Source organism: Bradyrhizobium sp. USDA 10063, from assembly GCF_054063735.1.
Window position 1 is genome coordinate 115343 of sequence record NZ_JBSSGP010000002.1, and the last position, 230686, is coordinate 346028.

A 230686-nucleotide genomic window follows, 5' to 3' on the forward strand; every position below is an offset into this window, starting at 1 on the left:
TGCCCTGGCGCGTCCCGCCAGGTCAGCCTGGGTCGAGCAATTATGGGCGGCATCGACGCTGCTGTTTCTCTTGCCTGTCCTCAACGCCGTGACGACGCAGCGTTCGCTGTGGCACAGTCTGGCCGAAGGCGACTGGGTCTTCGCCGGTGTGGATCTCATGTGCTGGGCGCTCGCTGTGCTCCATGCCGTCCTGGCGATACGCACCGCTCGGCTGGACAGATCGCAGGTCAGGCGCAAGACAAGCCGCGAGGCTCTGACCGCCGTTGCGTCCGGCGAGGCAGCGGGATGAGTCATCTCCTGTCCTTTGCACTGTGCTTGGCAGGGTTCACCGCGCTGGCGTTTGCCATGAATCGCCAGCAGCGCGATATCTTCGGCAGGCGCCTGCGGTCGACCACGACATACGTCCATCGCATTGCCGGCGTATGCGCTCTGCTTTTTGCGCTCGGCGTCCTTGTCGCGCGGCAGGGCTGGAGCCTTGGCATCGTGATGTTCAGCGGTCACGCCAGTATAGCGTCCGGTATCGTGTTTTGCGCGCTTATCGGAGGTGCGAGGATGTTTGCCCGCAAATTACCGCACCGATAGAACGAGTTGCGGTGCTGAGCGGGCTCGAGAATTATTGTCCCCAGGCGGCCAGGTGAGCCGCACCTCAGTCCGTGATATCCGGATGGGAGCATTTCGACCGCATTGGAGATAGGTCCTATCCGATTTACCCGCGACAAGTGAGGGTGAGACAATGACAAGGCAGGAGAAGCAGGCACTGATCGAGCGTTTGCACGACATCTGGAGCACTGGCGATACCCGCTCGATCCACGAGGTGCATGCCGCCTGCCAGCGGTCGTCGGATTGAGGTCGATGAACTGTCGATCTTCCGAATCAGCGATGGACGCGTCGTGGAGCAATGGTGCCTCAACGACGATCTTGCCTTCGGCAAGCAGATACGAGGCGAACCTCTCAGCGTGCAATCCCACGAACTGCCGGGTTGATGCGGACATGTCCGATTTGGGCGCAGCGATGTCCGGTCCACTGCAGCTATCGGACGTGACAACGGCTTCGTCGCGTTTCGGCTTGGGGCTAACAGGCGACTTGGGATCGCATCGATAAATGAAAGAGGCCGCCAACTGAGGCGGCCCCTGGGAAGCTGCAATGAAACCAGCCTTTGAGCGATGAGCAATAGGGCGCAATACCCTCAATCGCGCATTCGCTCGCGCTGCCGTTGATAAGCAACGAACATCACGCCGTTCACAACCTTCTGGCATGCTACGACGGATGTAGCCGATTTCCGAAGTGCCGTCTGCTGTACGTGACCTCGATGACGCCAGACCCAGACTTGGGCTGGCCCGCCCCTCGGCCACATGACGGCGGACCTCGATTCCATTGTGCGAGTATTCCAAACGCTTGAATTCGCGCAGTTTTCAACGTCCTTTCCACTCCGCGGGAAATAAAATCTGCCGCGTTGAGATCGCCCATGCGCCGCGATCATGGCCTTGAGCCAGTTTGGCACGGTGGTTGCTTGAAGCGCATGGTGGACAGGAGACACCATGTCATCGCCCAAAGTACAACTTCGTTTGAACGGCATCCGTAAGAGCTTTCCTGGAAAGGAAGCAGCGACGCAGGTTCTCGACGGCCTGACCTTCGATATCCATGAGCGTGATTTCGTCAGCATCATTGGCCCGAGCGGCTGCGGCAAGACGACGGTGTTCAATATTATCGCCGGCCTCGTGGATCCCGACGATGGCGTCATGCTCTATCGCGGCCAGGAGGTGGAAAGCCTGCGCGGCCGCGTCGGCTATATGATGCAAAAGGATTTGCTTTTCCCTTGGCGCACCGTGCTGGACAACGTTCTGCTCGGCCTTGAGACCAAGGGAGTCGATCCAAAACGGGCTCTGGATACCGCGAGGGAATATCTCAGCACGTTCGGTCTTTCCGGCTTTGAGAACTCATATCCCAAGGCGCTGTCCGGCGGCATGCGTCAGCGCGTGGCCTTGATCCGCACTCTCGTGCTCGATCCCGACATCCTGCTGCTCGATGAGCCGTTCTCGGCCCTCGATTATCAGACGCGGCTGTATCTCGAAGGCATTCTGATGGAGGCGGTGGAAACCTTTCACAAGACCGTGATCCTCGTGACCCATGACATCGATGAGGCAGTGGCGCTTTCCAAGCGTGTGGTCGTGCTCAGTCAACGTCCGGCGCGCGTGAAGGCCGTTCACGACATCGCGCTGAACGAACATTCTCCAATCGCGGCGCGAAGCGATCCGCGCTTCTCCGGTTATTTCCACACGCTTTGCGCGGAACTCGATATCCAGACCAGGAAGAGTGCATGACGGAAACGGCTCAAGTTGTAAAAACCGCGGTGCCCGCTCGCCGACGCGAGAAGAAGCGCCGCAATGTGTTCGATTCCCTGATCGGGCGAAGCGCGCTTCAGATCCTTGCCGTCGTCGGTTTCTTCCTGCTGTGGGAGGCGGCGGTGCGATGGGGATGGTTGTCGGGCTTTCTTGTCGGTCAGCCGAGCGGCGTTCTGCGCAACCTCATCGCTTCCATCGCGAACGGCTCTCTTTTCGCTGATACCGGCTACACGATATTCGAGGCGATCCTGGGATTTGCCTTCGGGACCGTGATCGGTTCGGTCATCGGCCTTGCATTGTGGTATTCGATATTTGTGGCGCGGCTGGTGGAACCGTTCATTGCGGCCATCAATTCAGTGCCGAAAATCGCGCTGGCGCCAATCATCATCCTGTGGTTCGGCACCGGCTTGCTGTCGAAGGTGGCGCTCGCGATCTCGCTCACCTCCATCGTGGCTCTCATCACCGCCTACCAGGCAGCAAAGGATGCGGACAAAGATCTCCAGGCGCTGCTTTTCTCCATGGGTGCGTCCAAGCAGCATATCTTCAAGCGGGTGATCGCACCGTCCACCTTGCCCGCGATCATCGCCACCTTCCGCATCAATATCGGCTTCGCCCTGGTGGGCGCGGTCGTGGGGGAATTCATCTCCTCCCAGCATGGTCTCGGCCACGTCATCTACGTGGCCTCCAGCCTTTACGATCTCAATACGGTGTGGGCCGGCCTGTTCACGCTGATGCTCGTTGGCTTTCTTTTCTACCACTTGGTCGAGGTCACCGAGCGCTGGCTGCTTCCCTGGAAGCAACAGCAGGGCGGCACGCAGATCAACGTTTGATCCTCTTTCAGGAGACTTCCAAAATGAGACGGCGAATTCCGAAACTGAGCACTCTTTCCGTGGCCCTCGCTCTTGCTCTCGGCATAACCGCAGCAGGGCCGGCTTCCGCCGAGATGAAGAAGGCGACCATTTCTCAGGCGTTTCAATCCCTGCTGTATCTGCCTCTTTATGTCGGCCTGCACGAAGGCTTTTTCGAAAAGCAGGGGCTTGATCTCACCAAGGAAAGCGCCGGCTCCGGAAGCGTCGCTCTCTCGGCCGTGATCTCCAAGAGCGCGCAATTCTCGCTCCATGGGCCCGAATGGACCGCCATCGCCGCGTCCAAGGGCGCGCCGGTGAATACGATCGCCAACGTCGTGAATGGCGCCGCCGTATGGATCGCCGCCACGCCCGACTTCAAGTTCGACAGCGTGAAGGATCTCAAGGGCCAGAAGATCGTCACTGGCCTGATGCCAACCACCAGCACCTCGCTGTTCATCAAGCTGCTGAAGGAAAACGGCATGGATGCCAGCAATGACGTGGAAATGATTCAGGTTCCGCTCGGCACCGAGCCCGGTCCCTTCGCCGCCGGCCAGGCCAAAGTGGCGGTCATGTACGAGCCGGGCCTCGACCAGGTGGTCGCCAAGGGCATGAAGGTGGTGGTCGGATTCCCGAAACTGTACGGCGCCTATGCCTTCTCGACCATCACCGCGCGCAACGATGTCGATCCGGACCTTGCCCAGCGGCTGACCAACGGCCTCGAAATGGCGGAGCGTTTCATGCACAAGAACGAGGCACGCACGGTAGAAATTGCTCAGAAGGAATTTCCGACTCTCGAGCCGGCCGTAGTGGAAGCGGCAGTAAAGCGCATGCTTGCCGACAACGTCTACCCCACCAGTGTCGATATCACGCCCGACGCGCTGAAGCTTGCGCTCGAGACCCAGATCGCGCTCGGCAATCTCGCCGCCCAGCCTGACTACAAAACCTTCGTTCCAAGAACCTATATCGAGAAGGCGATGGCCACGAACTGAGCTTCGCCGATCCTCGTCGCGACGGCTTCGGGCTGAACCCGGAGCCGTTTGCATTTCGATCATTCTCACCTCGGTTACGGGTCCATCCGAAATGAACTTTGCGCAAGGCCACTCCGGCCTCCTCGAAATCATCCGCATGATCGCTGCGACCTCGGCACAACCGCAGGACCTGATCACGGCCAGCCACGCGCGCGCCTTGGCTTTCGAACCCGATCTTCGCGCCTTCGCTTACTTGCCGTCCGAACCGCCGATCGTTTCAGCGGGAAATGGACCACTTGCAGGTGTCGCGGTAGGTGTGAAAGATCTCATAGACACGGCCGATATGCCGACCACCTACGGTTCGCCGGTGTATGCAGATCACCAGCCGAATGAGGATGCATGGGTCGTCAGCCGCCTGAAAGATCTCTCGGCGACCGTTCTCGGCAAGACGGTCACCACCGAATTTGCATGGCGCGAACCCGGCCCGACCCGCAACCCGTGGAATCCAAGACACACGCCCGGCGGTTCTTCGTCCGGCTCTGCGGCAGCCGTTGCAAGCGGATCGGTGCAAGCGGCGCTGGGCACGCAGACCCTGGGTTCGATCCTGCGACCTGCCGCCTATTGCGGTGTGGTGGGATTAAAACCCAGCTTCGGCACCATCAGCCTGAAGGGTGTCCATCCCCTCTCTCAGTCCCTCGACCACCTTGGCCTGTTCGCCCGCAGCGTGGATGACGCCGCGTATCTGCTGGCGCTGCTGGCGGGCGGCCCTGGTGCTTCCCGGCAGGCGCCGCTCCAGATTTCTCCTGAAGGCATTGAGCCTTTTTCCGCACCGCGGATCGCATGGCTTCGTCCGGCGGCAACGCCGCCCCTGGACGAAAGCCAAAGCGCGCTGCTCGCGCGAGTCGCCGTTCTCTTTAACGATGCCGGAGCGATCGTAGAGCCGTTTGCGCTGCCTGCGGAATTTGAGCAACTGCCGGCCCTCTCGGCTACGCTCTGCGGCGCGGAAGGGGCAGCCAATTTCGGTGATCTCGTCGCACGTTTCCCGGACAAGACCAGCGCCCGGCTTCAGGCCCTTGTCGAACGCGGCGCGGCGATTTCCGCGACCGAGTATATTTCCGCCCGCGCCAGGCAGCTTGCGCTGCGCGCCGACTTTGCCCGCGCGCTCGCAGGTTTTGACGCTGTTCTCACGACCGCGGCAACTGGCGAAGCGCCGGAAGGATTGTCTGATACCGGCGACCCTGGCCTGTGCGTGCCCTGGACAACTCTCGGGGTTCCGGCGATCGCATTGCCTGCCGGCATCGGGCCGAGCGGCCTGCCCATGGGGATCCAGCTTGTCGCGCCATTCGGCGAAGACCTGAAGCTGCTGCGGATCGCCAGGTGGTGCGAAACCTCGCTCGCTATCAAGACCGGGCGCCAGGAGAGCGAATAGATGCGGTGGTGGGAGGCGCGATACCTTTAAATATCTCCGGTTTACCTCAACAACCGGACATCGCCATATTCAATAGCGGACACCCACCGCGCTTCTTCACCCCAATCACGATCGGCCGCGCTGCTGCGTAATCTCGCAATTGCCGGCTTGTAGGGCCGGTTGAAATGGACACAATATACTCGCTTCGGGATCGAGGAGGATGCCCATGCCCGAAGCACCAAGCGACATTGATTATACGGTTGATGTAGGCAGGCACGAGACGATGTTCCGTGCGAACACACCCAAAGGGGAGAAATTCCTCGGCGGTGTCGACCTTACGATGTCCAACGAGGAAGCGCATACATTCATACAGGATGCCCGCGCAGCAGGACTGACGGTCAAATCGTTTTTCTAACAGTTTCGCAAACAGATCCTGCACCTCGCTATTGGTCGAAGGCCAGATCGGCGGCTTCGGGCGCCAAGTCCCGGCGAACAGCTAGCCACGACCGCGCTGCGGCTGAGCCCATAGGTGTCACCCCTCGAAGACTTGGTGAGCTATTTCGGGGTCGATGGCATGGCCGAGGAATGGTGGTCGACGATCAGCCAACGCTCGCCGTTCTTGACGTAGGTGAAGCTGTAGCGCGCCGGCAAGTTCTTCGTCTCGCCATCCTTGACATAGGAAAACGTGTAGTAGCCGGTATTGACCGCCGCATTGCCGTACACGCGGATCAGTTGATCGCCGAAGGCGACCTTGAGGCCGGGCAGAACCTTGAAGGCGGTCACGAAATAGTCTCGTAGCGCCGCCCGGTCGGAGCGTACGGTCGGCGACAGTGTGCCCCAGAGCACGGCATCGTCCGAATAGAACGGTAACACCTTTTCGGGATCGTCTTCGCCGAGAGCCTGCCCCCATGCCAAGGTCGCCGCCGCCACCTCCGCTTTCGGCTCGACGAAAGCGCTAGAGCCAAACGATAATAACACGATGCAAAGGGCAAGCGCTGCGCCCGCCACTTTTGGAGAAGTTCGCATGACATCCTCCCTTGCGAATACGGACAGACGAGTGTCCGCTTGAGAAGGCCTCTTGCAATGCGAGCGGCTACTGTTTGCGCGGATCGTCCGCCGGATTGATGTAATCGATGCCACCTGGGCCGGGTGAACTGAACTTGAATTATTCCTTCCTCGCTTCCGGTCCAAGCGTAATGCGCGTGTTTTGCGGGGTACACCCATAACGAGCCTGGCTTAAGGAGGTCACCCTTCTTTTCGAACTTTTCACCATGACTGCTGCCGACGGCGCCGCTTATGACCGTGACAACTTCGGAATAGGGATGGGTATGCGGAGCAGCGCGCCACAATGTTGCGTGCGTCACACGATTGAAGCTACATCATCCGTGACCGGCAAACCATAAGTCAGAGACATTGACTTAATAGGTTGCCAATAGGTCGGCGTCCGCTTCAGTTGGACGGAGCGAAGCAGCCAACACCGGGTCCGGGCGCAACCACCTGTTTCTCAAGCGCGTCAGGTCGCGTAGAATGTAGTGCCCCTGAAGCGGGACATGCCGAAATCGCCGTTCCGGGCGAACGAGCAGTACTAGGGCCATCGGCGGGCTCGTACTCTCAAGAGACCGACCCCCTTTTCGGTTTCGCACCACGATTCACTCTCTGCGAAATGTACGCGCCGCTTCTGCGGCGACTCGTGGCTATAACTTCAGGAGAAAAGCGATGAACGAGATCGATCGAAGGTCAGCACTGGGAATAGGGTTGGCAGCGGCCACGGCGGCCATGATGAAGCCAGCCGCCGCCCAAACCACGGGCTACAAGGACACCACGCCGTGGCCAGGTGTCGTGGTCCGTGCATACGATGGAGAGACACCATCCATCATCCCCGGCTTTAAGACCGTCTCAATGCGCGATGTTATTATGCAGCCGGGATCGAAGACGATGGGCCCTCCGATGATGAATGCCATGGTCTGCCATATCACTGAAGGGGAGCTTCGGGTTGAGCAGGAAGAAAAGACTTTTACGGCCAAGAAGAACTTTGTCTGGACCTGCAACAAGGACACAAAAGAGCAGTCGTACAACGATGGGAACGTGGTTGCGATTATGCGGATCACGGATCTGAAGGCCTAAGGCTTGTTTCTTCGCGAGAGATCGATCGCGGCGGCGGATGGCGCACGCGACGAGGCGCCATCCGCGCGCAGCCTATCACCTGGTCCCGTGTATGAACGCTTGCATCTCCTCCCGGGTAAGCTTGCCATCTTTATTGCTGTCCATCGCCTTGAAGATCCGTTCGTGAGCTGCCTGAAACTCCTGCAATGAGATGGTCCCATCGCCGTCGGCGTCCATCAGAGCGAACATCATACGCATCATAAAAGGTGGTCCCATCGCGCTGCCACCCATCATGCCGCGCCCCATCATATGTCCTCCCATCATGCCGTGCCCCATCATACCGCCTTGTCCCATCGTGCTCGCGCCGTCCTGGCTCGTGGGATGGGATTGCATTTGTTGCTGATCCGGCTGAGGCGCCATTCGGTCCTGTGCAATCGCACCGACAATGCCGTACGCCAGAATGAGAGCAGATATCGTGACTCGCAGAGCGCGCGTGTACATTTCGAACCTCCTCGGAAGCATGTATCCTCGTCCCAATAATTCCGTACGAGTGATATTGATCCTCTGGGCCCGGCTTTCGCCTACGCAGCCGCTGCTCTCGTTTGCTTTCATTGCGCTGGTGATCCAACCGTTTGACTTGGCGCGATTTTTTACCCTCGTTCCGCATCGTGGGAAACAAAATCAGCGTCGTTGAGATCGTGTCCCGCTCCCGTGATCATCACGCCGATGCAACATCAGCGAGGCGCGAGATGGCGAAGATGCGGGCGGTCGATGCGGCGGTGCGTATTCTGGAGAAGGAAGGGGTAGCTTGCGCGTTCGGCGTTCCCGGCGCTGCGATCAATCCGCTCTATTCGGCGCTGAAGAAGCGTGGCTCGATCCGGCACATCCTCGCGCGCCATGTCGAGGGCGCGTCCCACATGGCGGAGGGATATACCCGCGCCAAATGCGGCAATATCGGCGTCTGCATCGGCACGTCGGGTCCGGCGGGTACCGATATGATCACCGGGCTCTATTCGGCGATCGCCGATTCCATCCCGATCCTCTGCATCACCGGACAGGCGCCGCGGGCCCGGCTCTACAAGGAGGATTTCCAGGCCATCGACATCGAGGCGATCGCAAAGCCGGTGACGAAATGGGCGGTCACGGTGCGCGAGCCCGGCCTCGTGCCCCGCGTGTTCAGCCAGGCGTTTCACCTGATGCGCTCGGGGCGTCCGGGTCCCGTGCTGATCGACCTGCCGCTCGATGTGCAGCTCGCCGAGATCGAATTCGACGATGACACCTATGCGCCGCTGCCGGCCTACAAGCCGGTCGCGACGCGCGCGCAGATCGAGCGGGCGCTCGAAATGCTGAACATGGCCGAGCGGCCACTGATCGTGGCGGGCGGTGGCGTCATCAACGCCGATGCATCCGAATTGCTGGTGACTTTCGCGGAAACCGTCAACGTGCCCGTGGTTCCGACGCTGATGGGCTGGGGCGCGATCCCGGACGACCACGTGCTGATGGCCGGAATGGTCGGGCTGCAGACCAGCCACCGCTACGGCAATGCCACCATGCTGCAATCGGATTTCGTGCTCGGCATCGGCAACCGCTGGGCCAACCGGCACACCGGCTCGATCGAGACCTACACCAAAGGCCGCACCTTCGTGCATGTCGACATCGAGCCGACGCAGATCGGCCGCGTGTTCAATCCGGATCTCGGCATCGTCTCCGACGCCAGGGCGGCGCTTGAACTGTTCGTCAGTGTTGCGAAGGAATGGCGGAAAGCCGGAAAGCTCCGCGAGCGGCAGGCGTGGCCGGCCTCATGCCAGGACCGCAAGCGTACGATGCTGCGCAGGAGCAACTTCGACGACATGCCGATCAAGCCGCAGCGCGTCTATCAGGAGATGAACCGCGCCTTCGGCCGCGACACCTGCTACGTCACCGTGATCGGACTGTCGCAGATCGCCGGCGCGCAATTCCTGCGCGTCTATCATCCGCGCAACTGGATCAACGCCGGGCAGGCGGGACCCTTGGGCTGGACGCTCCCCGCCGCGCTCGGCGTGCGCGCCGCCGATCCTAACCGCGAGATCGTGGCGCTGTCGGGCGACTATGATTTCCAGTTCCTGGTCGAGGAACTCGCGGTCGGGGCGCAGTTCAAACTGCCGTACATCCACGTCGTCGTGAACAATTCCTATCTCGGCCTGATCCGCCAGGCGCAGCGCGGCTTCGACATGGACTACCAGGTGCAATTGTCCTTCGAGAACATCAACGCGCCCGAGATCGGCTCTTACGGCGTCGACCATGTCGCGGTCGCCGAAGGCCTCGGTTGCAAGGCGATCCGCGTCACCGATCCGAACGATGCACAGGCGGCGTTTGCGACTGCGCGCGAGTGGATGGCGAAATACAAAGTGCCCGTCGTGGTCGAGTTCATCCTCGAACGCGTGACCAATATCTCGATGGGCACCGAGATCGACAATGTCGTTGAGTTCGAGGAGCTGCTCGATCTGCCGGTGGACGAGGTGCCACCGCGCGTCGACGCGCGTCAGCCCGGCAAATTGTTGCCCGCCGAGTAGGGAGTCTGATTGTGCCGAAATTTGCTGCCAATCTCACGATGCTGTTCGGGGAACTGCCGTTCCTGGAGCGCTTCGCCGCCGCCAAGGCCGCCGGTTTCAACGGCGTCGAATATCTGTTCCCCTATGACTTCGATAGAGCCGAGCTGCGCGAGCAGCTTGATAAGCACGGCTTGATCCAGGTCCTGCACAATCTCCCCGCCGGCGATTGGGCGGCAGGCGAGCGCGGCATCGCGATCTTTTCCGATCGCGTCGAGGAGTTCCGCGACGGCGTCTTCCGCGCCATAGCCTACGCCAAGGCGCTCGACTGCCGGCAGTTGAATTGCCTGGTCGGTGTCGCGCCGCGCGAGGCCGATCCGCGCGAGCTGAACGAGGTGCTGGTCAAGAATCTGCGCTTTGCCGCCAACGCGCTCGCCAAGGAGCAAATCAAGCTCCTGATCGAGCCGATCAACACGCTCGATATCCCCGGCTTCTTCTTGAACCGCACCGAGCAGGCGGCGCAGCTCATCGCCGACGTGGGCTCGAGCAATCTCTTCATCCAATATGATGCCTACCACATGCAGATCATGGAAGGCGATATCGCCCGCACTGTGCAAAGGCATCTGCCGCGGATTGCACATATCCAGCTCGCCGACAATCCCGGTCGCAACGAGCCGGGAACAGGCGAGATCAACTACAATTTCCTGTTCCGCCACCTCGACACGATCGGCTATCGTGGCTGGGTCGGATGCGAATACAAGCCTCGGACAACGACGACCGACGGTCTTGGCTGGCATGCGGCGCTTACGGTCGTCACCTAAGGGAGGTATTCGCCATGACCAATATCGGATTTATCGGCCTCGGCACCATGGGACGTCCAATGGCCGGTCATCTCCAGGCCGCAGGCCACCGGCTGTTTCTGCATGACGTCGGAACCATCCCGCCGGAGCTGGTCTCTGGCGGCGGTGTCGTCTGCAAATCGGGCAGGGAGGTTGCGCAGGAAGCGCAGGCCATCATCATCATGGTGCCGGACACGCCGCACGTGGAGGCGGTGCTGTTCGGTCCCGGCGGCGTCGCCGAGGGACTTTCCAAGGGCAAGATCGTGGTCGACATGAGCTCGATCTCGCCGCTCGCGACCAAGGAGTTCGCGAAAAAGATCGAGGCGCTCGGTGCCGACTATCTCGACGCGCCCGTTTCCGGCGGCGAGGTCGGCGCCAAGGCGGCAAGCCTGACCATCATGGTTGGCGGTCCCGAGCGTGCGTTCGACGCGATGAAGCCGCTGTTCGAGAAGATGGGCAAGAACATCACGCGGGTCGGCGGCAATGGCGATGGGCAAACGACGAAGGTCGCCAATCAGATCATCGTCGCACTGACGATCGAGGCGGTTGGCGAGGCCTTGCTGTTTGCCTCCAGGGCTGGCGCCGATCCGGCGCTGGTGCGGCAGGCTCTGATGGGCGGCTTTGCGTCGTCGCGAATTCTCGAAGTGCATGGCGAGCGCATGATCAAGCGCAACTTCGATCCCGGTTTCCGCATTGAATTGCACCAGAAGGATCTCAACCTTGCGCTCGAAGGCGCGCGAACGCTCGGCCTCTCGTTGCCCAGTACAGCACTTGCGCAGCAACTGTTCTCGTCCTGCACGGCTCACGGCGGCAAGGCGTGGGATCATTCAGCCATGGTGCGGGCGCTGGAGATGATGGCGGATCACGAGATCTAGCTCCCCTCATGGTGAGGAGCCGCGCAAGCGGCGTCTCCGGACGATGCTTCGCATCGCCGGGAGAACCATGAGGCCCCGCTGCCGCCCGCGGCCCATCCTTCGAGACGCCGCTACGCGGCCCTCAGGATGAGGTCACATATGCGGCGGGCCGTGGTGAGTGAAATCCTACAACGGCTGCCGCACGCCGAGGCCGAGCATGAAGCGTTCCCTGATCTGCACGGGATCGCGACGGGTCGCACCGGTGCCGGGCTTGTCGTCGATGCGCACGCCGATCAGCGTCGGGCCTTCCGTGGCGAGCGACTGATCGATCAGGCGCTCGAAATCATCCTCGTCGGCGGCCCAGGAACTGTTGGGAAGACCGCTCGCCACCGCGATGGCGACGAGATCGGACACCGCCGCCGCCGGTGTCGGCTGCGCGCCGGTGATCTGATAGATGCCGTTATCCATCACCACCATGGTGAGGTTCCTCGGCGCCAGCGTCGCAATCGTCGACAGCGAGCCGAGCTGCATCAGGAGCGAGCCGTCGCCTTCGAGCGCGAACACGCGCCGTTTGGGTTGCGCCAGCGCCACCCCGAGCGCGATCGGAAACGCAAGCCCCATGCTTCCCAGCATGTAGAAGTTCTGCGGCCGATGGCCGGCGGCCCAGAGGTCGAAATTGGTGTTGCCGATGCCGCCGACCACGGCCTCTTCGTTCTTCAGCTTTGCGACAAGGCGCGAGGTGAGGTCGAACCGGTTCATCACCTTGGTGTTGCGGGCAGGGGTTTTGGTTGCCGTGTTCATGGGACCGCTCACTTGTCAAAGACCTTGCCGCCGGTGAGCAGCGGCGAGAGGATCAGCGCCACCGGCGCCTGCGTGGTGACGGCCTGCTTGATCGAACGGTCGCAGATGAACTCGAACTCGTCGAGCCGGGTCGCCGTGTGATGCTCCATCGCCAGCGAGTCGAGCACCGGCCGCATGGTGCGGCAGACCAGCGCCTGACCGTAATTGAATTCGCCGAGCGTGCCGCGCTCGGAGACGAACATGATCACCGGGATCTGGTAGGGGATCGCGAGCGAGGCCAGCACATTCGCGAGCGTTGCAAAGCCGGAGGTCTGCATCAGCACCGCGCCGCGCGCGCCGCCCATCCAGGCGCCGGAGACGATTCCGACCGCTTCTTCCTCGCGCGCGGTCGGAAAGGTCGTGAAGAAAGGATCGGCATGCAGGTTCTTGATCAGCGGCGTCAGTACGCGATCCGGCACATAGGGCACGAGGCTGACCTCGTTGCGCTTGAGCGTCTGCAGCACGATGCCGTGCCAGCTTTGATCCTCCGCGAGCGCCATCCTTGCTCTCCCTAACATCCGCGACGCTGCGGCCGCTTTCTCGCGGCAAAACTTCACCCGACCGGCGGGATTGTCAACATGTCGCAGTCGCAACGCGACCTGCGGTTTCCGCTGGTGCGGATACCGGCCCGCTATGCGATACAGGCGGCAACGACAATAAGACGAGAGCAATGGGAGGAATGTCATGGCCGGCTGGTTCTGGCGAGCTGCCATTGCGGCGGTCATGTCCCTTGCGGTCGGCTCGGCATTCGCGCAGCCGTTTCCCGCCAAGCCTGTACATATCCTGGTGCCCTATCCGCCCGGCGGGGGCGTCGACGTGCTGACCCGCACGCTTGCCGATGTGGTGTCGAAACAATGGGGACAGTCGATCGTCGTCGAGAACCGGCCCGGCGCGGGCGGCGTGATCGCTTCGCAGGCGATCGCCACCTCGCCGCCGGACGGCTACGATCTGATCATGGTGGCGAGCGGCCACGCCACCAACCCGTTCCTCTACCCCAAGCTGCCTTACGACACGTTCAAGGATTTCTCGCCGATTTCCCTTTTGGCGTCGTCGCCCAATGTGCTGCTGGTGCGCGCGGATTCCCCATTCAAGTCGGCTGCCGAAATCATCGCGGCTGCGAAAGCCAGGCCGGGCAGCCTGTCCTACGGCCATGCCGGCAATGGCACATCGACCCATCTGGCGGGCGAACTCCTGAAGAACCTGACGAAGATCGACCTCAATGCGATCCCCTACAAAGGCGGCATGCCGGCGATCAACGACCTCCTCGGCGGGCAGATCCCGATGTCCTTCAACAATGGTCCGGAGTCGGTCGGCCAGCTTCAGGCTGGCACCGTCCGGGCGCTTGCCGTCACCACGGCGGCGCGGGCGCCGTTCCTGCCGGATGTTCCCAGCCTGTCCGAGGTCGTGCCGGGCTACGACACCGAGGTGTGGTGGGGGCTGCTCGGTCCGGGCGGCATGCCGCCCGATCTCGTGACGAAGCTCTCGCATGACTTCGTCGCCGCGCTGAACACGGAGGTTGTAAGGGAGCGGCTGACCAAGCTCGGCGCGATGCCGATCGGGAGCACGCCGGAAAAGTTCGATGCCAAGATCCATGCCGACTATGAGAAATGGGGGCCGATCATCAAGGCCGCCGGCATGACGGCGGAATAGCGCGATGACCGCTTCAGCCATTCCTGCCTGCCTGCCGCCGCGCAAGGTCAGCCGTCCGAAAGTGCCGCTGCCGCCGGGCGCGTGCGATACCCATGCCCACGTGTTCGGTCCGTCCGATCGCTTTCCCTATGCGGAGGATCGGAGTTACACGCCGCCCGATGCGCCGCTGGAAAAATACCTCGATATGCTCGGCACCCTCGGCTTTGCGCGCGGCGTGCTGGTGCAGGGCAGTGCGCATGGCCGCGACAATTCCGCGATGCTGGATGCGCTCCGACGCACGCCCGATCGCCTGCGTGGCATCGCGGTGTCCGATGCGAGCGTCTCGCCGGCCACGCTGCGGGAATGGAACGCGCTTGGCGTGCGGGGCCTCCGCTTCAACCATTTCTTCCGCGGCGGCCAGTTGCACTATCGTGGCGGCATCCCGCTGACGGAAGCCGAAAAGCTCGCGCCCATTATGGCCGAGCTCGGCTGGCACCTTCAGCTCTGGATCGACGTCAAGGATTTGCCGCAAGTGATCCCGCGGTTGAAGTCCTTCGGCCTGCCTGTTGTGATCGACCATATGGGCCGTACCGATGCCCGCGCCGGCACCGGCACCGAAGGGTTCCAGAGCCTGCTGCGTGCGGTCGGCGACGGCTGGTGCTGGTCCAAACTGTCCGGCGCGCATCGCCTCAGCCAGCAGGCGCCGGATTATCCCGATGCGCGGCCGTTCCACGAGGCCCTGGTGAAGGCGAACCCCGAGCGCCTGGTCTGGGGCGGCGACTGGCCGCATCCGCGGGTCGAGGGCGAGATGCCCGATGCCGGCCACCTGCTCGAATTGTTCCAGCAATGGACACCGGATGAGGCGACGCGGCGGCGTATCCTCGTGACCAACCCCGCAAAGCTCTATGGCTTCCCGAACTGAAAGTTGCAGAAGGACATGACCGTCAACAACAAGCGCGTCTTCTACGTCAAATACCTTGCCCACAACATCTACGCGGACATCCTCAAGAGCCGCCCCGACGTGCGGCTCGACCGGCTGGAGAATGAGAGCCCCGATGAGGTCGCGGCACCCATCCTCGAAGCGGCGCACGCCTATCAGATCGGCGCGGCGCGCGACGAGCTGGCGCGGCACTTCCATGTCGACCAGGACCTGCTCCGCCGCACGCCGAACCTCCTGATCGTCTCCTCCAACGGCGCGGGTTTCGATCCCGTCGATGTCGACGCCTGCACATCGGCCGGCGTGCTGGTGGTCAATCAATCCGGCGGCAACGCCAATTCCGTGGCCGAGCACGCGCTGGGGATGCTGCTCACCCTGTCGAAGCGGATCATCGAATCCGATCGCGTGCTGCGGCGCCAGCGGGACGTCAACCGCAATGCGCTGATCGGCAACGAGGCGCAGGGCAAGACCATCGGTATCGTTGGTCTCGGCAATGTCGGCCGCCGCATCGCCGAGCTGTGCCGGGGCCTGCTGCACATGAAGGTGATCGCCTACGATCCCTATCTGACTGCGGAGGAGATGGCGAAGCGGGGAGGCGAGAAGGTCGAGCTCGAGGAGCTCCTCCGCCGTGCCGACTATGTCTCGATCAGTTGTCCGCTGACGAAGGAAAGCCGCAGCATGATCGGCGGGCGCGAATTCGCGCTGATGCAGCCGCACGCGTTCTTCATCACCACCGCGCGCGGCTTCATCCATGACGAGGACGCCTTGGAGGACGCGCTGCGCAACAAGCGCATCGCCGGCGCTGGCCTCGACGTCTGGGCCAAGGAACCGCCGCCGCCGGAACATCCGCTGCTGCAGTTCGACAATGTGCTCGCCAGTCCGCACACGGCCGGCGTCACCCGGGAGGCGCGCGCGAACATGGGCCGGATCGCCGCCGAGCAGATCCTGGATGCGCTTGACGGCAAGCGGCCGCCGCGGATAATCAATCCCGAGGTCTGGCCGGCTTACGCTAGGCGCTTTGAACGGACGTTCGGGTTTGCCCCGAAATAGGGACGTTGCTAATCTTGGTTGTATCCGCTGTCGACCTCGCTGGATGCGGGAATCGTGGAGCTGCGTTGGATCGGGGCAGCGAGCCTGCCCCGTCCGCCGGAGCGCAGGATTACGGTAAGGACCGGCGGCCATCGACTTTGATTTTCCTCAATGCGTTTTTCCACGGTGCTAGTATCCAAAGTCCGACGCTACCCGTGTAGCAGGAGGCTCCCATGTCACGATTTGTCGTTAGCTTCATGAAGGACGTGCTTGGCGACAACGGTCGGGAAAGGGAGGTCTGCCAGAGTTCGCTGGAAGTGAATGCCTCGAACGAAGGTCAGGCCGCGGAAATGGCCAAGCAGAAATTCTGCGAGGCGCAGGCGCTGTGTGATTGGTCGCTGCACGCTGACCGCATCCGGATCGACTCGGCAGATTTTCCCTCATAATCATCCGCTCGGTTGAAAGTCAGTTCAGGCGCCGCAACGTCGCCGAAGGGCTCTCGCCGAACTTTGCGCGATAAGCACTTGCCATCCGGCTCAGATGGGTGAAGCCGAGATCGAAGGCGATATCGACGACGCGCTCGTCCGGCCCCGCCGCTTTCAGCCGGGCATTGAGCCGGGCGAGCCGGATATCCTGCAGCATCGCCGAAATGGTCGTCCCGAAATGGCGGCGGAAGCCTAGCTGCAATGCGCGAACGCCGACACCAGCGGCATCGGCAAGCTGCATGAGATCGAGCGGCTCATCAGCCTGCGCCTCGAGCCGGGCGCGTGCCCGCTTCAGCGCTGCCGGCTGTGTCTCGATGCGCCCGTCGAAGATGGCGATGGCCCGGCTGAGGCTATGATGCTGTCCGTTGAGCAGCGCGCTCAGCAATCGCTCGCGCCAATCGGCCGCCGCCAGAGGCGACAGGCGTTTCGCCGGACCTAGACCCTCGGCGAGCTCGACGAGATCCCCGACACCCGCCTGAAGCGCATGTCCAAGCGGTGCGGTGAGGTCGACCGATGGATCGAACTCCACCGCTCTCGCCGACGTTCCCGCCAGCGCTGCCGCGCGATGTTCCACCAGCTTGCGGTCGAGCAGCAGGATGAGCTGGGCGCAATCCTGTCGCCACGTCATCTGCGTCGGCACGGTCGGCGACAGCAGCGATGCCGCAGCGCCTGGCGTAGTCGTCACCTCGCGCGCTGCCGTCCGTATCTCCGCACAACCATGCAGCGGGATCTGCAGCAGGAAAAACCGGTCGAGACAGCCTGGGTCGATCGAGACCGATCCGCCGTAGGCGACATAGTTCACCGAGAAGCCGTCGAAGGCTGCGCAGTTATGCTGGGCGCTGAAGTCTTGCTCCGACCGGCCGATCGGCTTCAGTTCATGCGGGCAAAAAATCCGTCCGATCGCCTCGGCGGCGTCATCGACACTGACGGTCGAGACGCGGGCGAAACCCGCAAGCCGGGTGCTGGCCAAGGCACCTGCATTCATCGCAACCACCGCGGAGTTGCTTGAGGTTTAAAATATCGGAAGCCTAATTGATCTTCTGGCGTAGGGAAACGCGGTTTCGGCGCGCAATCTGCCCGATCGCTATGCGGGCCTTTGCTGCGCCCTTGGGCATGGAGCTTCTCCTGCAGCGCAACATAGGCTTCGTGGCCGCGGGATTCGTTTATCGGCTAGACAAGCCGTCGCGCGGGCGACAGCCTGACGGGCACGGTGCAGTCCAGACATGGAGGTGGCGGAATGGGTGCGCTCGAGAAAGGCATTACGCGGAACGGGACGGGCTACGGCGGCAAGACCTGGAATATCCTGGGCCAGGTTTATTTTCCGAAGGCAGTCACCGACTCGACCTTTGCGTTCGAAACCAACAGCGATCCCGGCCAGTTCGTGCCGGTGCACATCCATCCGACCCAGGACGAGTTCATCCTGGTGCAGGAAGGCACGCTCGACCTCAAGCTCGACGGCATGTGGGTGAAAGCCGAGGCCGGCGACCTCGTGCGCATGCCGCGCGGCATTCCCCACGGCTATTTCAACAAGTCGGACAAGCCGGCGCGCGCGCTGTTCTGGGTCTCGCCGATGCAGAAGCTGGAGGCGTTGTTCGACAAGCTGCACAATCTGCAGGACCCGGGAGAGGTGGTACGCATTTCCGCCGAGCACGAGGTGAACTTCCTGCCGCCGGAAGCCAACGACTGACCTTGCCCCGGTAGCGGGGCTCGACATCGGAAGCTGTGCAATTGCCGGGATCGCTCGGCGATGACGGCAGCGTGCGCGTACAATCCAACGGCTTGTTGACTTTCCGGAGCATCCACATGGTCAAGCAGAAGCATGTTTGCATCATCGGCGCCGGCGTTTCCGGGCTCGCCGCGGCCAAGGCGTTTTCCGAGCGCGGACACGGGGTGACCATCGTCGAGCGCAGTGGCGATCTCGGCGGCGTGTGGGAGCCGGCGCGGTCCTATCCGGAGGTGCAGACCCAGAGCCCGAAGGATCTCTATCGCTACACCGACAAGGCGATGCCGGACGCCTATCCGGAATGGCCGAAGGGACCGCAAGTCTACGCTTACTTGCGCGACTATGCGCATGAGCACGGGCTTGACGAGGCCATGCGCTTCGACACCGCGGTCGTGGCAATGGATCGCCGCGCCGATGGCGCGCCGGGCTGGACGCTCACGCTTCGCACCGGTGACGGCGGGGTGAGCCACGAGGATTTTGATTTCGTCGCTGTTTGCACCGGCCAGTTCAACGAGCCGCAAACCCTGAGCCTTCCCGGCGAGGACGCGTTCAAGTCGCAGGGCGGCAAGATCCTGCATTCCTCGCAATACAATGATGCGGCGACGGCGAGCGGACGCAGAATGGTGGTGCTCGGCGGTTCGAAATCGGCGACCGACATTGCCGTCAACGCCGTCAACTCCGGCGCCGCCGAAGTCACCATCGTCTATCGCGAGCCGGTATGGCGCATTCCCTATTTCGTTGGCGGCCTGGTCAACTTCAAGCGCATCCTCTACATCCGCGCGCAGGAGGAGATGTTTCCAGGCTGGGGCATCGGCCCGCTGTCGCGGCTCGCACATGCCGTGGCCAAGCCGTTGGTGTGGGCGAACTGGCGGGGGCTGGAGAGCCTCCTGAAGGTGCAGCTCAAGCTGAAGCAATGCGACATGGTGCCGAAGCAGCCGATCGAGGACGGCATCAACTGCTCGGTGCCGATCGCAACGCCGGGCTTCTATCCGATGGTGGCCGATGGCCGCATCAAGGCGATCCGCGGCACGTTCGACCACTATGACGGCGACAGCATCGTGATGAGCGGAGGCGAGCGGGTGGCGGCGGATGTGGCCGTGCTTGCGATCGGCTACAAGTTCGGCGTGCCGTTCCTGCCCGAGAGCTACCGCAGCAAGCTGGTCGAGCCCGACGGGCAGTATCGGCTCTATCGCCTGATCGCCAATCCCGATCTGCCGGACATGGGATTCGTCGGATTCAATTCGAGCTTCTGCACGGTGCTTTGCGCCGAGCTGGCCGCCAACTGGCTGGTGCGCTACGCCGACGGCCAGCTTGCGCGGCAGCCGACTGCGACCGAGATGAAGGAGAACATCGCGATGATGCTTCACTTCAAACGCGTCGAACGGCCGGCGGCGGGCGTCTATGGTGGGCTCTGCGTAGCGCCGTATCATTACCGCCACTTCGACGAGCTGCTGGCGGATATCGGTACGACCATCCGCCGGCGCAATCCGCTCGCCGAAAAATTCACGCCGCCCGATGCCGATGCCTATGCGCGCTTCCTGGCTTCAGCGCCCGACTATCACGCGGTGGCATAAGGACGGGCGGGCTCCTCGCTCGACGATGTCCGGCCGGGCACGGCGGCCAGCAGCTCGCGCGTGTAGGGATGTTCGGGCGCCGAGAACAGCGCGGCAGCAGGCCTTAGCTCCACGATCTCGCCGCGCTGCATCACCGCGATGCGGTCGCAGATTTGGGCTGCGACACGCAGATCGTGGGTGATGAACAGCATCGACAGCCCAAAACGCGCCTTGAGGTCCTCGAGCAGATTGAGAACCTGCGCCTGCACGGAGACGTCGAGTGCGGAGACCGCTTCGTCGGCAACCAGGATCTCCGGCTCGAGCGCCAGTGCGCGGGCGATGCCGATGCGCTGGCGCTGGCCGCCGGAGAATTCATGCGGAAAACGGTCCATCGCATTGGCGTTGAGGCCGACCATGCCGAGCAGGTCGCGGGCGCGCTGCCGCGCCACGTCAGGGGCGGTGCCATGCGCGATCGGCCCGTCCGCGATGATGTTGCCGACCTTGCGGCGCGGATTGAGCGAGGCAAACGGATCCTGGAAGATCATCTGGATGCGGCTGCGCTCCTTGCGCAGCTCCTTGCCGCCGATCGCGGTGAAGTCGGTGTCGCCGAGGCGGACCGTGCCCCGGTCCGGCTCGATCAGGCGCATGACAAGACGCGCGACCGAGGATTTTCCCGAACCGGACTCGCCGACGAGGCCGAGCGTCTCGCCCTGCAGGATGTTGAAGTTGACGGCCTTGGCGGCCTGCACACGGCGCTCCGGCTGGAACCAGCCGCCGCCGGAGACATAGGTCTTGTCGAGGCCGATCACCTCGACCGCCTTGGGACGATCGACGAGGGGAGCGCGCTGCGGCGGCTCCATCGAGGGTACGGCGGCGAGCAGGGCGCGCGTGTAAGGATGTTGCGGACGCTGCAGCACGTCACCGGCCGAGCCCTGTTCGACCACCTCGCCGTGCTGAAGCACGACGACGCGGTCGGCGATGTCGGCGACGACACCGAAATCATGGGTGATGAACATCACCGCCATGTTGCGGCGGCGCTGCAGGTCGCGGATCAGTTTCAGGATCTGCGCCTGTGTGGTGACGTCGAGCGCGGTGGTCGGTTCGTCCGCGACGAGCACCGCCGGCTCAAGCGCGAGCGCCATCGCGATCATCGCGCGCTGACGCTGGCCGCCGGACAATTGATGCGGATAGGCGCGCACCGAACGTTCGGGGTCGGGCAGGCCGACCTCGCGCAGGAGATTGAGCGCCTTCAGCCTGCGCTCCTTCGGTGTCAGAAGACCGTGCGCCTCGAACATCTCGGCGATCTGGTCGCCGATCCGCATCAAGGGATTGAGCGCCGTCATCGGCTCCTGGAACACCATGGCGATGTGACGGCCGCGCAGGCCGAGCCATTCGTCCTCATCTAGCCGCAGCAGGTTCTGCCGGTCGAACAGGATCTCGCCGGCTTCGCGGCCGATCGTATCGGGAAGGAGGCCCATCAACGCATGGGCGCACATCGATTTGCCGGAACCGGATTCGCCGACTACGCAAAGGATCTTGCCGGGGACGAGATCGAACGACACGCCGTCGACCGCGTAGTCGCGGTCGGCGCCGGGTGGCAGCGCGAGCTTGAGGTCCTTGATGACAACGACGGCATTGCTCTCGGACATGCTCAGCGCCCATCCTTGTTGAGGCGCGGATTGAGCGCGTCGTTGAGGCCTTCGCCGATCAGGTTCAGCGCCAGCACCGAAATCAGGATGGCGATGCCGGGAAACACCGTGATCCACCAGGCCTGCCGGATCACGGTGCGGCCGGCCCCGACCATGTAGCCCCATGACATCAGGTTGGGATCGCCGAGGCCGAGGAAGGAGAGCGAGGACTCCAGCAGGATTGCGGTCGCCACCATCAGCGAAGCCAGCACGATGACCGGCGAGAGCGCGTTCGGCAGGATCTCGCGCCAGATGATCCAGCTATGGCTCTGTCCGGTGACGATCGCCGCCTGCACATATTCGCGGGTGCGCAGCGACAGCACTTCACCGCGCACCAGCCGCGCCACCGGCGGCCAGCTCACGATCGCGATCGCCAGCACGATCGAGACGATCGAGGGCTGCATGATCGCCACCAGCACGATCGCGAGCGCGAAGCTCGGCACCGTCTGGAAGAACTCGGTGAAGCGCATCAAGGCATCGCCGATCCGGCCGCCGAAATAGCCGGCGAGCGCGCCGACGGGAATGCCGACCGCAAGCGCCGCGAGCGTCGAGACCAGCCCGACCAAGAGCGAGACGCGCGCGCCATAGATGATGCCGGCGAACACGTCGCGGCCGAGCGCGTCGGTGCCGAGCGGCAGGCCCGACATCGTGAACGGCGGCAGGAACGGCCGCTGCACCATGCGCCAGGGCGAATTCGGGAAGATCATCGGCCCGAACAGCGCGACCGCGATCGCGATCAGCAGAATGATGGAGCCGATCAATCCGCCGGGATTGCGCAGCAAGAGCTTCCAGAACCGCTTCATGCCGCAAACTCGATACGCGGATCGACCGAGCGGTAGATCAGGTCGGTGATCAGGTTGAACGCCAGCACCATCGCCGAGCAGACGACGAAGACGCCGAGCAGGAGGTTATAGTCGCGCTGCAGCAGCGCCTCGTACATCAGCCGGCCGATGCCGGGCCAGGCGAACACGGTCTCGGTCAGGACAGCGCCACCGACCAGCGTGCCCGCCTGCAAGCCTGCGAGCGTCACCACCGGCAGCAGCGCGTTGCGCAGGATGTGGCGGCGCTGGATTATGGAGTCCCGCAAGCCCTTGGCGCGCGCGGTCTTGACGAAATCGAGCCGCTTCACTTCCAGCATCGAGGCCCGCGTCATACGGGTATAGGTCGCCATGAAGAACAGGCCGATCGTCATCGCCGGCAGGATCAGATGCGCGGCGACGTCGAGCACGTGGGCGAAGCCGGTGTAGTTGGCGCCGACGGTCTCATAGCCGAAGCTCGGCAGCCAATCCATCGCCACCGAGAACAAGAGGATCGCCATCAGTGCGACCCAGAACAAAGGCGTGGCGTAGAAGATCAGCGCCAATATCGTGATCGCGGTATCGGCCCAGGTGCCCGCACGCCGTGCCGCCAAAGTTCCGAACAGCACGCCAAACAGCAGCGAGATCGCAAAGGCCGTGCCGGTCAGCAGCAGCGTTGCCGGCAATCGCTCGAGGATCAATTGCGACACCGGCGCCTGCTGGCGGAAGGAGAAACCGAGATCGAGGGTGGCGATGCCTTTCACATACCGATAGAGCTGCACCGGCAATGGCTGATCGAGTCCGAATTTCTCGCGGAGCTGCGCGACGAAGAGTTGATCGCTGGCGCCGGCTTCGCCGGCCATCACCACCGCGGGGTCGCCGGGCGCCAGCCGGATCAGGAAGAAGTTCAAGACGACGATCGCGAGCAGCACGACGATCGCCTTCATAATTCGTTGCGCGATGAATGCGAGCATCGGAACCTTTCAGCTCTTTCGGGAGACGACACAGCCGCGGGCCAAGGCGGCGGTCATCGCTGTCGATTCAACGGGTCTGACCTGGAGGGGCAAGGTTAAACTCTCGGCAGTCGGCGCTTAAGGAATGAACAGGAGCGGGTGGATGCTTTTCGCAGCCGCGCCGCTTTGCGATTCCGGTCGTTCTATGCAAGGGATGTTCCGATCTCCAATGATGGGAGCCTCCTTGTGAAGGCCGTCTATACCGAACTGCATCGCAGCCATGATCCGCAATTCTTCCTGGTCCGCGGCGTCGTCAAGCGCACGACCGAGCAGCCCGAGCGCGCCGACCGCCTGCTGGCGGGGCTGAAGGCGGGCAGGCATCAACTGGTCGAGCCGACCGTGTTCGGGCAGGGGCCGCGGGCGCGGGTGCATAGCGCCGAATATCTGAGCTTCCTCGCCGAAGCCTGGGACGCCTGGTCGGCGCTTGGCGATGCGGGACCCGAGATGATCGGCAATATCCACCCGGTACGAAATGCCGCAACCTATCCGACCCATATCATCGGCCGGCTCGGCTGGCACACGGCCGACACCGCCGCGCCGATCGGGCCGGGCACCTGGGCCGCCGCCTGTGCTGCGACCGATGTCGCGGCGACCGCAGCGCAGATGGTGGTGGACGGCGAGGACGCGGTGTACGCGCTGTGCCGTCCGCCCGGTCATCACGCCTACCGCGATATCGCCGGCGGTTTCTGCTTCCTCAACAACAGCGCGGTTGCCGCGGCGCATCTGCGGCTGAAGCATGAGCGCGTCGCGATCCTCGATGTCGATGTCCATCACGGCAATGGTACGCAGGGCATCTTCTACGAGCGGGACGATGTGCTGACGGTGTCGATCCATGCGGATCCGGCCTCCTTCTATCCGTTCGTCTGGGGCTATGCGCACGAGCGCGGCACAGGTCCTGGGCTCGGCACCAATCTCAACATCCCGCTGCCGATCGGCACCGGCGACGATGGCTACCTCACCGCGCTCGCGACCGCGCGGAAGACGATCGAAGCCTTCGCGCCCGGCGCACTCGTCGTCGCCCTCGGTCTCGATGCCTCCGAGCACGATCCGCTGGCGGGCCTTGCCGTCACCACGGAAGGCTTCCGCCGCATCGGCGCCGCGATCGCGCGGATCGGCCTGCCGACCGTGTTCGTACAGGAAGGCGGCTATCTCTCCGACATCCTCGGCGCCAATCTGACCGCGGTGCTCGCCGGGTTTGAAGCGGCCCGGTGAGGGGAGATGCCGTTGCCCCTCATGGTGAGGAGCGCGCGTAGCGCGTCTCGAGACGATGCCGAGCATCGCTCGGAGAACCATGAGGCCCCGCCGGTGGCCTCGGCCTTCGAGACGGTCGCTTCGCGACCTCCTCAGGCTGAGGGGACACGTCCGAGTGCGCGGCGCTCTCGCTGTCGTCCCGGCAAAAATGGTGGCACATAACCACAGGCAAGTGCCGTAGGGTGGGCAAAGCGAAGCGTGCCCACCATCAGCACTCCGCTCGTGATGGTGGGCACGCTTCTGCCTGCGCGCGTTTGAACCGCAGTGAATGAAGTCGCTTTGCCCACCCTACGGCAGTTGCACACTTGGCATGCTTTCTCGACGTCATTGCAAGCGGAGCGAAGCAATCCATAGCGCCGCGAGCGGAAGAATGGATTGCTTCCGCCATCGCGCTCGCAATGACGGTGTTGCTAATGGCCTTGCGCCGCCGCCTTGATCGCAAGCGACAGGCTTAGCTTGATCTGCGCGACCATGTCGTCGAGCAGTGCTTCGCGCGTGGTTTCGGCGAGTTGGCCGGTCAGCAGGCCCTGCCCGGCGAGCATCACCACGCCGTGCAGCGCGGCCCAGATCTGCAGCGCGTGGCGCTCGCGCAAGAGGCCAACCGCCGGCGACTCCAGCGCTTCCAGGAGCAGGCTGAAGGTTTCCATCGCGGCGCTGTGCAACTCGCTGTCCTTTGGCGAGCAGGCCATCACGCGTGAGGCGAACATCAGGCGGTAGATGCCGTGGCGGCGCAGGCCGAAGGCGAGGGCGGCTTGCGCGAAGCGCGAGATTTTCGTCCGCTTCGATGGTTCGTTGATCGCCTCGCGAAGCGTTGTGTTGAATTGGCGAAAGGCTTCTGCCGTGACGGCCGATAGCAGCGCCTCGCGGTCGGCGAAATGCCGGTAGGGTGCGGGCTGCGAGACGCGGAGCTTCTTGGCGAGTGCGCTGATGTTGATGGCCTCGGGGCCGCCGAGTTCCGCTTCCCGCAGTGCGGCGTGCACCAGGGCGTCGCGGAGATCGCCATGGTGATAGGCATTTTGCGGCTTGCGGGCGAGGCGCGTTACCATTGTAATGTGATAGGCTATAACTTTGTACTTGACAGCACAACGGTGCCGCGAATGTAATGGCTCTAAATTCGAGACGCGGCCGAAGCAAGCAGCGTCCACCGAGGAACGCAGGTTCGCGCATCGAGCCCCGCGCATCGATCTGCGCATGGCACAAGGAAGCGCCGCATGTCCGGAAAGCTGAAGATCCACGTCGACCAGGACAAGTGTCAGGGACACGCGCGCTGCAAGGCGCTCGCGCCCGAACTGTTCGACCTCGACGAATACGGAAATGCGCATGAGCACGGCGATGGTCATGTGCCTGATGGCCTTGAGGACAAGGCCTATCTCGCCCAGACCAACTGCCCGGAATTCGCGATCGAAGTCACCGAGGAGTGACGCGCGCAGTCGTGAATCCCGCGATCGAACTTTCGCCTTCATCCACACTTGAGCTGAACGAACATAGCGGAAGGAAATTGCCGATGTCCGATTCCGTCAGCATGATGCCCGAACACCCGCCGGTGACCGACTGGATCCGCGATTTCGACCATACCGATCCGGCCTGGACCGAGAATCCGTTTCCGATCTGGGAGCAGTTGCGCGCGGCATCGCCGGTGGTCCACACCGAGCGCTTCCTCGGCTGCTACATGCCGACCACCTATGAGGCGGTGAAGCAGGTCGCCTACGACACCGAACATTTCTCGTCCCGTCGCATCATCGTGCGCGACGTGCGGCCGGAGATCACCGCGACCTCGCCGCCGATCACATCCGATCCGCCGGAGCACAAGCCGGCCAAGCAGTTGCTGCTGCCGCCCTTCACGCCCGATGCGATGAAGAAGCTGGAGCCGCGGGTGAGGGCGATCTGCAACGAACTGATCGACGAATTCATCGCCGATGGAAAATGCGATGCCGCAGCGCGCTACACCAAGCACATTCCGGTGCGCGCCATCGCCCACATGCTGGGGATCCCCGAGCAGGACAGCGATCTCTTCATCAAGTGGATCCACGAGATCCTCGAACTCGGCATCAAGGATCATGCCACCCTGATGCGTGCGGTCGAGGAGATGAGCGGCTATTTCGCCGGCCATATCAACGAGCGCAAGACCAGGCCGACCGACGACCTGATCACGACGCTGATGAATGCGCGCGACAAGGACGGCAAGCCGTTGTCGGACGGACATGTGCTCGGCTCGCTGCGGCTGCTCCTGATCGCAGGGATCGATACCACCTGGAGCGCGATCGGCTCCTCGCTCTGGCATCTTGCGAAGACGCCCGCGGACCGCGAACGGCTGGTCGCCGAGCCGGAACTGCTGCCGACCGCGATCGAGGAATTTTTGCGCGCCTTTTCGCCTGTGACGATGGCGCGCGAGGTGGTGAAGGAAACCACGATCAGCGGCTGCCCGATCAAGACCGGCAACATGGTGCTGTTGTCATTCCCCGCCGCCAACCGCGATCCCGCGATCTTCCCCGATGCCGACAAGGTGGTGATCGACCGCAAGGAGAACCGCCACGCGGCTTTTGGTCTCGGCATCCATCGCTGCGTCGGCTCGAACCTCGCACGCATGGAGATGACGGTCGCGATCGAGGAATGGCTGAAGCGGATTCCGGACTTCCGGCTCGATCCGGCCGGCAAGGTGACGTGGTCGGAAGGCACCGTCCGCGGCCCACGCGCGCTGCCGTTGTTGTTCGGTGCGGCGGACTGAGCTGGGCTGCCTTACCTCTCCCATAGGGAGAGGTCGGATCGCGCCAGCGATCCGGGTGAGGGGATGCGCTCTATCGAGGGACCGAAACCCCTCACCCGCGCGCTTCGCGCCGACCTCTCCCTATGGGAGAGGTGAAGATCGAGGCCGCGCGAGTTGCGCCGGATCAAATATCCATGTTGCGCAGGCGTTGGCGGTTGCGCAGCACGATCTGGCGGGCGCCGGAGAAGCCGAGCACGCCTTCGTCGTTCAGTTGCGACAGGGCGCGCGAAACCGTCTCGAGCGTCAGTCCGAGATAGTCGCCGATGTCGCGCCGGCACATCGGCAGCGCCATCATGCCGGCGACCGCAAGGCGGCGATCCATCTCAAGGAGGAAATTCGCAACCCGTTCCATCGCGCTCTTGCGCCCGAGCAGCAGCATGTGCTCTTCGGCGTGCTTGAGATCACCAGCGGTCATGGTCCAGAGCTTATGCGCGACCTGGACGTCGGTGCCGGCGGCGTGGTCGAGGCTGCGGCGCTTCACCAGGCGCACGGTGGTGTCGATGATGGCTTCCGCCGCCAGCCGGTGGTTCTTGCCCGACTCGAGCCCGAAGACATCGCCGGGCAGGTGGAACGCGCCGATCTGGCGCCGGCCGTCGGAGAGCAGCTTGTAGGTGCGGACCGCGCCGCGGATCACCTGGTAGACATATTCGGCCGGCTCGTCCTCGCCGTAGATCTCTTCGTCTTTCCGGTAGGTGAATTCGGTCGCGATCAGGCCGGCATGTCCGGCGAGGCCGCAGAATGGCTCGGACGGCGCAACTGCGGCCGGAACAGCCCTGTTGATGTTGAGGGAAGCGGCGGCGGGCGACTGGGTGAGCATTGAGCCATCTCCTATGCAGCGGATGGCTCTTGGTACGCGGAACAAGCGGGCCGGAAAATTTCGCTCCATGCCTTAAGGGCGGACCCTTAAGTAGAATTACGGAGGTCAGGCCGCCGGTGGCGGGGCGGTCTTGATCACGTCCCAGATGCGGGAGGATAGGCTGTCCTCGACATGCGGCTTGTGCAGCACATGGCGGATGCCGGCCGCCGCGGCCTTGGCCGGAATGGTCGCGTCGGGGTAGCCGGGTGATCAGGATGATCGGCGTGTCGATGTCGCGCTGGCGCAGAATCCCGGCGAGGTCGATGCCGCTCATGTTCGGCATCTTGTAGTCGATCACGAAGCAATCGGCGCCGCCCATGGTCATGGCGTTCAGCAATGCCTCTGCGCTGCGGAAGGTGCGGACGTAGAAGCCGTCGGTTTCCAGAAGGAAGCGCAGCGAGCCGAGCACGTCGGAATCGTCGTCCACGACGTAGACTAGGGGCGTTCTGGTGGGTGCGGGCATCGGCACTGTCATCCGGCTTCCGGGCCGGTCATCCGGTCCATCAACCTATATTTATAAACCTGTCGATGCCGACCGGCTTGATTCAGCTCAATCCTTGAGCACCCCGGCCCGCATGGCCAGACGGACCAATTCCGAAAGGCTGCTCGCCTGCATCTTGGTCATCACATTGGCCCGGTAAACCTCAATCGTGCGGGGGCTGATATTGTAGTCGCGGGCGATCATCTTGTTGGAAAGTCCGGCCACCAGGCCGTCCATGACCTGCCGCTCGCGCGGAGACAGTGAGGCGATGCGGGCGGCGACGTCCTGGGTCGCGGCCATGTCGCGGGCGCCGGCCTCGGCCTGCTTGAGCGCGACGTCGATCATGGCGATCAGCCGGTCGTCCTCGAACGGCTTTTCCATGAAATCGACCGCGCCGAGTTTCATCGCTTCGACGGCGAGAGGGACATCGCCATGGCCGGTCATGATGATGACCGGAAAGCTCCCGCGGCTCTCCTTGACGCGCTTCAATAGCTCGATGCCGTCGATGCCGGGCATGCGGATGTCCGATACCACGCAGCCGAACTCGACGGTCGGAAGCGTGTCCAGGAAGGCCTGCGCCGATTCGAACAAGCGGACGTCGAAGTCGGCCGAATCGAGCAGGAATTGCAGCGAATCCCGCATCGCGTCGTCATCGTCGATGACGTAGACATTTCCCCTACGTGCCATCTGTCAAACTCTCGTTCGGTACCGCCGGCAGCGTGAAACGGAAGGTCGCGCCGCCTGCGTGGTTGGACTCGGCCCACATCCGCCCGCCATGGGCCTCGATGATCGAGCGGCTGATCGACAGCCCGACGCCCATGCCGGTTTCCTTGGTGGTGAAGAAGGTCTGGAACAGGTTCTTCTCCACGTCGTCAGGAAATCCATGGCCGGTGTCGAACACCGATACTTCGATCATGTCCTCATCGACCGGCCGGTTCGAGGCGATCAGCTCGCGCCGCTCGGACTGCGCCATCGCCTCCAGCGCATTGCGGAACAGATTGACCAGAACCTGCTGGACCTGGACGCGGTCGACCAGCACCAGGTCGTATCGCGGATCGAGGTTGAAGCGGATCCGCACGTCCTGCTCGCGCGCGCCGGCGAGCCCCAGCGCGCCGGCTTCCTCGATCATCTTCGAGAGCCGCTCGACGCGCTTTTCCGATTCGCCGCGGGCGACGAAATCGCGCAGCCGGCGGATGATCTGCCCGGCGCGGATCGCCTGTTCGGCGGCGCGATCCATCGCGTTCTCGATCTTGGCGCGGTTCGGGTCATCGCTCGCGGCGAGCAGGCGGCGCGAGCCCTTCATGTAGTTGCTGATGGCGGCGAGCGGCTGGTTGAGCTCATGGGCGAGTGCGGACGCCATTTCGCCCATCGCGCTCAGGCGCGAGACGTGGACCAGTTCCGACTGCAATTCCTGCAGCCGCGCCTGGGTCTGCTGATGCTCGGTGAGGTCGCGGACAAAGCCGGTGAAATAGGGCACGCCGCCGGACTTCATCTCGCCGATCGACAGATGCATCGGGAAGGTGGTGCCGTCCTTGCGCTGGCCGGTCACGATGCGGCCGATGCCGATGATGTGGCGCTCGCCGGTAGCGGCGTAGCGCGCCATGTAGCTGTCATGGCGCGAACGGTCGGGCTCCGGCATCAGCAGACTGACATTCTGCCCGATCGCCTCTCGCTCGGCATATCCGAACTGCCGTTCCGCGGCGCTCGAGAAGAACTGCATGATGCCGCGGCCGTCGATGACGATCATCGCGTCGGGAATCGTCTCCAGGATCGACTGCAGGTGCCCTTCGCGCGTGCGCAGCGTCTGCTCGAGCTGTTTCTCCTCGTCGATGTCGAGCACGATGCCGGAAAGGTGCGCGGACGTCTTGTCCCGCGTCGGACTGCCGCGGAGCCGCACCCAGTGGTTGGCCCCGTCGTTTCGGCTCAGCCGGCAGGCGAGGTCCAAGGACTCGCCAGTTTCGTTCGCGTGCGAAATCGCCCTTTCCGTGCGTTCGCGATCGGCGGGCTCGAGCAGCGAAAGGAAGAGCTCGTAGCTGACCGGCGCATCGTCGGAAACACCGAACAGCCTTCGCGCGGTGTTCGACCAGGTGAGCTCCATTGTCGAAAGATCGAGATCCCAGCCGCCGACACCGGCTCCCTCGGCACCGAGCCGAAAGCGCCGATCATCGGCGCGGTCGTCGGAGGGGGATGGGTCGGGGCCTGTCAAACGCTTTTCCGGTTCTTGGCCGCCCTCGGGGCGGATTCGGACAGTGGTCTGGCAGATTATGGTCCGATTGGCCAGTCCTGCTCAAGGGGAGGCGCGGACTTCATCCCGCATTCGCCATGGCGGCAACGGGCCCCGGTGATTGACTTCGGTCAATATGTCAGCCGGGCGACAGGCTTAAATGAAGAAGCTGACAGAGGATTCGCCTTGTACAAATTTCTCGAGCAGACCGCTGCCGATTACATGACGCACGAGCCGAAGACGGTCTCGCGCGACATGACGATGGCAAAACTGTGTGAACGGTTCGAGAAGGAGGACTTCAACACCTATCCCGTCGTCGACGGGACGGAGGTGGTCGGGATGGTCTCCAAATTCGATTTGCTGTCCTGCTTCGTGTTCACGCCGGCGCGCATCCTTCCGCGCTATGAGGATCTGATGCAGAAGACGACCGCCGATGTGATGACGTCGGACTTCATCTATGTCGTGCCGGAGACGCGGTTGACGCGCGTGCTCGAACTGATGGTCAATCACCGGCTGCGGAGCATTCCGGTGCTTCAGGGCGAACGGCTCGCCGGCATCATTTCCCGCGAAGACGTGATGCGCGCGCTGCGCGACTGCGCTGGCTGATTCTGAATCTCCGTCTTGATAAGAGAAATGCAGCGTGACGACCGTTAGTCATCACGCTGCAACGGGGCGGTGGGCCTTAGCCCGTCTTCGCCCACTCCCTGTCGTCGGGCGAAGCCAGATAGAAGCCGGACATCGGCTCGACCCAGCAGAGATGGTCGTGAACCTTCTTCACGCCGGCGACGTTCTCGGTGGCGACGACGGCGGCCTGGCGGCTGCGCTCGTCGGTGATGACGCCGCTCAAGTGCACGATGCCGTCGCGGACGACGACACTGAGACCAAACGGGCACCAGTCCGCTTTCTCCAGCACATTGATGACGCGGTCACGGATGTGGTCGTCGTCGGCAGTCGGATCGGGGACATCACGGGCAAGGCTTGCCACCGCCTGCAGCAGGTTGGACCGCGACACGATGCCGACGAGCTCTTCACCGCGAACGACCGGCAGGCGCTTGATGTGATGCTTCTCCATCAGCGCGACGATGTTCTCGAGCGTCGTTTCCTCGGTGACCGTGATCGGGTTCGAGGTCATGATCTCCGCGACCTTGCGGCCCTGCTCGCGAACGAACTCGGTCGCAGCCGGGCCGGGGCCGAGCAGGAATTTCAGGAACCGGCCGTATTTGCGCTGGGTTCCGATTTCGCCGCGGCGCAGGAAGTCGCCTTCGGAGATGACGCCGACCAGCTTGCCGGCGGCGACGACGGGCAATCCGCTGATGTGCCGCTGCAGCATCAGGTTGGCTGCATCGACGATGGTTGTTTCCGGCGTGACTGAGATGACCGGGCGGGTCATGATCTGATGGGCGCGCATGGGTTTGTTCCAGTTTGATGCGATTGATGGTCGCAGCCTAGTTGCACCGCAGGTGCGGTGTTTGAGCTAGGTCAATGGGTTCGACGCCGGTCGAATTGAGCAAGCGCAAGGCCGGCTCCGGAAGGGGAACTATTCGTCATGGGCCGGCCACCATGGCCGGTTACGGTGTCGCATCTGAGCGCCATCGCGTCGTAATCTTGATACGGCCAGTGCCAGCCGTCAGTGCGGAAGCAAAGCAATGTCCACTTACAGGTTGAATCACCTGCTGTCGCCGCGCTCGGTGGCGCTCGTCGGAGGTAGTCCGCGCGAGGGCTCGGTCGGCCGCGCCATCGTCCGCAACATTTCCGGCGGCAAATTCAAGGGCCAGTTCGGTGTGGTCAATCCGCGCCATCGCGAGATTGCGGGCGTCGCCACGGTCCGCAGCATCGGCGAATTGCCGTTCGTGCCGGAGCTCGTCGTGATCACGGCGCCGGCTGCAGCCGTGCCCGGGATCGTTGACGATGCCGGGAAGCGCGGCGCGATCGGCGCCATCATCATCACCGCTGGATTAGGCCACGGCCTCGGCTCGCTGGCGGAGGCGACAGAACAGGCGGCGCGAAAACATCGGATGCGGCTGATCGGGCCCAATTGCATCGGCATCATGGCGCCTAGCGTCGGCCTCAATGCCAGCTTCTCGACGCATCTGCCCGCGGCGGGCAACCTCGCGCTGATCTCGCAATCGGGCGCGATCGCGGCCGGCATGGTGGACTGGGCCGCGCAGCGCGTGGTCGGATTTTCCGGCATCGTCTCGATCGGCGACCAGCTCGACGTCGACATCGCCGATCTTCTGGACTATTTCGCACTCGACGGTGCAACGCACGCCATCCTGCTCTATGTCGAGTCGATCAAGGACGCGCGCAAGTTCATGTCCGCAGCGCGCGCCGCGGCGAGGATCAAGCCGGTCGTCGTGGTCAAGTCCGGCCGCATGGCGCAAGGCGCGAAAGCCGCGGCGACGCATACCGGCGCGCTCGCCGGCTCGGATGCGGTCTATGATGCTGCCTTTCGCCGCGCCGGCATGCTCCGCGTCTCCGACCTGCGCGAATTGTTCGATTGCGCCGAGACGCTGGCGCGCGTGGCTTCGCCGCCCGGCAAGCGGCTCGCGCTATTGACCAATGGCGGCGGCCTTGGTGTGCTCGCGATCGACCGCCTGGTCGAGCTCGGCGGAATTCCGGCGACGATCACGCCAAACATTCACGCGCAGCTCGATGCGGCCTTGCCGCCGACCTGGTCCGGCACGAACCCTGTCGACATCGTCGGCGATGCCGGGGCGTCGCGTTACGCCGTTGCGCTCGAAGCGCTGCTCGCCGATCCCGGCAACGACGCGGTCCTGGTCATGAATGTGCAGACGGCGATCGCCGCACCGGACGAGATCGCGGCGACCGTCACCAAGGTCGTCACGGATCACCGCAAGAAGCGGGGCAGGGTGGCCAAGCCGGTGCTTGCGGTGTGGGTCGGCGCCAGCGCCGCGATCAGCGACCTCTTCAGCAGCAACAGGATTCCGAACTACATCACCGAGGACGACGCGGTGCGCGGCTTCATGCATCTGGTCCGGCATCGCGAGGTCGTGGAGGAACTGACGCAGGTGCCGCCGGCGATGCCGGAGAGTTTTACGCCGGATACCGCGGCGGCGCGGAAAATCGTCACCGCCGCGATCTCCGACCAACGTCACTGGCTCAACCCGATCGAGATCAAGGCGCTGTTCGAGGCCTACGAGATCCCGATGGTCGAGACCTATCTCGCCGCCGATGCGGAAGAGGCGGTCAAGTATGCCAACACCCTGTTCGCCCAGGGCATGACGGTCGCGCTGAAGATCATGTCGCGCGACATCGTGCACAAGTCCGACATCGGGGGCGTCATCCTCAATTTGACCACGCCAGATGCCGTGCGCGCGGCGACCGCCGAGATCCTGGGCCGCGCCAAGACGCTGCGGCCGGACGCGCGGATTTCCGGCGTCATCGTGCAGGCGATGATCGTGCGGCCGAAGGTGCGCGAGCTCATTCTCGGCCTCGCCGACGATCCGACCTTCGGCACCGTGGTCGTGTTCGGCCGCGGCGGCGTCGCGGTCGAGATCATCAACGACAAGGCCTTAGCGCTGCCGCCGCTCGATATGCGGCTGGCGCGCGAATTGATCGAGCGCACGCGGGTGTCGCGGCTGCTGCGCGCCTATCGCGACGTACCGGCTGTCAAGCCCGACGCGGTGGCGACCGTGCTGGTCAAGCTCGCGCAGATGGCGGCGGATCTGCCGGAGATCAGGGAGCTCGACATCAATCCGCTCCTCGCGGACGAGGCCGGTGTGCTCGTGGTCGACGCGCGCGTCGCGGTTGGCATCGTGCCGCGCAAGTTCGCAGGGCCCGGGCTCAGCAATTTCGCGGTCAGGCCCTATCCGTCACAATGGCAGCGGCTGCTTGCGGACCGGGACGGACAGCCGATCGACGGGCGACGCATCTTCGCGCGGCCGATCCGCCCCGAGGACGAGCCGCGGATCCACGAATTGCTGCGGCATGTCACGGCCGAGGATCTGCGGCTGCGGTTCTTCGCGCCGATCAAGGAATTCTCCCACGAGTTCATCGCCCGGCTGACCCAGCTCGACTATGCACGCGCGATGGCCTTCGTGGCAGTCGACGAAGGCACCCAGGAGATCATCGGCGTGGTGCGGATTCATTCCGACTCGATCTACGAGAGCGGCGAATATGCGATCCTGCTGCGCACCGATCTGAAGGGCAAGGGCCTCGGCTGGGCGCTGATGCAGCTCCTGATCGAATATGCGAGATCGGAAGGGTTGAAGGCGATTTCGGGCCAGGTGCTGACCGAGAACATCGTGATGCTGGATATGTGCCGGAAGCTCGGCTTCGAAGTGAAGGCCGATCCCGTCGAACACGGTCTCTGCGACGTCAAGCTGACGTTGTGAGAAAGAGGCACCGTGAGACTCCCTCTCCCGCTTGCGGGAGAGGGCCGGGGTGAGGGTATCTCCGCATTGGGACTCCCCGAGTGGAAAGAGCCCTCACCCGGCGCTACGCGCCGACCTCTCCCGCAAGCGGGAGAGGTGAAGAAGGGCGCGCAGCTAAAGCCGTGACACCATCGTGACGCGGTAGGTGTGCATCTTGTCGCCTTCGCCGATCGAGACGTATTCGCCGGGGACGAAGTGTTCGTCCTTGAAGTGGAAGCCGATCTCGTCAGGCGTGCCGGGCGTGCCGTCATAGTGCAAGACCCAGCCGCCGCCCTGGTGATGGACGAGATGGCCGAGGATATATTCCTCGTCGGGCCGGAGCCGCACCACCCGGCACGCCTCGCGGTTGGCCCGCCACAGTTTCTGGTCGATCCTGTAGTCCTCGTCGAGCGGCGCGACCATCACATAGCCGGCGCCGGCGTCACCTTCGGGGTGATCAGGCTCGCGCGCGAGCTCGAGGCGGATCTTGCGGAACTGCGGCGGCAGGGACGTGTTGAGGATCGGCTTCTTGGGTGTGGTTGTCATCGCTCTACTCGGTTCGATCGGCGCGGCATGCCGCGTCAGGCGTGGTCCTTTGCGGCATGCTCCGCCGCGGGCTTCTTCAGGCTGTTGATGATGATGCCGATCAGCGGCACCAGCATGGGCAGGATTCCATTCAGGGGATTGTGCACCAGTCCGGAGACCTGCGATTGCAGCGCGCGTGCCTCGACCTGCAGCGCCTCGACGGAAGCGCCATGGATCTCGGTGGCGAGATCGAGCTCGCGGCCTGACGGCTGCCGGAGCGCGAGGGCAAACAGGATCGCCGCGATGGCGAAGTTGGCTGCGCCGAGGATCGCCGCGGCCGTGACCGCGCTCCAGACCTGGACCAGCGCGAAATAGGCCGACAGTTCGAACATCAGAAGTCCGAACGCCGCGATGAGCCCTGCGAAGGCTCGCAGGCCGAGGCCGATCAGGAGGTGGCGCAGGCGGATATCGGCGATGATCCTGTCGGTGCGCCAGAGCACGCGCAACTGCCTGACGATGTTTTCGGTGTTCACTTTGCTACCTCCGCATGACGAAGCCGACGACCACGCCCAGCGCAAAGGCGGAGGCGAGCGAGGTAATCGGCCGTTCCGAAATCAACTGACGGACCTGAGTTTCTTCGCCGCTCAGGACCTCGCTCAATTCCTCCAGCGCTTCCTTGATGCGTGTGGCGAAGGCGTCGGCGCTTGCACTTGCTGTGTCGCGTATGCCCTCGCCGGTCGTATTGAGAAGGCGCGACACATCGATCTTCAGGGCCTGCAGCTCGTCGTTCAGATGGGTCGTGTTGAACATCGCGTTCACCCCTGTTGCATGATGAAGAACTGTTACCGGCGCTGGCCATGCCGTGGTTGATTTGCGTCAAGCTCGCGGGGCGAGGCGCCATCGCGCTATTCCAGCGTCTTGAGGTACGACAGCAGGTCGTGGATCTGGTCCGGGTCGAGCCGAAACTCCGGCATCGTGGGATGTCCGGTCTGGATGCCTTCCGCGAACGACTCCGCGAGCGTCTCGACAGGATAGCGCTTGTGCAGGGTGCGGAAGGGCGGCGCGATCTTGAGCGGGCTCTTGGTGACCTTGTCGACGGAGTGGCAGCGGGCACAATTGTTGAGCGCGAAGGTCCGGCCGCGCTGCTCGGACGGCGAGGCGGCGAGCGCTGACGTCGTCAGCATCAGCGCGATGAGAACCTGGCGTGCGGTGGATTGCAGCATTGCAGACCCATCTATCAAAAAGCTCCGCGATGGGCGGAGCGTCGGTTTCAAAATAGCTTCGCAGGGGTGGTGGCGATTGATCTGCATCAACACCCCGGCGGTGTGGACGCTAGACTGCGCTAAATCCGCGCGGCGCGCTGAAGGATGCCCGCCGGTGGTCATTCGGAGCGGCGTGTGAAGGTTTCTCTCCTGGAAGGTTCTCATCGGCAAACCTGTACCGATTGCGCGGTACGCGGCTTTGCGATCTGCGCCGCGCTCGACAAGACCGAGCTATGGGAGCTGGCGAACCTGTCGCGCCATATTCAATGCGAAGGCGGCACGACGGTGTTTGCGCAGGCGACCATGGCGACGTCGTTCTTCAGCGTGCTTGAAGGCGTCCTGCGTCTCTATAAGCTGTTGCCGGATGGCCGCCGGCAGATCGTCGGTTTTGCCTTGCCCGGCGATTTCCTCGGACTTGCCGGCTCGCCGCAGTATGAATTCTCGGCCGATGCGATCGGCGCGGTGTTGCTTTGCCAATTCTCCAGGGTCAGCTTCGCGCGATTTTCTGAAAACCGGCCGCGCTTCCTGCGCCGTATCAACGAACTCGCAGGACGCGAATTGAGCCGGGCGCAGGAACATATGGTTCTGCTCGGACGCCGTTCCGCCGAGGAGAAGGTTGCGAGCTTCCTGCTCGGCTGGCGCGATCGGCTCACCGGAATCGGGCGCGCCGGCGAAGTGCTGCCGCTGCCGATGGGGCGGCTCGATATCGCGGACTATCTGGGACTCACCATCGAAACGGTGAGCCGCACCTTCACCAAGCTCGAACGCGACGGCATCATCCGCATTCTTACGGGCGGCATCAGCCTGCTCGATGCGGCACGCGCCGAGGCGCTCTCTGCAGCCTGAACCCTGCTGCGTCATGGCCGGGGCTTCTCTGCTCTCTCGTTTTTGATCGAAGTCAAAGACGACTCTCCAAGAGCGACGATATTCGGGCGAGCTTCAATGGAGGTCGCTATGCCCGTCGACTCGATCTTGGTTTCCGCAGCCGTCGTTTCAGTTTTCGTGGTTTTCGCCGGGGTGCTCGCCTGGGCGAGCATCCACGCGCCGGGGGCGCGGCGGCCGGTGCCGGAAGTGCGCAAGCGTCGTCCTTTCTGATCGGTTGACCGTCGCTGAAAAGGCTCAAGGCTGGTGCGAGCGCGCATCATTCAAGGGGCATCTGATCGCGGTTGATCTCGATCAAGGACGCGGCGGCCAAAGCTGGGCTGATGGGGCAGGCGCCCCTGCAAAGAGAATCAAACATGCAGCAAGTTCAATCCACGAAATGGATGACCCACGGCGAAGCGGGGTTGACGCTATTCTTCACGGTGGCGGCCTTCGTGTGCGCGTTCGCCGCGGCCAAGGCGCTGGATGCGCCGTTTGCCTTCCACGCCTCGCTCGCCGCAGTGGCCAGCGCCGCCGCAGCCTTCGCCATCGTCAACCGCTATTTCGATCGCCCGGCGGCGCTGCCGCCGCAGCAGATCAACGGCAAGCCGAACTACAATCTCGGCCCGATCAAGTTCGCCTCGTTCATGGCGATGTTCTGGGGCATTGCCGGATTTACGGTCGGACTCCTGATCGCCTGCCAGCTTGCCTGGCCCTGGCTCAATTTCGATCTGCCCTGGACCAGCTTTGGCCGGCTTCGCCCGCTGCACACCTCGGCGGTGATCTTCGCCTTCGGCGGCAATGTGCTGGTCGCGACTTCCTTCTATGTGGTGCAGCGGACCTGCCGGGCGCGGCTGGCCGGCGATCTCGCTCCATGGTTCGTCGTGCTCGGCTACAATTTCTTCATCCTGGTCGCCGGCACCGGCTATCTCCTGGGCGTGACGCAGTCCAAGGAATACGCCGAGCCGGAATGGTACTCCGATCTCTGGCTGACGATCGTCTGGGTGGTCTATCTGCTGGTGTTCCTGGCGACGATACTCAAGCGCAAGGAACCGCACATCTTCGTCGCCAACTGGTTCTATCTCGCCTTCATCGTCACCATCGCCGTCCTTCACCTCGGCAACAACCCGGCACTTCCGGTGTCGGTGTTCGGCTCGAAGTCCTACATCGCCTGGGGCGGCGTGCAGGATGCGATGTTCCAGTGGTGGTACGGCCATAATGCGGTCGGCTTCTTCCTGACCGCCGGCTTCCTCGCCATCATGTATTACTTCATCCCGAAGCGGGCGGAGCGGCCGATTTATTCCTACCGTCTCTCGATCATCCACTTCTGGGCGCTGATTTTCCTCTACATCTGGGCCGGCCCGCACCATCTGCACTATACGGCGCTGCCGGACTGGGCGCAGACGCTCGGCATGACCTTCTCGATCATGCTCTGGATGCCGTCCTGGGGCGGCATGATCAACGGCCTGATGACGCTGTCGGGCGCGTGGGACAAGCTGCGCACCGATCCGGTGCTGCGCATGCTGGTGGTCTCGGTTGCGTTCTACGGCATGTCGACCTTCGAAGGTCCGATGATGTCGATCAAGGTGGTGAACTCGCTGAGCCACTACACCGACTGGACCATCGGCCACGTTCATTCCGGTGCGCTGGGTTGGGTCGGCTTCGTGTCCTTCGGCGCGCTGTACTGCCTGGTGCCGTGGCTGTGGGGCCGCAAGCAGCTGTACAGCCTGAAGCTCGTGAACTGGCACTTCTGGATCTCGACCATCGGCATCGTGCTCTACATCTCCGCGATGTGGGTCTCGGGAATCCTGCAGGGCCTGATGTGGCGCGCCTACACCTCGCTCGGCTTCCTCGAATATTCCTTCATCGAGACCGTGGAAGCGATGCATCCCTTCTACATCATCCGCGCCGCTGGTGGCGCGCTGTTCCTGATCGGCTCGCTGATCATGGCCTATAACCTCTGGATGACGGTGCGTGTGGGCGAGGTGGAGGTCACCACGCCGCTCGCGCTGCAGCCGGCGGAATAAGGAGCGTCAAGATGTCCTTTTGGACCCGCCACCAAATCTTCGAAAAGAACTCGATCATCCTGATCGCGGGCATCCTGGTCGTGATCGCGATCGGCGGCCTGGTCGAGATCACGCCGCTGTTCTACCTCAAGAGCACGATCGAGGTGGTCGACGGCGTCAGGCCGTACACGCCGCTCGAGCTCGCGGGCCGCAACATCTATGTGCGCGAAGGCTGCTATCTCTGCCATTCGCAGATGGTGCGCCCGCTGCGCGACGAGGTCGAGCGCTACGGCCACTTCTCGCTGGCGGCCGAGAGCATGTACGACCATCCGTTCCAGTGGGGCTCGAAGCGGACCGGGCCTGACCTGGCCCGGGTCGGCGCCAAATATTCGGATGAGTGGCATGTCACCCACCTGATCAATCCGCGCGCGATCGTGCCGCAGTCGGTGATGCCGGGCTATCCCTTCCTCGCGAAGACCGAGATCGATCCCGATGCAATCGCCGATCACCTCAAGACCAATCGCACGGTCGGCGTGCCCTATACCGACGAGCAGATCGCCAACGCCGTCGCCGACCTCAAGGCGCAGGCCGACCCTGACAATGCCGGTACCGACGCGTTTGCAAAACGCTATCCGAAGGCCGTGATCCGCAATTTCGACGGCAAAGGCGGGGCGCCGACCGAGATGGATGCGCTGGTCGCCTACCTGCAGATGCTCGGCACGCTGGTCGACTTCAAGCTCTACAACGAAAAAGCCAATCTTCGCTGAGAGACGGGACGATGAAAGCAATTCTGACGGTTCACAATCTGGCGTCGAACCTCGTGACGAGCGTGTGGACGCCGATCTTCGTCGGCCTGTTCGTCGCGATCGTGATCTATGCGCTCTGGCCCCGCAACCAGGCCGCCTTCGATGAGGCAGCGCGGATTCCGCTGCGGGAGGAGTGAGAGACCATGGCTGACACCGAACTCGATCAAGTCTCCGGTAAGACCACGACCGGTCACCAGTGGGACGGCATCAAGGAACTCAACACGCCGCTGCCGCGCTGGTGGGTGTACACGTTCTACGCCACCATCATCTGGGCGATCGGCTACTGGGTGGTGTATCCGGCGTGGCCGCTGTTGTGGAGCAACACCACCGGGCTGTTCAACTATTCGTCGCGTGCCGATGTCGGCGTCGAACTGGCCAACCTCGAGAAGATCCGCGGCGACAAGATGGTCGCGCTCGGCGCGGCCTCGCTCGTGGACATCGAGAAGGATCCGGCGCTGCTGGCGCTCGCGCGTGCGCGCGGCAAGGCGGCGTTCGGCGACAATTGCGCGCCCTGCCACGGCTCGGGCGGCGCCGGCGCCAAAGGCTTTCCGAACCTGAACGACGACGACTGGCTGTGGGGCGGCTCGCTCGAGCAGATCCTTGGGACCATCCAGTTTGGCGCGCGCTCCGGCAACGCCAAGGCGCATGAGGGCGCGATGCTCGCCTTCGGCAAGGATGGCATCCTGAAGAAGGATGAGATCGTGACGGTCGCCAATTACGTCCGCTCGCTCTCGGGCCTGTCGACGAGCCAGGGCTACAATGCCGCCGCCGGCGCCAAGCTGTTTGCCGACAATTGTTCGAGCTGCCACGGCGAGAACGGCAAGGGCAACCAGGAGTTCGGAGCGCCCGATCTCACCGACAAGATCTGGCTCTACGGCTCGGACGAGGCGACCGTGATCGAGACCATCACCAACGGTCGCGCGGGCGTGATGCCGGCCTGGGTCGGCCGGCTCGATCCGTCCACCATCAAGGCGCTTGCGGTCTACGTGCACACGCTAGGTGGCGGCAAATAAGCAGCGAATAGTCCGCCTGTTTGCGCTGGATCAACCAGGTATCGGGGGGAGGGGGTAGCCTCTCCTCCTACGATGCCAGAAGAATCCCGGCCCATGAACAAGATCGTTCAGATAGACCCCGACCAAGTCGAAGATGTCGGGCCGCTTTATGCGGCCCGCAAGAAGGTCTACCCGCAGAAGGTCTCCGGGACCTTCCGCCGGATCAAATGGGGCCTGATGGCGTTCTGCCTCGGCGTCTATTATTTCCTGCCTTTCGTACGCTGGAATCGCGGCCTCGGCGCACCCGACCAGGCCGTGCTGATCGATCTGCCGAACAGCCGCTTCTATTTCTTCTTCATCGAGCTGTGGCCGCAGGAAGTCTATTACTTCACCGGGCTTTTGATCCTCGCCGCGATCACGCTGTTCCTGATGAATTCGGTCGGCGGCCGTATCTGGTGCGGCTATCTCTGCCCGCAGACGGTCTGGACCGACCTGTTCTACGCGGTCGAGCGCCTGGTCGAGGGCGACCGGCGCGAGCGGATGAAGAAGGATGCCTCCGCCCATCGCTGGACGCTGGAGCGCATCTCCGAGCTTGTGCTCAAGCATTCGATCTGGCTGATGATCGCCTGGTGGACCGGCGGCGCCTGGGTGCTCTATTTCACCGACGCACCGACGCTCGTCAAAGAGCTCGTCACCTTCCAGGCGCCGGCGATCGCCTATATCTGGATCGCGATCCTGACTACGACGACCTATCTGCTCGCCGGCTTCATGCGCGAGCAGGTCTGCGTCTATATGTGCCCGTGGCCGCGTATCCAGGCGGCGCTGACGGATGAATGGGCGCTCAACGTCACCTATCGCTACGACCGCGGCGAAAAGCGCATGTCGGTGAAGAAGGCGAACGAGCTGCGTGCGCTGGGTCAACACGCCGGCGACTGCGTCGATTGCTATCAATGCGTCGCGGTCTGCCCGACCGGCATCGACATCCGCAACGGACCGCAGCTCGACTGCATCCAGTGCGGCCTGTGCATCGACGCCTGCGACAACGTGATGAAGAAGATCGGCCGGCCGACGCGGCTGATCAGCTACGACAACGACATCAATATCCAGCGCCGCATGGAAGGAAAGCCGCCGATCTATCGCATCGTGCGGCCGCGCACCATCATCTATACCGCCCTGATCGCGCTTGTCGGCGGCATCATGCTCTATGCGCTCGCGACGCGCTCGCTGCTGGACATCAACGTGCTGCACGACCGCAACCCGGTTGCGGTGAAGCTCAGCGACGGCTCGATCCGCAACGCCTATACGATCCGATTCCTCAACAAGCGCGGTTTCGACCGCGTGGTAGCGATCGACATCGACGGCCCGCAGGATGCCAAGCTCCATGTCGTCGGCGGCGACTCGATCACGCCCGACCGGCCGATGATCGTGCTCGGGCGTGACGGCACCACCGAGCTGCGCGTGCTGGTCACCGCGCCCTCCGACAGGAATCCCGAGAAGTCGATCCCGGTGAAATTCCGCGTCACCGACATCGGCCTCGGCGAAGTCGCCTCCGCCACCGACAATTTCGTCGCGCCGTAACAGGAAGCAGGACGGTCATGAGCAGGGAATACGGATCGGAGAAACCGCTGACCGGCCGCAAGGTGCTCGTGATGCTGGTCGCGTTCTTCGGCGTGGTGATCGGCGTCAATGTCACGATGATCAAGCTTGCAACCGTGACGCTGCCAGGCACCGACGTCGACAGCGCCTACGCGGCGAGCCTCGCCTATGAGAAGGAGATCGTCGCCGCGCGCGAGCAGGACGCCCGCAACTGGAAGGTCGATGCGCATCTGGCGCGCGATGCCAATGGCGGTGCCGCGCTCGAAATCGAGGCGCGCGACGGCAAGGGCAGGCCGCTGACCGGATTGCAATTCACCTCCCGCCTTGAGCGACCGACCGACCGGCGCGCCGACCAGGCGATCGAGCTGTCGGAGGCCGGCGGCGGCCGCTATCGCGGCAAGGGCAGCGCGATCGGCCCCGGTCAATGGGAGCTGGTGCTGGAAAGCGAGGCTCAGGGAAAGCGCGTGTTCCTGTCCAGGAACCGCGTGGTGCTGAATTAAGAGGGCGTGATGCAGGCGACACGGGACTTTTCGCACTACGTCAAGCATCTCGGCTCGGGATTGGCGCATATCGATCTTGCGGTCGAGGGCGTGAGCTGTGCCGGCTGCATGTCGAAGATCGAGCGCGGGCTTTCGGCGCTTCCCGATGTGACCTTGGCGCGCGTCAACCTCACCGACCGCCGTGTGGCGCTGGAATGGAAGGAGGGCGTGCTTGACCCGGCGCGCTTCATCGATCGCCTGGCCGAGCTCGGCTACAAGGCCTATCCGTTCGAGACGGTCAGCGCGGAAGCCGCCGAGGTCGAGAACTCGCGCTTCCTGCTGCGCTGCCTCGGCGTTGCGGCGTTCGCGACCATGAACGTGATGATGCTGTCGATTCCGGTATGGTCGGGCAATGTCAGCGACATGCTGCCGGAGCAGCGCGATTTCTTCCACTGGATGTCGGCGCTGATCGCGCTGCCGGCAGCCGCCTATGCCGGCCGGCCGTTCTTCCGCTCGGCATTCAACGCGCTGCGCACCGGCAACGTCAACATGGACGTGCCGATCAGCATCGGCGTGATCCTGGCGCTTGGCATGTCCATCGTCGAGACTATCGGACATGCCGAGCACGCCTATTTCGATGCGGCGATCATGCTGCTCACCTTCCTCCTGGTCGGGCGCTATCTCGACCAGAGCATGCGGCGGCGGACCCGCGCGGTCGCCGGCAATCTTGCCGCGCTCAAGGCCGAGACCGCGACGAAATTCGTCGGACCCGACGAGATTTCGGTGGTGCCGGCGGCAGCGATCCGGGCCGGCGACATCGTGCTGCTACGGCCCGGCGAGCGTTCCGCAGTCGACGGCACGGTCATCGACGGAAGGTCGGAGATCGACCAGAGCCTGATCACGGGCGAGACGCGGCACGCGGCCGCCGAGGCCGGCAGCGCGGTCTATGCCGGTTCGCTCAATATCTCCGGCGCCCTCCGCATCCGTGTCTCGGCGGCTGCCGAAGGCACGCTGCTGGCGGAGATCCAGCGATTGCTCGATCACGCCGTGCAGGCGCGCTCGCGCTATGTGCAGCTCGCGGACCGCGCCTCGCGGCTCTATGCGCCCGTGGTGCATGCAACCGCGTTCTTGACCATGATCGGCTGGCTGGTCGCCGGCGCAAGCTTGCACGATTCCGTCATCACTGCGATCGCGGTGCTCATCATCACCTGTCCCTGTGCGCTGGGGCTTGCGATCCCGACGGTGCAGACAATTGCCGCAGGCGCGATGTTCCGTGCCGGCGTGCTGATCAATTCGGGCGATGCCATCGAGCGCGTTGCCGAGGTCGACCACGTCATCTTCGACAAGACGGGAACGCTGACCTTGCCCGAACTTGATGTGGTGAATTCAGCTTCCGTGCCGGCCGATGTGTTTGAACTGGCAGGCCGCCTCGCGCTGGCAAGCCACCATCCGGTCGCCGCGGCGCTGGCGCGCGCGGCCGGTGCGAAATCGCCGCTGCCCGGCGTCACGGAAGAGCCGGGGCAGGGGGTGCGCGGCAGCTTTGGCGGCGAAGAGGTGAGGCTCGGGCGTCCGTCATTCTGCAAGGCGGAGGACCTCGCATTCGACATCCTGAGCCGCGATCCCGAGGCGTCAGTGGTGGCGTTTGCTCGCGGCGAGAAGCGCTACGTTTTCGCGGTTCGCCAGGGCTTGCGGCCGGATGCGCGCCAGACCGTCGCGGCGCTGAAGCGGCGTGGCATCGCGGTCGAGATCCTGTCGGGAGATCGCGCGCCGGCGGTGCGGGCCGCGGCCGAGACGCTTGGCATTGCCGAATGGCGCGCCGGCGTGACGCCATCGGACAAGATCGCGCGCATCGAGGAACTGAAGCGGCAGGGCGTCAAGGTGATGATGGTCGGCGACGGCTTGAACGATGCGCCCTCGCTGGCGGCCGCGCATGTCTCGATGTCGCCGATCTCGGCCGCGCATCTGAGCCAGGCAACGGCGGACCTTGTTTTCCTCGGCAAGCCGCTCGCGCCGGTTATCGCCGCCATCGACTATTCGCGGAAGGCGCTGCGGCTGATGCGGCAGAACCTCTATCTCGCCGTCGGCTACAATTTCTTAGCGGTGCCGATCGCTATTCTTGGCTTCGTGACGCCGCTGATCGCGGCCGCGGCGATGTCGGGCTCCTCGATCCTGGTGATGCTGAACGCGCTGCGCGGACGCCGGGTGCGGCAGGAGGCGGTGTGATGGAAGTGATCGCGTTCCTGGTGCCCTTGGCGCTGCTGCTCGGCCTGTTCGGGCTGCTTGGATTCCTCTGGTCGTTGAAGAACGGCCAGTATGACGATCTCGAAGGCGCCGCCTGGCGGGCGATCTCCGACGATGACGAAACGCCGACGACCCCGGGACCGTCGGCCGCGCACCGGGGCGTTTGATCTGGCGCAATGACGGCGGCTTTGTGCAGGCCGATAGTCAAGCTGCTCAGAACTGCGGGAGGGTGCCATGGCATCGGCAACACGGACGGAATCGATTGCGGGCAGGCTGATCGGTAAGGTCACAGGGTGGGTTGACCGGTTCCGCGACATCGGCGAAATCCGCAGCCTCAGCGCGGCGGAGGCCTGTTCTGTCGCGCATGATCTTCGCATCTCGCCGGCCGAGCTTGAGATGCTGGTTGCCCGGGGGCCCCATGGCGCCGACGAATTGCCGAAGATGCTGAGCGCGCTCGGCATCGACGAAAACGCCATCAAGCGCGAGGAACCGGGCGTGCTGCACGACATGAGGCGGGTGTGCGCGCTCTGCATCGAGAAATCCCGCTGCAACCGCGAGCTCGAGGCCGGAACCGCCGCCCTGCATCATCGCGACTATTGCGCCAATACGTACACGCTCGACTCGCTCGAGACAAAGCCGAAGCCCGACCAGACTGACCTCCAGCTCCGCGGGCCTTGCTGCTGCTGAGCGGGAACGCTCGTCTCGTCGACCGACCGGTGCCCTTGCGCCGAAATTGTCCCGTATCCTTGGACGCGAGGCCCTGCTAACCATGGGCGTCGGCGGCGGCCGGCTGGTCGCCGCAGCCGTCTGTGTGCGCCGGCGCAAGGCCTGCGCGTTTTTGCGAGAAGGATACGAGCAATGATCGAAACCGTTGGCATCATCGGGGCTGGCACTATGGGCAATGGCATCGCCCAGGTCAGCGCAGCCGCCGGGCTTCAGGTGGTGATGGTCGATATCTCGGATGCGGCCGTGCAGCGCGGGCTGGCAACCGTCGGCAGCAGCCTGGACCGCCTGGTCAAGAAGGACAGGATGACCGAAGCCGACAAGAATGCCGCGATCGGGCGCATCACTGCGACCACCGACAAGGCCAAGCTCGCGGCCTGCGACCTCGTGATCGAGGCGGCGACCGAGAACGAGGAATTGAAGCTCAAGATCCTGAAGGACGTCAGCGCCACGCTGAACCCGCGGGCGTTGATCGCGACCAATACGTCGTCAATCTCGATCACCAAGCTTGCCACCGCAACCGATCGTCCCGACCGCTTTATCGGCATGCACTTCTTCAATCCCGTCCCGGTGATGGCCCTGCTCGAACTGATCCGCGGCCTGCAGACCTCGGACGACACGCTGGCCAAGGCGGAAGCGTTTGCGAAGCGCGTCGGCAAGGTCGCGATCACAGCCAAGAACAGCCCCGGTTTCGCGGTCAACCGCATCCTTTGCCCGATGATCAACGAGGCCATCTTCGCGCTGCAGGAGGGCATCGCCACCGCCGAGGAGATCGACGCCGGCATGAAGCTCGGCTGCAACCACCCGATCGGCCCGTTGGCGCTCGCCGACCTGATCGGGCTCGACACCATGCTGTCGGTGATGGACGTGTTCTACAAGGGCTTCAACGATCCGAAATATCGCGCGGCGCCGCTGCTCAAGGAGATGGTCGACGCCGGCTATCTCGGCCGCAAGACCGGCAGGGGCTTTTACGACTACGGCAAGGCGTAAGCCAAGCTTTGTAGATTCCATGGGGCGGTGAGCGCGCCCTTTCCGGTAGGTTTGGGTTTCCACACTCGAACCATCGGAGAGTCTGATGCAAGCATTGACCAAGAACACGCCCACCGCCGGGCATTGTGGCACGATTTTCGTTGCGATCGAACTGAGTCAGAAGACGTGGCTGGTGACGCTGCACAGTCCGGATCGGGACCGGATATCGCGCCACAAGCTGGAAGGCGGCGATCACGCCGGGCTGCTGGCGCTGATCGAGCAGGTCAAGGCCCGGGCGACTGCGAAGCTTGGAGCGGCGCCGCGGGTGGTGAGCTGCTACGAGGCTGGCTATGACGGCTTCTGGCTGCACCGGCTGCTCGCGGCGGCTGGGATCACCAACTTCATCTTCGACCCGGCGAGCATCGCGGTGGAGCAACGGGCGCGGCGGGCGAAGACAGACCGGATCGATGGCGAGCTTCTGCTGCGCACCTTGATGGCTCATTTGCGAGGCGAGCCGCGGGTGGTGCGGATCGTCCGGGTGCCGAGCGTGGCCGAGGAGGACGCCCGGCGCGCCAGCCGCGAACGCGAACGACTGGTGAAGGAGCAGACGGGGCACACCAACCGGATCAAGGCGCTGCTGCGCCTGTTGGGCATGGCGGCCGGCACCTTGCGACGACGGACCTGGCTCGCCTGGCTGGAGCAGCAGCGGGACTGGCAAGGGCAGCCGCTGCCGCCGCAGCTTCTGGCCGAAGTGAAGCGCGAGCATGCCCGGCTGATGCTGGTGCGCGACCAGCTCAAGGCGCTGGAGCAGGCCCAAGTCGCTACAGAAGTCGCGGCAGAAGTCGCGGCGGAAGCCGCCGCGGCGCCGGCGCCGATGGCGAAGCGACGGGATCAGTTGCAGCAGCTCAAGGCGCTCGGCCCGGCGTTTGCCGCGACGCTGGTGAACGAGGTGTTCTACAAGGACTTCCGCAACCGGCGCGAGGTCGCCAGCTATTGCGGATTGGCGCCCAGTCCCTGGCAAAGCGGCAGCATCGATCGCGAGCAGGGGATCAGCAAGGCCGGCAACCGGCGCGCCCGCCACAAGACGATCGAACTGGCCTGGCTCTGGCTGCGCCATCAGCCGGACAGCGCGCTCAGCCGCTGGTTCCGCACCCGCACCGAAAACGCCGGCAAGCGCGCCAAGCGCATCGCCATCGTCGCGCTGGCGCGCAAGCTGATCGTGGCGCTGTGGCGCTATCTCACCACCGGCCTTGTTCCGGAGCAGGCCGTGATGAAGGCCTAGCACCGGACCACGCCACCAGGGCGAGGCGGCTCCGCGCCGCGCGCCCCGTACAGGATGGATGATGACCGTGCCACCCAGGGGCCCAACCAGGCCGCTTTGTAGATGGGTCTCATCCTCTTGGCTTCCTCGCCGCAAGCATGCGGAATGTGGGTACGGATCAGCCGATCCGACCGGATATGAGGTGATGCAGTGAGCTGCAGAAATCTTCGGAAGCCAATCCTCGCCCGGGGCCCGGTCGTCGCGCTGCGCTACGCATGGCTCCGCGCGCCGCCCTCTCACTGCAAAAACCCAACCCGCACCGGTTCAAGAGCCTTGACTCACAAAGCCCCATATGAGGGTGGGCAAAGGCGCTCTTGCGCCGTGCCCACCATACGCACTCCGCTTGTGATGGTGGGCACGCTGCGCTTTGCCCAACCTACGCGACACAAAACCTTCCTCACTTCACCAGCGGACAGCCGCCGTCCTTCAGCGGGCGGAAGGCCTGGTCGCCGGGCACCTCGGCCAGTACCTTGTAATAGTCCCAGGGCGCCTTGGATTCCTCGGGCTTCTTCACCTCGAACAGGAACATGCTGTGCACCATGCGGCCGTCCGCGCGCAGCACGCCGTTGTCGGTGAAGGCGTCGCGCACCGGCATTTCGCGCATCTTGGCCATCACGGGTTTGGTCTCCTTGGTGCCCGCGGCCTGCACCGCCTTCAGGTAATGCAGCGTCGCGCTGTAGGTCGCGGCCTGGTTCATGGTCGGCATCCGCTTCATGCGCTCGAAGAAGCGCTTGCCGAAGGCGCGGGTCTTGTCGTTGAGGTCCCAATAGTAGGCCTCGGTGACGATCAATCCCTGTGCAAGCTTCAGCCCGAGGCTGTGCACATCAGAGATGAACATCACGATCGCCGCGAGATTCTGCCCGCCGGCGACGATGCCGAATTCGCCGGCCTGCTTGATCGTATTGATGGTGTCGCCGCCGCCATTGGCGAGCCCGATGATCTTGGCCTTGGACGCCTGCGCCTGCAGCAGGAAGGAGGAGAAATCCGGCGTGTTGAGCGGATGCCTGACGCTGCCGAGCACCTTGCCGCCGGCGGCTTTCACGACATCGCCAGTGTCGCGCTCGATCGAATGGCCGAACAGATAGTCGGCGGTGATGAAGTACCAGGTGTCACCGCCGTTCTTGACGATGGCGCTGCCGACCGTGTGGGCGTTGGAATAGGTGTCGTAGGTCCAGTGCGCGACGTAGGGGCCGCAGGATTTGCCGGTGATATCAGAACTCGCGGCGTCCGTGACGATCATGATCTTTTCGTATTGCTTGGACAATTCCATCACCGCAAGCGCGGTCGCGGACGTCGGCAGATCGATGATCATGTCGACGCCTTCGTTCTCCCACCATTTGCGCGCCATGGAGGCGGCGATATCCGGCTTGTTCAGCACGTCGGCGGAGACGATCTCGATCGGCTTGCCGAACATGGAGCTGCCGAATTCCTCGATCGCCATCTTGGTCGCTTCGACATTCCCCGCGCCGCCGATATCGGAATAAACCGACGAGAAATCGGTGAGCACGCCGATCTTCAGCGGCGCCGTGGCCGGCTGCTGCGCGGATGCGGGTGCGATCAATAGCGCCGACAACAGGCAAGCCGTCGACACCATCCTGGCGATGGGCTTCATGGGGTCTCCTCCGTGTTTTTATAACTTTGTCGGACAAACTAGATTTGGGTTCCAGTGAAGTCAATCAGGTTGACAGCAACGGCTTGCAGAAGGCCGAATTGACGTATCCTCGCGGCCAGGATACTTTGTCGGACAACCGACATTGAGGCCAACCTTGCCCGCTTCGCCGCTGTTTCGACGGATTGACGTCGCGCCTGCCTACCAGAAGGTGGCGGACGCGATCGAACGCGAGATCGTCAGCGGCCGGATCAAGCCTGGCGACCCGATCGGGACCGAGCTTGAGCTGGTGCGGCAATTCGGCGTCAACCGCTCGACGGTGCGCGAGGGGATCCGGGTGCTGGAGGAGGGCGGATTGCTCCGCCGCGATTCCAGCCGCCGCCTGCAGGCCTGCCTGCCGCGCTACAACAAGCTCGCGACGCGGCTCAGCCGTGCGCTGGTGCTCCACGAGGTCACCTTCCGCGAATTGTTCGAGGCGTCGATGACGCTCGAGGTCGCGAGCACGGAATGCGCGGTCGAACGTGCCACGGAAGAGGACATCGCCGAACTCGCCGAGAACCTGGCGCGTAGCGAGCAGGTGATCGGCGATCCTGCGGCGCTCGCCGAATGCGACGCGGATTTTCATATGCTGGTGGCAAAAGCCTCGCACAACCGCGTGCTGCAGCTCGCGCGCGAGCCGGCCGCGCAACTGTTCTTTCCGACCACCGAGATGATCGTGAGCCATGTCGCGCAGGGTGCCTCGCGCCTGGTCGAGGCGCATCGTCATCTGCTGGAGGCGATCCGGCGGCGCGACAAGGCGGCGGGGGTGCAGTGGACGCGGCGCCATCTGCAGGACTGGCGCCGCGGTTTTGAGAAGATTGCTTCCCTCGACCGGTCGGTCGAGCATATGTACATGGAGCATGCACAGGCGGTTCGGCGCAAATAGAACCGAAAACACGTCGTCCGAACCAGAAAGAAACAGCGGACGTTCAGGGAGGGAAATATGACCGCAGACATTACCACGACCATCCAGAAGGCGCGCGAGCAAAGCATCGGCGACCTGCTGCGTCGCTCCGCCAGGCGCTACCCCGACAAGACAGCGTTGATCTGTGGCGATGTGAGCTGGACCTATGCTGAGATGGACGCGATCTGCAATCGCCTCGGCCGCGGCCTCGGCGATCTCGGGGTGAAGAAGGGTGACCGCGTCGCGGTGTTGTCGCGCAACTCGCACGCCTTCGCCGCGCTGCGCTTTGCGCTCGCCAAGATTGGCGCGATCATGGTGCCGATCAACTTCATGCTGAACCCGGACGAGATCAATTTCATCCTCGCCAATTCGGGCGCGAGGCTGCTTGCCGTCGGTCCCGATCTTGTCGAGGCCGGTCGTGCGGCGACCGCCAAGGGCACGGCAGTCGAGAAACTGATCTGGCTTCCGGGCGAGGATGCCGCCGAGCCGCCGATGGACATCGCGACCTTTGCGGACCTGCTCGCCGCCGACGCCTCGCCGCTTGCAGCTTCCGTCGATAGCCGCGACATCGCGCAGATCATCTATACCAGCGGCACGGAGTCGCAGCCCAAGGGCGCCGTCCTCACCCATGAAGCGGTGATGTGGCAGTATGTGAGCTGCATCATCGATGGCGGCATGGCGGCGGAGGACACCATCCTGCACGCGCTGCCGCTCTATCACTGCGCGCAGCTCGATGTTTTCCTCGGGCCGGGCATCTATCTCGGCGCAACCAACGTGATCACCGGAAAGCCGGTGCCGGATCACATCCTGTCGCTGATCGCGGCCCACACGATCAATGCCTTCTTTGCGCCGCCGACGATCTGGATCGCGATGCTCCGCTCGCCGGCCTTCGACAAGACCGATCTGTCGAGCCTGCAAAAGGGCTATTACGGCGCCTCCATCATGCCCGTGGAAGTGCTGCTCGAATTGCAGCGTCGCCTGCCGGGCGTGAAGTTCTGGAATTTCTACGGCCAGACCGAGATCGCGCCGCTCGCGACCGTGCTGAAGCCCGAGGACCAATTGCGCAAGGCGGGATCAGCGGGCAAACCCGCGCTCAATGTCGAGACGCGCGTGGTGAATGCCGACATGGAGGACGTCGAGGTGGGCGAGGTCGGCGAGATCGTGCACCGCTCGCCGCATCTGTTGTCCGGCTATTACAACGATCCGGCCAAGACGGAAGCGGCCTTTGCGGGCGGCTGGTTCCACAGCGGCGACCTCGCGACCGTCGATGCCGAGGGGCATGTCACTGTGGGTCGACCGCGTCAAGGACATGATCAAGACCGGCGGCGAGAATGTCGCAAGCCGCGAGGTCGAGGAGATGGTCTATCGGCTGCCGGCGGTCTCCGAAGTCGCGGTGGTTGGCCTGCCGGACCCGCGATGGATCGAGGCGGTGACCGCGATCGTGGTGGTCAAGAGCGGCGAAACGCTGGATGAGGAGACCGTCATCAGGCACTGCGCGGGCCAGATGGCGCATTTCAAGGTGCCGAAGCGCGTGATCTTCGTCGACAGCCTGCCCAAGAACCCGAGCGGCAAACTGCTGAAGCGGGAATTGCGCAAGCGTTTTCTTGGCAGCGAAACACTCGATCGTGCGATTCAGAAAAATTTCGCGGGCTGAGAATTCCAAGCGCCGCAGCAGATCAAGCGGGCGTGAACCGCTCACGCCGCCTTAGCTGATCGGATTCCCCCGGGCGACAGTGTATGGTTGTGTCGTTGCCGTGGCTTACCGTGGCAGCGACGAAGCATCATTGCGACACGCAGGGGCCGATGCTCAAGAAATCCGATGCCACCGGGCTGGCTGGGACGACCGGGACACGCATCGTTCCGCTCGACCACGCGCGCACCTTCATCACCTTCCTGGTGGTGCTGTATCACGGCGTGATCAACTACACCTATTTCGGGATCGGCGGCGACCGGATGCGATGGCTCGGCTTCGACCTCGTCGCGCTGTTCAACGATAGCTTCTTCATGGCCTGCATGTTCTTCATCTCGGGCCTGTTCGTTCACGACAGTCTGGCGCGCAGGGGGCCGGCGAGCTTCCTCGGTAGCCGCGCCTGGCGGCTGGGCATCCCGTATCTGGTGTCGATCTTCGTGCTGATGCCGATCGCCTACTACCGCTACCATGTGACGGAGCTTAGTTTCCCGCAGTTCTATTGGCATATGGTCACCGTCGGCCCATGGTCGTCGGGGTCGGCCTGGTTCCTGTGGGTGCTGCTTGCGCTGAACGCGATCGCAGCGCTGCTTTGGACTGTGGCGCCTCGCACCATCCCGGCGCTCGGGCGGTTCGTTGATGGCTTCCGGGCGCGGCCGATGGCGGCATTCGCTGCGTTCCTGGTCTTCTCGATCATCATCTATCTGCCGCTGCGGTTGGAGTTCGGCGATGCCGCCTGGTTCGTGCCCGGCCACTATCCGCTGCCAATCCAGACCAGCCGCATCCTGCTTTACACCGGCTACTTCTTCACCGGCGTCGCGGTCGGCGCCATCAGCCTGAGAGAAGGGATACTGGCGGAGGATGGGGAGGTGGCGAAGCGCTGGATGCTGTGGCTCACTTGCGGGCTCGCGTTCTACGGCGTGATCCTGCTCCTGGTCTATGTCCATCATAACCTGCTGCCGGATTTCCGTTCACCGCCGCTGTGGTGGCACACCGCCTATGGCCTCGCCTTTGCGATGTTCAACGCGGCGATGGCCTTCACGGTGCCCGCACTGTTCCTGCACTTTGCGCAATCACCATTTCGCTTCCTCGATGCGATGCGGCCTTCGGCCTATGGCATCTATCTCGTGCATTTCGTTCCGCTGATCTGGCTGCAATATCTCGTCTATGACCCGCCGTTTCCGGTGTTCGCCAAATTCGCGATCGTCTTCCTCGGCACGCTCTTCATCAGTTGGGGCGCGACCATCCTGCTGCGAAGGATTCCATTCGTGGCGCGCATGATCTGACCCCCGGAATGGCCGATCAGGGCCGGACGGCCTTATGCGGCCTTTATAAAGGGACAAGGCGGTCCCCATGGAATTTACACGCCTCGCCATTCACCTTCCGGGCAGGCGTTCGGTTCCGCCGTGGCGATAAGGGCAGAAGATGACTGTCCGCCTTGCGCGTCCGGGCCAGCAAATTCACCAGTGCGGCGTTCGCGCTGCTTGGAGGCCAAGATGACGGTCTATCATGCGTACATCGTTGGGCTGCACGGCCGGTCGATTGGAGTGGTTCGGATGGATTGTGTCGATGATGACACAGCCATCAAATCCGCTATGCGTCTCGTCGATAGCCACGATGTGGAGCTCTGGCAGATGGATCGACCCGTAGCCAGGTTCGACGCCCCGTCAAAGCAGGTATTCAGGAAGTAATTCTTGCGCCGAGATTGCCGGCGCTGCGATGCAATGCTGCGCTGGTCGCATGGGATGGCTTGTTATGTATCGCGCGAGATAGCAGCGGAATATTCCGCACGCCGAACACGTCAAGGCACGTGAACCATAGGCCCGTAGTAGCCGCCCCAGTGTCCCCACATATCGCGGTCCCCATAGCCGCAGAGTTCACCACGCAAGTCGCCAGCAAGGTTGCCGTAGCAGGGACGCAAGTCATTATGACCCGTGCCGATAGCGGCTGCGTAGGCGTTCGCTGTGAAATGCCGCGCGCGTACATGGTGCTCACGAGCCAGAGCGGGAGTTGCGAGCATGGCTGCGACGATCAGTGCGGCCGAGAGAAGTTTAGGCTTGCTCACTCAATTTTCTCCACCGGATGCGAAAAGCCAACAGCGCTTAAGTTATCTAGGGAGGTGGAGACGCGATCGACCGATTAAAGGAACATTCTCTCACATCGTTTCAACCACGCGCGAGGTCGGCGCGGTCGTACGATCACGAGTTCCGGCGCACGCTGCTCTGCCGCCCAGCGACAGATATTTTTCGTGCATGATCCGCGACGGTAAGGCCTACGCAGCCAATCCGAAGTCCGAGAGCTTGACGCGATTGCGGCCGGAGGTCTTCGCTTCATAGAGAGCTTCGTCGGCGCGGATCAGCAGCGACTGGATCGTTTCGGCTCCGGTGGCGTAGGCAATCCCGCCGCTTACGGTCGTGCGGATGGGGCCCAACGGAGTAGGGACGGACATCGCCTCGATCTGCGCCCTGATGCGCTCGGCGACGGCGGCCGACGCCCGCGGACTCGAGTTCAACATCACGATGCAAAATTCTTCGCCGCCAATGCGCGCGGCCAGATCGTCTGAACGGACATTTGCCGTGATGATCTCGGCGAAGGCCTTCAATGTCCGGTCGCCGGAATCGTGCCCGAACCGATCGTTGATCGTCTTGAAGTGGTCCAGATCCATCGCCACGACCGCTGTGCCGACCGGGACATGGCCCGGTGGACCGTCAAACAGCGCGCGGCGATTCAAGAGTCCGGTCAAGGCGTCCGTCATGGCTTCCGATCTGTGCCGGTTCGCGATCCGCGCCTGATTGAGGGTGAGGGACAATGTGCCGATGCCGGTCAATCCGGCGATGACGACGATGGAATTGATGTCTTCGGCCCAATTGGACGGACGCGCCGTCAGGACGAATTGGCCTTGCTCGGCGAGGGCGTAGCCACACGCGACGAATGACGCTGACGCTATCAGATAGAGCGTCGCATTGGCGGCCATCAGAAGCGGGGATTCGGCGCGTGCTGTCCAGTATTGAAGAGCGGTCAGAAGAAGCAACATTCCGATCGCCACATTTGCAAAGATCGTCCCGGTGCCGGAATAGCCCATCGCGAATGCGGCGGATGTGCAGAGAGTGCCAAGGCCGACAACTGCAAGTGCAGTGAACCAGTTGAACCGGGCTGAGCAGAACTTGGCCGAGCCTGCGTAGAGCAGTCCGAAGCCGGACATAAGCAGCACGAAGGAAACGAGCAGCAGATTGGCGTCGTATCTTTCAACGACGCTGCCAAAGAACGCCACTCCGGCGACGATAAAGGCAAGGCCGATCGACCAGCTTAGCAAGTGGGTCTCGGATTTTCCGACGACCCACATCATGCAGAGCGTGAGGCCAAGGGACGCGCCCGAGAAGCCGATTGCGACGAGAATCGAAAACTGGTCGAGAAGCATGAGGCCGGGCCGAGATGAGATCGGGGCCTTAATACGTCACCGATCGTTACCCAAATGATGGGAGGGCGGGTCGTTTGCAGTGCAAGGTAATCAAATGGTTATCGCTTTCGGTTGAATTGATCCAATCGCCGCTGCGGATTTCGTAAGCGAAGAGAGGGGGATATTTGATTCACCGAAACCTCGAATTGAGGTCAGCGTCGAGTGGACTGCGATCAAATTCGACCTCGCCCCGCGAACGGGGCGAGGTCGCGAAAACGTCAGGAGCCCTCGAACTTGAACGATACGTTGAGCTTGGCGCGATAGGCCTCGACTTGCCCCTTGGCGTCCAGTTGCATATCGAGTTTGACGACCTCTGCGACGCGAAGATCTCGGAGAGTTTTTGCGGCTTGCCCGACCGCGTTGGCCGCGGCCTTTTCCCAGGATTCGCTGCTGGTACCGATCAGTTCGATGACCTTGTAGACGCTCTCAGGCATGTCGTCCTCCTGTTCGGAATGAAGCAGGAAGCAGGCGCTCCCTGCCGCGGTCGAAACTAGCATTGCGATATCGGCGTTGAAAGGACGCGGCCCGGCTGTGGGGTGGAATTGCCTCCACGTGCACTGCGCTTACGAGCCTGAAATTGTGGCCGACAACTGACTCGCGATAGACGAGATCGCCGGGGCGATCCGCAGAAAGCTGCGGCTTTCGCATCGTTGTATACCGATCTATATATCGAGCGCGAACAGCCGGGCCGGAAGAGCCACGGAGTTCCGGTCTCGCGGGGTGCGCAGTGAACGACCATCGAATAGATGATCGTCCCTTCGAGGCACCGCCTGGGAGCTTTCAGCTCAAGGACCCAGCATCGCTCTGCAACGACATCGCGATCGCCAATGACGGAACCGCTTACGTCGCCGACTCCTTCACGCCGACGGTCTTCAGCCTGAAGCCGGGCGGCACCGCGCTCGAAGTGTGGGCGACCGACCCTGTGCTGGCGCCGGCAAAGGACGGGGTCGGACTCGGCCCCGACAAGGGGAAGGATCCTGGTCCATTCACGATCACGCCAGTTCCGCTAACGTAACGCGTGAACGACCTGCCCTTAGAGCCTGATCCGGAAAAGTGGAGACCGGTTCTCCGAAAGATCATGCTCAAACAAAGAGCTAGATGTAGGAGAGACGGTGCCGGCCGACGCCAACCGTGGCGCGATCGGCTGGCGTTCATCTTGTCCGTGAAAAGCTTCAATGGCATTCTAAGGAACGGACGCAACCAACGGATTCTGCATGTCAAAACCGGGCGCCAAATCGCTTCCACATTTGAGCGTTCGCATCGATCTCGATAGCGACGAGAGAATCGGGCCCGGCAAGATCCAGTTGCTCGAGCAGATCCGCGATTGCGGGTCGATCTCGGCCGCCGGCCGCGCCATGGAGATGTCCTACAAGCGGGCGTGGGACCTGGTCGACGAGATCAACCGCATCTGCCGGCATCCCGCGGTCGAACGGCAGACCGGCGGCAAGAATGGCGGCGGCGCGGTGCTGACGCCGTTCGGCCTCTCATTGGTCGCGCGTTACCGCAAGATCGAGCGCGATGCGGCGAGCGCGGTGCGCAAGGAACTCGTGGCATTGCAGACCGATATCTCCCGCAAGGCGTGAAGCCGCCGTCAGTTTGCGCGCGGCGCCATATAACGGAGCCCGTATGTCTCGGCGCGATATCCGAGGCCGGGGACTGTCGAGCACCAGACGGTTTGCGAAGTGTTGAAATGACCTGAGCGCGGCCGCCGCATCGTGCACGGGACATCGTGGTTTAAGACCGAGGGTCCGAGCATCACAGGCTATCCCGCGAATTGACAGTTCATTTTTGGAACTGTATGAGGGAGCCAGCCGGGGCATGGCTACAGATCGCCTGCGCGTGACAGGCGGAGAATAACGGATGCCCGCGAGGAGAGGCCGGTGGCAAATCCCCTGAAGGTTGAGTTCTTGTTCGATTTCGGCAGTCCGAACGCCTATCTGGCGGAACTTGTCATCCCCTCGATCGAACAGCGCACCGGCGTGAAGTTCGACTATGTGCCGGTCCTGCTCGGCGGAATCTTCAAGGCGACCGGCAACATGTCGCCGGCCGACTCGCTGCGCGGCATCAAGAACAAGCCGGAATACATGGCGCTGGAGACCGAGCGCTTCATCCGCCGCCACAACATCACGACCTATCGCCCGAACCCGTTCTTCCCCGTCATCACTCTCATGCTGATGCGCGGCGCCGTCGCTGCGCAGCTCGAAGGCGTGTTTGAGCCGTATTTCCGCGCCGCCTTCCATCACATGTGGGAGGAGCCGAAGAAGATGGACGACGTCGACGTGTTCCGCGCTGCGTTCAAATCCTCCGGCCTTGACGCCGACAGGCTGATCGCACGGGCGCAGCAAGACGATGTGAAGAAGCGGCTGATCGACCTGACCGCCGACGCGGTCAGCCGCGGCGCCTTTGGTTCGCCGACCTTCTTCGTCGGCAAGGAGATGTTCTTCGGCAAGGATCAGCTTCGCGACGTCGAGGAATCCATCGTCGAGCAGACAAGGCAGTTGGCCAAGAGCGCGTGAGCGCCGGACCGCGGCGGCCGGAGATCGCCGAACAAATATACAAATATGGAGAACGTGATGCCGGGCCCACTCAATGGCGTACGCGTACTGGATCTGACCGGCGTGGTGTCGGGACCGTTCGCGACCATGTTCCTTGCCGACCAGGGCGCCGACGTTCTCAAGATCGAGCCGGTCGGCGGCGACATCACCCGCCGCAGCCGCGCCACCATCGACAAGTCCGGCGAGTTCTCGGCGCTGTTCATTTCCTCCAACCGCGGCAAGCGCTCGCTCGCAATCGACGTCAAGAGCGAGGCCGGCCGCGAGGTGCTGGCCAAGCTCGTGGCGCAGGCCGACGTGCTGGTGCAGAATTTCCGGCCCGGCACCATGGAGCGCCTCGGCCTTGGCGCGGATGAGCTGCGCCAGCGTCATCCGCGCCTGATCTATGTCTCGATCAGCGGGGTCGGCGAGACCGGACCCTATGTGAAGAAGCGCGTCTACGATCCGATCATCCAGGGACTATCAGGCTTCGCCGACATCCAGTCGCAGCCGGTCACCAACCGTCCGCAGATGATCCGGACCATCGTTTGCGACAAGACCACGGCGGTGATGACCGCGCAGGCGGTGGCGGCTGCGCTCTATGCGCGGGAGAAGACAGGGCAGGGCGATCATATCCGCGTTGCGATGCTGGACGCGATGATCTCCTATCTCTGGCCGGAAGGCATGATGCAGTACACGGTGGTCGGTGCCGAGGAGACCGCTGCCGATCCGAACGATCGGCCCGATCTCGTGTTCAAGACCCGCGACGGCTACATCACCGCCGGCACGATCTCGGATTCGGAATGGCAGGGTTTTTGCCGCGCCACCGGCGATCCCGAGCTCGCCAAGGATCCGCGCTTTGCGACGCCTTCCGCGCGCTCGGTGAACGCGACGGCGCGGATCAACAAGATGGCCGAATATATCGCGCAGCATACCACGGCCGAATGGCTGGAGCGGCTCGATGCCGCCGATGTTCCCTGCGCGCCGATCCTGCGCCGCGGCGAGATCATCCACAACGAGCAGGTGGTGGCGCGCGACATCATCACCGAGTTCGAGCAGCCCAAGGTCGGACGCGTGCGGCAGCCGAAACCGGCGGCGCGCTTCGAAGTGAACGAGGCGGTGATCGGCGGACCGGCGCCCCGCGTCGGCGAGCATTCGCGCGAGGTGCTGCGCGAGCTCGGCTATGACGATGCCGCGATCGAGCGGATGGTGAGCGATAAAGCCGTGCGCATAGCGGTGTAGCGCTGTAGGGTGGGCAACGCGAATCGTGCCCGCCGCCCACACTCCGCAAGCTATGGTGGGCACGCTTCGCTTTGCCCACCCTACGTTCTCGGCTGCTCACGCCTTCGGTGCAGGCGGCGTAACTGGAGCGAGCGGCTTGTTCGCGTCCTGGCCGCGCTGATACGCTTCCCGCTGGTGCATGCGCTCGAGATAGGGATGGGCGTGGTCGCAGATGCCGACGCCATAGGCGATGGCCCAGTCGAGGCAGGTGGTGAGCAGGATGTCGGCGCTGGTGAACTGGTCGCCCATCAGGTATCGGCGGCCGTCGGCGAGCGCGACTTCGACATGGCGTGACTGCTGGCGGAAATATTCCGCCGCCTGCGCCACGACGTCGGGTGCGACGCCGTAGATGTGCCCGAGCGCATCAGCCTTGTGCCGCCGCATGACATAGAGGCTCGTCGAATCGAGCTCGGCAACGACAAAGAAGCACCATTCGAGCCAGGCGGCGTAATCGCGCTGGCTCTCCGGGATCAACGCACGTTCGGGCGTCGAATAAGTCCGCGACAGATAGGCGACGATCGCCGCACTCTCGCCGATGCAGAAATCGCCGTCCTGCAGCAGCGGAATCTTCTGCCGTGGATTGAGCGCGATATATTCCTCGGTCTTGGTCTCGCCGGTGCGGGGCCCGATCGGCCGCGTCTTGTAGGAGAGGCCAAGCTCGTGCATGGCCCAGTGCGGCCTTATCGTCCGGCTCGTGCCCACGCCCCAGAGGGTCAGCTCCGGCGCGGCCATCTCACCATCTCTCCGCCGAGGGACGCAGGTCGAGTTCGTGCGTCCAGCCGTCCCGCGTCTGCTGGTGTGCGAACCAATAAGCTTCCGCGATCGACGAGGTCTTGGTCAGGCTGTCCTGCGGAATCGCGCTCGCCTCGATGCCGCGGGCCTTCATGCGCTCATGGATGGCCGGGCTGTCGACGCCGGCATCGATGATGAGGTGTACGACATGGATGTTCTTCGGACCGAGTTCGCGCGCCATCGCCTGCGCGACCGCGCGCAGCGCGAATTTCGCCGATGAGAACGCGGCAAAGCCGGTGCCGCCGCGGATGCTCGCGGTCGCGCCAGTGAAGAAGATGGTGCCACGGGCGCGCGGAACCATGTAGCGCGCCGCCTCGCGGCCGACCAGAAATCCGGCATAGCAGGCCAGCTCCCAGGCCTTGAAGAACAGCTTTTCGGTGGTCTCGAGCAGTGGCTTGTTGACGTTCGAGCCGGCGTTGAAGAGGCAGACCTCGATCGGGCCGATCTCTTTTTCGACGCGGGCGAACAGATCCTGGACTTCCGCCTCCTGCCTCGCGTCAATGCTGAGCGCGTGGACCTCATGGCCCGCAGCCTTCAACTCGTCGACCAGGTCCTGCGATTTGGCGGCATCGCGGCGGCAGATGCAGACGGTGTAGCCGCCCTTTGCGAAACGCCGCGCGACAGCGGCCCCGATCGCGTCGCCCGCACCGACCAGTATCGCGACCCCGCGGCGTTCCGTCATTCTGTCCTCCAACATAGTTCTTATTTGGTACCTAATTATTAGAAAGCGGCGAGCGCGATGTAAATGGAATTATTCGAGCTTGCACCGATATTTGAGCCGCCAGCATTGCATCTCCTCTCTGCCAGTCCGCTCGCTCGCGAAGAATTGCGATTGACGAGTTCTAAAAAAGAACGTTAGATGGCGCCAGTGATGAAGTCGCCTCGCGAGCGGCTCGATTTTTGTCGGGGAGGTCGAGTTTGGCAGAGACTGTTGGCATCGGCAGAGCCGTAAGCCTGGCGCCACGCGCCACGGAACCAGGATCTGTTCACCCCGGCGAAATCCGGTAGGAGCGCTTTCCGATGGAGCTGGTGCTTTCTCCTGAAGAAGCCGCGTTTCGTGACGAGGTGCGCGCCTTCATCGCGGAAAACTATCCGGCGGAGATGCGCGTCCCCAATCCGGACACCGACCTCAGCAAGGAGCAGATGCTGCTCTGGCACCGCATCCTCTACAAGAAGGGCTGGATTGCCCCGCTCTGGCCCAAGGAATATGGCGGTCCCGGCTGGTCGATCACAGAGCGATTCATCTTCGAGCAGGAGACCACGCGCGCGGGAACGCTGCCGCCGCTCGCGTTCAGCGTCACCATGGTCGGACCGGTCATCTACACCTTCGGCAACGAGGCGCAGAAGGAGCGTTTCCTGCCGCGAATTCTTTCCGGCGAGGACTGGTGGTGCCAGGGCTATTCGGAGCCGGGCTCAGGTTCCGATCTCGCCTCCGTCCGTACCAAGGCGGTGCGCGACGGCGACCACTACATCGTCAACGGCCACAAGACCTGGACCACGCTCGCGCAACACGCCGACTGGATCTTCTGCCTGGTGCGCACCGACCCGAACGCGAAGCCGCAATCGGGCATCTCGTTCCTTTTGATCGACATGAAGTCGCCGGGCGTCACCGTGCGGCCGATCATCACGATCGACGGCAGCCACGAGGTGAACGACGTCTTCCTCGAGAACGTCCGCGTCCCCGTCGCCAACCTGGTCGGGGAAGAGAACAAAGGCTGGACCTACGCCAAATTCCTGCTCGGCAATGAGCGCACCAGCATGGCCGGCATCGGCCGCTCGACGCGCTATCTCGATCGACTCAAGAAGATCGTGAAAGCGGAGATTCCCGAAGAGGACCCGGCCCATCTCGAATTCATCAGGGATATCGCCCGCATCGAGCTCGACGTGCTGGCGCTGGAGGCGACCGAGCTCCGCATCGTGGCCCAAATGGCGCGCGGCATCGATCCCGGCCCGGCGGCGTCGCTGTTCAAGATCAGGGGCACCGAGATCTTCCAGGACATCACCGAGCTGATGCACCGCGCGATCGGCAATTACGGGCTTGCGACCCGCGAGCATCCGGTCAGCGCCAATCATTTCATGCCGGGGCCGGACTACGGGCATACCGCGTCGGAGAAATATCTCAACTCGCGCAAGCTCTCGATCTACGGCGGCTCGAATGAGATCCAGCGCAACATCATCGCCAAAGCGGTGCTTGGATTGTAGCGCGGCAGGGAGGCAACGGAATGGACATCCAGTTCACGGAAGAGCAGGAGCTGTTGCGGTCCAGCGTGCAGCGCCTGTTGCGGGACCAGTACGATTTCGACGCGCGCCGCAAGATCGTCGCGAGCGAGGCGGGCTGGAGCCGCAAACATTGGTCGTCCTTCGCCGAGCTTGGGCTGCTCGCCGCGCCATTCTCCGAGGAGGTCGGCGGGTTTGGCGGCGGGCCGCTGGCGACCATGATCATGATGCAGGAGTTCGGCAGGCACCTCCTGGTCGAGCCGTTCTTCGAGACGATCGTCCTTGCCGGCGGTCTGATCGAAGATTTCGGCTCGGAGGAACAGAAAGCCGCGTATCTCCCGGATATCATCTCCGGAGAAAAAATCTGGGCATTGGCCTGGTCCGAAGGTCGCTCGCGCTACGATCTCGGCCATGTCTCCACCACCGCTCGCCGCGAGGGCGGCAGCTATGTGCTCAGCGGCACCAAGGCGGCGGTAGTGGCTGCGCCCTGGGCGGACAGTTTGATCGTCTCCGCCCGCACGTCAGGCGAGCGGGGCGATCGCAATGGTGTCAGCCTGTTCGTTGTCGATCGCCATTCCCCGAACCTTCACCTGCAGGGCTTCAAGACCATCGACGGCCGGCGCGCCGCCGAAGTTGCCCTGATGAACGTTTCCGTGCCGGCGAGCCAGATGCTGGGACGGGAAGGCGAGGGCGTTGCGGCACTCGAAGCCTGCCGCGACCGCGCCATTGGGGCGCTCTGCGCGGAGACCGTCGGCGCGATCGGGGAACTGAACGCGGCGACGCTCGAATACAGCAAGACACGAAAACAGTTCGGCGCGACGCTCGGTTCGTTCCAGGTGCTGCAGCACCGGATGGTCGATATGTTCATCGCGCATCAGGAGGCGCTCTCCCTGATGCAGCATCTTAACCTCAGCCTTGCATCGAAGGACGCCGGGCGGTCGCGGCTTGCGTCCGGCGCCAAGTCGAAGATCGGCTATGCGGCGAAGTTCGTCGCCGATCAGGCGGTGCAGCTTCACGGCGGCATGGGCATGACCGACGAGCTCAATGTCGGCCACTACTTCAAGCGGATTTCATCCATCAACATCCAGTTCGGCGACCCCGCCTTTCATGTCCTGCGCTACGCGCAGCTCGACGCGGCCGCCTGAAGAGAAGAGGCAAGCACATGACGGAAGCAGTGATCGTATCGACGGCGCGTACCGGCGTCGGCAAGGCCTACCGCGGCGCGCTCAACAACACGGAAGGGCCGACCATGGCGGGCCATGTGATGGCGGCGGCGGTCAGGCGCGCCGGAATCGAGCCAGGCGAAGTGGAGGACGTGGTGATGGGCTGCGCGATGCAGCAGGGCACCATGGTGATGAACGTCGCCCGCAAAGGCGCTATCCGCGCCGGGCTTCCGGTGACGGTCGCCGGCACCACGATCGACCGGCAATGCGCCTCCGGCCTGCAGGCAATCGCAGTCGCCGCGCGTTCGGTGATGCTCGACGGCGTCGAGATCGCGATCGGCGGCGGCATCGAATCGATCAGCCTGGTGCAGAACGATCACATGAACAGGTTCCACGCCGTCGACGACGAACTGATGGCGATGAAGCCGGAAATGTACATGTCGATGCTGGAGACCGCCGAAGTGGTCGCCGAGCGCTACAGAATAGGCCGCGAGCAGCAGGATGAATACTCGCTCGAATGCCAGCGCCGCGTCGGCGCCGCGCTGCAGGGCGGCCGCTTCAATGACGAGATCGTGCCGATCATGACCAGGATGGCTGTCGTCGACAAGGACACGAAGGAGGTCTCCTATAAGGAGGTGACTCTGAGCAAGGATGAGGGTCCGCGGCCCGACACCACGGCCGAAGGTCTCGCGAAGATCAAGCCTGTGTTCGAGGGCAAGACGATCAGTGCCGGAAATGCCAGCCAGCTCTCGGATGGCGCGTCCGCTTGCGTGATCATGAGCGACAGGGTTGCCGCGCAGAAGGGACTGAAGCCGCTCGGCATCTTCCGCGGCTTCGTGGCTGCCGGCGTCGAGCCAGACGAGATGGGCGTCGGCCCGGTCGCCGCGATCCCGCGGCTACTCAAGCGGCACAATTTGAAGATCGACGACATCGATCTCTGGGAGCTCAACGAGGCCTATGCCGTGCAGGTGATCTATTGCCGCGACAAACTCGGCATCGATCCTGAGAAGCTCAACGTCAATGGCGGATCGATTGCGATCGGTCATCCCTACGGCATGACCGGTGCGCGGCTGACCGGCCACATCCTGATCGAGGGTCGGCGGCGCAAGGCGAAATACGGCGTGGTGACCATGTGCATCGGTGGCGGCATGGGCGCTGCGGGTTTGTTTGAAATCATCCACTGATCGGGAAAGCGGGAGAAACTTCGTGAAGACAGCGATCACTGAACTGTTCGGCATCCAGCATCCGATCATCCAGGGCGGTATGCATTATGTCGGCTTCGCGGAGCTTGCAGCCGCGGTGTCGAATGCCGGCGGTCTTGGCATCATCACCGGGTTGACGCAGAAAACGCCGGAACTGCTCGCAAAGGAGATCGCGCGCTGCCGCGAGATGACCGACAAGCCGTTCGGTGTCAATCTTACCTTCCTGCCGAGCTTCACCGCGCCGCCTTATCCGGAATATATCGCCGCGATCCGCGAGGGCGGGGTGAAGATTGTCGAGACAGCCGGGCGCAGCCCCGAGCAATACATGCCGGCGCTGAAGGCTGCCGGCATCAAAGTGATCCACAAATGCACGTCGGTCCGCCATTCGCTGAAGGCCGAGAAGATCGGCTGCGATGCGGTCAGCGTCGATGGTTTCGAATGTGGCGGTCACCCCGGTGAGGACGACATTCCGAACATGATCCTGCTGCCGCGCGCAGCCGATGAGTTGAAGATCCCGTTCGTAGCCTCGGGCGGCATGGCGGATGCGCGCAGCCTCGTCGCGTCGCTCGCGATGGGCGCAGCCGGCATGAACATGGGTACGCGCTTCGTCGCGACCAAGGAGGCGCCGGTGCATGACAACGTGAAGCGGGCGCTGGTGGAGGCCACCGAGCTCGACACCCGCCTCGTGATGCGCGCGCTGCGCAACACCGAGCGCGTCTTGAAGAACAAGGGCGTAGATCAGCTTCTCGAGATCGAGCGCGAGAAGGGCGCGAGCCTCAAGATCCAGGACATTCACGAGCAGGTCGCGGGCGTCTATCCCAAGGTGATGATCGACGGCGAGATGGACGCCGGCGCCTGGAGCTGCGGCATGGTGGTCGGCCTGATCAATGACATCCCGACCGTGCAGGAACTGGTCGATCGCATCATGACCGAAGCCGAGCAGATCATCCGGCAACGGCTCACCGGCTTGGTGGATGGCGTCGAGGTGAAGGCGCCTGCACGCGCGGTCGCCTGAGCGGCTTTTGAGGTTTCGACATGTTGGCTGGTTCGCCTGAGCGGGCGAACCAGGCCGCGGGCGTCCGCCTGCATTTCTTTTGAATGATTTGGCCCGCGCGTGACGGGCTTTGGAGGGAGGGTAGCATGAAGATGAAATTGAGTGTGGCTGCGGCATGCCTTGCGGTATCCCTGCTCGCGCTGCCGGCGAACGCCGCCGACGAGCCGGGCGTCAGCGCAACCGAGATCAAGATCGGCGGGATCTTTCCGTTCAGCGGTCCAGCGTCATCGATCGGTCTCGTTGGCCGCGGCGTGCTCGGCTATGTCCAGATGATCAACGATCGCGGCGGCATCAACGGTCGCAAGATCAACTATATCGCGATGGACGATGCCTATAGCCCGCCAAAGGCGGTCGAGCATGCCCGCAAGCTCGTCGAAAGCGATGAGGTCGCCTTCATCTTCAGCCAGCTCGGCACGCCAGGTAATTCGGCGACGGCGAAATACCTGAAGGCGAAGGGCGTTCCTACGATCGCGATCGTCAGCGGCTCGAGCAAGTTCACCGACGTCGCCGAATTTCCGCTGACGACGACCGGGCTCGTCAGCTATCAGACCGAGGGCCGGATCTACGCGAAATTCCTCGAGCAGACGCTGCCGGGCAAGAAATACGCGATCCTGTTCCAGAACGACGATCTCGGCAAAGACTATGTCGCTGCGTTCAAATCGATCCTGAAGGGCGATTTCGACAAGCGCGTCGTCACCGCAGCCTATGAGGTGACGGAGCCAACCATCGATTCCCAGGTGGTCAACCTCAAGAGTTCCGGCGCAGAAGGCTTCTTCATCGCGGGCACGCCAAAATTCGCGGCGCAGGCGATCCGTAAAGCCGCCGAAATCGGTTGGAAGGCGACGGTCATCATCAATTTTCCCTCGGGCTCGATTGCCGGCACGCTGAAGCCTGCCGGCTTCGAAAACTCCAAGGGTGTCATCGTCGGCACCATCAACAAGGACCCGACGGATGCGCGATGGGACAATGACGACGGCATGAAGGCCTATCGCGCGTTCTTTGAGAAATACCTGCCCGGCGCCGATATCCAGAACACCAGCTATCTCACCGGCTACATGCAGGGCATGATCCTGGAGCAGATCCTGAAGCAGTGCGGCGACGACCTGTCGCGCAAGAACATCATCAAACAGGCGAAATCGCTGAAAGACTTTGTGATTCCGACCGCCTCTCCCGGCATCAAGGCCAATACGTCCGACAGCAACAACATGGTTTGGACGCAACTGCAGATGCAGCGCTGGAGCGGCACCAACTGGGAGCCGTTCGGGGCGATCCTGGATGCGAATTCGGAGTGATCGAGGCTCGCCGCGAAGTGCGGTGATGAATCGTAGAATGGTAGGGTGGGCAAAGCGCAGAAATCGTAGGGTGGGCAAAGCGAAGCGTGCCCACCATTCACGATCGGTGCAAGAGAAGGTGGGCACGCTTCGTTTTGCCTACCCTACAGCTCCGCGAGGTGTTCGCGGAGCCTCCCCACTCACTGTCCGTGAAACACCGGCTTGCGCTTCTCGACGAATGCGCGGACAGCTTCGTTGTGGTCGGTCGTGCGCGCCGCCCGGACCATATGCTCCGCTTCCAAGTCCATCGAGGTCAGAAGGTCCGATGTGAGGGCGTGGTCGAGATTATCCTTGATGTAACGAAGCGCGATCGGCGGGCCGTCGGCGAGCTGCTTTGCCAATTCCAGCGCCGCCGATCGGAGCTGATCGTCAGGGACGACACGGTTGACCAGTCCGAACGCCTCGCAACGCATGGCGTCGATGCGTTCCGACAGCAACATCAACTCGCGCGCGCGGGCCGTTCCCGCCAGTCTCGTCAGGAGCCACGCAACACCATAGTCGCCGGACAGGCCGATGCGGGCATAGCCCGTCGCCATGATGGCGGACTCGGCGGCGATCCGGATGTCGCAGGCGAGTGCGATCGCAAGGCCTGCGCCCGCAGCCGGACCGGGCAGCGCAGCGACGGTGGGTTTGCGGACGGCCACCAGCACGCCCGTAAGCGTGCGCTGCCTTTCCTGGAGCACGGCGATGCGCTCCTCGAGCGTCCGTTCCGGCCGTGCAATGCCGCTTCCCATGCCTTTGACGTCGCCGCCGGCGCAAAAGGCATTGCCCGCGCCCGTGATGAGGAGGGCGCCAATCTTCGGATCGTCGCCCAGGCTCTTGATCATGCGCCGCAAAGCCGGCGTGAGATTGTCCGATAGCGCATTGCGCGCCTCGGGCCGGTTCAGCGTCAGGATGGCGACGCGGCCATCGATATGGCACAGCAATTCGCCGGTGCCGGTTTCAACCTCGGTCAGATCCTCCGACATGGCAAGGCCCTCGCGATTATATTTCGATCATAATATGATGATGCGGGCCGCGCTGCAATAGAGTGTCAAGCCACCTTCACTCCGCCACGTCATTCCGCCTGCGCGGTTGCACCTGTTCCGGATTTGAATACGATCCTGCGGCGGCGCCCTTTGGACGTGCCGCATGCTCGGGGAGAATGCAGATGGAATACCGACGCCTCGGAAAGTCAGGGTTCAGCGTGCCCGCGCTCAGCTTCGGGACCGGCACCTTTGGTGGCGTCGGTCGTCTGGCCGCGTGGGGCAATACCGATGCGACCGAAGCGCGACGGCTGGTCGACATCTGCCTCGATGCCGGCGTGTCGATGTTCGACACTGCCGACGTCTACTCCATGGGTGAATCCGAGCGCGTCCTCGGCCAGGCGATCAAGGGCCGACGCGACAAGGTGCTGATCTCGACCAAGGCCAGCTTCCGCTTCGGCGAAGGGCCGAACGATATCGGTTCCTCACGTCAACACTTGCTTGCGGCCGTCGATGGTTCGCTCAGCCGCCTGGGCACCGATTATATCGACCTGTTCCAGTTGCACGGCTTCGATGCGTTCACGCCGCCCGAAGAGGTGCTCGCAACGCTCGACGTGCTCGTGCGCGCCGGCAAGATCCGTTATGTCGGAGCCTCGAATTTCTCCGGCTGGCATCTCATGAAGGCGCTTTCGGTCGCCGACAAATACGGCTTCCCGCGCTACGTCGCCAACCAGACCTACTATTCGCTGATCGGGCGCGACTATGAGTGGGAATTGATGCCGCTCTGCCTCGACCAGGGCCTGGGCGCGGTGGTGTGGTCGCCGCTCGGCTGGGGCCGGCTCACCGGCAAGATCCGGCGCGATCAGCCGCGGCCGGAGGTCAGCCGGTTGCCGCAGACGTCTTCCTTCGGGCCGCCAGTGCCGGATGAGCACCTCTATCGCGTCGTGGATGCGATCGACGAGATCGCCAAGGAAACCGGCAAGAGCGTATCGCAGATCGCGCTGAACTGGCTGTTGCAGCGGCCGACCGTCGCTACGCTGATCATTGGCGCGCGTACCGAAACGCAACTGCGTGAGAACCTCGGCGCGATCGGATGGTCGTTGACCAGGGAGCAGGTCGCCAAGCTCGACGAAGCCAGCAAGGTGACGCTGCCTTATCCCTATTGGCACCAGCGCTCGACCTTCATCGACCGCAATCCGCCGGCAGTCTGACGTCGACTCACGTCCAGCGCCGCAGGATGATGCTGGCGTTGACGCCGCCGAAGCCGAACCCGTTCGAGATCGCGTGCTCCATGGCCATCGGCCTGGCAGTTCTGGCGACGAGGTCGATGCCTGCGGCGGCATCATCAGGATTTTCGAGGTTGAGGGTCGGCGGCGCTAGCTGATCGCGCAAGGCTAGGATGGTAAAGATCGCCTCGAGGCCTCCGGCCGCGCCGAGCAGATGCCCTGTCGCCGATTTGGTAGCGCTCACCGCGATCCTCTCTTCGCGCCCGAACACGGACTTGATGGCTTCGATCTCGGAGTGATCGCCGGCCGGGGTGGAGGTCGAGTGCGCGTTGAGGTGCTGGATCTGGCCGGGCTCAAGTCCCGCCTGACGCAAAGCCAGCACCATCGCGCGGCGTGCGCCGTCGCCGTCCTCTGGGCCCGAGGTGATGTGATGGGCATCCGCGGTCGTGCCATAGCCGATGATCTCGGCAATGGGCTTGGCACCGCGCTGGAGCGCATGATCGAGTTCCTCGATGACGAGCATGCCCGCGCCTTCGCCCATCACGAAGCCGTCACGGTCGCGGTCAAAGGGGCGGGATGCGCGCTCGGGCGTCTCGTTGAAATCGGTCGACAGCGCCCGCGCGGCCGCAAAGCCGCCGAGGCTCACGAGATCGATGCAGGCTTCCGCGCCGCCGCATAGGGCGACGTCAGCTTCTCCCGACCGGATCAGGCGCGCCGCATCCCCGATCGCCTGCACGCTTGCGGCGCAGGCGGTGACGGGCGCACCGATCGGGCCTTTGAAGCCATGGCGGATCGAGATGTGGCCGGCCGCGAGATTGGCGAGGAACGACGGTACGGTGAACGGTGACAAACGGCGAACGCCGCGCTGATCGGTGGTGCGCACCGCTTCGACGATCGCCGGAAATCCGCCGATGCCCGACGCGACGACGGTCGCCGTCCGCTCCATCGCATGTGCATCGGCAGGCGTCCATGCGGCCTGCGCTATCGCCTCGGCCGCGGCGACCAGTGCGAACAGGATGAAACGGTCCATCTTGCGCTGGTCCTTGGGCGGTGCGCCGAGATCGGGATCGAAGCCGCCTTCGGGATCATCGGCCTTGGTCGGCACGATCCCGGCGACGCGCGCCGGCAGCGCAGCCGCCCATGCCGGCAGGGCGCGAAGCCCCGATCGCCCGGCTGATAGCCGCGACCATGCGAGCTCGACGCCGCAACCGAGCGGCGACACCAATCCCATTCCCGTAACGACGATGCGGCGCATGACAATCCTTGTGCTCTTGACCTTGCGAGAACCGTCCGTTCCCAATCGGAACTTGTGTGCTCGCAAGCGGAAAGTCGAGTGGGTGGGTACGCAATTTCTCGCTTGACAGATTCTCGCGTCGTTCGCGGCGACGGCAATGCGCTTCCGGCGAGAATGTCAACCGTGCGGATCACGCGCGAAAGGATACTTCTCAAACAGCAGGCTGGCGTGGAAATGCACTATCGAGCCGGCGTACCCGCGTGCTGCTCAGATTGAGAAACATTCCAGGGTGGAAAGGGGTCGTCGAGGCTGCGCCAACCGTTCGGGTCGAACCCATTTTCGCAAGCGGTGAGGCAGGCATCGAGCGAGGCGCGGATCTGCGCCTCGTCCATGCCTGAACCAATGAAGACCAGTTCCTGGCGGCGGTCGCCCCAATCATCATCCCAATGGCTGTTGATCTGTTCCTGAAGCTGCGGATGGCTGGGCCACGCCGGCTTGGGAACGGTTGCCCACCAAAAGCCCATGGGGTCGCACCGACGTTGGACCCCGGCAACGGACAGCAGGCCTACCCAATCCGGGCGGGTGGCAAGCCAGAAATGACCCTTGGCGCGAATGACCCCCGGCCAGGGTTGATCGAGAAAAGACCGGAACCTGACGGGATCGAAGGGGCGCCTCGCCCTGTACACGAAGCTTGATATTCCATACTCGTCGGTCTCCGGCACGTGAGACTCGAGGTTGTATAGCTCCTTGTGCCAGAGCGGATGGGTCGCAGCTTTCGCTTCATCGAAGAGACCGGTGCCAAGCAATGCCTTGGGAGGAATCTTGCCGAAATCGACTTCGATCTGGCGCGCATCTGGATTGAGTGCAGCGATGATCTTCCGGAGCGATACGCGCGTCGTCTCCGCCACTTCCGAGATCTTGTTGATCACCACGACGTCGGAAAATTCGATCTGCTCAACCAGGAGATCGATGAGTGTGCGCTGGTCGTTGATGTCGCGCATCTCGCCGCGATCGCGGAGCAGGCGGCGGCTGCCATAGTCGGCGAGCATGCTCGTCGCATCCACGACCGTAACCATCGTGTCGAGCCGTGCGACATCGGAGAGAGAGACGCCGCTCTCGTCGCGGAAACAGAACGTCGCCGCAATGGGAAGCGGCTCGGCGATACCCGTTCCTTCGATCAAGAGATAGTCGAAGCGCCGTTGTTCGGCCAGTCGCCTGACCTCCTGCAGGAGGTCGTCGCGAAGCGTGCAGCATATGCAGCCATTGCTGAGCTCGACGAGGCTCTCAGTCGTGTGGGACAGGCCGGCCCCGCCATTGCGGATCAGGCTTGCGTCTATGTTCAGTTGACTCATGTCGTTGACGATGACCGCGACCCGCAAGCCGTCGCGGTTCGTCAACAGATGATTGAGAAGCGTTGTCTTGCCCGCGCCGAGAAATCCGCTCAGCACGGTGACAGGCAGCAGATCTTTCCCGTCCACCTTCATCCAACCCTAGCCGACCAGTTGCGGTTGGAACACAACGTCGGCCCAGTAATTGGCCGAGTTGAATGTATTGGTCGGGAACAGCCCGGTCGTGCTGGTGCCTCCATAGGCATAGACGCCGTTGCCGCCGGCGCTCGCGCTCGAGGGCGCCGTCAGCGGCCCGTTGGTAACGGGAGAGTTGAAGAAGCCGCCGCTCGCTACATAGGCGCCGGTGGTGTGATAGGAGGCGATGTACGTTGTGTTGGCGTTGATCGAGACGGGCGTCGCCAGTTGCACCGTCTGCCAGCCACTGGCGGTCGTGTTCGTGAAGGTGGCGGTCGCGAGTTTGGTGCCGGTGGCAGTCCAGAGGTCGAGGACGTCGGTGCCGGTGTCGCTGGCACTGCGGTAGAATTTGAGCGCGGTGATCTGGCCGGCGACCGATGTGGTGAACTTCACCCCAAGTTCAACCTGCCGGCCGTCATTGAAATTGCCCGCAGGTGTGCTGGACGCGCTGAACAGGCTGACCGGCCCTGGCGGGGGCGTGTTGGACACGGCGATGTTGAAGGTCTCGCTGGTGGCCGCGCCCGCAAGATCGGTGGCCGTGACCCTGATGCCTGCAGTGCCGACATTGGCGTCCGTCGGCGTGCCGCTGAAGGTGCGTGTGGACGCGTTGAAGCTGAGCCAAGTGGGCAGGGCGGTGCCGTCGGCGGACGTGGCCGCATAGGTCAGGGTGTCGCCGGTATCGACGTCGGTAAAGGTGTTGGCGGGCAGCACCAGCGAGAAGGCCGAGCCGACGGTTGCGTTCTGGTTGGCGGTCTGGGTTGTGAGCACCGGTGCGTCATCAGCGCCATGAATGGTGATGGTGAGCGTGGTGGTCGAGGTGAGGCCGGCGGTGTCACGCATGGTGTAGCTGAAGCCGTCGGTCACCGTGTTCGTCGACAGCCGCAGCGCCTGCACGGCGGAATCATTCTCGTTGACGGTATAGGTGAACGTACCGTTGGCATTGAGCACGAGGCTGCCGTGCGCGCCGGCGAGCGCGGTGCCGAGCGTGCCCGTTGTCGTACCAAAGCTGACCGCGGTGACGGTCTTGGTGTCACCGGTGTTGGGATCCGTATCGTTGGTGAGGACATTGCCGGTGGCGGGCGAGCCGCCTGAACCGTTGGCGATGCCGCCTTTCTCGGTCGCGTCGGCGACGTCGGCGACGGCCGTCGGCGCGGTGTTCGACCCGCCGGTCGACACGGCGATATTGAAGGTCTCGCTGGTGGCAGCGCCTGCGAGGTCGGTGGCCGTGACCCTGATGCTGGCGGTGCCGACATTGGCGGCCGTCGGCGTGCCGCTGAAGGTGCGTGTGGACACGTTGAAGCTGAGCCAGGCGGGCAGGGCGGTGCCGTCGGCGGACGTGGCCGCATAGGTCAGGGTGTCGCCGGTATCGACATCGGTGAAGGTGTTGGCGGGCAGCACCAGCGAGAAGGCCGAGCCGACGGTCGCGTTCTGGTTGGCGGTCTGGGTTGTGAGCACCGGTGCGTCATCAGCGCCATGAATGGTGATGGTAAGCGTGGTGGTCGAGGTGAGGCCGGCGGTGTCACGCATGGTGTAGCTGAAGCTGTCCGTCAACGTATTCGTTGACAGCCGCAGCGCCTGCACGGCGGCATCGGTCTCGTTGACGGTATAGGTGAACGTACCGTTGGCATTGAGCACGAGGCTGCCGTGCGCACCGGCGAGCGCGGTGCCGAGCGTACCTGCTGTCGCACCAAAGCTGACCGCGGTGACGGTCTTGGTGTCACCGGTGTTGGGATCCGTATCGTTGGTGAGGACATTGCCGGTGGCGGGCGAGCCGCCCGAACCGTTGGCGATGCCGCCTTTCTCGGTCGCGTCGGCGACGTCGGCGACGGCCGTCGGCGCGGTGTTCGACCCGCCGCCCGACCCGGACGGAATGAACACGACATCGGCCCAGTAATTGGCGGCGCTCCAGGTGCTGGTGGGGAAGATGCCGGCGGTGTTGGTGCCGCCGTAGGAATAGACGCCGTTGCCAGTAGAGGTCGCTGTCAGTGGCCCGTTGGTGACGGCGGCCGTGAAGAAGTTGTTGGTCGCAACATAGGCGCCGGTGGTGTGATAGGAGGCGACGTATGTCGTGTTGGCGGAGATGGTGACGGGCGTCGGCAATGCAACTGTCTGCCAGCCGCTGGCGGTCGTATTAGTGAAGGTCACCGTCGCCAAGTTGACGCCGGTCGCGCTCCAGAGGTCGAGAACGTTAGGACCGGTGTCGCTGGCACTGCGGTAGAATCTGAGCGCGGTGATCTGGCCCGCCGAGGAGCTGGTAAACTTCACGCCGACTTCGAGCGGCGAGCCGTCATGGAAACTGCCGGCAGGTGTGCTCGATGCGCTGAACAGGCTGACTGGCGTCGTTCCTGGCGCCACCACGGTGAGGCTGACATTGGCAGTAGCCGTGCCGCCACGCCCGTCCGAGACCGTGTAGGTGAAACTCGCGTTGCCGGTATAGCCGGCCTCGGGCGTGAAGGTGATGGTGTTGTTTTGCGGATTGGTCTGCACGTTGAGCGTGACGGTCCCATGGCTCGCCCCGCTTACCGCGGTGATGGTCAGGGGATCACCGTTGGGATCGCTGTCATTGCTGATCAGGGATGCGGCGGTGATCGTAGCCGCCGTGTTTTGCGTCACTGTCGGCCCGACGTCGTTCGTCGCCACCGGCGGCTGGTTGGTTGTACTGGTGGAGGGGTTGAACATGACGTCAACCCAGAAGTTCGTCGCCTGGAACGTGTTCGTCGGGAACACGCTGCTGGCGCCATAGGCGTAGACGCCATTGCCGCTGGCGGGGGCGGTCAGCGGACCGCTGATCACGTCGGAGGTGAAGAAGTTGTTTGTGTTGGAGTAGTGGCCGGTCTCGGTGTGATAGGAGACGGTATAGATCTGCCCAGGCGTCAACGTGACCGGAGTGGCAAACGTCGCACTCTGCCAGCCGCTCGCCGTCTCGTTGGTGAAGGTGACGGTTGCAAGCCTTACGCCGGTGCTTGACCAGATCTCGCCGGTGTGGGTGCCTATGTCCTGGCTTCCCTTGTAGAACCGTACGCCGGTTGCGGTGCCCGCCACCGAGGTCTGAAACCTCACTCCGAGTTCGACCGCGCTCGCGTCCGTGGTGTTCACGACGGCAGGGGTTGCCGACGGTGAGAACAGCGAGACGTAAGTCGGTGCAGTGACGGTCACGGTGCGACCGGCCGAAGGAGTTTCAAGATTGATGCTGTCGTCGACCGCGCGCGAGAGGATGGTGTAGGTGCCGCCGGCCTGCGGCGACCAGGAATAGGTCCAGTTCTCGTCGCCGACAGCGGTAAACCAACTTAGGCCATTGTCGGTCGAGACCTCGACGCCAGCGACCACGCCGCCGACGTCCGCGGCCGTGCCGGAGATGGTGACGGTGGCTCCTGCAGCAATGGGTCCGAGCGCGTTAATGATGGACGTCGGCGCGGTATGGTCGGTCGAGGCAGTGGCGGCGACGAGCCCCGATTGGATCGTGCCCGGCTGAACGCCCATGTCGGCGAGCGTGTTGACCATCGCCTGTTGCGCGCGCGAATCGGTCGGCGTCGGCTGCAGGTCGTGATTGTTGCTCAGTGCCCAGGGCCAAAATACGGTGCCGGCGCCGAAAACCAACGCGCCGCTCGCAGCGCGATAGAGCGTCAGAGTGTGCGTCGAGATGCCATTGCCGGTCGTGTTGCCGTAATCGAGCAGATAGGTGCTCACGGGCAGGGTCGTCGACGAGAGGCGGACCAGGCCAGCGGGATCAAACCCGTTGTCGAGCGCTTCATCCCACTCATAACCGAGATAGTTCTTGGTCAGCGTCGCGGTCTGACCGGGTTGCAGATTGGCAACGCTGGTGTTGCGCCAGAAGCGCAAATTGGCGTCGTCATAGGGGATCGTGATCGCCTGGAGGTTGGAGCCGACGTCATCGACCTGGAAGAGCTGTCCGGTGAGCGAGTTCTCCGGATTCCCGCCGCCGATCGCGGGCGGGCTGAGACGCGGGTCGCGGAAGGTGCCGGTCCACTCGTTGGTGGGATCGATCGAGGAGCTCGGCGACCAGGTCTCCTTGTAGGAAATGAGCGTGCGATAGGCTGTCGCGTCGCTGCTGATGCTGTTGCCCCAGCGGGTGCGCCAATAGACTTCGTTGCCGCTCCAGAACATCAGGTTGACGCCGGCATCGCGCGCGGCCTCGACGTTGGTACGCTGCTGACCCGACCAGTATTCATCGTGGCCGGCATCGACATAGACCTTGTGATTGAGCAGCAGGCTGCCGAAACGGTCGGCGTCAACTCCCGCCATGTACGAGACATCGTAACCGTTCTGCTCCAGCCAGTAGATTCCCGCATATTCGGCGCCGAACAGATAGTCCTGCGGCCCGGCATAAGTCCCCACGCCGCCCCGTGTGGCGATAGGACGATTATAGCTTACCGCGTAGGCGCGGCCGGCGCCTTGGCCCGTCGCTGGCCCGTTGCCGCCGTAGAAATTGGCTCCGCCCCATCCGTTGTAGGCCTGCCAGGTCTCATCAGAGGTTTGAAATACGACGTCGCTGTGGCTGCTGTCGTCCCGCACGATGAAGGGGATTTGATTTTTGCCAGGCGTCCCATCCAGACGCGTGAGCGTTGCGATGTAGACGCCTGATACGGCGTCCGCAGGCACGTCCCAGCTCGCCGAAACGGCCCAGTTGCCGGCGTCGACCAGACCGGTCGCCGCGTCCCGCAACGGCGCCGGCTGGTTCTGCAAGCCGGTATGATCGATCGTCGCGACCTTTCGGGCGCCCATGCCGCCATAATATCCGAGGCGGTAGATGTCGATCCGATAGTGCGTCGAATTCGTATCGATCTTAAAGCTGATCGTCGAGCCGTGATTGACGCTGATGTCCGTCGCGAAGCCTTCAATGTTCGAGTCGCCTGCGCCGTCGATACCCCATTCGCTTTCGGGATTTCCCTGCTTCTGGTTTTCGAGGACGATCGGGTTGATGGCTGTCACCGCAGCCGTGGCAGTCGTTGTGGCATCAGCGGCGGTGATCGCTGGCGCGGCGGCCGCTCGGAGGCTGGGTGATGTCGCGGGCGCAATTTGCGAGGCCGAGGGAGCTATCGCGGTTGTGACGGAGCCGGACAGAATCCCGACTTGGCCGGTCATCGTGCCGGTGCCGGTCTCTCCACCACCAGGCAACTGCGTGTTCCAGTTCGCCAGCGGTGCGACATACTGCGTCGACATGGCGGCGCTTGTGGAACTGCCCATGAGTCCGGCCTGATTGGTCGGCACGAAATCAGCTCCCGACCCGCCGCCATGCACCAATTGACCACTCAACTGCGTTCCGTTGGCGTGGCTCTGAGTCATCACCTGGGTTGGGCAATTGATGTAGCCGCACGAACCACAGCAAAGCGGTGTGCTGGCCGGGGTGGCCACTGCAGACGTCGTGAGCAACATGGATCCGGTGATATCTCCGGCAACGGCCGGTGCGGGGGTGCCGCCGAGGATCACGACGGGATTTGACGCCGCCGGTTCAGCCGCCGTGGAGATAGGAGTGAGGCTTCCTGCCGCCGACGCAGCAAGTGCGGCTTTCGCCGCTCCAAAGGACAGGGGCGCGACGAGCGCATAGGCGCCCGCCGACGTTTCCCGCGACCGCAACGCCGCCAAGGATAAGAACCAGTTCTCGTCTCCCGCAATGGATGCTTCGGCCTCCGGTTTCTTCCCTCGTTGGACGCGTTGCCAATTCTGCAGTCCGAGAGCCAGACGGCTCCAACCGGAAGCTTCCTCAAGAGACTTCGTCATATCTGTGTCCTCGCGAGAGAGGGGGATAAGCCTGAAAAAACCGATCGGCACGGCGGCCATCGAGACCGGGCAGGCCCTGGAGCAGCGGCTTCGATGTCAGGGGGCCGGACGCCATCGCGCGACTGCACGGCCATGCCGGACGGGGATCGTGAGATCGCGACACGACGCGTGCCGGTTCGAGACCTCATGCATCTCGAGGCGGCATCCGGCCGCGACCGCAGGCTCGTCTTCGCAATGGTTGCCGCGACCATGGCACCTTCCCGCTAGCCGCAGAGCGATAGGCTGGTCTATAAATTAAATACCTAATTTAATATTATTCTACCCATTAGTCGAGCAATAAGTTGTTCGCCAGAAAATCGAATTAAATCAACGTGCATAACGAAATATCCTCAACCTGAACGGTGCTCGGAAAATACACAATCGCGTTATCCGCGCTTGTTTTCTTGTCTACCTTCAGTTCGCGCAGGTCCTTGCATCGCCGAAGATGCGTGGCGGCGAACCGGCTCAAAATTAAATACATAATAATAAATTCGACGGAGGAAAATAAATAATATAATAATCCGGACGTGAGGCATGGAGCCCTTGGGCGACACAGCGCGAACGCGCGGCTCCCCAGCCGAATTCTGCTTATTGAATTTTTCGCTGATCCGATTTCAGAAAGACTTAGACCGGGAGCCCAGTGATGGTCCATCACGCCGAATTCAAGCTGGTTTGCGACAATTGCAACTCACTAAGCATTCGGATTGACGTTGCCGAGGGGGCGCCGTCGTCAACCCAGATCCGATGTGGCCATTGCGAGGCGCCCCGGGGCACCCTGGGTAACCTTCGACGCCTTGCCAGCAAGCGTGATACGCCCGAGTCTGATCTGGACGAAGCGTGCTTCCCCGGGAGACGTACCCCTGACGCGCTCGAAGGCGGAGATCTGCGATAAGCTAAGCGTAATTCGTCCCCGCCTGCAGGCCTTTCCGGCCGACGGCCGAACATCGTGCGACTTGCCGGCATACGGGATACATCCCGCTTCACCGTGGGCGGGGACCCGATGTGATGCGGGGATGGGGAATAAGCGTTCCCCCAGCGCAACACCCGGACGGCGATTGTCGCCTCCATACGCAGCGAACGACGAAAGCTGTCACTTTCGGAGGCTGCTCAACCCTGGCAAAATCGGCAGGCGCGCACTGCAGCATCGGCGCTATACTTCCGCCCGCGAGGGAAGAGTCGACTATTGCAGGCCAGCCACACAGTAATCTCGCTCGCACGTGCGGGAAGTACTTAGTTCGATTTGAAGAAAGGATAAAGAAAGCTACGCGTTGCAGCCGATTTAAGTTGCTTCGTTTCTTGGCCCGATTTAAACTATTTAAATGGATGCAAGCCAGTCTCTCGTCCGGCAGCCGTTTTTTTGAGCGGCAGGCTGAGAGAGATATGCGACGAATTTTTAATGCGTAAGATTGTCGCAGGCGGGATGAACCATCATCGATGATCGCCGACTAACGAAAGTAACTATTGCCGACCACCGGTCATTTGTTTGGGTGAGGGGGTCAATAATGAGGAATATTTATAAGTCGGGTGATTGCGTCCTTTGGGATTCCCTTAACGCGATCAAGCAGGCGCAAATCCAGCTTCATCTTTTGAATGGTGAGGGGGCCAACCCAACCGTCATTGCCTCCCGAATTCAACTCTGCGACGTCCTTCTGGGCGAGATTTCGGGCATCCGTACCAGTCTCGCCAGACATCTCGAGTACACGCGTGGAACGGTGCAAACCGGCCCGGTTCAGTTGCATAGCTGAGATTTTCGGCGAACGGCGCGCTCAGGAGCGCTGAGCGTTGTCGTCCGTCGTTTTCTCGCTGTTCTCGATCCTGAACTCCTCCAGCTTGCGCCCGGACTGCAGCGCCGCGACGAGCCATCGCGGCTGCTTGCCGCGGCCGGACCACGTTTCGGTCGGCTCCATTGGGTTGCAGTATTTCGGCGGCACCCTTGGATATCTGCGGCGTGGCCGTTCGGATCCGGGCTCGGAACCTGCGCTATCCTGCATCGGGTCGGGTGGGTTAAGCTGAGCCAGCCGTTTCTCCAGCTCGAGCTTCTCCGCCGTGATTCTCTCCGACAAAATCTTCGTAATCTCTTCGTGGAGAAGCCAGAGCTCGTCGAAGGTCATAGCTTCTAAATCTGATTTGCGCATCGTGCTCTCGCGACCAATTTGAGCCTGAGCGGGGGCAATCCCTGAACAAAACACACTCTCTGCTCAGGCAATAAAAAGCACTGAGCGCTGACGTGAATGGAAGACATTATATGTGACATAAATATTATATCCAATGATTTATTTAATGCTTGATAAATCGTTTTTTATTGGCAAGCTATAGCGGAATTTCAGACGTTCTGTGGAGTTTAAATAGATAAATAATTGCGCGGAAATGTGGTTTAAGTTGGTTTTGTAAGGGTTTGAGAAATGGACCGTATTGAGCTTCCCCTCTGCCATCTTCATGAGACAGTCAGTCGCTTCGTCGTCCCTTCCGCCGCCCTGCGGGATATTCGGGCCCTGCAGGCTCAGATCGAACTTCGGCGTCTCGCCTTGAGGGATATTGAGGTAATTCGATGCCGGTTACGGCCGCTCATGCGCCGGCGAAGCAAGCGCCTTGTCCCGAGCCTGCGTAAGAGGGATGGGAGGCGATTGCGTCAGGCACCGGCATTCCGGGCCAGAGCCCTGCGCGAATCCTGCGCCGTGTAATCTGACCTGGCGTTTAAATCCCGTAACATATCTTATTGCGAGTTGTTCTCGATTGCTGCAGCTTCTGGAATAGGCTGTACACACATAAATGTGTGTACGGCGGATTTATCCAGAGCTTGCCTTGGGAACTTTTTGGTATTCCCCTTGATTAATAATGAACGAGGCAATATGACAGCCGATTATTAAGATGGAACCGCGGGACGACCATGTCGGCGAAAGAAATCGAACTAAAGTCCATGTCTCTAGATGATCTCTGGTCGCTTCATGAAGAGATCAGTGCGATATTGTCGGCCCGGATCGAAGCGGAAAAGCGCGAACTAGAGAAGCGGCTGGCGGTTCTTAGCCGGGGTGTGGCTGCTACGCGTGAGTCGGACGATGCGCGCGCGCTTCAGGGCGGGAAGCCGCGGCGGAAGTATCCGAGAGTACTGCCAAAATACCGCAATCCGAAGACCTCCGAGACCTGGTCGGGACGTGGCAAGCTACCTCGCTGGCTTGTCGCGGCGATGAAATCGGGAAAGAAGATCGAAGAGTTCCGGATCAGCGACGGCGGTTCCAAGGGCCGGCAGCGCGCCTGATCCTGGACGGCGTTCTGGAAAAGAAAATCCTCGATTACCAGGTTGGCGTAATCGGCAGCTCCGGAAAGGCATGCAGCGCGTGCCATCCGGGTTTCTTGCCTTCATTTAAGCCGATCCACTTTCGGGAGCGGCTTCGATCCAGCCGCCCAGAACGTTTTCGAGCGAAGTGGACGCCGGCTCGCGCGTCAAAAACAGAATGTAGAGATTTGGTTCTAATTCAACCAGAACCAGATATGCTCTAAAAGGCGTTGCGCGCTCGCAATACCTCCACCGGGGTCCGAAGGAGAATTGCGAGATCCATTCGCAGACTCCAGTTATCGATGTACCACAGGTCGTATTCGACGCGTTGTTCGATCAGAGCCCTTGTGGGCGTCGGGCCGCGGCAACCATGAATCTGCGCCCAACCGGTGAGCCCCGGCTTGACCCGCCGCCGGAACGCGTAGCGCTGGACCGCCTTGGCGAATTCACTATCGTGCGCCATCGCATGCGGTCGTGGCCCGACCAGGGACATGCTCCCGTCCAGCACGTTCAAGAGCTGCGGCAGCTCGTCGATGCTGGTCCGACGCAGCCATTTGCCAATCCGCGTCACGCGGCTGTCGGCGGCCTTGGCCTGGGTGATCGTGGGGCCGTCCTCCAGTACGCGCATGGTCCGAAACTTGTAGATCGCAAAGCTCCGGCCGCTGAAGCCGCAGCGTTGCTGCCTGAAAAGGACGGGGCCCGGCGAGTCCAGCTTGATGATGACGGCAACTGCCGCCAGCAGCGGCGCCAGCATGACCAGGCAGATTCCGGCGCCGATCAGATCAATGCTTCGCTTTGCAGCGCGTTCAATTGGGGTGAGCGGCCCGCGCTGGACTTCAACGCCTATGGCGCTTCCAAGATCCCGCGTCGGTTGCGCGAACATCTCCGATGCCGCCCCGACCGGAACGAAGACGACCGGAAACGGCAAGACTCTCAGCTCGGCAACGAACTCGCGCAATTCGCGCCAGCGGTTCGGATCCGCTTCCACAATGATCTCTTCGATGTCGAAACCGCGTGCATGCTGGACGACAAGGGCGCTAAGCCGCTTGCGGTATCCTGAACTGGCACCCGGCCGAGGCAGGCTGAAATGTCCAGCCAAACGAAATCCCAGTGCCGTGAGCGCCTGCGCCAACCCGGTATCCTGCGATTGCGCCTGGTCCGTGATCAACACCACATTGCCGCCGGAAAACTTTCGGTCGTTGAGGCCTTTCAAGAGCAGGGCTCTCATGATGACCCGATGTCCAATCAGCATCGCCAGGCCGACGACGGCGAAGGCCACGCCGGCGCCACGGGAGATTTCGGCGCCAATGTTGAGGGCGCCGACGGCTCCGCTGAGCAGAACGAACACGAACATCCACGAGAGGCAAACGGCGTGGACTTGACGGCGAAGCGCGAGAAGCTCAGGCGGCCTGTACATGCCTCGCATCTTCAGCAACGAAACGCAGAGTGCCGAGACGACGATCGCAGAACCTATGGCCTTGCCAACATCGGCCGTGGTCCAGTCGGCATAGAGCCGGTAAAGCAGTGTGGAGAGAATGCTGGCGATCAGGATGATCGCGACGTCGCTGCAGGTCGCGAGCAACTCGATGGAGCGATAACGGATCGGCCATTTTCGTTCTGACTTCAGCGGTGGACTGAAGCCACGAGCGGCGAAATCGCCGTGGACGTCCGCTGCAATGTTGCGGGTTATGAAATTCATGGCTGCTGAAATGATCAAGTGTGGCGCGTCTTAACCGTTATTTAATGTATAATAATCCATTAAATGGGGCAACAATTAATTGCGAAAATTAAATGAATTAAATGGTGTCTCTTCCTCGCGCGTATTCCGCTCGCGCATTGTCGTGGCGGCTCCCGTATCCATCGCGCGGATGCATCGGACGGCCAGCGATGGGGCTTCTCGCGGTACCGGAGGAGCGGCGCGGGGGGCCGTGGCGCCTCCAGGACCGCGTGCGCGTCCGCCTTAGGATTCTAATCGTTCAGAACTAAATGGCAGAGCCTGCACGCAATCAGCCGGAAGCAGGCGCTTCCTCGCTCTGCATCGCTGGTCCGCAACCCCCTTGATCGATGGACGCCCGATCCTGTCCCTGGAGATCATGCCCGGGCGGGCCGGGCAGGTCCGTCCAACTACTGAGTGACGCCCGTAATTGGCTGGGGTGTCGTGATGACCGTGGTCGATCCGGTGCCCGCAGTGGCGGCCTTGAGTGCGTAGCCGTTGGTCGCGTAGATGATCGGGTCGTTTGCTGTGGCCATGATCGTTCGCAGGAAGTTCAGGAACTTGGTGGTCTCAACCGAAGCTGAGTTGGACGTGTAGATGACGTCCTTGTTCCGCATTTCAAAGGTTTGAGCGAGGAAATAGCCCGAAGGATCGCGGAAATTGATCAGATAGATGATGGGAATGATCGGGCCCTTAAAGGGCCTGCAATCGACGCCCATTTCCTTGGCCACTTCGCGCGTTTCACCCCGATACAGGAAGACCGACGATGGATCAGCCAACCCATCGTTCATGCCACCCTGTTTGCCCACCGCCTCGGCCAGCGAGATGCGCCACGCATCGAACTTGAATTGCCCCTGAAGGCCGGACGCGCCGAACGCGACAAAGGTCTGTGGTTGGTTGTAGAGATAAATGACGTCGTTCGGCAATACGTAGATGTTGTTGGAAGGCTCGTACATCAATGCGCCGAACGGGACGCTTGCGCGGTGCCCCTTGCGCTCGAGCGACACCCACGTGTCATAGCCTTGCGTGATAGGCCCGCCGGCGCGCGCGATGGCGTCGATGATGCGCTCGGCGGATGGGCTCGCACGGAAGCGGCCGGCGGCGCGCACGTCGCCAAGTACGCTGACCAGGGACGTGTTCTGCTCGGCTACGGCCACGACGACCTGCGGTTCGAGGGCGCGGCCCTTGAGCCGCTCCACGATGTCCTCCCGGATCTCCGAGGGGCTCCGGCCCAGCGCCCGGATCGTGCCGGCGTACGGAACGGCGATATAGCCCTTCTCGTCCACCGCCTGGTTTGGAACCGTAACGAAATTGCCAGCGCGGACGCCCGCGTCCGATGTAAACAGGCCGCCGGCTGCGGACTCGAATATCGTGATGCTGACTGTGTCACCGACGCCGAAGCGGTACGTCTTCGCCGGCGCCTTATCGGCAAAGGCCGAGGACAGACGCGGCGTATAGCGGCCGAGAACCTCGACAACCTCGGGTGTCAGCTTCACCAGGGCATAGGGGAGGACGGCGGGCTCAAGGCCTTCCGACGCCGTTCGGACGTCTGTTGCCAATGGGCCGGATCCGGGCGTGATAATGCACCCGGCGCAAGATAGCGCCAGGAGACCAGCAACGATCCTCCCGCATGTTTGCAGCGCGATAATGGCGAGTATCCCCAAGTCGACCCAGTATAGGTAAGGTACATTAATACGCGATTCAGGCCAGCGAATCATTGCGTTAACCTGAAACGCAACCGGTGCTTGTTGCCGATATGCAACATGGCGAGGAGGGGGACGCCGGGCACCCGATCCTGAATGGGGGGCGAATCCGTTTCAGTTGGAGCCGGTTAGCCCATAACGGATGTAGTGCTCGTCGCGGTAGTAGTCGCTGCGGTGCGTGTCGTAGCGAGACATCGCCTTGATGTCGGTCTTGTTGAGAATCGCTCCGATGAGGCACTCGTGGATATTGGGGGCGGTGTGCAACGCATGCTTAACGACGTCGACCTTCGTCCGTCCCCATTCCACCACCAGGACGAAACAGTCGATGAAGGTTGTCGTCGAACGGACGTCGACCAGGGGCGTCAGCGGCGGAAGATCAACGATGACATAGTCATACGTCGATCGCAGTTGATCGAAGAGCTTGCGCATCGAATCCGTTGCCAGCATCTCGCTGGTGTGCAGCACCGGTGTCCGGCTGACGGCGGGGAGGAATGCCAGATTTGTTTTCGGATCCCGCCAGATTGTCTCCTCGATCTGCTTCCCGTGGCTGATGACGTCTACGATGCCTGCGGTCGCGTTTGCGGCGAGGCTGGCGGAAAGCGACGGGTTTCGGAGGTCGCAATCGACGACGATGACGCTCTTGCCGCTATGGGCGATGAGCTGGGCGAGCGAGGCTGCGATCGTCGTCTTGCCCTCGTTCGGCAGGGCCGAGGTGATGCCAATCACCTGATTGGAGGCTTTGCTGGGATTGAGGTCTATAGCGAGCTTGATTGCACGGATTGACTCGGCGTACCGAGATAACGGCTTGCCGACGACGGTCCTGTGAAATGTCGAACCGGCCGATATCCTTCGTTGCCGCGTGTCGTGGTCAGGGTTCCATGCCGCTGCCTTTGAAGTCGACGCCTTTTCAGCACGCAACGCCGGCACCAGCGACAAACATGACAATCCCAGCGTCGATTCGATCTGCGCGGACGTACGGAAGACGCGATCCATCATTTCCCTGAACAGGCCCAGTCCCACGCCGAGCCCAAGTCCGCCGACCAGACCCAGCGCCAGGATCAGCGGGCCTTTCGGTTTGCTCTTGCTCTGCGGCGGCACCGCGGGATACATCACCCGCGCTTCCGCGATAGGAAAACTTTCCTGCTGCGCTGCACCCACATAACGCTGCAGGAATGTATCATGCAGGCTGCGCAAGCTTTTCGCCTTGCTCTCCAATTCGCGGATCGTGATCTCGGCCAGGTTTGTCGAGCGCGACTGCTCCACGGCGTCGGACATTCGCTTCTCGATCTCCTGCTGCCGCTGCTTGGCGACCTCGAATTCGCTCCGACTCGTTTCCGCGTACCTCTTGACCTCGTCGAGGATCGATCCGCGCAGCTCGCGCATCCGATTTCGTAAGTTGACGACCGCGGAGTGGTCGCGGCCAAAACGTGGCGCCCACTCGGCGATGCGTCGTTCCAATTCAAGATATTGCTGGCGAAGGTTGATGATGATGGGGCTGTTCAGTGCATCGGTGCCCGCTGCATCCAAATTGCCGATCGACGACGAGTTCGCTGGGTTGGCTTCCAGGATCGCCTCGTAGCGGTTCAATTTGGCCAAAGCCTCGGACGTTTGCGCGCGAGCGGCGACCAATCGGCTGTTGAGCTCCGTGACCTGCTGCTCGTCGATCGGCTTTCCCCCGGAGGAAACGACGTTGTTCTTGGACTTGTAGGCGCTGACCGCACGTTCAGCCGCGAGCGCCTGCTCTCCGAGCTCTCGCAGCCTTTCCTGCATCCAATCTCTTGCCCGGCGATTTGTCTCCAGCTTCGCTTTCTCCTGTTGGGTGAGATAGACGCTCGCGATTGCGTTAGCGATCTCGGCAGCTCGTATTGGATTGCTCGAACTGAAGTTGATCTCGATGAGGTTGCTGTAGCCGATCCGGTTCACCACGACGCGGTTCTGAAACGCAGTGATGAGGCCTTCCTGCGGCTCGCTCGGCACAGGTGGTTGCAGATCGTTTGACGTGGACGACCCCAATACGGCACGAAGCCGCTGCCACACAGAGGGCAGCGCCGGGGGCGATTGCTTGAAATCAGGGTCGTCGGCGAGCTTGAACTGATTGATGATCTGGACTGCCATCCCTCTCGATTTGAGGATCTGGACTTGAGTTTCGAATAGAGTGAGATCGAAGGCCGGCTCAGCCAAGATCGATTGTTGCTGGATGAACTGTGTCTTGGCGTTCTCAAGCATGACCTGAACCTGGGCGGTATAGGTCGGCGGCGTGATCCGCAGATAGATCAGGCAAGCGGTCACTCCGAGTGCGGCTGCAAGAATGATCACCACGTACTGACGTCGCAGGAATGCAAGGGCGGTATTGATGAGTTCGCCGATCCCGCCGCTCTCGGGCTCACGATCATAAGCGGGTGCGTGGAGCCTGTCGGTTTGCAGCATATTGCTCTGGAGCATTCGGTTGTCGCCTCTGCCACCTGTGAATCTCGCCGGGCCGCCGCCAGCGTAAGTTTGGCATGGCCGTCGAATGCCGGGCACCGTGCTGCCCTGCACTTAAAATAAATATACCGGAAAATGTCGCTTGTTCAAATTAAATGTACGATAGTTAATTTGCCGATGTTGGCCGAGGCTGCTCCCGGTTATTTAATGGTGGGGCGCTCGAATAATCTCGAAGGCGCTTTTGACAAATCGCGTCGCGGACGGGGAGTCCATCCGTGGCAGCCGTAAGCGGACTGAAGTTCGCTCTTTAATCAATCTTCTTCCGATCGAAAAACGGGCTTGTTCGTGAGTGGGTTGATGGAACCGCGTGACGGTTCCGGGAACTCAAATCCAGCGATGGATAATGTTCGAGATAATATATTGTGTGATTGCGACATAATCGATTGACATTTAATTTGCTGCGATCTTTATTTATTACCCGAGTGTCCGGTTGGTCATTTCCGGTGTTGGAGATGCCGAGACGGAACCATGCGGTTTGCTTGATGACTCCGATGCCCGGCTGTCCGGTCTCCTGCCATTTCTGTGGGTGCCGGAGGGGTATCGCAGCAACAACAGCCTGGTTTTCGATCGAGCGGCCGGCCCAGGGTCGTGACTATCGTCAGCGTCGATCTTCTGGCTGCGGGTCGACGCGGGATTCAAGCCGAAGTTGGCAGCATTGGAGGCTTTGATGCACGCCGAACTCTATACTGATGGAGTGGAGGAGATCACCATTGGCGGGTCGATCGTGCGTGTCGATCTGGTCAGTCTTTCGCCGACCGAACGCGACGCCAACAATGCGCCGAAGAAGGTGTTCCGGCAAAGGCTGATCTTTTCCGTGGAGTCGTTCGCGAATTCAGTCGAGGTGATGCAGAACGCGCTGCAGGGATTGGTCGACGCCGGCGCGGTACGGCGCAACCAGCCGAGAGCGCCGGCCGACCAGGCCCAGACCACTTCGACGGAGCGCGAACCGCCCAACAGCCCACGGTCCCCCAATGTCTCAAGTAATTTCCGTTGAACCTGACCTCACGGGCGCGGAAGCGCCGCCTGTGAGCGCCGACGAGCCCGTGCGCCCGTCCTTGCGGACAGAACTTGAATGTCTCGCAAAGATCGCCGCCTATCACGGTGTCGATCTGCCGGTTGAGCGCCTCAAGCACAGCTATGCCATCGACGGGAGTCCTGTCTCGGCAACCCGATTGCTCCGCATGGCGAAGGAAGCGGGCCTGCGCGCAACGCGCACGCAGCTCGACTGGGGTGCGCTGTTTCGGTTGGGAGAGGCTTATCCGGCTCTGCTGCGACTTTCGAACGGCAACTGGATCGTCGTTCTCGGGGCAGGACAGGGGCCCGATGGCGCGGAAGCGGTTAGCGTGTTCGATCCGCTCGCCGAGCGCCGGGACGAGCCTCTGATCGTTAACAGGGATACGTTCTGCACCCGATGGAGTGGCGACACCATCCTGATCAAGCGCGAGCGGCTTGCGTCGGACCATCGACCGGCCTTCGGGCTGCGCTGGTTCATCCCCGAACTGGCCCGTCAGTGGCGCCTGTTTGCCGACGTCGCGATCGCCGCCATTATGCTCTATGCACTGGGTCTCGCGATACCGATCTTCTTCCAGCTCGTCATCGACAAGGTTCTCGTGCACGAGAGCTTCACCACGCTCTATGTGCTGGCGGCCGGTGCGACTGCGGCGCTGGCGTTCGACGCGATGTTCGGCTTTCTGCGGCGCTATCTTTTGCTCTATGCGACCAACAAGGTCGATATCCGGGTAGCAACCAAGACGTTCGGTCACCTCCTCGGCCTGCCCGTGACCTTCTTTGAGCACATTTCGGCCGGCGTCCTGGTAAAGCACATGCAGCAGGCGGCGCGAATCCGCGAGTTCCTGACCGGCCGTCTGTTCCTGACGACGCTCGACGCGCTGTCGCTGTTCGTGTTCATCCCGGTGCTGGCGCTCTACAGTCTCAAATTGACATGCATGGTGCTGGCCTTCACCGCTGCCAGCGGCATGGTCGTCGCGCTGCTGATGGGACCGTTCCGGCGCAGGCTCTATAATCTCTACCAGGCGGAAGGCGCGCGGCAGGCTCTGCTGGTTGAGACGGTGCACGGCATGCGTACGGTGAAGTCGCTGGCGATGGAGCCGCTGCAGAGCAGGGTCTGGGACGATCGCTGCGCGCAGTCGGTGACGATGCGGTTCGGCGTCGAGAAGATTTCTGCCGCCGCCCAGTCGGCCACCGGGTTCCTCGAAAAGATGATGACGCTCGGCATCATCTCGCTTGGAGCGCTGGATGTCTTCAGCGGCGAGATGACCATCGGCGCGCTGGTCGCTTTCAACATGCTGGCGGGTCGCGTGTCGGGACCGCTGGTCCAGCTAGTGACAATGGTTCATGAATATCAGGAAGTCGCGCTGGCGGTGAAGATGCTGGGCGAGGTGATGAACCAGAAGCCCGAACGCGATGGTAATCGCGAGGGGCTGCGGCCCGACTTTGCCGGCAAGATCGAGTTCGAGAATGTCTCGTTCCGCTACGGATCGGAAGGCGCACCGGCGCTGGACGACGTCTCCTTCTCCATCGCCCCAGGATCGATATTTGGCATCGTCGGCCGAAGCGGCTCCGGCAAGACCACGCTCACGCGGCTGATTTCCGGGATGTATCCGGTGCAGCAGGGCCTGCTGCGCGTTGACGGATACGATTCGAGGGAGCTCGATCTCGCCCATCTGCGCCAAAATCTCGGATTGGTCTTGCAGGATAATTTCCTGTTTCGCGGTACGGTTCGCGACAATATCGCCTGCGTGAAGCGCGATGCGACCTTTGCAGAGGTCGTCCACGCGGCCAAGCTCGCAGGAGCCGATGAATTCATCGAACGGCTCCCGCGCGGCTTCGATACCATGCTCGAGGAGGACGCCTCGAACCTGTCAGGCGGACAGAAGCAGCGCCTCGCGATCGCGAGGGCCCTGATCGTCAACCCGCGCATCCTGATTCTGGATGAGGCAACGAGCGCGCTCGATTCCGAAAGCGAGATGATCATCCGCCGCAATCTGCGCCGTATCGCCGAAGGACGAACCGTCATCATCGTCTCGCATCGGCTGTCGATGCTTGCGGACGCGAACCAGATCCTGGTCATTGACCGCGGCCGGATCGTCGACGTCGATCATCACGACCGGTTGCTGTCGAAGTGCATGATTTATCGGCATCTCTGGAACCAGCAGACGAAGCAGATCGCATGACCAAGCCTGAGAAATCCCGCAACGATGCAAACGATCCGGTGCGGACGACCGAACGACGGCGGCGCGGGCTGTTCCGGCCCACCGGGCGCCGGCCGCCGGTGGTGACGGAATTCCAATCCGACGCGATCGAGGTCGAGCATCGGGCGCCGCCGCGCATCGCCCGCGTGACGCTCTATTGCGTCCTGGCTCTGATACTCACCGCGATCGGCTGGGCCGCGGGGTCGCAGGTCGACATGATCGTGACGGCCCAGGGCAAGCTGGTCACCACGCGCCCCAATATCGTCGTCCAGCCGCTCGAGACCTCTGTCATCCGCGAGATACATGTGAAGCCTGGCGATCGGGTCAATCGCGGCGACCTGCTGGCGACGCTCGATCCGACATTCTCGCAGGCGGATCTCGACCAGTCGAGCAGCAAGGTCGGTGTGTTCAATGCCGCGATTGATCGTCTCAAGGCCGAGTTGAATGGTGAGGAGTATGTCATCGGCGAATCCGCCAACGCCGACGAGGTTCTCCAGCGCAAGATGTTCCTGCAGCGCAAGGCGGCCTACGATGCGCAGGTGGAGAACTATCAAGCGCAAATCGCGTCCGCACGCGCCAACCTGAAGACTGCGCAGAACGAGGAGACGGTACTGCTTCAGCGGCTCGAAACGATGAAGTCGATCGAGGTCATGCGCGCGACGCTGATGGACAAGGAAGTCGGCTCGAAGCTGAACTTGCTGCTGTCGCGCGATGCTCGCCTCGACGTGGAAAGCAATCTGGCGCGCGTCCGCGGCAATATCGCCGATTATGCGCATCGCCTCGACAAAGCCGAGGCGGACCAGAAGGTCTACGCCGAGGATTTTCGCAAGACGGCTTATCAGGATCTCGTGGAGACGCTGGCGAAACGGGATAGCGCGGCGGAAGATCTGAAGAAGGCTGAGCTTCGCCGGAAACTGATCGTGCTGAAGGCGCCGGCCGATGCGATCGTGCTCGATATCGCCAGCCGAACTGTCGGTTCGGTCGCCCGTGAGGCCGAGCCGATGTTTGTGCTTGTTCCCCGCGATGTGCCGCTGCAGGCGGAGGTCAATGTCGAGGGCAAGGACGTCGGTCAGGTTTCAGTCGGTCAGCCCGTCCGGATCAAGTTTGATGCTTTTCCGTTCCAGAAATACGGGACAGCCAAAGGCGAGGTACGCGTCGTCAGTCAGGACTCGTTCCCGCCGGATCCGAAAGCCGAAGGTGCGCACCGCCCGACCGCTCCCTATTACCGCGTATTGGTCGACCTGTCCGACACGCACCTTCGGCTGCCGGAGGAGCGCGCTCAATTTATTCCTGGCATGGCGGTGACCGCCGAGATGAAAGTCGGGCGGCGCAGCGTGATGTCTTACTTCCTGTATCCGCTGCTTCGCGGCCTGGATGAAAGCATACGCGAGCCATAGGAAAGGCCCGCTGCGACAGAAACCGTCACCTTGGCGTTGACGGTTTCCCGCAAGGACAAATCATTCTCGAGCGGATGGCTGTATTCGGTCGGCGACGTGGCGGTCGCGGCCGCGGCAGGAACGAAACGGCGGCCGGCTTGCCTCAGTGGGCCGGCAGCGGCGTTTTGCTCCTGACGAACTCCGCAAGGGAGCCGACGGTCTCAAAAATCTCACCGCTGAACTCGCTGCCATCGACTTCGAAGCCAAACTCCTCCTCAAGCGAGGCGAGCAGTTGGACCACCGCAAAGGAATCAAGTTCAGGCATGCTGCCGAACAGCGGGGTCGAGGCGTTGAGCGTGCTGGCCCGGTCTTCGATGCCGAGCGTCTTCACGATAGTGGCTTTGACGGTTTCAAGCGTGCGATCATCGATATTCATTTTGTCTCCAATTGCTCAAGCCTATACGAGCACCTCGACCGGAGGCGGGTGTCCCAGGAAAGCGGTGGGGCTGGCGGTGAGTCCGTAGGCGCCAGCCTGAAACAGCACGATCAGATCTCCGATTTCGGCTTGCGGCAAGCTGACATTGTCCCCGAGCAGATCCAGCGGCGTGCACAGACAGCCGACGACGTTCACAACTTCCTTGGCCTGTCCGCCAAGGCGGTTGCCGACAGCGATCGGATAGTTTCGCCGGATCACCTGTCCGAAGTTGCCGGAAGCGGCGAGCTGATGATGCAATCCGCCGTCGACCACCAGGTAGTGGCGTCCGCGCGACTCCTTGCGATCGACGATGCGGGTGACGTAGACGCCGCACTCGCCGACAATGTAGCGGCCGAGCTCGATCACCACCCGGGCCTCAGGCAGGTTCGGTTCGATGGCGGTCTCGAGCAGCTCGGCGAGATTGTCGCCGATGGCGGACAGCTCGAGCGGCTGGTCCTTGTCGAAATAGGGGATGCCGAACCCGCCGCCGAGATTCACGTAGCGGATCGGCGGAGATTTGCGGGCCAGCCCGAGAATCAGATCTACGGTCCGGCGCTGGGCTGAGCAAATCAGATCCGCGCTCAGGTTCTGCGATCCGGCGAAGACATGGAATCCGAGGAGCTCGACATCCGCGGCCGCGAGCTCGGCGAGCAGAGACGGCACCTTCTCTGCATCGACGCCGAACTGCTGCGGCCCGCCGCCCATGCGCATACCGGAGCCCTTGACCTCAAAATCCGGGTTCACGCGGATGGCGACCCGCGGGCGCAGCCCCAGCCGATCGCCGGCCTGGATCACCCGCGCAGCCTCGGTCGCCGACTCGATTTCGATGACGACCCCTGCAGCGACGGCCTGCGTGATGCTTGCCTCGTTCTTGCCGGGGCCGGCAAAGCTCACATTGGCCGGGCGCATTGGCGTGTCGAGAGCGGTCCGCATCTCGGATGCCGACGCGACGTCGAAGGCGTCCACCAGCGTCGCAAGATGTTGCACCACCGCCGGCATCGGATTGGCCTTGATCGCGTAGCTCAGCTTGATGCGCCGCGGCAGAGTGGACCTCAGCAATTTCACCCGATCGGTGAGCAACGCGCGGTCATAGGCGAAGAACGGCGTCGAGCCGACCCGGTCGGCCAGCCGCTGGAGCGGCATGCCTCCGACGGCGAGTTGACCGTCGATCTGGCCAAAAGCGGCTATGGTTGGTCGCAAGGCCAAGAGGCGAACTCCTTCTTCAGCATAACGCGGTCGAACTTGCCGTTTGGCGACCGCGGGATTTCATCCCGAATGATAACGGCCGACGGCACCATGTAGAACGGCAATCTGCGCTTCATGGCGGCGATGATTGCGGTCGTATGGTCGTGGCCATTCGCTCCAGCCGGGCTCGCGACAAGCAGGATGCGTTGACCGAGATCGCCATCCTCTATGCCGAGCGCCACGGCGTCGCGGACGAGCCCGGTCGCATAGGCTTCTTCCTCGATTTCTGTCGGGCTTATTCGGTAGCCGGAGGTCTTGATCATCTCGTCTTTGCGTCCGACGAAGTACAGGAAGCCCTCGTCGTCAGTGACCACAGAGTCACCGGACCAGACTGCTATCTCCGGCGTTCGCCATGAGGCATCGCGTCCCGGCGCCGGCCGGAATCGAGCAGCCGTGCGCTCGGGGTCGTTCCAGTAACCCATCGCAACCAATGCGCCGCGATGAACCAATTCGCCTTCCTCGCCTGGATTGCATCTGGTGCCGTCGGGCCGGACCACCAGGATCTCGGCATTTGGGATGGCCTTGCCGATGGAGCCGGGCCGGCGGTCGATTTCGGCCGGGTCGAGATAGGTGGAGCGGAATGCTTCGGTCAGCCCGTACATGAGATACGGTTTTGCCTGCGGGAAGTGGGCTCGCAGCCTGTCGAGGACAGGCTTGGGCATCTTCCCGCCGGTGTTTGCGAAATATCGCACGGTACGTGCTGCCTCAGGAGGCCACGCCTGCTCGACGATCTGGATCCACAGCGGCGGCACGCAGGTCAGCCCTGTGACTCCATGCCGGGCGCAGAGCTGCACGACGTCGCGGGGCAGGAGGTAGTTCATGAGCACCACATGCGCGCCAACGCTGAAGGCGGTGGTGAGCTGGCTGAAGCCGGCGTCGAAACTCAGCGGGAGAGCGGCCAGGATGACGTCGTTGGCCGTGTTCGCCAGATATTGGCTCACACTCTCGGCGCCAACAATCAGGTTTCGGTGACTGAGCACAACGCCCTTGGGTTTGCCTGTGCTGCCGGATGTGTAGAGGATCGCAGCCATGTCGAGATCAATGGCGGCGCTTCTGATCGGGGCGGGATCTCCGGATACAGGCGATTGCGGCCAGCGGTGGATCGCTGTCCCTTTGTTGGGCGACACGCTCTCGGATGCAGCGTCAACCAGCAGGATGTGCTCGACACTGGGACAGGCGCTGAGGACGTCGCTCAGCAACTCCAGTCGCTCCGACGAGGTGACCAGTACGCGCGCTCCGCAGTCGGCGAGGATGTGTCCCACCTGATGCGGCCGCAGAAGGGGATTGATCGGCACGAAGGTTCCGCCGGCAGCGGAAGTGCCGAAGATCGCCGCGACGGTCTCGATGCGCTTTTCCAGAAACACCGCGACGCGCTGTTCGCGTTCAAGACCTAGGCTGGTGAGATTCGCGGCCACCGAGCAAACCTTGCGCCACAACTCGGCGTAGTTCAACGTCGTGCTCTTGTATGTCAGCGCCCGCGCCTCCGGATGCGAGGCGGCGCGATGCTGGAGCAGGTGGTGCAAGCTCGTCCTTATCATCGTCTGGCCCATGTCCAACCTGTCTGCCGCTTTCACCAGGCTACGCAGGTGAGTTCACTGTAGAGATCGTCGATCTGGTCCGGGCGCAACGTTGTGCTCCGATACATCTTCGGTCTCGGCGATTTCAGCATGATCGACCGCTTGGGGCGGTCGCCCACCACACGCAGCTCGGCCAGCGTCGCCAGGATCCCATGGCGAAGCAGCAGATGGCGGGCAATATGCTTGGCGCCCCTGCGGAACAGCTCCCGGTTTCCGACGTACAAGATCGAGGCAAACAGCGGAAGGTTCTTGCGTCGGGCCCTGCGGAATATGACGTAACACGACGTGTCGCCTTCAACGACCACGATATGGCGTGCTGCAGCCGTCCGCGCGTGATCGCGATAGATCTCCAGGTCGCGCCCGCGCAAAGTGCGCTCGATTTCCCGTGGCTCGGAAATGATGCGCACGCGCCGCGACAGGAGCGGCCACGGCAGATTTGGGACGAGGGCGGTCGCCACGTCCAGTTGGGAGAACTTCAGCCTGATATTGAGCGGTATCACGTTTCCGCTCGGCGAGAGATCGGTGAAGTGGTAGCCTTTCTGTGCGAGCAGTGCGTTGAGCAGCAATACGCTGCGCGAACGATATTCGTCGAGCACGCACCAGGCAGCCAGATTGCAGAACCGCTCCGCTTGGCCCTCGATCTTCCGCTCGGAATAGAACGCCAGATAGACGCCGACTATCCGTTCGCCTGCGCGAAGCAGGAAACCATGATTCGGCTGGCTGCAAGCCCATGGCGGGGTGATTGCGGCCTCCCATTCGGCGCTTGCGATGCGCGTATTTAGTTCGACGTGGAGAAACTCCGCCACCGCGCGCACATCTGCGGAGGTGATGGGATGAAGCGTCGCCGCGCCCGCCGATTTGCTCAACGTCCACCTATTCAGCGGATGCAGCACTTCGGGACGATGCGGCTGCGTGGCAGCGTGTTGACTGATTGCGGAGCGTGCGTTTGAGAACATTGAATGAGCAGGCGCTGGTCGTCGGCGAACGGATCGGTTGGCTCATAACTGCTTTGGTTGCTTGTAAGATGCGAATTGCCTGGGGGCCAATTTTGGATCCGCCGGAAACGACTTGTGGCTTCTCAGCTTCCTCTTCAGTGCGGACACGTATGGAGCCCAGGCATAAGCGCCGTTGTATTTCAGAAAAAATTCCAGACGCCCGTCGAATGGATCAACTTTCACGCGCCCCCTGACCAGCGCAGAGCCAGTCGTGTCCACAAGGGCAGGCGTGGTGCTGAACACGGCTTCATAGCCGGCCATTCTGCACAGTTCGATCGTTGAAGAATCGTGATCGCCATAGGGAAGGGCGAATAGACGAATTTTTTGTGTCGTCAGGCCTTCAAGATCGAGGCGCGACCCCTCGATTTCCTCCCGAGCGTCGCTGGGGGCCAGACGCGAGAGGCGAGGGTGTGTGCGGGAATGCGCCCCCACTGTTACGAGCGCCGACGGCAGCCTCGCGATCTGTTCGGCCGACATCACTGTCTCGATAGAGTCGGGGCTGCCTTTCGTCATCGACCAAGGTGGAGGGCCCCCCAATGCCCGGGTTGGGACGAAGATTGTTGAATGAAACCCGCGGGCGGTAAGCGCGGGTAAGGCATTCTTGGCGACACTGACATATGCGTCGTCAAACGTAATCGCGACGTTCGGCTTACCCGAAGGCAAGCTTCCACGGTGCGATGCCGGCACGACCCTGGCCGTTCGTCGGATCGACTCCAACTGGCGCACGAAATTCGATCGATACGCGTCGGGTATGCCATGGTAGTAGAGGATGACCAGCCTGGGGGCCGGCGAACGTCCTGCTAGCTCCAGCACCAGTCGAGACAGTCCTTGCGCGAGATAATAGAGCAGGCTGATAATCAACTTTGCGGTGCGCTTGGCCGTTGGCCCGACCGAGATTTCATGCCCGACCTGCAGCAGTTTCTCTTCGGGCGCGGCAGGCGGTGCTTCAGCGGGAGTCGGTCGTGAATTCTCGGTAAAACCGATCCCTCGACCGCGCAGCTCCGTGCGGCCGGTCCAGCCGCCTGATAGAAAGCTCGTCAACACTCCGGTCACCCGCTGTATGTCCTCGATTGACATATAGGACTATATCAAAATAAATAAATTAAATCCAGAGAGTTAAATTCCAATATTTATATTTACCATAATACCGAAATTTCGGATTTATACCGCGCCGCAACACCCCATTTCGGGTCAGGATGACGATCGAATTGCTCCGCTGGGGTTTGGTGGCCTGCGTAAGCCCTGAGCATAATTCCAGCGGGCATAGGTGTTTGAAGCATCAGAAGGAGAGGAAGAATTGCAAGAAATCTCAAAACACAGGCGGCCTTTTTCGGCCGCACCGGGACGGACAGCCCGCGGGCGGGTCGAGGCAGGTCCAGTCGCCAACATAGGTTGCATTGCGCTGTGTCAATGAGGCGCGTATTTATTTTGATATTTATTCTGAGATATTATGGTTTGTCTGTCGGTGTGCGAAATTTAATGCGCGGCACGCGATAATGGGAGCAGCATAAGGATTATGGCACGGTCACTTCTAAGTTCCGCTCGAATTCAAATGGCTCGGCGGGGACGACAACTGACAGATATCTGGTTAGCGGAAGGATACCGCGGAATCACTGAGCGGGTCAGAACTGCAGCCGCCACCTGGATGCGTCCCAAGCGAATTGCCTGGCCGGTGTTACCGGAAGACGTTCTAGCTGCCGACCTGAGTCGGCTCCGCCCAAGATCGATATCCAGAATTAGGTCGCACGATCCGATTTCGATCAACTGGGTGACCACTCCCTCGGGACCCGGATCCGGAGGCCACACAACCTGTTTTAGGATCATCAAGTATCTCGACAAAGCCGGATACGACAATCGGATTTTTTTCTACCACATTCACCGCGCCGACCAGAAGTATTTCGAAGGCGTCGCGCGTGATTACTATGGGCTGACCTGCCCGATCGGTGATCTTCGCAATGGAATGCCGGACGCTGACGCGGTGGTTGCGACAAGTTGGCCAACTGCCTACGCGGCGTTCAATGCGGCCTGTGCGGGGAAGCGCTTCTATTTTGTCCAGGATTTCGAACCATATTTCGACCCCGTTGGCGCCTACAGCGTGATCGCAGAGAATACTTACCGAATGGGCTTCCATGGCATCACGGCGGGAGCGTGGCTAACGCAGAAGCTTTCGCGTGAGTATGGGATGCAGTCTGACTATTTTCCCTTTGGCTGTGATACGTCTCGCTACCGTCTTGATCCGGCCTCCCGGCGTTCAGGAGTCGCATTTTATGTGAGAACTGGAACGCCCAGGCGCGGGACTGAGCTCGGACTGCTAGCTCTCGAGCTCTTTGCGAAACGGCAACCCGAAGCCCAAATACACTTGTTTGGTGAGAAGCTGGAGGGCCTGACCTTCAAGTTTATCAATCACGGCTTGGTCAGCCCAGCCAAGCTCAACGCGATATACAACCAGTGTTTCGCAGGGCTCTGTTTGTCATTCACGAATCTTTCCCTGGTTCCGTACGAGATGCTCGCCGCAGGTTGTATCCCGATCATCAATGATGCCGAGCACAATCGCGTCGTGCTGGACAACCCGCACGTCCGCTACACCGCTCCAACTCCCCACGCCTTGGCTGCGGCATTGGAAGATCTCATGCGAACGACCGACTTTAGCGCGCTGTCACGAGTTGCAGCGGAGAGCGTGAAATCAGCAACGTGGGACGACGCGGGAGCGGCAGTCGACGCGGCCTTCAAGCGCGCCTTGAATCCCTCACGCCAGGCGCAAAATCTGCAAAGCGTCCTGGCGCCGGTGCGTTAGAGCGTATTCGAGCGAGGTGGACACCGGTTCGCGTGAAGAAAACGCGTCAAAACAAGAATCTGGAGCTTAGGTTCTGATTCAATCAGAACCGAAGCTCTGGCGCGGCGCCGCCGGCGCTCAGCAGCCCCAAACCTCTCAGCTGCCGCCGTCAGTGTTGCAGGGCTGCGCACGCACCACCGTTGTCAGCTGGTTTGAGGAGTCGATCGTGACGATCTGCGCGTCCCATCCGCTGACCGCCGAGCACTTCACATCGATCGGGCGATATCCCCACGAGCCATTGACGATGCGCAGACCACGCACGGAGCCCGGTGTCCCCAGCCGAAAAGGCGCGCCGCCGCCTTGGACAAGCAGCCCATCAATATCGACGGATTCGTTGCCCTGGCTGTGTGGGTAAAAGAAGGGGGCGGTGCCGCCGCATGTGCCAGCTTCCACCATATGCAACGTCACATTGCGGACTGTCAAAGCCGGCCCGTCGTAGCCCTGGATCCCGTCGCCGTGCCAGTCGCGGCACAGGTCCGGAGAGATGACCTTGACGTAGCTGTCTTCGATCCTGACGGCTGTGCAGCCGCGGGTCCGTGCGCCAACACGGAAGCCTTCCGGCAGCCCTTCGATCTTCACTCGACGGGCTATGTAACCACCGGTGCCGACTGCGGGCGCGTCGGCGTCGGTCGTAGTCTGGCCCGGCGCCCGTACGAGCGACACGTCCTCAAGGACGAGCCCGTTGCGGCATTGGCCGTTGGCATCGTTGAGGATGTGACCACCCTGGATTTCGACCCGCCGTACCGTAACATTGTCCGCGTGGATGACGAGGTCGGCGTTGACAAGTCGCACATCTTCCAGCACGGCGCCGCGCTCGGAGATCCGTAAGGTTCTGGTGTAGGTGGTGGTCGGCTTCCAACCGGGAGGCACGCCGGTCGTCGACGCATTTGGAAAGGAGGTCCTGGCGGGTTGCGGGGCAGGCCCTTCCTCTCCTAACGCGGCGGACGCGAGCATCGAGACCGCTACCGCGACGCCCGCGCCCATCGTGCGCGCAATACTGCTATGGCGATGGGCTGTGCGAGCTCCAATGGCAGACATGTTGCACCTCCTTGTGAGCGACTGGACAAGCCGGAGCGTGAAGTCGGATTGGCACCTGACGGTCTTGCAGTCCGGCACGCGTCTACGCATTGGCCTCGCTCCGGCGATCTGCCATGTTGCCGTCAGTCGTTCATTGTCGAGCTTGTGCACTTGCAGGCAGCATGGCGATCTCGTGCCAGCACCCGCGCTGGGACACCGACCGCAACGGCGCCGGGCGGAACGTCGATCAGAACAACGGCGTTAGCACCCACCGTCGCGTTTGCACCGATCTCGATCGGTCCCAGCACGCGACATCCAGCTCCGAAGAACACGTTGTCTCCGACGGTCGGCCAGCGCAACTTCTCGCGGCGGCCTAACGTCACGCTACCCATCATCGAAACGTTCGTACCCATGGATTCCACCACGATCACGCAACCGACCGGATGGGCGATGTACAGTCCGCCGCCGATCGTCGCGCCAGGCACCAGCTCGAGCCCGTAAAGCCTCAGCAGTCGACGTTGCAAAACGCCGGGCAGCAACTTCACTTTCCGACGATGCATCAGCGTGGCAAGCCGGAACCATGCCATTGCTCGCAGAGGGGGATGCCGAAAGAGCAGCTTGAGGAGCAACAAAGGTGTGAGCTCGCTTCTGTCAGCAACATCTTCGGGGCGGACCCAACGGCACGCGTCCATCTGAAGTAGATCGAGCGCGCCACGGACCGTTCCGTCGCCGCCAGCATGAAGCTGGGTCTCTATAACGTCTTGCTTCGTCACTGGTCGAAGCTCCTCAGATTCCGTTACTGGCCGTCCACGCGCGTGACATTGACACGCTGATGATGCTCTTACTGTCCTCGCCATCGAGCAATTCAATTCCACCCCCGGGACTGCTGGCGCGCATTCCAGTGCGACAAGCGATCTCTTGCAAGTAGATTGCTTTCAGTGGCCCTCGCCAACCTGGGTTGTTTGGTGTCCATCAACCATGCACCACTTCCCAGGATGAACATGAACCACGCATAAATTCCGTGCGAAAAGTGAATGGTGATGCCCACGAACAAGAATGTGATCATGGAAATCAAGTATGCCACACGGCAAATCTCGACCGTTCTGTCTGCGCTCTTAGCGGTAGTGACCGCAACCATCGTGTAAATACAGGACCCCAACAGCAGGACGAGAGCGGGAATTCCGTGCCTCATGGCGGTCAATAGCCAGAAGTTATCCACACTGTCAGATGCCATCCACCTAGGTCGCTCCCAATCTGCCAGACCTATTCCAAGCAATGGATGATTAAGTACCGAGGCACTTCCGAAATCCCAGATCGCGACACGGTACCATCCCGTCGTGGGGTCGAATGTGAAGTGCGAAATGAAGAACTTTGCTGCGCCTTGATTGGATCCAAGTTGGACCGCCAAGACTGCTACGGCGACGATGCTCCAGAGTATCGCCCACTTGCTGTTATTGCGCCGGAGAAGCCAAGCATATATCATCAGCATGACTTGGAATACGAGACACGAAATCGGCGCTGACGACATCGACAAGAAGGCGGTGCCCGCCACTCCCGCGGTCAGGAGCCATCGTGAGGCAGCGTTGCAGCCATGTCCCCAGGCGAGGTGGGTCAAGGCTACGATGCTGGTACAGAAAAGGCCGAATTCGATTGAATGACTAAACGGTCCCTGAACCCGCCAAAAGCCCCACCGGGGAACCATCATTGTAACTTCTACGGTCGGAAAAACGACGCTCAACGTCGATAGGAGCGGCTTGTTTCCTGTGATCCATTCGTAGACAGCAAACGGTGACAGGGCCAAAACAACCATCGTCACCATTAAGACCATTCCTCTGAAGTCAGCCGCATCGCGAACATAGCGGCGCGCGAGGAGGTAGGCTCCCATCGTTTCTATAAAAAAGATGCCAGACGTTTGAGTGGCAGCAGAGCCATCATGTGCAGCAAACAGGGAAGCTGCAGCCCAAATGGAGTAGAAAAAAAGCGCAAGATCCGGAAGTCTGAAGCCGAGCGTCCCGCGTATCCAACTCAAAAGACACGGCAGCAGGGTTACTAGCAGAACGAGACGATAAACCGACAGGTTCATTGGCCCTAGGGTAATGATCCATGGGACAGCCAATCCGACGAGGAACATGATGACGGCCCAATGCGGTCTGTTCCAGGTGGCTCCCCCCGCTGGTTGGCCTGTCTGCAAAGAGAAGTCGCGCCGTGCAAGGGCGCCGTCTGCCCCGGGCAGCAATGAGCGCTGGGACCTTATTGCGAAAGCTGCTGTACCTGCCATCCGGAGACCAATGATCAACTAGCGCGAATTTCCCGAGACCATATCCGGCCGAGAGCGTGCTGGCCGCATTCTGATGCTACTCTGTCGATCGCTCTCCGACCCCGCGCTTTTGAAGCCAGCGCCGGCAGCCGGCCGCCGCGAGCTCACTATGCTCGATACAGAATTCGCATGGGAGCGCCTGCATCTTCTTGCGATCTTGCTCGACGGGTTTGTTCGCGTGGATCTCTTGTGAAACGCTTGCTTCGTATTGACGACACATTGCAGCGAGATTCCTTTGCTCCCAGTTCAATCAGCAGCTTGCCAGGGGGCGCTTCGAATGCCGGGCGAACCCCGTATTTGCTCCCATTTCATTTCTCAATCAGGGCGAACAACATGCCGGCCGAGCAAAATTCTGAATAATCGATGGAGTTAAAACCGTCCGACTGATGTTGTTATCGTCATTTTGGAATATTTACTCCAATTTTTGCATGAATTGCAATGTGTTAACTGGATGCGTCGTTAATTTCATTAAATTAACTGGTTTATAGAATAATACCAGAAATTAAATCTTGATCATATAAAATAATCGCGTTTAATAGGCGTCCAGGTCATTCATCCGGAGGACGGCCATGGTTAGCTCGGCCCAGCGTGCGGTGTCTGTTGACGCGGAGCCTTTCGGCGTCAGATCGTTTCTTCCCATCAAGAAAATGGCGCAGCACGGCGACCAATGGGCTCAGCAGTATCGCAACAATCGACCGTTCCCACACATCGGGATCGATGATTTTTTTGACGACCATATTATTAGGACCGTGGTCGCGAACTACCCTGGCGAATATGACGCATCGTGGGATCGTCGATTCCTCGATGCTGGAACCTACGAAGAGCAAAAGCTTGGTCTGGATCGTCTGGAGGATTTTCCGCCTTACATTCAGCAATTCGTCAATGCGTTGAATTCGCGGGTCTTCATGGAGTTCTTGGAGAAGCTTACGGGTATCCAGGGCCTGATACCCGATCCGTATCTCTCAGGAGGCGGTCTGCACATGATCCCGCGAGGGGGCCGTCTTGCCATCCATGCGGATTTCAATACCCACAGGGAGCTCAGACTCGATCGCCGGCTCAATCTGCTGGTGTACCTGAATTACGATTGGCAAGAGGAGTGGGGCGGGGCCCTCGAACTCTGGGACAAGGACGTCAAGACAAAAGAGAAGGCGTATTTCCCCATCGCCAATCGCATCGTCGTCTTCACAACGACCGACACCGCGTATCACGGCCATCCTGATCCGCTGACAAGTCCAAAAGGAAAGTATCGGCGGTCTATTGCCTTGTATTATTATACGAATGGTCGTCCCGAGGAGGAGAGATCGGATGATCACACGACGATATTCAAGATGCGTCCGAACGAGGTCCGTCGACGACGCGTACTTGACGTGATGAAGCCCTTTGTTCCGCCAATTGTCTGGCAGCTTCCTCGGTTGTTCAGAAAGTAGCAGTGACCTTCGTTAGGCGATAGTAGCGGCGGGGGCTCGCGTGGAGCCCCCGGCATCGCGCTGCGGCAGCGCCCGGCGCGGATGGCAGGCGAAGTCGAACTCCAACGGCGTCATGAGGGGCCGTCTCTCGTCGATCCGTCCAGGATGGCGTTGCTGGTCGGCTCGGCGCCGTTATCGGTGAGCATCATCGTCGGCTTGTCGCGATCTGTCGTCGGGCGGCCGAGTCCTGCGCCGCCCAATGCAAATGTTCATGCAAGCCAATCTCAGAAGCGGAGCAGGCGACTGCTACACGCCGCGCAAGCGATGACGGCGCCAAAACATTTTGCGCTTGACCCAGTGAATATAGCCGCTGGGCAAAATCGGCTGTAGAATCGGCGGCCACCGTGTCCCCAGGCGTCGGCGCCATTGTAATCCTCGATACTCACCGAGATCGCGCGCGCCTGGATATGTTTCCTCGGCGAAGACCTCCAGATCGTCGACGAAAGCTTGATCGACGCGCCGGCGATCATAGGACCAGCACGCCCTCCAGAGGGCCTCTTTGGCGAGGGCGCGGAGCGCGGTCTCCCGAAGCTGCTCCATGTCCTTGATCTTATGCCCATGCGCATTGAATACCGCTTCAAATGCAGCTCGCCGCTGTCTGAGATCTGCGAGCACGGAGTTGAACTGGGTTGACTGCATGCTGGCCGTGTGCCTGCGATAGTACGCCTGGTCCACTCCGGCCAGATAGGCAATCGACGAGTGTGCGGCAAACCTGAGCCACATCTCCAGATCGCCTGCATGAGGCAGATCCGCGCAATAGCCCCCGAGCTGCTGCTGAAGCGACGTCCGTACGACGACCTCGGGAGAAGAGATGCACGATGTCGCGGTCTTGCAACGCTGCGCAATCCAGTCGCGGCCATCCCAGATATCGACCCGCGGCTTGCCGGTGCGGGCCTCCGGCAAATTGTCGTTGGCTTGGAAGTACGGTGCATGTCCATAGACCATGCCGACTTCAGGGTGCGCGTCAAAGACCGCCTGGGCTCGCTTCAGGGCGCCGGGGGTGAGCAGATCGTCAGCGGATATCAGGGCGGTGTAGTCGCCGGTGGCGAGGGCCAGTCCCTCGTTGTAGGTCTTGATGTGGCCTTGATTGCTCCCGTGACGAATGAATGTTACCCGGGGATCGTTTGCCAGGGAGGTGCCCACCGCAGGCGTTTCGTCGGTTGAGCAATCATCGATGACGATCACCTGTACGTTGACGCCTTGGCCGAGAATGCTTTCGACGCACCCCTTGAGATAGTGCGCATAGTTGTAGCAGGGGACCACAACGGTGAAAGAAGTCTCCTTCGTCATCGGTTGACCTCAGCGCGGAGCGTAGTAGCCACCAGCTCAAGGTCCTCGTCCTTCATTTGCGCGTAGATCGGCAGCAGGATCGCCTGATCTTGCGCGAGTTCGGATTGGCGCAAGTCATGACGTTGCTTGCCGTCCGAATAGGGCGGCTCTCGATGCGAACACATGATGCCGCGGCGTGTTGCGATGCCCTTGTCGAGCAATTTCTGCATCACCGCCCGCTGGTCCACTTTGCCTGGCAGACGCACGCAATAGCTCTGCCAGTTGGAACGGGCCCACTCCGGCTCGAACGGCAAGCTCAGCCCTTCGACGTTGCCGAGCAATTCGGCATAGCGCGCCGCAAGGGTCCGACGGCGGGCCACGATGTCGGACAGCTTCGTTAGCTGCTTGCGTCCGACCGCGGCCTGGATATCGGTCATTCGGTAATTGAAGCCGACGGCGAGATAATCTTCGAAAATCACCTGGGGCGACCCGTGCCGCACCGTGTCCGGGACGCTCATGCCGTGCTGGCGCAGCAGCCTGAATTTGCGATCGAGCTCGGGATCCGAGGTGGTGAGCATGCCGCCTTCGCCGGTCGTGATCACTTTTCGGGGATGGAAGGAGAAGCAGGCGATCCGACCGTGGGGTTTCCCAATCCGATCCCAGCCACCGTTCACGCGGATCTGACTGCCGGCGGCGCAGGCGGCGTCCTCGATCAGCGCAATGCCGTAGCGATCGGCGATCGCAACGAGCGCGGCGAGGTCGCAGGGCATCCCCATCTGGTGGACCGCGATGATCGCGCGGGTGCGGGGCGTGATCGCCTCGGCCACGCGCTCGGGATCGATGTTGTACGTGTCCGGATCGATGTCGACGAAGACCGGGGTGGCGCCGCAATACCTGACGCAATTGGCCGTCGCGATGAAGGAATGGCTGACCGTGACCACCTCATCGCCGGGACCGACGTCCAGTGCGACCAGGGCAAGATGCAAGGCGGTCGTGCAGTTGGAGACGGCGCACGCATGGGGCGCGCCGACCAGCGTCGCAAAATCGCGCTCGAAGGCCGCCACCTGGGGGCCTTGCGAAACCCAGCCGGAAAGCACGGCCTCGCGGGCGGCTTCGGCCTCTTCGTCGGCGAGGAGTGGCAGTGCAATCGGAATCACGAGGCAACCGCCTCTTGCTGGCGGGTCGCAGGGATCGATCCGCGTTCGGCGCGCCACCACTTCACGAGATCGGCGAGGCCCTGCTCGAGCGGCACGGTGGCGCGGAAGCCGAGCTTTCGCTCCGCACTCGCGGTCGACGCCAGCCGGCGCGGCACTGGATTGATCGAGCGCTCCGGCGCAAACTCCGGCGTCAGGTTGCGATGGCCCATGACCGAGGCAAGCGCTTTCGCGAGCTGCACCAGGCTGGTTTCGGTTCCACTGGCGACGTTGAAGACCTCATCGCTAACGCGGGCCCGAGCCCCGAGGATATTGGCGCGTGCGACGTCGCGTACATGGATGAAGTCCATTGTCTGCTGGCCGTCACCGAAGATGATCGGCGGCAGTCCGGCTTCGAGACGCTCCATCCAGCGGATCAATACCTCGGTGTAGCGGCCGTGGATGTCCATACGATCGCCGTAGACGTTGAAATATCGAAACGCGACATAGTTGAGCCCATGCATGTCGTTGAAAGAGCGGAGCAGTCCTTCGTTGAAAGCCTTGGCCGCTCCGTAGAGGGTTCGGTTGTCGTACGGATTCTGTCGCTCGGTTGTCGGGAACTCGTCCGCCATGCCGTAGACGGACGCCGAGGAAGCCGCGATGACCTTCTCGACGTTGTGCTTCACGCACAGTTCGAGCAGATCGTAGGTGGCGTCTACCATGACTTCCTTGGCAAGGCGCGGCTCGGCGGCGCAATGGGTGATGCGCAGGGCGGCCTGGTGGAAGACAATGTCGGCGGCCTGCACTAGCGATGCCATCAGCTTGCCGTCGCGGATGTCGCCCTGGACCATGCGGACCGGCCCTCTGCTCATCGCCCGTTGGAGATTCTCCGGCCGCCCCCTGATCATGTTGTCGAGCGCGACGATCTCAATGCAGTTCTCCTCGCACAGGAGGTCGATGATATGCGAGCCGATGAATCCGGCGCCGCCGGTGACCAGGATTCGTTTCCCCTTCAGATCAGCCAAGACGCTCTCCCGTTGTTGAGCTTATTTCGCCATGCCGAAAACGGCTTTCGTGAAGCGGTTCCTTCGCCGGGCGCCTAGGCGGCCTCGACGAACGCGACCTTCTCCAATCGTGCCGCCACTTCGTTCACCTGTTCCGGGCGCAGCTCCGGATAGATCGGAAGCGAGAGGAATTGATTGGCCAACCTTTCGGTGATCGGGAAATCGCCGGCACGATAACCGAGACTGGCGTAGGCCTTCTGCAGATGGACCGGAACGGGGTAATGGATGCCGACGCCGATGCCGGCTTCCTGGAGCGCGCTCAACACCTGGTCGCGGCGGGGCAGGCCAAGTGCATAGACGTGATAGACATGCCGGCTGTGCACGGGCGGTTGCGGCCTTGCGACCGGCAACTTCGCCAGAAGACGATCGTACTGTGCCGCCACCGACCGGCGGGCCTCGGTCCAGGGCTCGATGTAGTTCATCTTCACGTTCAGCACCGCGCCTTGGATGCCGTCCATGCGATAATTGTAGCCGGCGACAACGTGATTGTATTTGGCTTCCTGTCCCCAATCGCGAAGCAGAGCAATCTTGCGGGCAAGCTCCGGCTGACTGGTCACGACCGCGCCGCCTTCGCCATACGCTCCGAGATTCTTGCCCGGATAAAAGCTGAAGCAGCCGAAATCGCCGATCGATCCTGCGCGCCGTCCTTTGTATTCGGCTCCGTGGGCCTGAGCTGCGTCCTCGATGACGATGAGCCCGCGTCGCCGGGCGATTTCCATGATCGGATCCATGTCGGCCATCAGGCCATGCAGATGAACCGGCAGGATTGCCTTTGTGCGCGGCGTGATCGCGGCCTCGATCAGGGTTGGATTCATCGTCCAGGTGACCGGATCGACGTCGACGAAGACCGGCTTTGCGCCGCTGTACAGCACCGCCGCTGTCGTCGCGACGAAGGTCATCGACACGGTAATGACCTCGTCACCCGGGCCAACGCCGGCCGCGAGCAGGGCCAGATGCAGGGCCGAAGTGCCGCTACTGACCGCGCTGCAATGGCTGGCGCTGCAATAGCCGGCGAATTGCTTTTCAAAGGCCGTGACTTCCGGCCCCAGCACGAACTGCGTGCTCTCGATGGCACGCGCGACCGCGGCATCGACTTCCGGCTTGATCTGGCGATATTGGGCTTTCAAATCCAAAAACGGTATCAACGTCTTGATCCCTTGCATGTCGGGCGTCCAAGCCGGTCGCCGACGATTATCTATATTTAAATCGTTAGATCGAATTAAATCAAATCACATTAATAAAGAAATGAAAATCATTATCTGCGTGGAGTCAGTTTAATTGGTAAACCGGCCCGCGCCCCGTCAGGCGGTGGCGCGAGCGGCCTCGATGAAAGCGCCTGCCTCGGAGGAGGGCATGAGACGCGCGGGCACCCCTGCCACGATGGCGCTGGGTGGAACATCCTTCGTCACCACGGCACCGGCACCGACAATGGCGCCAGCGCCAATAGTGATGCCGCACAGGATGGTCGCGTTGGAGCCGATCGACGCGCCCTTGCCGACACGGGTTGGCTCCACCGTCCAGTCGGCAGCGCCCTGAGGCCGACCGTCTGCCGTTGTCGCCCTCGGATACTTGTCGTTGGTGAACATGACGCCGTGCCCGATAAACACCTCGTCCTCGATACTCACGCCTTCGCAGATGAAACTGTGCGATGAGATCTTGCAGCGGGCGCCGATTTTCGCGCCGGCCTGGATCTCGACAAAGGTGCCGAGCCTCGTCTCGTCCCCGATCGAGCAGCCGTAGAGATTGACGAGATCCGGATGGAATATCCGCACGTCGCGACCGAGCTGCACATCTTTTGCGATAGGCATCGCACCTTCTCCCAACGTTACAAGAAACTCTCAGCAAACATCGCGGTCTGCCCGGACCGCCGGAACCGGCACGCGGCCCGTGAGGCGCCCGGCGGCGGACAGCACGCGGTTAACGGGCGCCTTCAGTTCGGGCAACAGCGGATGCTGCACCGCGAATAGAACGGCGAGCCACACCGCTGCAGCCGTCCCGCAGGCGACGAAAATCCCGGCCACCGGTCCGATCAGGCCCTGTTCGACCAGCGCCGCGCAAATGGCGACCGTCGCACAGCTGCAGAGCGCGACCATAGCGCTCTTCTGCGTTGCCTGGACGAAGTCGGCAAACCGCAGATCGAGATGCCGACCCACGTAGTAGATCGCCACGGCGGCCTGGAACGGCAACGTCAGCAATGCCGATGCCGCCACGGCTTCGACACCGAAAAACGATGCGGCAAAGATGATCAGGAGCGACGGCGGCAGCGAGATCAGCGACGACAGCAGCGTGTCGCGCACGCTGCCTGCGGCAACCAGGACCGGATAGGTGAGGCAGGCTGCGAACAGCGAAAGTTGAGCGATGCACAGCAGGCGGATCAACGGAACCACCTCCAGCCAGGATGGGCCGAGCCAGACCAGAATGATCGGCTTTGCCATTACCGCCATAAAGATCAGGAACGGCCAATGCAGGACGGTGAGGAGAGAGATCGCGTGGAGATAGATGCGCTTGAGGTCCGCGCCGGCATTTGTCTGCGCAAAGATGGCCGGCATGATCACCGGGCTGATGACTTGGACCACGAGCTTGTCGAAGACCTGGGTCAGGTTGACAGCCCGACTGTAAAGGCCGACAGCCGCGAAATCCAGCATGCGCGCGAGGAACAACTGGGGCGCCGAACTGTAGAAGACGTTGATGAGTACCACACCGCTTGAATAGAGGCCGAACCTGACGATCTCCGGGTAACCCTCGAGCGACGGCCGGAAAATCCGCAAATCCCGTCGCGCTCCCATCAGGTAGGCTGTCTGGACGACGCTCCCGGCGATCAGGCCCCAGATCGGCGCAAGATAGCTATAGCCCATTTTCGCGAGCGCGATCGACACGACAACCATCGTGAAATTGCAAGCCAGATTGCTGGCCGCGACGACACCGAACTGCATCTCGCGTCGGTACAGCGCGATGATCGTTACCGAGAACGGTGTGACGGCGAAATTGAGAACGGCGACGGCGATGCCGGTTTCGAGTCCATCTGCGCCGAGCGTAGATCCGAGAACACCACCCAGCAGATAGAGGAGAAACCCGATCGCGACGGACAAGCCGAATGTAATGGTAAACGCGGCCCTGACATTGTCTTCCGAGAGCGAGGCCTTCTGAATGAGAAAGTTGGCGCCACCAAACTCCTGGGACGAAGCCGAAAACACCGACGTGATCGCGAGGACGACGGCGTAGACGCCGAACTCCTTGGGGGTCAGCAATCTCGACAGGATACCGATCGAGACAAAGAACAACAGCAGGCTCGCGTAGCGCTCGAGTGCTGAAAAGAAGATCGAACGTTGCACAGAGTTCATCGCGAGCCCGTCGCAGCTCTTGCCAGATCAGTAGAAATCCGAGACCGCCATCGGCTCAGGCAATCGCCCTGACGCGCTCCGGGATCCTGCGCGGCTGCTTCAGCCGCACCGGCCTGCCGTGATCGGCGATCGAACGCGACGCCGCCTCCAGCACCTCGATAACCCGCAGGCCGGACAAGCCATCGGAGACCGGGCGCGCGCCGGTAGCCACGCATTCGACGAAATGCTCGACCTCGGTCAGCAATGCCTCCTTCGTGGAGATATTAGGCGCCCACATGTCGCCAGCCCGATACCCGATCCGGAATTGATGGGCGTTTTCGGCTTGCGCATTCAGGGTGATGCCCTTGTCATAGACCTTGATTTTTTCGGTCGGTTCAAGGTCGTCATAGACGATCATCTTCTTGCTGCCGCCAACGAAGGTCTGACGGACCTTGATCGGGGAAAGCCAGTTGACGCTGACATGCGCGACGCATTTGCTCTCGAAGAACAGCGTGATGTGCGCCATGTTCTCGGGCGAGCCGGCGACATGGCACGAACCCGTCGCCGAAACCGCAATCGGGTCCTCCTCAAGGAGATATTGGATTATCGAGAGGTCGTGGACCGCCAGATCCCAGATTACGTTGACGTCGCTCTGGAACAGGCCGAGGCTCGAGCGCGTGCTGTCGTAATAGTAGACCTCTCCGAGTTGGTCCTGCAGCATAAGTTCGCGGATCTTCTGCACCGCGGGCGTATAAAGGAAGGTGTGATCCACCATCAACGTCAGCCCGCGCCGGTCAGCCTCGTCGACGAGGTGACGCACCTGGTCGGACGTCTGGGCAAGCGGCTTCTCCACCAGCACATGCTTCCCGGCATTCAGCGCTGCGAGAGCCAGCTCATAATGAGTATGAACGGGCGTCGCGATCGCGACGGCGTCGACCTGCGGATTGCGCAGAAGCTCCCTGAAATCCGACGTCGTCGCGATTTCGGGGTGGCGGCGCGCGCAAATGGCCAGCTTCGCTGCATCCAGATCGCTCACGCTGACAACGCGCGACGACTCGCTGCTCGCAAAATTGCGGACGAGGTTCGGACCCCAGTATCCATATCCGACAATGCCGATTCCGATCATCTCGAGCCCCATACTATTTAATGAGTTGAAAGACATTAACGCGCGAAGTTTCCAGTCTGTCCGGCTCGACCAAGGCGCAAGATGCGACCAAGAGTTCGCTCCGGGCTAAGACAAGCCTTGATGGAAGACGAGCTGCTGCAATCATTTCGGCTCGCTTCCGGTAAAGTGATATACTAGCGCTGCTCTCGCCGCCGCCGACCTGTGCCAATTGCGACTATCGCCATTGACGACGGACAAGACGAACCATGCAATCATCCGAACGAGGTTCGATGCGATATAGATCAGCTTGAGCAGCCACGCGGACGCCAGCCCGAGGTTCTTCCGATGATAGATCATCGCGCTCTTCTGCAGCTGAACGAACATCTTCTTGCTGGCTTGCTTGGTGCTCTTCGCGCCTCCGTCCAGATGCACGATGCGGGCGCAAGGCGTGAATACGCGTCGCCATCCCGCTTGCGCAAACCGATAGCACCAGTCGGCCTCCTCCGAATAAACGAAGTAAGCTTCGTCCATCAGTCCGACTTGCGCGATCGCCTCGCGACGTACCAGCATGAACATTCCTGTCACGACGTCTACGTCTCGCTCGCTGTGGCGGTCCCACCAGCTGAGCTCCGGTCGGCCGCATAGCCGTGAGCGCGGGAAGGCTCGCGATAATCCCGAAAGCGCCAGGAAGACGTTCAAGGGGCTTGGGAATGAGAAGCCTGTCGGCGTGATTCGATTTTCATCCTCGAGCACCTGGCACCCGACGACGCCCCCACATCGGGATGGACATCGGCGTAACCAACGGCTCGGGAGATGGCGTCGTCGAGTACGACGGTATCCGGGTTGAGCAGAAGGGTGTATCGCGCCGATGCAAGCTGCATGCCCTGGTTGCAGGCCGCGGCAAAGCCGCGGTTTTCGGCATTTGCGATCAACGTCACTTCCGGAAACTCGGCGCGAACCATGTCAGCCGAGCCGTCGTGGCTGTTGTTGTCGATGACGAACACGTGGAAGGAAACGTGCTGCGTCTGCTCAAAGACGGAACGCAGGCAGCCTCGCAGGATGTCGCGGGTATTCCAGCTCACAATGACAACAGCGACATCCGTCTCGCTGACGCGAGATGCCGGCGAGGTCCGCGGTTGGCGTAAGTCGCTGAAGGCGTCATTGCGCCGCTGACGGATAGGCACAACCGTGCGACGGGCTTGCAGCTCCATATCACTCACCTACGCTGAAACGCTTCGCCATCGAGGCGAACATGCCCCGTCTCGATAAATGTGCGAATCGCTCCGATAAGGTGCGGCGATGCTTGCGCATCGAGCCGTTCATTGTCGCCAGATACTTCCAACTGATCCAACTTGGCGGCGAGTTCCTGTTCGTCGAAAGCGACTTCAATGCGGCCTTGTTCGGCAAACCGCTTTGCGGTCGCTACCTGATGATCGTTCCGGTGCTCGCCCAAACTCGCCCGGCGGGGCATGACCAGGATTCTCTTGCCGAGCTCAAGAGCGGTGATGATGGAGCCCATGCCGGCGTGGGCGATTACCAGGCTCGCCGATTCAACGCGTTTTCGAAACTCGCCAGGGTCGATGAAGCGTTCGGCGTGGATATGCTGGTAGCGATAATCCGACGGCCCAATCTGAGCGAAGATATCGGATTTTCCGCGCACACTGGCCCAATCGTCAACGGTCCGGACCAGCCGATCAAAATGTCCCTGCGTACCGACTGTCACAAAAATCATAGCACCGATCCTGCGTAGTGGGGGCCTTCGGGTCGCGCCAAATGTGGCCACTGGGTCAGCCACAGGTCTGCGGAGCGACCGATCCACGATCCGGACATCGAGAGTTGTTCGACGTTGGCGATGCTGTCGAGCCAGACGGTCCGCGCTCCCAAGAGCCGTCCGAGCCGAAGCGCCAGGTATCCGGGAGCCGCGCCTGTGGAAACCACGATATCGGGTCTCTCTTTCCAAACGATCGAACCAAGCCGTGCTGCCGTCTTCATCAACGCAATCTTGCTCCAGCGGTTGGCATCATTGACCACATAGAAGTTGTGACCGGGCACTTGAGCGCGATACGATTCGTGGACGGTGACGTAGCTGACTTCGCACCCGTCAAAAGCGTGCTTGATGCGCATCAGCTGTACCCAGTGTCCGCCGCCCGAAGCGACCGCCAGCAGTTTCGGTCGGGCGCTGTGCATTGCCAGGGAGCGTATTCGGTCGTTCCGAAGCCCGTTGCTCTGAAGCATTGTTGGCCCTTGAACTCGGTGAAGTCGGAATCGGCGCCCGCCGTGTCCAGCGATCCTGTATTTATATCCATTTAATATATTAAATTTCAAAATGGAAGTGGTTATTTTTATTTAATTGGCCTGCGGTTAAATGCGTAGTTAAATCGTGCCGGGGTGACCGACAGCACCTGGTGCCGGCGTGTGTGTGAAGGTGTGCGAAGCTCAGTCTGTTTCGGCAGCGCAAGAAGTTTGAGCGCTAGCAGCAAACCCATCTGGGCGTGGTTTACAGTAGACGCGATCGGATGACGCGACGGCGCTTCTCTTTGCCGCTCAATCGCCGTGTCATTTGGGCGCGTCTGCGGACAATGCGACACGAGAGGTATCGTCACGTTGCCAGACAGCTGCTCTCACGCGGGAGCGCACCACGGCCCTGCACCGGGCGACAATGTTTACATAGCAAAAGATCGCCAGCCCAGGCCAAAGACGGGGGTGCTTGAACAGTCCGATCAGCGCGCGCTTGTTGGTCTCGCCTCTATTGGCGGACAGCTCCGGGAAGCGGCGGATAAGCTCGAAGGTGCCGGCGTGAGCGCGCGTCCTTACGGCAATGAGTTGCCGGATTGTGCGGGCAGGAAATACCTTCGATTTAACCGATCTCAGTGTCTCACGCTCATCCGGCCTAAACTGGAGACGAACGAAGGTGTCGTCGGCAATGACGTCCGGAAATTGGGCGAAGCGTCTGCGCCCGGCCTCGGACAGCGCATAGACGCCCGATCCGCCAAACCCCTGGCGAGCCGACGGCAGGCGGTCTCGAATGGAAAAATAGAGGCGCACCGGCCAGGAGCAGCCGGTCAGGTCGACATCGGGCGTGGGTGCTACTGCCAACACGTCGCCCCGCCTGAGCCGGTCCGCCAGCGCCCGGATCGCATCGGAAGTAATGACGATGTCGGCGTCGACGTAAATCCGCGGGAAGATGCTGGAAGTCTGGTCGCCAAGGTTCAATGCGTGGATCTTGCCTGCAATCTCCGTATCGACCACGCGAACGGTTGGGCCGAAACGGCGAGCGATGCTCGCCGTTTCGTCTGTGCACCCGTTGCAAACAACGACTACGCTGATGTCCTCAGAATCTGAGCCGGTGACCCACGGTTTCAAGGTTCGTGCAATCACCGTGGCTTCGTTATGCGCTGGGACGACTATCGAAATCATGGCCGCTCGGCCAGAATGAATCGCTTCGCCTCTTGAATGGATGAGGCCCGGGCCATTGCAAATTGCATATTTCACCGCACTAGGGTTTCGGCCCGAAGAGGCCTGCTGACGATGATCCAGCCAACATAATACAATTATTAATTCGCCATTAAAGCCAAATTTTGGAGATAATATTAAATATATTATTCTTCCTTCGGTGCAACATTCCGCCATTCCGCGGCCGCTCGAAGCGCTATTGGCATCAAACGGAACTTCGGATGGCTCTCTCTGGGCCGTGGGATGCGTGGTGCGTACGCGAAGAGCCGTCCTGGAATACGAGGAGCCAAAATTGATTGGGGTTACAAGCCCTTCTCAAACTCGTTCGCGGTCTCTGGGCCGCTTGGCTGCCTCCGCCCCTCGGTTTTTGCAGCGCTGGCAGTCAGCGCGACAGCCCAGTTTCGGTCCCTAATCGCGACCTGGTCCTCCGCTGCCTGGAAAATCACCTCGTCGTGGAATGTGCCGTGATGCTATGGGGGCCATCAATCGGGTTGGACGGTAATTAAATGGCCCTACTTGCGCGGGAGGGGCGGCAATGGTTAAATACACACAATAGATTATATTATTTTAAGTGAATTTAAATGGATGAAGCGACAATGCTCCAATACGTGTTGGCTGCGCAGGCACTGAAGGTATTCTCGCTCAATGGGACGACTAAGCGCCTTTATCGCACCCTGGGGAACAACCTGGGCGGTCGAGGGCGTGAACGGGGCATGCCGGCACACTACCTTTCCCGCGCAGACCGAAATCTCGCTCAGCTGGAGCGCTTTGGTGCGATCCGCGATGGCTTGCGTCTGATGGAGATTGGGACGGGCTGGGTCCATTGGGAAGCTCTCTTCCTGCGCTGCTTCTATGACGTCAATGTCGTCTTGATGGACATTTGGGACAATCGCCAATTAGGCGGGTTCAAGGCTTATGCGGCCGAGCTTGGCCGGCGGCTCGACGAGACTCAGCGCAGTGAGGACCAAAAGCGACGCGCCAGGGACGTGCTTGGGAACGTCGCTGGGTGCACGTCGTTTGACGAAGTTTATGATTTGCTCGGCTTTCGCTACATCATCGGCGTCGAGAAGGCGTACGCCGCTGTTGGCGATGACGAATTGGATGCGATTTTCAGCAGCGATGTCTTGGAGCACATTCCGGCATCGGCGATCCCGCAGATGTGCCGGGAGCATTTCAGGATGCTCAAGCCGGGCGGGGTCAGCTCGCATCAGGTCGTCCCGTCGGACCACCTGACCATCTATGACAAGCAAGTAAACAGTAAGAATTATCTGCGATACGACGATACCGTCTGGAGCCTTTTCTTCGCAAATGACGTGCAATATGTGAACCGAATCCAGATGAGCGAGTGGGCCCATCTGTTAGAAGAGGCAGGTTTCGAGGCCGAGTGTCAGGCAATCGCGCGCGTCGACGTTTCTTCCCTAAAGATAGCGAACCGTTTCAAACAGTTGCCGCCATCTGATCTTGGCGTAACTGTATTTCACTTGATGGCTCGCAAGCCAACATAGATCAGTCTTGCCAGCCAGCGAATTGAGGACAAGCGCGTCCCATGAGCAGGTCTATGCCGTCGGCACCGATCGGACGAGAGAGATTGGTGAAGACCGAAAAACGCAAGGACTAGAGTATCGCAAGCGGTCTTCGGGCCCCGCTGTGCCGACGGCTTGATTCTGGCCGGAGGTGACGTTGGACTGCGAGTTTCCTGGCCGAATGCTCGGCCGCCCAGCCCTATGGCATGATCTCATTGATGCGTGAGGTCGGCTAGGCTTGGAATGGACGCGGTGCTTATCGCCATCAACATAGATCCGCGGAAAGCTGCTGGAGGTCTCATCTCCAATGTTCAATGCATGAGCCTTTTGAATCATATGAATCATCTGTGATTCAAGAGTGGTGGCCGGATTCGAGGAGCGGTCACCGATGTGGACGAACAAGAACCGCGCCCGTTACGACCGTAGCAAGTTGCGCTATCCGAGCGATCTGACCGACGACGAATAGGGATTGGTTGAACCGCTGACCGGGCAAGACCAGCGGTGGCACGCGCAGGGTGAGCATGCCGGAGGTGCTGAACGGCCTCATGTACATTCTTCGACCGGCTCGATGATCGAGATCATGGTTGTTGATCCGGGTCGCGGCAGTAGTTGATTTTAACAGAATTAAATTAAATAGCATATTTTTAATTGAGTGCGATATTTGGTCGATATAAAATAATATAAATCGGCAGGCCGGGTTCTTCCGCGAGCGTGGCTTTAAGTCGACGTTTGACTATGGCGCTGACCGCCTCGGGGAGGTGTGTCGCGCTGATGAATCGGCTGCTCCAGATCGGTGTTGAGGCGACTTGGACTGCACTGCCTTCCACAGAAGCGCAGATCGCTGCGCTACAACTGTTGGGCGATTGCGGTGTTGAGTCGATTGTTGGTGTGGCGCCGGCGGCGTGAGCCCATCGCCAACACTTTTGCATCTCGGTTGGCAACGCGCGCCTTTTTGCACAGCGGTGCTTTTTCAAGCCGTCGGTCAGGCTGACATGCAACGGATGGGCGGCCCGCGTTGACCATTAAATACGATATTTAAATTACGCGCTGTTCACCAATTCAATCTCGATCTCGCAAGGTCGATCGTTGAAGTAAAATGAGAGACATTCCGAAAGGCAATTTTTAAAGCGCCGCCTTTATGGTGCATCGTGCCAGATCGGCGAGTGCCGCACGCGTCAAGATTATCAGCTTTACTAAGCCACGAGAATCTCGATACTCAAATGCTGCAGCCAAGAGCCTTGTTCGTCGAGTGTGTAACGCCGCGATTGCGATCGCTGCTCGTGCACGATTGGCGCTCCACAATTCGCATAATTCCCGTAAGCGTAAGTAATTCCCGTAAACCTAAGTATCTCTGGGGTTTAATCATGCGGGGCAACGCATTTCTTTGACGCCGAGATGGCGAGCAATGGATCGAAGAGAGCAAAATGACCCCAGCTAAGCCCACGTCTGGTCCCAAAAAAGCCGTCCCCGTCCGACCATTACGTGAGCCTCAGACTAGCCCGAACCCGTTGGCATGAGTGCGGGGACAAGTTGCGCTCATGCCGCATCGACGGAAACAGCCTAAATAAGGAGAGGCGCTTTGGCTTATACGTTTAACGGAGTTGTTTATCCTGACGCCACCAACACCGGTGTGCCGCCAGGAGTAACACTGAATCCGTATAATGGGGACCTTGTCATAAACACGCCTGGAACGGTCATCTCGGGCCTTAAGATTACCGGCACCGTTTATATCAACGCCTCCAATGTCACGATCAAGGACTGCAGCATCACGTCCTCCGGCTACAACGTAGTCAATATCAAGAGCGGAGTGACGGGTGCGGTCGTTCAGAACTGCGATATCAATGGCACCGGCAACGGACCGCAAGGCCAGGCAGGCATTGGTGGCGCGGGAACGTTCGCCAACAACGACATCTACAACGTTGAAAATGGCATCAACGTTGAGGGCAGCAATACCGTCATCAAGGGCAACTACATTCACGACCTGAATGCGTCTGGCGGTAGCGCGGGTCACTATGACGGCATCCAGGCCCAGGGCGGATTCAACAACATTCTCATAAGCGGGAATACCGTGCTCGGACGTGATACGTCGTGCATAATTATTCAAAATGCCTTCGGATCGATCGACAACATCAAGGTCGATGGCAACTTGCTTCTCGGGCAGAACGACGCGGCTGCTACCATCTACGTTGAAGAAAAGGCCGGCTACTCCGGTCAAATCACCAACGCTCAAGTCACGAACAACGTGCTAGGCAAGGGCCACTGGTATTGGAGCAGCATTGTAAATACTGAACCGGTGTGGACGAACAACGTTGATTACGCCACCGGCAAGCTCGTAACGACGAACAACACGCTCTCAGGGACACCTACGACCCCGACGACCCCGCCTCCGAGTTCGACTCCCGGCGCACCGGTGATCGCTTCGTTCTCGAACGACACAGGAAAAGTCGGCGACGGCATCACCAGCGACAACACGCTTCAGTTGAAGGGTACGGCTGCAGCGAATAGCACGGTCAAGATCTACGATGGCGCGAACCAGATCGGCACGACGACAGCAAATGCGAGCGGGAGCTGGGAATACATTACGTCGGTGCTGACCAATGCCCAGCACGTGCTGAAGGCAACGGCAACCAACTCGAGCGGTCAGACCAGCGCCGCATCTGCACTCCTCACGGTGACGGTTGACAACGTCGCGCCGACCGTTCCGGTTGTGAAGAGCGATTCTGTCGTCGATACGAACAAGGTGCTGTTGTCCGGGACCGCCGAGGCGGGCAGCACGATCAAGGTCTATGACGGGTCGAACGTGGTCGGCACGGGCACGACGGCTGCGAATGGCACCTGGAGCATCACCACCAGCGCCCTGTCGACTGGCTCTCATAACCTGACAACTACGGCCACTGACGTTGCGGGCAATGTCAGCGCTGCCTCGCAGCCGGTCGATCCGGTGATCGGTGGGCCGACGACGCCACCGCCGACGCAGCCTTCGACGACGCCGAAGCTCGTCTCCTTCTCAAACGACAGCGGGAAGGCCGGCGACAACATCACCAACGATAATACGCTGACGCTGAAGGGCACGGCCCAGGCCAACGCTACCGTCAAGGTCTTCGACGGCAACACTCAGATCGGATCCGTCAAGGCCGACGGCAGTGGCAACTGGAGCCTGACCACCGCGGCGCTGCAGGACGGTGCTCATAGCTTCACGGCCACGGCAGGCAGCACCGGTACGACAGCAACAGCCGCCAGTGCGACGTCCGCAGCGCTTGCTGTCACGATCGACACCAAGGCGCCGACTGCGCCGGCGTTGAAGGCGAACTCTGTTGTCGATACTAACCACGTGCTGTTGTCCGGAACGGCCGAGGCAGGCAGCGTCATCAAGGTCTATGACGGATCGAATGTCGTCGGTACCACTGAGGTGGGGACGAATGGCAGCTGGAGCGTCACCACCAGCGGCCTGTCGAACGGGACTCACGACCTCATCGCGAAGGCAACGGACGTTGCGGGCAATGTCAGCGCCGCGTCGCAGCCCTTCCATCCGGTGATCGATGGTGGATCGACCCCACCGTCTGGATTGACTGGCCTTGTCCAGGTCGGCGACAATTATTTCCTCGGAAGTACCGGCCCCGAGCTGAAATATCACGGCGCCGCTGTGACAGCCGGCCAATTCGATGACTGGATTCCAATCAGCTCAGTCAAGCTGGATGGCGGCGGCTACGATGTTGCGTGGAAAGACTCAAGCGGGCAGTTCACCTTCTGGACTACGGATAGTCAGGGCAACTTCAAGTTCTACCCGACCCACGGCGTTGCTCTTGCTGCCAACAGCACGACGGTCCAATCGTACGAGACTATTTTCCATCAGGATCTCAACGGGGATCACGCCATTGGCGTTCCGGGCACAACGCCCACAACCCCAACCACTCCAGCTTCAGAGGTGAATTTCAGTTCGCTCACCCAGAACTCGAGCAATGTAGTTACGATTCAAGGCACCGCTGATGCATTCAGCCAGGTTAAAATGTACGACGGCAAGGCGTATATGGGGGCGACAACTGCGGGTGCCGACGGTACCTGGAGCTTTACGAGTTCGTCTGCCGTATCCAACACCGTGCACTCGTTCAAGGCGGTGGGGGTCGACAGTGCCGGTCACACAACGGCCAGTTCGGGTAGCGCAATCCTTGGCTCGACAGGCAGCAATACGCTGACGAGCACATCGGGCAACGACATCTTCATCGGCAAGGGTAACCCGGACACGTTCGTATTCGCTGCGAATTTCGGTAAGGATGTCATCAAGGACTTCGATGCTTACGGGAGTTCGCACGACACGATCCAGTTCAGCAAGAGCGCGTTCAGCGACTTTGCCAGCGTTCTCAACCACGCTTCGCAGGTCGGACAGGACGTGGTCATCTCGACCGGAGATGACTCGCTCACGCTGAAGAACACCAAGCTTGGTTCGCTTCAGAGTCACGACTTCCATTTCGCGTAAGCGAAGGGGCGCATTAGAGCGAAGAACATTCAGCGTCGTGGAGATCAATCTCCACGACGCATGTTAGGGGACGTGCCATGACTGGTTATGGACGGCGGGGAGATGCATTCCCGCCGGCAAATATTGATGAGATTGAAGTATCGAGATGGGCGGTACTTATCGCCGCCTTGGGGCTTCTGGCAGAGCGGGCGCGATCATCGTCGCGAGAGCTGATCAGGTTAGGGGAGCGTTCAGTCGAGGCCGTGCGAGCGCGGCTATTTGCCCGTTCGCCTCGTCCCAAAGACCTCTACGATGAGCCGCAATCCGAGATATCGGCATTCCTGAGTTCGTGCCGCCGGATCTTCTGGAGCCTTGCCGCCTTCAGCGGCCTGAGCAATCTCCTGATGCTCACAGGCTCTTTCTTTATGCTTCAGGTTTATGATCGGGTGCTGCCCGGTCGCAGCATCCCCACGCTGGTTGCGTTGTTGGTGCTGGCGATGGTGCTTTATCTGTTCCAGAGCGGTCTCGACCTGGTCAGAAGTCGGATAAGCGTTCGGATCGGGCGTTACTTCGATGAAAGGCTCGGGCTTCGTGTGTTCGATGCCGTCGTGCGCCTGCCGCTCAAGACGCGCGGCGATGGCGACGGCATGCAGCCATTGCGCGATCTTGACCAGGTCCGCAGCTTCTTGTCCGGGGGCGGGCCGACCGCGCTGTTCGATCTGCCCTGGATGCCGATCTATCTCGGAATCTGCTTCCTGTTCCATTTCTGGATCGGCGTGACTGCGCTAATCGGCGCGCTGGTGCTGGTCGGAGTCACAGTCCTGACGGAGACTCGAACACGTGGTCCGGCAAAGGCCTTCTCGCGGCTTGGCGTCGCGCGCAGCGCACTTGCTGCTGAGGGGCGGCGAAACGCCGAGGTCCTGCAGGCGATGGGGATGAGGCGGCAGGCGGCGCTGCGCTGGCAGGATGTCAACAGCAAGTATCTCTCGGCGCACGAGCAGGCGAGCGATGTTGCGAGCGGGCTCGGCGGGCTGTCGAAATTCTTTCGTTCGTTTCTGCAGTCGCTTGTTCTTGCGGTCGGCGCAGCTCTCGTCATCAACCAGGAATCGACCGCCGGCATCATCATCGCCGGATCGATCCTGACGGCGAGGGCGCTCGCCCCCGTGGAGGTGGCGATTGCGAACTGGAAGGGATTCATTGGCGCGCGACAGTCGGCACATCGGCTGGATCAACTGCTGAAGCTCCTGCCCGAGGAGGCTGCGCGTCTCGGACTGCCGGCGCCCAAGGAGGCGGTCGTGGTGGAGCAACTCTATGTCGCGGCCCCGGAGTCAGAGAAGCTGATCCTCTCCGATGTCTCGTTTCGACTGAATGGTGGCGAGGCCGTCGGGATTATCGGTCCCAGCGGATCTGGCAAGTCGACGCTGGTTCGCGCGCTGGTCGGCGTCTGGCCGCGGTTGCGCGGCAAGATCAAGCTCGACAACGCGGCGCTGGAGCAGTGGTCGCCCGACGCGCTGGGCAAGCACATCGGCTATTTGCCGCAAGACGTCGAACTGTTCGAGGGCAGCATTGCCGTCAACATCGCGCGATTCGATCTTCATGCCACGTCCCAGGGCGTGCTGGACGCCGCGCAGGCAGCCGGCGCGCATGATCTCATCCTCTCGCTCCCGGATGGCTATGCCACCAAGGTTGGCGAGGGCGGAATGGCTCTGTCCGCGGGGCAGCGGCAACGCATCGGGCTTGCCCGGGCGCTCTACGGCAATCCTTTCCTGGTGGTGCTCGATGAGCCGACATCGAACGTCGATTCCGAGGGCGAAGATGCACTCACGGACGCGATCCTGAGTGTCCGCCGCCGCGGCGGCATCGTCGCCGTGGTCGCGCACCGGCCGAAGGCGCTCGAAGCGGTCGACCATGTCCTGGTGATCGGCGAGGGAAGGCTTCAGTCCTTTGGGCCGAAAGAGGAGGTGCTCAAGAAGGTGCTGCGGCCGGCAGCTCCGCTCAGGGTGGTGGCTGACGGGCAGGGAGGCGGACGATGGATCGCCAAGTAGTCCAGGTAGCAACCCCGGCGCTGCAGTCGATCCAGCGCTACATGATCGTCGGCATGTTCATGGTCGGCTTCGTTACGTTCGGCATCGGCGGCTGGGCTGCGACGTCGCAGTTGTCGGGTGCCGTGATCGGCCAGGGCGTCGTCGTCGTGGATTCCAGCGTGAAGAAGGTTCAGCACGCCACTGGCGGCATTGTCGGCGAGTTGCGCGTCCGCGACGGTGACCGAGTGAAAGCCGGTGATATTCTGATCCGGCTCGACGAGACGCAAACGCTTGCGAACGCGACGATCGTCACCAAGAGTTTCGACGAACTGCTTGCCCGCCAGGCGCGCCTCGAGGCAGAGCGCGACGGCGTCGATCAGATCGTATTTCCGCCGGCGCTGCTCGAACGAGCAAGAGACAGCAGTCTTGAGGCGGGGCGCGCGATCGCGGCGGAGCGTACCTTGTTCGATCTGCGCCGGCAGTCCCGGAGCGGCCAGAAGGCACAGCTCAGGGAGCGGAAGGCGCAGCTTCAGGACGAGATCAAGGGGTATGTCGGACAAGCCGAGGCCAAGCAGAAGGAGGTCGACTACATCCGACAGGAACTCGAGGGCGTCCGGACGCTCTTCCAAAAGAACCTCGTGCCGATCACACGCCTGACTGCGCTCGAGCGCGACAGCGCGCGGCTGGAAGGTGAGCGCAGCCAGTTGAGCGGCATGATGGCGCAGTCAAAGGGAAAGATCGCCGAAATCGAGCTTCAGATCATCCAGATCGATCAGGACCTGCGAACCGAGGTGGGCAAGGATCTCATCGAAACGCGCTCCAAGCTTTCCGAGCTTACCGAGCGGAAGACCGCGGCGGTGGATCAGCTCAATCGTATCGATATTCGGGCGCCGCAGTCCGGCCGCGTTCACCAGCTTTCCGTCCACACAGTGGGAGGTGTGATCGCTCCTGGCGAGCAGATCATGCTTATCGTGCCGGATGCGGATGCCCTCGCGGTTGAGGTCAAGATCACGCCGCGGGATATCGATCAGGTGTATGTCGGCCAGACCGCGACCATGCAATTCGCGGCGTTCAATCAGAAAACGACGCCCGAGGTCGACGGAGAGGTGAGCATGGTCTCGGCGGACCTGACGCAGGACCAGCGGACCGGCACGAGCTATTACACGGCGCGCATCCTGCTCAAGGCGGACGAGCTTGCAAGACTCGGATCGGCCAAGGTTGTGCCGGGCATGCCGGTCGATGTCTTCATCAAGACGCCCGCGCGAACCGCACTGTCCTACCTGGTCAAGCCGTTGCGGGATCAGGCCGGGCGCGCGTTCAAGGAGCGTTAGCGGAAGTCAGATTTAAATTATTTAAAACGGTTGATTAAATCCCGCCGCTGTCGTAGGGATATTCGGCCGTTCACCTGCGGCCCTATGGCCGCGGGTGATGGAGAACGCGAGCTAAGCAGCAGGCCTCGCGCGGCGGTTCCCGTTGCGTCCTCGTTCGACGCGTGATGGTGATACAATGAAGCCCGCCCAGGGTTCGGCTGAGCAAGGGGCTTCAGATGTCGCCAGACTTCAACTCCGGAATGTCCGAACAGCGCGTCGACGAATGGCTCGGGCTCATTAGGCGTTTTCTGCAGACTCTCGCAGCGCGCAAGAAACTTCAGTTCTCTCGAAGGGTGTCGATCGGCGATCTCCTCACAGAGCGAGGGGATAACGCCGCCGCCTACGGCTTTGGCGAGGGCACGACGATGTACGACAATGTGCTCGTGCTTGGAGACGTCCGTGTCGGCCGGCATACATGGATCGGACCCGGCTGTATTCTGGACGGTTCGGGCGGAGGTCTGCAAATCGGCGACTGGTGCTCGATATCCGCCGGCGTTCAAATCTATACGCATCACACCGTCAATCGCTCCATCTCGCTCGGAGAGAAGCCGGTCGACTACGCTCCGACCAAGATCGGAAGCGGCGTCTATATCGGACCGAATGCCATCGTTCAGATGGGCGTGACGGTCGGCGACAAAGCCGTCATTGGTGCGAATTCTTTCGTCAATCGGGACGTGCCGGCGGGCGCCAAAGTATTTGGATGCCCGGCCCGGATGCGAGTGGACGCGGAATCACCCTCTGGGCACGCCGGCTGCGATGGCGGCGCCAGGCCTTCCTCTCGCTCTTCCGCTGCCGATTAGATCTGGCGACGACGCAGCGTTTGCTCGAAATAGAGCGCCGCGCGGCCCATAAAGATGCCCATGCTGCCGCCCACCATCTTTTCGAAGGCGTCCACCAGTCGCGCATGGCGATCTATGGTTATGAGTTGCATCAGTTCAAAGACAGCGGCGCTGCCTATGACGACGAACCACACAAACATGACGTGGCGCGGATAGGCTAAGTGGAAGAGGACGCCGACCGTCGCAAATGCGGCAATATGTTCCAGGCTGGTTGAGGCGGGGAGCGTTGGCCTCGCGCCGATTGGCGACACCGAGGCATAGGCAAGAAAGCACAGGAGCGCCCAAGCGGCGAACGCGGTGAGTTTCTGAGGCATGAGGGGCATTGGCTCTTAAAGAAAATCCCGGAGGCGAGCGATTTCGATGACCTGTTCGGCGGACAATACGTCCGTCACAAGCTGCGTTTGCGGTTCAGTACGTATCTCGTAGAGATGGCGTTGGTGCGCAGGCTTGGCCAAGAATGCCCGAATGCATGCGTCCAGAGAGCCCTCGAGCAAAAGGTAAGGTTCAGGCCAGCGGGTCCTCTTTGCGCGCTCATTTCCAATTGAAGGCCATTTCCTAAGTGTCGCGGTTGCGCTGAAATCGACGGGCGCGCAGTGCAAGGATCCAATGTGTACATCCGCCTCGCGCGTCCGGTGAGGCGGCGGTGCGGTTGTTTCCTCTGCTCTAATCATGGGACCAGTCGAAGCCGGACGGGCCAGCATCCACGCCCGAAGAGACGTGGAATGTCTTGGCCGCGCCTTCGCGAGCGATTTCGGTCTTCGAGCCATCGCACAGAGGGCTTCCGAAGTTCAGTCGAACCTGGCGGCATCATTTCGGTCCAGACCGAAGCTTTGGCCCCGAGACCATTACGCAGATTGCAGATGCTACCTGGGACATCCTCTCCTGCGATGCTTGGCTGCGCAGCACACTTTTCCAGGTCGGAATCTCCTTAATTCCATGGCCGCTCACGCCCGCAGACATGGTCTACTGGCCCAAGTAAATTAAATATATTTAAATGTAGCGCGATTTAAAAGTAAATAATTGGATGCCTGATGGGTGGCCGGCCGGAGGCCTGCGATCGAGGTTGCGTCGTACCGTGAGCGACCGGCATTCTGTGATGATGCTCGTTGCATGGTGACGGTTGAGCGCGGCTCTGTTTGACACAGCGCACAGATATGCTGCGGGCTACGCGGCAACCGGACGGCCGTGCGATCGTTTTCCGTTCGTGGTGGATTGAAACGGGGGGCGCAAGCTATTCGGACGGTTAGAGTGCTGCCTGGGCCAACCTGTGCAGCCACCATTCAAGCGTGCGTGAGCGTCGGCAGTCCAACGTCTCGCTCGGCCAAGGGGGTAGGGAGCGGAGCAACGACACCATCACATAGCAGTGTTCGGGCCGATGATAGGGAAGTGCTAGAGGTCGAGCGAGAGAAATGCGGTGCTCGCAATAATCTTTATTTTCAGGTGGAAATCCATTCGTGGTTGACCCGTGGTTCCGCCCTGACTACTGTATTGTATAGTTAAGATAGCTCATACTTCACGAATTAAGTGAACCGAAAATTGCAAGTGCAGGATCATGGGCCGAGATAGTTCTGGGCCCCGCGCAGCGGTATCCTGATCTTCGCTTCCTTGGGAGGAAACCATTTGTTCGGTGCCTTCGCAAGAAACCGTTTGAATGTCCGCTTCGCTCAATTGACCTCGCAGCCCAATCGGATATGAGCGGTTCGACTGTTTCGAAGTGACGATGCGATCGAAAATAACGTTGTTGCGGCGCTCCGGCGTGGAGCGCCGATGATGTCCAACAATGATCGGGAAAACAGGACGCGGATCGTGGTGGCGGTAACGTGCTACAACGCGATACGGCCGGCGAACGAGGCCGAATTGATATGCGGGTTAACGGCTGCAAAATCAGGTTGCACCGCATCTAACACGAACGGTTAGCTTGCGCGGATGATGACTAACATTTTACCTGGAGCATGGGCGTTACCGACGCCTCCGGCGTTTCGCCTCTCGTTTCTGACTGTAGGTATTTATGATAATTGTGATGCTGCTCGGGCCGAGTCTTTGGCTGCGTCGGGTGGCGGATCCGGCCGCTAGCTGCCGGCCTGAGCGCGTTTAGGCGGGAAGATGAAGAAGCACTCTCACGAGGAGATCCTATTAAAGCTCGTTCGAGCAGACGAGCTGGCCCGAGCGGGCAATTCCCAAGTGGAGATTTGCAAGGCGCTCGGGGTAAGCGTCATGACGCTTCATCGTTGGCGGAAACTGCCTCTGCGTAAGCCTGATGCGGTCGTTCCGTCCGATCCTGCGGGTGACGGGAAGGTGCCAACCAGCTCGCCGACGATGGATGAAATGCGCCGTGTGCTGGAGGAGCTCTCGCTCGAGAACCAGCGGCTGCGGAAGATCGTCACGGATCTCCTGCTGGAGAAGATGCGGCTCGAAGAAGCTTCGGCCGAAGCCTTTCCCGTTAGCCAGGCGCGCAAGGCCTGATCAACGTTGTCTGAGCCTTCGTGACTGCGGGCGGCTGAGTCGCCAGCGGGAGCGACAGTCGCAAATTCCAAGGCAGGGTTTCGGCGGCAAAAGCGCCTGCCCGCACGGCCGGGCGTTGTTGCGATCCTCGCGTGCGGATGGCCGCTGGATGTTGCAATGATCCGAACGCTCGATTGACTGTGAACAAGTTCGCTCGGGCCGCTGGCACATGCGTCGCAGCGCTCTTCGTAGACACCGCGCGACGGTCGCCTTTGGTCGCTGTGGTACGCTAATCCTCTCCAACAGCCCATTCTACCGCATCCGCGAGCTGCCGGATTTCTAGATCCGCCGCGTCGCCGGGCATGAAGCTCGCGACCGATTGACCGTTTGTAAAGGAGCGGACGAACGCCGAGCGACTGGCAATGGGAGGCGCGACGATCTCGCCGAACTCGCTCAGCTCCTCAACCAGTTGTCGGCCCTCAAGAGTGCGGCGATCAAGCCGGTTAGGAACCAGAATGACCTTGATCGCATCGCGCCGGCGCTCGCGTGCCGCATCAATGATAGCGAGCGTCTGTGCGGTCGCATCGAGATCGAGTCCGGAGGGGGTGCAGGGGACAAGGATCAGGTTTGCCAGCGCGATCGACGCACCCATTTCACGCGCGTTCGGGGCGGTGTCGATCACCACGAGACCGGCCTGAATATTTCGCACCTCCTGAGCCCAGGCGGATACCGAGGTGCCTTCAAGGGCCATTTCGTAAACGGGGAATTCCAGATTGCCCGGCTCGGCCCATTGCGCCGCGGAGCGCTGCGGATCGCTGTCCACCAGCGCGACATCATGACCGCGGCGCGCGAGCTCGGCTGCGATACAGACCGCAATCGTGGTCTTGCCAACCCCACCTTTTCGCTGGGTAACAGTAATGGTCGTCCGCATTGGGCTGGGAGAGTTCATGCGGCGTCACACCAACAGATCTTCACATTTCAGAGTAAAATCAGCCGGTTACACTACCATTACCTAACGCACGTCCACAATTGGCTTCTCATTGGCCTCATGGGACGTCCCGAGCCCAGCCTGCCTGATTCTCGTGCATGGCTCATCCGCGAATTCCGAATGGTCTGACCGCAGATTGCACCGAATCGCCCGAAAAAGCGCCCGTCGGGCTGAGAGTCGGGCCGTCTGCACCGCAATTAACAATGGCGTGACATTGAGCTCAAATCTGAGTTAATCGCGCGTGAATTTAATCCTTGACTCCAATTGTGCAGCGCGACTAACAATGGCTTAACAAACGACGCGATGCACCCTAACATTGAACACGGTTGTGTCGGGTCGAACTGGCATCTTCACTCTCGTTGTAGTTGTAGCACCTTCAACTTGCAGCACATTGGCGCTGGCCGGCGTGTCAGCTGATCGGTGAAATCTCGGAATCTTGCCAGAGGGTATCATGGCCGTTACCTACTTGACGAAGACTGAGCTGGGTCAATTTCTCCACCACAGCGGTAACAACATCGAGGCGAGTGTCAGATCGGCATTGATCGACTCGCTGGAGCAGAGCGGTGTGTTCAACGACGGCGGAGAGGATGGCACGAGGGGATGGTTTCAATCGGGACCATTTCCCGGTGGGCCGGTCGCTCCCACCATTCAGATACTGGACGTTTCATCCTCTACGACGGTTGAGACAAATCCCAATCTGAAGGCGATCATCCTGGATGACAACAGCGCCAAGCTCGACGTGACCGGCGGCGACAACGACGTGTTCGTTGCAGCGGGCAAGGGTGCCGACACCATCAACCTGTTCGACAGCGGCGACGACACGGTCTATGGCGGTGGCGGTAGCGACCTGATCCAGGGCGGACACGGTGATAGCTCGCTGGTCGGCGGGGCTGGCAACGACAGCATCTTTGGTGGCACCGGCAATGACACGTTGGACGGCGGCGACGGAAATGACCGCTTGACGGCGGGCACTGGTGCTCAATCGCTTGTTGGCGGCGACGGCAACGATTTGCTCAGGGACCTCACATCGGGGCACAGTACACTTTCGGGTGGCAGCGGCAACGACACCTTGGTCGGCGTGCAGGGCGACGTTTTGGATGGTGGCAGCGGCAACGACCAGCTCTGGCTCTCGGGCGGTGCGGGCGCGAGCTCGACGCTGCAGGGTGGAAGTGGCAACGATACCTTCCACATCCAGTCGCACTCCGGGAACGATACGATCATTGGCGGCAACGGCAATGACACCGTCGACTTTGCGGATCGTTCTTTCTTTGATGTCACCAAGATTGACGTCGACGCAACTACGTCAACTTATACGCTCCATTTCAGTGACAATCAGACGGTTGCGGTCAGCGGAGTTGAGGATCTCCACTTCAACGACCAGATCGTCACTCTGCCGAAGCTCTAATTCGGCCGCTGGACGCTATATCTGTGAAAGCCCCGCTCCGCGGGGCTTTTGCTTTTGTGATCTGAAGATGGCTTGAGACGCGATTTACGCCTTTGTGAGGCCACATCGATAAGGTGATGGTAGTTTACGTTCGAAATTCGTCTTGTCCTCACCCGCGCCCGATGCGCCCAATCGCGACGTCAGGAACCGATTTGTCCGCCAGTGTGAAGCGCTTGCTCAATGCGGGCTCCGGGCCCGGGCCTGCCCGGCGAATTGCTCGCATGGTGGATGGGCAAGGCTGGGAGGAAGTGCGCTTCGACATCGATCCGGAGGTGAAACCGGATGTTCTCGGCTCAATCCTTGATCTCGGCGATTCGTTCGCGCCGCAATTGTTCGATGCAGTCTGGTCGTCGCATGTGCTTGAGCATCTCTATGCGCACGAGGTTTTTCCAACGCTGCGTCAGTTCCATCGGGTCTTGAAGCCCGACGGCTTCGCCTTGATCACAAGCCCGGACATCGAATCGGTCGCTCAGTTCATCGTCGAGCATGGGATTGCCGCCATCGCCTACAATTCGCCGGCGGGTCCGATCAGGCCGCTGGACATGCTCTACGGCCATTCGCGCGCGATCGAGGAGGGGCGCGTCTATATGGCCCATCGCACCGGATTTACGGCCGAGCGCCTCGGCAACCTGCTGTTGATGGCGGGCTTTCCGACTGTTTCGGTGAGGACAGAGAATTTTGAGGTCTGTGCGCTCGCGCTGATGCCCGAGGCGGATAGCGAAGCCATCCAGAGGAGTTTGTTAGAAACGGGCTTTAATTTTCAGGAAGCGTCTGCCTAGAAGCTTATCACTGTGCTGGTCGCCTCATGCAACCTGCAGTCAATCGCCTGTGGCAATCGCCATCACGCTAAATGTTAGTATTCCTGTCGTTTTTGTTGTATATATGTTAGTGCTAAGAACGGCAGTCTGTCGATCAGTAACGGCCGTAACAGGCGCTCTTAACAGACACATGGGCTAAGCTTTCATGATCATCCAAGCTGTCGCCGAGAATAGTTATGCGGATCCGGTGTCTCCGTCCGCACTTGGATGTCTGATCATCGTCGCACGACAGCACGGTCTGCACCTCACTACAACGCAGCTTATCAAGGACAACCTGCTGACCGATCAAGAGGTGACGCTCGATCAACTCGTCCGCTGCGCGGAGAAGGCGGGCATGCGGGCGAAGATTGTCAAACTTGATTGGGACGGGCTTGCCCACTTGAAGAAAGCGCTCCCTTCCATCGTTCGTCTGCGCAACGGAAGCCATATGGTACTGCTGCGTGTCGAAGGGGACGCGAATAATACGCGCATCATATTGAGAGATCCGAATGCAGCGGAAGATGCCCTGCTTGTGATCGATCGGCCGCGTTTTGAAGACATCTGGTCCGGGGATGTCGTTCTAGTCAAACGCAACTATGAAATCTCCGACGAATCGCAACCGTTCAGCCTCGGTCTCGTGGCCGCTTTGCTGTTCCGCGAGCGCCGCATGGTTCGGGACGTCGCCGTTTCTGCAGTTATCCTCGGCTTTCTCGGGCTAGCGCCAATTATGTTCTGGCGCCTGATGACGGACAAGGTGGTCTTCTACAAGGCTTACAATACGTTCTTCGTGCTCTGCCTTTCGATGCTGGTCATCATTGCTTTTGAAGCGGGATTCTCGTTCCTTCGACAACTTCTCGTTCATCGCATGACGACCAGGCTGGACGTCAAATTGTCCACTTACGTGTTCGAAAAGGTCCTCAATCTTCCGATCGACTATTTCGAACAGACCGCCGTCGGCCTCATCTCCCGTGACATCCGCGAAGTGTTCCGGATTCGCAATTTTCTGATGGGACAGTTGTTCGGCACGATTCTGGATTCGACGACACTGCTCTTCTTCATTCCCGTCATGTTCTTCTTCAGTCCGGTCATGACATTCGTGGTGCTTGGATTCTCCGGACTGATTGTCGCCTGGCTGGTCCTGATGTTGCCGGCTTACCGCAAGGCGTCGGCCGCCGTCCTTGCGGCGGAGGGCGAGCAGGGCGCGTTCCTAGTGCAGACGCTTAATGGTATTCGGACGGTCAAGTCGCTCGCGCTCGACACACGGCAGCGCCATATGTGGGATGTGCTGGTTGCACGCCTCGCCAAGGCGCGCCTCGCGGAGGGGATGACCGGAAACGCGATCCAGGCGGTTGTGCGTCCGTTGGAAAGGTTGACCGTCAGTGGCGCCTTCGCACTGGGCGTTTATCTCGTGCTGGAAAGCAATGATCCTGTTTATGTCGGAGCACTGTTCGCTTTTCTGCTGTTGTCCCAGCGTGTGTCCGGCCCATTGATGCAGATGGCACAGCTGATCAATCAATTTGATGAAGTGCGTATGGCCGTTTCTATCGTTAGCCGTCTTGTCAACCAACCGGCGGAAGAGGGCCGTTCTGGACATGGCGTCCGCTCGCCGCTTGAGGGCCACGTGGAGTTTTCCGGGGTCACCTTCAAGTATAAGGGCGCGGTCTCGCCAGCGCTAAACAATATCTCCCTCGAGATTCCGAGGGGAACCACACTTGGCGTGATGGGCAAGAGCGGCTCCGGCAAGACGACCATCACGCGGCTGTTGCAACGGCTGCATTCCGACTATGGCGGCTTGATCAAGATCGACGGGATCGATGTTCGCGAATACGACATCGATCATCTCCGCCGCAATGTCGGTGTCGTGTTGCAGGAGAACTTCCTGTTCAGCGGGACGATCCGCGAGAATATCACCGCCGCCAAGCCGGATGCGACGTTTGACGATGTCGTCAGGGCGGCGAGGCTCGCCGGCGCGGAAGAATTCATCGACAAATTGCCGCGCGGCTACGAAACACACGTCTACGAAGGTTCACCGAACCTCTCCGGAGGCCAGCGGCAGCGACTCGCGATCGCGCGCGCCCTGATCGTTGATCCGCCGATCCTCATTCTCGACGAGGCGACGAGCGCGCTTGATGCCGACAGCGAGGCGATCGTAAACGCCAACATCTCGCGGATCGCGCATGGCCGAACCCTCATCATCATCTCGCACCGGCTATCGGCGCTGACGAAGGCGGATGCCATCCTGGTGCTCAATCGCGGCGTGATCGACGATATCGGCCGGCATGAGGAGCTCCTGGAACGCAACGATATCTACAGTTCCCTGTGGTATCAGCAGAACACGCATCTGACGCCTGCGGCCCACAACGATCGGCCGAACTTCCGGAGTCCGAGCCTTGTCTCCTAATCAAGCTTCGCTTGCGACCGTTCGCCAGTTCCAGTCGGAAACCGACGCCATCCGGGAGGAGGCCGAGCCCCTGGTCGCGCGGGCTACACTACATGTGCTTTCTGCGTTTCTGTTTGCGGTTGTCGCCATACTCTGCCTGACGCGGCTCGATCGCGTCATCACCAGCGTGAGCGGCAAGATCGTGCCGGCCGGTCAGATCAGCGTTCTGCAGGCGCTCGATCCATCGATCATCAAGACTATAGATGTCCATGAGGGCGAGCAGGTGCAGTCAGGGCAGCTGCTCGCGACACTTGACGCGACTTTTACTTCTGCCGATCTGACGCAAGCGAAATTGCAGATCGCGAGCCTCGAGACGCAAGTCGCGCGTAGTGAGGCCGAGCTGAACCAGCAGCCGCTCGTCTTTGCCAGCAAGCCGGACTCCGACTTTCAGAAATACGCGGCGCTGCAGAAAGCGCTCTACGATCAGCGGATGGCGCAATATACCGCCCAGCTCAACAGCTTCGAATCGAAGATCAAGCAGACCCAGGCGACGATCGCGAAGCTTCGCGGTGACGATGCCAGGTATCGGCAGCGCGACGAGGTGTTGCAAAAGATCGAGACAATGCGCACGACGCTCGCCGAGCACGGCACCGGTTCGCAGCTCAACATGTATATCTCCCAGGACACCCGACTGGAGCTGCTGCGGACGTTGGAGAACACGCACAACAGCCTGATCGAAGCGCAGAATACGCTGGGATCGCTGATCGCCGATCGCGACGCCTTCAGGCAGCAGTGGTTTGCGCAACTGAGCCAAGATCTCGTAGCGACGCGCAACAAGCTCGACGAAGCGAGAGCGACCTATGATAAGGCGCTGAAGCACCAGGATCTAGTTCGCTGGACGGCGGCACAACCCTCGGTGGTGCTGACCATAGCGATGCTTTCGGTCGGCTCGGTCCTCAAGCCCGGCGATCCCTTCATCACGCTCATGCCGATCGACACCAAACTTGAAGCGGAAATCAGGATCAGTTCGCGGGACATCGGGTACGTCCGGGCTGGAGATCCGTGCACCATGAAGATCGATGCCTTCAATGCCGCGGCGCACGGCACGGCCCAGGGCAGAGTGCGCTGGATCAGCGAGGGCGCGTTCACGACCGATGATGATGGAAAGCCCCTCGACTACGCCTACTACAAGGCACGATGCTCGGTGGACGCGACCAATTTCAGGGATGTGCCAAGCAATTTTCGCCTGATCCCCGGGATGACGCTTTCGGGCGACGTCAATGTCGGCACGCGATCGGTCGCAATGTACCTGCTTGGCGGGATGCTCAAGGGCCTGGGGGAGGCCATGCGTGAGCCATGACGCTGTCGGCCCGATCACTCTTCCAGTGGCTTAAACCTGCTTCTGCGCACGCGAAGCCGTTTGAGCGCGGGTTGGCTGCGTATGAGCGCGGTGAGTATCTGGAGGCCCTGAAGTTCTGGAAGCAGGCATCGCAGGCCGGCGATGCCGAAGCAAGCTATCGAATCGGGTTGCTTTATACAAAAAGCCAGGGCGTCGCGGGAAGCATGCCGGACGCCGTCGCGTGGTTCGAGCGCGCCGCCGAGCTCGGTCACGTCGAAGCGCAATTTCAGCTTGGCGTGATTTTCCTGCACGGGGCTCGCGCTCTCATTGGGCCGAACAGGCCAGAGGCGTGGCGGCAATCGTCTGCTGTTCGGCTTGGCGAGAAGGCGTCGAATGTTCACCAGCTGGTGTTTCCGCACGGGACGAGTGTTGAGAAAGATGTCGACGCTTCCTTCCGCTGGATATCCGCAGCGGCCGAAGCCGGCAAGGCCGAGGCGCAGGCCACGTTGGGTAACATGTATAACGCGGGGACGGGATGTGCGCAGGATCATTCCGCTGCGCTCAAATGGTATCAGGCCGCAGCCGACCAGAAGTTGGCCCTGGGAGAATTCGCGCTTGGTGATGTCTATTATCAAGGGCGTGGCGTGCCCGTCGATTTCGAGCGAGCCGTGATCTGGTATAGCAGGGCCGCCGAACAGGAGCATGTGAGAGCCCAGGTCGCACTTGCCTTCATGAACCTCAAGGGCACCGGAATGCCCGAGAACCATGCCGAGGCTGCGCGGCTGTTCCAGAACGCAGCAAACCATGATGATCCGATTGCGCTCTACAACATCGGTTTGCTGCGCTTGAACGGCAAGGGCATCGCGAAAGACATCGACAAGGCCGAAACCGCGCTGCGCAAGGCCGCGCGCAAGGACTACCTTCCGGCGATCCAGGCGCTGGCAGAATTTTACTCGCATGGCGCAGGGGCAGAGCCGGATCTGCGGGAGGCGGCCAACTGGTATGAGAAGGCTGCCGAGCGGGGCGACGTGCAGGCGCAGTTTTTCGTCGGTCGCTTCTATGCAACCGGAACGGGTGTCGCGCCCAACATTCGTCAAGCCGCAAAATGGTTCGAGCGTGCCGCCGAGAAGGGCCATGCCACTGCGGCGTTCAATATCGCGATCTTCTATCTCAACGGTTCGGGCGTCGAACGCGGTGTGGAGACCGCGATCAAATGGTTTGAGCGCGCGTCCGAGGGCGGCATCAGCGCGGCCCAGATGCAGCTCGGCAGGCTCTATTCCGTGGGCAACGGCGTTGAGCGCGACCACAAGCTCGCAGGGGAATGGCTGAGCAAGGCCGCTGGCGGCGGCGACCCTGACGCCAAGACCGCCTATGCGCTCTTCCTGCTTCATCAGGATGGTTCGATGGACCGGCTTGCACAGGTGCGGTCGCTGTTGACAGAGGCCGCCGCGGCCGACTACGCGCCGGCGGCGTTCCATCTGGGTGCGCTGCTGATGGGCAGGTTTGGCGGAACTGCCGACGTTCGAGGCGCCCTCCCATGGTTCACGCGTGCCGCCAACGCCGGCCACGTCGAGGCTCAGTACACGCTCGGCGTTCTGTATTCTGATCCAAAGAGCGGCATGCGAGATGCGGAGGCTGCCGCGTCCTGGATGGCGAAAGCGGCGCGCGCCGGCAACGCGGCGGCGCAGTTTCAGCTTGCCGTCATGTATTGCACCGGCGCCGGCGTCGCTCAGGATCTCGCCGAGGGCGTGAAGTGGTACGAAGCCGCCGCTCAGCAGGGGCACACCGTTGCGCAATACAATCTCGCCGTGATGCTCGGAAAAGGACAGGGGTGCGATGCCGATCCGACGAAAGCGGTCGAATGGTTTCAGCGGGCGGCTGAGCAAGGCCTGGCGGCAGCGCAGCTTGCGTTGGGGGACGCCCTGATGTCCGGCAACGGTATCGCGCGCGACCGGAACACTGCCGTGCATTGGTATCAGCAAGCCGCGCAGCAAGGCAATCAAGTCGCAGCGCAGCGCCTGAAGTTGATCGGCACGACGACCATTGGCAATGACTGAGTGATCTTCGCGCGACCAACGTGAGCAATTCGAAGAAAGTCCTCACGTTCTCGCAAATGGCGTTGCTTGTTTAGGAGCGGAAAGATGCAAAAGCAGGCAAGCCGTAGTGACAATCTGAGCACAACCAGAGTTAGTTTTCATATTGAGGACAGAAAGATTGCACTATTCTCGTAGTTGCGGAATAAAGCTCTCAATCCACGAATGACTGTGTGAAGATGGCCGATTTTCTTTCGAAGCTCGCTCGCGATGCAGGACAAAAAGAGGCTCGGCCGAGGCGCGGCGCTGCGGCAAGATCGCAACCTAAGGGAGAGCCGGGCGTCGCCAAGACGAATGGCGCAGGCGCTAAGGAACCCACGTCCAACGAGCCGGCGACCAAGCATCCGGAGCTTTCGCCCGAGTCTCAGGTGGCCGCACCAACTTCGCACCAGCCTGAGACGGCTGCACTCGCCATCGACCTTGCCGCCGCCGCGCGCACCCTCAAGGGGCTCGGGCTGTTTGATGAAAACTTCTATGCCGCGAGCTACCCGGACGTGATCGCGGTCGGCGCCGACCCGTTCGAGCACTTCTTCCTTTACGGCTACATCGAGGGGCGCAAGCCCAATCCGATCTTTGATCCGATCTGGTATCTCACGACCTATCCCGATGTGAAGGAGGCGGACATCCATCCGCTCCTGCACTACGCCTCGGTCGGCGAGCCCGAGGGGCGGCGGCCGAGCCCGTATTTCCAGCCGGGCTGGTACAGGGAGAAGTACGCGATCCCGGCGAGCGAGAGCCCGCTCGCCCACTACCTGAAGAATCGTGTGGGTCCGTTCAGTCCGATCCCGGAATTCGACGCGCAATATTACTTGCAGACCTACCAGGACGTCGCGGCCGCCGCCGTCGACCCGTTCGAGCACTTCATCTTCCACGGCTACAAGGAAGGGCGCAATCCGTCGGCCGAGTTCGATACCAAGTTCTACATCCAGCGCTACTTCAAGGGTAAGACCGACCAGAACCCGCTTCTGCATTATCTGGAGCATCGGCACGAGGACGGCATCTATCCGTCACCGCCCGAGAACGAAGCCACCATTCCCGCCGAGATCAAGCGCTTCACCAAGCCAAGCCCGCTGTTCGAGGAACTGAGGCCGCTGCCGGCGAGCGCTAAGCCGCGCGCGAAAGTGCTGGCCTATCACCTGACCCAGTTTCACGCTTTCCCTGAAAACGACAAATGGTGGGGCGCGGGCTTCACCGAGTGGACCAACATCGCCCGCGGCGTTCCGCGTTTTAAGGACCACTATCAGCCGCGGATTCCGCGCGACCTCGGCTTCTATTCCCTCGCCGATGTCGAGACCATGCGCAAGCAGGTCCGGTTGGCGCAGGCGGCTGGCATCTACGGCTTCGTCTATTACTACTACTGGTTCAACGGCAAGCGGCTGATGGAAAAACCGCTCGAACAGTTCCTGAAAGCGCGTGACATCAACATGCCGTTCTGCCTGATGTGGGCGAACGAGAACTGGACGCGGCGCTGGGACGGCATGGAAGGCGAGGTCTTGATCTCGCAGGACTATCTCGCTGACGACGACGAGCGTCTGTTGTCGGACTTCAACCGGCACTTCAAGGACAAGCGGTACATCCGCATTCAGGGCCGACCACTGTTGATGATCTATCGTCCGCGTCTCATTCCGGACACCGCGAAGGTGATTGCGCGATGGCGTTCGATCTTCGCGAAGAAGTTCAATGAAGATCCGATCATCATCATGAGCCAGAGCTTTGATGATCATGATCCCGCTGCGAACGGCATGGATGGCGCGATCGAGTTCCCGCCGCACAAGCTCACGAAATATGTGCCGCTGGTAAATTCCGAGGTCAAGATTCTGGACGATACCTACTCGGGCCAGATCTACAGCTACGACGACGTCGTCAAATATTCGATCGAGGAGCCACGTCCCAATTTTCCGTTGATCAAGACCGTGGTTCCGAGTTGGGACAACGATGCACGCCGGCAGGGAACGGGTCTTGTGATCCAGGGCTCGACGCCGCAGAAGTACGAGGCATGGCTGGCGACGCTGGTCGAGCAGGCGCAGAAGCACACATTTTTCGGCGAGGCCTTCGTCTGCGTCAATGCCTGGAACGAATGGTGCGAGGGCGCCTACCTCGAGCCGGACCTGCATTTCGGATCGGCCTATCTGAACGCCACCGCGCGTGCGGCCACCGGCCTGACGCGGGATCTGTCGCTGCCAAAAGTCTTGCTGGTTGGGCACGATGCGTTTCCGAGCGGTGCGCAGCATCTGTTGCTCAATATCGGCAGGACGCTGCGGAGCGCCTTCAACATTGAGGTCGAGTATCTATTGCTGCAGGGCGGTGCAATGGAGGCCGAATACGCTTCGGTGGCTCCGCTCACCGTTCTCAAGCAGGCTTCCGAAATCCCCGCGACCTTGCGACACTTTCGGGAGAAGGGATTCACGGCCGCAGTCGCCAACACCTCGGCGAGCGGACGCGCCACCAAATTCCTCGCTGAAATGGGTTTTCGCACGGTTTCGCTGGTGCATGAACTGCCGCGGATCCTTCGCGAAAAGAATCTGGATGACGTCGCACGCATGGCGATCGGGAGCGCGCAGCACGTTGTGTTCGCTTCCGAGTTCGTCCGCGACAGGCTGGTGGAAGCGCTCAAGCTCGATGCTGGTGACGGGCGCTTCCTGATCCGAGCGCAAGGCAGCTACAAGCAGATCGAGCCGACGCCGGCGGAAGCCGTTTTGGTTCGCAAGGAGTTTGGCGTCGGTCCCGCGGACAAGATGGTGCTCGGTGTCGGCTATGCCGACCTGCGCAAAGGATTCGATCTGTTCCTGCAGGTTTGGAACCTGGTTCGGCGTCAGAATCCGAACGTCCATTTCTGCTGGGCGGGCGGCATCGATCCCGGCCTGCAGGAATGGTTGGGGCCTGAGATCAGCCGCGCCGAGGCCACCGGCCGTTTTCATCTCGCCGGCTTCCGTTCCGATATGCAGGCGCTCTACTCCGCCTCAGACGTCTACGCCCTGACCTCGCGCGAGGATCCTTTCCCGACAGTGGCCCTGGAGGCGCTCAGCGTCGGCGTGCCGGTGGTCGCTTTCCAGGACTCCGGCGGCATCCCCGGGTTCCTTCTCAAGGAGAATGTCGGCCGCGTCGTGCCCTATTGCGACGTGCCGGCGATGGCGCAAGCAGTGGAGAATTTCCTGCGCTGGACGCCATCAGAGGCTGAACGCGCCCGCATGACCGAGATCATCCAGACCAAATTCGCGTTCGCAGACTACGTCCGCGATCTGCTCCGGCTTGCCGTGCCTTCGCTCCCGACCATCTCGGTCGCGGTTCCCAACTACAACTACGCGCACTGCCTTCCGGAGCGGCTCTATACCATCTTCGACCAGAACCATCCGGTCGAGGAGATCATCGTGCTCGACGACTGCTCCTCCGACGACAGCATCTCCGTCATCATGAAGCTCGCCGACGAGCGCCAGCGCGATCTCACGCTCGTTATCAACGAGCAGAATTCCGGTTCGGTGTTCGCGCAATGGGCCAAGGCTGCGGAGATGGCGAGGGGCGAGTTCCTCTGGATCGCCGAGGCCGACGATCTTTCCGAGCCCACTTTCCTGTCGAGCCTGCTCGCACTGATGAAGGGCGATCCCGACATCGCGCTCGGCTTCACCGATTCGAAATCCATCGATGCCGATGGCTCCCATCTTTACGCGACCTACAAGCCCTATTACGCAACGATCGAGCCCGGCGCCCTGTCGCGCACCGAGGTCTTCGACGGCCGCGATTTCGTGACCCGCTATCTCGGGGTCAAGAATACCATCCTGAACGTCAGCTCGGTGTTGTGGCGGCGCGAAGCGTTGTTACGCGCGCTCGAATCCTGCCGCGACGACCTGGCCGAGCTGCGCATGGCCGGCGACTGGCGCATCTACCTGGAGGCACTCGCCGCGCCTGGCGCCAGGATCGCCTATGTCGCCGATCCCCTGAACGTGCACCGTCGCCATGCCGCGAGCGTCACACATTCGCTCAAGGCACAGAAGCACATCGAAGAGATCGACAGCATGCACCGCGTCGCCCGCGAGAGGTTCGGCCTCTCCGCACGCGAGACCGGCTCGCAGGCCGCCTATCTCGAGGAAGTAACGGCGCAATTGCTGGGGGCATCCGCGGAGGCCGAAAAGCCGAAGCGGACAGCAAAAGCCGCGCCGCGCGCGATGGCGAGACTGTAGCTGGAAGAATGTTGGGGGTGACTTGATGTTTGTGCCTTCTGCCGCGTCTTTGATGAACGCTTTAAGTACGAAACAGTCAGCGCTCAATGGCAACGGCTCGATTGAAATTCCCACTCGGCTCCTGAAGATGTTGTTACAGATTGCTTTGGCAGCAGCTGACTTTGATGAGGAGGAGTATCTGAGACGGAATCCTGACGTAACGAGGGCGATAGAGCGGGGAGAAGTTGAAAGCGCCAAGGTGCACTATATCGGCTACGGCTACTTCGAGGGAAGGCAGGGAGGAGGTCCTGAAGTCGATGAGGAATGGTATCTTCAGAAATATCCGGACGTAGCCTCGGCCGTCAGGGAAAGGAAAGTGACGTCGGCCACGGATCATTTTCATGCCATTGGCGGTGGAGAAGGACGTAGCCCGAACGCCGAACACGAGGAGGATGCGCATCTATGGAAGAAAGTGCTAAGGGGAATCTAGCGTGTTAGACTAGGCATCATGGTGGAAAACGAGGACTCGGACCACCATGACTGCGGTTAGGGAGGTCACGAGCGGCGCATGGAGGGATTTAATGAGCTTCCATTTTGGCGTGCGGACAAAGAAAAGATCTGCGAAAGAATACGTGCTCGGCGCGCCACATTAAAGATCGTTGTGAAGGCAAAGGACGAGAAGCATTTCTTGAGGGACTGGATTGCTTATCACTCCGCTATCGTTGGGTACGAAAATCTGATCGTGTTTGACAACATGTCCTCTGACCCAACCGTCGAGGCTATCTATAAGCAACTTCCGAAAGAGACTGTGCTTGTTCGGTATGACGGCTTTCACAACAATATCCATAACAAGGAAATCTTTGCGAGCCTCTATGCTGCCTTGGCCGAGTCTTGCAGATATTTCCTGTTCATCGATACGGATGAGTTCTTAACGTTCATCGATAATGACAAGATGGTGCTACCACAATCCATCGTAGACTTTCTGGCAGATTGCGAACCGATTGACGCATATCCTGGCACTTGGCTTTACAATGCGCCTCTGAGCAGATCCCTGTTCCGCTGCGGATCGATTGGCGAGTTGGATGGGGGATTGCGGTGGGGAAAGCCAATCTTGAGGTCTGCCGCAAGGACGTCGGGAACCTTGCTGCACAACTCGGAGGTCTCCGGTTCGTTCTATAGTGCGTCGACGCCACTTTGTTTTTTCATTTTACACATGCTGAACCTGTATCCGGATCAACGCATCGCCGTTAATCTTCGCAAGATGGTAGCCCGAGGTCTAATCCGACCTGGCGACACTGTTGAAGCGGTACTAGCCCGTGACTGGACCAAGATTGAAGATAACATCGTCAAAGTCTACGTGTCCGAGCTGAGAGCTTTCACTGAGGCAGCGATCACTTCCCCTTTGTACGGCTCGAAAGGTCTAATCAAGATTGAGCCAAACTCACGTGTCGGATTTCCGAGTCCGTATGAAGAAGGAGTGTTTGATGCATTTCGCTCCAATGGACCAACAGGAGCAATCAGCCGAGTATTGATCTCTTAGCGGTAAGGCTTCAGGTTAGTTGTCAAGTCTACCTTCTGAGGAGAGCCGACGACCATGGCTCGCCGCAGAAGAAGCTTCCAGAGGAAACGCCATGACTCGGGAAATTTGCCTACTCTTCGACACGACCGGACTGAACGCTTTCACGGAAGCGATACTCCAGGAATATCGAGAAGCGATTTCGGATCTTTGTGACGTTTACGCGGTTGTGCATCACCACGGAGACGTGCGCTGCACGGATCGGGACTCTCGCGTCATTTATCTGACCGATTCGCAAATTTTCGACGAAGTCGACCATCACAAGGATACAAGTCGAGGCTTGATCCCAGGAAACCCCGATCTGAAGATGGTACGCGTAATGCGAGAGGTCCCCAATTATCGTCAGTACATTTGGATCGAGTACGATGTCTTCTGCACCGGGAATCTTCGAAGCGCTCTAACCTCGTTGATGGCTGTAACAAGAAATGCAGACTTCGCTGCAAGCTATATTCTCCCTTGGAAGCAAGATGGGTGGATGTGGTGGAATTCACTGAAGGTGCCCGCTCACCTAGGCAGAGAGCCAAGCGCGATCGCTGTGCGAGCTTTTTTGCCGCTCTTGGTGTTCTCAAAACGGTATATCGACGTGTTTGAGGAACAACTGAAACTTGGGTGGGCCGGCCACTTCGAAGTTACAATGGCTACGATTGCATCGGTTTGCGGCCTTCAAATGCTCGACTTGAGCAAGTCAGAGCCGCGCTTCACTCACTATCCGCAGTTCAAAATCAAACAGGTCGCCAAGCTCGAAGAGTTTGTTCCGATCTTTGTGCATCCAGTCAAGACATCTGACGCTAGGGCAGAGATAAGGAAGAAGCTGGCCGAACTTCAGTGCACTGCAATGGCTTGAAATAGGTCGATAGGTCGTGCCCCGTGGCGTGGTGTATCTGAGTGCGGGCCATCACCACCAAGTTCGCCGGCATGGGCCGGATCGGTCAGGTGGCGATAGCCGGAAGGCTGACGGCGGGGTTATCGCCCAATGGAGCGATGGTTTCCAGTCATGTAGCGTCCACGCTGGACGGCCCACCCATGATTCCGCTCGAGGAGCGTGCTTCGCGAGCGGCTTCGCTCCAGCTACCCACCAGATGGGACACGACCATGAAATAGCTTTGGCCGCAGCAGGAACGTCTATCTCTTCATTTCAACGCACATCCCGGATCGCTCAGTTGGTTTGTGGGCGCCAGTGCATCATGCAGCGATCTCAAACGATCTGTGTCACAGGGTAAAGTAGGGACGAGCCAGCCGCCTTCATCGTTTTCATTCCACGCATAAACTAGCACAACAGGGGCGCGTTGATCAGTCGGTTGGGTAGATACGAACTGTAACGCGGCTTCGAGGTGAGTTGCTAATGCTGTCGTGCTCGGTGCTTCGTAATAATACTGTATGCCATCACCGGGCCGTTGACGTTTTTCCCACGGAACTGGATGCTCGACGCGCGGTCGCCTATCGAACCCGGCCATTACAGTCGGGACGACTGGTAGGCCTGCTTTGGAAAGAGTGGACCAGCGCCTCTGCGCAAGATCAGCCAGCGTTGCATAGGATCCAGCGGCGCGAGGGTCACCTATCGAGTAACTCCCAATCGCGTCCACTCCCGCCAAGCTCCACTCTTTGAGCTGAGCAAAGGGACCAGAAGCTACAATATAGGGATTGCCATTGCCGGCGGCCATGTTCTTCTTCCGAAATTCGAGAAGCATGGCTCTCAAACGATCTAAACTGCCCCAACGATCCGTTATCGTTTTCCGGTCCATGAATCCCAGAAAGTAGATTGGCCTATTGCCTATCGGCCGCAGATACTCTGGGCGGCTCATCAAGTGGATGTGCTCGTCCATCAGCGGTGCAGGATGCGCTGAACTTCCCCAACGAGCCAGTTCCGTGAATAGGCAGAACTTTATCTGAGTGCGCCATTCGCTCGACAAATACTTTTCGAGTGCAGCCGACATGGGATGGCCCGCGCCATAACTAACAAATGCCCAATAATCCAAACCAGCATATGATGCTTGTCTGATCTCCAAGTCCATTAGCGCCTGAGAAAGCGAGGGAAGTTCCACCTTCTTGTTTTCACCCGGCGTAACCTTGGCGAAAAAGGGCAAACGCCATCTGTATTGGGTAGGTGCCAGGGATTTTTCGACTGCGGAGGTCGGCCCGGTCCCAGGAGAGTACCAGGCGTCCCACCGGATAGCGCCGACTAATGGCCTAGATTCAGTGCGGGCTCGTGCGGTTGGAATTCTGGCTAGCGGAACCGCGGCAAACAACGATTTCAGAAGAAAGCGTCGAGTTACCTTCATGGGCGCACGATCTCGGTTGCTGGTTACAGGCAGCACTTTGCTCTTCTCGGAAGCCCGATCTTTGCAGAGCTCGGTGTATAATGCGACAAAACGAGCTTAGTTTCAGCACTCGTTACTTGATCGTGAAGGCGCCTGTCGTACTAACATTGGAACCAAGCGCTCTAATTTGGATCCAGACGATGCTTTTGGAGGAGTTGTTGCGCCCGTTCTCTATCCAGATGCGACGGTCTTTCAAAAACTGACATATTGTTCGCTCGCGCTATCTCCCGAGCGATGCTTTTGACCGAATGATATTGCGGCCGGTTGGCGAAATCGTGGATCGCTATAAAGGCGCCGGAAGTCGAATGAAGCAAGCATTGCACGAAACAAGCCACTCGAAAACGGCCGTCGACGAAATATAGATCGGCGTTTCGGCTTTCTGGACGCTGCCAAATACCTTCGTGGTATTGCGGCCATGAGCTCTCTTTTTCTCGATCCGCTGGATACCCCCACTCCCGAAGCTTACCGATATCGACGTGCACCAACTGAGGCTTCGTTATGCAATCGTCAGTTGCGTTGGCAACATTGGCAAGCCACTCCTGTGACGAGTCGATCGAAATGATCCACTCTTTTTCTGTCTGGGAAGCTAGCCATGTGCTTCCGCCTGATCCGAACTCCAGATAACGCGCCGATAGAGCTAGGAAGCTCTTGAACAGCGTCATTTCCTGACTATCCATCGCGACTTGCATGATAGATCCCGTTGCTCTTCGACGTCCCAACTTATAAGGCTGCGTTATATAAGGCTGCGTTAGTAGATCTCTGCGATCTAGCCACCAATATGGCGTTACCGCTCACTGCCGGCCAATACTTTCATACTTGAATCCGAGCGCCCGCACGTCCTCCGGCCGGTAGATATTCCGGAGGTCGACGATCACCGGTGCCGCCATCGCCCGCTTGATCCGCTCGAGGTCCAGCGCGCGAAACTGCCGCCACTCGGTGACGATGACGAGCGCGTCAGCGCCGCGGGCGCAGGTGTAGGGGTCGTCGCAATATTCGATGCCGTCCAGTTCCTTCTTCGCCTGCTCCATGCCGACGGGGTCATGGGCTTTTACCTCGGCGCCGAAATCCAGGAGACCGGCGATCAGCGGGATCGAGGGCGCTTCGCGCATATCGTCGGTGTCGGGCTTGAAGGTCAGGCCCAGCACGGCGATGGTCTTGCCGCGGAGGTCGCTGCCGAGTGCGTTGGCGACCTTGCGCGACATCGCGCGTTTGCGGTTTTCGTTGGCGGTCAGGGTTGCTTCGACAATCCGGAGCTGCACGCCGTAGTCGAGCGCGGTCTTCGACAGCGCGCGGGTGTCCTTCGGAAAACACGAGCCGCCATAGCCGGCGCCGGCATGCAGGAATTTGGTGCCAATGCGGTTGTCGAGTCCGATACCCCGCGCGATCTCCTGCACATTGGCGCCGACCTGTTCCGCAAGATCCGCCATCTCATTGATAAAAGTGATCTTGGTCGCGAGAAAGGCGTTGGCGGCGTATTTGATCAGTTCGGCGGTGCGCCGGCTGGTGTAGAGGATCGGCGCCTGGTTGAGATAAAGCGGGCGGTAGATCTCACCCATCACCTTCCTGGCGCGCTCGTCTTCGGTACCGACCACGATGCGGTCGGGATGCTGGAAGTCGCGGATCGCAGCGCCCTCGCGCAGGAATTCCGGGTTCGAGGCGACCGCAAAGTCGGCCGTCGGATTGGCCTCGCGGATGATACGCTCCACTTCATCGCCGGTGCCGACCGGCACCGTCGATTTGGTGACGATGACCGTAAAATCCTTCAGATGCGCCGCGATCTCGCGGGCGGCAGCGTGCACATAGCTCAGATCCGCATGTCCGTCGCCGCGCCTGGATGGCGTTCCGACCGCGATGAAGACGGCGTCCGCGTGAGCGATGCTGGAAAGATCGGTCGCGAACTTCAGCCGGCCCGAATTCATGCCGGTCTCGACAAGGCTGTCGAGGTCGGGCTCGAAGATCGGAATCTTGCACTGCTTCAGCGCTGCGATCTTGTCGGCATCCTTGTCGATGCAGGTGACGTCATGGCCGAAATCTGCAAAGCAGGCTCCGGACACCAAGCCGACATACCCGGCCCCAATCATCGCAATGCGCATCGTAGTATGGACCCAAGTTGCCGATCACGAGAGTGGGGGAGGTGATGCCGTTCCGAAGGGATCATTCGTTGCGTTACCGGTTGAGCCCTACGCGTTTTGCAGCATAGCCTCGCTCTAGGATCGTCCGCCACCATGGTTGCTCGTCGACATACCAACGCACGGTCTTCTCGATGCCGGTCTCGAAGTTCTCCTCCGCGCGCCAGCCGAGATCGCGCTCCAGCTTTGAGGCGTCGATGGCATAGCGTCGGTCGTGGCCGGGGCGGTCGGCGACGAGGGTGATCAGGTCGCGGCGCGGACCCTTCGCGCCCGGTGCGACTTCGTCGAGCAGATCGCAAATGCTTTCCACCACATGCAGGTTGGTGCGTTCGTTGCGGCCGCCAACATTGTAGGTTTCGCCGACCACGCCGCGCTCGAGCACCAGCGTGAGCGCTTTCGCATGATCTTCGACATAGAGCCAGTCGCGGATGTTCTTTCCGTCGCCATAGACGGGCAGGGGCTCGCCGCTCAGGCCCTTGATGATCATGTGCGGAATCAGCTTTTCCGGGAAGTGATAGGGGCCGTAATTGTTCGAGCAGTTGGTGACCAGCGTCGGCAGCTCGTAGGTCTCGCGCCAGGCGCGCACCAGATGGTCGGAGGAAGCCTTGCTTGCCGAATAGGGCGAGTTCGGCGCGTAGGCCGTGGTTTCCGTGAAGAAGCCGTCGTCGCCGAGCGAGCCGAACACCTCGTCGGTCGAGATGTGCAGGAAGCGGAAGCGCGCACGCTTCTCGGGCGACAGCGTACGCCAATGGCGCAGCGTTTCCTGCAGGATGGTGAAGGTGCCGACGACGTTGGTCTGGATGAATTCGCCGGGACCATCGATCGAGCGGTCGACATGGCTCTCGGCGGCAAGGTTCATCACCGCGTCGGGCTGGTATTTCTCGAACAAGCGGCGCAGCCCGATGCCATCGCAAATGCATTGCTTCTCGAAGGCGTAGTTCAGGTTCTCCTTCGCGCCCGGCAGCGAGTCGAGATTGGCGGCATAGGTGAGCTTGTCGATGTTGACCACGCGGGCGTGACTGTCGCGCAGGAGATGACGTACCACGGCTGAGCCAATGAAGCCGGCGCCGCCGGTGACAAAAATAGTCGAGCCCTTAAAGCGCATGATCTATCGCCTCCACGGATTGGAATCAGCCCTTGTGCGAGCGGGCAACGGACTTCAGATATTCGCCATAGCTGCTTTTCGCGGTCTTCTCGGCCACCTTCTCGAACGCCTGAAGCGAGATGTAGCCCTGCCGTAGCGCGATCTCTTCGGGGCAGGCGATGCGCAAGCCCTGGCGCTGCTCGAGGATCTGGACGAAATGGCTGGCCTCGACCAGCGAGGAATGCGTGCCGGTGTCGAGCCAGGCAAAGCCGCGGCCGAGCACCTCGACATAGAGATCGCCGCGCTCGAGATAGGCGTTGTTGACGTCGGTGATCTCGATCTCGCCGCGGGCCGACGGCTTGATCCGAGCTGCGATCTCGACGACGTCGTTGTCATAAAAGTATAGCCCGGTGACGGCTACGTTGGACTTTGGCTGTTTCGGCTTCTCTTCGATCGAGAGCGCCCGGCCGGTGTGATCGAGCTCGACCACCCCATATTGCTCGGGCGTGTTGACGATATAGCCGAACACGGTGGCGCCCTTCTTGCGGAAGGAGGCGGCGGACAGCATGCTTGGCAGCCCGTGGCCGTAGAAAATGTTATCGCCTAACACAAGGGCGACCGAGTCCGAGCCGATGAAGTCGCGGCCTACGATGAAGGCGTCCGCAAGCCCACGCGGCGTTTCCTGTGTGGCATAGGAGAAGCGCAAGCCGATCTCGCCACCGTCGCCCAGCAGCCGCTGAAACAGCGGCTTGTCTTGCGGCGTCGAAATGATCAGAATGTCCCGGATTCCGCCCAACATCAGTGTCGACAGCGGATAATAGATCATCGGCTTGTCGAAGACGGGCAGAAGCTGCTTTGATACGACCGTCGTCACTGGGTAAAGGCGCGAGCCCGTCCCGCCGGCTAGGATAATGCCCTTCATAGCCCCTCACGTTTACTATCACAAAACATAACATATAATGTGAAGTGCACAAGGTTGTTATCAATGCAGTGATAACATTGTGAGCCAGCAATTTCGAAGTGTTGTGAAATGAATGTCATCCAGACCGAACTTCCTGAAGTCCTCATCATCGAACCCAAGCTGTTCGGCGATCAGCGCGGCTTTTTCCTCGAAACTTATCAATCCTTCCGATACGCCGAGCACGGGGTCGCTCGGCCCTTCGTGCAGGACAACATGTCACGCTCGAGTTTTGGCGTGCTGCGCGGGCTGCATTTGCAGAATCCCGTCACGCAGGGAAAACTGGTCACCGCGCTGCGCGGCAAGGTGCTGGATGTCGCCGTTGACGTGCGGGTCGGAAGCCCGAATTTTAGCCGCCACGTTGCCGTCGAATTGAGCGAAGAGAACAGGCGACAACTCTGGGTTCCCCGCGGCTTCGCGCACGGCTTTGTCGTTCTCTCCGAGACCGCTGACTTTTTCTACAAATGCGACGATCTTTACAGTCCCAAGGATGAGGTCTCCATCCGCTGGGACGATCCCGCGATCGGCATCAACTGGGGCGTCGAAAAACCGTCTTTGTCAGCCAAGGACGCCGTGGCGCCGCTGTTGGCCGACGTGAAAAACCTTCCAGTCTATGGGCAAGTCTGATGCGGATCTTGTTGACGGGTACCAATGGCCAGGTGGGCGGCGCATTGCGGCCGCTGCTGGCAAACCACGGCACGATCATCGCGCCGTCGCGCGCGGAGTTCGATCTGTCGAAGCCCGAGACGCTCGCTGAAAGGCTCGACAGTTTCAAACCCGATCTCATCATCAACCCTGCCGCCTATACCGCGGTGGACCGCGCCGAAGACGAACGCGAGCTCGCCTTCCTCGTCAACGCCAAGGCGCCGGAGATGATCGCGAGATGGGCAGCGCAGCGTCGTGCGCCGCTGGTCCATTTCTCCACCGACTATGTCTTCGACGGCTCCGGCGACAAGCCGTGGCGCGAGGACAGTCCCACAAATCCGCTTTCGGCCTACGGCGCCAGCAAGCTGGCCGGAGACACGGCGATCCAGGCGGCCGGCGGGCCGCATCTGATCGCGCGCACGTCCTGGGTCTATGCCGCCAAGGGAGCCAACTTCCTGCGTACGATCGCGCGGCTGGCCGGCGAGCGCAAAGAGCTGCGCATCGTCGCCGACCAGATCGGCGCCCCGACGACGGCGAGCGCGATTGCCGACGCGATCGCCCGCATTGTACTGCCAAACCTGTCGGACTTGAACGCGCCGTTCGTGCGCAACAGCGGCGTGGTCAACCTTGTCTGCGCCGGCGAGACCAGTTGGCACGGCTTTGCGAGCGCCATCGTTGCCGGCCTGAAGTCGCGCGGTGTGGAACTCGCCGTGGAGACTATCGTTCCGATCGCGACCGCCGACTTTCCGACCAAGGCCAAGCGGCCCGGCAATTCTCGGCTCGATCTGGCGCGCCTGAAAAATCGGTTCGGAGTGACCACGCCGGCTTGGCAGGATGCGTTGGCAGTGGAGCTCGACGAGTTCGCCGCCATCCAGCAAGCACCGGCGAGCGGCTGACCACCGATCTAGCCCCTCCGGCGGAGGGCTTTCTTTGCGAAGGCCGATCGGCTCCAGTGCAGTTCGGTCGACTTGTAGCAGACTTGGCAGTGGATTCCGACGGAGCGCTGCAGCTCTCCGAGGTCCATCACGTGCGTTCTTCGGAGTAGGTCTCCTGGTCGCTGCGCCGCCCACTCTTGAGCAAACGCGCGCGTCAACAGTCCGGGGCCGGTCGATAGCCAGATGAGGTCGTGATCGCCGCGGCGCATCGCCGCCGCGGCAAGCTCCAGCGCCCGAACCAGCACCGGATGCTCCGGCGTTGCCGCGATGAAGTTGTTGCCGATGGAACCGTAGTTCTCCTGATGAACAACCAGCGTCGCATCGGGCCGAATGAAACTGTTGACCGGCACCAGGCAACGATCGTCCGCGTCGGCATAAATTCCGCCGCGAGCAACCAGGAATGCCAGACGGAAGATGTCCGCCTTTTGTGCAGGGAATGGTGCACGGAAATAGGCATCCGCGATCTCGCGCCCATAATGTTCGTTCAGGAACGCAAAGGCCTTCTGATCGTCAAAACATGTCCACTGATACGTCGGATGAAGCTCTTGCCATGACTTCATCAGGTTACGGACATCCTCCGGGGGCATATCATCCCAGAACTGCACGATCGTAGAGGGAATGGCGCGCTTCAGGGAGCTCTCGACAGTTGCTCCCTGCTGAAACTGGCCGGTCTGGCGCAGCGCTATCGCGGCAATGATCGCTGCAGGCGTATAGTCCGGGTGCCGATTGATCAATTCCCTCAGCGACTCGAATTGTGAATCGAGCGGACGAAGGCGGATGCAGCGCAGCGTCGCCAGGGCCTCACTATCGAGCACGAACTCATCGAGCAGCTGGCCGACATGGTTCTGCGATGGGCTGAGCGACTGCCCCTTCAGCAACAATGACGACTGGCTGACTCGGATGAAGGCGCCGAGCGCGGTGCGGGCGGCATCGACGTCGAGATTCATGAGGGTGGCGCGGGCGAGCTCGAAGTGCGACCAGGCATCTCCGGAATTCAAACGGATCGATTGCTGATAAAGCAAAATCGCCTCTTCATAGCGGAACTGCGCCTCGGCGAGCTGTCCGCCGAGCAAGGCCACGCGGGCCTCAGCGACCGTATCCGATGCCGGCGCCTGTTGCAGGAGGCGCGCGGCCGCGTCGTATTGGCCCGTTATCGTCGCAATCTGCACCTTGTGGGACCACAACCAGAAATTCGGCCGCGATGTTTCGGCGAGCCCGTCATCGAGCACTTCTTGGGCCCTGGTCCAGTCGCGCATATGCCTGAGAAGCTCAACCTCGACGCCAGCAATTTCAGGGTGAGGACCAAGCCGCTCGCGCGCCTCCGCTACAATTCGGAACGCCCGGTCGCGCTCGCCAAGCTCAAAGCAGGCGCGCGCTTCCCCCAGCGGAGCCCAGACGCTCGTCGGATGCGCCTTGCCAGCCCGCCGATAGAGCGAAAGCGCGGTGTCGGCATCGTCACTTTGCAAGGCGATGTCGGCCAGGGCAAGCAGTGCGCCGAGGTGATCGACTTCGATATCCAGCGCCTTTTCCAGCCACTGCCTGGCAACATTCGGGTGGCCAAGGGCGCGCTCTTCGGCGGCAGCTTCGACCATGGCCTGCGCACTGTTTGGTTCTAGCCTCAGCAAATCGGAAAAGGCGGCAAGAGCTTCGGATCGGCGTTCCTGGCGACGCAGCAGTTGCCCGCGCTGTAGCAACGCCCGTGCATCAGCCGGACTGACGGCGAGCACTTCATCGAGCAGCATTTCGGCGTCTTCATACCGCCCGACGTCGCGAAACTCGATCGCGATGTCGGTCAGACGAGATATGTTCGTCGGATCTGCCTCTGAAGCTCGGCGGAAAAACGCCAAAGCCTGCTTGCGATCGCCCTGGCGCCGACGGATATTGCCCAGCGCGGCGAGGCCGTCCGCATGCTCCGGTTGTCCGGAGATAAGCTCCAGCAAGAGTTCGGCGGCTTCTTCCAAGCGGCATAGTGCTTCCAAAAGGTGCGCCAGCGCGATACGCGCACCGTGATTGGCAGGCTGCAGGCGAAGAACTTTACGCAAGGCATCTTCCGCCTCGCCGACGTACCCAAGGCGGCGGAGGGCATGGCTCAGACCGACCAAGGCGGCCGCGCTGCCTGGCGAGCGATCGAGTGCGCCGCGAAACCGCTGCTCGGCCTCGGCGAGACGGCCAAGACGGAGCAGGGTATGTCCCGCTTCGATCAAGCCGTTTGGATGAGAGGGATCATCGCGCGCGGCTTCGTCGAATGCGTCAAGTGCCTGCTCGACATGACCGGAATCGCGCAAGGCATAACCGAGGCCAAGGCGAGCTTCGCGGTTTTGGGGCCACTCGCGCAGAACCTCCCCGAATTCGGCGACCGCATCCCCGAATCGTTTCAAATTCCGAAGACAGTGACAAACCTCGAGGCGAATATGGAAGGCCTTTGGGCTTACTTCCTTCGCCCGGGTAAGCAGCGCGAGGGCATTTTCATGGCTGCCACGCTGCCGCTCGACGAGACCGAGCGCGTGCAAGGCCCCGATATTGGCTGGTTCAATCTCAAGAATTTTCTCGAAGCAGACCTGCGCAGCTTCAAGAGAATTTGCGTTGCGATGGGTCCACCCGAGAGCATTCAGCGCGCTGATATTGAGCGGCGCCTCCTGCAGAACCTTTTCAAGGACATCCCGCGCCTCGTCGATGCGGTCGGTCTCACGAAGAAGATGCCCAAGCTCGATTCTGATCCCGAGATTGGCAGAATCGAGTTCCGCAAGTTTTCGGAAAGTGGCGAGTGCTTCGACTGCCGAGCCCGTTTGCCGCAACAAACGCGCAAGCGTCAACAGATGGGCAGTGTTGTTGGGGTCTTGCGCGACTATCTCACGCAGCGCGACGACGGCCTCCTCGTTCCGACCGAGATCGCGCAGCATGTGCGCAGCTTCGATACGCGATCTGATGTTTCTCGCATTGGTGCGTGCTGCAGCTTGGAATGCTGCGAGTGCATCCTCGTTTCTACCCAAGGATCTCAGTGCATAGCCTAGTCCTTCGTTGGCATCGGCATGACCGGGCTCAAGTTGCAGGACTCGCTGGAACGATTGCGCGGCACCTTCGAACTCCCGCAGATGTCGCAGGGTATGACCGAGGCCAATCAATGCCGGCTTGTTATCTGGATCCAATGCAAGGGAGCGCTCGAACACGGAGCGTGCCTGAGGGATTTGTACTAGGTGCAGGTGATCATAGCCGCTTTCAACGATTGCAATGACGTTGGAAGGGTCGCTCTCCACCGCCCTCAGGAATGCGGCGAGCGAAGCTGCGCGGTCGCCGGTCGCTCGTAGTCGCCGGCCTTCCTCGATGAGCATTTTTTGCCGGCTGTCCGTCATTCATGCTGGGTGTGACCACAGCATTGAAATTGAGAGATCGAGCGCATCAGCAAAGCGAGCGTCGAATTTTGAACTGCAGGACCAATCGAAACGGTCTTCAAGATTACGCATGACAAAAAAGTGACACATAATCAAGTAATCGACGGGCCGCATGCTTAGGACCAAACGATTAAAACAACAATATCCGCTGCCGTGGATGATCCGACATTGGTTGCGCCACACGCCTGTTGCCGCGGCGGTCGTCGTGCAAAGAGGAATTGTCAACGGCCGGATTTATATTGTCAACGGCCAGATTTAATAGCGGGCAGAAATGTCCAGGAGCCATTGCGGGGAGGATACACTTGATCGTTTCGCGTTGAGCGTCGCCTCGCGGGGCGTTTGGCCGTAGGTGCTTTTAACGACTTGGAGGGCGGAGTGATCTAGCGCGCGGCCGGAGATCGCCGTTGATGGGATGATAGGTGGCGAGCCATGTCTGCACTTCTTCCTAATCACCGGATGGCTTCCACCGGCACGATCTAATCAGCATCCGTAACAATCCTTCAAACCAAAATTATCACTGGCTATCGCAATATCTCACCGAATTGGCCTTAATGGCGCGTTTCCGGATTGCGCAAAGGTTATCGAGACGCTAACATGTGTTTATAATGTTAGCTTTGCTATAACATTTAGAGTGAGGGGTCTCGATGGCGACTAGCGACACGTTTCATTACGCCTATGCATTGGCCTATCGTGGTACGACAGGCTACCGAATTGACGACGCCAGTCCGAATACCAATTTTGTGGATTACGTGGCGGGCGGCGTGAAGGTCAAAGATCCCGATGGCGGTGATATCTTTGCCGGCGACAAGATCAAGGTCGCAAAGATTGGCGCTGATTTGGGTGGCCTCGAGACCGGAAAATACGCTTTCGTCGGCGCAGCGACCGTTCAGGATCACGGCGACACGATCAGCGGAATTATCATCCTCGACAGCGCTGGACGTTCATTTTTTTTGACCGACACCCAATATTCGGGCGAGCTGAACGGGCCTAACGGTGATGTGACCATTACCAGCGGCAATACGACCATCTGCTTCATGGCTGGTACTCTAATTGGCACACCGGCTGGCGAAGTACCCGTTGAGATTTTGACACGCGGTGACCAGGTCTTAACTCACGACGGTGGAGTCGCGACGGTCGACTGGCTTGGCATTCAGACGGTTTCGACGAGGTTCGCCGACAAGATGCGCGTCCTGCCGATCCGCATCAAGGCCGGCGCACTAGCTGAGGGCGTACCCTCCCGGGACCTCCTGATTTCGCCAGATCACGCGGTCCTCGTCGATGGTGCTCTGATTCAGGCGGGCGCGCTAGTCAACGGGACGTCCATCATCCGTGAGCACAATGTACCGACCACCTTTGCCTACTACCACGTGGAGGTCGAGGATCACTCGTTGATTCTTGCCGAGAATACGCCGGCCGAGACGTTCGTCGACAACATCGAGCGGTTGCATTTCGACAATTGGGCCGAGCATGAAGCCCTTTATCCAAATGGTAAATCGATCAGAGAGTTGCCATACCCGCGTGCGAAGTCGCACCGTCAGGTGCCTGTTCGGACGCGCGTTATGCTTGCCGCTCGGGTGCAAGCGATCGGGGCCAGCCAAACTGCTGCCGAGGTGGCGTAAGATTCGTCGAAGCATCAAGGGTGATCGAGACAGGCCGGCCGCCGTTGCCGGCCTGTCAGTGCGAAAGGGCAATGTCCTTTTGCAGCCATCATAGGGGCGGTGGTTCGGGCGAGCTTGGTGCTCTGGCCGACGGGGGGCACCGTGCCGCTAAAATCCCAACGGCAAGTCGCGGGCCATCGGGACATGGTTATACCGGGGCGCGCGCGGTCCCGGGGGCCAAGCCAGGCCGCTATAGGGAACTCCGTCGCGTGAAAGCTGCGGATTGTAGGTCGGGTCTTCATTGAGCAACTCGCCCCAGCGCGCGCGAAGCAGACTGAGCTCACGTTCGAACCGATCTCGACGGTCCGCCCGATCGTCCTTGCCCCGGCTGGCGGATTCGGCGTGGATCAGCTTCGCATACGGTGTGAAGACAATGCGCTTGCCGGCCTGGCGCAGGCGCAGACAATAATCAACGTCATTGAATGCTACTGCGAAGCGAGCTTCGTCCATTCCGCCAACGGCAAGATAGTCGCTTCGTCGGGTCACGAGGCAAGCCGCCGTTAGCGCACTGCATTCATGCGCCACGAGTAGCTGATCAATAAAGCCGGGATCATCGCTGAATCGATCGGTATAGGCGTGGGTCGCTGCAAAGTTCATTCCCAATACGACGCCGCCATGCTGCACGACCCCGCCCGGCCAGGTTAAGAGCGCGCCGACGGCACCGACGTCCGGCTCAGCCAGTCGCGTGAGCATCTCTTCGAGCCAGTCGTCGGAGCTTGCCTCGATATCGTTGTTGAGCAGACACAGGACGTCGCTGTCGAGCATCGCAGCGGCCTGATTGTTGAGCCTTGCAAAGTTGAACGGCCCTTCGATCCGCAAGGTCCGGATACCGCGGCGAGGCAGATCTGCGAGATAGTCGATCGTCTCCGGATCGGCGCTATCATTGTCGACGATGAGGATATCGGCCCGGCAGCGCTCGACCGCAGGCGCAATGCTGTCGAGGCAGGTGCGCAAGAGCGAGAGGCGGTCGCGGGTCGGGATGATAACGGTCACCCGCTCGCGCGAGATCGGCCGCCTAATTCGGATCGCGGGAAAGAGGTTGCCTTGCTGCTGGATCACTTCCGCCCCGATGCCGCGGGCGCGCAGATGCATGTGGCTCGCGGCGGAAAGCCGAGCGCCGGCGTTCACCCGATTGAGTTTCGGCAGCGTCGCCAAGGCACCGGGCAAGTGAAGGATGTTCGCTTGTCGGAGACCGGTATCCATCAGGCAGTTGAAGAGACGGTAGAGATTGTCGGGGCGTGCCTCAAGCCCCGCGAGCAGCGCTTTTCGTCGGACCGCGAACAGGTGCGCACAGTATCCTTGTTCGAGCATTCTCTCGTAATCGAACGCCGGAAAGGCAAGCGGCCAGAGCCGGCCATCGTCGGCGAGAAAGTCAAGATCGCCGTACACGGCCGTAGCATCCGGAAAGGCGTCGAATGCGGCTGCGATGCGAGCCAGCGCGTTCTGCTCGAGCGACATGCCCGCCATGGTGACGACGACATGTTGCGCATCGGATGCGTCGTCTTCGAGAAATTCCAGAAGGGCGTCGCTGTCGATGGAAAGCGGCTGACCGTCGATCACGCCCGCAGTCCAGTATTCGTGGCTCTGTGTCTCCAGAGTGGAAAGCGTTTGCTGAGCCCCCGCGGTGCCGGCGACGACGACAGCCAGTTGAAGCGGGCTTGTCTGCGGTTCCGGCAACGGGAAGCGATCGCGCCAATTCGCATAGTCGGCGAGGGGAAGCGAGGCCGGAATGAGCTGATCGTACAATTTGCCGCGCAGGCGCTCGGCGCCGTAATCCCCGATCGCGTCAATCATTCCGGCAAGGCCGTCGGGAAACGCGACAAAGGCCGCCGCTGTCGGAAGCTGCTCGCCGTCGTCTTTGCGCAGTCCGATTCGGTGGACACGTCCGTCGGCGAAGCGCTGCGGGACGTGGAAATCGAAAGCACGGGCGTTGCGGGCTTCTTGCCCCTTGGCATCGTCGCCGATGTGCGTCCACGCCGTCGCGCGGATCTGCGCGACAGTTTCGCCATCGACGACCGCTTCAAGGGTGGCAATGATTTCGCTATCGATCCAGCCCTCGAAGTGCAGACCGCCCAGCCAGCGCAGTTCGCAGGTCGGTCGCAGATCGACAGACGCGCTTTCATTCTCCAGGTCGATGGGGTGGCCGATGGGAGTTCCGAGATTCGCCAGTCGTGCCTCAAGGACGCTCGCGGCTCGGAGCAGATCCGGCTCAAGGGTCACTGTAAACCCGTAGGCGCCATCCAGGCCTGGTTGAAAGAGCTCTGGGACGAGGGCATCGGCGTAGGTCGTTCTCAGGACCAGACCATCGAGCAGGATATCGACCGTGAAGCGGCGCTCCGGCGCCTCGGGATTGAACACCAAGCCCGATACCGTACCGTCGTGAGCGAGCGCAAGCCGGCTGATCAGTTTCGGTTTGGCCGCCGGTGCGGTACGGGTGACGCGCGCGATGCTCATGACCGTCCGACCCAGTCGATCACGGCATCGACAAGTCCTGCTTCATCTACATTCGCGGGAATGGCAAGGTCGCCGCTGCGGGGGTTGGGCGATCCGCCCGACCAGTCGCGATAGGCGACGGGCCTTGAGGCTTGCTTTGTGGTCTCAATCAGCGGATGGCCGAATGTCGGTTCCTCGAAATCGGTGAGCAGCCAGCCCGGTTCGTGCGGCGCCAGAACATTGCCGAGTTCGTCGGCTGCAACCGCGCCGGTCATAAAGACATTTGGGTACGACATCAGGCGATCGTCGTCACATGTCGTGCCGGCGATGACGATCGATCGGGATGGCTCCCGTCGCTGCAGATGATCCGCCAATCGCCGCATCACGCGCAAGGATGCCGGCGAGGGCGCAGATGGAACGATGACAAGCGATTTGCGCGGGCCGGACGGCGGCGGCAGGTTGAGGGAACGGGTTGGCCAATCCTGGAGGACAATGTTGCGTTTGGGCCACCGAGCCTGGGCAAAAAACTTGGCCGCTTTGGTGGGGACAAGGAGGGGCGTCCCGTCGGGAAGCGAGACAGCCGCTTCGCCAAGGCTTCCTTTGACCAGCCAGAAATTGAGCGGGAGGTTGAGTTTCCGCATCAGATCGATCATCTGCGGCAATGGATTCGGCTCGACGACCTCGACGCGTTGTGCGGCCAGCCGCGCAAGGATCTCGGCGGCCTCGGCGATGCCCGCTTTCGTGTCGAGTCTCAAATGAATCGCCTGCGGGCTCGTGCCGTCGGCGGCCTTGAGATGAAGGACATCGCGTTCTCGCAAGAGCAGAACCGCGCGCTCGCCATGCTGACGGAGGTGACGCGCTCGGTCCTCGGCCATCGCTGCGCAGGAGCGTTGATTCCCAACGATCAGCACGGATGGTTCTAACGACCAGGGCAACGCGCGCTCGAGCGCCGCGCGCGCCGGCCGCAATGGATCTGCGGTCTCGAACGCGCGGCATTCCTTCCGATAGGTCGGGAATCGCTGGTCCAAGACGCCCAGATTGCGAAGCACCAGACTCCGCTTCTCGTGCTGGAAGGATTTCGAGCCGTGATGTCCGACATAGACCGACGGCGCGCAAACACTGCGGAAGCCTTTGGCGCGCGCGCGAAGGCAGAGATCGACATCCTCGAGATAGCCGCGCTCGAACGTTTCCGACAGCCCGCCGACGGCATCGAGACAGGCGCGCGTGATATAGAGACAAAACCCGATGCCGCTTGGGACGTCGATTGCGTCGCCGCCGCTGGCAATGCCCGCGACACGATCGATCTCGAGCATTTGCTCATAGCGCGGCATCGGATTGGCGTCATTCGGCATCGGGAATGAAAAGATGTCGCCGTTGTTGGAAAGCGGCGTGACCGTCCCGATGTTCGGTGCCGAACGCGCCACCGCTGCCAATCGATCAACAAATCCGGGGGCTGCAATGGTGTCGGAGTTGAGCAGCACGACGTCGCCGGTCGGCACCTCCTTCAGCGCACGATTGATCGCTCCGACGAAGCCAAGATTTACCGCGTTCACGACTAGGTCGATCGTGCTGGCAGCGACAAGCTCTTGCAGATAGCGCCGCAACTCCGGCTCCGGGCTGGCATCATCGATAGCCAGAATGCGGAACGGATGTTTTCCAGACCCACCCGACGCTCTTGCCTTCACGAGGCTTTCAAAGCAGTCGATCGTTGCCTGTACGTCCCGATAGACAGGAACGATGACGGTGGGGGCGGAGGCGCGAGATCGTGACTGACCGGAGGGATGTGGGCGTGCACGAATCCTCGCCGGCGGGGACAGGTTGGGTGCGAGCCGCCGAATCTGGAAGATCTCGCCGTCGCATTTCAACGTCAGCGTCTGAGGGCTCCTGGATGGTGGCCGCCTAACGAGAAAGGCGGTTGCCTGAACGTCCATACTGGCCAAGGGGTGAAATGAATTGGGCTCGAGCAGGCTCGTTAAAGTGCTGTCTTCAGTGGCGAGACTCGCCTCGACTGTGGTCGCCTTGGTCCAGGCGACCCAGCCTGTCACGTGATTGTCGAACACCGAGCAGGCGGCCCAGTGCCGATCCCCGGCACGCCGGAGCTCCGCGATGGCAGCTCGCAGGATGGCCGGATTGTCGTCACGGCTTATCAGATTGGCGGCCGCGATCCGCCGGCGATCATCCGTGGCCCAGGCGAGCATTCGACGGTTGGCACCGACATCGGAAGGGTCGACAAGAAGCGCTTCGGTGAGGTCGGCGAGCGCCGCTTCTCCGCGTCCAAGCTTCCGGTTCGCCTCCGCGCGGAGAACGAAGCAATGAGCGGCCGGTGGCGGTTCAACACGGCAGCGTCGATCCGCGTATTTGAATGCCGTTACAAAATCCTGGGCGGTCAGCGCCTGCGCCGCCAGGCGCTCAAGCGCGATATGTGAGCGAGGTCCGACAAGAGCTGGGGCGTCAATGACGGTGCTGAGAACCATTTGACAGTGCCCTGGCCAATTGCGGTCGCCTGCCGGCGCTCCGAACTCTCACTTGTCCGGATGCCTTTAGATCATGATCCGACTAGATAGAATCGGATCATGATCTAAAGCTCCTGTTTTGCGCATGATCTCCGCGCAAACGCTTCGCGTTTGTCGCGAGGAAAACCGGCTTCCACTTTTCCGGACCATGCGCTAGGTGACCGAACTCTCTTGGCGCGGCCGGCTGCGGAACACCCGGACCCGACCAGAACCGGCAGGCTTCCGCGGCTTTACGGGCGCTACGACCTGTTCCGCGGCGGCAATCCGTTCGATGCCGATGCGAATGCCAACCAGGGGCTCGCGATTGGTCGGACCCGACAGCACCACGCGTTTGCCGACCGCGCGCAAGGTTGGAGCGTTCAAGAACCCTGCCTCCGCGACGAACTCCAATTCGTCAGTGCCGTTCATTTCCAGAACCACGCCCGTAATGGGCAAGGCCCGCCCACGTGTACCAGCGTAGGCGCCAAGCGGGACCATTCTGCCGCTCCCCGCCTGACCGTTGGCGAACTGGACCGCATACCGGATATCAAGACCGGACGGCTTGTCCGGCCATTCCAGGGCCACGCCTTCCACGCGAGACGGCGCCGTTGGGCCTGCAATCCATGCGTTGGGTCCGACAATGACGTCGCCGCGCCCCGCCACGTGGCCAAGCACCTTCAGGCCGTCCGTCGAAGTATTCGCGTGCAGGCCCGGGCTTTCGTTTTGCGCGGCGACGAGGTGGGTTCGGCCGGATTGGATCGGCTCAATGCGAACAACGGCGGCTTGCGATCCTCCAAGTCGCATGGGCTGGACTTGGACCTGCAAAGTGCCGGGCGTATTGACTCGGACCACCAGGCCGGAATTCGGCTCCCAAAGAGTTGGCTCCGTCGCGTCGGGGTGCAGGATGATCTCCATCCGCCTTTCATGGCCCTCGGCAGGAGCGACCGTCACATGAGGTGGGGAGAGGGAGTCTTCGGCACTCCTGTAGTTCACGAAGAACAGTCCGCGGTCGAGATTCACCACTTTCTGCTGCTCAGCATCGCTCATCAACACCCCCGAAACAGATCATAACAGTTGTAATCTACTTCAGTTCGCGAACATATCATACGTAGTCGCCCAAAAGTTAGACATGTTTGTTATCGCGAACTGAACAAACTTCGGGCAAATAAGCCAAGCTGCTATGCAACCACAGATCGCAGTTCACGTCTTTTCGCCTCTTTCAATCTCTCAGCCTTGCAACAGACGTGCTCCGGCGAGCCGAAACGCAGCGGAGAAAGACCGCCAAGACGCTCAAGGCGGGAATGATGCGCCTGCCAACCCGACTCTGCCGAAGTGTGAAGCTGGTTATCACGGCAAGACACCTGCTTCGTCCGCAAAGGCAAATCAGGGAAGCGCCCTCAAGCGTGAGGACGAGCGCCACTGCGTGGATCCCGACGACGAGAGAGAGCGGCGGATGTACTCAGTCTCCGCACTTAATAATGCAGCCATCCGGCGGAGTCTGTCGTTTTCATCTCTCAGCAGTGCGATGGAATCGGCGATGTTCTCAACGCTGCTCAGATCGAGATGCTGGATTTGCGGTTGGCAGTCGGAAGGAGGTCGTTTGAATTTCATAGCGTTGCCCACACGCTTGCCCTTGCATTCCTGAGACTACACCGAGTTTCAACATTTGTATGCCCAAGGCAAAACCAAAAGTTGCATGTAGTTGAGACTAATCGACGAATTTTGGGGCAGGAAGATGTCAGACGGAGCGAAAGCTCTTCGGCTGATGCAGAATTGCTGCATTCTAATTATAGGGAACTTTATCAGCGCATGAGCGCGTGTGTCGAACGATATTCGAAGACCAGCGATTGATGCCTTCGCCGCGGAAGATTCTTGCTATAAACACGACGCGCAAGCTTCGGTCCGTTCTCGATTGACCGCGCAGCTTGAAGCAAAACGGGCGACAGCATCGTCGATGAAGATTTTATTCGTTCACAATAACTTCCCGGCACAGTACCGCAATCTGGCGGCTGCGTTGGCTAACGAACCCGGCTTCGAACTCGTTGCAGTCGGCGCATCGAGCGCTCAGTCGATGCCTTTAGTTAAGTTGATTAAATATATGCTTCCCGAAGCAGATGTTTCCGGAACTCATCCTTTTGCCAGGCGATTCGATCTGGAGTGCCGCCGCGCTGAGCAAGTGCTTTACAGCCTTTCAACTTTGGCGGCGTCAGGCTTCGCACCGGATTTGATTCTGGCCCATCCGGGATGGGGCGAGACGCTGCCATTGCGCACGATGTTCCCCAAGGCGAAGTTGTTCGTCTATTGCGAGTTCTTTTATGGTGCCGAGGGGCGCGACATCGGATTCGATCCGGAATTTCCGATGTCCGGACTGGATGGTCACATCGGGCTGCAACTGAAGAATGCGACAACATTGCTTGCGCTGGCAGATTGCGACCTCGGAATCTCGCCCACCAATTGGCAGCAGTCGACGTTTCCCTCGCATTATCAAAGCAAGATCGAAGTGATTCATGAAGGAATTGATACGTCGCGCGTGCGGCCGAATCCGCAGGCGCGCCTGATGCTGCCGAACGGCCGGGAAGTCGGATCGTCGCATGAGATTGTGACGTTTGTCGTGCGCAATCTCGAACCGCTCAGAGGCTACCACGTCTTTATGCGAGCTCTCCCCGAAATCCTCAGACGGCGGCCCAACGCGCAGATCGTCATCATCGGCAGGGATGGATTGTCCTATGGACTTCCTCCGCCACCCGGCAAGACCTGGAAGTCGATCTTCCTGGACGAGGTGCGTGACCAGTTGGACCTGTCGCGCGTGCATTTCATGGGGGGTGTCCCATATCAGACGTTCATTTCAGCGCTCCAGGTATCATCGGCACATGTCTACTGGACCTATCCCTTCGTGCTGTCCTGGTCGGCGCTGGAAGCAATGAGCGCTGGTTGCCTGATGATCGGGTCCGATACACCGCCTGTGCGCGAGGTCATCAGTTCCGGTGAGAACGGCTTGCTGGTTCCGTTTTTCGCGGTCGATGAGCTTGCGGAACGCGTGATTGAAGCGCTGCAGGAACCCGCGAAGTTCTCGTCAATGCGGCAGGCCGCGCGACGCCTCGTTATCGATCACTATGACGCAGAGCAGGTCTGCATACCGCGAATGCGTCGCCTTCTCGATCTGAAGCCGCGCTCGACGTCATCGCCGAGGAACTTTTGGCCCGGGCGCTCGCCGTTCGATTTGCCGAATGGCACCAAGCGTGCTTCCCGCAAATCGTCAGCCCCGGCCGGAATAGGGGTCTCAGGCGAAGACGGCGCAGGTCTTTCGTAGTCCAAGCGGCGCGCGGCACTCTCCAATCTAGGGCTGTAATTTAGGGCATCTACTTTCCGACGCCCGATTGCGTCTCCACGACCGGGAACCTCGACGATCATATGAGCGCGGACGCACCGAACAATGGCGACTCGACGCCTATCCGTGCGCGCAAACTTGAACGATCAATCGATCGCGAGGGACTACGTACATCGCCGTATCCCTGACGAACTCCACGAAGTCAGCCGTGATGAGTGCGATTACTCTCGGCAACGTGATGGTATGAGACAAATCATATAATTGACGTGGACAGAGTCGGTCTTATTTCCCCTAGAACGGAACAATGACGGCGTGAGCAGGCTCTTGCAGCGTGCGCCACCGGTCGCTGCGTAGCGGCTATTCCCGATCGCAAGGAGGAGACTCCAATCGCGATCGGTCTGCTCACCAAATAATCACCGCGGAGAGCAAAATTAGTGCTGGACCACCGATCTGGTGGCACGTGTTTTGCGAGCTTCGCGACTAGCATACTGGAGTTGGGTATCGGATATGAGCACATCATGGATTAGTCGTGGAATGAATAAGGACTGCAGACAGCCGACGCATTTCATTCTTGCTGTCGTGTTGTCAATTTTTGCATTCGGACCTGCCCACGCTCACGATTCGGGGCACCCCGAGTTGAACCATTGGTATGAGAGCTTGCGCAGCGGCAAGGGCCCATGCTGTGACGGCACAGATGCGAAGCGCGTTGATGATGCCGATTGGGAAAGCAAGGATGGTCACTATCGGGTGCGCATCGATGGCGAGTGGGTCGACGTTCCGAAGGAAGCTGTCGTAGATGGACCGAACCTCGCGGGCCGAGCAATGGTGTGGCCCTATTATCAAGACGGTCATCCGAAACCGCGATGCTTTATGCCGGGCAGCATGAGTTGATGCAATCGAGCACTTCGAGCAGCTCGAGCCGATGCGGGATGACTGAAGTCAGTCCGACTTATGAACTCGGGTGAGCCTGCGTCGCCGCAGGGCCCGACGTTGACGCTTCCGCGGGCCGAAGCGCCAACTGCGCCGCCGAAGTAAACACGCGTGACCGCATGAGAACAGTGGCGACGAGGCCGGTAATCCCCGATGCAGCCAGGATCATGGCAACGACGACGAATTGGTAGATGGCGGCATAGATCGGACTGGCGCCGGAGACCATCATGCCGGCCATCACTCCCGGAATCCACACCAGCCCGAGAGACTTCAGCATATCAAGCCGAGGCAGAAGGCTCGCGTAGACGGCGCTCTGAAGATAAGGCGCAACCGTAACGGCAGGCTCCGCGCCCAGCGTGAGGCGTGCCTCGATCTGGCCGACATGGGCGACGATCTCGGCCCGGAAGCGTTCGGCGGCTTGCGCGCATGCATTCATCGCGTTGGCGATGATCATGCTGCCCACAGGCACGAGGATCGCGATGTCAGCCCGAAGGCTCCGGGTTGCGAGCATCGCCGCGATCACGGTTCCGGCGCCGGCGGCGATTGCCCAGAAGCACAGTAGCAGCGCGCCTTCCATTTGTTGGAGCCGGCGGGCTGCCGTGAACGCCGCAGCGACCGTCATCATCAACAGGATGAGCGTGCCGATCAGCAAGCTGCCATGCAGCAACACCGCCAGCACCATTCCAACGAGAACCATCTGCACGAGGCCACGTGCCATCGACACAGCGGCCTCGCGCTCCACGCGGACAGCGTGCCACCGGCAAAGTGCTACCACGGCGGCGCACAGCGCAACGGCACCGACGGCTTGGGCGAGACCCATCAACACGTCGCTGCCTATGCTGCTCTCCAGCTCAGTCAGCATGCAGCACCTCTTTGGTTGCGCCGATCGCGACAAGCCGTCCTGCTTCCATGATCATGGTTCTGTCCGCGAGGCGGACTGCCTGCTCACGGTTATGCGTGACGATCACACAGGCCATTCGCCGCTCTTGGACAATGCCGAGTACGAGCTCTTCGACCCCGTGCACAGAGGCCTCATCGAGTGCGGACGTCGGCTCGTCGAGCAGCAGAACCTCAGGGACATTTGCCAGCGTTCGAGCCAACGCCACGCGCTGGGCTTCGCCGCCGGAAAGGTTGCCGACGTCACGGTCGGCAAGTCCGGATAGGCCGACCCGCTCGAGCAGCGTTGCGATCTGCGTCGGCGCCATGGCTTCCCCGCGCTGGCGCGGTCCGAAGGCGATGTTCGCAGAGATTGTGCCGGGAAACAGAAAGGCCGTCTGCATGACCATGCCGACGCGTCGCCGCAACTGCTGCGGGGCGATCGACCGATAGTCGGTGGACTCCAGCAGAACCGTGCCGGCCGTGGGCTCGTCCAGCCGGTTGAGCAGCCGCAGGAATGACGACTTGCCGGCTCCGCTCGGGCCGACCACGGCGAGGATCTCACCCGCCGAGACCTGCACACTGACGTCATTGACGAGCAGCCGCTGTCCGACGCTCCGGGACAGATGCCTGGTTTCCAGCATTGCAATCGCCGGCTGGGGACGGTCGTCGCCTTGGCCGGGTGCGTGCGTGAACGCCGGCTCGCCGGGATCATTCGATAAGGCAGGGTTCGTCACAGGGCCTCTTTCGACACAATGCGCTGATCAATCCTGGTACGCTAAACCCGCGATCGGTCAAAATGGCGGCGGCTTCGGCTGCGTCGGCTTCGGGCCGAAAGCGCGCGCCGTGTCCCGTTGTGGGCGATCGATCCTGGATAACGCGAGCTGCCGCGCATACTCCTGGTCGCCGGCCTCCTTGTACGGAGAACTTGTCAGCGAGACAAGAAACGCGACCAGGTCATCGATCTCGGACTCCGTCATGGCAAGTGGCTGGATATCCTCGTCCAGCCACGGGTCCGTGAGGCCGTCGCCCTTGTTGTAGTGATCGACGACATCCCACAAGGTTTGCATCGATCCGTCGTGGAAATAGGGACCCGTCACTAGGATATTGCGCAGGTCGGGCGTCTTGAATGCGGCGATGTCGCTCTGCCGTTTCGTGATCAGAAAACGTCCGAGCACCGACATCTCGCTCGCGATCGCCGCAGCGTCGACGTCCGGGAGACGTCCTTGCGCAAGCTCGCGCTCCGCCTGCTGTGCCAAGGGACCGACGTGGTGCCTGAGGATTCCGATACCGATGTTGTGAAAGTCGTTGTCGGTGAAGACAGTCACATCGCGCTTGTTGTCCGCCAAGGCGTGGCAGAGGTTGCAGCGTGCCTTGGTATTGAACAACTCCCAGCCGCGTTTGGCCGGGTCGCCGATGGCCCCGGCGTCTCCCGCGATGAAACGGTCGAACGGGGAATCGAAAGACGCCAATGTCCGTTCATAGGTCGCGATCGCGCGCAGCATGTCCTGTTCGTTCACGCCCCGGCCGAAGGCCTGCATGAACTGCGCCTGATAGTCCTTGTCGCCGGCGATCCTGGACACGGCAGCGGCGATACTGGACGAACCCATCTCGAACGGGTTGGTGATCGGCAGGGCCGCCTGTTGCTCCAACGTAGCGACCCGGCCATCCCAAAACTGCGTCTTGTTATAAAGCGCATTCAGAACGGTTGGAGCATTGCGTTGACCGGCGCGGCCGTGGATTCCGATCGACACAGGCCGCCCATCGGTGAAGGCGCGTGCCGGATCATGACATGTGGCGCACGCGACGGTGCCGTCGTCCGACAGCCGGCCGTCGAAGAACAGCTTCTCACCCAACGCAACCGCGGCAGGCGTAAGCGGGCTGGCCGGTGGGATCGCCGATGCCGTCAGAGCCGCGGGAAAGCCGACCTGACTTGAGGAGCGGGGCTCAGCCAGCGGCCCTTGCTTGGGCAGGGGTGGGGCTTTGCCTGGCTCCAGCGCCGGCGGTGGACCGACGCTGCCATCTCCGCGGACGGTCGAGGCGGCCGTTGCCGACAGGACAGGCAACAGCAGCAACAAGGCCGCGAACGACGTGGCGCGCATCCGATATGCCTTTGCTGTTGCGCTGAGCAGATAACCCAAGCAAGGCGGATTCAGGAACAACTTCGCCCTCGCAGAACGGGAGGCGGGCGGTCTGCCGTCCGTTCGGCATTCGCAAGAGACGGCTCTTGCCGTAAACAAGTCGCGGCGGCTTGTATTTCCGATCCGCACGCATTTGTCCGAACGAACGCGCGGCCCGGACGCGATCGTCTTACTGCTTCAAACGAGCAGACGCGTCCGCGATATGCCGCGCGCTCGCGCGTAACGCTGCCTCTTCCTGCTCGCTCATCTGCGGCATGAGAACGCGCTCGACGCCGGCTGCTCCGATCACCGAGGGCAGAGAAAGGCTGGCGCCAAACGCTTCTTGGGGACTCGACACCGGAAGGACAACCTTCTCATCCCGGAGAACCGCCTCGGTGATCCGCGCAGATACGATTCCGATCCCGTACTGACTGGCGCCGATCCCCTCGATGATCGTGATGTTGGCCTGCCGGACGTCCCGTTCAATCTGTTTTTTTGTCTCCGCCGGTCGATCGAGACGTGTCTCGACCGAACTGCCGGCAATGCGGGCGGAGGACCAGAGGAAGACGCTGGAGGTTCCGTGTTCGCCGAGCACCAGGGCGTCGACGGCAGTTGGAGCAATGCCGAAGTGCCGGGCGAGATGAGTCCGGAAGCGCAGGCTGTCAAGGAACGTACCGGTGCCGAACACGCGCTCATGCCCGGCAGCGGCGCGGGCGACGTCGGTGAGCGGGTCCGGCGGATCGGTCACCACGATGATCACGGCATCCGGCGCTGCAGCGACGATGGCGGGCACGAGTTCCCTGTAGATCTTGGCATTGGCGGTGAGGAGTTTCAGCCTGCCTTCCTGGTCGCTCCGGTCGGTTGCGCCTCCCGTCTTTTCGTTGATGCCGGCGGTGAGGAGAACGACCGAGCAACCGGCCAAATCCGCGATGTCGCCGCTGCGAACGGCGGTCACGTCGCCCATCGCCGCTCCATAGGTGATGTCCGTCGCGATCCCGACGCTCTTTGCCGGCGTCCTGTTCACGACGACGACTTGGTCCGCGCTGCGCCGAAGGGCTAGTGCCATCGCACAGGCGGCGCCGACTGCGCCGGCCCCGACAATTCCGACTTTCCGCATGCTTTATCGCTCCTGCGCAGGTAGCAAACCGACGCCCTCCGCCACGTGAGTATAGTGGCAGCGTGCTGAGCGATAAAGCGAGTGCACCGGTGCTTCATCGCAAGCGTCGTGCTTATTTGAAAGCGCCCGCGCGTGAGGCAGACGACAGTCCGCCGTGCGTATGGCTACGCCAGCTAAGGCGATTGCGCGCCGATACGCTCGACCGGGCGCTCCTCATCTTTCGTAGCGAGCTGGGGACTATCGGCCCAGGATGTGCTTTGGGAGGCCTACGTGGCAGTGAATCGCCGGGACAAGTCAACAGCGATTTGTTCGAACAGTTGGTCAGCTTGACCAGGATCGAAATCCATCCTGAATCGCTTTTTCACGCCGAGCTGCGTGAGATCGTAGTGGGTTGCTGCTTGGACGCCATGACGCGCAAGGCAACTCTGAGCACATTTCAGCGCGCAGCCGTCGATGGCGACGATCGGCCGCCCCGATGTCGCAACCCGTACAAGCGAGGGAACGTCGCCTCCGACGCCTGCGATGCAGGACATTTCCGCTTTTCCGGTTCGATCCAGTCGAATCGCGAGATGGTTAGCCAGTTGAGCGGCGCTTGAGCAGCCAGAGCAGGAATACACAAGGGGGAGATCGGTTCGTCGCGCCATTTCTTGTTCCGTTTTGGAGGCTGCCAATCGAGCCAGAAAAATCGCGTCCGACGTTGCTCCGACGCAAGCTCGCAGGCCGAATGCAGCTTATCGGGTCAGCCATGCTGGCAATCAGCTTTCGCTAGGCCTTGAATGGAGTTCATGCCTTACCGCGTGGAAATGCCAGACCTGCTGCCAGCGCGTCGGCGAAGGCATGGTGCAGGTCGCGATGGATGGCCTCATCCTCGCGCATGGCGAGGATCATGTCAGTGACGTCAGCATCTGGCGGCAGATTCCAATACGCGATGGCCGATGCGGGTGCTGCATCGCTGCCTCGATCAGCCGATCCGAGCCGATTGAGATACTCCGAATATCCCCGGACCGCCTGCTCGGCAAAATATCCGGCCAGCCGATGCGCTGTGCGAGCGGATATCAAGTAGAGGATGAAAAAGGCATTGTAGAACGCCGCCTGCGCGATGGCGATCAAGATGCGCTCCCAGAGGCGAGGCCGAGCCAGCGCAATAAACGACATCAGATGAACGCGCTGGTTCTCCGCCTCGTCCATGAAGGTCCGGATCCAGCCGCGATCGTCGAGCATCCGGCGCAGGCATTTCAGATGCAGCAATGTCGCGGCGACCATCGGCGGGACCGCGGCCACGGTCTCGAGTACAACGACACGGTCGCCGTATCGACCGCCAAAGAGCGCGCCGGCCATCGATGTGCCTGTGCGCACGATGCCCAGCGCGATTCGGTCAGCCAGGGTGTTCGGCACATGATGTCGAAACAGATCCGTCTTGTTGACGAGCAGCATTTTCGATCCCGTGTTAGGGCACGCCTCGGCATCAGTCGCCCTGGTTGGCGGGGCAGGGGCTTTGCTGTTGTGGGACAAGCCTTGGTATCGCGCAAGATTATTGGGAATAATCGATTTGACTGTTTGCGCTGGCGCAAATTGGAGCGCGTTGCCGCACACTACTATGTGACAGCGGAGGTACCCGCCAGATGTGCAGCATGAAGTCGGCGGCATGGATTTCTCTCCGGACCTCGATCTCTTCGCTCGGACCGAACTGTTCCAGGGGAGTCCTCCGGACGCGCTCCGAGTCCTTCAAGCTTCAGCGGGACGAAGGCGTCTTGCTGTCGGCGACATCCTGTTTCAACAGGGCGATCGCACGACGTCCCTTTTTGTTGTGATCGCGGGCCGGTTGCGGGCATCCCAGATGGCCCAGGACGGTCAACAGATTATCATCCGTTATATGGGTCCGGGGGAGATCGCGGGCTACACGGCACTTGTGGGCGGTGATACCCATCCCGGCACCGTGACTGCAGTGGACGACAGTCATCTGATCGGCTGGACGAGTGCGGTCATCAGACAAATCATGGAGCGTTATCCCGTTGTAGCCATCAACGCCGTCGCGCTGTTGGGGCGGCGGTACCACGAGATGCAGGTCCGTCTGCGTGAACTCTCGACCGAGCGGGTCGAGCGTCGGATTGGCCATACCCTGCTTCGTCTGGCGCATCAGTCGGGGCGCCGCACGGCGCGCGGCATCGAGATCGCGTTTCCGCTGTCCCGCCGTGATCTCGCCGAAATGGTCGGGACAACCCTGCATACCGTCAGCAGAACCCTGAGCGCCTGGGAGGAGCGGGGCATCGTCTCTTGTGGGCGATGCCGCGTGGTCCTGTGCAAGCCGCATGCTCTCGTGGCCATCGCGGACGAGGAGGCATAGTTCGTGTCCCACGGCGGCGTGCGACGGCCTACTCCGTTGCGATCTGCCGCAATGCCAAGACGCCGGCGAAGGCGCAATCGACTATCTCGGAAAACACGAGCTCCATCTCTCTGAACACGGTCCGGTCGGATTCGTTCTCGGTAAGCGCGTCAAGCTCAGAAAGAAGCGATAGAAAGGCAGCGATTTGATTTCTGCAGTCGCGTGCCTGGACAAGCTGCCGCCGGGAAAAGCGGCGCTTTTCAAGCGTCGCAAATCGATCGAGGGCCCCAGCGAGAGAATCGTGACACTTGCAGTCCAGGTTAACCTGCGTCAGAACATGCCGCAGCCGGTTGACGACATCGATGGTTCCGTCCTGCGGCAGGCGCCGTGCTGCAATCGCCATGTGAGGCCCCAAAGTTGCTAGAGCATGTGTTGCTAGAGCATGTGCGGTTTGATCGGTTCGCGGAATTTGTGTAGCCGGCTGGACCGGGCATCGGGTGGAACGGAGAGAAAGCCGGCCACGCCGTGGAGAAAGCCGTTGGAAAATGGCACGCCCGGATATAGTTGCGCGAGACGTTGCGTTCCGCTCGCCGCATCCTCCCGGCCATCAAGGACCGCGCGGAAGGTGCTGATGACCGCGACCATGTCGCAATCCTGCGGTGAGAGGCGAAATGACCCGACGCCGGCCTCGCGCAAGACATCGGCGTCGCCCAGCAGGTTGGTGCAGGTGGACGATAGGGTCTGGACGCCGTTGACCGTCAGGAAGTCGGCGCCATCAAGCGTCTTCAACATCAATCCATCCGGGTCGCGCTCGCAGACAAATTGGCAATTGTCTTTTGTCAGCTTGTGAAGGCGGGCGTGATAGCAGCGGGCAGAGATCGCCAAAGGCACCCGGCCGAAGGCGAAGATGTCGATCAGGACGTTTGGAAGCGCAGCAGCAATCACCGCGATGGAGGGCATCGGCAGCTCCGGCGGGAGGCAAATTCGTGTCGCGCCACGCTGGACGTGGAACGCCGCGCTGGCTTCATTGTAGATGTTGATGAACGGGCCGATCGCATGCGGTCGACCGACAAGCGGCTTGAGACAGGTCAGATCGTTCACCTCGACCAGTAGCTCTGCCGTATTGACGAGTTCGGCCATCTGGCGCCGCTCGCGCGGCAGCGAAGTCAGGATCAGGGAGCCGAGCAGGACCAGTTTTCCAGCGGCGCGGAACCGCTCAACGACCGCGGGCAGATGCGGAGCGATGAAAGGCGACCGCTTCGAGCAGACGATCTCTCCGATCACGACGGTGTCGACCGGCGCCTCGTCCGCAATGCGAAAGTAGAAGTCGCGCCAGCGTTCCGGCGCCCAATTATAAGGAACTGGGCCGAGGCTGAGCTGCATGAAACCATTCCTCCGGTCGGTTTTCTCTGATCATTCAACGAAACGCCTGGGACGTTCACCTCCAGGTCTTGCGATAGGCGCCCACGGTCGTAGCCTGACCTTCGGTGAATGACGTAAGTTGCCCGGCGTCGATCGGCAGGCCCAACTCCAGCGCGTCGAGGGCCCGACGGAAGTGCCGCACCACACCTTCGACATAGGCGCGGCCGCGCTGGCGCCCCTCGATCTTGAGCGCCGTAACACCGGCGTCGCGCAGACCAGCAAGCAAGGTGGCGGCGTCAAGGCTCACGGGATCTTCGAAAATGTAACCGGTGCCGTGTTTGGTCGTGAATCGCCCCTTGCAAAGCGTTGGATAGCCGGCGGCTTCGCCGATCTCGAAACTGTTGATCGTGAATCCGCCGAGACGCGACTTCGTCCTGCCGTCCTCCTGTTCATACGCGACATGGCTTGCCGGGGAGCATACGCCCTGCATGTTCGGCGACTGTCCGGTCGCATAGGATGACAGCGAGCAGCGGCCTTCGGCCATCACGCAAAGGCCGCCGAACACGAACACTTCGGTCTCGCAGGTGATTTCACGGACGATGCCAGCTATTTCCGCGACGCTCAGGACGCGGGGCAGAACGACGCGGCGGGCGCCGAATGTCTCGGTGTAAAAACCGATGGCATCCGCGTTGGCGGCGGCCGCCTGCACCGAGACGTGCAAGCGTTGGGCGGGATGGCGGCGCGTTGCATATTCCAATAGGCCGACGTCGGCCAAGATCAACGCGTCGGCCCTGGCTGCGACGGCGTCGTCGACCGCCCGGTGCCAGAGGCTTACGGCGCCCGCCCGTGGAAACGTATTGATGGCAACCAGAATTTTCACGTTGCGGCGATGCGCAAGGGCGATCGCATCGCAGAGCTCGTCGCGGCTGAAATTCAGACCCGGAAAGTTTCGTGCATTGGTCTCGTCGTTGAAGCCGCAGTAGATCGCATCGGCTCCGGCATCGATCGCGGTCTTCAATGCGGCTGGTGTGCCTGCCGGACAGATCAGCTCCATCGTCAAATCCGTTCATGCGATCGATTTGAGGGACCGGCTATCGTTCGAGCGATCTGCAGTGCGCGTTTCAATGGGTCGGACAGCGGTCCAAACATGCGGGCGATCTCCGCCACGGGGTCGAGCTGCGCGTCATCAATCGCGTTGCGAAGCGCAAGCACCGCCTCGACATCGCCTTCCACCACGAGATCGCGCGAGAACAGCAATGCATCGCCGTCAAGACGGCCTTCGACCAGACCAAACAATCCGGCCAGCGGACTGGAAATCCGAGCGTCGAGATCGTCTGGCAGATTGCGCACCACCGATAAGCGCGGGCGAGAAGGGGCGGGCTCGAGCAGAAAGGCAAAGGGCAGATCGGTCGGTTTGATACCAAATCGTTTTCGGGCATGCTCGCCAAGCCTGTCGAAGATCCTTGGATGCTTTCTGCAAAGACGAAGCAGCACAACCGAGAGTACGGTCTGAAGCGGCAGCAGCGGCAACGGGCGCACGGCGAGCGCGAGCAATGGAGGCACCGACAAGGGTGACGGCACAGGCGGGGTCGCTTTTGAGAAATTCATCATTCCAGAATAGAGCGATGATCGCGGGCATTGTTTGTGCGGGAGCAAAGAAGACCTGGAATTTTGCTGCATAAGACTCTCTGTCTTAAGGAGAAGCCTCTTGTTGCGTCGCGACGTCCCGCATTTTCAGGATCTGCACGACTTCCTGGGGTTTCTCGAGAGCAAGGGTCAATTGCGACGCATTCGCGAGAAGGTGTCGGTGGTGCACGACCTCACGGAAATCCATCGTCGCGTTCTTCGCGAGGAAGGACCGGCCCTTCTGTTCGAGCGGCCGATCAGGGCAGATGGAGCTCCCTCGGATATGCCGCTGCTGACCAATCTGTTCGGTACGATCGAACGGGTGGCCTGGGGATTTGGCGTGCGGCCGGACCGGCTGAGCGAGCTTGGTGAACTGCTGGCCGAACTGCGCGCCCCGCGGCCGCCGCAAAGCCTGATCGATGCGTGGCGCAAGCTTCCCCTTGCAAGGGCTGCGCTCGCGACCCGGCCGCGCATGACGTCAGCGGCGCCGGTGCAGGAATGTATCGCAACCGGCGACGCCATAGACCTCGGCATGTTGCCGGCGCAGGTCTGCTGGCCCGGAGAGCCGGCGCCCCTGATCACGTGGCCGCTGGTCATGACTGCGCCGCCCGAGCCCGCCGCTTTGGGCCAGGACAATATGGGTGTCTACCGGATGCAGGTGTTGGGCCGCGACAGCGCCATCATCCGGTGGCTCCCGCATCGCGGCGGTGCCCGTCACCACGATCAGTGGAAAAAGCTTGGCCGGGACATGCCGGTCGCCGTCGTCATCGGCGCCGATCCTGCGACCATCCTGGCTGCGGTCTTACCTGCACCGGAAGCGATCTCCGAACTGCGGCTGGCCGGCATGCTGCGCCGGCAACGGCCGGATCTGGTTCGCTGCGTGACTGTTCCGCTCTCGGTCCCGGCCACGGCCGAAATCGTCATCGAGGGCTTCGTGTCCGAAATGGAAACGGCGCCCGAGGGTCCTTATGGCGACCACACCGGCTATTACAATTCCGTCGAGGAGTTTCCGGTGTTACGCGTGACGGCGCTGACCCGGAGGCGCAAGCCGATTTATCTCTCAACGTTCACCGGGCGTCCGCCGGACGAGCCATCTCGCATCGGCGAGGCGCTCAACCATCTGTTCCTGCCGCTGGTGCAGCAGCAGTTTCCGGAAGTCATCGACCTCTGGCTCCCGCCGGAAGCGTGTTCTTACCGGATCGCCGTTGCCGCGATTTCCAAGCGCTATCCAGGGCAGGCGCGGCGGCTGATGCTCGGTTTGTGGTCGATGTTGCCCCAGCTCACCTACACCAAATTTCTCATCGTCGTCGATGGCGATATCGATATCCGCGACTGGCGTTCCGTGATGTGGGCGGTTGCAACGCGAAGCGACAGTTCGCGTGATCTCGTCGCGCTTGCCGATACCCCGATCGATTACCTCGATTTCGCCTCGCCAAAACCGGGTCTTGGCGGCAAACTCGGCATCGACGCGACGACAAAAATTCCGCCCGAAACCGAGCGGGCATGGGGCGAAGTGCTGGCCATGGACCCGGCCGTGGTGGCACGAGTCGACGCCATGTGGCCGGACCTTGGTCTCGGATAAGTCTTTGCCGTTCTCGGCGCGATGCTAACCGCCGCGTTATGAGGAAATCCCACCTGGCTTCCCAGGGACTAGCGCATCGGCGGCATCGCTGATGCCGACATAGATCTCATTGAGATCTGCCTCCGTAACGCAATAGGGCGGCATAACGTAGATCGTGTTTCCGAGTGGTCGCAGCAAGAGATTTCGGTCGCGAAAAAAGGCCTGAAGCTTCGGACCAACGTCGGCGAGATAGCCGCCATCGGGCACTACCACGTCAAGTGCGGTGATGGTGCCGATCCGGCGAACGTTCTCGAAGCGTGCGTCCGCACGAAATGGTTCAATTCCGTTTTCTTGCATTTCAGCCACGGATGCGATGCTCTTTCGAACTTCCGGACTTTGCCAAAGATCCAGGTTCGCTTTCGCGGCGGCGCAGGCGATCGGATTGGCCGTATATGAGCTCGAATGAAAGAACGTGCGCGCACGATCTTTCGAGTAGTGTGCGTCAAAGATATCGGCGCGGCAGAGTGTCACCGCAAGTGGAAGCGATCCGCCGGTGAGACCTTTGGAATAGCAGGCGATGTCAGGCGACACGTCTGCCTGCTCACACGCGAACAATGTTCCCGTCCGGCCCCAGCCAGTCATGACCTCATCGGCAATAAACAGGACATTCGACGCCTCGCAGATCCGCTTCATCTCTTTCAGCACCCACGCCGGATACATCAGCATCCCGCCAGCGCCCAGGATCAACGGCTCCACAATGAAGGCTGCCGGATTTTCGTTGCGGCACGCAGCTTCGAGCGCATCCAGCGTCACCTGCTCGTGGCCGTACTCCGGAAACGGCACTGGGGTGACATCGAACAGCAATGGTTCGTATGTCGCGTTGAACACACCTCGTGCGCCGACCGACATCGTACCCACCGTGTCGCCGTGGTAGGAGTGCTGCATCACGACAATACGCGAGCGCGGCTCGCCGATGTTGTGCCAGTGGCCGAGCGCCATTTTTAGCGCGACCTCCACACTGGTCGAGCCGCTGTCAGAAAAGAAGACGTAATCGAGGCCGCGGGGGGCTAGTTTCAGAAGCAACGCAGCGACCTCTTCGGCCGGTCCGTGAGTATGGCCGGCAAAGATAATCTGGTTGAGCTGCTCTGCCTGCTTCTGAATGGCGCTTACGATTTGCGGATGGCAGTGGCCGTGGGTCACCACCCACCAGGATGCTATTGCATCGATGATGCGTCGGTCATCCGCGGTATAAAGATAAGCGCCTTCCCCGCGTACAATCTTTGTCATCGCGCCTTGCAGCGCGTGTTGCGTGAATGGATGCCAGATGCGCGACTGTTTCTCGCCCATCATGGCTTGAAATCATCACGGCTAAATGAGCCTTCGAAGGCGGTCTGCAGCGCGTCTGCGCTGAGAGGAGCAAGCCATGGCAATCGTCCAAGCTTCCGTATCCGTCCGATCCTGCAAATCATGGTCTCGGTATCGATGTTTTCGTCGCCAATGAATGCAATCCCGAGAATATCAATCCCGCGATGTCGCAGCGCTTCGATCGACAGCAGCGAATGATTGATAGTGCCAAGCGTGGTCCGCGCGCAAAGCAGGACCGGAAGCTGCCAGCGCGCAAAGATGTCAATGTACAGTGTGCTGCGGCTAAGCGGCACCATCAGCCCGCCCGCGCCCTCTATCACGAGCGGGAACCTGCCGGTATCGGGCACGTGGAGTAACTTCGTGTCGATGGCAACCCCGTCAATCTCGGCAGCCAGATGGGGCGAAGCGGGTGTTCTGAGACGGTAACGCTCTGGCACAACACGATCGTAAGAGAGGCCGCCCAGCCGCGCGACGAGCTGGGAATCGGTCTCGCCGTCGAGACCTGCTTGAACAGGCTTCCAATATTTGGCGCCCAGAAAGCCGGCGAGTCCTGCCGCGAACACCGTCTTGCCGATCCCGGTGTCCGTGCCAGTCACCACGATCCGCACGCTCATCAGGACTTGCCCCTTGTCTCTTCGAACAGGGCATCGAGCATCGCCCGCACATCATTCTCGTTGACGTTCAAAGTCAGGGAAATCCGCAACCGTGCCGTGCCCGCCGGTACGGTTGGCGGTCGGACTCCACGTATATCGAAGCCTCGGGCCTGCAACGCTGCCGCCAAAGCCATTGCACGCGCGTTGTCGCCAACGATATACGGCACGATCTGTGAGCGTGAAGAACTTTGGCCGGCGCGCAAAACGAGTTCTCGATGCGTGAACGCGACCAGGTTGGCCAGACGTTGCTGCCGGTCAGGCTCCTGCTGCAGAATTGACAGCGCCTCCTGCACCGCAACAGCCATCAAGGGTGACGGAGCCGTAGCGAAAATAAACGGACGGCAGCGATTGACCATGAAATCGCGCAGCACGCGGGTCAAAGTGACGATTGCACCGGCTGCACCCAGAGCCTTGCCGCAGGTATGAATGACAATCAGGTTTTCTCGCCCCTCGTAGGGGGCAGTCAGTCCTCGACCCTGCGCACCGTAGACGCCCGTGGCATGAGCCTCATCCACGACCAGGAAAGCATCGTGCCGGTCTGCTATTGCGGCGAGTTCCTCAAGCGGCGCGAAATCGCCGTCCATGCTGTAGATACTTTCGACCACGATCCAAGCGCGGCCTGTTCCGCCTTTTGCGTGCCAGTCGCGTATCCTGTCTTCAACCGACTGCGGATCATTGTGGGCGCTTTCGCAATATTCGGCCCGGCCAGCGCGTGCTCCTTCATGAACGCTCGCGTGGACGAGAGCATCGAGGACGAGCAGGTCGCCTCGTTGCGGCAATGTTGTCAGAAGCGCAAAGTTTGCCACATATCCGCCGCCGAAAAACAGCGTCGTCTCGGCGCCGAAGAACCTGGCGGCATCCGCTTCGAGCCGTTCGTGCTCCTCGCAGTTTCCGCGCAGAAGCCGCGACCCGCCGCTTCCGATCGGTGTACCAGCCTCTAGTGCGCCTGCGACGGCCTTCCTCATGCGCGGTGCGCTCGCCAGGGCCAGGTAATCGTTCGATACGAAATCAATACCCGCGCGCGGCTTGAGGTCGCGCAACCGGTCATCCTCTTTCAGGGTCTGCAAGGCGGTGAGGTAGCTCGTAGTCTTGTCCGCATGGATTGCGTTCATTGCCTCGTATCCTGGACAAGTAATCAGTTGCGCAGTCTGACAGCAGACTAAGCGATATGGCTCTGGCCAAGCTGGGATGTCATACCGAGCCGCTGCAGCAAACTCGCATCGCGATCGCGTTGCGGGTTCTTGGTGGTCAGGAGGACGTCCCCGATGAAGATGGAGTTCGCGCCGGCGAGGAAACAGAGCGCCTGCAGTTCGTCGGTCATGTATTGCCGTCCAGCGGAGAGCCGCACTACGCTCTTTGGCATCAGGATGCGTGCGACCGCGATCAGCCGTACCAGCGCGATCGGATCGGGCCGCTCCGCGGTGTCGTTGACCGGAACGCCCTTGACCTCGTTCCAGAGGTTGATCGGCACGCTCTCCGGATGAACAGGCAGATTGGCGAGCAGAACCAGCATGCCCAGCCGGTCATCAACGCGTTCACCCATGCCGACGATGCCGCCACAACAGACCTTGACGCCGGCATCGCGCACGTGCGCCAGCGTATCGATGCGATCCTGCAAGGTGCGGGTGGTGATGATCTTGTCGTAGAACTCGGGCGAAGTGTCGACATTGTGATTGTAGAAGTCGAGCCCGGCTTCGGCGAGCCGCGCCGCCTGGCTGGGCGTCAGCATGCCCAGCGTGACGCAGGTCTCCATGCCGAGGCCCTTCACCGCGCTGACCATATCGCAGACCGTCTCGAGGTCACGGTCTTTCGGATTGCACCAGGCGGCGGCCATGCAGAAGCGGGTGGCGCCGGCGTTTTTGGCGCGCTGGGCGGTTGCGATCACATCAGCTTTGTCCATCAGGCGCGTGGCCTTCAGGCCGGTGTCGTAATGTGCGCTCTGCGAACAGTAGCCGCAGTCTTCCGGACAGCCACCTGTCTTGATGCTGAGCAGGCTCGCCGTTTCGACGTGGTTCGGATCGAAATGCTCGCGGTGGATGCTCTGGGCCTGAAAGATCAGGTCGGGAAACGGAAGGGTGTAGAGCGCGTCTGCCTCTGCGCGGTCCCAGTCGGTGCGGACCGCTTCGATGTTGCGGCTGTTGCTCTTCTTCGCTTCCACGGCATGAACCATAAGACTTGCTCTCCTTGGATCCTGGTTATAGATAATCACCGTAATTATCTATGACTTTGGCCTTGGGTCGATGCTAGCGGAGGCGTCAGGCGAACGCACTGGTTTTTATGATAGATAATCTATGATGGCCAATGAGAACACGACGACAGCGGGGCGCATTGCCGAGTCAATCGGGGCGCGCATCATCAGCGGCGCATTGCTGCCGGATGCGCCGCTCCGGCAGGACCACATTGCGCGGGAATTCGGTTCAAGCCACGTCCCGGTACGCGAGGCGTTTCGGCAACTGGAAGCCCAGCATCTTGTCGTTGCTGTGCCCCGCCGCGGTGTGCGCGTCGCACCGCTCGATACCAACTCGGTGAAGGAAATTGCCGAGATGCGCGCGGCGCTGGAAGTCGTCGCGTTGCGAAACGCGGCGCCGAAACTGACGTCAGCCCATTTGGCGCGGATCGAATTGGCGCTGATCGAGGCAGACAACGCCGAGACGATCCAGGACTTTGAGGCCGCCAACCGTGCTTTTCACCACGCGCTGGTGGCGCCCTGCGCGATGCCGCGACTGCTGGCCAGCCTCGACGGTTTGCAGCTTGCAAATTCTCGCTTGGTGTTTGCAATGGCGCGTAATGCCGGCTGGCGACCCCGGTCCAATCAGGATCACCGCTTGATCCTGCAAGCCCTACGAGCGCGCAATCTCGATCAAGCCTGTGGTCTGCTCGCCCGTCACATCCAAACCATCGAGCGCCTCGCACTTCCCACCTCGTGAGCGGAAGTGTCCTACTGCGGCTCGATTCCCGCGGCCTTGATGATCCGCGCCCATTTGTTGATTTCGGCCTTCAGGAAAGCTTCCAGCGCTTCGGGAGTTGCACGTTCGGCTTCGACCGGGGTCATGCTGAGCTCAGCAAAGCGGCTGACGAGTGGCGGGTCCTTCAGCGCCGTCTGCAGAGCGCCGACCAGCGTGTCGACCACCGGCTTCGGCGTGCCGCGGGGCGCATAGAGACCGTACCAGGTGGTCACATCGAAGGCGGGAACGCCGGCTTCCGCCGAAGTCGGAACGTCCGGCAACGTCGCGACGCGCTTCTTGCTGGTGATCGCATAGCCCTTGATGGTGCCAGACTGGATATAGGGCGTAGGCCCTGTAGCCGGATCGCAATAGACATCGATGTGGCCCGCGATGACGTCGTTGAGTGCTGGCCCGCCGCCCTTGTAATAGACCGACGTGAGCTTGGTGTCGGTCGTACTCATGAACATCAGGCCGCAGAGCTGTGAGGCGGAGCCGAGGCCGACATTGCCGAATGTCATCTTATCGCCGTCGCTGCGAATGCGCCCGACCAATTCCTTCAGATCCTTGGCGGGAAAGTTCGGCCGTGCGACCAGGATCATCGGCACGTCGGTGACGAGGCCGATCATGGCGAAGTCGCCGACCGGATCGAACGGCAGCTTGGCGTAGAGCGACGGGGCGGTTGCCTGACCGACATGCATCAGCAGCAGCGTGTAGCCGTCAGGCGCAGCCTTGGCGACGCGGTTGGTGCCGAGCGTGCCGCCGGCGCCGACCACGTTCTCGATCACAATCGACTGCTTCAGCGTCGCGCTCATGGCGCTGCCGAGAATTCGCGCGATCACGTCACCGGGACCGCCGGCCGAGAAGGGCACGATCATGGTGATCGGGCGGGAGGGATAGTCCTGCGCCAATGCCGTCGCGCATGGCGACAACAGCGCAAGCAGGACCAGCGATCGTACCAAAGACCTCATCGCGCATTCCCTCCCTTTGCGCTTCGCCTACGGATCGGGAAGCGTCATCTCTTTAGCCTGTGTCCGCTCGATCATGTCGAGCGCGGCGACGGCGGCAGCCTTGACGTGATCGACGCAGCAGCGTTCGGCGAGTTCCTCGTCGCCGCTCTGGATCGCGCGCCAGATCGCCGTGACCTCGCGCAAGCTCTTGTTGATCCGTTTCGGCTGCGACATCGAGGTGATTCGCAGCAGCGTGATCCGGTCATGCAACGGCTTGAGCATGCGCTCGACAAAGGCGTTGCGGCAGCCGCCGATCAGCGCGCCGTAGAAGTCGGTCTTCGCCTCGAGGCACCCGGCGAGGTCCTGTTTCGCGGCCGCCGTTTTCAGCCGGGTCAGAGCATTGCCGATCCGGCGCACCACGTCGGGATCGTGCAGACGGGCGCATTCGCGGCCTGCAAATCCTTCCAGCACCGCGCGGGCCGCATAGAGCTGCCGGGCCTCGTCAAGGCTGATCGTGCTGACCACCGGGCCGCGGTGGGGGACCGTGTTGACCAGCCCGTCGGCCTCCAGCAGCCGCAGCGCTTCCCGGATCGAGGGGCGGCTGACGCCCATCATCTCGCAAAGCTCGCGCTCGACCAGCCGCTGACCGGGTTTGAGCGTGCCGGACATGATCGCCTCGCGCAGCTTCTGCGCGACCATCTTCCTGACGGTCGGGACGGCTTCGATGCGAAGCGTGGACTGCAGTTCGGCGCGTCGGTCCATTTGTGAGGTGCCTTCGTTCTATGGCGGGTTCACCAGCGATTTACCGGCAGAATCAGCATTTGTCGCTCTCTCGGCATCGGCTTTGCTCATGCAATCGACCAGCCTCCATCGATCGGCAGGCTGGCCCCGGTGATGTCCTGCGCGGCAGCGCTGCAAAGGAACACCACCAGGGCGCCGACGGCTTCCATCCCGATGAACCGGCCGGAGGGCTGGCGCGCCCTGAGATATTTTTCTGTCGCGCGGTCCACGGTCTCGCCGGCGTTGGCCGCAATGGCGGCGATCTTGTCCTGAATGGCCGGTGTCGGCAGCGTCCCCGGGCAGACCGCGTTGCAGGTGATCCCGGAACGCGCGGTCTCGAGCGCGACGGCGCGGGTGAGGCCGAGGATCGCCGTTTTGGTGGTGACGTAGTCGATGCGGTCTTCGACCGCGCGGGTCGAATAGATGGAGGACATGTTGACGATGCGGCCCCAGCCACGTTGCTTCATGGCGGGCAGCGCGAGGCGGATCAAATGAAAGGGCGCGGACACGTTCACCGCCAGCGCGCGCTCCCATTGGTCCGGCGGAAAGTGCTCGACATCAGAGAAATGCCGGACCACGGCATTGTTGACGAGGATATCGATCGCGCCACAGCAGCGAAGCAGCTCCGCCAGCATGGTCTCGATGGCGGAGCGCTGTGACAGGTCGGCTCCCGCGGCGATCACGTCGACGCCGAACCGCGCGCGCAACCGGTTAGCGGATTCGTTCGGCGCGACGAGATCATGCAGGACGATATTGGCACCCGTGCCGGCAAGGCTTTCCGCCACAGCCAGCCCCAGGCCTGCGGTCGCACCAGTCACGAGAGCCCATTTGTCCTTCATCACGGTGGTTCCCGTTGTCAGCTCTTCGGCCAGAATGGCTGCGCCAGCGCGAGCTCCGGCGGGAACACCGTCACCGGCACACCGGACTGCCACTGCACGATGGTCATGCCGGCGCCGACGCGGCGGCCCTTCTCGTCGAACTTGATCTCGCCCAGCGGATAGTATTTCGAGGGGCCGGCGTCCATGCTGCGCAGGGCATCGGCGACGGCAACGCGGTCGGCCTTGCCAGCCTTCTCCAGCGCATCCTTGATCACCCACATGTCGCCATATGTGGAGATCGCGTTCTGCGTCATCCATGGCTCCTTGTAGCGGCTCTTCAGCTCGGCGATCAGCGCCTCGTGTCCCTTCGCGCCCCAGCTTGCGACGCAGGTCAGGACGCCCTGGAGGAGCTCGGGGCTGACGGTCTGCAGCATGTCAGGTTCGGCGATCGCGATCCCGAACGAGATGGTCGGCACCTTACCCTGGCCGAGACCGAACTCGTTCATCTTCTCCAGCAGCAGTTTCGCGTCCGAAATCACCGTGGGGAGGAAGAACAGCAGGTCGGGCTTGGCCGAGCGTATCTTCTGCACCAGCGACGTCGCATCCGCGAGCGGCGGCGTGAACGTCTCGTCGACGATCAGTTGCAACTGGTTCTCCGCCAGCAGCCCTTCGCGCATCGATTTCGCCGACGCGATCGAGGCGGCGGTGTTATCGGTCAGAATCGCGACGGTCTTCGGCCGCTTGCCGGACGCAGTCTCTGCGAGTTTGATGATCTGCGGCAGAGCCTGGCGGGCCTGTGAGCCCGCGGTAGCCGAAGTCTGAAAGACATATTTGAAGCCGCGATCGGTGATCAGGTCCGAGTAGGAGAGGGTGAGGACGGGCAGGTTGGCGCGCTCGGTCACCTCGGTGACCGCGAGCGTGAACGAGGAGAGATAGGCACCGCTCGCCGCGACCAGGTCCGGCTCCTGCGCGACCATGCGCTGCGCGGCATTCTTGGCCTTTTCCGTGGTGTCGCCGGAATCCAGCACCACCAGTTTCAGCTTGGCATCGCCGAGCGACTTGATGCCGCCTTGGGCATTGATGTGTTCGACAGCCATCTCGGCACCTTCACGCATGACCGTCCCCGGGCGCGCATAGAGCCCCGAGATCGGCACCAGCAGGCCGACCTTCACCTCGGTCGGCTGCTGCGTCCACGCGCGGGATGCGATCAGGGCGCTGGACGCGCCGGCGAGCAGCGTTCGCCGGGTGACTTGGGTCGGAATTTTCGCAGTCATCACGATTTTCCTCCCTGAATGGTCACGAAGCCGGGTTCAGGACTTCTTGGGCCAGAACGGCTGCGCTTGCGCGAGTTCGGGCGGGTAGACGGTGACCGGCACACCCGATTGCCACTGCACGATGACGACACCGGCACCGACCCGGCGGCCCTTCTCGTCGAATTTGAGCTGGCCGCCCGGATAATATTGCGACGGTCCGGCATCCATCGTGCGGAAGGCCTGCGCCACCGCGAGGCGGTCGGCCTTGCCGGCTTTCTCCAGCGCCTCTTTCATCAGCCACATATCGCCATAGGTCGAGATGACGTTCTGCGTCATCCACGGCTCCTTGTACTTCGCCTTGAGCTCGGCGATCAGGTCCTCATGGCCCTTAGACCCCCAGTTGGCGACGATGGTCATGATACCCTGCACGACCTCAGGGCTGACGCTCTGCAGCATGTCGGGTTCGGCGATCGTGATGCTGAAGGAGACGGTCGGGATCTTGCCCTGGCCGAGGCCGAATTCGCTGATCTTTTCCAGCCCGAGCTTCGCGTCCGATACAGCGTTGGGCATGAACAGCAACAGGTCGGGCTTCGCCGAGCGCACTTTCTGGATCAGAGGGGTCGCATCGGACAACGGCGGCGTCCAGACCTCCTCGACGACGAGCTGCAGTCCTTCCTGCGCGAACAACTTTTCTTTAAGCGCCTTGGCGGTTGCGACCGAGGTCGCGGTGTTGTCCATCAACATCGCCACCGTTTTCGGCCGCTTGCCGGAAGCGGCTTCGGCGAGCTTCATCAGCGTCGGCAATCCGAGTTCGGATTGACGGCTCGCTGTTGCGGCGGTCTGGAAGATGTATTTGAAGCCGCGGTCGGTCAGCAGATCCGAATAGGATAACGTCAGCACCGGCAATTCGGCGCGCTCGGTTACCTCGGTGACGGCCAGGGTGAAGGAGGAGAGATAGGCGCCGGTGGCGGCGACGAGGTCGGTCTCCTGCGCCACCATGCGCTGCGCTGCGTTCTTGGCCTTCTCGGTGGTGTCGCCGCAGTCGATCACGACCAGCTTCAGCTTGGCGCCGCCGAGTGCCTTGACGCCGCCCTGCGCATTGATGTGCGCGATGCCCATCTCGGCGCCCATCTTCATCACCTGGCCCGGTCGGGTGTAGATGCCGGACAGTGGCACGATCAGGCCGACCTTGACCTCAGCCGGTTGCTGTGCGCGTGCCACCCGCGTGAGACCGACCGCGGCGGCAGCCGACAGCACGCTCCGGCGGGTCAATCCCTTGGTCGTGTTGTTCATCTTGTTCTCTCCCTCCCCATTGTTCGTTGGCTCGTCACATGCCGAGATAGGCCTTGCGCACGCGGTCGTCGGCGCGCAGGGTTTCGTTGTTGCCTTCGAGCACGACGCGTCCCGCTTCGAGGACATAGCCATGGTCGGCGGATTCCAGCGCCTCCGCCACGCGCTGCTCGACCAACAGCATGGTCAGGCCGGACTGGCGGCGGATGTCGATCAGCCGTTCGAAGATGAAATCCGCGGTCGATGGCGCAAGCCCCATCGAGGGCTCATCCAGCATCAGCAGTCTTGGCGAGGAGGCGAGGCCGCGTCCGATCGCAAGCATCTGCTGCTGACCGCCGGACAAGGTGCCCGCGAACTGGCTCCGGCGCTCCGCCAGCACCGGCAGCCACGCGAAGATGCGCTCGATATTCGCCGCCCAGTCGCGCCGGCCGCTCTCGGTCATCGCGCCCATTTCCAAATTCTCCATCACGGTCAGCGAAGGGAAGACCTGGCGGCCTTCTGGAACATGGGCGATGCCAAGGTGGGCCCGCTGCGCGGGTGGTACTGCGAGGAGATCGACACCGTTAAAGGAGATCCCTCCGCCGCTTGGCCGCAGGATGCCGGAAATCGTCTTGAACAGGGTCGTCTTGCCGGCGCCGTTCGGTCCAACGATGGCGACGAACTGGCCTGCATCGACATTGATGGACACGCCGTTCAGGACGGGCTTTGCCGAATAGCCCGCGCTCAATCCTTCAATGCGGAGCATGGGCCATCCATTTCTTGCCGAGATAGGCTTCGATCACGCGGTCGTCGCGCGTGACCACCTCCGGCTCGCCCTCGGTGATGACGGCGCCATGGTCGAGCACGAGGAAACTGTCGACCAGGCGAACCATCGCCTGCATCGTGTGTTCGATGATGGCGATCGTCATGCCGTCGCGCGCAAGCTGCTGGATCACGGCAACGACCTCGTCCGCCTCGCCATGGCCAAGGCCTGCGAGCGTCTCGTCGAGCAGCAGGATGCGCGGCTGGCCCGCGAGTGCGCGCGCGAGCTCCATCAGCCGCAGTTCCTTGGTCGAGAGTTCGCCGGCGACGCGGTCTGCCACCGCGGAGAGGCCGACGCGGGCGATCGCGTCAGCGGCAAGCTTTCGCGCCTCTTCATCCGTTCGTGCGCGCACATAGGCGCCGACCACGACATTGTCGAGGATCGACATGCGCAGGAATGGACGCATGACCTGGAAGGTGCGGCCGACGCCGGCTTCGCAGATGGTATGCGGTCGCTCGCCGGACATGTTGCGGCCGTCGATCAGCACTTCGCCCTGGTTCGGTCGCAGGAAGCCGTTCAGGAGATTGAAAAGCGTTGTCTTGCCGGCGCCGTTCGGGCCGATGATGCCGAGGATTTCGTTCTTGTGCAGTTTGAAGCTGACGTTCTGGACGGCTTTCAAGCCGCCGAACGAGCGGGAGAGGTTTCTGACCTCGAGCACGACTTCGCCGGTTGCGGCGCGCTGTCGGGCAGGCCGCGGCGCCGCCACGGTGGTTGTCGAGGCTCGCAAACCATTCGGTGTCGCTGCGGTTTTTGGCGCAAGCCGCTTGCGCAGCAGATCGCGCAATTTCCAGAACAAACCTTCGGGAGCGATCAGGATGACGCAGATGATGGCAAAGCCGAAGATCACGCCCTGAATGCCGGGAAAGCGCGCGCCGGCTTCGGCATGCAGCGTCTCGGCCAAGGGGATCAGGATCACGGACCCAATGACAGGACCCCAGACGGTGCCGACGCCGCCGAACATGGCAACCGTCAAGGCCTGCGCGGACACCAGCATGCCGAACACGGACTGCGGCGTGACCACCAGCAGCACCTGCGCATAGAACGCGCCGATGGCGGCGGCTATCGCGCCGCTGAGCGTGATCGCGCGCAGTTTCCAAGCCAGCGTGTTGATGCCGGCGGCTTCGGCTGCGGCCTCATTCTGCTTGATCGCGAGCAGCGCCATGCCGAAGCGGGATCGTTCGATGACCCGCGTCAGCAGGATCGTGGCGAGCATAATCGCGAGCGCCAGCAGCGTGTAGAGCCGGGGATCGGCAAACTGCATATAGGCGATCGGGGCGTCGCGCTTGATCGGGAGCGTGACTTCCTGGAAGCCGAGCCACTCGAACACGTAGAGAATGGCGAGTGGATAGGCCAGCATCGCCAGCGCGAAATAGTGGCCTTGCAGGCGAAAGGTCGGAAATCCGATCAGCAGTCCGGCAATGCCGCCGAGCATCGCTGCGACCGGAATCAGGAGCCACGGCGAGAGGTCGAAGTAGATTTGTCCGAGCGCTGTCGTATAGGCGCCGATGCCGAAAAAAGCGGCGTGCCCGAACGAGATCAGTCCGGTGTATCCGCTCAGCAGATTCCAGGACAATCCGAACACCGCCCATACCGGGACCAGCGTCAGAACCAGTTGATAGTACGAGTTGGTGACGCCGAGCGAGATCGCCGCATAGGCGATCGTGAAGACGAGGGCAGGGACCAGCGAGCGCAATTGGGGCACGGTCATGTCCTCTCGACCATGCGCCCGAAGAAGCCTTGCGGGCGGAAGAAAATGATCAGGAGGAACACGACAAAGATCGCTGCGTTCTGCAACTGCGTCGGCAAAATCAGTGTCGACATCTGCTGGACCAGCCCGATCGTCATGCCGCCCCAGAAGGCGCCAATGATGCTGCCCATGCCGCCAAGAACGACGCCGGCATACATGACGATGACGTATTCGAGCCCGACGAAAGGATGGAACGGATAGTTGGTGGCGAGCAGGCCGCCGGCAATTGCCGTGATGCCGGAGCCGAGTGCGAAGGCGGTGCGGTGCGCACGATCGACATCGATGCCCATATAGGTCGCAGCGGTCGGGTTGTCGGCGGCGGCACGAAGCGACTTGCCGATCCGCGACCGCGTGATCAACAGCGACAGCAGCGTCATGATCAACAGTGAAACGACCGCGTCGATGCCGCGCGCCTTGTTGATGAAGATGCTCATGTCGAAGAACGGGCCGAGCTCCCACGCCGAACTCGACAGTGGCGTGCGGATCGAAGCCAGCACCGATCCGAAGATGATGAGGCCGCCATTCTGCAGGATCAGTGCAATGCCGAGCGTCAGGATGAGCTGCGCGTAGTGACCTTCACCCTCGAGCGATGCGGTGCGTGTGCCCGACACATGCGAAATCAGGGTAAGATGGACAAGATAGCCGAACACCGCGAGCACCGGACCGGCCAGCAGGATCGCGATGAACGGCCCGACAGCATTGCCGAAGACAGCCTGGATGCCGGCGGCGGTGAAGAGGTAGAAGGCGACATACATGCCAAGCATCATGAAATCGCCATGGGCGAAGTTGATGACCCGCATGACACCGAAGATCAGGCCAAGCCCGACGCACATCAGGCCGTAAACAGCGCCGATCAACAGGCCCGCGGCGAGCGCTTGCAGAAATCCTTCCATCAGCAGGATCTCCGCGGCGCGCAGATAAGGCCGGTTTGCCAGCGATCCTTCGCTGTCGTCGCTGCAACGCTGGTCTCCCGGTCCGCCATTTCACCTCCGCAATGTCTGGCGTTTCCTATGATGCCGACCGCAAAATCCGCTCCGGCGATTCCAGCCGGCATTGCGCCGCGATCACGCTGGCATCGCCAAGTTGCTCGCAGCCGTCGATGAGCTGCTCGAGTCGCTGCGCGCGGTCGTCGCCGATGACGCGCGTTGCCGCAGTTCGAAAACGTGCGCGAATGTCTGTGGGCGTTGCCGGAACGACGTCGGCCAAGCCGTGTCTGATCGTCCTTCCGTCACGCAGGAATACAGTCACTTCCGCGCCTTGCTTGCCGGGGAAGGAGGCGGTGAAGCCGGGATCACTCTGCAGGCTGGTTGCTGCCACGAGGCGGAGGATTTCGGGATCGCCCAGCCCTGCGTAGTTCTCGTCCTCGATCTCACCCCGCGCAAGCGTTGCTGCGACGCTGAACGGGATGCTCATCTTCGCTTGCAGCGCGTTGCGGTAGGGCCCCTTCGAGTCGCATCTTGGATAGCGAACTGCAGCGTCGGGAGCGCGAATCACGATGCGATCAACGTCATCCACGCCGGCGAGTTCGTGCGAGGCGCGGAGCGCAGCCTGTGCTGCGGTTTGGGCGAAATTGCAGGCCGGCGCCGGCTTGTTGTAGACGGCCATGATCTCGCACTCGCCGCGTGCGAAGAGTTCTATGCTGACGGGCGCTGTCTCGCGCCGGTAGGCGGCAAACAGGCCGGCTTCGCCTTCGAGGATCGTCTCCGAGCCGCAGGCGCCGGCTGCGGCGAGGCCTATTGCCTTGATCGCATTGCACGCGGCGAAGCCGGGATGAAAATACATGTCCGAAGCGCCAGTGTGCGGCCACTCGTTGAGGCCGCTTGAGGTGTTGGCGGCGATTGCCATGGCGCTGGTCGCGGCGTCTTCGGACAATCCGAGCACGAAGCTTCCGGCCAGCGCTGCACCAAGCGGCGCAACCAATCCCGTCGGGCGGTACAGGCGCGCGAGGTCGGACGTAAAGAGCGCGCGACCAAGCCGCGCGCCGGTCTCGTAGCCGATGATGGCCCCGGCGAGCAGGGTGGCGCCACGCAACGGGGCCTGCTCCGATAGCGCGAGCAGGGTTGGCCAGATCACGACGCCATGATGCGATATGCTGGCGGCATGCATGTCTTCGCGCACCAGGCCGTGCCCCATCACAGCGTTGGCGAAGGCGGCGTCGGCCGGCGAGGCAAGCCGCGAGGTACCGATGATGGTTGCGCCGTCGCTCGTGGCCTGCGTGATCGTAACGGCCTGACGGCTCCAGGGGTGAGTGCCTGCTTCGAAGGCGCAGGAGAGGAAATCGAGCAGGCAGATCTTTGCCTTCGCGATCACTTCAGGGCCGAAGTCCCCGAGATTGACGGCAAGCGCGGATCGCGCGATCCGCCGCGCGAGCGATGCCTTGCCGGATCCGGTCGGGCCGATCGTCATCGCGATCGCTGCTCCCTGAAGGGTTGTGATCAGCCGCGCATCTGCACTCCGGCCCATTCCTCGACCACCTTGGCGATCGAGGTGAAATCGGATGCGGCGCCATATTTGGCGTTGGTGATCGCAAGCATTTGCCGCACCACGGCGCCGCACACCATGGGCACGCCCATGGCTTCGGCCTCATCGATGCACAGCCGGACATCCTTGTAGGAGAGGCCGGTGGTGAAGCCGAAATCGAACGTGCCAGGCAGAACTGAACGCGGGAATTTGTCTTCGGACGCGCTGTTCCGACCGCTGCTGGCGTTGATGATATCGATCAGGACCTTGGCGTTGACGCCGCCCTTGACGCCCATCGCCACCGCTTCGGATGTGATCACGAGAGCCGCCGCTGCCATCAGATTGTTGGCGAGCTTGGCCGTCTGCGCCACGCCAGGCCTGTCGCCGGTGTAGAACAGCTTGCCGAAATTCTTCAGGATCGGCTGGACGGTCTCATAGGTCGCCTGCGGGCACGACACCATCACTGCCAGCGTGCCGTTGACGGCGCCCTTGATGCCGCCACTCACGGGCGCATCGACCAGTGTCATGCCTTTTGCTCTCAGGCCCTCTGCCACGAGCTTGGCTGCGCCCGGGCCAGTGGTCGACAGATCGATCACGATTTGAGCGCGGTTCCCGCTGCTGATCCCATCCGGACCGAGCGCGACCGTCTTCACAATGTCGGGTGTGGGCAGGCTCGCCAGCACGATATCCGCACGAGAGGCGACATCTGCAGGCGATTTGGCAAGATGCGCTCCGCGCTTGATGAGCGGCTCCGTCGCCTCGCTCTGTGTGTCATAGACGACCAGCGAATAGCCGGCGTCCATCAATCGCCCTGCCATGGGGCCGCCCATGCGGCCCGTGCCAATGACGCCGAGCGTCTCTCCGGCCATCGTTCACTCCCATATCGCGCGTTTCCAGAACGAACGCGCTCTTGTTGTTATCGTCGCTTGTCGTCGGTCGAGGCAGCGGTTCCTGCTCCCGCGGCCTCACTGTTCGGATTGTCAGTCAATCTGTCAAGCAGAACATTTGTGGTCGACAGTTGGCCGCGGGTCGGCTTAAGGTTTGGGGAAAGACGAGGAATGCGCTCAGGTGACACAAGACAAGGTTTCAAGCGTCAGCCGGACGCTCGGCGAATTTGTCGCCGCCACGTCATGGGCGGATGTCGCGAGGCAAGGTCATGAAGCCAAGCGGTCAATTCTCAATTTCTTCGCGACCGCGCTGGGGTCGGCTCACGATCCGGCGGTGACAACCGCGTTGCGGACATTGTCGCCGTTCAGCGGCTCTCCAACCTCGACAATCATCGGCCGTTCTGAGCGGCTCGATGCGCTGGGCGCGTCGTTCGTCAACGCCATCTCCGCCAATCTGCTCGACTTCGACGATACCCACCCCGAAACGATCATTCATCCGGCTGCGCCGGTCGCCGCTCCGGTGCTGGCACTTGCGCAAGCGCGCGGGCTGTCGGGACGCGATGTGCTGACGGCTTTCATCCTCGGTGTCGATGTCGAGTGCCGCATCGGCAATGCGGTCTCGCCGCGCCATTATGCGCGTGGCTGGCATATCACCTCGACCTGCGGGATATTCGGCGCGGCTGCCGCTTGTGCAAAGCTGCTCGGACTGCCGGTGGACGGCATTGCGAATGCGATCGGGATTGCCGCGAGCCAATCGGCCGGCAATGTCGAGAATCTGCCGACCGCCGCCAAGAATGTGAGCGTTGGTAACGCGGCGCGGAACGGGCTTTTTGCCGCGCTGCTTGCTCAGCAGGGCTATGAGGCCGCACCCCGCGCCATCGAAGGGTCGCTGGGCTGGGCGCGCACCATGGGCGACGAACCTGATCTCGACCGTCTGCTCGGCGGCCTCGGCAACGCCTGGGAGATCGAAAAAAATACCTACAAGCCCTATCCAGCCGGCATCGTATTCCATGCCGTTATCGACGCTTGCTTCCGGCTTCGCGATCGGATCGGCAAGCGAACCGATCAAATCGATTCTGTGACAGTGCAGGGCTCCGCATTATTGCTGGCGCGCGGCAATCGGCCAGTGCGCAACGAACGCGATGCGCGCGTGAGTATCCATCATTGCGTGGCATGTGGCCTGCTGATCGGCGCGGCCGGTACTGCCGAATTTGCACGTGAGACGGTGTTCCGACCAGACGTCGTGCAACTACGGCAGAAGGTAATGGCCGAGCTTGACGAGGCGATGCCTGATGGCGCGGCGCGGGTGAGTGTGCGCCTGGCGACGGGCGAAGTCTTCACTGAGACCGTCATGTTCCCACGGGGCAGTCTGGCTCATCCGCTCCGCGATAGCGACATCGAAGCCAAGCTGCGCGAGTGCGTGCGGACCGGCGCAAGCGATTGGGACGCGGACGGTCTCATCGAGGCGGTCTGGCAAATCGATGCGCTCGATGATGTCTCCGACTTGATGCAACGCTCACCAAACCTGAAAGGACGATCATGAGCAAAAGCGAGTTGTTCGAAAAGGGCCTCAAAGTCCGCAAGGAAGTACTCGGGGAGGACTACGTCAACAAATCGATCGCAGGCGCCGACGAATTCACCCGGACGATGGCGGAATGGTCGACCGAGTTCTGCTGGGGCGCGCTGTGGACACGGCCAGGACTTGATCGGCGCACCCGCTCGATCGTTAACCTGGCGATGCTCGGCGCACTCAATCGGCCGCACGAACTGAGACTTCACGTCAAGGGCGCCCTGAAGAATGGACTTACCAAAGACGAGATCAAGGAGATATTGCTGCAGGTCGCAGTGTATTGCGGCGTGCCTGCTGGCATAGACGCATTCCGCAATGCACGTGATGCCTTCAATGAAATTGAGACGAAGTGACCTGCAGGAGGCTCGTCGGCGCCCCGTTCCTGAAATCGACCTTTTGGGACGCTAAACCACGGCCGATTGGTTGCTCGAAATCGAGATCAGAAAAGCTGCTGAAAGTCGGGGCGCTGGGGCTCTTCCCCAGTGCCGCTCGGACCTGTTCCGCCGCCACGCTGCTTGGTGTCCGACGGATACTCGCCAAACAGTTCGCGATAGTATTGCGCGAACCGGCCAACGTTCAGGAAGCCGAATTGCAGCGCGAGATCTGCGATCGTTTCGTTCGGGAGAATACCCGAGCGGAGAGCCTTATGAACGGCACAAAGGCGCCGGTAGCGTAGAAACGCGATAGGGCCAATTCCCAGTGCCTCATGGAAGGCTCGATGCAACGTTCTTCGCGATACGCGCAGTTGGTCGCAAATCTGCGATATGTGAATCGGCCTTGCGCCCTGGGTCTCGAGGTATTCTTCGACCCGTCGGATCAGTTTGAGCGAAGACGGCGTCGGTCCATCGCGCACGGAGGGGACCCCGTCGATGACACTCGCGGTCATCGCCTCGATGATGGCACGCTTCCAGAACTCCGACGCTTCTTCCGTCAAGGATGAACTGCTCTGGCCGAGCCGGTCGATCAGGAGGTGCATCTGTGGGATGACGAACTCAGTGGTGTCGGCGGTACCTGCGAAGAGATGACCGCACCAGGCCGAGGCATCAAGCTGTTGCGCTTCCGTGCCGAAGCTCGCCTCGATATCTGCGACCGTGGGCGAGATGGCGAAGACTGAAGCGCCGCCATAATATCGGTTTTCCTGCTCGCCGCCCGGAGCTGTCACCATGACGTCACCTGGATGCGACTCGTAGGATCCGCGAGTCACACGGTTGGTGGCTCCAGTCAGCATGCAGACCGTCATTCGGTCTCTTTTCGATCCCCCTCGGGACCGCATGCCGACATTGAATGTGCCGACGTCAATCGGAAGACCATTGATCGATGCGTGCGTGAGGCCCCCACGAACTTTCCCGGATTCGATCTGCACGATCTCCCTTTGACTCCCGGCGATCACATCGCTGAGCTCCTCGAAACTTTCGACCCTGCGCGTCTGTAACTTGGCAAACTGTCCCATCGAGGCTGTCCGGTCTCAACCCAAAGACGAATCGTCCGAGAGGCGACAAGGCAGCGTCGCCGGACTTATCGCTCGAATTGTGACGCCATCTTTGATGTCTCGAAAGCAATTCCGGGCGGAGCAAGCGTCAATGCGCCGCGGCGCAGATCAAATATTATCTCAAATTCTTGAATAATCAGCCGCGTGCCGGCATCGAATCGGACACCGATTTCCGGATCGCCGGTAATATTTGGCACAAACTGGACATCACAGTCGAACGAAATTCATTTATCCTTTGAAACTCAACGAGAAATAGAACGGTCGCGCCCTGATTTTTTGGAGCGCAGCCGGGCCAGTACTGCGCTGGAGGGAACACAAGGGCAGGAGAGCTGACGTTTCGCTGCGGCTCGACTGTCAGTCTTATCGTTGAAAGGGCAATACAATGCGAACGTCTCACTCTGCTCTCGATCGGAAAAGCCGCAACGGAGGGAAGGTTTTCGCACTTTGCGTCACTCTCGCGGTGTCGTCCGCAGCGCCCAACTCGGCTTTGGCGCTTAATGCCGGCGCAGCCGTCGTCCTAGGTGCCCAGACCACGACAAGCAACACCGATATTGTTAATGTACGTGCGGTCGCACGGCGCGGCGGCGTAGCGGTCGGGCCACGGGGCAATGCCGCTGCCTACCGCAGTCGAACAGTCGTGCGTGGGCCGGTGGCACGGCCTGGCTATGCCGGGGGCGGTGTCCGGTGGGCACGACCGGGCTGGTACCGCTGGCCAGTCGGCGGAGCCATTGCTGCGGGTGCTGCGGTCGGCTTTGTAACGGCGGCCGCTGCAACCGCATATGCCGGCGCGGCGCCCGCCCCGGGTATGTGCTGGTACTACACCGACCCGTCTCGAACGCAAGGCTTCTGGGACTACTGCCCGCAATAGAGCGCATGCTTGTGCAGGAGCGGCGTCATGGTGCAGTCGGTCGCTGACACAAGCGAACGGCAGCCGGATAATGTCCGGGCTGGAGATATGGTCTGGATACCCGGCGGCACGTTCCGCATGGGTTCGGATCATCACTACCCTGAGGAGGCTCCATCACACCGTGCGACGGTCGATGGTTTCTGGATTGATCGAGCGCCGGTCACCAACCGCCAGTTTCGGGAGTTTGTTCGCGCTACCGCTCACGTGACGGTGGCGGAAGTCCCACCGGATCCCGCCGACTACCCGGGCGCCCTGCCGCACATGCTCTATGCGGGGTCGCTCGTTTTCGTGCCGCCGCAGCGCGTGCGCAATCTGCACGATTTCAGCCAATGGTGGACTTTCATGAAAGGCGCCGACTGGCGTCACCCGCGCGGCCCCAAGAGCAACATCAATGTGCTCGGAAACCATCCTGTCGTGCACGTCGCCTATGCCGACGCGCTGGCTTACGCGAGATGGGCGGGCAAGGATCTGCCGACCGAGGCGGAGTGGGAATTCGCCGCCCGTGGCGGTCTCGACGGCGAGGAATATGCTTGGGGCAGCTCGCTCACGCCAGACGGCGTGCACATGGCGAACACGTGGCAAGGCGACTTTCCAATTCACAATCTCAACGAAGATGGCTTCGATCGGACCTCGCCGGTGAACGCGTTCCCGCCGAACGGTTACGGCGTCTGCGACATGATCGGCAATGTCTGGGAATGGACCTCGGACTGGTGGTCCGCGAAGCACGAGGCGGACGCCGCCAAACCATGTTGCATTCCGCAGAACCCGCGCGGGGGTCCGGAAGCCGCGAGCTACGATGCCAACCAGCCGCAAATCCGCATTCCTCGCAAGGTCTTGAAAGGCGGCTCGCATCTTTGCGCGCCGAACTATTGCCGCCGCTATCGCCCCGCCGCGCGTCACGCCGAGCCCGTCGACACGTCGACGAGCCATGTTGGATTCAGATGCGTGGTCCGGCCGCCCGGTGTTCAGCCAGCGCAAGCGCCTTCAAAACAGGGAGCGTGGAATGAGTGACGAAGCTGAGTACGAAAACAACGCCACGGTCAATCGGTCGAGCGGTAGCGGCGCCAAATTGCTTCGCACCGTCTTCGCTGCAGCACTGGCTGCGACCAGCCTGTCACTATTCACCCGATCGCCCGCGCTCGCGCAAGCGCCGAGTGCGGCAAGGCCGAATATCCTCGTGATCTTTGGCGACGATGTCGGCCAATCCAATATCAGCGCGTATACGGACGGCTTGGTGGGTTACAGGACGCCCAACATCGATCGGATCGCCAAGGAAGGCATGCGATTTACCGACTACTATGCGGAGAACAGTTGCACGGCCGGCCGCTCGACGTTCATCACGGGTCAGGTCTGTCTGCGGACCGGGCTTTGCAAGGTCGGCATTCCCGGCGCGACGGTCGGCCTGCAGGATCGCGACGTGACGATCGCCCAGGCGCTCAAACCGCTCGGCTATGCCACCGGCCAGTTCGGCAAGAACCATCTCGGCGATCGCGATGAATATCTGCCGACCAAGCACGGCTTCGACGAATTCTTCGGCAATCTCTATCACCTCAATGCGGAGGAGGAACCGGAGCGGCCGTACTATCCGAAGAACGACACGGCGTTCGTCAAGTCAAACACTCCACGCGGCGTTCTGAAGGCCTCCGCCGATGGCAAGATCGAAGATACCGGCCCGCTCAACCGGAAGCGGATGGAGACGGTGGACGATGAGACGACCGCCGCTGCAATCGATTTCATGCAGCGGCAGGTGAGGGCCAACAGGCCGTTCTTCACCTGGATGAATACGACCAGGATGCATGTGTTCACCCACGTTCGTCAGTCCATGCAGGGTCAGAGCGGCATGCCGGGCAACGAATATGCCGATGGCATGATTGAGCACGATGGCGACGTCGGCAAGCTGCTGAAGGCGGTCGATGATCTCGGCATCGCCAACAACACGATCGTCGTCTACACCACTGACAACGGTCCGAACCAATGGTCGTGGCCGGATGCGGCGACAACTCCCTTCCGCAGTGAAAAGGACACCAACTGGGAGGGCGCATTCCGCGTGCCCGCGATGATCCGATGGCCCGGCCGCATCAAGGCAGGCGAAGTCTCCAACGAGGTGATCTCCGGGCTCGATTGGTTTCCGACGCTGCTCGCAGCGGCCGGCGACACCGATATCAAGGAGCGGCTGCTCAAGGGCGCTGATCTCAGCGGCAAGTCGTACAAGGTCCATCTCGACGGCTACAACCAGTTGCCATACCTGACCGGCCAGGCCCCGAAATCCACGCGCAGCGAATTCTACTATTTCAACGACGACGGCGAAGTGGTCGCCTATCGCTACGGTGATTGGAAAATCGTGTTCTGCGAGCAGCGCCAGCCGGGCGGATTCGTGGTCTGGGCCAACCCGTTCACCTGCCTGCGCGCGCCCAAAGTTTTCAACCTGAGGATGGACCCGTTTGAGCGCGCCGACGTTGTATCGGACCAGTATTATGACTGGCTGGCCAAGAACGCCTATCTCATTCAGTACGGCGTTTACCGGGTGGCTCCGTTCCTTCAGACCTTCAAGGAGTATCCGCCGAGCCAGCGTTCCGCGAGTTTCAGCATCGATCAGATGGTCGATGCGCTCATGAGGAACTTGGACAAGACGGGCACGAAGTAGCTCCCATACGAACTTCTGCCGTCGCAGGGTACAAGCGTTCCGGTCGCCGATCCGGGCGACCGGAATATTCTCGATCAGCGAGAAAAAGAATGTCTGATCTCCATGCAAGCAGGGCGTCAGATGTAGCGGCGTCAGAAAAACCCAAGATCTCGGCTGCGCGCGCCGCTGTGCTCGATCTCAAAACACGCATCGGAGAGTCTGTTCTCGGCCAGGATCATCTGGTCGAAAGCATGCTGATCGGCTTGCTTGCCAACGGCAATCTCCTGATCGAGAGCTTGCCCGGCCTTGCCAAGACGCGCGCGGTGAAGACGCTCGCCAGGAACCTCGCGGCGGATCTGTCGCGCGTGCAGTTCACGCCGGATCTGCTGCCGTCGGATGTGACCGGCGCCGAAATCTATCTGCAGACCGAGAAAGGCGGCCAGTTCCAGTTCCAGAAAGGACCGATCTTCGCCAACCTCGTGCTTGCCGACGAGGTCAATCGTGCGCCGGCCAAGGTGCAGTCGGCGCTGCTCGAGGCGATGGAGGAGCGCCAGGTCACGGTCGCCGGCAAGACTTACAAAATGCCTGAGCTGTTCATGGTGCTGGCGACCGAAAATCCGATCGAGCAGGAGGGCACCTACCCGCTGCCCGAAGCGCAGCTCGATCGTTTCCTGATGCACGTCGTCATCACCTATCCGGACGAGGCGACGGAAGGCGAGATCATCAAGCTCAACCGTGCTGAGAATGCGCAGAAGCCGAAAGACCATGCCGCCGAACCACCGCCGGTGCCGCAGCAGGCGATCCTCGATGCGCGCGGTGAGATCGACGAGATATTCGTCTCCGATCTCGCACAGCAATACATGGTCGACGTGATCTATGCGACCCGCTTTCCCGACCGTTACGGCGAACCTCTGAGCAAATGGATCCAGATCGGGGCGAGCCCGCGCGGCAGCCTCGCGCTCGACCGGTGCGCACGGGTACGCGCCTGGCTGGATGGGGACGAGTTCGTCACGCCCGATCACATCCGCGCCGTGATGCATGACTGCCTGCGTCATCGGCTGATCCTGAGTTACGAGGCCATCTCGAGCGGCGTGACTACCGATCAGGTGATCGACAAGATTGCGACACTGGTTAGCGCAGCGTGAGGGAACCGTGGTCGAGCCCGCAACCAGGATGTCCGGTGTCTACGTCGATCTCGAGGATTTGCTCGCGCTCGAATATCGGGGCCGCAAAGTGTCGTTTCTGCCGCGCCAGCCGCTCCACAGCCTGCTGTCGGGTCGCTTTGCCTCGCGCATGCGCGGCCGCGGCCTGAATTTCGAGGAGATCAGGCACTATCGCAGCGGCGACGATGTTCGCTCGATCGACTGGAAGGTGACGGCACGGCTGCAGCAGCCGCACGTGCGCGTCTTCAACGAGGAGCGCGACCGGCAGGCCCTGCTGGTCGTCGATCAGCGGCTGTCGATGTTCTTCGGCAGCCGGCGCGCGCTGAAATCGGTCACCGCGGCGGAAGCGGCGGCGATCGCCGCATGGCGCGTGCTCGGCGTCGGTGACCGCGTCGGCGCCGTCGTATTCAACGATCGCGATCTCGTCGAGGTGCGCGCCCGCCGCAGCCGTGCGACCGTTCTGCAGATTCTCACGGGCATCGTGGCGCAGAACCAGGCGCTTGGCGTCGGCCGCGGCATCGCTGCTGCACCGGCGATGCTCAACACCGCCCTGGAGAGCGCGCAGCGTCGTTCGCCGCACGACGCCGCCGTCATCATCATAAGCGATTTTGACGGCGCCAATAAAGCGACGCGCAGCATGGTCGGCGCGATGGCCAGGCACAATGACGTCGTCGCGCTGCTTGTTCATGATCCCCTGCAAAGCGACCTGCCACCTTCGGCCAGGATGACTGTCACCGACGGCGAGCTGCAGATCCAGCTCGAGGTCGGGCGGGAGAGTGTGCGGAAGAGCATCCAGCAGGCGTCACAGGAGAGACTGAAGACTGTCTTCGCGTGGACCCGCGAACTCGGCATTCCCGTGCTTCCGCTCAGCGCCGCCGAGCAGACCGCTCCGCAGCTCCGCCGCCTGCTCGGCGCTCTGCCGACCCGTCGCGGCCATAGCGGCGGTCACATCCAGACGGAGGCTGCCCTTGGCTGAGGCGCAATCCGTGCAGGCCGATCCCTTGGCGGGACTGATTGACATCCCGTTGCCGCCGCCGGTCAGCCTGCTGCCTCAGACCTGGGAGTTGCGAATATCGCTTGCGGCGCTGCTTGCGCTCGCGATCATCGTGGTCTGGCACCTCATGCACCGTCATCGTGCCAACAGATATCGGCGCGAGGCGCTGGCCGAGTTGGATCATATCTGCGAGGCGTCCAACCCGGCCCAGCACCAGACGGTCGACAGACTGTCGGTGCTGGTCAGGCGGACGGCGCTAGACGCCTTTCCGCGCGAGAGTGTCGCGCCGCTTGTCGGTCCGGCCTGGCTTGCCTTTCTCGACCGCAGTTATGGGGGGCATGAATTCTCGGACGGCGTAGGCCATTGGTTGGCGAACGCACCTTATCAACGAATGTCCCCGGAACGCGGCGAACTCGAGCCGTTGGCCGATCTCATCCGCCGCTGGATCAAGGTGCACCATGTTTGAGTTCGCCTGGCCCTGGATGCTTGTGTTGCTGCCGCTGCCGCTCTTGGCATGGTGGCTACTGCCACCCTATCGCGCGCGACAGGCGTCGGTGCAGATTCCGTTCTTCGATCGGTTCGCGGCGGCGACCGGGCAGACACCGCAGCACGGCGCAGTCGTCCTGCAGCGTCGTGCGATCCAGATGACGGCCGCCGTCCTGATCTGGATCCTCCTCGTTGCGGCGTTGGCGCGGCCGCAATGGGTCGGCGATCCCGTGACGCGCGAGGTTTCCGCGCGCGATGTGATTCTGGCGATCGACATCTCCGGCTCGATGGACCAGAAGGATTTCCGCACCTCGGACGGCGCCACGCTGACGCGGCTCGACGGCGTCAAACGCGTCATCAAGGAGTTCATCGCGCGCCGGCAGGGCGACCGCGTGGCATTGATCCTGTTCGGCACCAAGGCCTACGTGCAGGTGCCGTTCACGCAGGATCTCGCGACCGCGCAACAGCTCCTTGAGCAAACGCAGGTCGGCATGGCGGGCCAGCAGACCGCCATCGGCGATACCATCGGCCTTGCCATCAAGACGCTGCAGAACAGCACTGCGAGTCAGAAATTGCTGATCCTGCTCACCGACGGCAACGATACGGCAAGCCGGGTGCCGCCCGAACATGCCGCCGACATCGCGCGTCAGAACGATGTGGTCGTCTACACGGTCGGCGTCGGCGATCCCGCCGCATCGGGCGAGAACCGCGTCGACCTCGGCACGCTGCAATCGGTCGCGACGACCACCGGGGGCCGGTTCTTCCGCGCCGAGAACGGCGCGCAGCTTGAGGCGATTTATGCCGACATCGACAGGCTTGCGCCGGCCAAGCTGGACACCTTGTCATGGCGGCCGAAGCTGCCGCTGTTCCAATGGCCGCTTGGTGCGGCCGTCATCCTGTCCGTGCTCCTGTGGCTCGGCTTGCTGCTGGAGGGCGAATGGAAACGGAGAGGGGCGCTCAGCCATGCCTGACGCAGCCGCCATCCCGTTCCACCTGTTGCGACCGCTGTGGCTGATTGCGCTGATTCCGGTCGCCGCAGTCTTTGCGCTGGTGCTCTGGCGGCAGAGCCCGCGAGCGCAATGGGGCGGCGTGATTGCGCCGCATCTCCTGCAACACCTCATCGTGCAGCCGGGCAGCGGGCGCGGCGTCAATCCGCTCTATCTGGTCGCGGCCGGCATGGTGCTTGGCATCGTCGCACTGTCCGGGCCGACATGGCGTCGCGAGGTGCCGCCCTTTGTCGAGGACAAGGCGCCGCTGATGATCGCGCTCGCGCTCGGCTCATCCATGGGTCAGACCGATATCGCGCCGTCGCGGCTCGAGCGTGCCAAGCAGAAGATCAGAGATCTGCTGGAGGAGCGCGCCGGCGCGCGAACCGGGTTGATCGCCTATGCGGGATCAGCACATCTCGTGATGCCGCTGACGAACGACCGTTCCGTGATCGAGCCGTTCCTCGCTGCGCTATCCCCGGGACTGATGCCCGCCGATGGGCAGAACGTGGCCGGCGCGATTTCGCTCGCCAGCCGGTCGCTCACCGCCGAGACCGTTCCCGGTACGGTACTGATCGTGGCCGACGGTCTCGCTGGCGCGACCGCTGCCTCGCTCCACCAGTCCGCCGGACGCAACGGCCTGGTGATGCTGAGCGTGGGGCCAAAGGGCGCATCCGCCCTTGGTTCGGATGTCGTGCAAGTGAGCATCGATGGCTCCGACATCCGCGCGCTCGAACGCCGGATCGAAAACCGTTACCAGGCCGCGCAAGGCGACACGTTCGGCATGCAGTGGCGGGACGAGGGGTATTGGCTGCTGCTGCCAGTGGCGCTACTCGGCCTGCTGTGGTTCCGGCGCGGCACGACGGTGGCCTGGGTTGTCGCGCTTTTCCTCGTGCAGGCATGGCCCGTGCAGGCGCAGGATTCGTTCCGATTTATGGACCTGTGGCTCACGCCGGACCAGCAGGGGCGGCTCGCCTTCGACCGCGGCGATTATCGTGCCGCAGCCGGGCTTTTCGCCGACCCGATGTGGCGGGGCATCGCCGCCTACCGGGCCTATGACTTCCTCACTGCTGCGCAGGAATTCACGCGCGTCGAGACCGTGGAAGGACGGTTCGCGCTCGGCAATGCACAGGCGCAGAACCACGCCTATGAGAAGGCCATCAAGGCGTATGATGAGGTGCTGAAGGTTGCGCCCGGCCATTTCGCGGCGAAGACCAACCGCGCGATCGTGATGGCCGCACTGAAGGCGCGGGAAGAAAAGCGCCGCAAGCAGGAGCAGGACGACAGCGCGCCGCCGGACCTGAAGGCCGACGAGACCAAGGTCGATCCCGACCAGAAGGGCGGCAAGAAAATCCAGGTCACGCCTGACGACCTGACGACTGCCGGCGCGGCGGAAGCCTGGATGCGCGAGGTCCAGACGTCGCCTGCGGACTTCCTCAAACTGAAATTTGCCATCCAGGACGCGACGGCGCCGGCCAAGCCTGGGGGGCAGCAATGAGATGTATGCTCACGATCGCAGTCTTGACACTCACCGCGACGGCGCCGTGTGCCGGATGGGCACAGCAGGCTGATGGCCCCGAGCCGATCGTGCAGGTGACCCTCGATCCGCCACGCGTCGTGGTCGGGCAACGAACGACCCTGCAGATCGACGTGCTCGCGCCGAACTACATGACAGCACCGCCCGAGCTTCCGGCATTCCAGGTTCGGAACGCGGTGACCCGTCAATTACAGAGTATCAATCGCAGCGAGCAGCGGGACGGGACGACCTACGCCGGCGTGCGGTTCGAGTTCGCGATCTATCCACAGGAGCCGGGCTCCTACGCCACCGCGGACCAGACGCTGACGGTCAGATACGCCGCCGAGCCGCCGGCGACGCGCGAGGTGACCGTGGCATTGCCGCGCATCGCCTTCGATGCATTCATCCCGGATGCGGCTTCTGATCTCAACCCGTTTATTGCTGCGACCAAACTGACCATCGAGCAGGCGGTCCAGCGCTCCTCGGATCAGCTCAAGGCCGGCGACGCCGTCACGCGAACCGTGACGATCAAGGCCGAGGGGACACCGGCGATGCTGCTGCCGCCGGTGACATCAGCCGCTATCGAGGGCCTTGCGCTCTATCCGGCGCAACCGTCGTTACAGGACAAAACCGACTCGCGAACTGACTTGCTTTCATCGACGCGGACCGATTCCGCCACCTACATGCTGGAACAACCCGGCGACTACCTCCTGCCGGCAATCGATATCCGCTGGTGGAACGCGGACGAGGGGAGAGTCGAATTCGCGCATCTCGATGCTGTCCCGCTGCAGGTCGTGGCCAACCCGGCCGCGGAGAGCGCGGCGGTCGCTGGCGAAGCCGGCGCACGCTGGAACTGGGGCCGGCTTCTCGATCTCGTCGCCGATCATTGGGCGCTCGCGGTGCTGGCGCTCGCCGCGCTCGCGGGGCTCGGGTGGATCGCGCCGCGCGCAGCGCAGGCGGTAGCGGCGCGCTACCGGCATTGCCGCGAGGCCTATCTCCGATCCGAATCCTTCGCCTTCAGCCGGCTGCGCCGCGCGGCGCGCCGGGGTGACGCGAAGGCAGCGTATTTCACATTGCTCGACTGGCTGCAGCGCTTCGAGCCGGTCGCGCCGCTCCATACCGTGGAGTCGCTGAAGTCGGCGGCGCGGGATCCTGCGCTCGATCGTCAGATTGGCGCGATCGAGCAGAAACTGTTCGCGCCATGCCGTGACGCGGACGCCTGGTCGCCGCATCAATGGCTGCGCCTCCTCAGCGCGACGCGGCGCCGCTTGCGGCGGCGGGCAGCGCACTCAGCAAGGATCCGTTTCCCCCAACAACTCAACCCGGTCGAAGACCGCGCGGCATCGGCGCATCGCCGGCGCATGCCCGCGAGATGAAAGGAGGAGTGCACGAAGGCGAACTCGGTGAAGATGGAATGTCCGGATTGCGATCACAAGCAACCTTTCACAGGTAAGGAGCGTCAAATGAGCAGTCGGAAGAATGAAGGTCACACGATCGCCGGATCAAACAGCGGCGGACACGGGACGATCAATCGCCGCGATATATTGCTTGGCTCGTCATCGCTGGTCGCAGCGGCAACGCTGAGCTCACAGGCGCTCGCGCAAACCCAGAAGGCCGCACCTTCGCCGGCCCCGGCGCAAGCAGCCGCTTCAGGTCGCAAGCCGAACATCCTCGTCATCTTCGGCGATGACATCGGCATTCCGCAGATCAGCGCCTACACGATGGGAATGATGGGTTATCGCACGCCCAACATCGACCGTATCGCCCGGGAGGGCGCGATCTTCACTGATGCATATGGTCAGCAGAGCTGTACCGCGGGCCGTGCCTCCTTCATTCTCGGCCAGGAACCGTTCCGGACCGGCCTTCTCACCATCGGCATGCCAGGCGATCCGCACGGCATCCAGGACTGGATGCCGACGATTGCCGATGCTCTGAAGACCCAAGGCTATGCCACCGGCCAGTTTGGCAAGAACCATCTTGGCGACCGCGACGAGCATCTGCCGACCAAGCACGGCTTCGATGAATTCTTCGGCAATCTCTACCATCTCAATGCCGAAGAAGAGCCGGAGGGCTACTTCTATCCGAAGGACCCTGCGTTCAGAAAGCAGTATGGGCCTCGCGGCGTCATTAAGTCGTCAGCGGACGGGAAGATCGAAGACACCGGTCCGCTGACGACTTCGCGCATGCCGACGGTGGACGAGGAATTTCTTGGCGCCGCCAAGGATTTCATCGGTCGTCAGGTCAGGGCGGACCGGCCATTCTTCGTCTGGTTCAACTCGACGCGAATGCACGTCTTCACCCACCTGAAGCCATCGTCGCTCGGAAAGACCGGCAAGGGCATCCATGCCGACGGCATGGTCGAGCACGATGGAATGGTCGGCGAACTGCTCCGGCAACTCGACGACCTTGGCGTCGCCGACAACACCATCGTTCTCTACACCACGGATAATGGCGCTGAACTCGCACTTTGGCCGGATGGCGCCATGACGCCATTTCACGGCGAAAAAGGCACGACGTGGGAAGGTGGCTTCCGTATTCCAATGATGGTGCGATGGCCGGGTGTCGTGAAGCCGGGGACGCAATACAATGAAGTCATCTCGCTGATCGACTGGTTTCCGACGCTGTGTGCGGCGGCCGGGATTCCGGACATCAAGGAAAAGATGAGAGCCGGATTTGCCGGCGCTGGCGGCAAGAGCTTCAGGGTTCATCTCGACGGCTACAATTTCATGCCGTTCTTCAAAGGAGAAGCAAAGGAGCCGCCGCGCGATGCGATCTACTATTTCGATCAGGGCGGCAATCTCAACGCGATCCGGTGGAACGACTGGAAGCTGAGCTTTGCCACAGCCTCGAAGGGAAATATCGCGACCGCGACCCGCGAGGTGCCCTCCTGGTCGCTGATCGCCAATCTACGCATGGACCCATACGAGCGCGGTATGGAGGAAGGCGGAGGAGCGATTCAGTTCCTTGCTCAGAACATGTGGTTGATCGTGCCCGTGCAAGGAAAGATCAAGGAGTTCTTCTCCGATTTCGACAAGTTCCCCTATCAGGAAGGCAGTTCGCTGAATGCGAGCGGCATCAACTACGGATTGCTCAGGCAACAGGCGGCCTTGAAGCGCCTCAACGAGCTTGAGCGGTTGAAGCCACAGTGACGAGGAGGGCGGCGGATCGCTCCGGCGGTCCGTCGCCACAGCGAAGATTTTGGTTCGTAACGTGAGTGATGGAGGGAGTCGAAATGATGAATGATCCGGTCGACCGAGATGACACACACGTCAAGAAGCATACGCCGAACCGGCGAAATCTCCTGCTTGGCGGCACCGCGATCGTCGCCGCCACGCTCACCTCGGGTGCGCTGGCTCAGGTCCAACAGGGCACCACTGCGCCTGCTCCGGGGCGCAAGCCGAACATCCTGTTCATCATGGGCGACGACATCGGCTGGTTCAATGTTAGCGCCTACAACATGGGAATCATGGGCTATCGTACGCCCAACATCGACCGCATCGGCAGGGAAGGGGCCGTCTTCACCGATTGGTACGGCCAGCAAAGCTGCACCGCCGGCCGTGCGGCCTTTATCACCGGGCAAACGCCGGTCCGCACCGGCCTGACCAAGGTTGGTCTGCCCGGCGCCGAGCTCGGGCTCGGTCCGCTCGATCCCAGCGTCGCCGATGTCCTGAAAACCTACGGCTATGCCACCGGCCAGTTCGGCAAGAACCACCTCGGCGATCGTGACGAACACCTGCCGACCGCACACGGCTTCGATGAGTTCTTCGGCAACCTCTATCACCTCAACGCGGAGGAGGAGCCGGAGAATCCAGACTACCCGAAAGATCCGGAGTTTCGTAAGCGTTTCGGCCCGCGCGGCGTGCTGAAGTCAACCGCCGACGGCAAGATTGAGAACACCGGTCCTCTGAATACCAAGCGCATGGAGACGGTGGACGAGGAGTTCCTTGCTGCGGCAAAGGACTTCATCAATCGTCAGCACCGGGCCAACAAGCCGTGGTTCTGCTACTTCAACTCGACGCGCATGCACGTCTTTACGCATCTGAAGAAGGAATCCGAAGGCAAGACCGGCCTTGGTGTCTATCCTGACGGCATGGTCGAGCATGACGGGCATGTCGGTGAGCTGTTGAAACTGGTCGACGATCTCGGCGTCGCCGACAACACCATCGTCGTCTACACGACCGACAACGGCGCCGAGGTCTTTACCTGGCCGGACGGCGGCTCAACCCCCTTCAAGGGCGAGAAGGCCACCAACTGGGAGGGCGGCTTCCGCGTCCCGTGCCTGATCCGCTGGCCGGGCGTGATCCGGCCCGGGACCGTCGTCAACGACATCTGCGCCCATGAGGATTTCATTCCGACCTTCGCGGCCGCGGCAGGAGAACCTGACTTGGTCGGCAAGGTGAAGAACGGGCACATGTTGAACGGCAAGAGATTCAAGGTTCATCTCGACGGCATGAACCTGCTGCCGTTCTTCAAGGGGGACGTCAAGCAATCGCCGCGCGAGGAGTTCCTCTACTGGAGCGACGACGGCGACTTGATGGCTCTTCGTGTCCGCGACTGGAAGATCGCCTTCATGGAGCAGCACGCCGAAGTCGGTCCAAAGACTCCGGCCGGGCCCTGGGGGCAATTCACCCAATTGCGCGCTCCCATGTTGTACAATCTTCGCAGCGATCCATTCGAGCGAGGGCCCAGCAGTCAGCTCTATGGCGATTGGATGTCGCATCGGATGTTCCTGTTAGTCCCGGCGCAGGCTGTCGTCGCGAAATACCTCGAGAGCTTCAAGGAGTTCCCGCCGCGCGCCAAGGCGGCGAGCTTTACCGTCAGCGACGTGATGGACAAGCTCACGACAGCAGGCCCGAACAAGAACTGATTGCAATGTGTCGGCCGGCAACGCTGCCGGCCGACATCGTCTCTCGACATGAAAACGGACTGGAAGAAGGTGCTTGCGTTCGAACCTTAGGACGAAGGAGGTCAAGATGAGGACTGCGTTCGTTGGTGCATTTGCCTTGGCGCTCCTGCCGGGCGTCACTGCAGCGCAAAACTCTTCCGTGGAAGATCGCCTCGTGCATGGCCGTGCGGTGGAAGCCGTCGTCTGGGGCATGCCAGCGGTCAACACCGACCTCATGTTACAGGAGATGCAGACCAAGACGGGCGGCAAGGTGAACCAGGTCATCTATTGGGGCCGGCCGCTCGACTGGCACAATCAGACGCTGACGCCGAACCCGGACGCGATCTACTTCATGGCGTTCTTCAACACCAAGGACGTCGGCCCGATCGTGATCGAGATTCCTCCGGGCGACGCCAATGGTTCGCTCAACGGCAACATTGTCACGATGTGGCAGACCTCGCTGGAGGACGTGGGGCTGTTGGGCCTCGACAAAGGCGCCGGCGGCAGGTTTGTGATCCTGCCGCAAAAGGCATCGGACGGCTCGATCGTGGTTCAGTTCGGCGGCTGCGACGGCACAATCCGGAACTGCCTGCCGATCATGCGAGGCTGGAACTATACCGTGCGGCTCTATCGCCCGCGGCCCGAAACCCTGAACGGCACCTGGAAATTCCCTGAAGCAAAGCCGGTGAGCTGACGAACTGTCATGAGCGGCTACGACATCTTTGCCTGGATCGTCCTCATCATCCTCGCGGCGAGCGTGGTCGCCGTATTCTGCATCGCCGGATGGTTGCCGGGCCATATTGCAAAGGGCAGGGGCCATCCTTATGCCGACGCGGTGACCGTCGCGGGCTGGGTCACGCTGTTCTTCGGTTTCGCGCTGTGGCCGATCGCGCTGATCTGGGCCTATGTCGATATTCCCCGGCGCAAGGCGGAGACGAAGCCATGATCATCGCATTGATGGCGGTCTACCTGACGTTCTTGTTTGCGATCGTGCAGCTCGGGATCGTGCGTTTCAACCTGTTCTTGAAGTCGTCGCCGTTCATTGTGCTGCTCTTGCTCAATCTCGGCCTGTTCATTCCGATGAGCTGGGGTGCGCCGCAGGGGCCGGCGCTGGTCGTGCGCAATTCGGTTGCGATCGTGCCCGATGTCGCGGGCGAAGTGGTCGACGTGCCGGTCACTGCGAACACGCCGCTGAAGGCGGGCGACGTGCTGTTCAAGATCGACCCGACACCCTATGACGCGCAGGTCAGGGCGATCCGGGCGCAACTGAAATTCTCCGAATTGCGGCTGTCGCAGATGTCGCAGCTCTACGAGCGGGATGCCGGACGCGCCTTCGATGTGGAGCAGCGCCAGTCGGAGGTCGCGCAGCTCCGCGCCCAGCTCGATGGCGCGCAGTGGAACCTGGACAAGACGGTCGTGCAGGCGCCGGCCGATGGCTACGTGACCAACCTTGCGCTGCGCAAGGGCGCGCGGGTTGCGAATCTGCCATTGTCGCCGGTGATGGCTTTCATCGACACCTCCGACACGCTGATCGGCGTCGAGATCGACCAGATCGACGCGCGCTATGTCGAGGTAGGGCAGGAGGTCGAGATCACCTTCAAGTTCCTGCCCGGCGAGATCCATTCGGGGAGGGTCGAAAGCATCTTGCAGGCGATTGCGTCCGGACAGGCCCGCATCTCGGGTACGGCCGTGACGCCTACGGCCTTTCAGGCTGCACCTTTCGTGGCGCGCGTACGGCTCGGCGACGCTGACCTGGCAAAGCGGTTACCGGCCGGTACCACCGGGACGGCTGCGATCTACACCGATCACGTGAAGCTCGCGCATTTCATCCGGCGCATCATCCTGCGCCAGATCGCGATCCTCAACTATGTCAATCCATTCTGAATTGGGGACGTTCAAGGGAGGGCAGTCATGGGCATTCGGCGACGTGGTCGATGGGGTACGGCAATTGCAGTCGCGGCGGCGACCGGAGCGCTGGTCGAGTTCGCGCCGATGTCCGCCAGGGCCGACAATGGCGGATTGAGCTTCTGGCTTCCCGGCATCTTCGGCAGCCTCGCTGCGGCCCCCGCCGTTCCCGGATGGTCGACGGCCACGATCTACCTCCATCTGCAGCAATCCGCGGGCGGCAGCAAAGAATTCGTCCAGAGAGGCTCCGTTGTCGCCGGTCTGAATGCCCGTGCGGATGTCCTCGTTCAGGGCTTCACCTATACGTTCGCAACGCCATTTCTGGGCGGGCAGGCGGCCGTGAGCGTTCTCGGCGCTCCCGGAAATGTGGACGTCGGCATCGATGCCACGCTCACGGGCCCACGCGGAAATACGATCTCAGGCCACGCCAGCGACAATCGATGGACGGCTACCGATCTGTTCTATCAGGGCACGCTCAAATGGAATCAGGGCGTTCACAACGAGATGGTCTACGTCACGGGTAATCTTCCGACCGGCACCTACGATTCGACGCGCCTCGCCAATCTGAGCTTCGGCTTCGTGGCGGTCGATGCCGGCGCCGGTTACACTTATCTCGATCAAAAGACCGGGCATGAGTTCTCGATCGTCGGCGGGTTCACCTACAATTTCGAGAACACGTCGCTGCAGTACCAGAACGGCATCGATTTCCATGTCGACTGGGCTGCCTCGCAGTTCGTGAGCAAGAATGTCCTTGTCGGCCTCGGCGGCTATTACTTCCAGCAGCTCACCGGCGACAGCGGTGCCGGCGCAAGGCTCGGCGAATTCAAGGGGCGCGTGCTCGGCATCGGCCCGCAGATCGGATTCATCTTCCCCGTCACCGAAGGCTATCAGGGCTATCTCAACCTGAGGGGATTCAAGGATTTCGCGGCGGAGAACCGCCCGGAAGGCTGGACTGCCTGGGTCACCTTCGCGGTGTCGCCCGAGCCGCCGAAACCGGCGGCAACGCCAATCGTGCGGAAGTAGTGAAGAGGTCACGGTGACGGTCTGGTGAAGACGTAGACTAGACCCGTAAGCATGAGCACTCCGACGCTTGCCGTCAGGATCGGACCAGGCGCGCTTCCGATCCAGAACAGCAAGAAGCCGACGCTCATTCCAGCAAGCGCCAGCAGTTTCGCTCTCGAAGGGATCGCGCCATGCTCACGCCACGCACGCAGCGCCGGCCCGAAGCGAGGATGGGAGAGAAGCCAGTTCTCGAGCCGCGGAGACGACCGTGCGAAGCAGGTCGTGGCAAGAATGAGGAACGGCGTTGTCGGGAGCAGCGGCAAGAATGCACCGACAAAACCGATGGCGATGAAGAAAAGACCGAGAACAAGATAGACACGACGCATCAGCGGCAACCATCATGCAAAAAGCGAGGGGTTGTAACGTGTGTGCTGAGCTTATCACAGGCCCAAGTCTGGACTTGCTGGGCCAGGCCAGGTCAAGAACCCGGCCACCACGTCCTTCGGCCCTTGCAGCGCCCCTTCAGGCGAATGACCAAAGTCACGCCGACTCGTTTCGCACACCAAGGTGGTGAAACAGATTCATCGGGAGCGGGAAGACCACGGTCGAGGACCGTTCGCCCGCGATGTCGTGCAGCGCTGCGAAATAGCGTAGCTGCATCGCCTGCGGCTCCTGGGCGAGGATCCGGCCGGCCTCGACGAGCTTTTCGGCGGCCTGCTGCTCGCCCATCGCATTGATCACTTTGGCGCGTCGCAGCCGTTCCGCCTCGGCCTGCTTGGCGATCGCGCGCACCATGGTTTCGTTGAGGTCGACATCCTTGATCTCGATTCCGGTGACCTTGATGCCCCAGACGTCGGTCTGCTTGTCAAGGCTCTCCTGGATGTCGGCGTTTAACCTGTCACGTTCTGCGAGCATCTCGTCGAGTTCGTGCTTGCCGAGTACCGAGCGCAGCGTGGTTTGTGCGAGCTGGCTGGTCGCAGCCATGTAGTCGCCGACCTTGATGACCGCGCGCTCGGGATCGACGATGCGAAAGTAGAGAACGGCGTTGACCTTGACCGAGACGTTGTCGCGCGAAATCACGTCCTGGGGCGGCACGACCTGCACCATCACCCTGAGATCGACCTTCACGAGTTGCTGCACGACTGGAATGAGGATGATGAGGCCCGGGCCCTTCACTCCGGTGAAACGGCCGAGCGTGAAGACGACGCCGCGCTCGTATTCCCGCAGGATGCGAATGGCCTGCGAGAAAAAAATGATCACGAGCACCGCAAGCGCTGCATAGGTCAAATAGTCAAGCATCATGATGTAACTCCTTCGCCGGCCGGGACTGGGCGCGCCGCACTACAAGCGTCAGATCGACGATATTGGCGACCTCGACCACCTCGCCCGGCTTGAAGGTTTCGGCGCCGCGCGCTTGCCATCGCTCACCGTGCGCAAAGACGTGACCTTCATTCTCCGACCAATCGAGGACTTCGGCGGACAGGCCTCGCATGGCTTGCGCGCCGACGCGTACCGGACCACTGCGAGCGCGCCGAAGTGATCCGAGCACGACGAGAACAAAGCCGATGAACGTCGCAGTTACGATGGCGATGAGCGACCACGACAGTCGATAGCCGGGCGCTTCGACCCTGAAGAGCATAACCGCTCCCAGGACAAAGGCGATGACCCCTCCGAGGCCGATCACGACGGTCGGGTTGAAGGCCTCGAAAGTGAGAAGCGCGATCCCGACCAGCATCAAGGCAAGGCCGGCGTAGTTGATCGGCAGCAGGTTGAGCGCGTAGAGGCCCAGCAGCAGGCAGATCGTGCCGACGACGCCCGGGGCGACCGCGCCCGGGGACATGAATTCGAAGATCAGCCCGTAGATGCCAACCATCAGGAGAATGAACGCGACGTTGGGATCGGTGATGACCGCCAGGAACCGGGCTATCCATCCGGGATCAACTATTTCGACGGCGGCATCCTTCGTCGCGAGGCGCTGCGTCTTGCCACTTGCAACCTCGACGACGCGACCATCGACCTTGCCGAGCAATTCCGCCGGATCGCGTGCGATGAGGTCGATGACCTTCGCCTCCAACGCGCCGTTGCCAGACAGCGTAGCGGCCTCGCGGACCGCCTTCTCGGCCCAGTCGGCATTGCGGCCCCGCAGTTCGGCGAGGCTGCGGATGAAGGCGACGGCATCGTTCGTCGCCTTTGCTGTCATGGCATCCTTTGGCTCGGGCTGGCGGTCGCCATCCTTCTTATCTTTGCCGTCCTTGTCCGGGGTGCCGCCCGGCAGACCCGGGATCGGACCGCCGATCTGCACCGGCGTCGCGGCACCGATATTGGTGCCTGGCGCCATTGCCGCGATATGGGTTGCATAGAGAATATAGGTCCCGGCGCTTGCAGCATGGGCTCCGGAGGGAGCGACGTAACCTATGACGGGAACGGGCGAAGCGAGCACATCCGAGATGATTTCGCGCATGCTGGTGTTGAGACCGCCCGGCGTATTCAGACGCAGAATGACAACCTCGGCGTGTCGTTCGCCGGCCTTGACCAAAGCGTCCTTGACGTAACTCGCCGACGCCGGTCCGACTGCTCCGTCAAGCGAAATAGTCAGTGCAAGACTGCGGTTCTCCTCCGCTGAGCCGGGAAGGAAGGAGACAACCAGAGCGACGGCTGCAATCGCCGCAACGAGGGCCGCCTTTACGGTCTGCACGGCAAGGACTCCCTTGCCCAAAATATGGGGTTGCGTTTCGGAACCTCAATGGCCGTGCACCACGAACGGGATGCCGTTGTGCAGTGCGATAGTTGGGCGTCGCACTGCCGAGGACGTGATCGGCCAATCGGCTTGCGCTAATTGTTCGGAGCATCCGAAAACGCGGTTTCGATCACGTCGCCAATCGGCTGCCAGGTCCTGCCATCGAACTGAACCAGGCGCATCTGCTTGATTGGTCGAAAATTGCTCTCGCTTGTATTGATCTTGATGCCGGGCAGCAGCGCGCGCGATTCAAAATCCTTCAGTGATGCTGCCTGTCGCATCACGTTTTCACGAGAGAGATCATCTCCGCATTGTCTCAGCACCTGCGCAAGCGTCTCGGCCGCGGCGTAGCCGTAGAGGGCGGCACTGCTGTCCTTGTCTCCAGTTGGGTAATATCTGTCCATAAAGGACAACCAATCCCTGATCGCAGGATCGTCCTTCCATGCCGGGTCGCTGGGATCCTTCAGGAAGGAGGCCGAGATCACGCCGACGGAGTTCTCCACGCCTGCAGGTCCCAACGCGGCGCCTATTGCGGCAGCCTCATCATTGAGAAGAAAGACCGGGTGCCACCTGAAATCCGCGGCCAAACGGATCACCTGCGATGCGGTGGCCGGCACACCTGCAAAAACCAGAATCTCGGCACCCGATCGCTTCAGGATCGAGACATGCCCATCGATGTGGGCGTCCGCAATATCGAAGGCGACGCCGACGATGATCAGGCGAGTCAAATCGCCGAGCCCGTCCTGAATTCCCTTGTATAGGTCACGACCGAACTGATCGTTCTGCCAGAGAACCACGATCTTGCGCTGAGGATAGAAGGCCTGGATGTAGTTGGCGTAGACGCGACCTTCGGCGCGAAACGATGGCTGCCAACCCATCGTCCACGGAAAAGCCTTCGGGTCACTCAATTCCTCGGCGCCGGAGGCCACGAACAGTTGGGGAATCTTCCTTTCGTTCAAATAGCCCCGCACCGCGAGATTGCCGGGCGTTCCGAACGAGCCAAACATCAACAGGACGTTTTCCCGCTCGACCAGTCCGCGCGTGAGATCGAGTGCGACAGTCGGATCGGAATTGTCATCGCGGGAAATGAAGCGCACCTTGCGCCCGTTGATCCCGCCGCGCTCGTTGAGCATGTCGAAATAAGCCGCTTCGGCCTTTCCGATCGCCGCGAATTCAGCCAACGGCCCGGTATAGGGCATGAGGTTGCCAATCCGGATTTCGGCATCATCCGCGGATGGCTCGGGACGTTGCGGAGACATCGCACTGAGCGATGCCAGCGCGATTACGAGAACGAGCAGCATCCGTCCTGCCACGTTCATCTGCAGTGCCTCCATATGTCGACCCTCTTCAGCTTTGATCCGGGTCGAAGGAAGTCATCTGTCGGCGAAATGAGCTAAGGGTACTCAATCATCCCAATTGGTGCATTTTGAGGCGCAGTCGCGCGGGATTCCTCCCGCTCTCGAACAGTTGGCATCGCGGGTTTCCCGGCAGCGCGTCTGCTGCCAAAGTCCTGCCGCCGACATCGCGACATCTTCGCGGCCGAATAAGCCGGGCGTGCAAGCGTTTGAAACAAAAGGAAAATGCTTTAGCTGCCCGCTGGCCGATGGGCATCCATCGCCGCTGGTCCACCAAGCCGGAAGACAACCAGCCTCTCGAAGCGCTCCCCGATCGAGAATGTTGGCAATGTGGCGAAATGTATTTCATGCAATGGATCGGATTGTTGTGACGCGTCGAGCCAAATATGGACCCGCCGCTCATCGTTCACGATGTGTCCGCCGGGGCGGACTGACATCTGAGTGTAACACAGCTTGCCTAATGTCGACCTTCTGTGAAGGTTCTGTGAATGGGAATCGTGTTGACTGGGATTGTGCCAGCATCCGCGCAGTCCCGGCGCGTTTTGCTGTCGGGTGCGCTGATGTTCGGCCTCTCGCTCTGCGCCCAAACGACGGCCGCCCAAGAACGCCGCATTGAATTCAACATCCCTGCCCAAACGATCGACAAGGCTTTAGACGCCTTCGGCGCCATCACCGGCTCTCAGATCTTCTATGAAACCGCTCTCACCGCTGGCCGTCAATCGAAGGCTGTCAACGGTGTCTTTGCTCGTGAAACTGCCCTTCGCATGCTGCTAGAAGGCTCAAACCTGACCGCTCACATCATTGCGGCCGATACGATCACGATTGCGCTGTCCAATGCAACAGACGCTGATCTGCTTCAGGCGAAGCGCGCTGCCGTGTCTTACTATGGCATCATGCAGGCCGGCATCATGAGCGCGCTGTGCCGGAGCACCAAGACGAGGCCGGGCACTTACCGGCTGGCGATGCAGTATTGGATCGACGCCTCGGGTCGGATCACGGAGCTCCGGGTGATCCGGTCGTCGGGAGACCAGCAGCGCGACGGTGCGATCGCGCAGGCAATCCGCACCGTCGTCTTTCAACCGCCGCTTGTGGATATCCCCCAGCCGGTCACGCTCGCGATCGAGCCGAGCCCGCCTGAAGATCTTGCCGGATGTATGCCCGACCGCGTTGACGCAGGACCGGTGCGATGATGTCGGACACGGTTTGGGCTTCACTGCGACGGACGTTGTTCATTCGCTATGACGAGATCAGAATCCGGCTGGCGCGCTCCCTTGGGTCGAAGGAGCTTGCCGACGACGCGCTGCACGAAACGTATTTGCGCCTGCATCGCAGCGACGCGATCGGGGTGATCCAGCAGCCAGAATCCTATATTTTCAGGATCGCACTGAACGTTGCGACCGACAAGCGACGCGAAGAGCGGCGACGTGCCTCACAGGCCGAAGTTCTGGCATCGATCCGGCCTCAGGATGATGCGCTGGACCTCTCGCGGGAGCTGGAAGCGCGCTCCGAAGTCGAGGCTTTGAAAAGAGCTTTGGCCGAGCTGCCGCCCCGCTGTCGTGCCATCCTGATCGCAGCCCGCGTTGATGGTTTGAGCCATGAAGTCATCGCCGCGCGATTCAACATCTCTCGCACAATGGTGCAGAAGGAGCTGCGCCGGGCGGTCAGCCATTGTGTCGAACGGCTCGGGAAAAGTGAGTCGCGCTGACGGTAAGCTTTCGAGGGAGATGAAACGTCATATGAGGAAGATAACATTCAACCCATGATTTCGAGCCATGATGCGACCGCAATCTGAAATCCTGCAAGGCGAAGCGCTGGAGCGGCTTATGCATGCGACCTCCGGTCACGCAACCGTTGCCGATCTGCGGGACCTGGAGGCGTGGCGGGCGCGCAGCGCGGCGCATGCCGATGCCTATCGTCGGGCGCTGGGAATCTGGGAGTCGCTCGGAACTGCCGCGCGGGAAGCCAAGACCGCGACAGATCACGTGATGATCGCTGGTCAGGTTCATGCGGAGGGCCGGGCCGTCGGCCGTCGGGCTTTCCTGATTGGAGGCGCGGCGGCCGCAGCCGCTACGGTCGCCGCCGGCGTCGTTCTGCAGCCGCCGCTGGACTTATGGCCGTCTTTGCCTGATCTGATGGCCGATTACCGCACCGGCGCGGGCGAAAATCGCGCAGTTGCGTTGGCCGAAGGTCTCTCCATCGAAATGAACACACGCACCAGCGTCGTTCGGCGTCCTTCAGATGATGGGGAGGAGCGCATTGAGCTGCTTGCGGGCGAGGCGGCGATCGTCGCTGCACAAAACGCATCGAAATCCCTGACCGCAATCGCCGCCGACGGGCGCGTGTTTGCAGCAAGAGCGCAAGCTAATCTGCGCCATGATGGCGGTGCGGTGCATGTCACTTGTCTCAGCGGCTCCGTGCAGGTCGAATGCGGTGGCCGCACCGTCACGCTTCGCGTGGGCGAACAACTCGCCTACTCCCCCCAGTTCGTCAGCCCCGTCGCCGTCGTTGATCCGGCAATGATTATGGCCTGGAAACGAGGATTGTTGATCTTCCGCGATGAGCCGCTGGCGCAAGTGCTCGGCGAGGTCAACCGCTATTGGCGCGGAAGGATAGTTCTCCTCAACACCGATCTTGGTCACCGCCGTGTCACGGTTCGGATCGAATTGGCGCGTATCGAAGAGGTGGTTTCCTATGTCCGAAGCGTTCTGGGCGCGAAAGTGCGGATGCTGCCCGGCGGCGTCGTGATTCTGACGTAGCACAAACTTCACAAAAAAAATTGGGCGCGATGGTTAGCCGGATGCGCCCGGCGTTCGTCTCATGAATACGACGGCGATACACGGCGGTCCTGCTCGAGGGCCGGCCGCGTTTTTCGTCGTGTCGGGAGGCGATACTCGCCGCCTCAGAGCCAGCTACTGAGACAGGACCATGCAGATGCCGTCGGTAATGCGATCACAGAATCAGTCCAAGACGCGCATCGCGTGGATAGACCAGGCCGGTCCTGCCGTGCCCTGCAGCGCCCTGACCAGACGGGCCCGTTGGCCCTATCGCGTTGCTCTCTTGGTTGGCGTCAGCGCGGCGGCGTTGCTAACCGCGGGCGCCGAGGCGAGACCCCTCGGGTCGGGCGGCGCCTCGCCGGTGGCGAACGCGACGGCGGCCGGCGCGGCGGCGATGCAACAGGCGCAAGCTGCCGCGCAGCAGGCGAGAAATTCGCTGAAGCAGGCAACGCAGGCGATGCAGGCCATGCAGGCCGCGCAGAATGCCGCGCGCAATCTTGCGCTTCAGGCGCCGAGCTCGATTCCGAACGGGCTCACGGCCGGCGGCCTGGTGGTGGCGCCAGGCGCGGGAACGATGCCTGGAGTGTGGACAGGTGCTCGGCTGCCGACACAGATGCAGGCCAATGGCCGCACCCAGGTCGATGTCAAGCAGACTGACCCGAAGGCCATTCTGAACTGGCAGGAATTCAACGTTGGTCGCGAGACCACGGTTCACTTCGACCAGACGGCGGGCAACACCGCCGCCGATCCGGCTGGGGCGAAGGCGTGGATCGCGCTCAATCGGGTCACCGACCCAAGCGGCAGGCCGTCGCAGATCCTCGGCCAGATCCAGGCCGAAGGGCAGGTCTATGTCATCAACCGCAACGGCATCGTGTTCGGCGGTACCAGTCAAGTGAATGTCGGCACGCTCGTCGCGTCGACGCTATCGCTGTCGAATGAGCAGTTCATGGCGGGGATCAACAATCCCCTGAAAATCGCGGACCAAGCGGCCAACGATTGGGCGATTCCCCAATTTGGCGAGCATGCCACGAACGTCTCTGGGCAAGGGGCGGCGTTCATACCGCACTATGTACCGGGCAAGGTCGAGGTCCGGGCCGGTGCGGAGTTAAGTACGGCCGAAGGCGGCAAGCTCATGCTGTTTGGCTCGCAAGTGAAGAATGAGGGCCGGCTCAATGCCACCGACGGTCAGGTGATCCTGGCTGCTGGCGAACAGGTCTGGCTGGCGACCGACATGAATGGTGTGCGCGGTCTTGATGTCGCCGTGTCGGGTCCGATGCCGTATCTTGTGGCCTACAGCGAACTGGTGACGGCCGTTGGATACAGCCAATGGACAACTCCGTTCACTGACAATCTTCGCGATGTGATTCTCCCCGCCATGGAAGCCCGTGCGGCGGCCGTTGGCTACGATGTCACCAATGCCGGGTCGATTCATGTCGATCGTGGCAACATCACGCTGCAGTCGCGTGAGGTGTTCCAGAATGGTGTGCTGACGGCGACCTCGGCTTTGAATAATCGCGAGGGCTCGATCCGCTTGCGGGCCTGGGGCCAGGGCATGAGGGCCTTTAGCTCCTCGCTCGATGCTTCCCAGTTGGTGCATTGGTCGGCGGGCACGCTGACGCTCGGGTCTGACAGCGTCACGGCCATCCTGCCGGATCTCACCGATACAAGCGAGATAGAGCAAGCGGCATTGGCGACCCGCTACAAGCCAGGCAATGTTCAACTGCGCGGCAACCTGATCGATGTGCAGAGCTTCGCCAGCGTGATAGCGCCATCCGGCACGATCAGCGCGGTCGCCAGTGCGGTTCCCATCGGGAGTGTTGGCGCTCCTTCCCAAGGTCCCAGCGAAACGCCCATCGACGGCGATCCGACGGAGAAGGACGGCAGCCGCATCTATATCGACAGCGATGCCTATATGACCGTTGCCGGTGTGCAGGACGTGCTCATACCCATGGCACGCAACTTTATTGAAGCGCAGCTCTACATCAACGAGTTGCGGGATTCGCCTCTCTATCGCGACTCGTGGCTGCGTGGCCTCAAGGTGATTGTCGACCGGCGAGTGAGCGGTACGTTCGAGGACGGACCGATGTCGGGCGTCACATGGATTGAGGGTAAGCCCGGTCAATGGGTCGGCTCGCCACTGGGCGATCTTTCAGGCTGGATTGGTGTCGGCAAGACCGATCTCGCCGAGTTGTCGACCAAGGCCGGATCGATCGTTCTGAAGTCCGGCGGCTCGGTGATTACACGGGCAGAGTCGATGCTCGACGTATCCGGCGGATCGGTGCGCTACACCGACGGCTGGAACAATACGACCAAACTGCTGGGCGCAGATGGACGTGTTTACGATATCGGCAGTGCAACGCCCGACATGATCTATGTCGGGTTGGCCGGAGGCTACAGGCGCGACCATGCACGCTGGGGCGTCACCGAGATATGGACCAGTCCGCTCAGCGGAGCGAGGGCTCGCTTTGAAAAAGGTTACACCGAAGGTCGCGATGCCGGATCAATCCAGATCTATGGCGGCGAGGCGCTGATCCTCGACGGCAGCTATTGGGGCGGTGTGATCGTCGGCGAGCGGCAGGCTGCGAGCGGCCAGATCGCCAAGGCCGGCACGCTCAAGATCGGCAGCAGCAGCGATCCGGATCGCCCCTGGACGCCGTCCGACCTCATCATCACCGGCGCTGCAACGATGTTGCCGGCAGACTTCACAGCCACCACGCCCGTCAGCACCGACTATTATCGTCCCGGCGTGTGGCCGTTGCCGGAAAAGACCACTTGGCTCAACGCAGACATCTTGAGTCAATCGGGGTTGGGCAAGCTCGATCTGTTTGTCACCAATGCCTTCACGCTGGAGAGCGGCACCCGGCTTGAGCTGGATCCGGGCGCATCGTTGTCGGTCACGTCCAACGGATCGGTGTCGAGCAGCATCGCGTTCAACATCGACGGTACCATCCACATTGCCGGGGGCACAGTCTCGCTGGGAACGGCTGGCGCCGGCCTGCGTACGATCACTCTTGGCGCGAATGCCAACATCGATGTCAGCGGCCAGTGGGTGAACGAGCTGACCGGCGTCGTCTCAGGCATCGCACCGATGGTGCATGGTGGGACGATCAATCTGTCGGCCATGACGACCAATGTTGCGCAGGGCGCGGTTCTGGACGTGTCCGGTGGCGGATGGGTGAGCCGGCAGAATGGCAAGGTCAAGTTCAAGGTTGGCGATGCCGGAAAGGTCACACTGCCGACCATCTCCGGCGAACAGATGGCCAAGCTCGAATTGCGCGCCTTTGCAGCCGGTTCCGGCGGCAGCCTGGCTTTTGAGACGAGATCCTCGGTCCAACTCGGCGGCAGTGCTCCCGCGGACGCATCCGTGTTGTATGTGCCAGGCTCGCTCTATGCCGAACGCGGCTTCCGTTCGGTCACGATCCTGTCATACGGCGACATCACTGTGCCGGATGGGAGTGAAATCTCGCAGCTTCCTGTCTCCGTTGATCTGTCCGGCGCGGACTACACGAGTGTCGCATCCGGCACGAAAATCACGGATATCGGCACACTCGGCGTACTGCGTCTTGAGGAGCGTGCGGCGCGCAAGCCAGCCGAGCTCATCCTTACCGCCTCCGGCGGCAACATCACGGTGGGCGCGGGCGCCCATATCCGCACCGATCTCGGCGGGCACATCGCCTTTGATGCCGGGGGGCAGACAGGGAGCGGCAACGCAACGATACACGGAACCGTCGAAGCACCAGCCGGCAGCATCGCGATCACAGCAGCAGAAAAGCTGCTTTTGAGCAATGGCGCGAGTCTCCTCGCTCGCGGCGCGCCGGTGATCTATTCCGGTCCGCGCGGATATCGCATCGGCGAGGTGAGGGCGGGCGGATCCGTCAGCGTTGAAGCCATGGCACTGCTCACTCTCGAGGCCGGTTCGCTCATCGATGTGTCCGGTGCAAGCGGTGAAATCGATGTACCGAGCGGAGGCCTTGGCGGGCGCAGGGTCACGACGATCCGCCTCGCCAGCAACGGCGGCTCGATTTCCATCAGCGGATTCGGAACGGTGGCGGGGACGCTGTCGGCTCATGCGGGAGGCGAGGGCGCAGCCGGAGGATCGGTGAGATTCGAGGTGCCGGGAAGCCCAGGCGGTCTCTCGCCGCGTGAGACGTTCGTGCAGATGTTTGGATGGCTTGATCCTGATTGCCTCGGATTGAGTGGCAACGGCGTCTGCGACAATAACCTGCAGGATATCGTCGGCTTCGATTATGGCCCAGTGATCGGGCTTTCCGAACCGGTGATCTTCACACAAGAGATGATCGATGCGCTTCCCACGTCGACGGCCGGAAGTCTCATCTTGTCCGAAACAGCCGCTGGACCGAATGGCGGCATTGATCTCGGACAACTCGGCCTGACGCCGCAGTTCTTCGGCATCTGGCGCGATATGGTTGGTGCGGACGTCGAGCCTGTTTGGCAGGCCGCTGGCCTGATCATGCCCCTCGTCGTGCGGCCGTCTTCCATCAGCTCGGGCGGTTTCGCCGATCTTGTGCTGCAGTCTGGCGATCAAATTCAGCTACAAGGGGCCAACCTTGCGCTCTCCCGGTCGATTTCGATCAACGGCACGCTGGCCAATGTCGGGGGGCTCAACTCGCTGTTGCAGGCTCCCCATATCAACCTGAACAGCTTTGCTGGTGGTGCTGCAGCGGATGGCTCGTCTTTGGCGGGTCGTCTGACGCTTAGTGGCTCCCTTATAGAAATTTCGCAGACAGCGAACATCCGCGGCTTTGCCCAGACCGTGTTCGAGGCGACGGACCTTCGCCTGTCGGCTCCGTTGCAACAAACGGGACAAGCACCGACGGCTCTGCTCGATGTCGAGGGCGCTCTGGTTCTGAAGGCCGGACAGATTTATCCGTCGACGGGTGTACAGGCGACCATCAAGGCCACCGGCACGATTACGGTCGCGCGCAATGGCGAAGTGGCGCCGCCGCTGTCGGCGGGCGGCAGTCTGACGCTGGAGGCGCCGGTGATCGAGCAGAATGGCGTGCTGCGCGCGCCGTTCGGACAGATCATCTTGAAGGCGAGCGAGCGCCTGACGCTCGGCTCGGGCAGCATCACCTCGGTGTCCGGCAACGGACTGATTGTGCCCTATGGCGTGCTCAGCAACGGCGAGCACTGGATCGATCCCACCAAAGCGGTGGATCCCCAGGATCCGGCGGCCAACTACCTTGCGATGCCGCCGGAGAAACGAGTGGTGTTCGATGCGCCGACGGTGAATGTCGGTGCCGGATCGACGATCGATATCCGCGGCGGTGGCGATCTCTATGCCCGCGAATTCGTGCCGGGTCCGGGCGGCTCGCATGATATCGTGGCCATGCCAAACACCTACGCGGTGCTGCCGGGCTTTGCAGGATTTGCGCCGTCCGGCAGCGAGATCGGCAGCGGTGATCGCGTGTGGCTGGCCGGCGGCAATGGACTTGCGGCTGGCTGGTACACATTGTTGCCCGCAAGCTACGCGGCGCTTCCGGGTGCATATCTTGTTTCGTTGTCCGCCGGCGCGCAGGCCACGCCGATGGCTCGTGCCGTGACGCTCAACGACGGTTCGGTGTTGATGAATGGCCGGCGCAGCAACGAACTTACTGGCACGCAGGATCAACTGTCGTCGTCCTGGCGGGTGATGTCGGGCGCGCAGTTGCGGCAGTACAGCGAGTACAATGAGGCCTACGCCGACAGCTATTTCGCGTCCGATGCCTTCAAGCTCACCCGCTACCGTCTGACCGGACAGGAGATCGTGACGCCGCGCCTGCCGATGGATGGCGGCGCCGTCGTGTTCAAGGCCACGCAAGAGCTGATTCTCGATGGCCGATTGCAGTCGCAGGCGGCAGCGGGCGGGCGCGGTGGTCTCGTCGACATTGCCGGCACCAGGATCGCGATCGTTGGCGCCGGGCAGGACACCTCAACCCTGCGGGCGGATGGCTATCTTGTCGTTGACGCCAATCAATTGACGAACTTCGGTGCCGGCAGCCTTCTCATCGGCGGTACGCGCACAGGCGATCCTCGTGGCTTGCGGCTCGACGTGACGGCGAACGACATCATCGTGCGCAATGACGATGGTTCGATCCTTGCGGGGCCTGAAATCATCCTTGCAGCAAGTAGTCTGATTGACATCCATGCAGGGAGCGTCATTTCGGCCAGCGGTGAGGCAAGCGGTGGCGGTGGCGACCTCGTGATCACACCGCAGGTCAAGGCGGTCTATGTCGACCCCAACGGTTCGGATGATGGCGACCCGAAGGACGACGTGCTCGTGACGCCGTCCAGGGATTTCGGTGCGCTGATACGGCTTTCGAATGGCGATCCCGTCAAGGTGATCCGCGAGAATGTCGATACGAGCACGGGCGGTATCGTGAAGGTCGGCACCAACGTGCAGCTTGCAGGTGGCAACGCGTTGCTGATCGATGCGACGAGGAACACCGAGCTTGCGGCTAGCGCTCGACTCTCCGGTTCGGCGTTGTCGGTTGCGTCAGGCCGGATCGGCCTCGGCGGCGGCAGTGAAGGCCTCATCCTCTCATCGCAGAGCCTCGCACAACTCGCCAATACGCAGCATTTGACGCTGCGCAGCTACACAACCGTCGATTTCTACAGCTCGGTTGAATTCGGCGGCGCCGGTCTTGCGACGGTGACGTTGGATGCCGGCGGTCTCGTCGGGTATGGCGCAAACCACGTCGCTGTGACCGGCAAGGCGATCACCTTGCAAAATAGCGGGGAGACGTTTGCAGGCGCTGTTGGCGCGGGTTCGGGTTCGCTGACGCTAACGGCCGATGAACTCGTGCTGGGAGCCGGCAGCAAAGTGATCGGCGGTTTCGGCAGCGTGGTGTTGGCCGGTCTCGACCGTGTCGTCGGCGAAGGTCGTGGAAGCATCGATGCGGGAAGTTCGGCGCTGACGGTGTCGACGCCTGTGCTGACCGGACGGAGCGGTGCAAACCAATCGCTTGTGACGACGGGGGCTCTGACGATCGGTGGCGACACGTCCAAACCGCTGGCTGGCTCGGAAAGCAGCCTCGGCACTCGCCTTGCTCTGAGCGGAGGCCGCGTCCGTCTGGACGGACGAATCGTTGCATTGGGCGGTGCGGTCGACCTGACGGCGACGGCCGGAAACCTTGTGCTGGCGGACGGCTCTCTCATCGATGTCGGTGGGTTTGCCAAACAGTTCTTCGATGTCACTGAATATGCCGACGCGGGGCGGATCGGACTGACGGCGATCGGTGGCGATGTGAGGATGAGTTCAAACGCGGCATTGAATCTCTCGGCTCACGCCGGGGGCGGCAATGCGGGCAACCTGTCGGTGACCGCCTCGGGCGGCGGCACCGTGGTGCTCGATGGCCGGCTTGCCGCCAAGGCAGGCGTTGGCGGCAAGGGCGGTTCGTTCGCGCTGGACATTGCGGCTTTGCCGGATTTCGCGGGCCTCAGTCAGCGCCTCAACGAGGCCGGCTTCTTCGCGTCACGCCAGTTCCGCATCCGCAATGGCGATGTCACCGTCAGCGGCACCACGACGGTCGCAGACTTCTCGCTCGGCGCCGACCGCGGCGTGGTGACGATCGCCGGGGTGATAGATGCACGCGCTCAATATGGCGGACGCATTGTCATCAGCGGCGGCAACGGCCTTGTCATGGAGAGCTCCGCCGCATTGCTCGCCGGTGCAACCGATGCCGAACTCGGCTCCGGCCGGGTGACGCTGGAAGCCAGCGCAGGCGAACTCGACCTGCGCGGCGGGACGATCGATGTCTCAGGCGGCGAGGATGGACGGGTTCGCTTGCGCGCCTTGCAGACGGCGGCGCATGACGAGGTCGCGGTCACCCGCCTCGACACCCGCATTCTCGGTGCGCGCTCGGCTGTGCTGGAAGGGGTCAGCGTCTATGACGCCGGCGACACAGTGCACGCCAGTGCCTTCGACGGCGTCACGATCGACTCCGTGATGGCCGATGCCAAAACCCATGCCGGGGTGTTCATGGATCGCGCCGATGCTGTTGCCGCCCGGCTCGGGCTGGACCCGAACGTGGTAGCAGTCGCGGCCGGAATCGAGATCCGGGCTGCGGGCGACCTCGCGCTGAACAGCGACTGGAATCTGTTCACGGACTTCGCCGCTCGGAATGGAGGCTCGCCGACCTTCGCCGCTCCGCGCGAGGGCACGCTGACGCTGCGCGCCGCCGGCAATCTCACCATCAAGGGCAATCTGAGCGACGGCTTCGACACAGCAGACCGCAGCGGGCAATTGCAGGGGGCGGCCACTTGGAAGGATGCGGCGTCCTGGAATCTGCGTCTCGTAGCGGGCGCAGACCTCACCTCGGCCGGCGCTTTGGCGGTGACGCCGCTGGCAAGCCTCGCGGCCAATAGCGGCTACCTCATTGTCGGCGATGCTTCCGCCGGCAAACTGATCCGCACAGGCACCGGCGACATCGATGTGCGGGTCGCCCGCAATGTCGATCTCGCGAACAACAAATCCGTCATCTATACAGCCGGCCGCAAGGACATGACGACCTGGCCGGATTTCACAAGCACGCCGACCAATGCGTCGTTCGGCATCCACGGCGGTCATGTTTCCATTGCTGCACAAGGCAGCATCACGTCTGCCTTGCCAACCGACAATCTCGACTATCAGTTGTTCACGGAGTGGCTGTGGCGGCAGGGAGGTGCCACCAGCGATCTGGTGTTCGCTCCTGGGCAGCAAAGCGCCTGGTGGGTGAATTACGGCACCTTCCAACAAGGCGTCGGCGCCCTCGGTGGCGGCAATGTGTCAGTCGACGTCGGCGGCGATCTGGTCAACCTGCTGGTGGCACAACCAACCAATGCCCGTGTGCGCGGCGGTCGCACGTTCGGAGAAGCCAAGATCCTCGAGATGCGCAACGGCGGCGCGATGACCGTCAACGCGGGCGGCGTCATCCGCGGCGGTCAATATTATATCGGCCGCGGCGCAGGATCCATCACAGCCGGCGAACTGGCGATCGGTCGCACCGTATCAATCATACGTTCAGGTATGACGCACATTACAAGCCATACGGTCGCGCCGGTGCTGGCCTTGGGCGATGCTACGCTGGACGTCCGCACGATGAGCGACATGCGGGTCCAGACGGTGCTCGATCCGCTGCTGCTGGACCAATGGCGCGTGTATGATCAAACACGTGTCGGCGCCTTTATGAGCGGCTATACGGCGCGCACGGCGCTCAATTTGACCTCGGTCGGCGGCGACATGACGCTCGTCAATGACGGGCAGGCGCTGTTCGGTGATATGAGCTTTCATTCTCCGGATGGCGGAACCCCGCCCGACGCTCTCCTGAGCGACACCACGATTCCGGCAAAGAATCGTTATCCGGCGATCACGCACATTACCGCGCTTAACGGCTCGCTCGAGATCGGCGGCCCGCTCTACACCATGGCCGGCGCCAACGCCGAGCTGCGAATCCTGGTCGAGAACGATGTCCGGCTGACGAACAGTAATCCGCTGAACTACAGCTTCTACCCGAACGGCCAAATCTTCCTGTCACGAGCGGTGCCGGACATGATGCCTTCGCCGTTCTTGCCTTATCGCAACGCGAACTTCGATATACTGATCGCGAACGACAGGGGACCTATTGCACCCGAGGCTTGGTATGGCAGCGATTTTGATGGATATCTCTACACGATCAATAATCCTGACCGGCTCCCGATGGCCGACGACTACGAGCCAAGCCGCATTTACGCTTTGAGCGGTTCAATCGTTGGCGAGCGGCAGTCGTCGATCACGACCAATGAGCAGACCTGGTTCCGTACTGGCAAGGATATCCGCGGCATCAACTATTCGCTTCGCAATATTCGCCCGACGGACGTTTCGCTTCTGGAAGCCGGCAACGACATCATCGCCGCAGTCGGCACCTATGCCGGCTCGATCAGGATCGAGGGACCCGGCGCGCTCCTGGTGACGGCCAACCACGATGTTTATGGTGGTGCGGTCCGCGACGGTTATGGCGGCATCGCCAGTCTTTCCATTGTGAGCACCGGCAACCGGCGGTGGGACGCCTACAACCGGCCCATGCTCAACACCGACATCCATGGCCTGCCGGAGGAGAGCGCAGCGATCACGCTGTTGGCGGGCCTCAACGGCAAGCAGCCATCCTATGCAGCTTTCATGACGGCCTATCTCGATCCGGCCAACGTGGCGGCGATGCCGGACTATCTGAAGACGACGCTGCCGGACGGCACCGTCGTGCCGCTTTATCTCGTCGATCTCACCACAACCGGCAAGAACGGCCAGGCCAAGATCGCGCGCCGCGGCCTCGTCTCCTTCGTTGAGGAGATGACTGGCGAGCGCCTGTCGCCGCTGGCGGCCTGGAACCGCTTCCGCGCTTTGCCGCAACTTGCTCAGGAAGCTTTCCTGCGCCGCATCTACATGCAGGAATTGCGCGATGCTGGCCGCGATTACAACACGCCCGGCCCGAACGGATCGCCTCTGAACGGCGGCTACGATCGCGGTTATGCGGCGATCGCCACGCTGTTCCCCGGTGACGACTGGAATGGCGATGTGGTGGCGAGCAGCCTGATGCTGCGCGGGATGGCCGGTGGCGACATCGAAGTTCTGACGCCAGGCGGCGGGCTGCAGGTCGCTGCCCTCGGTGCCGCCGTGCCGCCGGAACACGGCATCATCACGCTCGGCTCGGGGCACATCAACATCTTCGCCAAGGACGATGTGACGGTGAATCGTTCGCGGATTCTGACCTTCGTGCCGGAGGCCACCGCGAAAGGCAGCGATATGATCATTTGGTCGACGCTGGGCGATATCGATGCGGGCCGTGGCGCCAAGACGCTGCGAGTGCCGACGGCGCCCGACATCGTCACCGATCCGGATGGCAACACGGAGATCCTCGAACGCCAGGATATGAGCGGCAGCGGCATCGGCACGGTCGGTGACGGTGACGTTGACCTGGTTGCACCCAAAGGCACGGTCAATGCAGGTGATGCCGGCATCCGGGTCGCCGGCAACCTCAACCTGGCCGCCCTTTACGTGCTCAATGTCGGCAATATCCAGGTCGGAGGTGAGTCCAAGGGCGTGCCCAAACCGCAGGCGCCATCTAACCTGGCAGCGCCGGTGGGAGAGCGAAACGAGGCTGGCAAGGCGGCAGCCGATGCCAGCAAAGCAGGGACGGACACCGATCGGCCCTCGATCATCATCGTCGAGCTGCTCGGTTTTGGCGGATCCGAGGGCGGAGAGGAAGAGGAGAGGCAACGTAATGAACGCCAAAAGCGAAGCGAAAACGCGGCGCCTCCCTATAACCCGCGAGGGCCGGTTCGCATCCTC

At 61.6% G+C, this 230686-nt stretch carries 190 protein-coding genes and 8 pseudogenes (2 of these 198 cut by a window edge); 105 read left to right on the forward strand and 93 right to left on the reverse strand.

The window, feature by feature from the left end; all coding sequences use genetic code 11:
• From ACVJGD_RS02495 to ACVJGD_RS02530, 8 genes are all read left to right on the forward strand, one after another.
• A protein-coding gene (locus ACVJGD_RS02495) for a PepSY-associated TM helix domain-containing protein (RefSeq protein WP_456632871.1) crosses the window boundary here: on the forward strand, positions 1–289 show its final stretch. It extends 1331 nt beyond the left edge of the window; the window shows 289 of its 1620 coding nt (coding positions 1332–1620); its start codon lies beyond the left edge, outside the window; it ends in the stop codon at positions 287–289.
• Positions 286–582, forward strand: a complete 297-nt coding sequence (locus tag ACVJGD_RS02500; RefSeq protein ID WP_456632872.1) for a DUF3325 domain-containing protein — start codon at positions 286–288, stop codon at positions 580–582. Before ACVJGD_RS02495 ends, ACVJGD_RS02500 begins: the two co-directional genes overlap by 4 nt.
• A gap of 236 nt (positions 583–818) precedes the next feature.
• A complete protein-coding gene (locus ACVJGD_RS02505; RefSeq protein WP_456632873.1) occupies positions 819–983 on the forward strand; it encodes an ester cyclase in 165 nt (54 codons plus the stop codon).
• A gap of 555 nt (positions 984–1538) precedes the next feature.
• Complete coding sequence (locus tag ACVJGD_RS02510) at positions 1539–2321, forward strand: ABC transporter ATP-binding protein (protein WP_456632874.1); 783 nt, start codon at positions 1539–1541, stop codon at positions 2319–2321.
• The gene (locus ACVJGD_RS02515; protein ID WP_456632875.1) at positions 2318–3172 is read left to right on the forward strand and encodes an ABC transporter permease; all 855 of its coding nucleotides are present in this window, start codon (positions 2318–2320) and stop codon (positions 3170–3172) included. The genes ACVJGD_RS02510 and ACVJGD_RS02515 overlap by 4 nt, the downstream gene beginning before the upstream one ends.
• Positions 3173–3195: 23 nt before the next feature.
• Complete coding sequence (locus tag ACVJGD_RS02520; protein WP_456640143.1) at positions 3196–4179, forward strand: ABC transporter substrate-binding protein; 984 nt, start codon at positions 3196–3198, stop codon at positions 4177–4179.
• Between the two features lie 91 nt (positions 4180–4270).
• Complete coding sequence (locus ACVJGD_RS02525; RefSeq protein WP_456632876.1) at positions 4271–5587, forward strand: amidase; 1317 nt, start codon at positions 4271–4273, stop codon at positions 5585–5587.
• Between the two features lie 205 nt (positions 5588–5792).
• Positions 5793–5981 carry a hypothetical protein gene (locus ACVJGD_RS02530; protein WP_456632877.1) on the forward strand — a complete coding sequence of 63 codons (189 nt, stop codon included), beginning with the start codon at positions 5793–5795 and terminating at the stop codon, positions 5979–5981.
• Positions 5982–6121: 140 nt separating this feature from the next.
• Here the strand turns inward: ACVJGD_RS02530 and ACVJGD_RS02535 are convergent, their stop codons facing one another.
• Complete coding sequence (locus ACVJGD_RS02535) at positions 6122–6592, reverse strand: SgcJ/EcaC family oxidoreductase (RefSeq protein WP_456632878.1); 471 nt, start codon at positions 6590–6592, stop codon at positions 6122–6124.
• A 690-nt stretch (positions 6593–7282) separates the two neighbouring features.
• Between ACVJGD_RS02535 and ACVJGD_RS02540 the strand changes: the two genes are divergently transcribed.
• Positions 7283–7690 carry a hypothetical protein gene (locus ACVJGD_RS02540; protein ID WP_456632879.1) on the forward strand — a complete coding sequence of 136 codons (408 nt, stop codon included), beginning with the start codon at positions 7283–7285 and terminating at the stop codon, positions 7688–7690.
• Positions 7691–7765: 75 nt separating this feature from the next.
• Here ACVJGD_RS02540 and ACVJGD_RS02545 read toward each other — a convergent pair whose 3' ends face one another.
• A complete protein-coding gene (locus tag ACVJGD_RS02545) occupies positions 7766–8170 on the reverse strand; it encodes an EF-hand domain-containing protein (protein WP_456632880.1) in 405 nt (134 codons plus the stop codon).
• A gap of 248 nt (positions 8171–8418) precedes the next feature.
• Between ACVJGD_RS02545 and gcl the strand changes: the two genes are divergently transcribed.
• From gcl to ACVJGD_RS02560, 3 genes are read left to right on the forward strand one after another with little or no spacing between them, the layout of a single operon-like run.
• The gene (gene gcl, locus ACVJGD_RS02550; protein ID WP_456632881.1) at positions 8419–10221 is read left to right on the forward strand and encodes a glyoxylate carboligase; all 1803 of its coding nucleotides are present in this window, start codon (positions 8419–8421) and stop codon (positions 10219–10221) included.
• An 11-nt stretch (positions 10222–10232) separates the two neighbouring features.
• On the forward strand, positions 10233–11018 hold the full coding sequence (gene hyi / locus ACVJGD_RS02555; RefSeq protein ID WP_456632882.1) for a hydroxypyruvate isomerase: 786 nt from the start codon (positions 10233–10235) through the stop codon (positions 11016–11018).
• A gap of 14 nt (positions 11019–11032) precedes the next feature.
• Entirely contained in the window at positions 11033–11911 is an 879-nt protein-coding gene (locus ACVJGD_RS02560) for a 2-hydroxy-3-oxopropionate reductase (protein ID WP_456632883.1), read from the forward strand.
• Between the two features lie 165 nt (positions 11912–12076).
• Here the strand turns inward: ACVJGD_RS02560 and ACVJGD_RS02565 are convergent, their stop codons facing one another.
• Positions 12077–12691, reverse strand: a complete 615-nt coding sequence (locus ACVJGD_RS02565) for a thiamine pyrophosphate-dependent enzyme (protein WP_456632884.1) — start codon at positions 12689–12691, stop codon at positions 12077–12079.
• A gap of 8 nt (positions 12692–12699) precedes the next feature.
• A complete protein-coding gene (locus ACVJGD_RS02570; RefSeq protein WP_456632885.1) occupies positions 12700–13230 on the reverse strand; it encodes a thiamine pyrophosphate-binding protein in 531 nt (176 codons plus the stop codon).
• A gap of 184 nt (positions 13231–13414) precedes the next feature.
• Here ACVJGD_RS02570 and ACVJGD_RS02575 point away from each other — a divergent pair, with 184 nt between their 5' ends.
• The 4 genes from ACVJGD_RS02575 to ACVJGD_RS02590 all read left to right on the forward strand — a co-directional run bounded on the left by ACVJGD_RS02575 (position 13415) and on the right by ACVJGD_RS02590 (position 16771).
• Complete coding sequence (locus ACVJGD_RS02575) at positions 13415–14380, forward strand: Bug family tripartite tricarboxylate transporter substrate binding protein (protein WP_456632886.1); 966 nt, start codon at positions 13415–13417, stop codon at positions 14378–14380.
• A gap of 4 nt (positions 14381–14384) precedes the next feature.
• A complete protein-coding gene (locus tag ACVJGD_RS02580) occupies positions 14385–15281 on the forward strand; it encodes an amidohydrolase family protein (RefSeq protein WP_456632887.1) in 897 nt (298 codons plus the stop codon).
• 15 nt (positions 15282–15296) lie between these two features.
• A complete protein-coding gene (locus tag ACVJGD_RS02585) occupies positions 15297–16346 on the forward strand; it encodes a hydroxyacid dehydrogenase (RefSeq protein ID WP_456632888.1) in 1050 nt (349 codons plus the stop codon).
• Between the two features lie 212 nt (positions 16347–16558).
• Complete coding sequence (locus ACVJGD_RS02590) at positions 16559–16771, forward strand: hypothetical protein (protein WP_027577783.1); 213 nt, start codon at positions 16559–16561, stop codon at positions 16769–16771.
• Between the two features lie 19 nt (positions 16772–16790).
• Here ACVJGD_RS02590 and ACVJGD_RS02595 read toward each other — a convergent pair whose 3' ends face one another.
• Positions 16791–17795, reverse strand: a complete 1005-nt coding sequence (locus tag ACVJGD_RS02595; RefSeq protein ID WP_456632889.1) for an AraC family transcriptional regulator — start codon at positions 17793–17795, stop codon at positions 16791–16793.
• A 252-nt stretch (positions 17796–18047) separates the two neighbouring features.
• Between ACVJGD_RS02595 and ACVJGD_RS02600 the strand changes: the two genes are divergently transcribed.
• The gene (locus tag ACVJGD_RS02600; protein ID WP_456632890.1) at positions 18048–18497 is read left to right on the forward strand and encodes a cupin domain-containing protein; all 450 of its coding nucleotides are present in this window, start codon (positions 18048–18050) and stop codon (positions 18495–18497) included.
• A gap of 116 nt (positions 18498–18613) precedes the next feature.
• Entirely contained in the window at positions 18614–20107 is a 1494-nt protein-coding gene (locus ACVJGD_RS02605; protein ID WP_456632891.1) for a flavin-containing monooxygenase, read from the forward strand.
• On the opposite strand, the gene ACVJGD_RS02610 is transcribed toward ACVJGD_RS02605, so the two are convergent.
• From ACVJGD_RS02610 to ACVJGD_RS02620, 3 genes are read right to left on the reverse strand one after another with little or no spacing between them, the layout of a single operon-like run.
• Complete coding sequence (locus tag ACVJGD_RS02610) at positions 20092–21735, reverse strand: ABC transporter ATP-binding protein (RefSeq protein WP_456632892.1); 1644 nt, start codon at positions 21733–21735, stop codon at positions 20092–20094. The genes ACVJGD_RS02605 and ACVJGD_RS02610 overlap by 16 nt on opposite strands.
• A 2-nt stretch (positions 21736–21737) precedes the next feature.
• Positions 21738–22577, reverse strand: a complete 840-nt coding sequence (locus tag ACVJGD_RS02615; RefSeq protein WP_456632893.1) for an ABC transporter permease — start codon at positions 22575–22577, stop codon at positions 21738–21740.
• Positions 22574–23545 carry an ABC transporter permease gene (locus ACVJGD_RS02620; protein ID WP_456632894.1) on the reverse strand — a complete coding sequence of 324 codons (972 nt, stop codon included), beginning with the start codon at positions 23543–23545 and terminating at the stop codon, positions 22574–22576. The genes ACVJGD_RS02615 and ACVJGD_RS02620 overlap by 4 nt, the downstream gene beginning before the upstream one ends.
• Positions 23546–23770: 225 nt before the next feature.
• Between ACVJGD_RS02620 and ACVJGD_RS02625 the strand changes: the two genes are divergently transcribed.
• Positions 23771–24796: a histone deacetylase family protein gene (locus ACVJGD_RS02625; protein WP_456632895.1), complete on the forward strand. Its 1026-nt coding sequence runs from the start codon at positions 23771–23773 to the stop codon at positions 24794–24796.
• Positions 24797–25245: 449 nt separating this feature from the next.
• Here ACVJGD_RS02625 and ACVJGD_RS02630 read toward each other — a convergent pair whose 3' ends face one another.
• Positions 25246–25881, reverse strand: coding sequence for a TetR/AcrR family transcriptional regulator (locus ACVJGD_RS02630; protein WP_456632896.1), 636 nt, complete (start codon positions 25879–25881; stop codon positions 25246–25248).
• Between the two features lie 165 nt (positions 25882–26046).
• On the opposite strand from ACVJGD_RS02630, the gene ACVJGD_RS02635 reads away from it, so the two are divergent.
• Together ACVJGD_RS02635 and ACVJGD_RS02640 are read left to right on the forward strand one after the other, a co-directional pair.
• Positions 26047–26256 carry a ferredoxin gene (locus ACVJGD_RS02635; protein WP_456632897.1) on the forward strand — a complete coding sequence of 70 codons (210 nt, stop codon included), beginning with the start codon at positions 26047–26049 and terminating at the stop codon, positions 26254–26256.
• Positions 26257–26339: 83 nt separating this feature from the next.
• Positions 26340–27560 (forward strand): cytochrome P450, encoded by a 1221-nt coding sequence (locus ACVJGD_RS02640; protein ID WP_456632898.1) that lies wholly within the window; start codon positions 26340–26342, stop codon positions 27558–27560.
• A gap of 163 nt (positions 27561–27723) precedes the next feature.
• Here the strand turns inward: ACVJGD_RS02640 and ACVJGD_RS02645 are convergent, their stop codons facing one another.
• The 4 genes and pseudogenes from ACVJGD_RS02645 to fixL all read right to left on the reverse strand — a co-directional run bounded on the left by ACVJGD_RS02645 (position 27724) and on the right by fixL (position 31142).
• Positions 27724–28416: a helix-turn-helix domain-containing protein gene (locus ACVJGD_RS02645; RefSeq protein ID WP_456632899.1), complete on the reverse strand. Its 693-nt coding sequence runs from the start codon at positions 28414–28416 to the stop codon at positions 27724–27726.
• Positions 28417–28521: 105 nt separating this feature from the next.
• Positions 28522–28918 (reverse strand): annotated as a pseudogene (locus tag ACVJGD_RS02650) (response regulator).
• A gap of 87 nt (positions 28919–29005) precedes the next feature.
• Positions 29006–29623 carry a response regulator FixJ gene (gene fixJ, locus ACVJGD_RS02655; RefSeq protein WP_456632900.1) on the reverse strand — a complete coding sequence of 206 codons (618 nt, stop codon included), beginning with the start codon at positions 29621–29623 and terminating at the stop codon, positions 29006–29008.
• Positions 29613–31142 carry a sensor protein FixL gene (gene fixL, locus ACVJGD_RS02660; protein ID WP_456632901.1) on the reverse strand — a complete coding sequence of 510 codons (1530 nt, stop codon included), beginning with the start codon at positions 31140–31142 and terminating at the stop codon, positions 29613–29615. The genes fixJ and fixL overlap by 11 nt, the downstream gene beginning before the upstream one ends.
• Positions 31143–31346: 204 nt before the next feature.
• Here fixL and ACVJGD_RS02665 point away from each other — a divergent pair, with 204 nt between their 5' ends.
• A complete protein-coding gene (locus ACVJGD_RS02665; RefSeq protein WP_456632902.1) occupies positions 31347–31766 on the forward strand; it encodes a CBS domain-containing protein in 420 nt (139 codons plus the stop codon).
• A 76-nt stretch (positions 31767–31842) separates the two neighbouring features.
• Here the strand turns inward: ACVJGD_RS02665 and ACVJGD_RS02670 are convergent, their stop codons facing one another.
• Positions 31843–32568, reverse strand: a complete 726-nt coding sequence (locus tag ACVJGD_RS02670; protein ID WP_456632903.1) for a CBS domain-containing protein — start codon at positions 32566–32568, stop codon at positions 31843–31845.
• A 238-nt stretch (positions 32569–32806) separates the two neighbouring features.
• On the opposite strand from ACVJGD_RS02670, the gene ACVJGD_RS02675 reads away from it, so the two are divergent.
• Entirely contained in the window at positions 32807–35515 is a 2709-nt protein-coding gene (locus ACVJGD_RS02675; protein ID WP_456632904.1) for a bifunctional acetate--CoA ligase family protein/GNAT family N-acetyltransferase, read from the forward strand.
• Between the two features lie 153 nt (positions 35516–35668).
• Here ACVJGD_RS02675 and ACVJGD_RS02680 read toward each other — a convergent pair whose 3' ends face one another.
• The 4 genes from ACVJGD_RS02680 to ACVJGD_RS02695 form a co-directional block, all read right to left on the reverse strand.
• Positions 35669–36079 carry a hypothetical protein gene (locus ACVJGD_RS02680; RefSeq protein WP_456632905.1) on the reverse strand — a complete coding sequence of 137 codons (411 nt, stop codon included), beginning with the start codon at positions 36077–36079 and terminating at the stop codon, positions 35669–35671.
• Between the two features lie 35 nt (positions 36080–36114).
• Complete coding sequence (locus tag ACVJGD_RS02685) at positions 36115–36591, reverse strand: phage holin family protein (RefSeq protein ID WP_456632906.1); 477 nt, start codon at positions 36589–36591, stop codon at positions 36115–36117.
• 4 nt (positions 36592–36595) lie between these two features.
• Complete coding sequence (locus ACVJGD_RS02690; RefSeq protein WP_456632907.1) at positions 36596–36868, reverse strand: hypothetical protein; 273 nt, start codon at positions 36866–36868, stop codon at positions 36596–36598.
• A gap of 95 nt (positions 36869–36963) precedes the next feature.
• A complete protein-coding gene (locus ACVJGD_RS02695) occupies positions 36964–37281 on the reverse strand; it encodes a c-type cytochrome (protein ID WP_456632908.1) in 318 nt (105 codons plus the stop codon).
• Between the two features lie 174 nt (positions 37282–37455).
• Here ACVJGD_RS02695 and ACVJGD_RS02700 point away from each other — a divergent pair, with 174 nt between their 5' ends.
• From ACVJGD_RS02700 to ACVJGD_RS02760, 13 genes are all read left to right on the forward strand, one after another.
• Positions 37456–38166: a helix-turn-helix domain-containing protein gene (locus ACVJGD_RS02700; protein ID WP_456632909.1), complete on the forward strand. Its 711-nt coding sequence runs from the start codon at positions 37456–37458 to the stop codon at positions 38164–38166.
• A 108-nt stretch (positions 38167–38274) separates the two neighbouring features.
• Positions 38275–38415: a hypothetical protein gene (locus tag ACVJGD_RS02705; protein WP_456632910.1), complete on the forward strand. Its 141-nt coding sequence runs from the start codon at positions 38275–38277 to the stop codon at positions 38413–38415.
• A 170-nt stretch (positions 38416–38585) separates the two neighbouring features.
• Entirely contained in the window at positions 38586–40208 is a 1623-nt protein-coding gene (gene ccoN, locus ACVJGD_RS02710) for a cytochrome-c oxidase, cbb3-type subunit I (RefSeq protein WP_456640144.1), read from the forward strand.
• Between the two features lie 11 nt (positions 40209–40219).
• Positions 40220–40954: a cytochrome-c oxidase, cbb3-type subunit II gene (gene ccoO / locus ACVJGD_RS02715; RefSeq protein ID WP_456632911.1), complete on the forward strand. Its 735-nt coding sequence runs from the start codon at positions 40220–40222 to the stop codon at positions 40952–40954.
• A gap of 11 nt (positions 40955–40965) precedes the next feature.
• Positions 40966–41130, forward strand: a complete 165-nt coding sequence (locus tag ACVJGD_RS02720; protein WP_225117714.1) for a cbb3-type cytochrome oxidase subunit 3 — start codon at positions 40966–40968, stop codon at positions 41128–41130.
• 6 nt (positions 41131–41136) lie between these two features.
• Positions 41137–42006, forward strand: a complete 870-nt coding sequence (gene ccoP / locus ACVJGD_RS02725) for a cytochrome-c oxidase, cbb3-type subunit III (protein WP_456632912.1) — start codon at positions 41137–41139, stop codon at positions 42004–42006.
• Between the two features lie 93 nt (positions 42007–42099).
• On the forward strand, positions 42100–43563 hold the full coding sequence (gene ccoG, locus ACVJGD_RS02730) for a cytochrome c oxidase accessory protein CcoG (protein WP_456632913.1): 1464 nt from the start codon (positions 42100–42102) through the stop codon (positions 43561–43563).
• 17 nt (positions 43564–43580) lie between these two features.
• A complete protein-coding gene (locus ACVJGD_RS02735; protein WP_456632914.1) occupies positions 43581–44081 on the forward strand; it encodes a FixH family protein in 501 nt (166 codons plus the stop codon).
• Positions 44082–44090: 9 nt separating this feature from the next.
• Positions 44091–46283 (forward strand): heavy metal translocating P-type ATPase, encoded by a 2193-nt coding sequence (locus ACVJGD_RS02740; protein WP_456632915.1) that lies wholly within the window; start codon positions 44091–44093, stop codon positions 46281–46283.
• A complete protein-coding gene (gene ccoS, locus ACVJGD_RS02745; RefSeq protein WP_208820454.1) occupies positions 46283–46468 on the forward strand; it encodes a cbb3-type cytochrome oxidase assembly protein CcoS in 186 nt (61 codons plus the stop codon). Before ACVJGD_RS02740 ends, ccoS begins: the two co-directional genes overlap by 1 nt.
• 67 nt (positions 46469–46535) lie before the next feature.
• Positions 46536–46988, forward strand: a complete 453-nt coding sequence (locus tag ACVJGD_RS02750) for a hypothetical protein (protein ID WP_456632916.1) — start codon at positions 46536–46538, stop codon at positions 46986–46988.
• A 171-nt stretch (positions 46989–47159) separates the two neighbouring features.
• Positions 47160–48014 carry a 3-hydroxybutyryl-CoA dehydrogenase gene (locus ACVJGD_RS02755; protein ID WP_456632917.1) on the forward strand — a complete coding sequence of 285 codons (855 nt, stop codon included), beginning with the start codon at positions 47160–47162 and terminating at the stop codon, positions 48012–48014.
• Between the two features lie 85 nt (positions 48015–48099).
• The gene (locus ACVJGD_RS02760) at positions 48100–49275 is read left to right on the forward strand and encodes an IS110 family RNA-guided transposase (protein WP_456632918.1); all 1176 of its coding nucleotides are present in this window, start codon (positions 48100–48102) and stop codon (positions 49273–49275) included.
• A 436-nt stretch (positions 49276–49711) separates the two neighbouring features.
• Here ACVJGD_RS02760 and ACVJGD_RS02765 read toward each other — a convergent pair whose 3' ends face one another.
• Positions 49712–50926, reverse strand: a complete 1215-nt coding sequence (locus ACVJGD_RS02765) for an ABC transporter substrate-binding protein (RefSeq protein WP_456632919.1) — start codon at positions 50924–50926, stop codon at positions 49712–49714.
• Positions 50927–51080: 154 nt separating this feature from the next.
• Here ACVJGD_RS02765 and ACVJGD_RS02770 point away from each other — a divergent pair, with 154 nt between their 5' ends.
• From ACVJGD_RS02770 to ACVJGD_RS02780, 3 genes and pseudogenes are all read left to right on the forward strand, one after another.
• The gene (locus ACVJGD_RS02770) at positions 51081–51848 is read left to right on the forward strand and encodes a FadR/GntR family transcriptional regulator (protein ID WP_456632920.1); all 768 of its coding nucleotides are present in this window, start codon (positions 51081–51083) and stop codon (positions 51846–51848) included.
• Between the two features lie 57 nt (positions 51849–51905).
• A pseudogene (locus ACVJGD_RS02775) lies at positions 51906–53520 on the forward strand (acyl-CoA synthetase).
• Between the two features lie 149 nt (positions 53521–53669).
• Positions 53670–54839 carry an acyltransferase family protein gene (locus ACVJGD_RS02780; protein ID WP_456632921.1) on the forward strand — a complete coding sequence of 390 codons (1170 nt, stop codon included), beginning with the start codon at positions 53670–53672 and terminating at the stop codon, positions 54837–54839.
• A gap of 986 nt (positions 54840–55825) precedes the next feature.
• On the opposite strand, the gene ACVJGD_RS02785 is transcribed toward ACVJGD_RS02780, so the two are convergent.
• The gene (locus tag ACVJGD_RS02785; protein WP_456632922.1) at positions 55826–56971 is read right to left on the reverse strand and encodes a GGDEF domain-containing protein; all 1146 of its coding nucleotides are present in this window, start codon (positions 56969–56971) and stop codon (positions 55826–55828) included.
• A gap of 257 nt (positions 56972–57228) precedes the next feature.
• Positions 57229–57444, reverse strand: a complete 216-nt coding sequence (locus tag ACVJGD_RS02790; RefSeq protein WP_456632923.1) for a dodecin family protein — start codon at positions 57442–57444, stop codon at positions 57229–57231.
• 293 nt (positions 57445–57737) lie between these two features.
• Here ACVJGD_RS02790 and ACVJGD_RS02795 point away from each other — a divergent pair, with 293 nt between their 5' ends.
• From ACVJGD_RS02795 to ACVJGD_RS02810, 4 genes are all read left to right on the forward strand, one after another.
• A complete protein-coding gene (locus ACVJGD_RS02795; RefSeq protein ID WP_456632924.1) occupies positions 57738–58025 on the forward strand; it encodes a hypothetical protein in 288 nt (95 codons plus the stop codon).
• 199 nt (positions 58026–58224) lie between these two features.
• Positions 58225–58593, forward strand: coding sequence for a winged helix-turn-helix domain-containing protein (locus ACVJGD_RS02800; RefSeq protein ID WP_456632925.1), 369 nt, complete (start codon positions 58225–58227; stop codon positions 58591–58593).
• A gap of 297 nt (positions 58594–58890) precedes the next feature.
• Positions 58891–59526 (forward strand): DsbA family protein, encoded by a 636-nt coding sequence (locus ACVJGD_RS02805; protein ID WP_456632926.1) that lies wholly within the window; start codon positions 58891–58893, stop codon positions 59524–59526.
• Positions 59527–59583: 57 nt separating this feature from the next.
• On the forward strand, positions 59584–60783 hold the full coding sequence (locus ACVJGD_RS02810) for a CaiB/BaiF CoA transferase family protein (RefSeq protein ID WP_456632927.1): 1200 nt from the start codon (positions 59584–59586) through the stop codon (positions 60781–60783).
• Positions 60784–60879: 96 nt separating this feature from the next.
• Here ACVJGD_RS02810 and ACVJGD_RS02815 read toward each other — a convergent pair whose 3' ends face one another.
• Together ACVJGD_RS02815 and ACVJGD_RS02820 are read right to left on the reverse strand one after the other, a co-directional pair.
• Positions 60880–61554 (reverse strand): glutathione S-transferase family protein, encoded by a 675-nt coding sequence (locus tag ACVJGD_RS02815; protein ID WP_456632928.1) that lies wholly within the window; start codon positions 61552–61554, stop codon positions 60880–60882.
• Position 61555: 1 nt separating this feature from the next.
• Positions 61556–62296, reverse strand: a complete 741-nt coding sequence (locus tag ACVJGD_RS02820) for an SDR family NAD(P)-dependent oxidoreductase (RefSeq protein ID WP_456632929.1) — start codon at positions 62294–62296, stop codon at positions 61556–61558.
• A 338-nt stretch (positions 62297–62634) separates the two neighbouring features.
• Between ACVJGD_RS02820 and ACVJGD_RS02825 the strand changes: the two genes are divergently transcribed.
• The 5 genes from ACVJGD_RS02825 to ACVJGD_RS02845 all read left to right on the forward strand — a co-directional run bounded on the left by ACVJGD_RS02825 (position 62635) and on the right by ACVJGD_RS02845 (position 68542).
• The gene (locus tag ACVJGD_RS02825) at positions 62635–63816 is read left to right on the forward strand and encodes an acyl-CoA dehydrogenase family protein (protein ID WP_456632930.1); all 1182 of its coding nucleotides are present in this window, start codon (positions 62635–62637) and stop codon (positions 63814–63816) included.
• A gap of 20 nt (positions 63817–63836) precedes the next feature.
• Positions 63837–64976 (forward strand): acyl-CoA dehydrogenase family protein, encoded by a 1140-nt coding sequence (locus ACVJGD_RS02830; protein WP_456632931.1) that lies wholly within the window; start codon positions 63837–63839, stop codon positions 64974–64976.
• Positions 64977–64993: 17 nt separating this feature from the next.
• Complete coding sequence (locus tag ACVJGD_RS02835) at positions 64994–66178, forward strand: acetyl-CoA C-acyltransferase (protein ID WP_456632932.1); 1185 nt, start codon at positions 64994–64996, stop codon at positions 66176–66178.
• Between the two features lie 22 nt (positions 66179–66200).
• A complete protein-coding gene (locus ACVJGD_RS02840; RefSeq protein ID WP_456632933.1) occupies positions 66201–67211 on the forward strand; it encodes an NAD(P)H-dependent flavin oxidoreductase in 1011 nt (336 codons plus the stop codon).
• 125 nt (positions 67212–67336) lie between these two features.
• Positions 67337–68542 carry an ABC transporter substrate-binding protein gene (locus ACVJGD_RS02845; protein WP_456632934.1) on the forward strand — a complete coding sequence of 402 codons (1206 nt, stop codon included), beginning with the start codon at positions 67337–67339 and terminating at the stop codon, positions 68540–68542.
• Positions 68543–68721: 179 nt separating this feature from the next.
• On the opposite strand, the gene ACVJGD_RS02850 is transcribed toward ACVJGD_RS02845, so the two are convergent.
• Positions 68722–69549 carry an enoyl-CoA hydratase-related protein gene (locus tag ACVJGD_RS02850; protein WP_456632935.1) on the reverse strand — a complete coding sequence of 276 codons (828 nt, stop codon included), beginning with the start codon at positions 69547–69549 and terminating at the stop codon, positions 68722–68724.
• 182 nt (positions 69550–69731) lie between these two features.
• Here ACVJGD_RS02850 and ACVJGD_RS02855 point away from each other — a divergent pair, with 182 nt between their 5' ends.
• Complete coding sequence (locus tag ACVJGD_RS02855) at positions 69732–70757, forward strand: aldo/keto reductase (protein WP_456632936.1); 1026 nt, start codon at positions 69732–69734, stop codon at positions 70755–70757.
• A gap of 7 nt (positions 70758–70764) precedes the next feature.
• On the opposite strand, the gene fabF is transcribed toward ACVJGD_RS02855, so the two are convergent.
• The 3 genes from fabF to ACVJGD_RS02870 form a co-directional block, all read right to left on the reverse strand.
• Positions 70765–72027 carry a beta-ketoacyl-ACP synthase II gene (gene fabF / locus ACVJGD_RS02860; RefSeq protein WP_456632937.1) on the reverse strand — a complete coding sequence of 421 codons (1263 nt, stop codon included), beginning with the start codon at positions 72025–72027 and terminating at the stop codon, positions 70765–70767.
• Between the two features lie 218 nt (positions 72028–72245).
• Entirely contained in the window at positions 72246–73484 is a 1239-nt protein-coding gene (locus tag ACVJGD_RS02865; RefSeq protein WP_456632938.1) for a GTP-binding protein, read from the reverse strand.
• A 12-nt stretch (positions 73485–73496) separates the two neighbouring features.
• The gene (locus tag ACVJGD_RS02870) at positions 73497–78758 is read right to left on the reverse strand and encodes a DUF4082 domain-containing protein (RefSeq protein ID WP_456632939.1); all 5262 of its coding nucleotides are present in this window, start codon (positions 78756–78758) and stop codon (positions 73497–73499) included.
• A gap of 2051 nt (positions 78759–80809) precedes the next feature.
• Between ACVJGD_RS02870 and ACVJGD_RS02875 the strand changes: the two genes are divergently transcribed.
• Positions 80810–81052, forward strand: a complete 243-nt coding sequence (locus ACVJGD_RS02875) for a hypothetical protein (RefSeq protein ID WP_456632940.1) — start codon at positions 80810–80812, stop codon at positions 81050–81052.
• Between the two features lie 21 nt (positions 81053–81073).
• Here the strand turns inward: ACVJGD_RS02875 and ACVJGD_RS02880 are convergent, their stop codons facing one another.
• Complete coding sequence (locus tag ACVJGD_RS02880) at positions 81074–81442, reverse strand: H-NS histone family protein (RefSeq protein WP_456632941.1); 369 nt, start codon at positions 81440–81442, stop codon at positions 81074–81076.
• 752 nt (positions 81443–82194) lie between these two features.
• On the opposite strand from ACVJGD_RS02880, the gene ACVJGD_RS02885 reads away from it, so the two are divergent.
• Positions 82195–82563: an H-NS histone family protein gene (locus ACVJGD_RS02885; protein WP_456632942.1), complete on the forward strand. Its 369-nt coding sequence runs from the start codon at positions 82195–82197 to the stop codon at positions 82561–82563.
• A 238-nt stretch (positions 82564–82801) separates the two neighbouring features.
• Here ACVJGD_RS02885 and ACVJGD_RS02890 read toward each other — a convergent pair whose 3' ends face one another.
• The 3 genes from ACVJGD_RS02890 to ACVJGD_RS02900 form a co-directional block, all read right to left on the reverse strand.
• Entirely contained in the window at positions 82802–84280 is a 1479-nt protein-coding gene (locus ACVJGD_RS02890; RefSeq protein WP_456632943.1) for an undecaprenyl-phosphate glucose phosphotransferase, read from the reverse strand.
• Positions 84281–84705: 425 nt separating this feature from the next.
• Positions 84706–86013 carry a polysaccharide biosynthesis/export family protein gene (locus ACVJGD_RS02895; protein WP_456632944.1) on the reverse strand — a complete coding sequence of 436 codons (1308 nt, stop codon included), beginning with the start codon at positions 86011–86013 and terminating at the stop codon, positions 84706–84708.
• Positions 86014–86112: 99 nt separating this feature from the next.
• The gene (locus ACVJGD_RS02900; protein ID WP_456632945.1) at positions 86113–88536 is read right to left on the reverse strand and encodes a polysaccharide biosynthesis tyrosine autokinase; all 2424 of its coding nucleotides are present in this window, start codon (positions 88534–88536) and stop codon (positions 86113–86115) included.
• Between the two features lie 613 nt (positions 88537–89149).
• Between ACVJGD_RS02900 and ACVJGD_RS02905 the strand changes: the two genes are divergently transcribed.
• From ACVJGD_RS02905 to ACVJGD_RS02915, 3 genes are read left to right on the forward strand one after another with little or no spacing between them, the layout of a single operon-like run.
• Positions 89150–89476 carry a hypothetical protein gene (locus ACVJGD_RS02905; protein WP_456632946.1) on the forward strand — a complete coding sequence of 109 codons (327 nt, stop codon included), beginning with the start codon at positions 89150–89152 and terminating at the stop codon, positions 89474–89476.
• The gene (locus tag ACVJGD_RS02910; RefSeq protein ID WP_456632947.1) at positions 89454–91676 is read left to right on the forward strand and encodes a peptidase domain-containing ABC transporter; all 2223 of its coding nucleotides are present in this window, start codon (positions 89454–89456) and stop codon (positions 91674–91676) included. The genes ACVJGD_RS02905 and ACVJGD_RS02910 overlap by 23 nt, the downstream gene beginning before the upstream one ends.
• Positions 91673–93091: an HlyD family type I secretion periplasmic adaptor subunit gene (locus ACVJGD_RS02915; protein ID WP_456632948.1), complete on the forward strand. Its 1419-nt coding sequence runs from the start codon at positions 91673–91675 to the stop codon at positions 93089–93091. Before ACVJGD_RS02910 ends, ACVJGD_RS02915 begins: the two co-directional genes overlap by 4 nt.
• A 142-nt stretch (positions 93092–93233) precedes the next feature.
• Here ACVJGD_RS02915 and ACVJGD_RS02920 read toward each other — a convergent pair whose 3' ends face one another.
• The 5 genes from ACVJGD_RS02920 to ACVJGD_RS02940 form a co-directional block, all read right to left on the reverse strand.
• Positions 93234–93506: an acyl carrier protein gene (locus ACVJGD_RS02920; RefSeq protein WP_456632949.1), complete on the reverse strand. Its 273-nt coding sequence runs from the start codon at positions 93504–93506 to the stop codon at positions 93234–93236.
• 21 nt (positions 93507–93527) lie between these two features.
• Positions 93528–94751 (reverse strand): pyridoxal-dependent decarboxylase, exosortase A system-associated, encoded by a 1224-nt coding sequence (locus tag ACVJGD_RS02925; RefSeq protein ID WP_456632950.1) that lies wholly within the window; start codon positions 94749–94751, stop codon positions 93528–93530.
• Positions 94730–96340 carry an acyl-CoA ligase (AMP-forming), exosortase A system-associated gene (locus ACVJGD_RS02930; protein ID WP_456632951.1) on the reverse strand — a complete coding sequence of 537 codons (1611 nt, stop codon included), beginning with the start codon at positions 96338–96340 and terminating at the stop codon, positions 94730–94732. The genes ACVJGD_RS02925 and ACVJGD_RS02930 overlap by 22 nt, the downstream gene beginning before the upstream one ends.
• 20 nt (positions 96341–96360) lie before the next feature.
• The gene (locus tag ACVJGD_RS02935; protein ID WP_456632952.1) at positions 96361–97233 is read right to left on the reverse strand and encodes a hypothetical protein; all 873 of its coding nucleotides are present in this window, start codon (positions 97231–97233) and stop codon (positions 96361–96363) included.
• Positions 97234–97365: 132 nt separating this feature from the next.
• On the reverse strand, positions 97366–98439 hold the full coding sequence (locus ACVJGD_RS02940; protein WP_456632953.1) for a polysaccharide deacetylase family protein: 1074 nt from the start codon (positions 98437–98439) through the stop codon (positions 97366–97368).
• A 691-nt stretch (positions 98440–99130) separates the two neighbouring features.
• Here ACVJGD_RS02940 and ACVJGD_RS02945 point away from each other — a divergent pair.
• Entirely contained in the window at positions 99131–100156 is a 1026-nt protein-coding gene (locus ACVJGD_RS02945; protein WP_456632954.1) for a rhamnosyltransferase WsaF family glycosyltransferase, read from the forward strand.
• A 135-nt stretch (positions 100157–100291) separates the two neighbouring features.
• Here the strand turns inward: ACVJGD_RS02945 and ACVJGD_RS02950 are convergent, their stop codons facing one another.
• The 3 genes from ACVJGD_RS02950 to ACVJGD_RS02960 all read right to left on the reverse strand — a co-directional run bounded on the left by ACVJGD_RS02950 (position 100292) and on the right by ACVJGD_RS02960 (position 103343).
• Positions 100292–101233: a hypothetical protein gene (locus ACVJGD_RS02950; protein WP_456632955.1), complete on the reverse strand. Its 942-nt coding sequence runs from the start codon at positions 101231–101233 to the stop codon at positions 100292–100294.
• A gap of 122 nt (positions 101234–101355) precedes the next feature.
• Complete coding sequence (locus ACVJGD_RS02955) at positions 101356–101985, reverse strand: serine O-acetyltransferase (protein WP_456632956.1); 630 nt, start codon at positions 101983–101985, stop codon at positions 101356–101358.
• 92 nt (positions 101986–102077) lie between these two features.
• Positions 102078–103343, reverse strand: a complete 1266-nt coding sequence (locus ACVJGD_RS02960) for an O-antigen ligase family protein (protein ID WP_456632957.1) — start codon at positions 103341–103343, stop codon at positions 102078–102080.
• Between the two features lie 755 nt (positions 103344–104098).
• On the opposite strand from ACVJGD_RS02960, the gene ACVJGD_RS02965 reads away from it, so the two are divergent.
• On the forward strand, positions 104099–104956 hold the full coding sequence (locus tag ACVJGD_RS02965) for a 2OG-Fe(II) oxygenase (RefSeq protein ID WP_456632958.1): 858 nt from the start codon (positions 104099–104101) through the stop codon (positions 104954–104956).
• Positions 104957–105241: 285 nt separating this feature from the next.
• Here the strand turns inward: ACVJGD_RS02965 and ACVJGD_RS02970 are convergent, their stop codons facing one another.
• The 13 genes and pseudogenes from ACVJGD_RS02970 to ACVJGD_RS03030 all read right to left on the reverse strand — a co-directional run bounded on the left by ACVJGD_RS02970 (position 105242) and on the right by ACVJGD_RS03030 (position 116303).
• Complete coding sequence (locus ACVJGD_RS02970) at positions 105242–106285, reverse strand: glycosyltransferase (RefSeq protein WP_456632959.1); 1044 nt, start codon at positions 106283–106285, stop codon at positions 105242–105244.
• Positions 106282–107421, reverse strand: coding sequence for a DegT/DnrJ/EryC1/StrS family aminotransferase (locus tag ACVJGD_RS02975; RefSeq protein ID WP_456632960.1), 1140 nt, complete (start codon positions 107419–107421; stop codon positions 106282–106284). The genes ACVJGD_RS02970 and ACVJGD_RS02975 overlap by 4 nt, the downstream gene beginning before the upstream one ends.
• The gene (locus ACVJGD_RS02980; RefSeq protein WP_456640145.1) at positions 107418–108413 is read right to left on the reverse strand and encodes an NAD-dependent epimerase/dehydratase family protein; all 996 of its coding nucleotides are present in this window, start codon (positions 108411–108413) and stop codon (positions 107418–107420) included. Before ACVJGD_RS02980 ends, ACVJGD_RS02975 begins: the two co-directional genes overlap by 4 nt.
• 83 nt (positions 108414–108496) lie before the next feature.
• Positions 108497–109606, reverse strand: a complete 1110-nt coding sequence (locus tag ACVJGD_RS02985) for a DegT/DnrJ/EryC1/StrS family aminotransferase (RefSeq protein WP_456640146.1) — start codon at positions 109604–109606, stop codon at positions 108497–108499.
• A gap of 210 nt (positions 109607–109816) precedes the next feature.
• Positions 109817–110047: pseudogene (locus ACVJGD_RS02990) on the reverse strand (DapH/DapD/GlmU-related protein); the annotation flags it as partial.
• 60 nt (positions 110048–110107) lie between these two features.
• Positions 110108–110269 (reverse strand): annotated as a pseudogene (locus ACVJGD_RS02995) (N-acetyltransferase); the annotation flags it as partial.
• Positions 110270–110299: 30 nt separating this feature from the next.
• Entirely contained in the window at positions 110300–111802 is a 1503-nt protein-coding gene (locus ACVJGD_RS03000; protein ID WP_456632961.1) for an oligosaccharide flippase family protein, read from the reverse strand.
• A gap of 55 nt (positions 111803–111857) precedes the next feature.
• Positions 111858–112907, reverse strand: coding sequence for a Gfo/Idh/MocA family protein (locus tag ACVJGD_RS03005; protein WP_456632962.1), 1050 nt, complete (start codon positions 112905–112907; stop codon positions 111858–111860).
• Positions 112908–113048: 141 nt separating this feature from the next.
• Positions 113049–113456, reverse strand: a complete 408-nt coding sequence (locus tag ACVJGD_RS03010) for a glycosyltransferase family 2 protein (RefSeq protein WP_456632963.1) — start codon at positions 113454–113456, stop codon at positions 113049–113051.
• A gap of 125 nt (positions 113457–113581) precedes the next feature.
• The gene (locus tag ACVJGD_RS03015; RefSeq protein ID WP_456632964.1) at positions 113582–114097 is read right to left on the reverse strand and encodes a glycosyltransferase family 2 protein; all 516 of its coding nucleotides are present in this window, start codon (positions 114095–114097) and stop codon (positions 113582–113584) included.
• A gap of 5 nt (positions 114098–114102) precedes the next feature.
• Positions 114103–114618, reverse strand: a complete 516-nt coding sequence (locus ACVJGD_RS03020) for a glycosyltransferase (RefSeq protein ID WP_456632965.1) — start codon at positions 114616–114618, stop codon at positions 114103–114105.
• Positions 114615–115010 carry a UDP-N-acetylglucosamine--LPS N-acetylglucosamine transferase gene (locus ACVJGD_RS03025; protein WP_456632966.1) on the reverse strand — a complete coding sequence of 132 codons (396 nt, stop codon included), beginning with the start codon at positions 115008–115010 and terminating at the stop codon, positions 114615–114617. Before ACVJGD_RS03025 ends, ACVJGD_RS03020 begins: the two co-directional genes overlap by 4 nt.
• A 432-nt stretch (positions 115011–115442) precedes the next feature.
• A complete protein-coding gene (locus tag ACVJGD_RS03030) occupies positions 115443–116303 on the reverse strand; it encodes a glycosyltransferase (protein WP_456632967.1) in 861 nt (286 codons plus the stop codon).
• A 617-nt stretch (positions 116304–116920) separates the two neighbouring features.
• On the opposite strand from ACVJGD_RS03030, the gene ACVJGD_RS03035 reads away from it, so the two are divergent.
• The 7 genes and pseudogenes from ACVJGD_RS03035 (at position 116921) to ACVJGD_RS03065 (ending at position 126509) form a co-directional block, all read left to right on the forward strand.
• Complete coding sequence (locus ACVJGD_RS03035; RefSeq protein ID WP_456632968.1) at positions 116921–117844, forward strand: methyltransferase domain-containing protein; 924 nt, start codon at positions 116921–116923, stop codon at positions 117842–117844.
• Between the two features lie 406 nt (positions 117845–118250).
• A pseudogene (locus tag ACVJGD_RS03040) lies at positions 118251–118419 on the forward strand (transposase); the annotation flags it as partial.
• A gap of 214 nt (positions 118420–118633) precedes the next feature.
• Entirely contained in the window at positions 118634–118768 is a 135-nt protein-coding gene (locus ACVJGD_RS03045) for a hypothetical protein (protein WP_456632969.1), read from the forward strand.
• Between the two features lie 673 nt (positions 118769–119441).
• Positions 119442–122336: an Ig-like domain-containing protein gene (locus ACVJGD_RS03050; RefSeq protein WP_456632970.1), complete on the forward strand. Its 2895-nt coding sequence runs from the start codon at positions 119442–119444 to the stop codon at positions 122334–122336.
• Between the two features lie 242 nt (positions 122337–122578).
• A complete protein-coding gene (locus tag ACVJGD_RS03055) occupies positions 122579–124360 on the forward strand; it encodes a type I secretion system permease/ATPase (RefSeq protein ID WP_456632971.1) in 1782 nt (593 codons plus the stop codon).
• Positions 124345–125670 carry an HlyD family type I secretion periplasmic adaptor subunit gene (locus tag ACVJGD_RS03060; RefSeq protein WP_456632972.1) on the forward strand — a complete coding sequence of 442 codons (1326 nt, stop codon included), beginning with the start codon at positions 124345–124347 and terminating at the stop codon, positions 125668–125670. Before ACVJGD_RS03055 ends, ACVJGD_RS03060 begins: the two co-directional genes overlap by 16 nt.
• A gap of 332 nt (positions 125671–126002) precedes the next feature.
• Positions 126003–126509: an acyltransferase gene (locus tag ACVJGD_RS03065; protein ID WP_456632973.1), complete on the forward strand. Its 507-nt coding sequence runs from the start codon at positions 126003–126005 to the stop codon at positions 126507–126509.
• On the opposite strand, the gene ACVJGD_RS03070 is transcribed toward ACVJGD_RS03065, so the two are convergent.
• Positions 126506–126862 (reverse strand): VanZ family protein, encoded by a 357-nt coding sequence (locus ACVJGD_RS03070; RefSeq protein ID WP_456632974.1) that lies wholly within the window; start codon positions 126860–126862, stop codon positions 126506–126508. The two genes, ACVJGD_RS03065 and ACVJGD_RS03070, sit on opposite strands and share 4 nt — an antisense overlap.
• Positions 126863–128651: 1789 nt before the next feature.
• On the opposite strand from ACVJGD_RS03070, the gene ACVJGD_RS03075 reads away from it, so the two are divergent.
• On the forward strand, positions 128652–129011 hold the full coding sequence (locus ACVJGD_RS03075; protein ID WP_456632975.1) for a helix-turn-helix domain-containing protein: 360 nt from the start codon (positions 128652–128654) through the stop codon (positions 129009–129011).
• Between the two features lie 268 nt (positions 129012–129279).
• Here the strand turns inward: ACVJGD_RS03075 and ACVJGD_RS03080 are convergent, their stop codons facing one another.
• Complete coding sequence (locus ACVJGD_RS03080) at positions 129280–129921, reverse strand: nucleotide-binding protein (protein WP_456632976.1); 642 nt, start codon at positions 129919–129921, stop codon at positions 129280–129282.
• 508 nt (positions 129922–130429) lie between these two features.
• On the opposite strand from ACVJGD_RS03080, the gene ACVJGD_RS03085 reads away from it, so the two are divergent.
• From ACVJGD_RS03085 to ACVJGD_RS03125, 9 genes are all read left to right on the forward strand, one after another.
• The gene (locus ACVJGD_RS03085; RefSeq protein ID WP_456632977.1) at positions 130430–131383 is read left to right on the forward strand and encodes a calcium-binding protein; all 954 of its coding nucleotides are present in this window, start codon (positions 130430–130432) and stop codon (positions 131381–131383) included.
• A gap of 161 nt (positions 131384–131544) precedes the next feature.
• Positions 131545–132201, forward strand: coding sequence for a class I SAM-dependent methyltransferase (locus ACVJGD_RS03090; RefSeq protein ID WP_456632978.1), 657 nt, complete (start codon positions 131545–131547; stop codon positions 132199–132201).
• 184 nt (positions 132202–132385) lie between these two features.
• On the forward strand, positions 132386–134620 hold the full coding sequence (locus tag ACVJGD_RS03095; RefSeq protein ID WP_456632979.1) for a peptidase domain-containing ABC transporter: 2235 nt from the start codon (positions 132386–132388) through the stop codon (positions 134618–134620).
• The gene (locus tag ACVJGD_RS03100) at positions 134610–135959 is read left to right on the forward strand and encodes an HlyD family type I secretion periplasmic adaptor subunit (protein ID WP_456632980.1); all 1350 of its coding nucleotides are present in this window, start codon (positions 134610–134612) and stop codon (positions 135957–135959) included. Before ACVJGD_RS03095 ends, ACVJGD_RS03100 begins: the two co-directional genes overlap by 11 nt.
• Positions 135956–137995, forward strand: coding sequence for a hypothetical protein (locus ACVJGD_RS03105; RefSeq protein ID WP_456632981.1), 2040 nt, complete (start codon positions 135956–135958; stop codon positions 137993–137995). The genes ACVJGD_RS03100 and ACVJGD_RS03105 overlap by 4 nt, the downstream gene beginning before the upstream one ends.
• A gap of 404 nt (positions 137996–138399) precedes the next feature.
• Positions 138400–142206: a glycoside hydrolase family 99-like domain-containing protein gene (locus ACVJGD_RS03110; RefSeq protein ID WP_456632982.1), complete on the forward strand. Its 3807-nt coding sequence runs from the start codon at positions 138400–138402 to the stop codon at positions 142204–142206.
• 25 nt (positions 142207–142231) lie between these two features.
• Positions 142232–142675: a hypothetical protein gene (locus tag ACVJGD_RS03115; protein ID WP_456632983.1), complete on the forward strand. Its 444-nt coding sequence runs from the start codon at positions 142232–142234 to the stop codon at positions 142673–142675.
• Between the two features lie 78 nt (positions 142676–142753).
• Positions 142754–143725, forward strand: a complete 972-nt coding sequence (locus tag ACVJGD_RS03120; protein ID WP_456632984.1) for a glycosyltransferase family 2 protein — start codon at positions 142754–142756, stop codon at positions 143723–143725.
• 91 nt (positions 143726–143816) lie between these two features.
• Entirely contained in the window at positions 143817–144605 is a 789-nt protein-coding gene (locus ACVJGD_RS03125) for a hypothetical protein (protein WP_456632985.1), read from the forward strand.
• Positions 144606–144891: 286 nt separating this feature from the next.
• On the opposite strand, the gene ACVJGD_RS03130 is transcribed toward ACVJGD_RS03125, so the two are convergent.
• From ACVJGD_RS03130 to rfbA, 5 genes are all read right to left on the reverse strand, one after another.
• Positions 144892–145845 (reverse strand): hypothetical protein, encoded by a 954-nt coding sequence (locus ACVJGD_RS03130; RefSeq protein ID WP_456632986.1) that lies wholly within the window; start codon positions 145843–145845, stop codon positions 144892–144894.
• Positions 145846–146201: 356 nt separating this feature from the next.
• On the reverse strand, positions 146202–146768 hold the full coding sequence (locus ACVJGD_RS03135; RefSeq protein ID WP_456632987.1) for a hypothetical protein: 567 nt from the start codon (positions 146766–146768) through the stop codon (positions 146202–146204).
• 102 nt (positions 146769–146870) lie between these two features.
• Positions 146871–148172 carry a UDP-glucose dehydrogenase family protein gene (locus ACVJGD_RS03140; protein ID WP_456632988.1) on the reverse strand — a complete coding sequence of 434 codons (1302 nt, stop codon included), beginning with the start codon at positions 148170–148172 and terminating at the stop codon, positions 146871–146873.
• A 73-nt stretch (positions 148173–148245) separates the two neighbouring features.
• Complete coding sequence (gene rfbB / locus ACVJGD_RS03145) at positions 148246–149313, reverse strand: dTDP-glucose 4,6-dehydratase (protein WP_456632989.1); 1068 nt, start codon at positions 149311–149313, stop codon at positions 148246–148248.
• A 25-nt stretch (positions 149314–149338) separates the two neighbouring features.
• Positions 149339–150214: a glucose-1-phosphate thymidylyltransferase RfbA gene (gene rfbA, locus ACVJGD_RS03150; protein ID WP_456632990.1), complete on the reverse strand. Its 876-nt coding sequence runs from the start codon at positions 150212–150214 to the stop codon at positions 149339–149341.
• 108 nt (positions 150215–150322) lie between these two features.
• Between rfbA and rfbC the strand changes: the two genes are divergently transcribed.
• Positions 150323–150877 (forward strand): dTDP-4-dehydrorhamnose 3,5-epimerase, encoded by a 555-nt coding sequence (rfbC, locus tag ACVJGD_RS03155; RefSeq protein ID WP_456632991.1) that lies wholly within the window; start codon positions 150323–150325, stop codon positions 150875–150877.
• The gene (gene rfbD, locus ACVJGD_RS03160) at positions 150877–151791 is read left to right on the forward strand and encodes a dTDP-4-dehydrorhamnose reductase (protein WP_456632992.1); all 915 of its coding nucleotides are present in this window, start codon (positions 150877–150879) and stop codon (positions 151789–151791) included. The genes rfbC and rfbD overlap by 1 nt, the downstream gene beginning before the upstream one ends.
• 8 nt (positions 151792–151799) lie before the next feature.
• Here rfbD and ACVJGD_RS03165 read toward each other — a convergent pair whose 3' ends face one another.
• Positions 151800–155159, reverse strand: a complete 3360-nt coding sequence (locus ACVJGD_RS03165) for a tetratricopeptide repeat protein (protein ID WP_456632993.1) — start codon at positions 155157–155159, stop codon at positions 151800–151802.
• A 704-nt stretch (positions 155160–155863) separates the two neighbouring features.
• Between ACVJGD_RS03165 and ACVJGD_RS03170 the strand changes: the two genes are divergently transcribed.
• Positions 155864–156838, forward strand: coding sequence for a Hint domain-containing protein (locus tag ACVJGD_RS03170; protein ID WP_456632994.1), 975 nt, complete (start codon positions 155864–155866; stop codon positions 156836–156838).
• A 147-nt stretch (positions 156839–156985) separates the two neighbouring features.
• Here the strand turns inward: ACVJGD_RS03170 and ACVJGD_RS03175 are convergent, their stop codons facing one another.
• Together ACVJGD_RS03175 and ACVJGD_RS03180 are read right to left on the reverse strand one after the other, a co-directional pair.
• Positions 156986–159331 (reverse strand): glycosyltransferase family 2 protein, encoded by a 2346-nt coding sequence (locus tag ACVJGD_RS03175; protein WP_456632995.1) that lies wholly within the window; start codon positions 159329–159331, stop codon positions 156986–156988.
• Complete coding sequence (locus tag ACVJGD_RS03180) at positions 159328–161370, reverse strand: glycosyltransferase family 2 protein (protein WP_456632996.1); 2043 nt, start codon at positions 161368–161370, stop codon at positions 159328–159330. Before ACVJGD_RS03180 ends, ACVJGD_RS03175 begins: the two co-directional genes overlap by 4 nt.
• A 15-nt stretch (positions 161371–161385) precedes the next feature.
• Here ACVJGD_RS03180 and ACVJGD_RS03185 point away from each other — a divergent pair, with 15 nt between their 5' ends.
• Entirely contained in the window at positions 161386–161736 is a 351-nt protein-coding gene (locus ACVJGD_RS03185; protein WP_456632997.1) for a hypothetical protein, read from the forward strand.
• 240 nt (positions 161737–161976) lie between these two features.
• Here the strand turns inward: ACVJGD_RS03185 and ACVJGD_RS03190 are convergent, their stop codons facing one another.
• Positions 161977–162849 (reverse strand): hypothetical protein, encoded by an 873-nt coding sequence (locus tag ACVJGD_RS03190; RefSeq protein WP_456632998.1) that lies wholly within the window; start codon positions 162847–162849, stop codon positions 161977–161979.
• Positions 162850–163756: 907 nt separating this feature from the next.
• Between ACVJGD_RS03190 and ACVJGD_RS03195 the strand changes: the two genes are divergently transcribed.
• Positions 163757–165112 carry a glycosyltransferase family 4 protein gene (locus ACVJGD_RS03195; protein WP_456640147.1) on the forward strand — a complete coding sequence of 452 codons (1356 nt, stop codon included), beginning with the start codon at positions 163757–163759 and terminating at the stop codon, positions 165110–165112.
• A 552-nt stretch (positions 165113–165664) separates the two neighbouring features.
• On the forward strand, positions 165665–166021 hold the full coding sequence (locus ACVJGD_RS03200) for a hypothetical protein (RefSeq protein ID WP_456632999.1): 357 nt from the start codon (positions 165665–165667) through the stop codon (positions 166019–166021).
• A 58-nt stretch (positions 166022–166079) separates the two neighbouring features.
• Here ACVJGD_RS03200 and ACVJGD_RS03205 read toward each other — a convergent pair whose 3' ends face one another.
• From ACVJGD_RS03205 to ACVJGD_RS03230, 6 genes are all read right to left on the reverse strand, one after another.
• Complete coding sequence (locus ACVJGD_RS03205; RefSeq protein WP_456633000.1) at positions 166080–166922, reverse strand: ABC transporter permease; 843 nt, start codon at positions 166920–166922, stop codon at positions 166080–166082.
• Entirely contained in the window at positions 166912–167673 is a 762-nt protein-coding gene (locus tag ACVJGD_RS03210) for an ABC transporter ATP-binding protein (protein ID WP_456633001.1), read from the reverse strand. Before ACVJGD_RS03210 ends, ACVJGD_RS03205 begins: the two co-directional genes overlap by 11 nt.
• Before the next feature lie 57 nt (positions 167674–167730).
• Complete coding sequence (locus ACVJGD_RS03215; RefSeq protein ID WP_456633002.1) at positions 167731–169038, reverse strand: cytochrome-c peroxidase; 1308 nt, start codon at positions 169036–169038, stop codon at positions 167731–167733.
• 208 nt (positions 169039–169246) lie between these two features.
• A complete protein-coding gene (locus ACVJGD_RS03220; RefSeq protein WP_456633003.1) occupies positions 169247–170173 on the reverse strand; it encodes a lactate/malate family dehydrogenase in 927 nt (308 codons plus the stop codon).
• A 266-nt stretch (positions 170174–170439) separates the two neighbouring features.
• Complete coding sequence (locus ACVJGD_RS03225) at positions 170440–170817, reverse strand: putative zinc-binding protein (protein WP_456633004.1); 378 nt, start codon at positions 170815–170817, stop codon at positions 170440–170442.
• Between the two features lie 139 nt (positions 170818–170956).
• Positions 170957–171607: an alternative oxidase gene (locus ACVJGD_RS03230; protein WP_456633005.1), complete on the reverse strand. Its 651-nt coding sequence runs from the start codon at positions 171605–171607 to the stop codon at positions 170957–170959.
• Positions 171608–171797: 190 nt separating this feature from the next.
• Between ACVJGD_RS03230 and ACVJGD_RS03235 the strand changes: the two genes are divergently transcribed.
• Positions 171798–172517, forward strand: a complete 720-nt coding sequence (locus ACVJGD_RS03235) for a Crp/Fnr family transcriptional regulator (RefSeq protein ID WP_456633006.1) — start codon at positions 171798–171800, stop codon at positions 172515–172517.
• Positions 172518–172545: 28 nt separating this feature from the next.
• Here ACVJGD_RS03235 and ACVJGD_RS03240 read toward each other — a convergent pair whose 3' ends face one another.
• From ACVJGD_RS03240 to ubiT, 4 genes are read right to left on the reverse strand one after another with little or no spacing between them, the layout of a single operon-like run.
• The gene (locus ACVJGD_RS03240; protein ID WP_456633007.1) at positions 172546–172899 is read right to left on the reverse strand and encodes a hypothetical protein; all 354 of its coding nucleotides are present in this window, start codon (positions 172897–172899) and stop codon (positions 172546–172548) included.
• A gap of 32 nt (positions 172900–172931) precedes the next feature.
• Positions 172932–173879: a ubiquinone anaerobic biosynthesis protein UbiV gene (gene ubiV, locus ACVJGD_RS03245; RefSeq protein WP_456633008.1), complete on the reverse strand. Its 948-nt coding sequence runs from the start codon at positions 173877–173879 to the stop codon at positions 172932–172934.
• Positions 173880–173934: 55 nt separating this feature from the next.
• Positions 173935–174912, reverse strand: coding sequence for a ubiquinone anaerobic biosynthesis protein UbiU (ubiU, locus tag ACVJGD_RS03250; RefSeq protein ID WP_456633009.1), 978 nt, complete (start codon positions 174910–174912; stop codon positions 173935–173937).
• 2 nt (positions 174913–174914) lie between these two features.
• Positions 174915–175466: a ubiquinone anaerobic biosynthesis accessory factor UbiT gene (gene ubiT / locus ACVJGD_RS03255; RefSeq protein ID WP_456640148.1), complete on the reverse strand. Its 552-nt coding sequence runs from the start codon at positions 175464–175466 to the stop codon at positions 174915–174917.
• A 100-nt stretch (positions 175467–175566) separates the two neighbouring features.
• On the opposite strand from ubiT, the gene ACVJGD_RS03260 reads away from it, so the two are divergent.
• Complete coding sequence (locus tag ACVJGD_RS03260; RefSeq protein WP_456633010.1) at positions 175567–177066, forward strand: UbiD family decarboxylase; 1500 nt, start codon at positions 175567–175569, stop codon at positions 177064–177066.
• A gap of 36 nt (positions 177067–177102) precedes the next feature.
• On the opposite strand, the gene ACVJGD_RS03265 is transcribed toward ACVJGD_RS03260, so the two are convergent.
• Genes ACVJGD_RS03265 through bioB form a run of 4 tightly spaced genes read right to left on the reverse strand, consistent with a single transcriptional unit; the run spans position 177103 to position 181233 of the window.
• Positions 177103–178392 (reverse strand): adenosylmethionine--8-amino-7-oxononanoate transaminase, encoded by a 1290-nt coding sequence (locus ACVJGD_RS03265; protein WP_456640149.1) that lies wholly within the window; start codon positions 178390–178392, stop codon positions 177103–177105.
• Positions 178392–179024: a dethiobiotin synthase gene (gene bioD, locus ACVJGD_RS03270; RefSeq protein WP_456633011.1), complete on the reverse strand. Its 633-nt coding sequence runs from the start codon at positions 179022–179024 to the stop codon at positions 178392–178394. Before bioD ends, ACVJGD_RS03265 begins: the two co-directional genes overlap by 1 nt.
• Positions 179024–180175 (reverse strand): 8-amino-7-oxononanoate synthase, encoded by a 1152-nt coding sequence (locus ACVJGD_RS03275; protein WP_456633012.1) that lies wholly within the window; start codon positions 180173–180175, stop codon positions 179024–179026. The genes bioD and ACVJGD_RS03275 overlap by 1 nt, the downstream gene beginning before the upstream one ends.
• 47 nt (positions 180176–180222) lie before the next feature.
• Complete coding sequence (gene bioB / locus ACVJGD_RS03280) at positions 180223–181233, reverse strand: biotin synthase BioB (RefSeq protein ID WP_456633013.1); 1011 nt, start codon at positions 181231–181233, stop codon at positions 180223–180225.
• 124 nt (positions 181234–181357) lie between these two features.
• Here bioB and ACVJGD_RS03285 point away from each other — a divergent pair, with 124 nt between their 5' ends.
• Positions 181358–181990: a GntR family transcriptional regulator gene (locus ACVJGD_RS03285; protein WP_456640150.1), complete on the forward strand. Its 633-nt coding sequence runs from the start codon at positions 181358–181360 to the stop codon at positions 181988–181990.
• An 11-nt stretch (positions 181991–182001) separates the two neighbouring features.
• On the opposite strand, the gene ACVJGD_RS03290 is transcribed toward ACVJGD_RS03285, so the two are convergent.
• The 10 genes from ACVJGD_RS03290 to ACVJGD_RS03335 all read right to left on the reverse strand — a co-directional run bounded on the left by ACVJGD_RS03290 (position 182002) and on the right by ACVJGD_RS03335 (position 192974).
• Entirely contained in the window at positions 182002–182976 is a 975-nt protein-coding gene (locus tag ACVJGD_RS03290; protein ID WP_456633014.1) for a tripartite tricarboxylate transporter substrate-binding protein, read from the reverse strand.
• Between the two features lie 27 nt (positions 182977–183003).
• Positions 183004–183717, reverse strand: coding sequence for a GntR family transcriptional regulator (locus ACVJGD_RS03295; RefSeq protein WP_456633015.1), 714 nt, complete (start codon positions 183715–183717; stop codon positions 183004–183006).
• Between the two features lie 86 nt (positions 183718–183803).
• Positions 183804–184574 (reverse strand): SDR family oxidoreductase, encoded by a 771-nt coding sequence (locus tag ACVJGD_RS03300; RefSeq protein WP_456633016.1) that lies wholly within the window; start codon positions 184572–184574, stop codon positions 183804–183806.
• 17 nt (positions 184575–184591) lie between these two features.
• A complete protein-coding gene (locus tag ACVJGD_RS03305) occupies positions 184592–185827 on the reverse strand; it encodes an ABC transporter substrate-binding protein (RefSeq protein WP_456633017.1) in 1236 nt (411 codons plus the stop codon).
• A gap of 36 nt (positions 185828–185863) precedes the next feature.
• On the reverse strand, positions 185864–187099 hold the full coding sequence (locus tag ACVJGD_RS03310; protein WP_456633018.1) for an ABC transporter substrate-binding protein: 1236 nt from the start codon (positions 187097–187099) through the stop codon (positions 185864–185866).
• Positions 187100–187133: 34 nt separating this feature from the next.
• A complete protein-coding gene (locus ACVJGD_RS03315) occupies positions 187134–187841 on the reverse strand; it encodes an ABC transporter ATP-binding protein (RefSeq protein WP_456633019.1) in 708 nt (235 codons plus the stop codon).
• A complete protein-coding gene (locus ACVJGD_RS03320) occupies positions 187828–189606 on the reverse strand; it encodes a branched-chain amino acid ABC transporter ATP-binding protein/permease (RefSeq protein ID WP_456633020.1) in 1779 nt (592 codons plus the stop codon). The genes ACVJGD_RS03315 and ACVJGD_RS03320 overlap by 14 nt, the downstream gene beginning before the upstream one ends.
• Entirely contained in the window at positions 189603–190538 is a 936-nt protein-coding gene (locus ACVJGD_RS03325) for a branched-chain amino acid ABC transporter permease (RefSeq protein ID WP_456633021.1), read from the reverse strand. The genes ACVJGD_RS03320 and ACVJGD_RS03325 overlap by 4 nt, the downstream gene beginning before the upstream one ends.
• 115 nt (positions 190539–190653) lie before the next feature.
• On the reverse strand, positions 190654–192108 hold the full coding sequence (locus tag ACVJGD_RS03330; protein ID WP_456633022.1) for an MmgE/PrpD family protein: 1455 nt from the start codon (positions 192106–192108) through the stop codon (positions 190654–190656).
• Positions 192081–192974, reverse strand: a complete 894-nt coding sequence (locus ACVJGD_RS03335; protein WP_456633023.1) for an NAD(P)-dependent oxidoreductase — start codon at positions 192972–192974, stop codon at positions 192081–192083. The genes ACVJGD_RS03330 and ACVJGD_RS03335 overlap by 28 nt, the downstream gene beginning before the upstream one ends.
• 199 nt (positions 192975–193173) lie before the next feature.
• Here ACVJGD_RS03335 and ACVJGD_RS03340 point away from each other — a divergent pair, with 199 nt between their 5' ends.
• A complete protein-coding gene (locus tag ACVJGD_RS03340; RefSeq protein WP_456633024.1) occupies positions 193174–194535 on the forward strand; it encodes an MmgE/PrpD family protein in 1362 nt (453 codons plus the stop codon).
• Entirely contained in the window at positions 194532–194915 is a 384-nt protein-coding gene (locus ACVJGD_RS03345; RefSeq protein WP_456633025.1) for a carboxymuconolactone decarboxylase family protein, read from the forward strand. Before ACVJGD_RS03340 ends, ACVJGD_RS03345 begins: the two co-directional genes overlap by 4 nt.
• A gap of 86 nt (positions 194916–195001) precedes the next feature.
• Here the strand turns inward: ACVJGD_RS03345 and ACVJGD_RS03350 are convergent, their stop codons facing one another.
• On the reverse strand, positions 195002–196012 hold the full coding sequence (locus ACVJGD_RS03350; protein WP_456633026.1) for a helix-turn-helix domain-containing protein: 1011 nt from the start codon (positions 196010–196012) through the stop codon (positions 195002–195004).
• Positions 196013–196077: 65 nt separating this feature from the next.
• A complete protein-coding gene (locus ACVJGD_RS03355; protein ID WP_456633027.1) occupies positions 196078–196248 on the reverse strand; it encodes a hypothetical protein in 171 nt (56 codons plus the stop codon).
• A gap of 698 nt (positions 196249–196946) precedes the next feature.
• Between ACVJGD_RS03355 and ACVJGD_RS03360 the strand changes: the two genes are divergently transcribed.
• The 15 genes and pseudogenes from ACVJGD_RS03360 (at position 196947) to ACVJGD_RS03430 (ending at position 212539) form a co-directional block, all read left to right on the forward strand.
• A complete protein-coding gene (locus ACVJGD_RS03360) occupies positions 196947–197969 on the forward strand; it encodes a formylglycine-generating enzyme family protein (RefSeq protein WP_456633028.1) in 1023 nt (340 codons plus the stop codon).
• Positions 197962–199602: an arylsulfatase gene (locus ACVJGD_RS03365; RefSeq protein WP_456633029.1), complete on the forward strand. Its 1641-nt coding sequence runs from the start codon at positions 197962–197964 to the stop codon at positions 199600–199602. The genes ACVJGD_RS03360 and ACVJGD_RS03365 overlap by 8 nt, the downstream gene beginning before the upstream one ends.
• An 89-nt stretch (positions 199603–199691) precedes the next feature.
• Complete coding sequence (locus ACVJGD_RS03370) at positions 199692–200726, forward strand: AAA family ATPase (protein ID WP_456633030.1); 1035 nt, start codon at positions 199692–199694, stop codon at positions 200724–200726.
• A gap of 7 nt (positions 200727–200733) precedes the next feature.
• The gene (locus tag ACVJGD_RS03375; RefSeq protein ID WP_456633031.1) at positions 200734–201720 is read left to right on the forward strand and encodes a DUF58 domain-containing protein; all 987 of its coding nucleotides are present in this window, start codon (positions 200734–200736) and stop codon (positions 201718–201720) included.
• Between the two features lie 10 nt (positions 201721–201730).
• Positions 201731–202204 carry a DUF4381 domain-containing protein gene (locus tag ACVJGD_RS03380; RefSeq protein WP_456633032.1) on the forward strand — a complete coding sequence of 158 codons (474 nt, stop codon included), beginning with the start codon at positions 201731–201733 and terminating at the stop codon, positions 202202–202204.
• Positions 202197–203195, forward strand: coding sequence for a VWA domain-containing protein (locus tag ACVJGD_RS03385; RefSeq protein ID WP_456633033.1), 999 nt, complete (start codon positions 202197–202199; stop codon positions 203193–203195). The genes ACVJGD_RS03380 and ACVJGD_RS03385 overlap by 8 nt, the downstream gene beginning before the upstream one ends.
• Positions 203188–204708, forward strand: coding sequence for a VWA domain-containing protein (locus ACVJGD_RS03390; RefSeq protein ID WP_456633034.1), 1521 nt, complete (start codon positions 203188–203190; stop codon positions 204706–204708). The genes ACVJGD_RS03385 and ACVJGD_RS03390 overlap by 8 nt, the downstream gene beginning before the upstream one ends.
• 5 nt (positions 204709–204713) lie before the next feature.
• Entirely contained in the window at positions 204714–206102 is a 1389-nt protein-coding gene (locus ACVJGD_RS03395; RefSeq protein ID WP_456633035.1) for a BatD family protein, read from the forward strand.
• An 87-nt stretch (positions 206103–206189) separates the two neighbouring features.
• Positions 206190–207875, forward strand: coding sequence for an arylsulfatase (locus tag ACVJGD_RS03400; protein ID WP_456633036.1), 1686 nt, complete (start codon positions 206190–206192; stop codon positions 207873–207875).
• 86 nt (positions 207876–207961) lie between these two features.
• Positions 207962–209593: an arylsulfatase gene (locus ACVJGD_RS03405; protein WP_456640151.1), complete on the forward strand. Its 1632-nt coding sequence runs from the start codon at positions 207962–207964 to the stop codon at positions 209591–209593.
• Positions 209594–209858: 265 nt separating this feature from the next.
• A pseudogene (locus ACVJGD_RS03410) lies at positions 209859–210131 on the forward strand (DUF1254 domain-containing protein); the annotation flags it as partial.
• Positions 210132–210137: 6 nt separating this feature from the next.
• Positions 210138–210305, forward strand: a pseudogene (locus ACVJGD_RS03415) (carboxylesterase); the annotation flags it as partial.
• A gap of 9 nt (positions 210306–210314) precedes the next feature.
• The gene (locus tag ACVJGD_RS03420) at positions 210315–210557 is read left to right on the forward strand and encodes a DUF3302 domain-containing protein (RefSeq protein WP_456633037.1); all 243 of its coding nucleotides are present in this window, start codon (positions 210315–210317) and stop codon (positions 210555–210557) included.
• Positions 210554–211495 carry an HlyD family secretion protein gene (locus ACVJGD_RS03425; protein WP_456633038.1) on the forward strand — a complete coding sequence of 314 codons (942 nt, stop codon included), beginning with the start codon at positions 210554–210556 and terminating at the stop codon, positions 211493–211495. Before ACVJGD_RS03420 ends, ACVJGD_RS03425 begins: the two co-directional genes overlap by 4 nt.
• A 27-nt stretch (positions 211496–211522) precedes the next feature.
• Positions 211523–212539 carry a SphA family protein gene (locus ACVJGD_RS03430; RefSeq protein WP_456633039.1) on the forward strand — a complete coding sequence of 339 codons (1017 nt, stop codon included), beginning with the start codon at positions 211523–211525 and terminating at the stop codon, positions 212537–212539.
• Between the two features lie 8 nt (positions 212540–212547).
• Here the strand turns inward: ACVJGD_RS03430 and ACVJGD_RS03435 are convergent, their stop codons facing one another.
• The 4 genes from ACVJGD_RS03435 to ACVJGD_RS03450 all read right to left on the reverse strand — a co-directional run bounded on the left by ACVJGD_RS03435 (position 212548) and on the right by ACVJGD_RS03450 (position 216574).
• Entirely contained in the window at positions 212548–212904 is a 357-nt protein-coding gene (locus tag ACVJGD_RS03435) for a YbaN family protein (RefSeq protein ID WP_456633040.1), read from the reverse strand.
• A 154-nt stretch (positions 212905–213058) separates the two neighbouring features.
• The gene (locus ACVJGD_RS03440) at positions 213059–213820 is read right to left on the reverse strand and encodes a slipin family protein (protein ID WP_456633041.1); all 762 of its coding nucleotides are present in this window, start codon (positions 213818–213820) and stop codon (positions 213059–213061) included.
• Positions 213810–215213, reverse strand: coding sequence for an NfeD family protein (locus tag ACVJGD_RS03445; RefSeq protein WP_456633042.1), 1404 nt, complete (start codon positions 215211–215213; stop codon positions 213810–213812). Before ACVJGD_RS03445 ends, ACVJGD_RS03440 begins: the two co-directional genes overlap by 11 nt.
• 137 nt (positions 215214–215350) lie before the next feature.
• Positions 215351–216574, reverse strand: coding sequence for an ABC transporter substrate-binding protein (locus ACVJGD_RS03450; RefSeq protein ID WP_456633043.1), 1224 nt, complete (start codon positions 216572–216574; stop codon positions 215351–215353).
• A 245-nt stretch (positions 216575–216819) separates the two neighbouring features.
• Here ACVJGD_RS03450 and ACVJGD_RS03455 point away from each other — a divergent pair, with 245 nt between their 5' ends.
• The 6 genes and pseudogenes from ACVJGD_RS03455 to ACVJGD_RS03480 form a co-directional block, all read left to right on the forward strand.
• Positions 216820–216981 carry a hypothetical protein gene (locus ACVJGD_RS03455; protein ID WP_456633044.1) on the forward strand — a complete coding sequence of 54 codons (162 nt, stop codon included), beginning with the start codon at positions 216820–216822 and terminating at the stop codon, positions 216979–216981.
• Between the two features lie 117 nt (positions 216982–217098).
• Positions 217099–217800, forward strand: a complete 702-nt coding sequence (locus tag ACVJGD_RS03460; RefSeq protein ID WP_456633045.1) for a TonB family protein — start codon at positions 217099–217101, stop codon at positions 217798–217800.
• The gene (locus ACVJGD_RS03465; protein WP_456633046.1) at positions 217797–218315 is read left to right on the forward strand and encodes an RNA polymerase sigma factor; all 519 of its coding nucleotides are present in this window, start codon (positions 217797–217799) and stop codon (positions 218313–218315) included. The genes ACVJGD_RS03460 and ACVJGD_RS03465 overlap by 4 nt, the downstream gene beginning before the upstream one ends.
• A 70-nt stretch (positions 218316–218385) precedes the next feature.
• Positions 218386–218520 (forward strand): annotated as a pseudogene (locus ACVJGD_RS03470) (DUF4880 domain-containing protein); the annotation flags it as partial.
• A 222-nt stretch (positions 218521–218742) separates the two neighbouring features.
• Positions 218743–219366: a FecR family protein gene (locus ACVJGD_RS03475; protein WP_456640152.1), complete on the forward strand. Its 624-nt coding sequence runs from the start codon at positions 218743–218745 to the stop codon at positions 219364–219366.
• A gap of 379 nt (positions 219367–219745) precedes the next feature.
• Positions 219746–230686, forward strand: partial view of a filamentous haemagglutinin family protein gene (locus tag ACVJGD_RS03480; RefSeq protein ID WP_456633047.1) — the 5' portion only. Its footprint extends 66 nt past the window's final position; only the first 10941 of its 11007 coding nucleotides appear in the window; its start codon is at positions 219746–219748; its stop codon lies off the right edge, out of view.

Bases quoted from the DNA above. Each gene is read 5' to 3' on its own strand.
- ACVJGD_RS02500 (WP_456632872.1), top strand. From the start codon at position 286: ATGAGTCATCTCCTGTCCTTTGCACTGTGCTTGGCAGGGTTCACCGCG.
- ACVJGD_RS02505 (WP_456632873.1), top strand. From the start codon at position 819: ATGCCGCCTGCCAGCGGTCGTCGGATTGAGGTCGATGAACTGTCGATC.
- ACVJGD_RS02510 (WP_456632874.1), top strand. From the start codon at position 1,539: ATGTCATCGCCCAAAGTACAACTTCGTTTGAACGGCATCCGTAAGAGC.
- ACVJGD_RS02515 (WP_456632875.1), top strand. From the start codon at position 2,318: ATGACGGAAACGGCTCAAGTTGTAAAAACCGCGGTGCCCGCTCGCCGA.
- ACVJGD_RS02520 (WP_456640143.1), top strand. From the start codon at position 3,196: ATGAGACGGCGAATTCCGAAACTGAGCACTCTTTCCGTGGCCCTCGCT.
- ACVJGD_RS02525 (WP_456632876.1), top strand. From the start codon at position 4,271: ATGAACTTTGCGCAAGGCCACTCCGGCCTCCTCGAAATCATCCGCATG.
- ACVJGD_RS02530 (WP_456632877.1), top strand. From the start codon at position 5,793: ATGCCCGAAGCACCAAGCGACATTGATTATACGGTTGATGTAGGCAGG.
- ACVJGD_RS02535 (WP_456632878.1), bottom strand. From the start codon at position 6,592: ATGCGAACTTCTCCAAAAGTGGCGGGCGCAGCGCTTGCCCTTTGCATC.
- ACVJGD_RS02540 (WP_456632879.1), top strand. From the start codon at position 7,283: ATGAACGAGATCGATCGAAGGTCAGCACTGGGAATAGGGTTGGCAGCG.
- ACVJGD_RS02545 (WP_456632880.1), bottom strand. From the start codon at position 8,170: ATGTACACGCGCGCTCTGCGAGTCACGATATCTGCTCTCATTCTGGCG.
- gcl (WP_456632881.1), top strand. From the start codon at position 8,419: ATGGCGAAGATGCGGGCGGTCGATGCGGCGGTGCGTATTCTGGAGAAG.
- ACVJGD_RS02560 (WP_456632883.1), top strand. From the start codon at position 11,033: ATGACCAATATCGGATTTATCGGCCTCGGCACCATGGGACGTCCAATG.
- ACVJGD_RS02565 (WP_456632884.1), bottom strand. From the start codon at position 12,691: ATGAACACGGCAACCAAAACCCCTGCCCGCAACACCAAGGTGATGAAC.
- ACVJGD_RS02570 (WP_456632885.1), bottom strand. From the start codon at position 13,230: ATGGCGCTCGCGGAGGATCAAAGCTGGCACGGCATCGTGCTGCAGACG.
- ACVJGD_RS02575 (WP_456632886.1), top strand. From the start codon at position 13,415: ATGGCCGGCTGGTTCTGGCGAGCTGCCATTGCGGCGGTCATGTCCCTT.
- ACVJGD_RS02580 (WP_456632887.1), top strand. From the start codon at position 14,385: ATGACCGCTTCAGCCATTCCTGCCTGCCTGCCGCCGCGCAAGGTCAGC.
- ACVJGD_RS02585 (WP_456632888.1), top strand. From the start codon at position 15,297: ATGACCGTCAACAACAAGCGCGTCTTCTACGTCAAATACCTTGCCCAC.
- ACVJGD_RS02590 (WP_027577783.1), top strand. From the start codon at position 16,559: ATGTCACGATTTGTCGTTAGCTTCATGAAGGACGTGCTTGGCGACAAC.
- ACVJGD_RS02595 (WP_456632889.1), bottom strand. From the start codon at position 17,795: ATGAATGCAGGTGCCTTGGCCAGCACCCGGCTTGCGGGTTTCGCCCGC.
- ACVJGD_RS02600 (WP_456632890.1), top strand. From the start codon at position 18,048: ATGGGTGCGCTCGAGAAAGGCATTACGCGGAACGGGACGGGCTACGGC.
- ACVJGD_RS02605 (WP_456632891.1), top strand. From the start codon at position 18,614: ATGGTCAAGCAGAAGCATGTTTGCATCATCGGCGCCGGCGTTTCCGGG.
- ACVJGD_RS02610 (WP_456632892.1), bottom strand. From the start codon at position 21,735: ATGTCCGAGAGCAATGCCGTCGTTGTCATCAAGGACCTCAAGCTCGCG.
- ACVJGD_RS02615 (WP_456632893.1), bottom strand. From the start codon at position 22,577: ATGAAGCGGTTCTGGAAGCTCTTGCTGCGCAATCCCGGCGGATTGATC.
- ACVJGD_RS02620 (WP_456632894.1), bottom strand. From the start codon at position 23,545: ATGCTCGCATTCATCGCGCAACGAATTATGAAGGCGATCGTCGTGCTG.
- ACVJGD_RS02630 (WP_456632896.1), bottom strand. From the start codon at position 25,881: ATGGTAACGCGCCTCGCCCGCAAGCCGCAAAATGCCTATCACCATGGC.
- ACVJGD_RS02635 (WP_456632897.1), top strand. From the start codon at position 26,047: ATGTCCGGAAAGCTGAAGATCCACGTCGACCAGGACAAGTGTCAGGGA.
- ACVJGD_RS02640 (WP_456632898.1), top strand. From the start codon at position 26,340: ATGTCCGATTCCGTCAGCATGATGCCCGAACACCCGCCGGTGACCGAC.
- ACVJGD_RS02645 (WP_456632899.1), bottom strand. From the start codon at position 28,416: ATGCTCACCCAGTCGCCCGCCGCCGCTTCCCTCAACATCAACAGGGCT.
- fixJ (WP_456632900.1), bottom strand. From the start codon at position 29,623: ATGGCACGTAGGGGAAATGTCTACGTCATCGACGATGACGACGCGATG.
- ACVJGD_RS02670 (WP_456632903.1), bottom strand. From the start codon at position 32,568: ATGCGCGCCCATCAGATCATGACCCGCCCGGTCATCTCAGTCACGCCG.
- ACVJGD_RS02675 (WP_456632904.1), top strand. From the start codon at position 32,807: ATGTCCACTTACAGGTTGAATCACCTGCTGTCGCCGCGCTCGGTGGCG.
- ACVJGD_RS02680 (WP_456632905.1), bottom strand. From the start codon at position 36,079: ATGACAACCACACCCAAGAAGCCGATCCTCAACACGTCCCTGCCGCCG.
- ACVJGD_RS02690 (WP_456632907.1), bottom strand. From the start codon at position 36,868: ATGTTCAACACGACCCATCTGAACGACGAGCTGCAGGCCCTGAAGATC.
- ACVJGD_RS02695 (WP_456632908.1), bottom strand. From the start codon at position 37,281: ATGCTGCAATCCACCGCACGCCAGGTTCTCATCGCGCTGATGCTGACG.
- ACVJGD_RS02705 (WP_456632910.1), top strand. From the start codon at position 38,275: ATGCCCGTCGACTCGATCTTGGTTTCCGCAGCCGTCGTTTCAGTTTTC.
- ccoN (WP_456640144.1), top strand. From the start codon at position 38,586: ATGACCCACGGCGAAGCGGGGTTGACGCTATTCTTCACGGTGGCGGCC.
- ccoO (WP_456632911.1), top strand. From the start codon at position 40,220: ATGTCCTTTTGGACCCGCCACCAAATCTTCGAAAAGAACTCGATCATC.
- ACVJGD_RS02720 (WP_225117714.1), top strand. From the start codon at position 40,966: ATGAAAGCAATTCTGACGGTTCACAATCTGGCGTCGAACCTCGTGACG.
- ccoP (WP_456632912.1), top strand. From the start codon at position 41,137: ATGGCTGACACCGAACTCGATCAAGTCTCCGGTAAGACCACGACCGGT.
- ccoG (WP_456632913.1), top strand. From the start codon at position 42,100: ATGAACAAGATCGTTCAGATAGACCCCGACCAAGTCGAAGATGTCGGG.
- ACVJGD_RS02735 (WP_456632914.1), top strand. From the start codon at position 43,581: ATGAGCAGGGAATACGGATCGGAGAAACCGCTGACCGGCCGCAAGGTG.
- ACVJGD_RS02740 (WP_456632915.1), top strand. From the start codon at position 44,091: ATGCAGGCGACACGGGACTTTTCGCACTACGTCAAGCATCTCGGCTCG.
- ccoS (WP_208820454.1), top strand. From the start codon at position 46,283: ATGGAAGTGATCGCGTTCCTGGTGCCCTTGGCGCTGCTGCTCGGCCTG.
- ACVJGD_RS02750 (WP_456632916.1), top strand. From the start codon at position 46,536: ATGGCATCGGCAACACGGACGGAATCGATTGCGGGCAGGCTGATCGGT.
- ACVJGD_RS02755 (WP_456632917.1), top strand. From the start codon at position 47,160: ATGATCGAAACCGTTGGCATCATCGGGGCTGGCACTATGGGCAATGGC.
- ACVJGD_RS02760 (WP_456632918.1), top strand. From the start codon at position 48,100: ATGCAAGCATTGACCAAGAACACGCCCACCGCCGGGCATTGTGGCACG.
- ACVJGD_RS02765 (WP_456632919.1), bottom strand. From the start codon at position 50,926: ATGAAGCCCATCGCCAGGATGGTGTCGACGGCTTGCCTGTTGTCGGCG.
- ACVJGD_RS02780 (WP_456632921.1), top strand. From the start codon at position 53,670: ATGCTCAAGAAATCCGATGCCACCGGGCTGGCTGGGACGACCGGGACA.
- ACVJGD_RS02785 (WP_456632922.1), bottom strand. From the start codon at position 56,971: ATGCTTCTCGACCAGTTTTCGATTCTCGTCGCAATCGGCTTCTCGGGC.
- ACVJGD_RS02790 (WP_456632923.1), bottom strand. From the start codon at position 57,444: ATGCCTGAGAGCGTCTACAAGGTCATCGAACTGATCGGTACCAGCAGC.
- ACVJGD_RS02800 (WP_456632925.1), top strand. From the start codon at position 58,225: ATGTCAAAACCGGGCGCCAAATCGCTTCCACATTTGAGCGTTCGCATC.
- ACVJGD_RS02810 (WP_456632927.1), top strand. From the start codon at position 59,584: ATGCCGGGCCCACTCAATGGCGTACGCGTACTGGATCTGACCGGCGTG.
- ACVJGD_RS02815 (WP_456632928.1), bottom strand. From the start codon at position 61,554: ATGGCCGCGCCGGAGCTGACCCTCTGGGGCGTGGGCACGAGCCGGACG.
- ACVJGD_RS02820 (WP_456632929.1), bottom strand. From the start codon at position 62,296: ATGACGGAACGCCGCGGGGTCGCGATACTGGTCGGTGCGGGCGACGCG.
- ACVJGD_RS02825 (WP_456632930.1), top strand. From the start codon at position 62,635: ATGGAGCTGGTGCTTTCTCCTGAAGAAGCCGCGTTTCGTGACGAGGTG.
- ACVJGD_RS02830 (WP_456632931.1), top strand. From the start codon at position 63,837: ATGGACATCCAGTTCACGGAAGAGCAGGAGCTGTTGCGGTCCAGCGTG.
- ACVJGD_RS02835 (WP_456632932.1), top strand. From the start codon at position 64,994: ATGACGGAAGCAGTGATCGTATCGACGGCGCGTACCGGCGTCGGCAAG.
- ACVJGD_RS02845 (WP_456632934.1), top strand. From the start codon at position 67,337: ATGAAGATGAAATTGAGTGTGGCTGCGGCATGCCTTGCGGTATCCCTG.
- ACVJGD_RS02850 (WP_456632935.1), bottom strand. From the start codon at position 69,549: ATGTCGGAGGATCTGACCGAGGTTGAAACCGGCACCGGCGAATTGCTG.
- ACVJGD_RS02855 (WP_456632936.1), top strand. From the start codon at position 69,732: ATGGAATACCGACGCCTCGGAAAGTCAGGGTTCAGCGTGCCCGCGCTC.
- fabF (WP_456632937.1), bottom strand. From the start codon at position 72,027: ATGCGCCGCATCGTCGTTACGGGAATGGGATTGGTGTCGCCGCTCGGT.
- ACVJGD_RS02875 (WP_456632940.1), top strand. From the start codon at position 80,810: ATGAGGAATATTTATAAGTCGGGTGATTGCGTCCTTTGGGATTCCCTT.
- ACVJGD_RS02880 (WP_456632941.1), bottom strand. From the start codon at position 81,442: ATGCGCAAATCAGATTTAGAAGCTATGACCTTCGACGAGCTCTGGCTT.
- ACVJGD_RS02885 (WP_456632942.1), top strand. From the start codon at position 82,195: ATGTCGGCGAAAGAAATCGAACTAAAGTCCATGTCTCTAGATGATCTC.
- ACVJGD_RS02890 (WP_456632943.1), bottom strand. From the start codon at position 84,280: ATGAATTTCATAACCCGCAACATTGCAGCGGACGTCCACGGCGATTTC.
- ACVJGD_RS02895 (WP_456632944.1), bottom strand. From the start codon at position 86,013: ATGATTCGCTGGCCTGAATCGCGTATTAATGTACCTTACCTATACTGG.
- ACVJGD_RS02905 (WP_456632946.1), top strand. From the start codon at position 89,150: ATGCACGCCGAACTCTATACTGATGGAGTGGAGGAGATCACCATTGGC.
- ACVJGD_RS02910 (WP_456632947.1), top strand. From the start codon at position 89,454: ATGTCTCAAGTAATTTCCGTTGAACCTGACCTCACGGGCGCGGAAGCG.
- ACVJGD_RS02915 (WP_456632948.1), top strand. From the start codon at position 91,673: ATGACCAAGCCTGAGAAATCCCGCAACGATGCAAACGATCCGGTGCGG.
- ACVJGD_RS02920 (WP_456632949.1), bottom strand. From the start codon at position 93,506: ATGAATATCGATGATCGCACGCTTGAAACCGTCAAAGCCACTATCGTG.
- ACVJGD_RS02930 (WP_456632951.1), bottom strand. From the start codon at position 96,340: ATGGGCCAGACGATGATAAGGACGAGCTTGCACCACCTGCTCCAGCAT.
- ACVJGD_RS02940 (WP_456632953.1), bottom strand. From the start codon at position 98,439: ATGTCAATCGAGGACATACAGCGGGTGACCGGAGTGTTGACGAGCTTT.
- ACVJGD_RS02950 (WP_456632955.1), bottom strand. From the start codon at position 101,233: ATGTCTGCCATTGGAGCTCGCACAGCCCATCGCCATAGCAGTATTGCG.
- ACVJGD_RS02960 (WP_456632957.1), bottom strand. From the start codon at position 103,343: ATGTTCCTCGTCGGATTGGCTGTCCCATGGATCATTACCCTAGGGCCA.
- ACVJGD_RS02965 (WP_456632958.1), top strand. From the start codon at position 104,099: ATGGTTAGCTCGGCCCAGCGTGCGGTGTCTGTTGACGCGGAGCCTTTC.
- ACVJGD_RS02970 (WP_456632959.1), bottom strand. From the start codon at position 106,285: ATGACGAAGGAGACTTCTTTCACCGTTGTGGTCCCCTGCTACAACTAT.
- ACVJGD_RS03000 (WP_456632961.1), bottom strand. From the start codon at position 111,802: ATGAACTCTGTGCAACGTTCGATCTTCTTTTCAGCACTCGAGCGCTAC.
- ACVJGD_RS03005 (WP_456632962.1), bottom strand. From the start codon at position 112,907: ATGATCGGAATCGGCATTGTCGGATATGGATACTGGGGTCCGAACCTC.
- ACVJGD_RS03010 (WP_456632963.1), bottom strand. From the start codon at position 113,456: ATGCTGGTACGTCGCGAGGCGATCGCGCAAGTCGGACTGATGGACGAA.
- ACVJGD_RS03015 (WP_456632964.1), bottom strand. From the start codon at position 114,097: ATGGAGCTGCAAGCCCGTCGCACGGTTGTGCCTATCCGTCAGCGGCGC.
- ACVJGD_RS03020 (WP_456632965.1), bottom strand. From the start codon at position 114,618: ATGATTTTTGTGACAGTCGGTACGCAGGGACATTTTGATCGGCTGGTC.
- ACVJGD_RS03025 (WP_456632966.1), bottom strand. From the start codon at position 115,010: ATGCGCATCAAGCACGCTTTTGACGGGTGCGAAGTCAGCTACGTCACC.
- ACVJGD_RS03030 (WP_456632967.1), bottom strand. From the start codon at position 116,303: ATGATTTCGATAGTCGTCCCAGCGCATAACGAAGCCACGGTGATTGCA.
- ACVJGD_RS03035 (WP_456632968.1), top strand. From the start codon at position 116,921: ATGGATGAAGCGACAATGCTCCAATACGTGTTGGCTGCGCAGGCACTG.
- ACVJGD_RS03045 (WP_456632969.1), top strand. From the start codon at position 118,634: ATGAATCGGCTGCTCCAGATCGGTGTTGAGGCGACTTGGACTGCACTG.
- ACVJGD_RS03060 (WP_456632972.1), top strand. From the start codon at position 124,345: ATGGATCGCCAAGTAGTCCAGGTAGCAACCCCGGCGCTGCAGTCGATC.
- ACVJGD_RS03070 (WP_456632974.1), bottom strand. From the start codon at position 126,862: ATGCCTCAGAAACTCACCGCGTTCGCCGCTTGGGCGCTCCTGTGCTTT.
- ACVJGD_RS03075 (WP_456632975.1), top strand. From the start codon at position 128,652: ATGAAGAAGCACTCTCACGAGGAGATCCTATTAAAGCTCGTTCGAGCA.
- ACVJGD_RS03080 (WP_456632976.1), bottom strand. From the start codon at position 129,921: ATGCGGACGACCATTACTGTTACCCAGCGAAAAGGTGGGGTTGGCAAG.
- ACVJGD_RS03085 (WP_456632977.1), top strand. From the start codon at position 130,430: ATGGCCGTTACCTACTTGACGAAGACTGAGCTGGGTCAATTTCTCCAC.
- ACVJGD_RS03090 (WP_456632978.1), top strand. From the start codon at position 131,545: ATGCGCCCAATCGCGACGTCAGGAACCGATTTGTCCGCCAGTGTGAAG.
- ACVJGD_RS03095 (WP_456632979.1), top strand. From the start codon at position 132,386: ATGATCATCCAAGCTGTCGCCGAGAATAGTTATGCGGATCCGGTGTCT.
- ACVJGD_RS03105 (WP_456632981.1), top strand. From the start codon at position 135,956: ATGACGCTGTCGGCCCGATCACTCTTCCAGTGGCTTAAACCTGCTTCT.
- ACVJGD_RS03115 (WP_456632983.1), top strand. From the start codon at position 142,232: ATGTTTGTGCCTTCTGCCGCGTCTTTGATGAACGCTTTAAGTACGAAA.
- ACVJGD_RS03120 (WP_456632984.1), top strand. From the start codon at position 142,754: ATGGAGGGATTTAATGAGCTTCCATTTTGGCGTGCGGACAAAGAAAAG.
- ACVJGD_RS03125 (WP_456632985.1), top strand. From the start codon at position 143,817: ATGACTCGGGAAATTTGCCTACTCTTCGACACGACCGGACTGAACGCT.
- ACVJGD_RS03135 (WP_456632987.1), bottom strand. From the start codon at position 146,768: ATGCAAGTCGCGATGGATAGTCAGGAAATGACGCTGTTCAAGAGCTTC.
- ACVJGD_RS03140 (WP_456632988.1), bottom strand. From the start codon at position 148,172: ATGCGCATTGCGATGATTGGGGCCGGGTATGTCGGCTTGGTGTCCGGA.
- rfbB (WP_456632989.1), bottom strand. From the start codon at position 149,313: ATGCGCTTTAAGGGCTCGACTATTTTTGTCACCGGCGGCGCCGGCTTC.
- rfbA (WP_456632990.1), bottom strand. From the start codon at position 150,214: ATGAAGGGCATTATCCTAGCCGGCGGGACGGGCTCGCGCCTTTACCCA.
- rfbC (WP_456632991.1), top strand. From the start codon at position 150,323: ATGAATGTCATCCAGACCGAACTTCCTGAAGTCCTCATCATCGAACCC.
- rfbD (WP_456632992.1), top strand. From the start codon at position 150,877: ATGCGGATCTTGTTGACGGGTACCAATGGCCAGGTGGGCGGCGCATTG.
- ACVJGD_RS03165 (WP_456632993.1), bottom strand. From the start codon at position 155,159: ATGCTCATCGAGGAAGGCCGGCGACTACGAGCGACCGGCGACCGCGCA.
- ACVJGD_RS03170 (WP_456632994.1), top strand. From the start codon at position 155,864: ATGGCGACTAGCGACACGTTTCATTACGCCTATGCATTGGCCTATCGT.
- ACVJGD_RS03175 (WP_456632995.1), bottom strand. From the start codon at position 159,331: ATGAGCATCGCGCGCGTCACCCGTACCGCACCGGCGGCCAAACCGAAA.
- ACVJGD_RS03190 (WP_456632998.1), bottom strand. From the start codon at position 162,849: ATGAGCGATGCTGAGCAGCAGAAAGTGGTGAATCTCGACCGCGGACTG.
- ACVJGD_RS03195 (WP_456640147.1), top strand. From the start codon at position 163,757: ATGAAGATTTTATTCGTTCACAATAACTTCCCGGCACAGTACCGCAAT.
- ACVJGD_RS03200 (WP_456632999.1), top strand. From the start codon at position 165,665: ATGAATAAGGACTGCAGACAGCCGACGCATTTCATTCTTGCTGTCGTG.
- ACVJGD_RS03205 (WP_456633000.1), bottom strand. From the start codon at position 166,922: ATGCTGACTGAGCTGGAGAGCAGCATAGGCAGCGACGTGTTGATGGGT.
- ACVJGD_RS03215 (WP_456633002.1), bottom strand. From the start codon at position 169,038: ATGCGCGCCACGTCGTTCGCGGCCTTGTTGCTGCTGTTGCCTGTCCTG.
- ACVJGD_RS03220 (WP_456633003.1), bottom strand. From the start codon at position 170,173: ATGCGGAAAGTCGGAATTGTCGGGGCCGGCGCAGTCGGCGCCGCCTGT.
- ACVJGD_RS03225 (WP_456633004.1), bottom strand. From the start codon at position 170,817: ATGGCGCGACGAACCGATCTCCCCCTTGTGTATTCCTGCTCTGGCTGC.
- ACVJGD_RS03230 (WP_456633005.1), bottom strand. From the start codon at position 171,607: ATGCTGCTCGTCAACAAGACGGATCTGTTTCGACATCATGTGCCGAAC.
- ACVJGD_RS03240 (WP_456633007.1), bottom strand. From the start codon at position 172,899: ATGGCGATTGCAGCACGGCGCCTGCCGCAGGACGGAACCATCGATGTC.
- ubiV (WP_456633008.1), bottom strand. From the start codon at position 173,879: ATGCAGCTCAGCCTCGGCCCAGTTCCTTATAATTGGGCGCCGGAACGC.
- ubiU (WP_456633009.1), bottom strand. From the start codon at position 174,912: ATGGAGCTGATCTGTCCGGCAGGCACACCAGCCGCATTGAAGACCGCG.
- ubiT (WP_456640148.1), bottom strand. From the start codon at position 175,466: ATGAATTTCTCAAAAGCGACCCCGCCTGTGCCGTCACCCTTGTCGGTG.
- ACVJGD_RS03265 (WP_456640149.1), bottom strand. From the start codon at position 178,392: ATGGGCGAGAAACAGTCGCGCATCTGGCATCCATTCACGCAACACGCG.
- bioD (WP_456633011.1), bottom strand. From the start codon at position 179,024: ATGAGCGTGCGGATCGTGGTGACTGGCACGGACACCGGGATCGGCAAG.
- ACVJGD_RS03275 (WP_456633012.1), bottom strand. From the start codon at position 180,175: ATGAACGCAATCCATGCGGACAAGACTACGAGCTACCTCACCGCCTTG.
- bioB (WP_456633013.1), bottom strand. From the start codon at position 181,233: ATGGTTCATGCCGTGGAAGCGAAGAAGAGCAACAGCCGCAACATCGAA.
- ACVJGD_RS03285 (WP_456640150.1), top strand. From the start codon at position 181,358: ATGGCCAATGAGAACACGACGACAGCGGGGCGCATTGCCGAGTCAATC.
- ACVJGD_RS03290 (WP_456633014.1), bottom strand. From the start codon at position 182,976: ATGAGGTCTTTGGTACGATCGCTGGTCCTGCTTGCGCTGTTGTCGCCA.
- ACVJGD_RS03295 (WP_456633015.1), bottom strand. From the start codon at position 183,717: ATGGACCGACGCGCCGAACTGCAGTCCACGCTTCGCATCGAAGCCGTC.
- ACVJGD_RS03300 (WP_456633016.1), bottom strand. From the start codon at position 184,574: ATGAAGGACAAATGGGCTCTCGTGACTGGTGCGACCGCAGGCCTGGGG.
- ACVJGD_RS03305 (WP_456633017.1), bottom strand. From the start codon at position 185,827: ATGACTGCGAAAATTCCGACCCAAGTCACCCGGCGAACGCTGCTCGCC.
- ACVJGD_RS03310 (WP_456633018.1), bottom strand. From the start codon at position 187,099: ATGAACAACACGACCAAGGGATTGACCCGCCGGAGCGTGCTGTCGGCT.
- ACVJGD_RS03315 (WP_456633019.1), bottom strand. From the start codon at position 187,841: ATGCTCCGCATTGAAGGATTGAGCGCGGGCTATTCGGCAAAGCCCGTC.
- ACVJGD_RS03320 (WP_456633020.1), bottom strand. From the start codon at position 189,606: ATGACCGTGCCCCAATTGCGCTCGCTGGTCCCTGCCCTCGTCTTCACG.
- ACVJGD_RS03325 (WP_456633021.1), bottom strand. From the start codon at position 190,538: ATGGAAGGATTTCTGCAAGCGCTCGCCGCGGGCCTGTTGATCGGCGCT.
- ACVJGD_RS03330 (WP_456633022.1), bottom strand. From the start codon at position 192,108: ATGGGCCGGAGTGCAGATGCGCGGCTGATCACAACCCTTCAGGGAGCA.
- ACVJGD_RS03335 (WP_456633023.1), bottom strand. From the start codon at position 192,974: ATGGCCGGAGAGACGCTCGGCGTCATTGGCACGGGCCGCATGGGCGGC.
- ACVJGD_RS03345 (WP_456633025.1), top strand. From the start codon at position 194,532: ATGAGCAAAAGCGAGTTGTTCGAAAAGGGCCTCAAAGTCCGCAAGGAA.
- ACVJGD_RS03350 (WP_456633026.1), bottom strand. From the start codon at position 196,012: ATGGGACAGTTTGCCAAGTTACAGACGCGCAGGGTCGAAAGTTTCGAG.
- ACVJGD_RS03360 (WP_456633028.1), top strand. From the start codon at position 196,947: ATGGTGCAGTCGGTCGCTGACACAAGCGAACGGCAGCCGGATAATGTC.
- ACVJGD_RS03365 (WP_456633029.1), top strand. From the start codon at position 197,962: ATGAGTGACGAAGCTGAGTACGAAAACAACGCCACGGTCAATCGGTCG.
- ACVJGD_RS03370 (WP_456633030.1), top strand. From the start codon at position 199,692: ATGTCTGATCTCCATGCAAGCAGGGCGTCAGATGTAGCGGCGTCAGAA.
- ACVJGD_RS03385 (WP_456633033.1), top strand. From the start codon at position 202,197: ATGTTTGAGTTCGCCTGGCCCTGGATGCTTGTGTTGCTGCCGCTGCCG.
- ACVJGD_RS03390 (WP_456633034.1), top strand. From the start codon at position 203,188: ATGCCTGACGCAGCCGCCATCCCGTTCCACCTGTTGCGACCGCTGTGG.
- ACVJGD_RS03395 (WP_456633035.1), top strand. From the start codon at position 204,714: ATGCTCACGATCGCAGTCTTGACACTCACCGCGACGGCGCCGTGTGCC.
- ACVJGD_RS03400 (WP_456633036.1), top strand. From the start codon at position 206,190: ATGAGCAGTCGGAAGAATGAAGGTCACACGATCGCCGGATCAAACAGC.
- ACVJGD_RS03405 (WP_456640151.1), top strand. From the start codon at position 207,962: ATGAATGATCCGGTCGACCGAGATGACACACACGTCAAGAAGCATACG.
- ACVJGD_RS03420 (WP_456633037.1), top strand. From the start codon at position 210,315: ATGAGCGGCTACGACATCTTTGCCTGGATCGTCCTCATCATCCTCGCG.
- ACVJGD_RS03425 (WP_456633038.1), top strand. From the start codon at position 210,554: ATGATCATCGCATTGATGGCGGTCTACCTGACGTTCTTGTTTGCGATC.
- ACVJGD_RS03430 (WP_456633039.1), top strand. From the start codon at position 211,523: ATGGGCATTCGGCGACGTGGTCGATGGGGTACGGCAATTGCAGTCGCG.
- ACVJGD_RS03435 (WP_456633040.1), bottom strand. From the start codon at position 212,904: ATGCGTCGTGTCTATCTTGTTCTCGGTCTTTTCTTCATCGCCATCGGT.
- ACVJGD_RS03440 (WP_456633041.1), bottom strand. From the start codon at position 213,820: ATGATGCTTGACTATTTGACCTATGCAGCGCTTGCGGTGCTCGTGATC.
- ACVJGD_RS03450 (WP_456633043.1), bottom strand. From the start codon at position 216,574: ATGAACGTGGCAGGACGGATGCTGCTCGTTCTCGTAATCGCGCTGGCA.
- ACVJGD_RS03460 (WP_456633045.1), top strand. From the start codon at position 217,099: ATGGGAATCGTGTTGACTGGGATTGTGCCAGCATCCGCGCAGTCCCGG.
- ACVJGD_RS03465 (WP_456633046.1), top strand. From the start codon at position 217,797: ATGATGTCGGACACGGTTTGGGCTTCACTGCGACGGACGTTGTTCATT.
- ACVJGD_RS03475 (WP_456640152.1), top strand. From the start codon at position 218,743: ATGGCCGATTACCGCACCGGCGCGGGCGAAAATCGCGCAGTTGCGTTG.